At 34.7% G+C, this 230,686-nt stretch carries 203 protein-coding genes and 1 tRNA gene (2 of these 204 cut by a window edge); 89 read left to right on the top strand and 115 right to left on the bottom strand.

All coding sequences use genetic code 11. From position 1 onward, the window contains the following. Positions 1 to 616 carry the 3' portion of a monofunctional biosynthetic peptidoglycan transglycosylase gene (gene mtgA, locus RT250_RS05280; RefSeq protein WP_313112790.1) on the top strand. It extends 86 nt beyond the left edge of the window, so 616 of the gene's 702 nt are visible here — the last part of the coding sequence; its start codon lies off the left edge, out of view; the stop codon is at positions 614 to 616. Next, positions 613 to 1,071: a 3-oxoacyl-ACP synthase gene (locus tag RT250_RS05275; RefSeq protein ID WP_313112788.1), complete on the top strand. Its 459-nt coding sequence runs from the start codon at positions 613 to 615 to the stop codon at positions 1,069 to 1,071. Before mtgA ends, RT250_RS05275 begins: the two co-directional genes overlap by 4 nt. 5 nt (positions 1,072 to 1,076) lie before the next feature. On the opposite strand, the gene RT250_RS05270 is transcribed toward RT250_RS05275, so the two are convergent. Continuing rightward, positions 1,077 to 3,299 carry an FUSC family protein gene (locus RT250_RS05270; RefSeq protein ID WP_313112786.1) on the bottom strand — a complete coding sequence of 741 codons (2,223 nt, stop codon included), beginning with the start codon at positions 3,297 to 3,299 and terminating at the stop codon, positions 1,077 to 1,079. Between the two features lie 160 nt (positions 3,300 to 3,459). On the opposite strand from RT250_RS05270, the gene RT250_RS05265 reads away from it, so the two are divergent. Beyond that, entirely contained in the window at positions 3,460 to 4,458 is a 999-nt protein-coding gene (locus tag RT250_RS05265) for an NADP-dependent oxidoreductase (protein ID WP_313112785.1), read from the top strand. Positions 4,459 to 4,466: 8 nt separating this feature from the next. Here RT250_RS05265 and cls read toward each other — a convergent pair whose 3' ends face one another. From cls to RT250_RS05235, 6 genes are all read right to left on the bottom strand, one after another. Then, positions 4,467 to 5,924: a cardiolipin synthase gene (cls, locus tag RT250_RS05260; protein WP_313112784.1), complete on the bottom strand. Its 1,458-nt coding sequence runs from the start codon at positions 5,922 to 5,924 to the stop codon at positions 4,467 to 4,469. A gap of 90 nt (positions 5,925 to 6,014) precedes the next feature. Beyond that, positions 6,015 to 6,962, bottom strand: a complete 948-nt coding sequence (locus RT250_RS05255; protein ID WP_313112782.1) for an ABC transporter ATP-binding protein — start codon at positions 6,960 to 6,962, stop codon at positions 6,015 to 6,017. 7 nt (positions 6,963 to 6,969) lie between these two features. Then, on the bottom strand, positions 6,970 to 7,365 hold the full coding sequence (locus RT250_RS05250; RefSeq protein WP_313112780.1) for a hypothetical protein: 396 nt from the start codon (positions 7,363 to 7,365) through the stop codon (positions 6,970 to 6,972). Positions 7,366 to 7,367: 2 nt separating this feature from the next. Further along, positions 7,368 to 7,532 carry a hypothetical protein gene (locus RT250_RS05245; protein ID WP_313112778.1) on the bottom strand — a complete coding sequence of 55 codons (165 nt, stop codon included), beginning with the start codon at positions 7,530 to 7,532 and terminating at the stop codon, positions 7,368 to 7,370. Between the two features lie 141 nt (positions 7,533 to 7,673). After that, a complete protein-coding gene (gene pheS, locus RT250_RS05240; protein ID WP_313112776.1) occupies positions 7,674 to 8,693 on the bottom strand; it encodes a phenylalanine--tRNA ligase subunit alpha in 1,020 nt (339 codons plus the stop codon). Positions 8,694 to 8,769: 76 nt separating this feature from the next. After that, positions 8,770 to 9,126 carry a hypothetical protein gene (locus RT250_RS05235; protein ID WP_313112774.1) on the bottom strand — a complete coding sequence of 119 codons (357 nt, stop codon included), beginning with the start codon at positions 9,124 to 9,126 and terminating at the stop codon, positions 8,770 to 8,772. A 103-nt stretch (positions 9,127 to 9,229) separates the two neighbouring features. Here RT250_RS05235 and RT250_RS05230 point away from each other — a divergent pair, with 103 nt between their 5' ends. Continuing rightward, positions 9,230 to 9,778: a CvpA family protein gene (locus tag RT250_RS05230; protein WP_313112773.1), complete on the top strand. Its 549-nt coding sequence runs from the start codon at positions 9,230 to 9,232 to the stop codon at positions 9,776 to 9,778. Positions 9,779 to 9,794: 16 nt separating this feature from the next. Here the strand turns inward: RT250_RS05230 and RT250_RS05225 are convergent, their stop codons facing one another. The 9 genes from RT250_RS05225 to RT250_RS05185 form a co-directional block, all read right to left on the bottom strand. Continuing rightward, positions 9,795 to 10,583: an SH3 domain-containing protein gene (locus RT250_RS05225; RefSeq protein ID WP_313112771.1), complete on the bottom strand. Its 789-nt coding sequence runs from the start codon at positions 10,581 to 10,583 to the stop codon at positions 9,795 to 9,797. A 23-nt stretch (positions 10,584 to 10,606) separates the two neighbouring features. Continuing rightward, positions 10,607 to 12,379, bottom strand: coding sequence for a BatD family protein (locus tag RT250_RS05220; protein ID WP_313112769.1), 1,773 nt, complete (start codon positions 12,377 to 12,379; stop codon positions 10,607 to 10,609). A 3-nt stretch (positions 12,380 to 12,382) separates the two neighbouring features. Beyond that, positions 12,383 to 13,291 (bottom strand): tetratricopeptide repeat protein, encoded by a 909-nt coding sequence (locus tag RT250_RS05215; RefSeq protein ID WP_313112768.1) that lies wholly within the window; start codon positions 13,289 to 13,291, stop codon positions 12,383 to 12,385. Continuing rightward, positions 13,272 to 14,321 (bottom strand): vWA domain-containing protein, encoded by a 1,050-nt coding sequence (locus RT250_RS05210; protein WP_313112766.1) that lies wholly within the window; start codon positions 14,319 to 14,321, stop codon positions 13,272 to 13,274. Before RT250_RS05210 ends, RT250_RS05215 begins: the two co-directional genes overlap by 20 nt. A 1-nt stretch (position 14,322) precedes the next feature. Further along, a complete protein-coding gene (locus tag RT250_RS05205) occupies positions 14,323 to 15,327 on the bottom strand; it encodes a vWA domain-containing protein (protein ID WP_313112764.1) in 1,005 nt (334 codons plus the stop codon). Then, the gene (locus tag RT250_RS05200; RefSeq protein WP_313112763.1) at positions 15,317 to 16,984 is read right to left on the bottom strand and encodes a DUF4381 domain-containing protein; all 1,668 of its coding nucleotides are present in this window, start codon (positions 16,982 to 16,984) and stop codon (positions 15,317 to 15,319) included. Before RT250_RS05200 ends, RT250_RS05205 begins: the two co-directional genes overlap by 11 nt. A 14-nt stretch (positions 16,985 to 16,998) precedes the next feature. Then, entirely contained in the window at positions 16,999 to 17,862 is an 864-nt protein-coding gene (locus RT250_RS05195) for a DUF58 domain-containing protein (protein WP_313112761.1), read from the bottom strand. Positions 17,863 to 17,952: 90 nt separating this feature from the next. Then, positions 17,953 to 18,957, bottom strand: a complete 1,005-nt coding sequence (locus RT250_RS05190; RefSeq protein WP_139853964.1) for an AAA family ATPase — start codon at positions 18,955 to 18,957, stop codon at positions 17,953 to 17,955. Positions 18,958 to 19,314: 357 nt separating this feature from the next. Beyond that, positions 19,315 to 19,575: a hypothetical protein gene (locus tag RT250_RS05185; protein ID WP_313112760.1), complete on the bottom strand. Its 261-nt coding sequence runs from the start codon at positions 19,573 to 19,575 to the stop codon at positions 19,315 to 19,317. Between the two features lie 207 nt (positions 19,576 to 19,782). On the opposite strand from RT250_RS05185, the gene RT250_RS05180 reads away from it, so the two are divergent. Both RT250_RS05180 and RT250_RS05175 read left to right on the top strand, forming a co-directional pair. Next, complete coding sequence (locus tag RT250_RS05180) at positions 19,783 to 20,538, top strand: SDR family NAD(P)-dependent oxidoreductase (RefSeq protein ID WP_313112759.1); 756 nt, start codon at positions 19,783 to 19,785, stop codon at positions 20,536 to 20,538. 117 nt (positions 20,539 to 20,655) lie between these two features. Then, positions 20,656 to 22,191 (top strand): hypothetical protein, encoded by a 1,536-nt coding sequence (locus tag RT250_RS05175; RefSeq protein WP_313112757.1) that lies wholly within the window; start codon positions 20,656 to 20,658, stop codon positions 22,189 to 22,191. A gap of 2 nt (positions 22,192 to 22,193) precedes the next feature. On the opposite strand, the gene RT250_RS05170 is transcribed toward RT250_RS05175, so the two are convergent. Both RT250_RS05170 and purN read right to left on the bottom strand, forming a co-directional pair. Next, positions 22,194 to 22,826, bottom strand: coding sequence for a ribonuclease H family protein (locus RT250_RS05170; RefSeq protein ID WP_313112755.1), 633 nt, complete (start codon positions 22,824 to 22,826; stop codon positions 22,194 to 22,196). After that, a complete protein-coding gene (purN, locus tag RT250_RS05165) occupies positions 22,819 to 23,391 on the bottom strand; it encodes a phosphoribosylglycinamide formyltransferase (protein WP_313112753.1) in 573 nt (190 codons plus the stop codon). Before purN ends, RT250_RS05170 begins: the two co-directional genes overlap by 8 nt. 222 nt (positions 23,392 to 23,613) lie before the next feature. Between purN and RT250_RS05160 the strand changes: the two genes are divergently transcribed. The 5 genes from RT250_RS05160 to pyk all read left to right on the top strand — a co-directional run bounded on the left by RT250_RS05160 (position 23,614) and on the right by pyk (position 28,016). Then, positions 23,614 to 23,847, top strand: coding sequence for an acyl carrier protein (locus tag RT250_RS05160; RefSeq protein WP_014781833.1), 234 nt, complete (start codon positions 23,614 to 23,616; stop codon positions 23,845 to 23,847). Positions 23,848 to 23,856: 9 nt separating this feature from the next. Beyond that, positions 23,857 to 25,110 carry a beta-ketoacyl-ACP synthase II gene (gene fabF / locus RT250_RS05155; protein ID WP_139853970.1) on the top strand — a complete coding sequence of 418 codons (1,254 nt, stop codon included), beginning with the start codon at positions 23,857 to 23,859 and terminating at the stop codon, positions 25,108 to 25,110. Then, positions 25,111 to 25,854 (top strand): ribonuclease III, encoded by a 744-nt coding sequence (gene rnc / locus RT250_RS05150; RefSeq protein WP_313112745.1) that lies wholly within the window; start codon positions 25,111 to 25,113, stop codon positions 25,852 to 25,854. It begins immediately after the preceding gene. Positions 25,855 to 26,096: 242 nt separating this feature from the next. Then, complete coding sequence (locus RT250_RS05145) at positions 26,097 to 26,588, top strand: IPExxxVDY family protein (RefSeq protein WP_313112743.1); 492 nt, start codon at positions 26,097 to 26,099, stop codon at positions 26,586 to 26,588. Next, positions 26,589 to 28,016: a pyruvate kinase gene (gene pyk, locus RT250_RS05140; protein ID WP_313112741.1), complete on the top strand. Its 1,428-nt coding sequence runs from the start codon at positions 26,589 to 26,591 to the stop codon at positions 28,014 to 28,016. It abuts the gene before it with no gap. A 64-nt stretch (positions 28,017 to 28,080) separates the two neighbouring features. Here pyk and RT250_RS05135 read toward each other — a convergent pair whose 3' ends face one another. Further along, positions 28,081 to 28,842 (bottom strand): SH3 domain-containing protein, encoded by a 762-nt coding sequence (locus RT250_RS05135; protein WP_313112739.1) that lies wholly within the window; start codon positions 28,840 to 28,842, stop codon positions 28,081 to 28,083. Between the two features lie 48 nt (positions 28,843 to 28,890). Beyond that, positions 28,891 to 29,994: a DNA polymerase IV gene (gene dinB, locus RT250_RS05130; RefSeq protein WP_313112737.1), complete on the bottom strand. Its 1,104-nt coding sequence runs from the start codon at positions 29,992 to 29,994 to the stop codon at positions 28,891 to 28,893. Between the two features lie 57 nt (positions 29,995 to 30,051). Between dinB and RT250_RS05125 the strand changes: the two genes are divergently transcribed. Both RT250_RS05125 and RT250_RS05120 read left to right on the top strand, forming a co-directional pair. Continuing rightward, positions 30,052 to 30,699 (top strand): NAD(P)H-binding protein, encoded by a 648-nt coding sequence (locus RT250_RS05125; RefSeq protein ID WP_313112735.1) that lies wholly within the window; start codon positions 30,052 to 30,054, stop codon positions 30,697 to 30,699. Positions 30,700 to 30,779: 80 nt separating this feature from the next. Next, a complete protein-coding gene (locus tag RT250_RS05120; RefSeq protein ID WP_313112734.1) occupies positions 30,780 to 31,250 on the top strand; it encodes a CYTH domain-containing protein in 471 nt (156 codons plus the stop codon). 67 nt (positions 31,251 to 31,317) lie between these two features. On the opposite strand, the gene RT250_RS05115 is transcribed toward RT250_RS05120, so the two are convergent. The 4 genes from RT250_RS05115 to RT250_RS05100 are packed head-to-tail and all read right to left on the bottom strand — an operon-like array spanning position 31,318 to position 37,505. Then, positions 31,318 to 32,709 (bottom strand): efflux transporter outer membrane subunit, encoded by a 1,392-nt coding sequence (locus RT250_RS05115; RefSeq protein WP_313112733.1) that lies wholly within the window; start codon positions 32,707 to 32,709, stop codon positions 31,318 to 31,320. A gap of 13 nt (positions 32,710 to 32,722) precedes the next feature. Continuing rightward, entirely contained in the window at positions 32,723 to 35,866 is a 3,144-nt protein-coding gene (locus RT250_RS05110) for an efflux RND transporter permease subunit (protein WP_313112732.1), read from the bottom strand. A 9-nt stretch (positions 35,867 to 35,875) separates the two neighbouring features. Then, positions 35,876 to 37,006, bottom strand: coding sequence for an efflux RND transporter periplasmic adaptor subunit (locus tag RT250_RS05105; protein WP_313112730.1), 1,131 nt, complete (start codon positions 37,004 to 37,006; stop codon positions 35,876 to 35,878). Between the two features lie 10 nt (positions 37,007 to 37,016). Then, a complete protein-coding gene (locus RT250_RS05100) occupies positions 37,017 to 37,505 on the bottom strand; it encodes a GbsR/MarR family transcriptional regulator (RefSeq protein WP_313112728.1) in 489 nt (162 codons plus the stop codon). 344 nt (positions 37,506 to 37,849) lie between these two features. Here RT250_RS05100 and RT250_RS05095 point away from each other — a divergent pair, with 344 nt between their 5' ends. Continuing rightward, complete coding sequence (locus RT250_RS05095; RefSeq protein WP_313112727.1) at positions 37,850 to 39,154, top strand: T9SS type A sorting domain-containing protein; 1,305 nt, start codon at positions 37,850 to 37,852, stop codon at positions 39,152 to 39,154. A gap of 126 nt (positions 39,155 to 39,280) precedes the next feature. Here the strand turns inward: RT250_RS05095 and pbpC are convergent, their stop codons facing one another. The 4 genes from pbpC to RT250_RS05075 form a co-directional block, all read right to left on the bottom strand. Continuing rightward, positions 39,281 to 41,572, bottom strand: coding sequence for a penicillin-binding protein 1C (gene pbpC, locus RT250_RS05090; RefSeq protein ID WP_313113059.1), 2,292 nt, complete (start codon positions 41,570 to 41,572; stop codon positions 39,281 to 39,283). Between the two features lie 195 nt (positions 41,573 to 41,767). Further along, positions 41,768 to 42,103 carry a GIY-YIG nuclease family protein gene (locus RT250_RS05085; protein WP_313112725.1) on the bottom strand — a complete coding sequence of 112 codons (336 nt, stop codon included), beginning with the start codon at positions 42,101 to 42,103 and terminating at the stop codon, positions 41,768 to 41,770. A gap of 75 nt (positions 42,104 to 42,178) precedes the next feature. After that, positions 42,179 to 47,827, bottom strand: coding sequence for an alpha-2-macroglobulin family protein (locus RT250_RS05080; protein ID WP_313112724.1), 5,649 nt, complete (start codon positions 47,825 to 47,827; stop codon positions 42,179 to 42,181). 82 nt (positions 47,828 to 47,909) lie between these two features. Continuing rightward, entirely contained in the window at positions 47,910 to 48,986 is a 1,077-nt protein-coding gene (locus RT250_RS05075; RefSeq protein ID WP_313112723.1) for an isoaspartyl peptidase/L-asparaginase family protein, read from the bottom strand. A 171-nt stretch (positions 48,987 to 49,157) separates the two neighbouring features. Between RT250_RS05075 and RT250_RS05070 the strand changes: the two genes are divergently transcribed. From RT250_RS05070 to amaB, 3 genes are all read left to right on the top strand, one after another. Beyond that, positions 49,158 to 49,664 (top strand): CAP domain-containing protein, encoded by a 507-nt coding sequence (locus RT250_RS05070; RefSeq protein ID WP_313112721.1) that lies wholly within the window; start codon positions 49,158 to 49,160, stop codon positions 49,662 to 49,664. A 66-nt stretch (positions 49,665 to 49,730) separates the two neighbouring features. Next, positions 49,731 to 50,267, top strand: coding sequence for a 3-hydroxyanthranilate 3,4-dioxygenase (locus RT250_RS05065; protein WP_313112719.1), 537 nt, complete (start codon positions 49,731 to 49,733; stop codon positions 50,265 to 50,267). Positions 50,268 to 50,365: 98 nt separating this feature from the next. Then, positions 50,366 to 51,919: an L-piperidine-6-carboxylate dehydrogenase gene (amaB, locus tag RT250_RS05060; protein WP_313112717.1), complete on the top strand. Its 1,554-nt coding sequence runs from the start codon at positions 50,366 to 50,368 to the stop codon at positions 51,917 to 51,919. Positions 51,920 to 52,024: 105 nt separating this feature from the next. Here amaB and RT250_RS05055 read toward each other — a convergent pair whose 3' ends face one another. The 5 genes from RT250_RS05055 to RT250_RS05035 all read right to left on the bottom strand — a co-directional run bounded on the left by RT250_RS05055 (position 52,025) and on the right by RT250_RS05035 (position 57,291). Next, on the bottom strand, positions 52,025 to 53,014 hold the full coding sequence (locus RT250_RS05055; protein WP_313112715.1) for an acyl-ACP desaturase: 990 nt from the start codon (positions 53,012 to 53,014) through the stop codon (positions 52,025 to 52,027). A gap of 70 nt (positions 53,015 to 53,084) precedes the next feature. After that, positions 53,085 to 53,810: a metallophosphoesterase family protein gene (locus RT250_RS05050; protein ID WP_313112714.1), complete on the bottom strand. Its 726-nt coding sequence runs from the start codon at positions 53,808 to 53,810 to the stop codon at positions 53,085 to 53,087. After that, positions 53,810 to 54,898, bottom strand: coding sequence for a TFIIB-type zinc ribbon-containing protein (locus RT250_RS05045; RefSeq protein ID WP_313112712.1), 1,089 nt, complete (start codon positions 54,896 to 54,898; stop codon positions 53,810 to 53,812). Before RT250_RS05045 ends, RT250_RS05050 begins: the two co-directional genes overlap by 1 nt. 69 nt (positions 54,899 to 54,967) lie before the next feature. Beyond that, the gene (locus RT250_RS05040) at positions 54,968 to 56,101 is read right to left on the bottom strand and encodes an SPFH domain-containing protein (RefSeq protein ID WP_313112710.1); all 1,134 of its coding nucleotides are present in this window, start codon (positions 56,099 to 56,101) and stop codon (positions 54,968 to 54,970) included. 56 nt (positions 56,102 to 56,157) lie between these two features. Beyond that, positions 56,158 to 57,291 (bottom strand): ATP-binding protein, encoded by a 1,134-nt coding sequence (locus RT250_RS05035; RefSeq protein ID WP_313112708.1) that lies wholly within the window; start codon positions 57,289 to 57,291, stop codon positions 56,158 to 56,160. Between the two features lie 232 nt (positions 57,292 to 57,523). Between RT250_RS05035 and RT250_RS05030 the strand changes: the two genes are divergently transcribed. Together RT250_RS05030 and RT250_RS05025 are read left to right on the top strand one after the other, a co-directional pair. Next, complete coding sequence (locus RT250_RS05030) at positions 57,524 to 58,447, top strand: PfkB family carbohydrate kinase (protein ID WP_313112706.1); 924 nt, start codon at positions 57,524 to 57,526, stop codon at positions 58,445 to 58,447. 89 nt (positions 58,448 to 58,536) lie between these two features. Further along, positions 58,537 to 60,435 carry an amidophosphoribosyltransferase gene (locus RT250_RS05025; RefSeq protein WP_313112704.1) on the top strand — a complete coding sequence of 633 codons (1,899 nt, stop codon included), beginning with the start codon at positions 58,537 to 58,539 and terminating at the stop codon, positions 60,433 to 60,435. A 103-nt stretch (positions 60,436 to 60,538) separates the two neighbouring features. On the opposite strand, the gene RT250_RS05020 is transcribed toward RT250_RS05025, so the two are convergent. After that, positions 60,539 to 61,147, bottom strand: a complete 609-nt coding sequence (locus RT250_RS05020; protein ID WP_313112702.1) for a superoxide dismutase — start codon at positions 61,145 to 61,147, stop codon at positions 60,539 to 60,541. A 159-nt stretch (positions 61,148 to 61,306) separates the two neighbouring features. Between RT250_RS05020 and RT250_RS05015 the strand changes: the two genes are divergently transcribed. From RT250_RS05015 to RT250_RS04995, 5 genes are all read left to right on the top strand, one after another. Next, positions 61,307 to 64,444, top strand: a complete 3,138-nt coding sequence (locus RT250_RS05015) for a UvrD-helicase domain-containing protein (protein ID WP_313112701.1) — start codon at positions 61,307 to 61,309, stop codon at positions 64,442 to 64,444. Positions 64,445 to 64,553: 109 nt separating this feature from the next. Next, positions 64,554 to 65,753, top strand: a complete 1,200-nt coding sequence (gene kbl, locus RT250_RS05010; RefSeq protein ID WP_313112700.1) for a glycine C-acetyltransferase — start codon at positions 64,554 to 64,556, stop codon at positions 65,751 to 65,753. 122 nt (positions 65,754 to 65,875) lie between these two features. Then, complete coding sequence (locus tag RT250_RS05005; protein WP_313112699.1) at positions 65,876 to 67,267, top strand: OmpA family protein; 1,392 nt, start codon at positions 65,876 to 65,878, stop codon at positions 67,265 to 67,267. Between the two features lie 75 nt (positions 67,268 to 67,342). Continuing rightward, positions 67,343 to 70,072, top strand: coding sequence for a PD-(D/E)XK nuclease family protein (locus RT250_RS05000; protein WP_313112697.1), 2,730 nt, complete (start codon positions 67,343 to 67,345; stop codon positions 70,070 to 70,072). Further along, entirely contained in the window at positions 70,072 to 70,911 is an 840-nt protein-coding gene (locus tag RT250_RS04995) for an alpha/beta hydrolase family protein (RefSeq protein ID WP_313112695.1), read from the top strand. Before RT250_RS05000 ends, RT250_RS04995 begins: the two co-directional genes overlap by 1 nt. A gap of 29 nt (positions 70,912 to 70,940) precedes the next feature. Here the strand turns inward: RT250_RS04995 and RT250_RS04990 are convergent. Further along, a tRNA-Ala gene (locus RT250_RS04990) sits at positions 70,941 to 71,014 on the bottom strand. A 138-nt stretch (positions 71,015 to 71,152) separates the two neighbouring features. Here RT250_RS04990 and RT250_RS04985 point away from each other — a divergent pair. Together RT250_RS04985 and RT250_RS04980 are read left to right on the top strand one after the other, a co-directional pair. Further along, a complete protein-coding gene (locus tag RT250_RS04985) occupies positions 71,153 to 71,668 on the top strand; it encodes a GNAT family N-acetyltransferase (protein WP_313112693.1) in 516 nt (171 codons plus the stop codon). Between the two features lie 30 nt (positions 71,669 to 71,698). Beyond that, positions 71,699 to 73,033, top strand: coding sequence for an MATE family efflux transporter (locus tag RT250_RS04980; protein WP_313112691.1), 1,335 nt, complete (start codon positions 71,699 to 71,701; stop codon positions 73,031 to 73,033). 128 nt (positions 73,034 to 73,161) lie between these two features. On the opposite strand, the gene RT250_RS04975 is transcribed toward RT250_RS04980, so the two are convergent. Next, on the bottom strand, positions 73,162 to 73,797 hold the full coding sequence (locus tag RT250_RS04975) for a 2OG-Fe(II) oxygenase (protein ID WP_313112689.1): 636 nt from the start codon (positions 73,795 to 73,797) through the stop codon (positions 73,162 to 73,164). A gap of 106 nt (positions 73,798 to 73,903) precedes the next feature. Between RT250_RS04975 and RT250_RS04970 the strand changes: the two genes are divergently transcribed. Then, entirely contained in the window at positions 73,904 to 74,353 is a 450-nt protein-coding gene (locus RT250_RS04970) for a 6-pyruvoyl trahydropterin synthase family protein (protein WP_313112687.1), read from the top strand. Between the two features lie 53 nt (positions 74,354 to 74,406). Next, on the top strand, positions 74,407 to 75,174 hold the full coding sequence (locus RT250_RS04965) for a UDP-2,3-diacylglucosamine diphosphatase (protein WP_313112685.1): 768 nt from the start codon (positions 74,407 to 74,409) through the stop codon (positions 75,172 to 75,174). 40 nt (positions 75,175 to 75,214) lie between these two features. Here the strand turns inward: RT250_RS04965 and recJ are convergent, their stop codons facing one another. Then, on the bottom strand, positions 75,215 to 76,906 hold the full coding sequence (gene recJ, locus RT250_RS04960; protein WP_313112683.1) for a single-stranded-DNA-specific exonuclease RecJ: 1,692 nt from the start codon (positions 76,904 to 76,906) through the stop codon (positions 75,215 to 75,217). A 187-nt stretch (positions 76,907 to 77,093) separates the two neighbouring features. Between recJ and RT250_RS04955 the strand changes: the two genes are divergently transcribed. The 3 genes from RT250_RS04955 to RT250_RS04945 all read left to right on the top strand — a co-directional run bounded on the left by RT250_RS04955 (position 77,094) and on the right by RT250_RS04945 (position 80,764). Further along, the gene (locus RT250_RS04955; RefSeq protein ID WP_313112682.1) at positions 77,094 to 78,539 is read left to right on the top strand and encodes a T9SS type A sorting domain-containing protein; all 1,446 of its coding nucleotides are present in this window, start codon (positions 77,094 to 77,096) and stop codon (positions 78,537 to 78,539) included. Between the two features lie 69 nt (positions 78,540 to 78,608). Beyond that, entirely contained in the window at positions 78,609 to 80,084 is a 1,476-nt protein-coding gene (locus RT250_RS04950; RefSeq protein WP_313112681.1) for a T9SS type A sorting domain-containing protein, read from the top strand. Between the two features lie 89 nt (positions 80,085 to 80,173). Further along, a complete protein-coding gene (locus RT250_RS04945; RefSeq protein WP_313112679.1) occupies positions 80,174 to 80,764 on the top strand; it encodes a carboxymuconolactone decarboxylase family protein in 591 nt (196 codons plus the stop codon). Between the two features lie 33 nt (positions 80,765 to 80,797). Here RT250_RS04945 and rsmI read toward each other — a convergent pair whose 3' ends face one another. Genes rsmI through RT250_RS04930 form a run of 3 tightly spaced genes read right to left on the bottom strand, consistent with a single transcriptional unit; the run spans position 80,798 to position 82,703 of the window. Next, a complete protein-coding gene (gene rsmI / locus RT250_RS04940; RefSeq protein WP_313112677.1) occupies positions 80,798 to 81,472 on the bottom strand; it encodes a 16S rRNA (cytidine(1402)-2'-O)-methyltransferase in 675 nt (224 codons plus the stop codon). A gap of 3 nt (positions 81,473 to 81,475) precedes the next feature. After that, complete coding sequence (locus RT250_RS04935) at positions 81,476 to 81,832, bottom strand: DoxX family protein (RefSeq protein WP_313112676.1); 357 nt, start codon at positions 81,830 to 81,832, stop codon at positions 81,476 to 81,478. 10 nt (positions 81,833 to 81,842) lie between these two features. After that, on the bottom strand, positions 81,843 to 82,703 hold the full coding sequence (locus RT250_RS04930) for a DUF8457 domain-containing protein (RefSeq protein WP_313112675.1): 861 nt from the start codon (positions 82,701 to 82,703) through the stop codon (positions 81,843 to 81,845). Positions 82,704 to 82,887: 184 nt separating this feature from the next. Here RT250_RS04930 and RT250_RS04925 point away from each other — a divergent pair, with 184 nt between their 5' ends. The 4 genes from RT250_RS04925 (at position 82,888) to RT250_RS04910 (ending at position 86,536) form a co-directional block, all read left to right on the top strand. Continuing rightward, complete coding sequence (locus RT250_RS04925; protein ID WP_313112674.1) at positions 82,888 to 83,547, top strand: thymidine kinase; 660 nt, start codon at positions 82,888 to 82,890, stop codon at positions 83,545 to 83,547. Positions 83,548 to 83,549: 2 nt separating this feature from the next. After that, positions 83,550 to 84,659, top strand: coding sequence for an alanine racemase (alr, locus tag RT250_RS04920; protein ID WP_313112673.1), 1,110 nt, complete (start codon positions 83,550 to 83,552; stop codon positions 84,657 to 84,659). A 79-nt stretch (positions 84,660 to 84,738) separates the two neighbouring features. Continuing rightward, complete coding sequence (gene mscL / locus RT250_RS04915) at positions 84,739 to 85,149, top strand: large conductance mechanosensitive channel protein MscL (RefSeq protein WP_313112671.1); 411 nt, start codon at positions 84,739 to 84,741, stop codon at positions 85,147 to 85,149. A 397-nt stretch (positions 85,150 to 85,546) separates the two neighbouring features. After that, positions 85,547 to 86,536, top strand: a complete 990-nt coding sequence (locus RT250_RS04910) for an aspartate-semialdehyde dehydrogenase (protein ID WP_313112669.1) — start codon at positions 85,547 to 85,549, stop codon at positions 86,534 to 86,536. Here RT250_RS04910 and RT250_RS04905 read toward each other — a convergent pair. The 5 genes from RT250_RS04905 to RT250_RS04885 all read right to left on the bottom strand — a co-directional run bounded on the left by RT250_RS04905 (position 86,528) and on the right by RT250_RS04885 (position 95,235). Then, positions 86,528 to 89,152 (bottom strand): CHAT domain-containing protein, encoded by a 2,625-nt coding sequence (locus RT250_RS04905; RefSeq protein ID WP_313112667.1) that lies wholly within the window; start codon positions 89,150 to 89,152, stop codon positions 86,528 to 86,530. The two genes, RT250_RS04910 and RT250_RS04905, sit on opposite strands and share 9 nt — an antisense overlap. Then, positions 89,140 to 91,152 (bottom strand): DUF7849 domain-containing protein, encoded by a 2,013-nt coding sequence (locus RT250_RS04900; RefSeq protein WP_313112665.1) that lies wholly within the window; start codon positions 91,150 to 91,152, stop codon positions 89,140 to 89,142. Before RT250_RS04900 ends, RT250_RS04905 begins: the two co-directional genes overlap by 13 nt. Before the next feature lie 3 nt (positions 91,153 to 91,155). Then, positions 91,156 to 92,148: a hypothetical protein gene (locus RT250_RS04895; protein ID WP_313112663.1), complete on the bottom strand. Its 993-nt coding sequence runs from the start codon at positions 92,146 to 92,148 to the stop codon at positions 91,156 to 91,158. Positions 92,149 to 92,246: 98 nt separating this feature from the next. Beyond that, entirely contained in the window at positions 92,247 to 94,007 is a 1,761-nt protein-coding gene (locus RT250_RS04890; RefSeq protein WP_313112661.1) for a T9SS type A sorting domain-containing protein, read from the bottom strand. 226 nt (positions 94,008 to 94,233) lie between these two features. Then, on the bottom strand, positions 94,234 to 95,235 hold the full coding sequence (locus tag RT250_RS04885; RefSeq protein ID WP_313112659.1) for a hypothetical protein: 1,002 nt from the start codon (positions 95,233 to 95,235) through the stop codon (positions 94,234 to 94,236). Between the two features lie 102 nt (positions 95,236 to 95,337). Between RT250_RS04885 and RT250_RS04880 the strand changes: the two genes are divergently transcribed. The 4 genes from RT250_RS04880 (at position 95,338) to RT250_RS04865 (ending at position 99,430) form a co-directional block, all read left to right on the top strand. Further along, the gene (locus RT250_RS04880) at positions 95,338 to 95,925 is read left to right on the top strand and encodes an RNA polymerase sigma factor (protein ID WP_313112657.1); all 588 of its coding nucleotides are present in this window, start codon (positions 95,338 to 95,340) and stop codon (positions 95,923 to 95,925) included. Further along, complete coding sequence (locus tag RT250_RS04875) at positions 95,915 to 96,682, top strand: tetratricopeptide repeat protein (protein WP_313112656.1); 768 nt, start codon at positions 95,915 to 95,917, stop codon at positions 96,680 to 96,682. Before RT250_RS04880 ends, RT250_RS04875 begins: the two co-directional genes overlap by 11 nt. Positions 96,683 to 96,792: 110 nt before the next feature. Then, positions 96,793 to 97,173 (top strand): DoxX family membrane protein, encoded by a 381-nt coding sequence (locus RT250_RS04870; protein ID WP_139854027.1) that lies wholly within the window; start codon positions 96,793 to 96,795, stop codon positions 97,171 to 97,173. Positions 97,174 to 97,291: 118 nt separating this feature from the next. Continuing rightward, positions 97,292 to 99,430, top strand: a complete 2,139-nt coding sequence (locus RT250_RS04865; protein ID WP_313112654.1) for a prolyl oligopeptidase family serine peptidase — start codon at positions 97,292 to 97,294, stop codon at positions 99,428 to 99,430. Positions 99,431 to 99,483: 53 nt separating this feature from the next. Here the strand turns inward: RT250_RS04865 and RT250_RS04860 are convergent, their stop codons facing one another. The 5 genes from RT250_RS04860 to RT250_RS04840 form a co-directional block, all read right to left on the bottom strand. After that, on the bottom strand, positions 99,484 to 100,488 hold the full coding sequence (locus RT250_RS04860; RefSeq protein WP_313112653.1) for an NAD(P)H-dependent glycerol-3-phosphate dehydrogenase: 1,005 nt from the start codon (positions 100,486 to 100,488) through the stop codon (positions 99,484 to 99,486). Positions 100,489 to 100,746: 258 nt separating this feature from the next. Continuing rightward, entirely contained in the window at positions 100,747 to 101,337 is a 591-nt protein-coding gene (gene nadD, locus RT250_RS04855; RefSeq protein WP_313112651.1) for a nicotinate (nicotinamide) nucleotide adenylyltransferase, read from the bottom strand. Positions 101,338 to 101,374: 37 nt separating this feature from the next. Then, positions 101,375 to 101,962, bottom strand: a complete 588-nt coding sequence (gmk, locus tag RT250_RS04850; RefSeq protein ID WP_313112649.1) for a guanylate kinase — start codon at positions 101,960 to 101,962, stop codon at positions 101,375 to 101,377. A 66-nt stretch (positions 101,963 to 102,028) separates the two neighbouring features. Next, entirely contained in the window at positions 102,029 to 102,886 is an 858-nt protein-coding gene (locus tag RT250_RS04845) for a YicC/YloC family endoribonuclease (protein ID WP_313112647.1), read from the bottom strand. A 70-nt stretch (positions 102,887 to 102,956) separates the two neighbouring features. After that, on the bottom strand, positions 102,957 to 103,919 hold the full coding sequence (locus tag RT250_RS04840; RefSeq protein ID WP_313112645.1) for a YheT family hydrolase: 963 nt from the start codon (positions 103,917 to 103,919) through the stop codon (positions 102,957 to 102,959). Positions 103,920 to 104,004: 85 nt separating this feature from the next. Between RT250_RS04840 and RT250_RS04835 the strand changes: the two genes are divergently transcribed. Then, the gene (locus tag RT250_RS04835; RefSeq protein ID WP_341769332.1) at positions 104,005 to 104,490 is read left to right on the top strand and encodes an acyl-CoA thioesterase; all 486 of its coding nucleotides are present in this window, start codon (positions 104,005 to 104,007) and stop codon (positions 104,488 to 104,490) included. Between the two features lie 161 nt (positions 104,491 to 104,651). Here the strand turns inward: RT250_RS04835 and RT250_RS04830 are convergent, their stop codons facing one another. Beyond that, positions 104,652 to 105,011 carry an arsenate reductase family protein gene (locus RT250_RS04830; RefSeq protein ID WP_313112641.1) on the bottom strand — a complete coding sequence of 120 codons (360 nt, stop codon included), beginning with the start codon at positions 105,009 to 105,011 and terminating at the stop codon, positions 104,652 to 104,654. Between the two features lie 9 nt (positions 105,012 to 105,020). Then, positions 105,021 to 105,779 carry a DUF3298 and DUF4163 domain-containing protein gene (locus tag RT250_RS04825; protein ID WP_313112639.1) on the bottom strand — a complete coding sequence of 253 codons (759 nt, stop codon included), beginning with the start codon at positions 105,777 to 105,779 and terminating at the stop codon, positions 105,021 to 105,023. A gap of 155 nt (positions 105,780 to 105,934) precedes the next feature. Here RT250_RS04825 and RT250_RS04820 point away from each other — a divergent pair, with 155 nt between their 5' ends. Continuing rightward, complete coding sequence (locus tag RT250_RS04820) at positions 105,935 to 107,077, top strand: cystathionine gamma-synthase (RefSeq protein WP_313112637.1); 1,143 nt, start codon at positions 105,935 to 105,937, stop codon at positions 107,075 to 107,077. A 22-nt stretch (positions 107,078 to 107,099) separates the two neighbouring features. Here RT250_RS04820 and RT250_RS04815 read toward each other — a convergent pair whose 3' ends face one another. Next, on the bottom strand, positions 107,100 to 107,900 hold the full coding sequence (locus tag RT250_RS04815; protein ID WP_313112636.1) for a THC0290_0291 family protein: 801 nt from the start codon (positions 107,898 to 107,900) through the stop codon (positions 107,100 to 107,102). 294 nt (positions 107,901 to 108,194) lie between these two features. On the opposite strand from RT250_RS04815, the gene porZ reads away from it, so the two are divergent. Continuing rightward, the gene (gene porZ / locus RT250_RS04810; RefSeq protein ID WP_313112634.1) at positions 108,195 to 110,492 is read left to right on the top strand and encodes a type IX secretion system anionic LPS delivery protein PorZ; all 2,298 of its coding nucleotides are present in this window, start codon (positions 108,195 to 108,197) and stop codon (positions 110,490 to 110,492) included. Next, a complete protein-coding gene (gene recO, locus RT250_RS04805) occupies positions 110,492 to 111,211 on the top strand; it encodes a DNA repair protein RecO (RefSeq protein WP_313112633.1) in 720 nt (239 codons plus the stop codon). The genes porZ and recO overlap by 1 nt, the downstream gene beginning before the upstream one ends. Positions 111,212 to 111,224: 13 nt before the next feature. On the opposite strand, the gene RT250_RS04800 is transcribed toward recO, so the two are convergent. Next, positions 111,225 to 111,803, bottom strand: a complete 579-nt coding sequence (locus RT250_RS04800) for a GNAT family N-acetyltransferase (RefSeq protein ID WP_313112631.1) — start codon at positions 111,801 to 111,803, stop codon at positions 111,225 to 111,227. 119 nt (positions 111,804 to 111,922) lie between these two features. Here RT250_RS04800 and RT250_RS04795 point away from each other — a divergent pair, with 119 nt between their 5' ends. Next, positions 111,923 to 113,317 carry an NAD-dependent succinate-semialdehyde dehydrogenase gene (locus tag RT250_RS04795; RefSeq protein WP_313112629.1) on the top strand — a complete coding sequence of 465 codons (1,395 nt, stop codon included), beginning with the start codon at positions 111,923 to 111,925 and terminating at the stop codon, positions 113,315 to 113,317. 437 nt (positions 113,318 to 113,754) lie between these two features. Here the strand turns inward: RT250_RS04795 and RT250_RS04790 are convergent, their stop codons facing one another. Both RT250_RS04790 and RT250_RS04785 read right to left on the bottom strand, forming a co-directional pair. Continuing rightward, on the bottom strand, positions 113,755 to 114,207 hold the full coding sequence (locus RT250_RS04790; RefSeq protein ID WP_313112627.1) for a Na(+)-translocating NADH-quinone reductase subunit F: 453 nt from the start codon (positions 114,205 to 114,207) through the stop codon (positions 113,755 to 113,757). Between the two features lie 87 nt (positions 114,208 to 114,294). Next, positions 114,295 to 115,866 (bottom strand): serine hydrolase, encoded by a 1,572-nt coding sequence (locus RT250_RS04785; RefSeq protein ID WP_313112626.1) that lies wholly within the window; start codon positions 115,864 to 115,866, stop codon positions 114,295 to 114,297. Between the two features lie 253 nt (positions 115,867 to 116,119). Between RT250_RS04785 and RT250_RS04780 the strand changes: the two genes are divergently transcribed. From RT250_RS04780 to RT250_RS04755, 6 genes are all read left to right on the top strand, one after another. After that, entirely contained in the window at positions 116,120 to 116,530 is a 411-nt protein-coding gene (locus RT250_RS04780) for a hypothetical protein (RefSeq protein ID WP_313112624.1), read from the top strand. Positions 116,531 to 116,731: 201 nt separating this feature from the next. Beyond that, entirely contained in the window at positions 116,732 to 117,538 is an 807-nt protein-coding gene (locus tag RT250_RS04775) for an META domain-containing protein (protein ID WP_313112622.1), read from the top strand. Between the two features lie 226 nt (positions 117,539 to 117,764). Then, positions 117,765 to 118,181 (top strand): DUF2141 domain-containing protein, encoded by a 417-nt coding sequence (locus RT250_RS04770; RefSeq protein ID WP_313112620.1) that lies wholly within the window; start codon positions 117,765 to 117,767, stop codon positions 118,179 to 118,181. Positions 118,182 to 118,450: 269 nt separating this feature from the next. Next, a complete protein-coding gene (locus tag RT250_RS04765; RefSeq protein WP_139854047.1) occupies positions 118,451 to 119,842 on the top strand; it encodes a trimethylamine monooxygenase in 1,392 nt (463 codons plus the stop codon). Between the two features lie 214 nt (positions 119,843 to 120,056). After that, entirely contained in the window at positions 120,057 to 120,695 is a 639-nt protein-coding gene (locus RT250_RS04760) for an HdeD family acid-resistance protein (protein WP_313112617.1), read from the top strand. 103 nt (positions 120,696 to 120,798) lie between these two features. After that, on the top strand, positions 120,799 to 121,989 hold the full coding sequence (locus RT250_RS04755; RefSeq protein WP_313112615.1) for a CynX/NimT family MFS transporter: 1,191 nt from the start codon (positions 120,799 to 120,801) through the stop codon (positions 121,987 to 121,989). Positions 121,990 to 122,120: 131 nt separating this feature from the next. Here RT250_RS04755 and RT250_RS04750 read toward each other — a convergent pair whose 3' ends face one another. After that, positions 122,121 to 124,214: an amino acid carrier protein gene (locus RT250_RS04750; protein ID WP_313112613.1), complete on the bottom strand. Its 2,094-nt coding sequence runs from the start codon at positions 124,212 to 124,214 to the stop codon at positions 122,121 to 122,123. Between the two features lie 287 nt (positions 124,215 to 124,501). Between RT250_RS04750 and RT250_RS04745 the strand changes: the two genes are divergently transcribed. Together RT250_RS04745 and RT250_RS04740 are read left to right on the top strand one after the other, a co-directional pair. Then, entirely contained in the window at positions 124,502 to 125,248 is a 747-nt protein-coding gene (locus RT250_RS04745; protein WP_313112611.1) for an SDR family NAD(P)-dependent oxidoreductase, read from the top strand. 13 nt (positions 125,249 to 125,261) lie between these two features. After that, complete coding sequence (locus tag RT250_RS04740; RefSeq protein ID WP_313112609.1) at positions 125,262 to 126,041, top strand: glucose 1-dehydrogenase; 780 nt, start codon at positions 125,262 to 125,264, stop codon at positions 126,039 to 126,041. A gap of 123 nt (positions 126,042 to 126,164) precedes the next feature. Here RT250_RS04740 and RT250_RS04735 read toward each other — a convergent pair whose 3' ends face one another. Both RT250_RS04735 and RT250_RS04730 read right to left on the bottom strand, forming a co-directional pair. Beyond that, positions 126,165 to 126,989: an SDR family oxidoreductase gene (locus RT250_RS04735; RefSeq protein WP_313112607.1), complete on the bottom strand. Its 825-nt coding sequence runs from the start codon at positions 126,987 to 126,989 to the stop codon at positions 126,165 to 126,167. Between the two features lie 208 nt (positions 126,990 to 127,197). Then, positions 127,198 to 127,389, bottom strand: a complete 192-nt coding sequence (locus tag RT250_RS04730; RefSeq protein WP_313112605.1) for a hypothetical protein — start codon at positions 127,387 to 127,389, stop codon at positions 127,198 to 127,200. 425 nt (positions 127,390 to 127,814) lie between these two features. Here RT250_RS04730 and RT250_RS04725 point away from each other — a divergent pair, with 425 nt between their 5' ends. Together RT250_RS04725 and RT250_RS04720 are read left to right on the top strand one after the other, a co-directional pair. Beyond that, positions 127,815 to 128,921: a mechanosensitive ion channel family protein gene (locus tag RT250_RS04725; protein WP_313112602.1), complete on the top strand. Its 1,107-nt coding sequence runs from the start codon at positions 127,815 to 127,817 to the stop codon at positions 128,919 to 128,921. A gap of 54 nt (positions 128,922 to 128,975) precedes the next feature. Beyond that, on the top strand, positions 128,976 to 129,917 hold the full coding sequence (locus tag RT250_RS04720) for a YeiH family protein (RefSeq protein ID WP_313112600.1): 942 nt from the start codon (positions 128,976 to 128,978) through the stop codon (positions 129,915 to 129,917). A gap of 96 nt (positions 129,918 to 130,013) precedes the next feature. On the opposite strand, the gene RT250_RS04715 is transcribed toward RT250_RS04720, so the two are convergent. From RT250_RS04715 to RT250_RS04655, 13 genes are all read right to left on the bottom strand, one after another. After that, complete coding sequence (locus tag RT250_RS04715) at positions 130,014 to 131,402, bottom strand: NAD(P)(+) transhydrogenase (Re/Si-specific) subunit beta (protein WP_313112598.1); 1,389 nt, start codon at positions 131,400 to 131,402, stop codon at positions 130,014 to 130,016. Between the two features lie 64 nt (positions 131,403 to 131,466). Then, positions 131,467 to 131,775, bottom strand: a complete 309-nt coding sequence (locus RT250_RS04710) for an NAD(P) transhydrogenase subunit alpha part 2 (RefSeq protein ID WP_139854057.1) — start codon at positions 131,773 to 131,775, stop codon at positions 131,467 to 131,469. 3 nt (positions 131,776 to 131,778) lie between these two features. After that, on the bottom strand, positions 131,779 to 132,912 hold the full coding sequence (locus tag RT250_RS04705) for an NAD(P) transhydrogenase subunit alpha (RefSeq protein WP_313112594.1): 1,134 nt from the start codon (positions 132,910 to 132,912) through the stop codon (positions 131,779 to 131,781). A gap of 29 nt (positions 132,913 to 132,941) precedes the next feature. Then, positions 132,942 to 133,322, bottom strand: a complete 381-nt coding sequence (locus RT250_RS04700) for a hypothetical protein (protein ID WP_313112592.1) — start codon at positions 133,320 to 133,322, stop codon at positions 132,942 to 132,944. A gap of 93 nt (positions 133,323 to 133,415) precedes the next feature. Then, on the bottom strand, positions 133,416 to 133,832 hold the full coding sequence (locus tag RT250_RS04695; RefSeq protein ID WP_139854060.1) for a GreA/GreB family elongation factor: 417 nt from the start codon (positions 133,830 to 133,832) through the stop codon (positions 133,416 to 133,418). A 99-nt stretch (positions 133,833 to 133,931) separates the two neighbouring features. Beyond that, positions 133,932 to 135,227, bottom strand: coding sequence for a Glu/Leu/Phe/Val family dehydrogenase (locus RT250_RS04690; RefSeq protein ID WP_313112589.1), 1,296 nt, complete (start codon positions 135,225 to 135,227; stop codon positions 133,932 to 133,934). 396 nt (positions 135,228 to 135,623) lie between these two features. After that, a complete protein-coding gene (locus RT250_RS04685) occupies positions 135,624 to 136,940 on the bottom strand; it encodes a sigma-54-dependent transcriptional regulator (protein WP_313112588.1) in 1,317 nt (438 codons plus the stop codon). 6 nt (positions 136,941 to 136,946) lie between these two features. Beyond that, the gene (locus RT250_RS04680) at positions 136,947 to 138,035 is read right to left on the bottom strand and encodes a sensor histidine kinase (protein WP_313112586.1); all 1,089 of its coding nucleotides are present in this window, start codon (positions 138,033 to 138,035) and stop codon (positions 136,947 to 136,949) included. Between the two features lie 166 nt (positions 138,036 to 138,201). Next, entirely contained in the window at positions 138,202 to 138,735 is a 534-nt protein-coding gene (locus RT250_RS04675; protein ID WP_313112584.1) for a lipid-binding SYLF domain-containing protein, read from the bottom strand. 126 nt (positions 138,736 to 138,861) lie between these two features. Then, positions 138,862 to 139,215 carry a DNA gyrase inhibitor YacG gene (locus RT250_RS04670; RefSeq protein WP_165145159.1) on the bottom strand — a complete coding sequence of 118 codons (354 nt, stop codon included), beginning with the start codon at positions 139,213 to 139,215 and terminating at the stop codon, positions 138,862 to 138,864. Positions 139,216 to 139,322: 107 nt separating this feature from the next. Further along, the gene (locus RT250_RS04665; RefSeq protein ID WP_313112582.1) at positions 139,323 to 140,213 is read right to left on the bottom strand and encodes a DUF6268 family outer membrane beta-barrel protein; all 891 of its coding nucleotides are present in this window, start codon (positions 140,211 to 140,213) and stop codon (positions 139,323 to 139,325) included. Between the two features lie 58 nt (positions 140,214 to 140,271). Then, complete coding sequence (locus RT250_RS04660; RefSeq protein ID WP_313112580.1) at positions 140,272 to 141,762, bottom strand: aminotransferase class V-fold PLP-dependent enzyme; 1,491 nt, start codon at positions 141,760 to 141,762, stop codon at positions 140,272 to 140,274. A 20-nt stretch (positions 141,763 to 141,782) separates the two neighbouring features. After that, positions 141,783 to 143,876 carry a protein-disulfide reductase DsbD family protein gene (locus RT250_RS04655; RefSeq protein WP_313112578.1) on the bottom strand — a complete coding sequence of 698 codons (2,094 nt, stop codon included), beginning with the start codon at positions 143,874 to 143,876 and terminating at the stop codon, positions 141,783 to 141,785. A gap of 398 nt (positions 143,877 to 144,274) precedes the next feature. Between RT250_RS04655 and RT250_RS04650 the strand changes: the two genes are divergently transcribed. From RT250_RS04650 to RT250_RS04635, 4 genes are all read left to right on the top strand, one after another. Next, positions 144,275 to 144,793, top strand: a complete 519-nt coding sequence (locus RT250_RS04650) for a hypothetical protein (RefSeq protein ID WP_313112576.1) — start codon at positions 144,275 to 144,277, stop codon at positions 144,791 to 144,793. A 218-nt stretch (positions 144,794 to 145,011) separates the two neighbouring features. Continuing rightward, positions 145,012 to 148,443, top strand: a complete 3,432-nt coding sequence (gene ileS / locus RT250_RS04645) for an isoleucine--tRNA ligase (protein ID WP_313112575.1) — start codon at positions 145,012 to 145,014, stop codon at positions 148,441 to 148,443. A gap of 3 nt (positions 148,444 to 148,446) precedes the next feature. Next, positions 148,447 to 148,830 (top strand): TraR/DksA family transcriptional regulator, encoded by a 384-nt coding sequence (locus tag RT250_RS04640; RefSeq protein ID WP_139854072.1) that lies wholly within the window; start codon positions 148,447 to 148,449, stop codon positions 148,828 to 148,830. Positions 148,831 to 149,138: 308 nt separating this feature from the next. Continuing rightward, entirely contained in the window at positions 149,139 to 149,738 is a 600-nt protein-coding gene (locus RT250_RS04635) for a lipoprotein signal peptidase (RefSeq protein ID WP_313112569.1), read from the top strand. Positions 149,739 to 149,758: 20 nt separating this feature from the next. Here RT250_RS04635 and RT250_RS04630 read toward each other — a convergent pair whose 3' ends face one another. The 8 genes from RT250_RS04630 to RT250_RS04595 form a co-directional block, all read right to left on the bottom strand. Beyond that, positions 149,759 to 150,181, bottom strand: coding sequence for a DUF2752 domain-containing protein (locus RT250_RS04630; protein WP_313112567.1), 423 nt, complete (start codon positions 150,179 to 150,181; stop codon positions 149,759 to 149,761). Beyond that, positions 150,162 to 150,446, bottom strand: coding sequence for a CD225/dispanin family protein (locus RT250_RS04625; RefSeq protein ID WP_313112565.1), 285 nt, complete (start codon positions 150,444 to 150,446; stop codon positions 150,162 to 150,164). Before RT250_RS04625 ends, RT250_RS04630 begins: the two co-directional genes overlap by 20 nt. 51 nt (positions 150,447 to 150,497) lie before the next feature. Further along, positions 150,498 to 151,067 carry a 5-formyltetrahydrofolate cyclo-ligase gene (locus RT250_RS04620; RefSeq protein ID WP_313112563.1) on the bottom strand — a complete coding sequence of 190 codons (570 nt, stop codon included), beginning with the start codon at positions 151,065 to 151,067 and terminating at the stop codon, positions 150,498 to 150,500. A gap of 186 nt (positions 151,068 to 151,253) precedes the next feature. Further along, positions 151,254 to 151,709, bottom strand: coding sequence for a DUF4168 domain-containing protein (locus tag RT250_RS04615; protein ID WP_313112560.1), 456 nt, complete (start codon positions 151,707 to 151,709; stop codon positions 151,254 to 151,256). Positions 151,710 to 151,941: 232 nt separating this feature from the next. Further along, positions 151,942 to 152,955, bottom strand: a complete 1,014-nt coding sequence (locus RT250_RS04610; protein WP_313112558.1) for a succinylglutamate desuccinylase/aspartoacylase family protein — start codon at positions 152,953 to 152,955, stop codon at positions 151,942 to 151,944. A 2-nt stretch (positions 152,956 to 152,957) separates the two neighbouring features. Continuing rightward, entirely contained in the window at positions 152,958 to 153,830 is an 873-nt protein-coding gene (rimK, locus tag RT250_RS04605; RefSeq protein ID WP_139854077.1) for a 30S ribosomal protein S6--L-glutamate ligase, read from the bottom strand. Further along, positions 153,827 to 154,252, bottom strand: a complete 426-nt coding sequence (locus RT250_RS04600) for an ATP-dependent zinc protease family protein (protein ID WP_313112554.1) — start codon at positions 154,250 to 154,252, stop codon at positions 153,827 to 153,829. The genes rimK and RT250_RS04600 overlap by 4 nt, the downstream gene beginning before the upstream one ends. Before the next feature lie 146 nt (positions 154,253 to 154,398). Then, positions 154,399 to 155,271 (bottom strand): ATP-grasp domain-containing protein, encoded by an 873-nt coding sequence (locus RT250_RS04595; RefSeq protein ID WP_313112552.1) that lies wholly within the window; start codon positions 155,269 to 155,271, stop codon positions 154,399 to 154,401. 131 nt (positions 155,272 to 155,402) lie between these two features. Between RT250_RS04595 and uvrC the strand changes: the two genes are divergently transcribed. The 8 genes from uvrC (at position 155,403) to RT250_RS04555 (ending at position 167,677) form a co-directional block, all read left to right on the top strand. Then, a complete protein-coding gene (uvrC, locus tag RT250_RS04590) occupies positions 155,403 to 157,202 on the top strand; it encodes an excinuclease ABC subunit UvrC (protein WP_313112550.1) in 1,800 nt (599 codons plus the stop codon). Positions 157,203 to 157,244: 42 nt separating this feature from the next. Next, positions 157,245 to 159,479, top strand: a complete 2,235-nt coding sequence (locus RT250_RS04585) for a patatin-like phospholipase family protein (protein ID WP_313112548.1) — start codon at positions 157,245 to 157,247, stop codon at positions 159,477 to 159,479. A 132-nt stretch (positions 159,480 to 159,611) separates the two neighbouring features. Then, a complete protein-coding gene (locus RT250_RS04580) occupies positions 159,612 to 160,769 on the top strand; it encodes a homogentisate 1,2-dioxygenase (protein ID WP_313112546.1) in 1,158 nt (385 codons plus the stop codon). A gap of 127 nt (positions 160,770 to 160,896) precedes the next feature. After that, on the top strand, positions 160,897 to 162,057 hold the full coding sequence (gene hppD / locus RT250_RS04575) for a 4-hydroxyphenylpyruvate dioxygenase (RefSeq protein ID WP_313112544.1): 1,161 nt from the start codon (positions 160,897 to 160,899) through the stop codon (positions 162,055 to 162,057). A gap of 102 nt (positions 162,058 to 162,159) precedes the next feature. After that, complete coding sequence (locus RT250_RS04570; protein WP_313112542.1) at positions 162,160 to 162,933, top strand: DUF3108 domain-containing protein; 774 nt, start codon at positions 162,160 to 162,162, stop codon at positions 162,931 to 162,933. Positions 162,934 to 163,056: 123 nt separating this feature from the next. Beyond that, positions 163,057 to 164,280: a M23 family metallopeptidase gene (locus RT250_RS04565; RefSeq protein WP_313112540.1), complete on the top strand. Its 1,224-nt coding sequence runs from the start codon at positions 163,057 to 163,059 to the stop codon at positions 164,278 to 164,280. A 181-nt stretch (positions 164,281 to 164,461) separates the two neighbouring features. Next, entirely contained in the window at positions 164,462 to 167,095 is a 2,634-nt protein-coding gene (locus RT250_RS04560; protein ID WP_313112538.1) for a TonB-dependent receptor, read from the top strand. A gap of 141 nt (positions 167,096 to 167,236) precedes the next feature. Further along, complete coding sequence (locus tag RT250_RS04555) at positions 167,237 to 167,677, top strand: hypothetical protein (RefSeq protein ID WP_313112536.1); 441 nt, start codon at positions 167,237 to 167,239, stop codon at positions 167,675 to 167,677. Between the two features lie 77 nt (positions 167,678 to 167,754). Here the strand turns inward: RT250_RS04555 and RT250_RS04550 are convergent, their stop codons facing one another. After that, positions 167,755 to 168,804 carry an endonuclease/exonuclease/phosphatase family protein gene (locus RT250_RS04550; RefSeq protein WP_313112534.1) on the bottom strand — a complete coding sequence of 350 codons (1,050 nt, stop codon included), beginning with the start codon at positions 168,802 to 168,804 and terminating at the stop codon, positions 167,755 to 167,757. 122 nt (positions 168,805 to 168,926) lie between these two features. On the opposite strand from RT250_RS04550, the gene RT250_RS04545 reads away from it, so the two are divergent. From RT250_RS04545 to RT250_RS04535, 3 genes are all read left to right on the top strand, one after another. Continuing rightward, positions 168,927 to 171,686: a carboxypeptidase-like regulatory domain-containing protein gene (locus RT250_RS04545; protein WP_313112532.1), complete on the top strand. Its 2,760-nt coding sequence runs from the start codon at positions 168,927 to 168,929 to the stop codon at positions 171,684 to 171,686. A gap of 25 nt (positions 171,687 to 171,711) precedes the next feature. Next, positions 171,712 to 173,097: a DUF5689 domain-containing protein gene (locus tag RT250_RS04540; RefSeq protein ID WP_313112531.1), complete on the top strand. Its 1,386-nt coding sequence runs from the start codon at positions 171,712 to 171,714 to the stop codon at positions 173,095 to 173,097. A 78-nt stretch (positions 173,098 to 173,175) separates the two neighbouring features. Further along, positions 173,176 to 173,664: a GNAT family N-acetyltransferase gene (locus RT250_RS04535; RefSeq protein WP_313112530.1), complete on the top strand. Its 489-nt coding sequence runs from the start codon at positions 173,176 to 173,178 to the stop codon at positions 173,662 to 173,664. A 69-nt stretch (positions 173,665 to 173,733) separates the two neighbouring features. On the opposite strand, the gene RT250_RS04530 is transcribed toward RT250_RS04535, so the two are convergent. The 3 genes from RT250_RS04530 to RT250_RS04520 are packed head-to-tail and all read right to left on the bottom strand — an operon-like array spanning position 173,734 to position 178,552. Further along, on the bottom strand, positions 173,734 to 175,626 hold the full coding sequence (locus tag RT250_RS04530) for an OmpA family protein (RefSeq protein ID WP_313112529.1): 1,893 nt from the start codon (positions 175,624 to 175,626) through the stop codon (positions 173,734 to 173,736). Positions 175,627 to 175,648: 22 nt separating this feature from the next. Continuing rightward, positions 175,649 to 176,566, bottom strand: a complete 918-nt coding sequence (locus tag RT250_RS04525) for a PorP/SprF family type IX secretion system membrane protein (RefSeq protein WP_313112527.1) — start codon at positions 176,564 to 176,566, stop codon at positions 175,649 to 175,651. A 39-nt stretch (positions 176,567 to 176,605) separates the two neighbouring features. Further along, positions 176,606 to 178,552, bottom strand: coding sequence for a gliding motility-associated C-terminal domain-containing protein (locus RT250_RS04520; protein WP_313112525.1), 1,947 nt, complete (start codon positions 178,550 to 178,552; stop codon positions 176,606 to 176,608). A gap of 387 nt (positions 178,553 to 178,939) precedes the next feature. On the opposite strand from RT250_RS04520, the gene hflX reads away from it, so the two are divergent. Next, the gene (gene hflX, locus RT250_RS04515) at positions 178,940 to 180,154 is read left to right on the top strand and encodes a GTPase HflX (RefSeq protein WP_313112523.1); all 1,215 of its coding nucleotides are present in this window, start codon (positions 178,940 to 178,942) and stop codon (positions 180,152 to 180,154) included. An 86-nt stretch (positions 180,155 to 180,240) separates the two neighbouring features. On the opposite strand, the gene RT250_RS04510 is transcribed toward hflX, so the two are convergent. The 11 genes from RT250_RS04510 to RT250_RS04460 form a co-directional block, all read right to left on the bottom strand. Continuing rightward, complete coding sequence (locus RT250_RS04510) at positions 180,241 to 181,164, bottom strand: DUF3078 domain-containing protein (RefSeq protein ID WP_313112522.1); 924 nt, start codon at positions 181,162 to 181,164, stop codon at positions 180,241 to 180,243. Between the two features lie 113 nt (positions 181,165 to 181,277). Further along, positions 181,278 to 181,781: a DUF2480 family protein gene (locus RT250_RS04505; protein WP_313112520.1), complete on the bottom strand. Its 504-nt coding sequence runs from the start codon at positions 181,779 to 181,781 to the stop codon at positions 181,278 to 181,280. A 37-nt stretch (positions 181,782 to 181,818) separates the two neighbouring features. Beyond that, on the bottom strand, positions 181,819 to 182,142 hold the full coding sequence (locus RT250_RS04500) for an SUF system Fe-S cluster assembly protein (RefSeq protein ID WP_139854098.1): 324 nt from the start codon (positions 182,140 to 182,142) through the stop codon (positions 181,819 to 181,821). Between the two features lie 4 nt (positions 182,143 to 182,146). Beyond that, complete coding sequence (locus RT250_RS04495) at positions 182,147 to 182,572, bottom strand: SufE family protein (protein WP_237606610.1); 426 nt, start codon at positions 182,570 to 182,572, stop codon at positions 182,147 to 182,149. A gap of 2 nt (positions 182,573 to 182,574) precedes the next feature. Continuing rightward, the gene (locus RT250_RS04490) at positions 182,575 to 183,021 is read right to left on the bottom strand and encodes an META domain-containing protein (RefSeq protein ID WP_313112518.1); all 447 of its coding nucleotides are present in this window, start codon (positions 183,019 to 183,021) and stop codon (positions 182,575 to 182,577) included. Positions 183,022 to 183,104: 83 nt separating this feature from the next. Next, positions 183,105 to 184,319, bottom strand: a complete 1,215-nt coding sequence (locus tag RT250_RS04485; protein ID WP_313112516.1) for an aminotransferase class V-fold PLP-dependent enzyme — start codon at positions 184,317 to 184,319, stop codon at positions 183,105 to 183,107. Positions 184,320 to 184,372: 53 nt separating this feature from the next. Further along, positions 184,373 to 185,686: a Fe-S cluster assembly protein SufD gene (gene sufD, locus RT250_RS04480; protein ID WP_313112514.1), complete on the bottom strand. Its 1,314-nt coding sequence runs from the start codon at positions 185,684 to 185,686 to the stop codon at positions 184,373 to 184,375. Between the two features lie 78 nt (positions 185,687 to 185,764). Further along, positions 185,765 to 186,514, bottom strand: a complete 750-nt coding sequence (sufC, locus tag RT250_RS04475; RefSeq protein ID WP_139854103.1) for a Fe-S cluster assembly ATPase SufC — start codon at positions 186,512 to 186,514, stop codon at positions 185,765 to 185,767. 1 nt (position 186,515) lies between these two features. Continuing rightward, positions 186,516 to 186,920: a hypothetical protein gene (locus RT250_RS04470; RefSeq protein WP_313112512.1), complete on the bottom strand. Its 405-nt coding sequence runs from the start codon at positions 186,918 to 186,920 to the stop codon at positions 186,516 to 186,518. An 18-nt stretch (positions 186,921 to 186,938) separates the two neighbouring features. Beyond that, complete coding sequence (gene sufB, locus RT250_RS04465; protein ID WP_313112511.1) at positions 186,939 to 188,384, bottom strand: Fe-S cluster assembly protein SufB; 1,446 nt, start codon at positions 188,382 to 188,384, stop codon at positions 186,939 to 186,941. Between the two features lie 105 nt (positions 188,385 to 188,489). Continuing rightward, the gene (locus RT250_RS04460; RefSeq protein ID WP_313112509.1) at positions 188,490 to 188,819 is read right to left on the bottom strand and encodes a HesB/IscA family protein; all 330 of its coding nucleotides are present in this window, start codon (positions 188,817 to 188,819) and stop codon (positions 188,490 to 188,492) included. 189 nt (positions 188,820 to 189,008) lie between these two features. On the opposite strand from RT250_RS04460, the gene thiL reads away from it, so the two are divergent. Beyond that, a complete protein-coding gene (gene thiL, locus RT250_RS04455) occupies positions 189,009 to 190,064 on the top strand; it encodes a thiamine-phosphate kinase (protein ID WP_313112508.1) in 1,056 nt (351 codons plus the stop codon). A gap of 17 nt (positions 190,065 to 190,081) precedes the next feature. Here the strand turns inward: thiL and RT250_RS04450 are convergent, their stop codons facing one another. From RT250_RS04450 to RT250_RS04435, 4 genes are all read right to left on the bottom strand, one after another. Next, complete coding sequence (locus tag RT250_RS04450; protein ID WP_313112506.1) at positions 190,082 to 190,858, bottom strand: alpha/beta fold hydrolase; 777 nt, start codon at positions 190,856 to 190,858, stop codon at positions 190,082 to 190,084. Between the two features lie 69 nt (positions 190,859 to 190,927). Continuing rightward, positions 190,928 to 191,242: a DUF3784 domain-containing protein gene (locus RT250_RS04445; RefSeq protein WP_313112504.1), complete on the bottom strand. Its 315-nt coding sequence runs from the start codon at positions 191,240 to 191,242 to the stop codon at positions 190,928 to 190,930. Between the two features lie 109 nt (positions 191,243 to 191,351). Beyond that, the gene (locus tag RT250_RS04440; RefSeq protein WP_313112502.1) at positions 191,352 to 192,644 is read right to left on the bottom strand and encodes an aminopeptidase P N-terminal domain-containing protein; all 1,293 of its coding nucleotides are present in this window, start codon (positions 192,642 to 192,644) and stop codon (positions 191,352 to 191,354) included. Between the two features lie 194 nt (positions 192,645 to 192,838). After that, positions 192,839 to 193,336, bottom strand: coding sequence for a GreA/GreB family elongation factor (locus RT250_RS04435; protein WP_313112500.1), 498 nt, complete (start codon positions 193,334 to 193,336; stop codon positions 192,839 to 192,841). A 146-nt stretch (positions 193,337 to 193,482) separates the two neighbouring features. Here RT250_RS04435 and RT250_RS04430 point away from each other — a divergent pair, with 146 nt between their 5' ends. From RT250_RS04430 to RT250_RS04410, 5 genes are all read left to right on the top strand, one after another. Further along, positions 193,483 to 194,658, top strand: a complete 1,176-nt coding sequence (locus tag RT250_RS04430) for a dicarboxylate/amino acid:cation symporter (protein ID WP_313112499.1) — start codon at positions 193,483 to 193,485, stop codon at positions 194,656 to 194,658. A gap of 191 nt (positions 194,659 to 194,849) precedes the next feature. Continuing rightward, the gene (locus tag RT250_RS04425) at positions 194,850 to 195,506 is read left to right on the top strand and encodes a succinate dehydrogenase cytochrome b subunit (protein WP_139854113.1); all 657 of its coding nucleotides are present in this window, start codon (positions 194,850 to 194,852) and stop codon (positions 195,504 to 195,506) included. Between the two features lie 20 nt (positions 195,507 to 195,526). Further along, positions 195,527 to 197,530 (top strand): fumarate reductase/succinate dehydrogenase flavoprotein subunit, encoded by a 2,004-nt coding sequence (locus tag RT250_RS04420; RefSeq protein ID WP_313112498.1) that lies wholly within the window; start codon positions 195,527 to 195,529, stop codon positions 197,528 to 197,530. 3 nt (positions 197,531 to 197,533) lie between these two features. Then, positions 197,534 to 198,280: a succinate dehydrogenase/fumarate reductase iron-sulfur subunit gene (locus RT250_RS04415; protein WP_139854115.1), complete on the top strand. Its 747-nt coding sequence runs from the start codon at positions 197,534 to 197,536 to the stop codon at positions 198,278 to 198,280. A gap of 156 nt (positions 198,281 to 198,436) precedes the next feature. Then, positions 198,437 to 199,090 carry a transglutaminase domain-containing protein gene (locus tag RT250_RS04410; protein WP_313112497.1) on the top strand — a complete coding sequence of 218 codons (654 nt, stop codon included), beginning with the start codon at positions 198,437 to 198,439 and terminating at the stop codon, positions 199,088 to 199,090. Positions 199,091 to 199,145: 55 nt separating this feature from the next. Here the strand turns inward: RT250_RS04410 and rpmA are convergent, their stop codons facing one another. The 3 genes from rpmA to RT250_RS04395 form a co-directional block, all read right to left on the bottom strand. After that, entirely contained in the window at positions 199,146 to 199,409 is a 264-nt protein-coding gene (gene rpmA, locus RT250_RS04405) for a 50S ribosomal protein L27 (RefSeq protein WP_139854117.1), read from the bottom strand. A gap of 35 nt (positions 199,410 to 199,444) precedes the next feature. Then, positions 199,445 to 200,110 (bottom strand): 50S ribosomal protein L21, encoded by a 666-nt coding sequence (rplU, locus tag RT250_RS04400; protein WP_313112494.1) that lies wholly within the window; start codon positions 200,108 to 200,110, stop codon positions 199,445 to 199,447. A 267-nt stretch (positions 200,111 to 200,377) separates the two neighbouring features. After that, complete coding sequence (locus RT250_RS04395) at positions 200,378 to 200,836, bottom strand: DUF4199 family protein (RefSeq protein ID WP_313112492.1); 459 nt, start codon at positions 200,834 to 200,836, stop codon at positions 200,378 to 200,380. 273 nt (positions 200,837 to 201,109) lie between these two features. Here RT250_RS04395 and RT250_RS04390 point away from each other — a divergent pair, with 273 nt between their 5' ends. Together RT250_RS04390 and RT250_RS04385 are read left to right on the top strand one after the other, a co-directional pair. After that, complete coding sequence (locus RT250_RS04390; RefSeq protein WP_313112490.1) at positions 201,110 to 202,426, top strand: M16 family metallopeptidase; 1,317 nt, start codon at positions 201,110 to 201,112, stop codon at positions 202,424 to 202,426. A 21-nt stretch (positions 202,427 to 202,447) separates the two neighbouring features. Continuing rightward, positions 202,448 to 204,502: a M16 family metallopeptidase gene (locus RT250_RS04385; protein WP_313112488.1), complete on the top strand. Its 2,055-nt coding sequence runs from the start codon at positions 202,448 to 202,450 to the stop codon at positions 204,500 to 204,502. A gap of 79 nt (positions 204,503 to 204,581) precedes the next feature. Here the strand turns inward: RT250_RS04385 and gldD are convergent, their stop codons facing one another. The 4 genes from gldD to mutY all read right to left on the bottom strand — a co-directional run bounded on the left by gldD (position 204,582) and on the right by mutY (position 208,108). Next, entirely contained in the window at positions 204,582 to 205,139 is a 558-nt protein-coding gene (gene gldD, locus RT250_RS04380) for a gliding motility lipoprotein GldD (RefSeq protein ID WP_494337396.1), read from the bottom strand. After that, a complete protein-coding gene (locus RT250_RS04375; protein WP_313112484.1) occupies positions 205,132 to 206,454 on the bottom strand; it encodes a gliding motility-associated protein GldE in 1,323 nt (440 codons plus the stop codon). Before RT250_RS04375 ends, gldD begins: the two co-directional genes overlap by 8 nt. A 21-nt stretch (positions 206,455 to 206,475) precedes the next feature. Further along, positions 206,476 to 206,931, bottom strand: coding sequence for a single-stranded DNA-binding protein (locus RT250_RS04370; RefSeq protein WP_313112482.1), 456 nt, complete (start codon positions 206,929 to 206,931; stop codon positions 206,476 to 206,478). Positions 206,932 to 207,043: 112 nt separating this feature from the next. Further along, positions 207,044 to 208,108, bottom strand: coding sequence for an A/G-specific adenine glycosylase (mutY, locus tag RT250_RS04365; RefSeq protein ID WP_313112480.1), 1,065 nt, complete (start codon positions 208,106 to 208,108; stop codon positions 207,044 to 207,046). A 129-nt stretch (positions 208,109 to 208,237) separates the two neighbouring features. Between mutY and RT250_RS04360 the strand changes: the two genes are divergently transcribed. The 7 genes from RT250_RS04360 to RT250_RS04330 all read left to right on the top strand — a co-directional run bounded on the left by RT250_RS04360 (position 208,238) and on the right by RT250_RS04330 (position 216,345). Further along, positions 208,238 to 208,528, top strand: a complete 291-nt coding sequence (locus tag RT250_RS04360; RefSeq protein ID WP_139854125.1) for an HU family DNA-binding protein — start codon at positions 208,238 to 208,240, stop codon at positions 208,526 to 208,528. 25 nt (positions 208,529 to 208,553) lie between these two features. Then, positions 208,554 to 208,688, top strand: a complete 135-nt coding sequence (locus tag RT250_RS04355; RefSeq protein ID WP_260402674.1) for a hypothetical protein — start codon at positions 208,554 to 208,556, stop codon at positions 208,686 to 208,688. Between the two features lie 215 nt (positions 208,689 to 208,903). Further along, complete coding sequence (locus RT250_RS04350) at positions 208,904 to 210,448, top strand: Rne/Rng family ribonuclease (RefSeq protein ID WP_139854126.1); 1,545 nt, start codon at positions 208,904 to 208,906, stop codon at positions 210,446 to 210,448. A gap of 197 nt (positions 210,449 to 210,645) precedes the next feature. Next, positions 210,646 to 211,119: a regulatory protein RecX gene (locus RT250_RS04345; protein WP_313112477.1), complete on the top strand. Its 474-nt coding sequence runs from the start codon at positions 210,646 to 210,648 to the stop codon at positions 211,117 to 211,119. A gap of 453 nt (positions 211,120 to 211,572) precedes the next feature. Beyond that, positions 211,573 to 212,367 carry a GLPGLI family protein gene (locus RT250_RS04340; RefSeq protein WP_313112475.1) on the top strand — a complete coding sequence of 265 codons (795 nt, stop codon included), beginning with the start codon at positions 211,573 to 211,575 and terminating at the stop codon, positions 212,365 to 212,367. Continuing rightward, the gene (locus RT250_RS04335; RefSeq protein ID WP_313112474.1) at positions 212,339 to 214,999 is read left to right on the top strand and encodes a carboxypeptidase regulatory-like domain-containing protein; all 2,661 of its coding nucleotides are present in this window, start codon (positions 212,339 to 212,341) and stop codon (positions 214,997 to 214,999) included. Before RT250_RS04340 ends, RT250_RS04335 begins: the two co-directional genes overlap by 29 nt. Before the next feature lie 227 nt (positions 215,000 to 215,226). Beyond that, positions 215,227 to 216,345, top strand: a complete 1,119-nt coding sequence (locus tag RT250_RS04330; RefSeq protein ID WP_313112473.1) for a M23 family metallopeptidase — start codon at positions 215,227 to 215,229, stop codon at positions 216,343 to 216,345. A gap of 6 nt (positions 216,346 to 216,351) precedes the next feature. On the opposite strand, the gene RT250_RS04325 is transcribed toward RT250_RS04330, so the two are convergent. The 5 genes from RT250_RS04325 to radA form a co-directional block, all read right to left on the bottom strand. Continuing rightward, positions 216,352 to 216,867 (bottom strand): DUF6646 family protein, encoded by a 516-nt coding sequence (locus RT250_RS04325; protein ID WP_313112471.1) that lies wholly within the window; start codon positions 216,865 to 216,867, stop codon positions 216,352 to 216,354. 38 nt (positions 216,868 to 216,905) lie between these two features. Continuing rightward, positions 216,906 to 217,760, bottom strand: coding sequence for a cupin-like domain-containing protein (locus RT250_RS04320; protein WP_313112469.1), 855 nt, complete (start codon positions 217,758 to 217,760; stop codon positions 216,906 to 216,908). A gap of 85 nt (positions 217,761 to 217,845) precedes the next feature. Further along, positions 217,846 to 219,210 carry an acyl-CoA dehydrogenase family protein gene (locus RT250_RS04315; protein WP_313112468.1) on the bottom strand — a complete coding sequence of 455 codons (1,365 nt, stop codon included), beginning with the start codon at positions 219,208 to 219,210 and terminating at the stop codon, positions 217,846 to 217,848. 66 nt (positions 219,211 to 219,276) lie between these two features. After that, positions 219,277 to 220,413 (bottom strand): peptidoglycan DD-metalloendopeptidase family protein, encoded by a 1,137-nt coding sequence (locus tag RT250_RS04310; protein ID WP_313112467.1) that lies wholly within the window; start codon positions 220,411 to 220,413, stop codon positions 219,277 to 219,279. Between the two features lie 103 nt (positions 220,414 to 220,516). Next, positions 220,517 to 221,878 carry a DNA repair protein RadA gene (gene radA / locus RT250_RS04305; protein WP_313112466.1) on the bottom strand — a complete coding sequence of 454 codons (1,362 nt, stop codon included), beginning with the start codon at positions 221,876 to 221,878 and terminating at the stop codon, positions 220,517 to 220,519. A gap of 47 nt (positions 221,879 to 221,925) precedes the next feature. On the opposite strand from radA, the gene RT250_RS04300 reads away from it, so the two are divergent. Together RT250_RS04300 and RT250_RS04295 are read left to right on the top strand one after the other, a co-directional pair. Continuing rightward, the gene (locus RT250_RS04300; protein WP_313112465.1) at positions 221,926 to 224,790 is read left to right on the top strand and encodes a sensor histidine kinase; all 2,865 of its coding nucleotides are present in this window, start codon (positions 221,926 to 221,928) and stop codon (positions 224,788 to 224,790) included. After that, a complete protein-coding gene (locus RT250_RS04295; protein ID WP_313112463.1) occupies positions 224,791 to 225,441 on the top strand; it encodes a response regulator in 651 nt (216 codons plus the stop codon). On the opposite strand, the gene RT250_RS04290 is transcribed toward RT250_RS04295, so the two are convergent. The 4 genes from RT250_RS04290 to panC form a co-directional block, all read right to left on the bottom strand. Continuing rightward, positions 225,438 to 226,580 (bottom strand): alpha/beta hydrolase-fold protein, encoded by a 1,143-nt coding sequence (locus RT250_RS04290; RefSeq protein ID WP_313112462.1) that lies wholly within the window; start codon positions 226,578 to 226,580, stop codon positions 225,438 to 225,440. The two genes, RT250_RS04295 and RT250_RS04290, sit on opposite strands and share 4 nt — an antisense overlap. An 81-nt stretch (positions 226,581 to 226,661) precedes the next feature. Further along, positions 226,662 to 227,600 (bottom strand): lysylphosphatidylglycerol synthase transmembrane domain-containing protein, encoded by a 939-nt coding sequence (locus RT250_RS04285; RefSeq protein ID WP_313112461.1) that lies wholly within the window; start codon positions 227,598 to 227,600, stop codon positions 226,662 to 226,664. A 25-nt stretch (positions 227,601 to 227,625) separates the two neighbouring features. Next, entirely contained in the window at positions 227,626 to 227,976 is a 351-nt protein-coding gene (gene panD / locus RT250_RS04280) for an aspartate 1-decarboxylase (RefSeq protein ID WP_313112460.1), read from the bottom strand. A 12-nt stretch (positions 227,977 to 227,988) separates the two neighbouring features. After that, complete coding sequence (gene panC, locus RT250_RS04275; protein ID WP_313112458.1) at positions 227,989 to 228,834, bottom strand: pantoate--beta-alanine ligase; 846 nt, start codon at positions 228,832 to 228,834, stop codon at positions 227,989 to 227,991. Between the two features lie 129 nt (positions 228,835 to 228,963). On the opposite strand from panC, the gene RT250_RS04270 reads away from it, so the two are divergent. Then, positions 228,964 to 229,773: a glycogen/starch synthase gene (locus RT250_RS04270; protein WP_313112456.1), complete on the top strand. Its 810-nt coding sequence runs from the start codon at positions 228,964 to 228,966 to the stop codon at positions 229,771 to 229,773. Between the two features lie 180 nt (positions 229,774 to 229,953). Further along, positions 229,954 to 230,686, top strand: the start of a protein-coding gene (bamH, locus tag RT250_RS04265; RefSeq protein WP_313112455.1) for a BamH family beta-barrel-assembly machinery protein. It continues 806 nt past the right edge of the window; the window shows 733 of its 1,539 coding nt (coding positions 1-733); the start codon lies at positions 229,954 to 229,956; its stop codon lies beyond the right edge, outside the window.

Below are 230,686 nucleotides of genomic sequence, written 5' to 3'. Positions count from 1 at the left end.
TGTTCCTGTGCCCTATACACCATTAATGGCTATTCGCTCTATTGAAGGAGATGAAAACCACAAAACCCGCCACGATTGGCTTCCCATACAAGAAATATCTCCAAATTTACAGTTGGCGGTAATTTGTGCTGAGGACCAAACATTTTTAAGTCATAATGGCTTTGACCAAGAAGCGATTAAAAAGGCAATGGAAAGCAATGAAAAAGGCAAGAAACTTCGCGGAGGAAGTACAATTTCTCAACAGACGGCTAAAAATGCATTTTTATGGCCAGGTCGAACTTGGTTTAGAAAAGGATTAGAAGCATATTTTACTATCCTTATCGAGGCTATTTGGGATAAAGAACGAATATTAGAAGTTTACTTAAATAGTATTGAAATGGGACCTGGAGTATATGGCGCCGAGGCTGCTTCGCAGTATTGGTTTAAAAAGTCAGCAAAAAACCTCTCGACAGAACAGGCTGCTAGAATTGCAGCAATTTTACCTAGTCCGCAGCGATATAGCGCAAATCCTCCAGGTTCGTACGTAGGCAGAAGAACACAATGGATTATGAAACAAATGCGCTATTTTGGTCCATTTACGCTAGAAAAACAAGTTAAAGAAAAGAAGAAAAAATGACAGTATTAGAAATTAAATCTGAGTTGCTTCAACACTGTCAAAATCAGGTTGGCGTTAGGTTCTCAAAAATAAAGCAAACTATTGCCGATATTGAAGAATCATTGTTTGATGAGTCTAAAAGTAGTGCCGGAGACAAACACGAAACCGCTAGAGCCATGCTTCAGATTGATCGAGAAAATGCTGGAAGACAACTACAAGAAATTGAAAAGCTAAATCAGCTTCTAAAAAAGATTGATATAAAAGCAACTTCAGATTATGCCCGTTTGGGAAGTTTAATCGACACAGATAAGTTCAATTACTTCATTAGTATTTCTATTGGTGCTGTTACCATAGACAATATTGAATACTTATGTGTTGCATTAAATTCACCGGTAGGAAAACTTTTATCGGGAAAACGAAAAGGAGAAAATTTTACTTTAAATGGGAATGATTATAAAATTAAAAAAGTAGAATAATTCTTTTAGAATTGAGTTTCCATTAACACTTTAGGTATCTTTTTACTCATTTCTAACAACCATTTAAGCTGTTCCCGTATTAAATGTTCTTCCTCGAGTATTGAAACCAGCTTTTTGTCTTTTTCTGAACCACCAACCTCAGAAAGATTGATGCTTTTACCGTAAGTAACTTCAAAAATATCTTCAGGTTCCACAAGCTCCCGATTTATTTCAGAATATTTTTCTGAAGCAAGTATAGCCTCCGCAAACTTTAAATTTTCAACAATTCGGTTAGAAACCTTATTAAAATTAGCTGTTGCAGGAGTAGTTGGATTATTTAATATATAAGTGCTCAACGATGCTAAAGACGACAATAACGTATGATTAAGCATTGCAATTTCATACACTTTATCTAAGTTCTTTTGTTTAGATTTTGGTTCTTGTGTCATTCGTTGAAAAGCTGAACTCAAATCGGACATTTCTAAAAACGCCTTTTTTCGAGCTACTTTATACTTATCAGAAACCTCTCCTTTTTTATTGTAATAACTAATTATTTCTTCCAAATAAACTCGATTCGCATGTAAAGATTTCACCAAAGTTTTTTGCATACTCTCTATTTCCCAAGCAGGCCAAAGTAGTAAATTCCCCAATGTAGCCAACCCTGCGCCTATTGCCGTGTCTATAACTCTATACTGAATAACGCTAAATGTATCTGGTTGTAGTAACGCATAAATAAAAACAACACTTAAGGTAATAAAAGTGGCAGACGCTCGGTAATTGCGCTGTATCATCGAAAAAGCAATTATCAATGAAGTAATTGCTAATACACCATAAACAGTTGTGTTTTGAGTAATTAAAACAATGGCAACAGCTATAACTCCTCCTATAAGAGTACCAACTGTACGTTCAATTGAACGAGTTTTAGTAAGCCCAAAAGTTGGACGCATTATTACTATTAATGTAAGTAAAATCCAATATGGGTTTTGAATTTTAAATATAATCCCTACGCCATAACCTATCATCGTAATCGTTGCAATTCGCAAAGAGTGTTTAAATATTGGAGATTTTAGATTAAAATTTTCTATTAAAACTTCAAAATCATAATTCTCTTTCGTTAGAAATCGTTTGGCATATACATGCTTGATAAATGGAATTTGTCGACGGTCGGGATTACTGAGCAACCACTCAATTTTTTCTATTTTTTTAACCTGTTCTTTTTGATACTTATATAAGTTTCTAAGCATCAAAGAATCTTCATCATAAACCTCTTCTGAAAAAAATACATCTTTTTTTACACAATCTAAATAGGATTCAATCGCTGTGCTTTTCGGGAGTCTTTTAGGTCTTGAAAGGTAATCTGAAATAGTCATTAACCTATCACTCATTGCAAACAACAAAGCTTGAAAGTCATCTAATTGCTTTGGATTTTTTTTAAACAACTCGTCTGTTTTCGAGTAATTCACTGGGTTGGTCATCGCCAATTCGAGCATGTCGATTAACTGAGCAAATATTAACATTCGCTTTCCCTCATAATCAGACTTTCCTGAATCTTTTCTAGAAGAAATTAAAATTTCACGCAATGTTTCGTGCGTTGTAGTCAGTTCTGTTTGAAGGTTAAGCAGTTTTTTTAAAAGCTCAGTTCTGTTATTCTTTTCCTTAACCAAGTGGCCACGGGTTCGCAAATAATCTGCTGTAAGCCTAATTGTTTGTGAGAGATAATATTCTGTAGGTGCTTTCGGAAAAATATAGTGTCGCAACAAAGACAATGAAGCGTACCAAAGTCCACCGACACCAATAAGCAACATTCTTTCATAAGGCTGCAAATCGTCAGAAATATTTGAAAAGCTAAGAACTAACGCAAACAAACCCGAAAAGCTGATTAACGATGCTCTAAAACCATAAATAGCTAAATAGGAAATACTAAACATTAAAATCCCTAAAGCAGGAAATGTGAACCATAGCGAAAGATGAAGATAACCACCTATAAAACTAATTATCATCGATAACAAAGTAGCAAGAAGAATCCCTGTTATTTTATGTCTAATACTTCCACTTACATCACTTGGAGAAGCAAGCATCGCCCCTACCGTTATGGTTATCCCAATTTCAAGCAAGTCGAGTTTTAACCCTATTACAATTGGAATTGTTAGAGCAATTCCCAATAATATAGCCTTAGAAAAATCGGTGCTTTTAAAATATTCCGATAGCTCTTTAAAAGTTTCCCTTATTATATTTTGAGATGTTTTCAATTAGTTAAAATTCACAGGTTGCAAAGATATTGACTACACCTCTTAAGTTTGTTCTTTTCTAAAAAGAAACTTTGTTATTCTTTTATTAAATAAACTTAATTACAGTAAAAATGGGGGTTAATATCTTAACTTTAAGCTATTATCAATAAAATTATAAAATATGAAAAATAAAGTTATAACTCTAAAGTCAAGACCAGTTGGTAAACCAACACAAGATGACTTTAAGTTTTCAGAAGAAACAATGCCTGAAGCTCAAGATGGTGAGGTGTTGCTAAAAATTAAATACGTGTCCGTGGATCCCTATTTACGTGGAAGAATGCGCGATGAAAAGTCGTATATCGAACCTTTTAAGGTCAATGAACCATTAGAATCTGGTATTATTGCTGAAGTTGTTGAGTCTAAAAATAAAAATTTTAAAAAAGGTGAGCATGTAAATGGGATGCTTAAATGGAAACAATTTCAAACTTCAAACGGGAATGGTTTAAATAAAGTAGATCGAAATAAAGCGCCCTTAAGAGCGTATTTGGGGGTTTTAGGGCTAACAGGAATAACTGCTTATTTAGGGCTCGATAAAATAGGAAACCTTAAAAAAGGAGAAACTCTTTTAGTATCTGGAGCTGCTGGAGCCGTAGGTAGTGTGGTTGGCCAAATTGGAAAAATTAAATGTTGTAAGGTTGTTGGAATTGCAGGTAGTGAAGAAAAAACAAAGCGAATACAAGAAGAATTTGGCTTCGATAAGGCTATCAATTATAAAACCACAGACAATGTGCACAAAGCTATTGCCGATGCTTGCCCAAATGGAGTAGATGTTTACTTCGATAACGTTGGTGGGGAAATTTTGGATGCTGCTTTAGCTAATATGAATAAATACGGTCGCGTGGTATGCTGTGGTGCAATTTCACTATACAATGAAACAAAAACTCCAAAAGGGCCAAGAGTTGAAACCAAACTTATTAAGAACAGTCTTTTAATGCAGGGGTTTACCGTGAGGGATTTTGTAAAAGATTTTGGGCCAGCTCAAAACCAATTGGCTAAATGGATGGAAGAGGATAAAATAAAATATTTAGAAACCATAGTGGAAGGTTTCGACAATATTCCAAAGGCATTTATTGACCTATTTGATGGTAAAAACAAAGGAAAAATGATTGTGTCAGTTTAATCTCATTCCTACATCAGGGGTGAAAATAATCCCGCTAATTTTTCAAGAATTAGGGTAAAATTAGACCGTTCATTCCATTTTTCAGCATCAATTACGACAGAATCTTTTAAATCATTATAGAAAGCAGTGTGAAGTTCTTCTGCAATTTCTCTATCGTAAACAATTGCATTGACTTCAAAATTAAGGTCAAAACTACGGATGTCCATATTTGCCGTTCCAACTATTGAAAGTTGTTTATCTACAACCATGGTTTTTGCATGAACGAATCCTTTGTGATAACGATAAATGTTTGCACCTGCATTTATTAGACGTCCGTAGTACGATCGGGCTGCATAGTTAACAAATTTAGAATCTGAAATACCTGGCACTAGCAGATTTACTTTAGTACCACTTGCTGCTGCTATTACTAAACTTTCTAAAATAGTATCCCCAGGTATAAAATAAGGAGTGGTAATAAGTATCTCCTCTTTGGCTAAGCTAATGGCTTGCAACAAGCTCTGTTGAATCAGTGGGGAATCTGAATCTGGCCCACTGTAAGCTATTTGAACAACTTTATCTGTTTTTAAAGGAATTTTACTATCATCAGGAAAGAAGACCTTAGTTGGTTTTAAAGCTTCGCCAGAGCAATAATTCCAATCCCCCAGAAAAATATATTGTAAGCTTTTTACAATGGGACCTTTAATTTGTAAATGCGTATCACGCCAATACAACTTGTTTTTGTCTTTGGAATTATTGACGTACTTATCACTAACATTTATTCCTCCTACAAAGCCTACAACTCCATCTACAACAATTATCTTTCGATGGTTTCGGTAATTTATTCTATTCGCAAAACTGATGAGCTTTATTTTGTAAAATGGAAAAACGCGGATTCCAGCTGCTTGCATTCTAGGAACTTGTTTTTTCCGAATTGGCCTACTTCCAAAGTCGTCGTAAATAAATCTTACAGCTACACCCTCTTTTGCCTTTTGAATTAAAAGATCGATAATCCGACAACTTATAACATCGTCTTCAAAAATGTAATACTCAATATGAATATGGTTTTTAGCGTTTTTTAGGGCCTCAATAACACGCGGAAATTTTTCCTCGCCATTTAGCAATATCTTTACATCGTTACCTTGAAAAATTGGGCTTAAACTTTTGTTGAGAATTAGCGTAGCGAGCTTTTCAAAACTTTTTACAGATTCTTGTCTCGTTTTAAAAATGATTTGCGAAGTTTCTAGAATCCTTTCTCGCATTGTCATTTCCAATTCAGGGTTGTTGAAAATTTTCTTGCTATACATTTTTCGTTTTCGATAATTAATACCCACGGTAAAGTAAATGATAATACCAACTATAGGTAATAAAATAACAGCGAGCAGGTAGGCGAGAGTTTTAGTTGTGTTTTGTGTGTCGTAAACCACCCGAACACATACTAGGAGAACTATAATAATATAAACTATTTCAGCAATTAAAATCCAGTTCATTTGTTATAGAATTGAGGGAGCATTGCTTAAAAATAAAGCTTTTATCCTAATTTATTTTCTAAAATTGGTTCTCTTGTCGAAAAAATTCCCTTAAAGGTAATAGGAAAGGCCTACAATTGTATCTACTGCAATAGTTTGATTGTGTTTAAAATAAATCATTTGATTCTTCCAAACACCTTCTATAAGATAATGATCGCCTTTAAAATAGCTTTTTTGAACTTTTATTTTAAAACTTGTATTCTGTGAAGATAATCGCAATTGGTGGGGAAAGACAATGATTCTTTCAGAAGATGCACTTTTGTTGAATAAATTTTTCGGAAGTAAATTTGCTTCTCCAAAAAAACCTGCTTGATACGCTGTTGCAACGTTTTTGTAAATGAACTCTGGAGCGCCTTTCATTTCAACTTGTCCCTTGTTAAGCATTAAAATTTCAGTAGAAAATGCCAATGCTTCTTCGCTATCATGGGTGGCGGTAATACAGCTGATATTATTTTGCTTTAGATAGCCAAAAATCTTTCGCTGCAATTTGTTTTTTCTGAAGGTATCAATATTGCTGAAGGGCTCATCAAGTAGCAGTATCTCTGGCTTGTTTGCTAATGCTTTTGCCAAGGCTACTCGTTGCTTTTGCCCTCCACTCAGGTTTTTTACTAAAGTGTCTTTAAACACTTCCATTTCCACTACTTTAAGAAGCTCGTCGATTCTTTCTGCATCCTTTTCTTCATTGAGACCAGTAAGGTGTGAACCCAAGTTTTCCGCAACAGTTGTAAACGGCATAATATTGAATTCCTGAGCTACCAATTTCATAAATGGCTCACCAGGAATAAGGGTCTTGGTAGGTCCTAGTAGTTTTTTGTCGTTGTAATAAATGCTTCCTTTATCTAAATGAAGTAACCCATAGATAAGATGCAAAAGTGTAGATTTACCACATCCACTTTCCCCAATAACACTTAGATGTTCTCCTGGTTTTAAAGTAAAATAGATATCCTTTAAAATGGTTTTATCGGTATAAGAAAATGAATCAATTTCAACGCTAAGCATCCCGAAATTAATTAGCTAAAATCCCTTTACTTTCCAAAACAGGAAGAGCTTCTAATTTTTCATCAGATATACTATTCGGGGCAAAAAGAAATTTTTGCTCAAAGAGTTTATTCTCAGCAAAAAATGTAACTAGATATTCGTTAGTAAACCCTAAAACCTCATCAGAAATGAATTCTACTTTAACAAATGATTTTGGTGCAACATTCCCTAAATTTCGACGTAAAGTTGTTGTTGTTTTGTCTTCGGTGTTACCACGTGACATAACTAAAACTGTATCGATTTCTTCTTCTTTATTATTTACAAAATAAACCGTCCACAAGTCTGCAGCTAACTCTTCGTCCCATTCTTTTACAGCAACGATATTAATGTTTTTCGCTTGAAGTATTTCAATATCTTTTCGCATAATTAATCTTCAATTTTCCACATTATCCACACTGCCAAAAGTGATATGGCAGATATTCCTAATAAAATGGCTCCAACAACTATTTTAATATAGGCAATTACAAAAGTTAAATACGCAATAGCGATTGCAATAATAACCAATAAGGCAATGACAAAATATTTCTTCATAACACGAGATTTTAAAATTTTAAGGTACTCTTATAAGACTTACAAGATGTCTTTTTTATCGTCAATAAACTAAACGATGCCTTGTAGGAATTATGTATTAAAAATCATATGTCTCAAAGCACAGTGGTCTTAGTTTTTTCTTTAAAGAACACTTTTAAATTGCTCTAAAAAGCGAACGTCGTTTTCGCTAAACATTCTAATATCTGGAATTTGGTGTAATAGCATTGCAATACGATCTACACCTACTCCAAAGGCAAATCCCGAATACTCTTCAGGGTCTACCCCACAATTTTTAAGTACGTTTGGATCTACCATACCGCAACCACCAATTTCTAACCAACCTGTACCTTTTGTAATTCTGTGATCGGCTTCAGTTTCTAGGCCCCAATATACATCAACCTCAGCACTTGGCTCTGTAAATGGAAAATATGATGGGCGAAGACGAATTTTAGATTTCCCAAACATTTCTGTTGTGAAATATTGAAGGGTTTGTTTCAAATCTGCAAAACTTACGCTTTTATCCACATACAATCCTTCAACCTGGTGAAAGAAACAATGTGAACGAGATGAAATTGCTTCATTTCTATAAACACGACCCGGAGAAATAGTACGAATTGGTGGTTTATTGTCTTCCATATACCTAACTTGAACAGAGGAAGTGTGCGTGCGCAACAAAACATCTGGATTAGTTTGGATAAAGAAAGTATCCTGCATATCGCGCGCTGGGTGATATTCTGGTAAATTTAAAGCAGTAAAGTTATGCCAATCGTCTTCAATTTCTGGTCCTTCAGATACGTTGAAACCAATGCGCAAGAAGATATCAATAATCTTATTTTTTACGATAGAAATAGGATGACGTGAACCTAATGGAATTGCCTCCCCTGGTCGAGAAAGATCGCCATAAACACCTTTAGCTTCTGAACTGTCTTCAAGAGCTTGTTTGAGTGCATCTATTTTTTCTTGAGCTGTGTTTTTAAGGGTGTTTATTATTTGACCATATTCCTTTTTTTGTTCGTTCGGAACATTTTTAAACTCAGCGAAGAACTCATTTAAAAATCCTTTTTTTCCTAAATACTTTATTCGAAAGCTCTCTATTTCTTCTTTATTAGTTGAAGAAAATGCTTGTACTTCGGCAATGTGTTTTTTTACTGTTTCTATCATTTTCAGATAATTTATTTACTGCTAGAATTTATCTTTAAATTGGTGCTTTAAGTGATAATCTTTGTTAAAAGACGAATTATACAATTACTTCCTTTTCCAGAAAGTATTGCACGATAGCTTCTTTCATCAAAACGCTTTGCTCACCAGCTTTTAGTGATGGAAGCTGTTCTAAAACACGGTAGTGAGGCCAACCTTGGTCATCAAAATAATCAAATTCGTAATATCCATAAGGCTCTAAAAGTCGACAAATTGCAATATGCATCAAGTCTAACTTTTCATCTTTTTTAAATCTTCTATGAATTTGACCTAACTCTTGTAATCCAACAAGGTATATTATGGCATCAAGATCTAATACTTCGCCATCTGCAAAGCGGTTACTCAACATGCTCACTACAGCCTCCCATCTTTCCTTTAATTGTTCGTCGCGTGCCATTTATTATATATAATTTAAGCTGCAAAGATACATTTTACTATTCTGAAATAGGAATACAGAATTCAGAATTTGGAAAACTGTATATTTATCAAAATTTTTAAATATGAATACTATAGATATTGTTGTTGGAATTATTTTAATTATTGCCTTTTTTATGGGATTCAGAAAGGGAATCTTAAAAACATTGGCATCATTAATTGGTTTGGTAGCAAGTGTTTATGGCGCTATGTATTTTTCAGATTATGCTAGAGTTTATATTGAGCGATGGTTCGATTGGAGTGATGACTTAACTAGTCTAGCTTCATTTTTAATCACTTTTATGGTGATAATGCTAGTATTTAGCATACTTGGAAGAGTGTTGACAAAAGTCGCCAATTTTGCAATGATGGGAATTTTTAACAAGTTTTTTGGCGGGGTTTTCAATGCCTTAAAATTTGCCTTCTTAGTAAGTGTAATCTTTATGTTTGTAAACGCTTCTGAAGATTATACCATACTTTCTCAAGAACAGAGAGATGCCTCGGTCCTATATGAACCTGTTGCATCAATAGCTCCAGCTATTCTTCCGGCCATCTTGAAAGAAGTGGACGAATTAGAAATTGACATGCCAGAAATCAATTCTCCTTTTGAAGAAAAAGAGGATAGCATTCAATAAGAAGTAAGTCTAAATTTTATAATTGTTTCAAGTCTGAAGCTGGAATCCAACCATCTTTTCCATCGGCTAAAGTAATTCGATACCAATTACCATCCTTAGCAGAAATTTGAACCTTTGTGCCTTCGTGTAGAACGAAAGCAACATTGCTGCCCATAGTTGGTTCTGTTTTTACCTCAATCTCACTTGCAAAAATAATTGCAGGTTGCTTTTTTGTGAAATCGTCATAAGTTAAAAAAGCCATAGTTAAAGCTACTAATAAAAATAATCCTGCAAACATTGAACTTGCAAAAAGCAGGCGTTTTTTCTTTTCAGCAAAAGCAAAGTAGTATAATAAAAACAATGCTACGAATGATAATGAAGACACCACAGCAAGAATCGCCCACCCATTAAACGTGAAAATTCCTGCTATACTCGAATACCATTTTGAAAAAAATGTTTCTGGTAGTGGTTCAATAGCGTCAATTCGTGCATTTTCAGCAAAAGCGAGATTGTTTTTTATGTCAGCATCGTTTGGTGCAAGCTGTAAAGCTTTTTCGTAATAATACACACTTGGCCCGATGTGGTTTAATTTATATTGTGCATTTCCTAAATTGAAATACAACTCGGCAGAGTGATGTCCACCCTCTAAAATTTGCATCCAAGCATTTATTGCCTGCTGATACTTTCCATTTTTATAAAGTTCTTTTCCTTGGTCAAAAAGTGCTGTATTTTGAGCAAATGCAGAAAACGAAAGAAAGAACATCATCGTTAAAATGAAGAGTTTCTTCTGAAATAAACTATTTATATTTAAAATATTGGTTTTCATAATTCTGAATTCAGCCTTCCTAATTAAACAATTTGTTTGTCGATATTCGATATCACATCTACCGCCTTTGCATAGTCTTGTTGTACTGAAGCCTCAGACGAAGAGGCGTAACGGGCAAATTCACAACTTTTTAGTAGGCCAATAAAGTTTTCCACTGTAGGAGCTTCCACCTTCCGTTCTAACATCATATTTGATATTAAACTCTTTTCCATTTCGGAAGTCTCGATGTTCAACTGGGCTTTGAGATAATTGTGTAAAGCACGTTCTAAAGCTTCGTAAAATGCAGTTGGATTTGAGGTATTTCGTTTTGCTTCCGAAAGGTATTTTTTAGCAAGTCTATTTGCACGACGCAACTTATTACCTTCCACATCGCTTAAACGTTCTTTACGTTTTTTACCCACTAAAATAAATAGGGGAATCAATAAAAATGGACCTCCTAACAACGACCAAAACAAAGCTGATTTAAAGAAAGGCTTCTCCGATTTTGACTTTAAATTAGCATCTAATTTGATATATTTAAAATTATCTTTTGAAAGAACAACTTGTTTGTTTGTGTCGCCACCGCTAGCAATAGGCGCTGTAGCCGAAACGGGGCCGTTTTCTACTTCAATAGTAAATCCTTTTGAAGTGATAGTTTTATATTTTTCAGTCTTAGGATCAAAAAATGAAAAGCTTATAGGGTTAATAGGATAACTGCCTTTAAACTGAGGAACGATAGTATAAACATTTGAAATAGACCCTTGCATTCCTCCTACTGTAGTCCTAACATTTTCACTGTGTTCAGGCTCATAAACTTCTAAGGTGTTTGGCAGGTTTACTGATGGAATTGTAAATAATTTTAAATTTCCATTTCCAGAAACTTTTAAATCTAACTCAAGTGATTCGTTTGCGTTGAGCGTAGTTTTATTTGTGTTCACCTCAAAAGAAAAATCGCCAACAGCCCCATTAAATCCATCCGGTTTTCCTTCTAAAGGAAGCGGCTTTACATCAATCGTTCTTTTCCCTGCAGAAATTGTTTTGTTAACGCGCTGCATTATTCTACGGCCAAAAATATCGCGTCTGTTTCCTTGAACATCTACTGGCACATCCAATGTAAGAGGTTGTATATCTAGTTTTCCAGTTTTTTGCGGATATAAGACGGTAGTTCGCAATATTACATATCGATAATCTTGCCCGTTATATTTTCCCTCCATAACCTTAAAGTTATTTTGGTTATCGATATTCTGACTCCAGAAATCGGCATATTTTGGGGTGTCGATTTCACGCCATTGGCTGGTAATACTTACATCGTGTGAAACATAAAGTTTGTAAGTAACGGTAATGGCTTCATTTAAATAAGGTGTAGCATTAGAAACTTCGGCTACTAAATGAACATTCTCACTTGCAACATAATCGGCATTGTTTCCATCTTTTGGAGTTTCAACAGCCGCAGTAACCTCAACTTCTATTGGAAGGGTTTTATAAGTTTCCCCGTCAATTTCAATCGTTGCTTGACCAATGGTTACATTTCCACGTGTTTGAGGCGATAAGAAATATGAATATGTTTTAGAAAAACTCCTTTTTCCATTAATCCAAGAGTTACTAATAGATTGGTTTGGACCACCAACTACTCTAAAGTTTTCAAAATTAGGCGGTCTAAAATTATCCCCATCTTGATTCATCTCAAAATCTACTCGTAACCGTTCATTAATTCCGAGTCTTTTTTTACTTACCTTGGCATCAAATTGAACCTGGGCAGATGCAGCAATACTACATAACACAAATCCTATAAGAAATAACAAACTCTTCGTCTTCATAATCTACCAGTCTTTATCTGATTTCACTTTGGCGCCTTTTTGCTTTTCAGCATTAATCTTTTCTTGCGTCTTTTTCTCTTCGTTATTCATGGCTTCCAACAAACTTTTTACCTGCTGAGGAGAAAGTTGACCAGGTACAGGTTGTTGCTGTTGTGGCTTATCTCCTTCCGAATCTTTAGGTTTATCAGATTTTCCTTTGTCTTTATCTTTGTCCCCTTCATCCTTCTTATCTTTCTGATCACCTTTATCTTTATCGTCTTTTTGATCGCCCTCGTCGCTCTTATCGCCGTCTTTATTTTTGTCGTCTTGATCTTGTTTATCTTGGTTGTCCTGATCTTTATTGTCGTCGTTCTTGTCGTCGTTTTTATCGTTTTGATCTTCTGGTGGTGGCGGATTTTTATCTAATAAATCTTTTGCCAACGCCAAATTATAACGAGTTTCATCGTCGTTAGGGTTGTTTCGAAGTGCATTCTTATAACTTTCTACGGCTTCAGTATATTTCTTTTCATTCATATACGTATTCCCTAAATTATGAAAAGCTCTATGCTTATCAGCTTTGGTTGTAGCTGTAACTGCTGCTTGTTTAAAACGAAGCATTGCCTCTGCATTTTTTTCTTTTCCGTAGTAAGCAGTACCTAAATTGTATTTGGCAGTTTCATCTTTTGGGTTTAATGAAATTGCTTGCCTATAATTTGCTTCTGCATCTGGAAATTTTTCTTTCTGAAGCATTTGTTGCGCTTCACTTAAATAATTTTGAGCAACTTTAAGTTCCTTTGTTTGCTCATTTGACTGCTGTGCAAATGAATTCAATGAAATAATAGATATACATAGAATCATTATAATTCTGAATATCTTATTATTCTGAAAAAACGTTCTTTCTACAAACATCATCTTATTGTTTTTCCTTTTCATTAAACAAATTCAATTTTTTAAGCCAAGCCGTTTGTCTTTCTAAAAAGAATACATCTAAAACCAGCAAAAATAATGCCCCAGCTAAAAACCATTGAAACTGATCTTTAAAATCTGTGAATTGTTTGGCTTCAAATTCTTTTTTATCCATTCCACCTAAAATAGATTTTACGCTATCTACTACAGCTTTTGTATTGGCTCCATCAATATACTCACCATTGGTAGTTTGAGCTATCTTTTTAAGAGTTTCTTGACCTAATCGACTTATAACTTGTTCATTATTTCTGTCGCGAAGATAATATTGTAGTATTCCATTCTTTTTAATTGGAATTGGTCCTCCTTCAATAGTACCTACACCAATAGGGAAAATTCTTATTCCTTTTTCTGCAGCTTCTTCAGCAATTTTAGCAATATTACCCTCGTGATCTTCTCCATCTGAAACTAAAAACATTACGCGATTGGTTTGGCTCTCATCGTCGTAGAACCTTTGTGCCATTTCAATTGCTTGCGTAATGGCAGTACCTTGAGAGGAAACCATATCGGTGTTCATTCCGTTAAGAAATAGTTTTGCCGACCCAAAATCGGTTGTAATTGGCACCTGCGGAAATGCGCTACCTGCATAACCAATAATTCCCACCCTATCTCCAGCAAGACCATTTATTATTTGAGTAATAAGTTGCTTAGATTTGTCCAATCGATTGGGCGCAATATCTTCAACAAGCATACTTTTGGAAACATCTAAAGCGAAAACAATATCAACACCTTCGCGTTTCATTGTTTCTAATTTAGTTCCGATTTTAGGATTTACCAATGCAACACTCAATAAAGCAATCGCCAGACACAGTACGAATATTTTTAACGTCGATTTAAAAATAGAACGGTTTGGACTTAATTTCTTTAATAGTTCTTTATCGATAAACTTTTTTTGTATCGATTTTTTCCAAACTAAAAGCAATAGAAAACCCACCACTATCACCGGAATGGCGATGAGGACGTAGAAGTAAATTGGTTTTTCTAATACTAACTGATCCATTTTATAAAAATCCTTTAAATATTGTTGTTCGCAACAAAAACTCAAGTCCCAATAGAATCAAGGCGAATATTACAAATGGACGGAACATTTCGTCGTAGTTGGTAAACCTGAATTCTTCAATATCAGTTTTTTCTAGTTTATTTATCTCCTCATAAATCTGCTCTAACTTGGTGTTATTTGTCGCTCGGAAATATTGTCCGCCTGTTTTATTAGCTATATCCTTCATTAAAGCTTCATCGATTTCAACCTTAACATTTCCATATTGAAATCCACCGTCTGGACGTATTGCAATAGGAGACATCGCCATGCCATTACTTCCCAATCCAATAGTATAAACTTTTATACCAAATTCAACTGCCAATTCACTTGCAATTTTTGGATCGATAAACCCAGAGTTGTTTACACCATCTGTAAGCAAAATAATTACTTTGCTCTTGGCACGACTATCTTTTAGTCTATTCACCGCTGTTGCCAATCCCGACCCTATTGCAGTTCCTCCTTCAATAGTAGTGTTATAGGTTACATTTTTTAAAGAAGATAAAACAATGGTTTTATCACTTGTAATTGGCGTTCTCGTAAAACTCTCACCCGCATATTCCACCAAACCAATTCTATCATTTGGACGACCATTAATAAACCTAGCGGCAACAGTTTTTAACGCTTCCAATCTATTGGGCTTTAAATCTCTTGCCAACATACTCGCAGAAACGTCTATTGCCATTACAATATCAATCCCACGCGTTGTTTTGGTTTTTGTAGTTTCATCTACTGTTCTTGGTCGTGCTAGGGCAATAATTATTGCTGAAAGCGCTACAAGACGCAATATAAATAGCAAAGGTTTTAATTTTGCCAACCAATTCCTCCCTGTTTTAAAGCCTTGTACAGATGATATTTTTAGAGAGGCTGTTTGTTGTTTTCGCTTCCATAAATACCATAGCACAAGCACTGGTAGTATCAAAAACAACCAGAAAAACTGCGGATTTACAAATTCGAAATTACTGCCCATCTTTCTCTGAAATTTCTAGCTCAATTGATGCTATAATTCTTTCTTTAATTTCTTCGGCATATTTGCCATCGTCTTGATATACTAACAACACTTCCTGCAGTCCATTTTGTTGAGCAAATAGCAATAATTCGTAAGTGCTTTTCTCTTTTAAAACTTTCGAGTCTGAAACTTGAACGTTGAATTCACCATAGGCTCTTACTCCTTTTATTCCTTTATCAGTTTCAAAGTCATCTCGTTTTACGATTAAGTTTTTAGCCCCTCGTTGCTCTAAGTCTTGAAGAACAGCTTCCAAAGCATTTTCTAAAGCAATATCTTGTTTCTGACTAAAACGTGTTGTTGAAACCATTATATGTAATGGAGATTTCATTTCACCATAAATGAAATAATCTTTTCCACTTATCATACTATTTTCTGCATTTGCATCTTGTGCTTCTACACGCACAAGCACTTCTGGCGTTTCAATAATTACAGCTGGAAATCCGTATTCACTTTTTATCCATCTATTTTCAGATAGTTCTCTTAGTTCGTTACCAAAAACTTTATCTTTTAGATTGTCAAAACCTGTTATACTTCCATAAACAACACCTGTTAAAACGATGGCTAAAAGTACACCTGAAATTCCAAGAATTAATTTTCTGCGCTTGCGTTTTTTCTCCAGTTTTTCAAGATATTCTTGAGTTTCTAACAACTCTTCCTCTGTTGGCTCCGGAACAGCCTCATGAGTTTCGTTGATAATCTCTTCTATTATATTTCTATCTACAACCGCCTGACCGGTCTCTTGATTCATTTTAGCAAATTTCACTAAATCGGCACGTTTAAAAATTGCATCAAGTTTGCGAATAGTTTCCAAATCGAAATCGAAACTCCCGGCATCTCTATGCATCATCAATCGGGTGATAAGCTCATCACTGGTGCTTTCAAGCGCAGCTTCATCAACTTCACGATCGAGATAACGTTTTACAATCTCAGTAAGGTTACTGTAATAATCTTTACTTTTATTTTCCTTAAGCAACTGGGAGTTATCAAGTTGTTTAAGCGCTACAATGGCTTCCTCATAAGGAGGCAATTGCTTTTGCTCAGCATCTTTTCTCTTTTTTCTTCTGAAAAGATATATTGCTAGACCAATAATAAGAAGTATTGGGATTAACCAATACAAAAGCTGAAGCCAATCAAAAGGTGGATTTTTTACCTCTACTGCAGGTTTAATATCGAACATTTTCTGCTTTGTAGTATCAATAATTACGTCGTTTACTTCTACTTTAACCGAATCAGTAAAATGAGGTTTTTCGTTGATAAATACAATCTGTGGAGGAATGGTGTATTTACCACTATCAAATTGGGTTAAGCCGTATTTTTTAATGAGGTGATATTTAGCTCCTTCAAAAGTAGTATCTGCCTTATAAGATTCTATCATCTCCAAAGGCATATAAGTTTGCTCTTCCTGAAACCTAACAATATCAGAAGAATCGGCTTCTACTTTAATAGTGTAGAGAATTTCTTCTCCAATTTTAATTTTCGTAGAATCTACAGAGGAACTTACTTGAGCATTTGAGAGGAAAGAAAATAATACAAAGAATAGCGAAAAAAGAAAATAGCGGTTGCTTTGAAAGCTCAACTTTCTGAAGTTCTGATTATTATTTTGTCTAAAATCTAACATCTCAAGTTTAAAATCTAACGTCTTTTAAAATAGCCTAATAATTTCTTTACATAACTTTCATCAACCCTAGAACTCAAAGCTCCCGCCCCACTTTTGGTAAAAGATTCGGTAAAGTAATTTACGCGCTCACGATGATAACTGTAATATTGATTACGGACACTTTTTGAGGCTGTGTTTACTAAAATTAATTCTCCCGTTTCTTGATCTTCCATTTGAACCATCCCTAAATTTGGAATGTTTTCTTCGGCTTTATCGTAAATTCTAATGCCTGTAAGGTCGTGTTTTTTTGCTGCAATTTTCAAGGTGTCTCGATAATTGTCTGCAATAAAATCGGAAAGCAAAAATACTATGGCTTTCTTTTTCATTACGCTACTTAAAAATTTTAATGCGTTTGAAATATCAGTTTTGTTACTCTTAGGTTTGAATTCAATTAATTCTCGAATAATTCTTAGTACGTGCGACTTTCCTTTTTTGGGAGGGATAAATAATTCGATGTCATCCGAAAAAAGAATCAGTCCAATTTTATCATTATTCTGCATTGCTGAAAAAGCCAGCGTTGCGGCAATTTCAGTTACTATTTCATTTTTAAATTGTTCTTGCGTTCCAAAAAACTCAGAACCACTAATGTCTACCATTAGCATTAATGTAAGCTCACGCTCTTCTTCAAAAACTTTTATAAAAGGCTCATTGTAACGAGCAGTAACATTCCAATCGATATTGCGAACATCGTCTCCAAATTGGTATTTTCGAACTTCGCTAAACGTCATACCACGACCTTTAAAAGTACTGTGGTACTCGCCACCAAACACGTGATCGCTTAAGCGACGTGTTTTAATTTCGATTTTTCGTACTTTTTTGAGAAGTTCTTTTGTATCCATTGCTTTTACTTACGATATACGATTTTAAATTAACGACCGCCATACAATACAGCATTAAAGTCGGAAACTTGCATTCTAAATTCGCAAATCTTACGGTACCTCAATTACATTAACAATCTTGTTGATGATGTCTTCTGAAGTGATGTTTTCTGCCTCTGCTTCGTAGGTAATACCTATTCTGTGACGAAGTACATCGTGTACAACAGCACGAACGTCCTCTGGAATTACATAACCACGACGACGGATAAAGGCGTAACATTTGGCAGCTATAGCTAAATTGATACTTCCACGTGGAGATGCTCCAAAATTAATAAGTGGTTTTAAATCTGATAAACCATAATTTTCTGGAGTTCGTGTAGCAAATATGATATCTAGAATATATTTTTCAATCTTCTCATCCATATAAACTTCACGAACTGAAGCTTGAGCTCTTAAAATTTGTTCTACAGAAGCAACAGGATTTACTTGCTCAAATCCACCTTTTAAGTTTTGACGAATGATTAATTGTTCTTCAGCGATTTGCGGATATTTTATAACTGTTTTTAGCATAAAACGGTCCACTTGTGCTTCGGGTAACGGATAAGTTCCCTCTTGCTCAACTGGGTTTTGAGTAGCCATTACAAGAAATGGCTTTTCTAGCTTAAAAGTAGTCTCTCCAATTGTAACTTGTTTTTCCTGCATCGCTTCCAAAAGCGCAGATTGCACTTTAGCCGGAGCTCGGTTAATCTCATCTGCAAGAACAAAATTGGCAAAAATTGGTCCTTTTTTAATACTAAAGTCGTTGACTTTCATATTGTAAATCATCGTTCCCACAACATCTGCAGGAAGCAAATCTGGCGTAAACTGAATTCGGCTAAAGCTGCCGTGAACAGCTTTTGCGAGTGTATTAATTGCAAGTGTTTTTGCAAGACCAGGAACGCCCTCAAGCAGGATATGTCCTTGCCCTAGCAAACCAATCATAAGGCGTTCCACCATATGCTTTTGGCCCACGATAACCTTGTTCATTTCCATGGTGAGAATGTCTACAAAGGCACTTTCTCTCTCAATTTTTTCATTTAACGCTCCTATGTCAAAGGTCGAATTTGTGTTTTCCATATTGTATTTAGATTCAATGTAGAATGCTTTTTAAAAAGTTGCTGCAAATTGTGCAATAATTGCTAAAAACGCTGTTAACAATTGGTTAAATTAAAAAAGAGGAAAACTTAAAGTTTCCATCTTATTGTTAATGCTAAACATCTGTAATTTAGAATTATAAATTAATTATCCCCATATTGGTTACTTCTCCTTGCTCAACAATAACATTTTCAACAACAACAGCTGGAAGACCTAAAGCTTAATCTGCTTGAATATTTACAGTATAAACTCCATTAGGAACAGCACTTAATAGAAAATCACCTTGTGCATTCGCATAAGTTGAAACTACTATATGTCCGTTTACAACAGTAATCATTGTTAAATTACCTGCAGGAAAGATCTTTCCACAATTGCTCCACTTTCAGCCACTAATATTGCTCTAATTACAGGTTTTAGATAGTATGCACTATCTCCTTGGAATAGAATAGACTTCTCAAAAATCGGGTATGAATTTAAAAATTCTGGTTCGAAGGTTTTATTTACCTGAATTTTTAATCTAGATTGTTGTGCACTTGGAGTTGCCAATAGACGAACTTCTCCACTTACCAATATAGAATTCTTATCGCCTAAAATTATCATCGTTGTTACAACATGCTAACTCAACAAATAACATTGCTATTAAACTGAGCTCAAAAAAGGGATTTCATATTTATTTTTTTAGAATTAGCTTTACAAAAATTTAATCAAGCAAATAAAAATTTTACCTCTTTAGGATTTTTTAATCTTAATATTAACCAATTTTCACCTTCCTCTAAACACATATTATAACATTAAAAATTCTTAAAAATGCAAAGTAAAACAGCTTTTATAACAGGAGCAACTTCTGGAATTGGGATGGCAACCGCTAAACTTTTTGCTAAAAACGGCCTTAAATTAATTATCTGCGGAAGGAGAAAAAACAGATTAGAATTTTTAGCTAAAGAACTTTCCTTATTGACCGAAGTTCACACATTGAGCTTTGATGTTCGCAATAAAGAAGAGGTTTTTTCAAAAATAAATTCGCTACCAAAGAAATTTTCGAAAATTGATATTTTAATTAATAATGCCGGAAATGCCCACGGGTTAGAAACTATTGACGAAGGAAGTATTGATGATTGGGATGCGATGTTAGATATTAATGTTAAGGGATTGTTGTATGTTTCAAAATCTATTCTTCCAAATATGATTGAGCGTAAGAGCGGTCATATTATCAACATTGGCAGTACAGCAGGGAAAGAAGTTTATCCTAAAGGAAACGTTTATTGCGCAAGTAAACACGCTGTAGACGCCATAAACCAAGGAATGCGAATCGATTTAAATGGAAAAGGAGTTAAGGTTAGTGCCGTTAATCCTGGGCTAGTGGAAACCGAATTTAGTAAAGTCCGATTTAAAGGCGATATCAAAAAAGCTGATCAAGTTTATCAGAAGTACACGCCTTTAAAACCAGAAGATGTTGCCGAGGTTATATGGTTTGCTGTAACTCGCCCCCCGCACGTAAATATTGCCGATTTAACTGTTATGTGTTTAGATCAGGCTACTTCGACGGTAATTAATAAAAACTAAGCAATTATCTTTATTTCATTTTAAAGAAAACTCTCTCTTTAAGATTTTGTATATTATTTAACAATTCTATACTTTAGAGGATTATTTATAGCGATGCAAATCCTCTAATACCCTCGTATGAAAACCTCCCCATTTTTATCCATTATTTGCTTTTTTATACTCATTTCAGTTACAGCACAAGAAGGTGCTCGATTTAAAGAAAGCAAAAAAATATTTCTGCACGGAAACTCTGTTCTTATCGGAAATAATATTTTAGGACACCACCCTACCAAACCATTAATGAATACTAAAGTTTCCAATGATGAGGTAGCTATGAAATATATTGATGTTGACGGCGATCCTTCTACATTTAGTTCTAGTCAAGCAGACATATTGAACTTAAAAAACGGAGCGAGAATTGCTCATGCTGAGCTTTATTGGTATGGGCTATACCCATACAAAACGAGTGCTTTACGGGAATCAAGAAACAAATTAGTGCACGTAGGAAAAGGTCAAAGAGACACTATTGTAAATTCTATAAAGTTTAAAACTCCAGAGGGTAATTATGAAGATGTTGTTGGCGAGGTAGTTTTTGATAGTTATTCATCAAATCTATTCATCGAAAACTCTCCTTATGTATGTTATGCCGATATTACCAAAAAAATTCAAAACCTATCTTCTCGCAATGGCACCTATACTGTAGCAAACATTAAAGCAACGACAGGTAAGATTTTAGGAGGTGGATCTGCTGGATGGCTATTGTATATTGTTTATGAAGACGAAAATGAAAGTCCTAAATATTTTACTACATATAATGGACTTTCTGAAGTAAGCAACAATGCAGTAACAATAGATTTTAAGAATTTTAAAAGTAAGGAAGAAGGCGACTTTAAAACTACGATAGCATTAGCTGCTATGGAAGGCGACAGAAATATAAAGTCTGATCAAGTTTCAATATTTAATAAGAAGAAAAGAATATTTGAAGCACTTAGTACACCGATGAGAGATAAAAAGAATTTCTTTAACAGCTCTATTACTTTGGGCAGCGAGAACTCTTCTAAAAGAAATCCTGCTAGTACAAATACCTTAGGTTTTGACTTATTAAAAATGGAAATTCCCAATCCAAAGAATAATTTATTAAACAATTCAACTACAGAGGTTAAGCTTCAATTTAAAACGAAAAAAGATCGCTATTACATGTTTTTTGCAGCTTTTGAGACTGAAATTAACAAAGAGTATTTAGAAGAAAAAACAAGAGAAGCTCAAGATGATAATTCTACAATAGCCTTTACACCTAAAAGCAGTAGCACTATCTCAGAAGAAACTTCATTAAATAATAAATCTGAAAGAGAAACATCGAGTGAACTCGCAGAACTTTCTGAAGAAGAACTTTTGTTAAGAACTTTAAACATCGAATCTGTTAATATCCCTGGTTTAGTTTCTGGCTATTATCTTATTACAAATGTATTTGCAGAACTAGACAATGCTAAAAGCTGGTCGAAATATTTAGCCGAAAAAGGATACACACCTAAAACCTATATTAACCCAGCAAATAATTGGCACTATATATATATCGCTAACAATAAATCTATTCTACCAATTTATGACAAATGGCAAAAAACCAAGGATTTAGAATACTTTAATAAAATTTGGATACTGAAAATTAATATATAAACTTATTTTCGACCAAAATCTGCTGGAATTTCACCCCATGCTTTGGTTTCCCATTTTACTACTGTTGTGGTGTAGGTATTGGTTTTTAACCAACTTTCTGCTCGGGCAACAAGTTCGAAAAGCTCTTTATTCTTAGCCGTTTGCTTAAGCTTCGTATTGCATTTTTTCTTTTTCACCCAACCCATAGCAATTCGCGAGTCACTATATAAAATACGATCGCTATTGTTTTTCTTTAAAAAAGCTAGACCATGTACGAGTGCTAAAAATTCTCCTATATTATTTGTCCCTTGTTTAAAAGGCCCTTGATGAAATAATTGTTTTTTGGTTTGTGTATCTACACCCCGATATTCCATCACCCCAGGATTACCACTAGATGCAGCATCTACTGCTATAGAATATAGATTAGGTTCACCTATTTTTTTTAGCTGTTCTTTTGAAAGCGTCTTCTTGGTTTTTTTTCCTTTATAATCTGCATACTCTCTATTATAAGCTTTCTTAGCCTCTTGAAAAGACTCAAAACTTTTATATTGAGCTCCTGCAACCCCATCAATAGCGCGTTTGCATTTTGCCCAACTGTCAAAAATACCAGTGGGATTTCCAAACCAAACTACATAATATTTCTTTTTTTTAGCCATTAAGTAAGATGTCTTCTATTACTTTAGGGAACCACTTATATTCCAAATTATGAATTTTTTGTGCAATTGTATCTACTGTTTCCTTCTCAGAGAGGGTGACACTATGCTGTGAAATAATCGCTCCTTCGTCATAATTTTGATTAACGTAATGAATAGTTATACCAGTTTCCTTTTCATTATTATCCATTACAGCTTTGTGCACAAAACTGCCATACATCCCTTTTCCTCCATATTTTGGAAGTAAGGCAGGATGAATATTTATAACTTTTCCAGGAAATTCTTCAAGTATATTTTCAGGAAACTTTAATAGAAAACCCGCCAAGACTATTAAGTTAGGATTGGTTTCTTTCAATATTTTCAATACGCCTTCTTCAGAAAACAACTCACTTTTACTAAAGCTCATCGCTTGTACATTCAAGCTTTTGGCTTTATCTAAAACTTTGGCATCCTTCTTGTTTGAAAGCACGAGAACGACCTCGGCAGATTGGGATCGTTGGAAGTATTTAATTATGTTCTCGGCATTGGTACCATTACCCGACGCAAAAATTACAATTCGTTTCTTCATTTCAGTTTTCCTAAGTTTTTCAGAAGTATTATTTACAAATTAATAACAAAAGTACGGCAATAGGGTTTCACTTCGCCCAAAAATGTTTAAATTGGTTTCCAAATTTTGAACTCCTGTGAAATGAATAAAAATTACTAAATTCACATTTTCAACATTAAATGGTGTTTTCAATTAAAATATTTTATTTTTGCCACTTATAATTAAAATTTAAAATCAAGAATTATGTCAGACATTGCATCAAGAGTAAAAGCTATTATCGTAGACAAATTAGGTGTAGACGAAAATGAAGTTGTTAACGAAGCTAGCTTCACAAACGACTTAGGAGCAGACTCACTAGATACGGTTGAGCTTATAATGGAATTTGAAAAAGAATTTGATATCCAGATTCCAGACGACCAAGCAGAAAACATCGCTACAGTAGGTCAAGCAATTTCCTATATAGAAGCAGCAAAATAAGATTCTTCCATGGAGTTAAAGCGAGTTGTAGTAACAGGATTGGGTGCACTTACCCCTATTGGCAACAATATTGAAGAGTATTGGGACGCCCTTGCGGGTGGTAAAAGCGGCTGCGCCCCTATTACGTATTTTGATCCCGAAAAGTTCAAAACAAAATTCGCTTGCGAACTGAAGAATTTCAACGCATTAGATCATTTTGATAGGAAAGAAGCCCGAAAACTCGATCGTTTTGCCCAATATGCACTTGTATCTTCTGATGAAGCTATACTTGACGCTGGATTAAATCTCGATGAGGTTGATAAATTCCGTGTTGGTGTTATTTGGGGAGCAGGAATTGGCGGGTTAGAAACTTTTCAAAATGAAGTGATAAACTTTGCAGAAGGGGATGGAACGCCGCGTTTCAACCCCTTCTTTATCCCAAAAATGATTGCGGATATTGCGCCAGGAAACATTTCTATAAAACACGGTTTTATGGGACCAAACTATACAACTGTTTCGGCCTGTGCATCATCTGCAAACGCATTAATTGATGCCCTAAACTATATTCGATTAGGACATTGTGATGTTATTGTAACCGGTGGAAGTGAAGCAGCAGTAACAATGGCAGGAATGGGTGGATTTAACGCAATGCATGCATTATCAACCCGTAATGAAAGTCCAGAAACGGCTTCACGCCCTTTCGATGCTACACGTGACGGATTTGTTTTAGGTGAAGGTGCGGGTGCACTTATCTTAGAAGAGTATGAACACGCTAAAAAGCGTGGCGCAAAAATTTATGCTGAAGTTGTAGGAGGTGGTATGAGTAGCGACGCTTATCATATGACCGCTCCACATCCAGATGGTATCGGGGTAGAACGAGTGATGTTAAACACATTACGCGACGCTAATTTGAGTCCGAATGATGTAGATACAATAAACACTCACGGTACATCTACTCCACTAGGAGACGTAGCAGAGTTGAAAGCAATTGTAAATGTTTTTGGTGAACACGCAAAAGACATTAATATTAATTCAACCAAGTCTATGACCGGACACCTTTTAGGTGCTGCCGGAGCTATTGAGGCCATTGCCTCTATTTTGGCTATGAAAAACGGGATTGTTCCACCTACTATAAATCACACTACAGTAGATGAAAACATAGACCCTTCATTAAACTTAACTTTAAATAAAGCTCAAAAGCGCGAGATTAACGTAGCTATGAGTAATACTTTTGGTTTTGGCGGGCACAACGCTTGTGTGCTCTTTAAAAAAATCGATGCCTAAATGGCTTCTTTTAAAAATATATTTTCTTCCCGCTCTGAAAAGAATGGGGAATTTTCTAATTCTCTAAAAAAAATACTTGGCTTTAAGCCAAAAGATATTTCTATTTATGAAACTGCCTTTACGCATCGATCTACAAATGAAAAAAACGATGACGGGCAACCACAAAATTATGAACGTCTTGAATTTTTAGGGGACGCTATGCTAGGTTCAGTAATAGCAGCACACCTTTTTAAAAAAGTTCCAGATGGCAATGAGGGGTATCTTACAAAAATGAGAAGTAAAGTGGTGAGTCGCGAACATTTAAACGAACTAGGCCGCGATTTACAACTTATAAAATTCTTAAAAACTACAATTCCATCTCAACAGTTTAGCGGAAATATCTACGGTAATGTATTTGAAGCATTAGTTGGTGCAATTTACCTGGATAGAGGTTTTAAGTATTGTGAGAAATTTATTCAAAAAAGAGTTATTAAACCTTACGTAGATATTAAAAAACTAGAAGGAAAGGTAATTAGCTACAAAAGCCTTTTTATTGAATGGTGTCAGAAAAATAAAAAGCAATTTAATTTTGAGACTTACGAAGACAATGGCAAAGATCAATTAAAGCATTTTGCAGTTCGATTAAAACTTGAAAATGAAGTGATTACAAAAGCTAGAGCCACTTCAAAGAAAAAAGCAGAAGAACGCGCAGCCAAAAGAGCTTTCTATAAGCTTAAGATAAAAGTTGACAGCGAAAAGCATTAAACTTTTCGACAATTTTTTTGTTTAAAATACATTCTACTATTTATTTTACTCTTACTATTTATACCCTTATGTATTTACCAACAATTGGTTTTGATACATTAAAAATTAAGACATAATCAATACGTCGATGTATAAATAATAACATTGTATTTAAGTAAAACAAGGTGTAACTTGCTTATTTTTGTACTTTAAGAATCTATTTCTTTAGCAATTTTCACTGCTAAACCAAAAATTCAAAAAAAATGGCTACCCACAAACTTTTATATGATGATGAAATGGAAGATCCTTTCTCATTAGTGGCCATACATTGTAGTGAAGAGGATTATAAACTAGCCTACTTGCTAAACCAATTTTTAAACACGAAGTTTAAAAGAAGTGAAAAAGACTTAGATTTTTCATCTAATGGAAAAATAATCTTGTTTCCACTTTATGCTTATGAAGACTTAAAAGACTATAATAGCTTTTATTTGGTAGCGAATAAGTGTAAAATGATGGAGGCGAGTTTACAAAGTTCTGGAGGTTTGTTTTCTGAATCAGTTTCAGAGAAAGCAACAACTCATTATTTATTACCAGAAATGAAAAATGTAGATTACTTTTTAAAGATTCAAACGGATTATGGAAGTTTTCCTATTGAGTCTTTAATTTCAGAAGTCAATAAAATAAAACAAATTATTTCGGCCTATTCTGTAGAGACCGAAAAAATAAAATCTAAAAACAATTTAATTTTTGATTAAATGTCAAACCAAAAAAGAACTAAAATAGTTGCAACACTTGGTCCAGCAACAAATAGTGAAGAGACCATAAAAAATATGATATTAGAGGGTGTGGATGTTTTTAGGATAAACTTTTCACACGCCGATTACGATACTGTTAAGTCGAATATTGCAACAATTCGCAAACTTTCGGACGAATTAAGTCTTCATGTTGCCATATTAGGTGACCTTCAGGGCCCTAAACTTCGCGTAGGTGTAATGAAAGAAGAGGTTGTCCTGCAACCAGGAGATGAACTTAATTTTTGTACTGGTGAAGAATTTGAAGGCACAAAGGAGAAAGTCTATATGAATTACGACAATTTTCCTAAAGATGTTCAAGTTGGAGAACGAGTACTACTTGACGACGGTAAACTTATTTTTGAAGTTTTAAAAACTAATAAAAAGAATGAAGTAAAAGTAAAGGTTATTCAAGGTGGACCTTTACGCTCAAAAAAGGGTGTAAATCTACCAAATACTAAGCTTTCCCTTCCAGCACTTACACCAAAAGACAAAGCTGATGCTGTATTTGCAATAGAGCAACAAGTAGATTGGATTGCACTTTCTTTCGTACGAAATTCAGATGATTTAAAGGAGCTACAAGCTCTTATTGAAGCACATTGTGATTATAAAATTCCAATCATCGCAAAAATTGAAAAGCCTGAAGCTGTAAAAAATATTGACCGAATTGTAGCTTATTGCGATGGCTTGATGGTTGCTCGCGGGGATTTAGGAGTAGAAGTTCCAGCTGAAGAAGTGCCGCTAATTCAAAAAGAATTGGTTTTAACTGCCAAGCGCGCACGAATTCCTGTTATTATCGCAACTCAAATGATGGAAACAATGATAACATCATTAACGCCAACACGTGCAGAGGTAAACGATGTTGCCAACTCTGTAATGGACGGTGCAGATGCGGTGATGCTTTCTGGGGAGACTTCGGTAGGTAATTATCCCGTTGCAGTTATTAAAACAATGGCTAAGATTCTAAAAAGCGTAGAAAATTCCGATTTAATACGCGTACCACAAAATCCGCCACAAGTAAAAACTAACCGTTATATTACCAAGTCTATTTGTTATCACGCAGCATTGATGGCAAACGAAATTGAAGCTAAAGCAATTTGTACACTAACAAATAGTGGATATACTGCTTTTCAAATTTCAGCTTGGCGTCCCTCAGCGTTTATATTAGCTTTTACTAGCAATAAACGTATTCTTGCTCGACTAAATCTTTTATGGGGCGTAAAAGCGTTCTATTACGATAAATATGTGAGTACAGATGAAACTGTAGAAGATGTAAACAGAATTGCTTCGGATAAAGGATTTGTAAGCAAAGGAGATTATTTAATTAACCTTGCAGCCATGCCCATTGTAGATAAAGGAATGGTAAATACCTTGCGAGTTTCGCAGGTATAAGGTTTTTTTATAACAGACAAAAGAATGGTCCTCACAGACCATTCTTTGTTAATTTATTTATTTATCAATCCACTATCTCAACTTTTTCGATTTTCATTCCGTTTGCCTCTTTAGTGATAGTTACTGTATAACCAAAACCAGTAGTTTTGTAATTATAAACTATTTTTTTAAGCTTATTTTCATCACGCGAAATCACTAATTCACTTATAAAATCGGTTTTCTTTTTATTGTTGTTATGTTGCGTTTCAACATTAACACCCTTAGGATTTGGAAAGGCAAACACCCTTGGGATATTAAAAAGTTGCTGTGCGTTAAAAAATCCCTCGTGCCATTTATCTGTAGGTAAAATTATAGTCTCTGTATTTGTGGGCCTACTTGCCGTTCCGCCAGTAGCTTCAGAATAAACTACTTTAGGGAAATCTTTTTTGAGTTCTTCAGCATAATTTTTTGCAACTGCATTTTCTGCAGGAGGATAAAACCTAGACATAAAGCCATTAAAAGCGTACCCTATTTGGTTGTTAAATTCAACCTTATCCATGGCTCCATCTATCCCACCAACACTCATGGTTGTTTTTCCTTCGGCTTTTAAAATTTTCACTTTCGTACCCAAAGGCATTACAGCCAATTTTGAACTTTGTAAATTTGGAAATTCACGTAAAGTCAATCCACTTACAGCGGTGACATACATATAATCCGGAATTGTTTCTACTGGAATAGAATCGGTGGCGACAGTTTGAGTTTCTTCGTTGTTTTTTACATCACTTTTACAAGAAAATAATAATGCGAAACCTAAAAAGGCAAAAATAGAGATAGCTACAGTCTTCATAATTTGGAGTTTTTAATTAGTATAAAGGTAAGTAGCTTTTTTACATACTTAAAATTCTAGTTTTAATTGTACATCAATCGATTCGTTTGGGATAGATTTTTTAATTGACACCTCATTGTTTAGGTTCGAAATTGAAATTCCCAACAATCGTACCGACTCCTTCATTTTTTCTTGAAATAACAATTCTTTAACTACTTCTATAATCAATTCTTTAGACGATAAAAATAATGGAACCGTTTTACTACGAGTTTGTAAAGTGAAGTCGCTATATTTAATTTTAAGGGTAATGGTTTTCCCAGCAAGTTTGCGTTTTAGCATTCGCCCTTCCACCTCAGCTGCAATTTCCTCTAGGCGTTCCATCATAAAAATTTCTGATGAAATATTTTCTGAAAAAGTATGCTCGGCTGCTAATGATTTTTGTTTTCGAGTAGGCTTCACCATGCTGTTGTGTATCCCTCGAACCACATTGTAATAATGTAGTCCACTTTTTCCGAAGTGTTCATTTAAATATTCCAAAGATTGATTTTTTAAATCCATTCCTGTGAAAATCCCTAAACGATACATTTTTTCTTTGGTAACCTTTCCAACGCCATAAAACTTTTTTACATCTAGCGTTTCTAAAAATGGAATAACCTCTTCTGGATGTATTGTTTTTTGTCCGTTAGGTTTATTGATATCACTTGCTATTTTAGCTACAAACTTATTAACTGAAATCCCTGCAGAGGCATTTAAACCAGTCTTATCCTTAATTTTTTGACGAATTTCAGTCGCTATCATTGTAGCGCTCGGGTTTCCTTTTTTATTTTCAGTAACATCAAGGTACGCTTCGTCTAAGGAAAGCGGTTCGACCAAGTCAGTATATTCAAAAAAAATCTTTCTAATTTGTTTTGAAACTTCTTTATAGCGGTCGAAATTAGTGTTTACAAAAATGAGTTCCGGACAGAGTTTTTTTGCCGCTACGCTACTCATGGCACTCCGTACTCCAAACTTCCGAGCTTCATAACTTGCTGCACTTACTACTCCTCGTTCCGAACTACCTCCCACAGCAATTGCCTTACCTCGCAGTTCTGGATTATCCAACTGCTCTACAGATGCGTAAAATGCATCCATATCGATGTGAATTATTTTACGAACAATTAAAGACTCTTGCATAATGTAAATTTAATACCATCCAACAAAGTATTCAAAACTTGTAAGTATATTTATAGAATGAAAAAAACGGCTATTATTTTAGGAGCAACTGGACTCACTGGCGGCATTTTACTAGAAAAACTTCTAGAAGATGATACTTATGATAAAATTAAACTATTCTCTCGTAGTTCAGTGGGAATAAATTCACCTAAAATCGAAGAGTTTATTATAGATATGTTTCAGTTGGAAACTCATTCTGAAACTTTTAAAGCCGATGTTGTTTTCTGTTGCATAGGGACCACCAAGTCTAAAACGCCCAATAAAGATACTTATAAAAAGATAGACTATGGGATTCCTGTTGCTGCTGCAAAACTTGCAAAACAAAACGATATTAAAACATTTATCGTTATTTCGGCATTAGGTGCCTCAGAAAATAGTAATGTTTTTTACAATAAAACTAAAGGAGAAATGCAACGTGATGTTTTACTTCAGAAAATTAAAAACACTTACATTTTACAACCTTCGTTGATTGTTGGAGATCGAAATGAATCTCGGTTTGGAGAAAATCTAGCAGAGGTTTTTATGAAGGTTTTCGGGTTTTTAATTCCTGCGAAATACAAGATGATAGAAGCCGAAACAATTGCTGAAGCCATGCGTGTTTTATCGAAAGATGGTTATTCTGAAAAAATTATTACTTCTGAAAAAATTAAAGAAATTGTAGGCTAAAAATGTCTGTTCGAGCAGAGTTGAGGATTATTAAGAGGTGTCATCTGTGCTCAACCTGACAACGTAATATAGAAATAAACATGCAAGAAATAGAACGTAAATTCCTAATTACTTCCGAAGCTTTTAAAAAAGAAGCTCATAAGCGCACACGAATTGCACAAGGGTTTTTAAACACACATCCTGAACGTACTGTACGCATCCGATTAAAGGGAGATAACGGGTATATTACTATAAAAGGTAAGTCAAATAAATCAGGATTATCTCGCTTTGAATGGGAAAAGCAAATTTCTTTAAAGGAAGCTAAAGAATTACTTCTACTCTGTGAGAAAGGTATAATTGAAAAAACTCGTTACGAAGTTTCAGTAGGGGATCACATTTTTGAAATCGATGAGTTTACGGGAGAAAATGAAGGGTTAATTATGGCTGAAGTAGAACTTAATTCAGAAGATGAAGTTTTTACTAAACCTGAATGGTTAGGAAAAGAAGTTACAGGCGATATTCGATATTACAACTCACAACTGAGTTTAAATCCTTTTAAAAACTGGAAATAAAAAAACTGCCCTAGCAATAAATACTAGGACAGTTAATCAACTAACCAACCAAATCAAAAAAAAACTTTTATCTCCATCCACCCCCAAGGGCTTCGTATAAATCAACAATTGCTTGTAAACGATTATTTTTTGCTGCTACTAAATCTAAATTCGAACCTAGTGCACGTTCTTGTGCTGTTAACACCTCTAAATACGTACCCATACCATTGTCTAATAATTCCTCTGAGTACTCAGTAGCTAAATTATAGGCTTCGTTTTCACGTTCTTTAATTGAAATCTTTTCTGTTGCAGCCTCGATAGAATACATTGCATCAGAAACTTCCTTTCCAGCTATAAGAAGTGCATACTTAAAGTTCAACAACGCTTGTTCTTGTCTTGCTTGTGAAACTTCGTATTGCGTCTTAATCTTACGCCCGTTAAAAATTGGCTGCGTCAACCCACCTACAACACTAGCAAATAATGAATTCACATTAAAAAGTTTATCGAGATCCAAACTTTGGAAACCACCGTTAGCACTTAAAGTAAGTGAAGGATAAAAACTACTTCTTGCGACATTTGTAAGTTCAAAAGCATTTACCAAACCATATTCAGCTGCTATCACATCTGGTCTATTACTTAACAATTGTGAAGGAACTCCCGTTTCCAATGGAATTTCAATACTTTGATTATCTAAGGTACCTCTAGTGATTTGTTGAGGAGAACTTCCTAATAAAATAGATAAGGTATTTTCTACTAACCTACTTTGATTTTTCAGGTCTACCAGTATAGCTTGAGCCGTATACAACTGAGCTTCGGTTTGTTTCACTCCAGCTTCATTACCAATACCTGCATCCTTAAGAGCAATAGTGGTTTCAACTCCTTCAGTTCGAGCACTAATTGTTTCTTCGGTTACTCTAATCTGTTCGTCAATAGCTAAAAGCTGATAATATGTAGCTGCAATATTTGCCACCAATCTACTTTTTACTGCTTGGTGAGCCGCTACGGTTTGCAAATAAGTAGCATCAGAAGCACGCTTAGTACTTCTAATTTTCCCCCAAATATCTGCTTCCCATGAAAGTCCGCCAGATACCTCAAACTGATCTACCGAAGAGCTTTGACCAGGAAATCTACTTGATTCTGAAAGTTCCTGATGCACAACTCTAGCAGTACCATTCAATGTTGGGAAATATCCTGCTTTACCTTGTTTTACATAAGCCTCTGCTATTGCAATTTGCTGTAATGCAATACGGATATCCATATTATTATTAAGCCCTTCTTCTATATAACCTTGAAGTATCGGATCTGTAAAAATCTCTTTCCAAGACACTGTTGCCATAGATAAACTATCCTGAGGCAAGTTTTCAGTACGGAAATTATCAGATTCCACCACTGTTTCAGGTCTGCTGTATTCTTTCGCTACAAAACAAGATTGAAGCGTTAAGAAAGCCATTGCAATTGCAATTCCTTTTAAAAATTTCATAGTACGATTTCTTTTATTTTTCATCTTGAACTTCAACTTCAAATGTATCTGGGGTTTTATTCATTTTATCTTGTATCCATTGGAAAAAGATATATAGAATAGGAATAACAAATACTCCGAAAATAGTTCCAATTAATAATCCTCCTACTGCTCCTGTTCCAATTGCATTGTTACCACGTGCTCCAATACCTGTAGCAAAAACTAACGGTAAAAGACCAACGATAAAGGCAAACGATGTCATCAAAATAGGTCTAAGTCTAGACTTTGCACCTTCAAATGCAGCAGTCATACGCGAAAGTCCTGTTCTACGTCTTTGAAGCGCGAACTCAACAATCAGAATCGCGTTTTTCGCTAATAATCCAATAAGCATTATAAGTGCAATTTGGAAGTAAACGTTATTCTCCAAACCTGAAAACTTTGTAACTATATAGGCTCCAAAAACACCCACTGGCACAGAGAATATTACTGAAAATGGAATTAAGAAGCTTTCGTATTGTGCTGCTAGAATGAAATACACAAATAGTAATACAAGAATAAAAATAAATGTAGTTTGACTACCTGCTGAAATCTCCTCACGTGTAAGTCCAGAGAAAGCCACAGTATATTCCTGAGGTAAGTTTTGACTTACTTCTTGAACTGCTTTAATTGCATCTCCTGAAGAGTATCCAGGCGCCGCTGCACCGTTCACACTTGCAGAGTTAAACAAGTTAAATCTAGTTACCGATTGAGGTCCATATACTCTTTCTAGCGTGATGAACTCTGTAATTGGAGCCATTTCACCTTGTGAGTTACGTACGAATATCTGATTCAAACTTTCAACAGACGTTCTATCTTCTGGTAACGCTTGTACAAACACACGATACTGCTTTCCGTATCTAGAGAAATCGGCTGCGTAGATACTTCCTATATATCCCTGAAGGGTCGTAAGAATTGAACTCACGCTAATCCCAGCTTCTTTAGTTTTAGCAATATCAACATCTATTTCGTATTGCGGATAATCTGTATTAAATGAAGACTGCGCATACATAATTTCTGGTCTCTGCATTAGTTCTTGCAAATAGTTTTGGGTAGCAACACTTAGGTCGTTAAAACTACCACCAGTTCTATCCAAAACTTTCATTTCAAAACCTGAAGAGATACCGAAACCTGGTACACTTGGAGGTTGGAAAAATAGAATGTTCGCATCTGGAATAGTTGCAGCAATTCCAAAAAGTTTACCAGTAATTGCTTCTACCGATTTATCTTCATCTTCTCTTTCAGACCAATTATCTAATTTAATGAAACCAATCCCGTAGTTACTACCTGAACCACTAATAATACTAAATCCATTTACTAGCGAGATATCTCTAATTCCGGGAATATCTTTGATTTTTTCTTGTAATTCTTTAGTAACTCCAACTGTTCTATCTAATGAAGCCCCAGCTGGAAGTTCCACGTTGGCGAAAATAAGCCCTCTATCTTCATCGGGAACGAAACCTGTAGGAGTAGTATTAGAAGACCAAACGATTCCTACTACACAAATAATTAAGAAGACAACACTAATCCATTTGTGTCTATATAGAAACCTTAAAGATCTCATATACCTATCAGTTGTAACAGCAAATGCAGTGTTAAACTTGCTAAAGAAACGCCCTAACAGGTTTTTCTTTTTAACTTCTTCATCGTGAGTTTTAAGGAATATAGCACACAATGCTGGACTTAATGTCAATGCGTTTACTGCAGAAATCACAATCGCCACAATAAGCGTAACACCAAACTGTTCATAAAACACCCCAGTAGGTCCTGTAATAAAAGTTACTGGAATAAATACTGCTGCCATTACTAAGGTAATTGAGATAATAGCTCCAGTAATTTCATCCATTGCTGAATGCGTTGCTTTTAATGCTGTTTCTGCTCCTTCTTCAAGTTTAGCATGCACCGCTTCCACAACTACAATAGCATCATCCACCACAATTCCAATTGCGAGTACGAGTGCAAATAATGTTAACAGGTTTATTGAATACCCAAACATATTTAAGAAAAAGAAGGTACCTACAATAGAAACCGGTACAGCAATAGCAGGAATTAAAGTTGAACGGAAATCTTGTAAGAAAATAAATACTACCAAGAACACCAATAAGAATGCTTCTATAAGAGTTGTTATTACTTTACTAATCGAAGCTTCCAAAAACTCGTTAGAGTCAAAGTTAACTATATGTTTAACTCCTTTTGGGAAGTCTTTTTCCATAACCTCAAACTTCTCGTGCACAGTACGGATAATCTCCTGAGCATTAGAACCTGCTGTTTGATAGATTGCCATACTCACCCCTGGATTTCCATTGGTGAAAGAAATAGACCCATAGTTTTGAGCATCTAATTCAACCTCAGCAACATCTTTCAGCGTAAGGAACTTTCCATTTCCTAACGACTTAATTACAATTTCCTCATATTGAGAAGCTTCTTTATATCGACCGCTATAGGTTAAAACATATTCAAAAGACTCTGCATTGTTTTGTCCTAAAGACCCTGCTGCAGCTTCTCTACTTTGCTCTCTAATAGCAGCAGTAATATCGGCTGGCTCTAGATTATAAGCAGCTAATTTTTCTGGTTTTAACCAAATACGCATGGCGTAATCTTTACCACCAAATACGTTTACGCCCCCAACTCCATTAATCCTTTTCAACTCTGGGAGTACATTTATATTTAAATAGTTTTGAATATAAGTGCCATCATAATCTTCATTTTCAGAATAAACTGTAATAAACATTAAGGCACTAGTTTGTTGTTTTTGCGTAATTACCCCAGATTGAGTTACCTCTGATGGTAATAATGAAGTAGCACGTGCAACACGGTTTTGTACGTTTACCGCAGCAATGTCTGGATCTACGTCTTGGTCAAAAAACACGTTAATACTGGCACTACCATTATTACTTGCTGTTGAAGTAATGTAAGTCATCCCTTCTACCCCGTTAATCTGTTCCTCAATCGGAACAATTACACTCTCAAGTACTGTCGCAGCGTTTGCACCAGGATAGTTAGCAGAAACTTGTACGGTAGGTGGAGCAATTTCTGGATACTGGGTGGTAGGTAAGGTTGTAATACCTAAAACCCCCAATATTAATATGATAATGGAAACGACACTAGATAGAACAGGTCGTTCAATAAATTTCTTAATCATAGTTTCTTCTTATTTGAATACTTTTTCTAATCCTTTTGCAATACTGTCAAAATCTGCTGGCTGTGCAATAATTGGCGTTTGGTCTCTAAGCTTTCCAACTCCTTTTGCAACAACCTTATCACCTGGATTTATACCGTCTTTTACAATCACTAAGTTGTCTACACGATCCAAAATATTAATAGCACTTGTAGTGGCCAAGGTGTCTCCTTGTACTTTATAAACGTATGTAATCCCTTGTCTTTCATATGTAGCAGATGCAGGAACAACTGTTGCATTTTCATATGTATTTGGAAGTTGAATTCTTCCACTGTAACCGCTAGAAAGTAATCTATTTGGATTGTCAAAAACAGCTCTAAATGATACCGTACCCGTAGAAGGGTTTACTTGAGAATTAATAGTTTCTACAGTTCCTTCTTGATCATATAATGTACCGTTAGCCAATATCAAACGAACTTTCGGCAGGTTATTTATTTTATCCTCAAGAGTCTTTCCTTCATTCTTTTCGATAAAATCTAAATAAGCTTTTTCATTTAGTGAAAAGAATGCATATATCTTATCTATGTCGGCCACAGTTGTCAATGGCATTTGAGAAGATGGGCTAATTAAAGCTCCTTCTCTATAAGGAATAGAACCTACATAACCATCTACTGGGCTTTTAATGGTAGCATAACCAATATTTGCTGAGATAGAGTTATATGCACTTTGTGCTTGCGCTAATTTAGCTTTGGCTGTTTCAAGTTGAACACCGCTTATAATATTCTTCTCAACTAGTGGCTTTAGCTTGTTTACCTCAACTTGAGCTGCGTTAACATTTGCTCTTGCTGCAGCGGCATCCTGACTTAAAGATTGTGTTTCCAATCTAAAAAGTGTTTGTCCTTTTCTTACTTTTTGTCCTTCATCTACTAAAACATGAGTTATATAACCAGAAGTTTTAGCACGTACTTCACTATTAATTATACCTTCTAAACTTGTAGGATACGTAGCATAAGCTGTAACGGTTTGTGAAGGAACTGTTACCACAGGAAATGGTAGTGCCTGTGGAGCTCTTTGATTTTGACTCTGATCATTACCACAACTGGCAAAAAGCAAGCAAAGCCCTATGAAACCAGGAAGCAAATAAGTAAATTGTATTTTTTTCATCTTTGTATAATTAGTCGTTTTTATGGTTTTCAATTAGTTTTGATCGTAAGTTTATCATCATGCTAGAAGCCAGATTTAAATAGTTTAAATATTCGTAATGAAAGTTTATATCAAACTTCTCTTCTGAATCTTCTGGAAAACTTTTATTCATATCTGATTTGTAATCAATAATCTCTAAATGAATATCACGTTCCTCATTCCAACTACTTATCATCTCATCCATAGACTGCACCCAAGCGTTTGGACTTAGAATAAAGTACTTCTTGCGATCACCTGTTTTAGTGTAATATGTAATTCGATGAGAAGCTTGCAAAGTAGTGAGATGAGTAAAAATCGTGCTTTTACTCGCTCTAAGTTCACATACTAAGTTTTCAAAAGTCTCCCCTTTCTTACCTTTCAAAATTAGGCTAGCAAGTATTCGAGCTGCTAAAGGAGCTAATTGCTCCTTATGCTCCAAATGCACACCCATTCTTTCTATCAATTTATCTTTTTTACTCAAAATATTTTTTAAATAAGGCTGCAAAGATATGATTGGTTCGTAAAATACCGAACTAAACAGAGTTTAAATTTTTGTTAAAGTTATTTTGAATAAATAAACCTCTATTTAAATAGTATAAAATTTGATGTTTAAGGATTAAAATTATAAAAATTTAGAATGAACTTTATTCATACAATTTTATTTAACATAAATCTCTGTGAATACCGCAATTATAAGAGTTATTGCTCTTATTCTCAATACATTAAAACCCTGATTTTCCTTAAAAAATCCACGAATAATTAATAATTTCACGCGATAAATATTAATAACAATACAATGAAAAAATTTACTTACTAATTCTATTTATGGTAGCCACAATAGCTACAAATGCACAATCTGGTGTAGTAGACGAGTCTTTTGGAAACAATGGTTTTGTTAACACAGTAATTAATGGTACATATAATGTTACTCGAGCTACCGTGCTTCAACCAGATGGAAAAATTATTGTGGTTGGCCAAGCTGGGGAATCATCAACTTACATTGCAGTTGCTGCGCGTTTTAATACAGACGGATCAATCGACACTTCTTTTGGAGAGGATGGAAATGTACTTATGCCTATAGGCAGTATGAAATCATTCGCTACAGATGTAGCCCTTCAAGCAGATGGAAAAATCGTTATGAGCGAATACACTTGGGATAATGTTACAGGTAATATTTTTGCACTTCGCCTAAACACCGATGGAACTTTCGACAACACTTTTGGATCAAATGGAGTTGCACTTGTTGATAATGGATCTGATGTATCAGAGGCTGTAACTATACAAGATGATGGTAAAATATTGGTAGGTGGATATTCAAATGACAATTTCACAGTTGCCCGATTTAATACTGATGGTACCTTAGATTCCACATTCGGCTCTAATGGATGGTCCACTACAACTTTTCCTAATGCCCCAAGTTATGTGAAAAATGTAAAAGTTCAAGACGATGGAAAAATTGTACTTGGTGGTTTTTTGATAAACAATCAAAACACTTTTGAAATGGCACTTGCTAGAATAAACAGTGATGGTAGCATTGATAATAGCTTTGGAACTGTTGGAATGGTTTCGTTCAATATTGGGAATGGAAATGATTTTGGTGAAGCGCTTGCTATACAAGACGATGGAAAAGTAATCATTGCTGGATATTCTGTTCGTGAAACTGAATATATTCTTGCAATGGCACGTTTTGACACTAATGGAAACTTAGACAGTACTTTCGGAGTTGATGGTATGGTAAGTACAGATTTCAATCAGCGTGAAGATTACGGTACAGCAATCACACTTCAGCCAGACAATAAAATTATCCTTGCTGGTTACTCTTATGCTCCAACAGGAGGATCTGAAGTAATCGTTGTACGTTACGAAAACGAGGTTTTAGGTACTGAAGATTTTCAAAATGTTAGATTCAACTTATTCCCTAACCCAGCAAACAGCCAAATTACTGTTCAGCTTAGCGATGTTTCTACAAGCTACGAACTTGAAATCTACGACGTTTCAGGTAAGAAAGTTTACGCTTCAGAAATTCAAAGTACAACTAACATTAATGTTTCAGATTTTGCTTCTGGTGCATATTTAGTGAAACTAACTTCCGACAGCAACTCAAGCGTTGTTGGATTTGTTAAGCAATAATATTTAAAAAGGACCTAGAACTAAAAGATGTAGGACATAAGACAGCGTAGATTTAAAAAGGTTTTAGTTATGTAAATCCATTTTGTCCTACGTCTTAAGTTCTATTGTCTTAAGTCCTTTTTTTATTTATTGAAGTGTTTTAATTTGGATCCCCTCTTTCAACTCATTTCCTTCACTATCCACAACTGTTAGAATATAATTTCCTGGTTTTGGGGAAATAGCCAACTCGTGAAACGTTTCCGTTTTCCCGATATATTCTGAATCTAAATACCAATAAACTATATTTTCTGATGATCGGTGCGCAAGTTTAAAAATTACTTCGTTCACATTTTCATCAAAATTCTTCGGAAGCAACACTGTTTCATTTTTCTTTGGATATATAAAAGCCATCAACTTTTCACCATCCTGTCTACAATTAGGCGCAAAAGGCGGCAAAGGATGATATTCTGGATGAAGAGACGCGTAAAAATATTCCATAACCGGCGGTAGCACAAACCAATTCTTTTGAACCATTTCTGAAAGGGAATAACACGAAGAATTAACCCGATAATTTTCCGAAGCATTTAAAAATACGGTTTGATGGTACGGACAAGCTTCGGTTCTTGCACCGTTTGTTGGAATCCATTCCGTTTTTATTTCGTCACAAAAAAGTCCAGCGAGATGACCGCTTTTTGCACAAATTTCAACCTCAACTAATTCATCATACGGAATATTAAACCATCCGCTTTGTGGCAAAACATTCAAAACATCAAACAAAATGGGAGCTGCAGCTTGAATTCCAGTTAAACCCGGTCGTCCTTCGCCATCGGCATTTCCCACCCAAACGCCTATTGCGTAATTTGGCGTAACCCCAACGGCCCACGCGTCTTTAAAGCCGTAACTGGTTCCTGTTTTCCAAGCGAGTGGTTGACTGCTTGTGAAAAACTCCCAATTTTCTTCACCGCTCGGACGGTTCACTTTTTGCATTGCATCGAAAGTTTCATAAATTGCTCCCGCATTCCAAACCGAAGGATTTTGCTGAATTTTTCCGAAGTCAATTTCCTCGTGATCTTTCACATAAACGGGTTCCACAAATTCATTTTTTCGGTATTCGCTGGAAGAAGTGTTGAAGAAATTTAAAGTTGAAGCCATCCCCGCATACGATCTTGTAATATCCCATAAGCTGCTTTCCGCGCCGCCCAAAATCATAGACAAACCATAATAATCTGCAGGTTTATCGACAGACTTTTGATTCATTTTCTCAAGAATATTATAAAACCGCTGTAAACCAAAATCTCGTAACATTCGCACCGCGGGAATATTAAGCGAACGAGAGAGAGCAACGCTTGCAGGAACTGCGCCGTTAAATTGCTTGTCGAAATTTTCAGGTGTATATCCATTCACCGAAGTTGGAACATCAGCCACCAAAGTATTCGGAAGAATCTCTCCAGTATCAAGCATTGAAGTAAAAAGAAACGGTTTTAAAATACTGCCTGTGCTTCGCGGTTTTTCGATAATATCCACAAAATTGTTGTGCTCGACGGTTGTTGGGGAATTACCAACGTATGCCAATACCTCTCGTGTATTTACATCCATAACCAAAACGGCAAGGTTGTGAATTTGGTTTTGGCTCATAATATAATTGTGTTCCTTAGCAATATCGCTCACTTTTTTTTGAAGTGAAAAATCAATTGTGGTTTTAATACGTCTTCCGGGATGCTCCTTTCTTATTTTTTCAGTTAGGTGAGGTGCGAATTCTGGTAATGACAATGGTTTTCCTGGTAGTTTTTCATCCAAAGCCAATTGATAGGTAGTTTCATCAATGACTTGATTTTGAAAAAGTTTCAATAAAAGAGCATCTCTTTTCTTTTTCAAAATTTCTTCGTTTTTCCCGGGAAAAATAAGCGATGGCGCATTTGGCAGCACGGCTAATGCAGCCGATTGTCCCCAACTCAATTCGCTCGCGGGAATCCCGAAATAGCGCCAGGATGCAGTTTCCAGGCCCACCACATTTCCACCAAAAGGCGCATACGAAGCGTATAAATTCAGAATCGATTTCTTTTTATAACCTGCCTCCAAACGCGTGGCTTGAAAGATTTCAATTATTTTTTCAAAATAAGTGCGTTCTTTATTTTGTCGAGAAAGACGGATAACTTGCTGGGTAATTGTACTTCCGCCACGGCGGGAATTAGTAGTAAGGTTATTCCAAAGTGCTTTTGAAATGGAAACCGGATTAAAGCCGGGATGCCAATAAAAATGCTCGTCTTCAAAATAAAGTATGCATTTTTCAAACCGTTCCGGCACAGAATCCATCTGCGGAAAACGCCACTGCCCATCATCGGCAATTCGTGCCCCGAGCATTTCGCCAGAGCTACTTTCGGCAACTGTAGCAGTGGGAACGTTGAACAAAGGTGACGGAAGGCAGAAAAGCCAAACCATAAATAAAACTAGCAGGATACTTAGTTTTATTTTGTGGGTTTTTATGAGTTGTTTTATGGTTGCTAATTTCAATTTCAAGTCTTAAAATCAATAATGAAGCCGAATGTTAGACAGAGCTTGTCGAAGACTCAATCAATACCCTTCGACAAGCTCAGCGTGACAAATTTGTTTCAATATTATGTGAGAGTTCGAGTGTCAGTCTGAGCCTGTCGAAGACGGGTTTCTTTTATCAAGATGCCCATATTCAGTATAATTCTTTGAAAATTCTATTAAATCTTGGCAATTCTCTTCAATCAATGCAGTTTTCTTTCTTCGTGACCAACCTTTTATCTGTTTTTCAATCCTTATTGCTTCCGTTGGATTTGTACATTGCAAGTGCCATTTTAGCACTACTGGTCTCCTTTTAAAAGTATAGCAATCTTTTTTTATTCCTTCATTATGCTGCACAAGTCTGCGTTCTAATTCATTTGTTATTCCTGTGTAATAGGAATTATCGGAGCATTGAAGGATATATGTAAAATAGAATTTCATATATTTTAATTAATCATAAAACGCTTCGACAGGCTCAGCGTGACATGGTTATATTTCATTGGCATTAGGAACAAATCACAATTCAACAGTCACCCACATCCCTTTGTTCCGTGCGTAATACGAGTTGTCATACATGGCTTCAACCTGCGTTCCGGGTAAATAATACGTGCCCAAATAAGATGCATTTAATTTCACCGTAAAAGTTTTAGTTTCATTTCTATTCAAATCGAAAAAGAAATTCACGCGGTCATCACGAATGTCTGTGTAACGTGCATTGCCTGTTGCACCACCGCCCAATTCAGAAAAACTCGTATTTACAATTTCCCAACCGCTTGGGAAGATTTTCGCCAAAGCCACATTGTTTATCCAATCTCCCGAAGTATTTGTAACACTTACTTTGGCGATTATTTCGGTTCCTTGTCGCAATTTCGTTACGTCGATTGCTTTTCCATCACCTCCCAAATATTCAGATTTTATGGAGAGATTACGTCTTTCGGCAAGTTCTTTTCCTAGTGGAAGCTTTCCTCGTTGCGAAAGCGTAACGTAAACAATATTCCCTTTTTTATTGGTTACTGAAACTGAATTACTTCCCATTACAAACGACAGATCTCGTTGTGCAATGGCGCGGTCGGTTTTAACCTCAACCGATTTCCCTCCATTTGTAATAGTAAGTTCCATGGCTTTTCCGCCGTTCTTTTCAACCATTTTTGCCATCGTCATCAAGGCATACGAAGTTTCCTGTGTGCTATACCACCTTTCGGATGAAAGATCTTTCGCTACCGAAATTGCCAATTCACGTTGTTTTGGATTACCTAATAAAACCATAGTTTCCAAAGCCATTACGCGATTTCTGAACGGAGAACCGTAAGTATAATAGTCAGATTTTTGAGGGACAAAATTAATATTCGCCGTTTGTGCAATTTGCTCGGCAACGTTTTTCTTTCCAGCCAGAGCATAAGCCGCAGCCAGTCGCCATTTTGCATCATTGCTCAATTCTTTGCTTTCGCGAAGTCTATTCATTGCAGCCAATTCAGGTTTTCCAGCCAATGCCAAAGTGTAAAGTCGGTAAGCCTGCGTTAAACTAGAGTTGTACACCGCATAACTATTTCGCCATTGACGCGCAGTGTTTTGTTGATACAGCAACCAATTGCTCATAAAACTTATTGGGAGTGCATATCCTTTTTGTTTCGCTTCAAGCATAAAATGCCCTGCATAAGTTGTGCTCCACTCATCTGCTTCGCGCTCGCCAGGCCAATAGGAAAGTCCGCCGTTAGAAAGTTGAAATCTCCCTAAACGTTCTATTGTTGCTTTTACATTTTTTTCAATTTGTTGTTTTCTGTCGAATGGAACATCGAAAACATCTGCCAAATACAACTGCGGAAATGCAGTTGAAGTAGTCTGTTCCAAACATCCGTAGGGATAATTGATTAAAAACTCCATACGTTTGCCAAAATCCATCGGTGGCAAGGTTGAAAATTCAAGCGTCGCGGTATTGCTTCCGGGCACGCCGAAAGTTTCAAAATCTATGTTTTGCAAACTATTTTCAGCTATGGTGAATTGTGTTGATTTTTGCGAAATCGGGTTTGGGTTTTCTACATCAATTTCAACTTTGTGGCTCGCTTTTTCACCATTGCCCGAAGCGGTTACTTCTATGGTTTGAACCGCATCTGTCACGTTGATCGGAGTCGAAACACCTGTGTTGAGCGGAGTCGAAACACTGAATTCAAAATTTACAATCTGTTCGCCAGGTTCGTTAAAAGTAACAGTTTTTGAGACCCCATTTATCGGTTTCAAAGCATCGCCAGTTTTAACTGTAATCGTGGCAGTTTTCACTTTATTTTCCATGGCGAAAACGGTCACTGGAAGCGTAACGGTTTCTCCAGGTGATAATTTCCGCGGAAGCGAAGTTAGCACCATTAAAGGCGTACGAACCGGTGTGGTTTTTTCAACACTGCCGTAGGCACTTTTAGATTTGTCGCCTGCAATTACCATTGTGCGCACCGATCCTACATAATTTGGCATCAATATAGTGTGCGATGTTATTTTACCAGCGGCAAGTTTATACGGGCCGAGGTATTTTACAACAGGTTTAAATCTGTCTGCTTTTCTATTTTTTGCACCTAATGCAGCATCGCCTCCACCAATTGCATAAATATTATCCACACTACCCGAATATGCGCCAATTACGTAATCGAACATATCAAAAGTTTTCACCCCTAAAGCTTCGCGACGGTAAAAACCTTCGTGAATATTTGGCGTGACAAAGCTTGTTAAGTCTAGTAATCCTTCATCAACAACAGCCAAAGTATAGGTCATAGCTCTGCCATTTTCTTCGGAAACTTTTACGGTGAAATTTTCCTCAGGTTTCAGTACATTCGGCATCGTGATTTTCGGTTGTAAAACGGTTGAAGGGTCTTCCACCAATAGCGGAATTACGCCGTAAAGCCTCATTGGTAAATCATTTTTAGTTTGATTGTGTGGCTGAAGTAGTGAAATATTCACATAAATATTCGGCGCCATTTCCTTAGTGATTTTAATTCCTGCTTTGGTTTCTCCTTTTTTGGTTTCAATCCAATGGGTTTCTAAAACTTCAGTGCCATTTTCAACACTAATTAATGCACGTCCGCCACTACCCGAAGGGAAAGTTATAAAAGCTTCTTCACCAACATTATACTTCTCTTTATCTGCTGAAAAAACCAACATTTTTGCACTTTCAGCATCACCATCGCTTGGACGCTGCGACCAGTTTCTGTAGAAATAAGTGATGCGACCTGTTGCGTGACCAGATTGCTTATCAATAACGCGAATTAAATAACGTCCGCTTTCCTCTTCGGGAATGTTTACAGTGAATTTTCCCTTTCCGCTGCCATCAGTTTTTACGGTGAAATCTTTTACGGGTCTGTGAACAGTGGAATTTTCATAGGTTGAAAGGTTGTCTCTTCCTCGATTCCACCACCAACGCCATTCAATCTGAAATACTTTTACTTGTAGCTCACGATTGGCGGCAGCTTGGCCTTTAGAATCTACAGAAACCACATCAAAAGTTGTATTTTCATCTGTAAAATAAGAGCCGTACCGACCTGCTTCAGGCGATTTCAAACCTATAAAATGTGAGAATGGAGCCAGATCTTTTGAAAAAATATCCATTGAAAAATCACCGCCGCCTTCATATACTTTTGTTAAAAATGTAGCCTTTAACATTCCCGGTGCATTTTTTCCAATTTCCATCTTTTGGCTAAAAGAAATAGCACCTTCTGAAGAGAGGTGCCCATCTAAAACTGGGATTTCAACTTCATCAAAATCGCGAACTGGATCTATAAAATGATATTTTGGAAACTTTGGAAAAGCTGTATTACTCGAACGTAGCGTTGCAGCCATATCTATTTTTAAATTTCTAGCAGGCGAACCGTGAAGCCACATTGCACTTACTGTACCTTTTACAGGTTTTGTAGCATCGAGAACTTCCTCTTTAAAATCGAGTTTAAGTTTTAAACGATTTGGCTTTATGGTTGCTACTTTTAATGTGTGCGAAAATTGTGTGCCACCAACATTTATTGTTGCATTCCAATTTCCTGTGGGAGCAGAAGCGTCTGTGGCGATTGGGAAATAGTAGAAAGATCCAAGCCGCCTAGCCTCCGAAACCCCATCGCCTGAGACATCGATTCCAGAGGTTGATAAACTTGAACTGCTATTCAAAGCCGTTCTCTGAACTAACTTTCCCCTAGCATCGGTAACGGAAAGTGCTACGGGATGGTTTTTTGGAAGTGGATTTGCGTTGTCGTTTAACACAAATGTTAGGTGAATACTATCGCCAGGACGATAAACACCGCGTTCGGTATAGGTGTAACCTTTTAAACCTTTTTGAAGCTCCTTCCCAGAAATATCAAAATTGCTCATTGAAAGGGAATTTCCGTCTTCAAGTTTTACGTATGCAAAATTGTTTCCTTTTTGTGCTACTGCGAAAGCTGCATTTTTAGTGCCGTCGTAAAGTGTCATTCCATCGCCATCTGTAGTAACAGTTTCAATTAGTTGTTGCTGATAATTGAAAAGTTTAATTTTTACGCCACCTTCGGGCTTTGCAGAAATTAAGTTTGTAGTAATCAAATGATACGATTTATTGTTTCCTTTTTTTACAATTAATCCTAAATCTGAACCCAAAATATTTGCCGTCACTAAGCGATCTTCGTTGAAATAAGCAGGGTGGCAAGGATTGTCTCTCTCTTGCCAATTATAGGTGTATTTTCTCCAGCGGTAAATTTCGTTATCCCAATATCGCTCTTCGCGAATATCTTCATCTTCAATGGGATCGAATGTATAATAAGGGTCTTCTTCGTAGCTTTCGTTACTATCTTCTTCATTTGCTGTATTCTCGGCGCAATCATAAATGATATAGTCTTTATCAAAGCTAATTTCAAGTTGATAAATAGCACCAGGATCTGCTTTAAAATATTCCGAGAGGTTAATAGCGTATGCCTTCCAACTTCCATCAATTGCAAAATCATCATTTTTTAGATCGATAGTCTTTTTGGCAATTCGCCTACCAACTCGTCGAATATCGTATGTATTAATGTCGTTCAAATTATAGCTTTGAAGAAATTGCAAGACATTATTTTCGTAAATTTTAATAACGCGCACATCTACTTTTGAAAGATTTACAGCTTCAAAATAAACAGGCGTAGAAGCAGAGTTTGGAAGAATCACACCCTTTGAAATCATTCGCACGGCGGGCTTTAATTGTTCAAAGGAAACCAATTCTGAAAATTCCTTCTTCAACCCTAAACCTTCAGAATTTTTAATTCCTGAAAAAACGGTCACTTTTACTTCTCCAACTACCCGATTTGGTGGATACACATTAAGTACATTTCCGTTGACTTCGTATCGTAAATCCTGCGTGTTTTCAATAGTTACCAAGCCTGCAAAATCCTGGTTTTCCAGCAAAGGATCGGAAAAATTAATACTCAATAGTGGCGAAGGGCCCACAGAGCTACTTATATCAACAATGGTAAAATTATTTTGCCCCGGAATTCTAAATTTGTTTTCACCTTTGTTTTCTGCGCCTATAGGCTTGCCGTCCCATTTTATTAGAATTTCAGAATCGTTCACGTTACGGCTAATACTATCAATTGTAAAGTTGAAATAACGAGCTTCTGCTGTTTCTGCCGGCCATTTTAACTTTAAGTTTTTGCCTTCCTGTGAAACTGAAATCAATTGCTTGGCTTTTTCTAGAAAGATTACATCTGAGGCTTCCACAGATGCTTGAACGTATTGCCATTGTTTGTTGTAACTTTGAAGATTGCCGATGTCAACTTTAAAGTTTGGCGTGATTGTATGAAAACTGAAGGTATATGTCTTGAAGTCCTTAGCAATGTCTTCATATAACTTATTCAATTTTATCGTTACGGTATATTCCGTGTCTGGTTTTAAGTATTCCGCAGGCTGAAAAATTAGGGTTTTGCCGTTTTCAACTACCAATTTTCCTTTTGTTTTTGGAGAAATACTTAAGTAATTATCAGCTGTAAGTTCCTGTGTCATCTCAAACTGCTCCAATGGTTTCGTAAGCTCAACACGAATAGCGGCTGTAACAGATTGGTTTCCATAAGTGTTATACGAAATATAATCCTTGAATTTGAAAAGGTTGTCTGTTTTGGAGTGTTTGTTCTTGTCTTTACAAGCAAAAACGAGAAGAATCACAGATAAAATAAGCAAGCGATTAAAGATTTTCATGGGATTGGTATTGCAGCATCTAAATGTAACTGAAAAACAGTAGGCTTGCAATTAGCTTTCCAAAAATCTTGAAGTCGTATTGCTATTTATTCAAATTATTATCTTGATAAATACCAATTATTAATTTTCCTTCAGCATTCATTGATGCTCGGTACATTCCAGCAGTATTAAACTCCATTGCTACATTTCCGTCTTTATCAATTGCAACAATGCCACCATCTCCGCCAAGTGCTGGTACTTTTTTATGAATTACTTCCTTTGCCGCATCTTGTAAGCTCATTCCCTTATACTCCATCATAGCCGAAATATCGAATGCCACAACCGAACGAATAAAAAATTCACCCCACCCAGTTGAAGAAATCGCACAGGTTGCATTGTTGGCATAGGTTCCTGCTCCAATTATTGGGGCGTCACCAATTCGATTCCAGCGCTTGTTTGTCATTCCTCCCGTAGAAGTTCCCGAAGCGAGATTTCCGTGTTTATCTAATGCTGCACAACCAACAGTACCAAATTTTGAATTTTTGATGTAGGGATCTTCAAAGGAAATTTTTTCAGTGTTTTTAAGATTTTCTTTTTCTAAAACCCTTTGTAATGATTTATATCTACTTTTTGTATAGAAATAAGAAGTATCCATCATTTTATAACCTAAAGATTGAGCAAATTCTTCAGCACCTGTGCCATATAACATAACGTGTTCGCTTTCTTGCATTACATCTTTCGCTAAATCTATTGGATTTTTGATGTGTTTTACTCCCGCTACCGCACCTGCGTTTAGAGTTGCTCCGTCCATAATAGAAGCGTCAAGCTCATTTGTTGCATCGTGAGTAAAAACTGATCCTTTTCCTGCATTGAAAAGTGGGGAATCTTCCAATATGTTAATAGTTTTTGTAACAGCCTCCAAAGAAGTGCCTCCATTTTTAAGAATTTCATGCCCGATAGAAATTGCTTCCTTTAGCTTCTCTTTATAGGCAGTTTCTAAGGAGTCACTCATATTCTCCTTAAGTATAGTTCCCGCGCCACCATGAATTACAATCCCAAAAATATCCTCTTTACTATCGACAGTTTCATGAACCTTTAAAGCTTCAGAATTGTTTTTATTGGGGTTTTTACAGCTTATTAATAAAAGAAAACACAAGAGAGGTAATAAAATTTTGTTCATAATATGGAGTTTATTATTTCAGACTATATATATGATAATAATACTAATTTATCCTTAATTTAACGATGGTATTCTCATCAAATTTATTGTTTTATAAATTATTTTTCAAAAATACTCTTGTAGATTCAAATATATTTTTACTTTTGAACAAAATCTTATATCCCCACAATAATGATTAGAATAAAACAAAGCCTCCTCGTGGCATTTCTATGCCTTGTTTTAATTTCCTGCTCAAAAGACAATTCAATAGATCATCAACAAGTAAAATATGAAATAGACTTAGAGCTGGTTAAAAAGAATAACAGTGAGATGTCTTCTCGAATCTTAGAAATCATTAACATTCATAGAGATTCTTTAGGTTTAAACACACTACACTTAGACAACCAATACTCTTCTGCGCTAGCTGTGGACCATTCGTTATATATGATTGATATAAACGAATTAAATCACGATAATTTCGGATATCGTTCAGAAGCCATAAAATTTTATCAGAAGGCGCAAACAGTTAGTGAAATAGTTGGATATGGTTATGATACTGCAGAAGAAGTTGTAAATGCTTGGTTAAATAGTACAAGTCATAAAGTTATAATTGAAGGAGATTTTACTCATACCGGATTTGGTGTATTAAAAAGTGAGAATGATCGTAATTACTTTACACAAATCTTTTACAAAAAGTAATTCTACATCCCTTTTCTATTCTCTCAAATTGCTGTAATTTTACTATTTAACACAAAAAGTAAGGTTATGGCAATCAAAAAACCGTTTAATTTAAATAAGTGGGTAGAAGAAAATCGAGAGTTGCTAAAACCTCCTGTTGGCAATAAAAATTTATACATCGAGTCTGACGATTATATTGTTATGATTGTTGCTGGGCCTAATGCTCGTAAGGATTACCATTACAACGAAACTGAAGAACTGTTCTATCAACTTGAAGGAAATATTCAGGTTGCTATTCAGGAAAACGGAGAAAAAAAAATAATGGATTTAGGGCCAGGGGACATGTATCTTCATCCTGCAAAAGTGCCTCACTCTCCCAGTAGAAGCACCGGGTCAATTGGTTTAGTTATTGAAAGAAAACGCGTCGATCTTAAAGGAAAAGATGGATTATTATGGTTTTGTGATAACTGCAATAATAAGTTACACGAAGTTTATTTTCCGTTGAATAATATTGAAACTGATTTTCTAAAACATTTTAACCATTTTTACAACGATGAAGATTTACGCACATGCGATAAATGCGGAACTGTAATGGAAGCTGATTCTCGTTTCACACAAGGTTAACATGTTACTTATCAAACATATACAATTTCGTTTTACATTCTACAGTGCATTGTGTACCTTTGCACTTCGTAAAATTTTAGATTAAAAATAAAAAATATATGCAAGCAACAACCACTAGCTTCGGAATTGAAGAAGCATTGGAACAATTAGGAATTAAAGATACAAACCTTGGGACCTCTACAGGTAACAATTGGTTTTCTGAAGGTGAAGAAATCACTTCATACTCACCAGTTGATGGAAAGGTAATTGCAAAAGTATCTACATCATCAAAAGGAGACTATGAAAAGGTAATAGAAACTGCCACTTCAGCTTTTAAAGAATGGAGAGTAAAGCCAGCACCACAAAGGGGAGAAATTGTACGTCAATTTGGTGAAGAGTTAAGAAGATTGAAAGAACCTCTAGGGAAGCTAGTTTCTTATGAAATGGGAAAAAGTTACCAAGAAGGTTTAGGTGAGGTACAAGAAATGATTGATATCTGCGATTTCGCAGTTGGTTTATCTCGCCAACTTCACGGGTTAACAATGCACAGTGAACGTCCAGGGCACAGAATGTACGAACAATACCATCCACTTGGAGTTGTAGGAATTATTTCTGCATTTAATTTCCCAGTGGCAGTTTGGGCTTGGAATACAGCATTAGCTTGGGTTTGTGGAGATGTTTGTGTTTGGAAACCATCAGAAAAAACACCTTTAACGGGTGTAGCTTGTCAAAAAATTGCTGCTAAGGTATTTGCCGATAACAATTTACCAGAAGGTATTTCTTGCTTAATAAACGGTGATTATAAAGTTGGTGAATTAATGACTAACGATAAGCGTATTCCTTTAATTTCTGCTACAGGTTCTATAAGAATGGGTAAAATAGTTGCTCAAGCCGTTGCAGCTCGTTTAGGAAAATCACTTCTTGAACTTGGTGGAAACAATGCAATTATTGTTACTCCAGATGCAGATATTAAAATGACTGTAATTGGTGCTGTATTTGGTGCTGTTGGAACTGCAGGACAACGTTGTACTTCAACAAGAAGGTTAATTATTCACGAAAGTATTTACGACAAAGTAAAAGATGCTGTTGTTGCTGCTTATAATCAACTTCGAATTGGTAACCCACTTGATGAAAAAAATCACGTTGGACCACTTATCGACAAAGATGCTGTTAAGAATTACCAACACGCTCTTGAAAAAGTTGTTGAAGAAGGTGGAAAAATTATCGTTGAAGGTGGCGTTTTAGAAGGTGAAGGATACGAAAGTGGATGCTATGTAAAACCAGCTATTGCTGAAGCAGAAAACGACTTCGAAATTGTTCAACACGAAACATTCGGACCTGTATTATATATGATGAAGTATAGTGGTGATGTTGAAAATGCTATCGAACTTCAAAATGGAGTTGTACAAGGACTTTCATCTGCTATTATGACTAATAACCTACGTGAAGCTGAACGCTTCTTATCTGTTCAAGGATCAGACTGTGGTATTGCAAACGTAAACATTGGTACTTCAGGGGCTGAGATTGGTGGTGCATTTGGTGGTGAAAAGGAAACAGGTGGCGGACGTGAAAGTGGAAGTGACGCTTGGAAAATCTACATGCGCAGACAGACAAATACAATTAACTATACAACTGAGCTTCCATTAGCGCAGGGTATTAAATTTGATTTGTAAGATTTAGAATTTGACAAACTGAAGATTCATTTGTCTTATTAAATTAAAAAACCCCAAAGTTTAATTAAACTTTGGGGTTTTTTAATGTTCTAAAATCGATGATACTTAAATAATTCCGTTAGGCTCAACCCATTTGAAACGATTTGCGTCTTCTGGTATTTTTATTCGATCTGCAATTCGAAGCATTCTTGAAGGTAATTTTACAAGGTAATCACGAGCTTTTTCAGCTTCATCTGTAAGTCCAGAAATTTTAGAAATTTCCCAATGTGAGTTTAATCGTTCAAGAATATCGATATAATCATAAGTTGTATAAACACCTAATCGTTGAGCAGCATTACTAAAATCGTCAAAAGCTGAAGCCATTTTTCCACCACTTTGTCGAAGGTTTTGAGCTGGCATTATAATTTTTTTCTGCATCATATCTGCAAACGCCAACATCATTTCACTAGCATCGTATTCAAAAATAGTTTTTACGAATTGACGATAGGCTAAATGATGACGCATTTCATCTCCAGCAATCAAATTACACATCTTTGCTAGTGATTTGTTTCCTTTTTTCTTAGCGATTTTTCCCACTCGGCTATGCGAAATATTGGTTGCTAATTCCTGAAAGCTTGTATAAATAAAGTTTCTATAAGGGTCTCGACCAGTACCAACCTCAAAACCATCATTAATTAAATGCTGTGTTGTTATCTCCACTTCTCTCATATTTACCCTTCCAGATAAATACAAATACTTATTTAATGTATCTCCGTGTCGATTTTCTTCACCTGTCCAATGACGAATCCATTTACTCCATCCATTACGACCGTGCTGATCAACCCCCTCCATATCCATTAACCAACTTTCATAGGTTGGCAATGCTTCTTCTGTAACCATATCACCTACTAATACAATCCAAAAGTCGTATCCAAGTTCTTTAGCTTCTTCGCGAATCTGAGTTACTTCCTCCATATAATCCTCTTTCTGAAAATCTGGCAAAAGATCGGTTGGTTGCCAAATTTTTTCGACAGGAATAAGAAATTGATCGATATAATTATCAACCTCTTTTTCTATGGTTTGCATTACTTCGAGACGTATATTTTTAAGTGCCATGATATTTATTTTGGGGAAATTACTTATACAAATATAAGAACTGTAAAATGTATATTGTAATAAAGAAGTGCTAATTCCTACCTCTTTCTTCAGGATACAGAGAATGAACAGTTTGGCTTTGCCAAATTTCCTTAGAATCAATATCAAGCATAGACAACTTTCCTTTAAAAGCAGCTCCTGTATCAATATTCCAAACGTTTGCGAAATTAGCTGGGACATCAAAGCCTACTCGGGTCACAGGTGTATGGCCTATAAATATCTCTTTGAAGAGTTTTAATCGCTTAGGATATCTATCGTCATCCATTGGAATTCTAGTATCTAACGAACAGGCCATTTCCCATAACGTTCTATCCCAATACACCAAATGTGGATGATATTCGTGTTCAGGTCCGTGTAAATTCATAAACCCAGCGTGAAGAAAAAGCCGATTTTCTGAATCGACATGATAATTAGTAAGATTTTCGAGAAAGCGAAGGTGAATTCCTTTTTCAGTTTTTGATAGACCTGAATAGCTTTTTAAAGTACTTTCACCACCCTGATTTAGCCACATCGAATTTTTTTCACCTGTTTTTAAATAGTTATAAAGCAGTTCATCGTGGTTACCTCTTAAAAGAATACATCTATTTTCTTGAGAAAAATTTATTAAGTACTCAATAACTTCGGCAGATTCACTCCAACCATCTACATAATCACCCAAAAAAACATACTTAGTTTTCTTTGGAAGGTTTGCTCTTTCAATCAATTGTTTTAAAGCTTTTAACCCACCGTGAATGTCTCCTATTACAACTGTTCTCATTAAGATGAAAATAAAGAAATGATTGCTATTATAAAAATTAAAAGTAATACTAAAAAGAATATCTTCCAGAATGAATAAGGTCGATCTCCAGATATTATTCCACTTTGTCCGTTTACATAAAAGTTATATCGCTTCCCTTTAAATCTATAAGTACTTATATAAACTGGCAATAAAATATGTTTAAAGGTTTCGTCTGTTAGTTTCACATCAATAGATGAAATTCGTTGGGTATCGCCTCCTATATCTTTTCGAGCCCAAGTTAGAGCTACGGTATTAGTAACTTCATTGCTATCTTTATGTCCTTCCAATAAAGGAATTGTATATTTTTCGGTTATAAAACCCGATAAGTAACTACTATCAAAAGGTTTTAAAAGCTGTAAGTTCCATCGTGCTATATTAGGAGGGATTACTCCATTTTTTTGGTTTGAAGCTTTTATCAATGTATCATCTACAAAACCAGAAACACTTCCAGAAGCAGAATACCATCGCGTTCTTCTCTCCTGAATTGTTCGTTTATTTTTACCGCTTCCTACGGTTTTACTTACGTAATAATATTCACCTCTTTGCCCTGAATAAGTTGCATGAAGTTGTGCATCGAATGTCCAAAATGGAGCATATAAACCTTTCGTATTTTGCGGGTCTATTGCTGCCTTTTTTAGATTATTTGGTGCAAACCAAAGAGAGTCTACCCAGTCTTTAAAAATTTGATGGGCCTTTTGTTGAGTTATTTGAAATGGCAATACTGCTCCCGGCAATATCCACTCTTCAGTATAAGCATCTTCTATAATTAATGGTGAACCGCAATACACACAGGCAAGAGATTTGTAATTTTCTTCAATGTGTTGATTTGCCCCACAATTTTTACAATGAAGCATAGTAATTTCTTCACTGTGACTCAAAGAGCCCATCTTTTCTAAATAAGATTTAAGCTCTAACTCTTGGATTTCACTTTGTGAAGGTTCGATTTCTTCTGTATAACCGCAGTAATCACATTTAAGCTCTGTGGTACCAGGTGCATATATGAGTTCGGCCCCACAATTGACACAGGACTTTTTAAGTTCAGATTTTTTAGGTGAAATTTCTTCCATAAATTACGCTGTGGTTCGGAACCATTTTAAAAAAATTTTGAAGCAACATTTTTAAAATATTATCGAAGCCTATTGTGGTGGTAAAGGCGGAGGTGTATTTCCACCTAAGAAGGATTTCAGCTCTTCCACTTCTTGAAGTTTTGTCCATTCAGATAAACCTGCTTTCCAAATTAAAGTGTCTTTATTTATTGTTCTATTAGCAAACAAGCCTTTTAGTTGCTCTATACTAGCAGGGCCAGCCTGTGCACCATTTAAAGCATAGAAATATTGGACTGCTGTAGGCATTGGCGATGGCATTCCTCCACCTTGCTGTTGTTGAACTTGCTGTTGTCCCATTTGTGGGTTCATCATTCGGCCCATTTGTTGGGCAAGTACAAAGCCCATTCCCATTCCCATACCGGCGCCAGCTGTTCCACCTTCGTTTGCAGCAGCTGCTTCAATAGCTTTTGCAGTTTTGAATTTCGTTAATTTATCAAGATCTAATTTATCAATTCGGCTGTACTCAAAAATTTCCTTTTTCAAATCTTCTGGCATAGAAACATTCTCGATGAAGAATTTCTCTAAGGCAATACCTACACTGTTAAATTCGGGCTGCATAACTTCCTTACAGGTTTCAGAAAGCTCAGTGGTATTCGCTGCGTAAAGTTCAATTGGAAGATTAGCCTTTCCAACAGTATCTGTAAACCTAGTAGCGATTAAACTTTTAAGATGTTCGTTAATTTCAAAATTGGTGAAATTATTATCTGTTCCAACAATGTCAATTATAAATTTCCCAGGATCGTTGATTTTGAAGGCATACGTCCCGAAGGCACGAATTTCAACCAAACCGAAGCGTTCATCACTTAATGTAATCGGGTTTTTGGTTCCCCATTTTTCATCGGTAAATAGATGCGTGTTTACGAAGTAAACTTCAGCCTTAAACGGACTATTAAAACCGTATTTCCAACCTTTTAAAGTAGTTAAAATTGGAAGGTTTTCGGTGTTTAAGGTATATGTACCAGGTTTAAAAACATCTGCTAGTTGGCCTTCATTGATGAAAACAGCTGTCTGCCCTTCTCGAACGATGAGTTTAGCGTTGTTTTTAATTTCGTTTTGGTAGCGTTCAAACCTATGACATATGGTATCATCCGTATAGTCCAACCACTCAATGATGTCAATAAATTCATTGCTTAATTTTTCTTTGATAGTATCGAATATGCCCATAGGATTAAAATTTGTTATTGTGGTTTAAAGATATAAAAATTAGGCGAAAAGTGTTTTTAATTATAACTCACCTTTCTTAAAATTCGCAACGATTCTTTAGAAAACTGATAAGCATTTCCGTCATAAACTCTTAAAACCTCCTTGGCTTCTTGTAATTTTAGTTTGGCATCTTCAAAATTGTTTAGATAACAAATGAGATATGTTGAAGGAAGGAGAGGCAAATCTTTTTTCTCTGAATCGTTTAGCGGAATGTTGTGTTTTATTTTTTCCAACACCGCATTATTGGCATTAAAAATATGATATAGAGTTTTTTTATTAAATTGAGGCGGCTCGAAAATTAACTCTGTATCAATATTATACGATCCATTTTCATAAAATTGAATGGTAACTTCTTCCAAAGGATAATATTTGAACTGTTCATTCAAACCTAAATGCACATATTCTACAATTTTAAAATAATCTTCTGTAAAGTCGATGCTTATTTCATCTAAGGCAGAATAAAAAAGTCGAACTTGTTCGTTTATTAATTCAATATCAACTCTAGAATAGTAGGTTTTATCTTTTAGTTTCTTTGGCGTTCCTGCCCAGCAAACTACAAATTGTTCCATAAATACTTTGTAGTGACTTTCTAAGTCTTTGTGTCGATTATAAATAAAGTCGATGACCCCATCTAGCGTTAATTTAATATTGTTTTTAGCTGCGTTTTCTATAGATTTCACGATTTCGGAGTTCACATCTTTAATTTCAATATCGAAATCTTTTGGCATGGAAATACTGCCATCCCGCATAAAAATACTTCCACCCCAATACTTCCATATATTTTTTCGCAGCGAGGTGATTTTTCCGTGAGGTCTAATGGTAACCAACCCGACAACCTTGTCGGACAAATTTGGAAAGGCAACGTTTTCATAAATAATTAAAGGGGGATTAGTGAGATATGCATTTACAAGATTTTGAATTTTACTATCATCGAAAAAGTCGACACCTCTTATTTCGTTAGTTTCATCCTCTACACCTATTACGATAAATGAATTATTTGCAGGATTACTATTGCTTAATGCACAGATGTGTTTCAAGAATTTTGCTTTTCCTTCTTTACTGCTAAGATCAATTTTTCGTTTCTTATCATAGAAGCTACTCTCATCGTTATGTGCGAGTAAGTTTTTAATAAGAAGTCGTTTGTTAATCATTGTTTAATCTCGTTATCAGTCTACTAGGAAATTTAAAAATAGCAAAGCTTTATTATGGGCTATCTCAAAGATATTAAAACCTGAAGTTATCTTGTGAATATGTTTGATTTCAAAAACGTGTATAATACAGCATTTTATTACTAAATTTGCACCTTCTTAATTTATAGCCTTCAAGTTATGGTTTTCAGATTAAGAAATGATTAAATAAACTTAAACTGTTCAGCATAAAACTATGAGTAAACTTGTAATTGTAGGTACTGTAGCCTTTGACGCCATTGAAACTCCTTTCGGAAAAACAGGAAAAATTCTTGGAGGCGCTGCCACTTATATTGGATTAGCAGCCTCTCAATTTAAAACTGATGGTGCAATCGTTTCAGTAGTAGGCGGTGATTTTCCTGAAGAAAACTTAGTGATGCTGGAAGAAAAAGGAATGAACCTTTCTGGACTTGAAATTGTAAAGGAAGGAAAAACGTTTTTTTGGAGTGGAAAATATCACAACGATATGAACACTCGCGATACATTGATTACAGATCTCAATGTTCTAGCTGATTTCGAACCTAAAGTTCCACATGATTATAAAGATGCTGAAGTAGTTATGTTAGGAAATCTTCATCCTCTCGTCCAATTAGGTGTTATTGAACAAATGCAGAATCCTAAATTGATAGTGTTAGACACAATGAACTTTTGGATGGACAGTGCACTAGAAGATTTAATGAAAGTAATTGCTAAGGTTGATGTAATTACAATTAATGATGAAGAGGCAAGACAACTTTCAGGAGAATATTCGCTAGTAAAGGCAGCTCACAAGATCATGGAAATGGGGCCTGATTACGTAGTAATAAAAAAAGGAGAACACGGCGCATTATTATTTGGCGATGATGATGTTTTCTTTGCACCCGCTATGCCATTACGAGAAGTATTTGATCCTACAGGTGCAGGTGACACTTTTGCTGGAGGGTTTACCGGATATTTAGCAAAAACAGGAGATTATAGCTATTCAAATATGAAAAATGCTGTTATTAACGGCTCAGCATTAGCTTCATTTTGTGTAGAAAAGTTTGGACCAGAAAGATTATTGAATTTGTCCAATAAAGAAGTGTACGAACGAATCCAACAATTTAAAAGCCTAACCCAGTTTGATATAAAACTAACATAAATACACGCCCTGAAATTTCAGGGCGTTTTTTATACTTTAAAAATTTAAAATTATACAACTTAGTAACTTTTAACGAGTATTTTTAAAAAATGAGCGACGCCTTAAAACATGAATGTGGAATAGCAATGGTAAGATTGCTAAAACCTTTAGAATATTACAAGGAAAAATACGGCACTGCCTTTTACGGGGTAAACAAAATGTACCTTATGATGGAAAAACAGCATAATCGAGGTCAAGATGGTGCTGGATTTGCAAGTATTAAGTTGGATGTATCGCCAGGAGAACGCTATATTAGTAGAGTACGTTCAAATCAAGCACAACCTATTCAGGATATATTTTCGCAAATTAACGAAAGAATAAACTTAGAATTCAAAAATAACCCTGAATTAAAGGACAGTGTTGAAGAACAAAAAAAGCACATTCCTTATATAGGCGAATTATTTTTAGGTCACGTTCGTTATGGAACTTTCGGTTTAAACAGTATTGAAAATGTTCATCCTTTTCTTCGTCAGAATAATTGGATGCATCGCAACCTTATTATTGCGGGGAATTTTAATATGACCAATACAAACGATCTTTTCGACAATCTTATTAAGTTAGGAATGCATCCAAAAGAAAAAGCTGATACAATTACTGTTATGGAACGTATCGGACATTTTCTTGACAGTGAAGTAAGCAAGCTTTATAAAAAAGCAAAAACACAAGGTCTTAACAAACAACAAGCTTCTCCTTATATCGCAGAAAATTTAAAAGTTGCTAAAATCCTTCGTAAATCTGCATCCAATTGGGATGGTGGTTACGCAATGGCAGGGTTATTAGGTCACGGAGATGCCTTTGTATTAAGAGATCCAGCAGGGATAAGACCAGCGTATTACTATCAGGATGATGAGATTATTGTAGTAGCTTCAGAAAGACCAGCTATTCAAACTACTTTCAACGTACCTTTTGAATCGGTTAAAGAACTTGAACCAGGTCACGCCTTAATTATCAAGAAAAACGGGAAATTAAGCACTCCCGAAATTCTTGCTCCATTAGAAAGAAAATCTTGTTCTTTTGAGCGTATATACTTTTCACGTGGAAGTGATGCAGAAATTTACCAAGAGCGTAAAATGCTAGGAAAACTTGTGATGCCTAAGGTATTAGAAGCCATCAACTACGATACAGAAAATTCAGTATTTTCATTTATTCCAAATACTGCCGAAACTTCATTCTACGGAATGTTAGATGCTGCACAAGACGAATTAAACAAACAAAAGAACGAAGTAATTCTTCGTGAAAAAGACAATCTTACCGCAGAAAGACTTCAGCAGATACAAGCACATAAAGTAAGGACTGAAAAAATCGCAATTAAAGATGTTAAGCTTCGAACATTTATTACAGACGACAGCAGTCGAGATGATTTAGTTGCTCACGTTTACGATGTCACTTATGGAGTTGTAAAACCTGAAGATAGTTTAGTAATTATCGACGACAGTATCGTACGTGGTACAACCTTGAAAAAAAGTATCTTAACAATGCTTGATAGGCTGCATCCAAAACAAATTGTAGTAGTTTCATCTGCTCCACAAATACGCTACCCAGACTGTTACGGAATAGACATGGCGAGACTTGAAGACTTAGTGGCATTCCAAGCAGCTTTAGAATTACATAAAGATCGCGGCACCTATTCAGTAGTCGAAGAAATTTACAATAAGTGTATTGAACAATCAACGTTAAAAGATGCAAAAGTTGTAAATCAAGTAAAGAGACTATACGAACCGTTTACCGATGAGGAGATTTCAGATAAAATTGCTGAAATAATTAGTTCGGAAACTATTAAATCTCCTGTTAAATTAATCTTCCAAACTGTAGACAACTTACACAAAGCTTGCCCTAAAAATTTAGGAGATTGGTATTTTACTGGCGATTACCCTACTGCAGGAGGAAACAGAGTGGTAAATCGCGCTTATATAAACTTCTTTGAAGGGAATTTAGGTCGCGCCTATTAATGCTGAAAACTATTTAAGTTTATTAAACTTAACACAATAAAAAAATCCGCAATCAAATTGATTGCGGATTTCTTATATATAGCTGTTATTTAAAAACTTGCTATTATTTATTTTTTGAGTAATTATCTGAAACTTCGTCCCAGTTTACTACGTTCCAAAATGCTCCTACATAATCAGGACGCTTGTTTTGGTACTTTAAATAATAAGCGTGCTCCCAAACATCTAGTCCTAAAATTGGAGTTCCACCACATCCAGTATTTGGCATTAATGGATTATCTTGGTTTGGAGTAGAGCAAACTTCTACTTTTCCTCCTTTGTGTACACATAGCCAAGCCCATCCAGAACCGAATTGAGTTTTAGCTGCATCTGAAAACTTTTCTTTAAAAGTATCAAAACTTCCAAAAGCATCATCAATAGCTTTAGCCAAGTCACCTGAAGGCTTGCCACCACCATTTGGAGACATTACTTTCCAGAAAAGACTGTGATTGTAAAACCCACCGCCGTTATTACGAACAGCTTTGTTATCCATATCTAAATTCTTAAGGATATCTTCAATAGACTTTCCTTCCATATCTGTACCTTCAATGGCAGCATTTAGATTGTTGGTATAACCTTGATGGTGTTTTCCGTGGTGTATTTCCATTGTTTGAGCGTCAATATTAGGCTCTAATGCATCGTGTGCATACGGTAATTTTGGTAATTCGAAAGACATAATTATATCGTTTTTTTATTGGTTATTACTAAATTGACTCAAATTTAATCATTATCTCTATCAAAAAGTGTTATAGGTTTTATAAGATTTCTATACTGCTATAGAATAATTTGATTCAGAAGAGATAAAAACAGTAATTTAGTACAAAATGTGAAAATCTTGACAAAACATACCTCTTTTTCTATATATGACGCCGCTGCGGGAAGCGGAAAAACTTTTACGCTTGTAAAAGCGTACTTAAAGCAAATTCTTTCTGCAACAAAAGATGACTACTTCAAACATCTGTTAGCTATAACTTTTACAAACAAAGCGGTGGCCGAAATGAAACAACGCATTGTAGAAACTCTTGTTGCTTTCAGTGATGAAAAATGTATTTCAGAGCCTTTACCTATGCAAGTTATTATTGCAGAAGAAACTGGAATGTCTATTGAAGAAATTCAAAAACGCTCAAAACGAATTCTAAAAAATTTACTTCATAATTATGCCGCATTTAGTGTTGAAACAATTGATAGTTTTAACCATAGACTAATTCGAACTTTTGCAAGAGATTTGGAGCTTGCCAATAATTTTGAAGTTTCTCTAGATACTCCTGAACTTTTGGCTGAAGCTGTAGATTTGTTGTTAAGCAAGGCAGGAGAAAACAAGGAAATTACTAAAGTTTTACTGGAATTCGCATTAGAAAAAACCGACGACGATAAATCTTGGGATATATCCCGTGACATAGCGAATGCTGCAAAATTACTTTTTAATGAAAATGATGCCGATCAAGTTTCAGTGTTAAAGGAAAAAACTCTTGAAGATTTTCTTGAATTTAAGAAGCAATTGGTTTTAAAAAGAAAACACCTTTCCGAAGAAATTGAAAAAATTGCCAGCGAGACACTGCAACTAATAGATGAAAGTGGTTTAGAACACTCAGATTTCAGCAGAGCAACATTACCCAATCATTTTTTAAAATTGAAATCTGGAGAATACAATGTGTACGCCAACAAACTTCAGGAAAATTTAGAAACAGGAAAAAGTCTTTATAAAGCAAAAGAAGACCCTTCGATAACCTCTATTATCGATAGCTTAACTCCAACCTTTCTCTCAAATTACTTGAAAATTAAGGAAATGGTGAATAAGTTTAATTTATACGATTCTATTTTAAAAAACATCACTCCTCTTTCTGTAATTAACCTTGTTAACCAAGAAATAGAAAAGATCAAGATAGAAAAAACTATACTTCCTATTTCAGAATTTAACTCGATTATAAATAAAGAAATTAAAAATCAGCCCGCTCCTTTCATATATGAACGTATGGGAGAAAAGTATCGACACTTTTTTATTGATGAGTTTCAAGACACCTCAAAATTGCAGTGGGACAACCTTATTCCTTTGATTGATAATGCGCTTTCGCAAGAGATAGATCCAAATTCGGGAAGCCTTTTATTGGTAGGTGATGCCAAACAATCTATCTATCGATGGCGTGGTGGACTTCCCGAACAATTTATGGGTCTTTATGGCAACAACAATCCTTTTCAACGTGAAAAAGAAGTGCTTTCACTCGACACAAATTATAGAAGTTGTGCCGAAATTATAGACTTTAACAATCAGTTTTTCACTTTTGCCGCTTCATATTTTTCTAACGAAACCCACGCAAAACTTTATGAATTAGGTAACAAACAGAAGCTAAACAACAAGAAAGAAGGTTATATAAAATTTGAATTTATTGAGAAACAGAAAAAAGAAGAGAAACAAGAAAATTACGGTCAACTTGTATACAACACTATACTTGATTTAAAAGAAAAAGGCTTTTCAGAAGGTGATATATGTATACTAACTCGCAGAAAAACAGATGGAATTGCTTTAAGTACTTTTTTAATGGAAAAAGAAGTGTCTGTTATATCATCTGAAACACTTTTACTTCAGTCTTCTGCATTAGTGCAAACTTTAGTTTTTACATTACAACTTTGTTTGTATCCTCAGAATGACGAAGCAAAAGTTAATCTGTTAGACTTATTACACGACCATTTAAACCTTAAAGAGGAGAAGCACAGTTTTTTTACGAAATTCCTAAATATTTCAGAAGCAAAATTTTCGGAAAACCTATCGGAATACGGTATAGATTTTAAATTTACAGAAATGCGATCAGTTTCTCTATACGAGGCATTCGAGTACTGTATCGATAAATTTAAAATGCAACAAGTTGCCGATGCTTATTTATTCGGGTTTATGGATTTAGTTTATGAGTTTGAACAACAACCACAAGCCGATAAAATTTCATTTTTAGACTATTGGGACACCAAAAAAGACAATGCATCTATTCCCTCTAGCGAAGGAGCAAATGCTGTACAATTAATGACCATTCATAAATCCAAAGGTTTAGAGTTTCCAGTGGTAATTTTTCCGTTTGCAGACATTCAACTTTACGATGCCAAATACGATAAACTTTGGTACCCCTTAAATGATGAATTCAGTTTCAATCAAGCACAAATTAACTTTAAGGCGGAAATTGAAAATTATGGAGAAATCGGGAAAGAAATGTACAATGAACATAGAAATCAATTAGAATTAGACAACCTTAACTTACTTTATGTAACTTTAACTCGTGCAGTAGAGAAACTATATATTTTTGCTGAAACACCAACTGAGACTAAAGATGGAACACCTAATAGTTATAACCAACTTTTTATGGAGTTCTTAAAGAATAAAGGAATGTGGAATTCCGATCAAATGATTTATGATTTTGGAAAAAACTCACCTAAGCTTTCAAAAGATAAAGAAATAGTTTCGCAGCAGCTACCTATATATCTATCTAGTAGTCCCAAAAAACACGGATTAAATATAGTTTCAACAGAAAATTTAATTGAGGATGAAGAAATTCAGGCTGCAATTACAGCTGGAAATCTTTTACACGAAACCATGGCAAAGATTTATACGAAACAAGATGCCGAAGTAGTGCTAGCCAATTTAAAAGAACGTGCAATTATCCCTAAAGAAGAATTTTCAGTATTGAGTAATATTGTAAATCAAATTATAAATCATGCGGCCTTAAAAAATTTATTCGAAGGTAATGACAAAGTTTACAATGAGCGCAGTGTAATTACAAAAACGGGATTAGTATTGCGCCCGGATAGAATTAATATCAGCTCAGAAAATACGGCTGTAATAATAGATTACAAAACAGGTTCACCAAACATTTGGCATACCGATCAGTTAACAGAATATGCCAATGCATTACAGCAAATGGATATTGAGGTTTTACAAAAAATACTTATCTATAGTAACGAAGGTGAAATAGTAATAAATAAAGTTTAATTTTGAAAGATCTAAAAGCTGGTTAAGCATTTTGACCGTGCTTTAACAAACTCATTAAACTTTTTAGGTTTAAATATCAAAATGCACAAACGTCTTAAAAAATTATAATATGTACGGAAAAATAAAAGAACACTTACAGAAAGAGTTAGAAGAAATTAAAGAAAACGGTTTATACAAAAGAGAGAGAATTATCACTTCTCCTCAAGATGCCGAAATCACTGTCTCTACTGGAGAAACAGTTTTAAATTTTTGTGCAAACAATTATTTAGGCCTTTCTGCTAATAAAGAGGTAATTCAAGCTGCTAAAGACACAATGGACACACACGGCTTTGGAATGTCATCCGTTCGTTTTATATGTGGTACTCAAGACATACACAAACAACTAGAGCAAACAATTGCCGATTTCTACGAAACTGAAGACACTATATTATATGCTGCATGTTTTGATGCAAATGGAGGAGTTTTTGAACCATTATTAGGTGAAGAGGATGCTATTATTTCAGACTCATTAAACCACGCTTCTATTATAGATGGTGTTCGACTTTGTAAAGCTGCTCGATATAGATATCAAAATAATGATATGGAGGATCTTGAAAAGCAGTTGATTGCCGCAAATGAAAATGGAGCGAGATTTAAATTAATTGTTACCGATGGAGTATTTTCAATGGATGGTTTATTAGCGCCACTTGATAAAATTTGTGATTTAGCCGATAAGTACGATGCTTTAGTGATGATCGATGAGTGCCACGCAACTGGTTTCATTGGAGAACAAGGAATAGGTACGTTAGAAGAGAAAGGCGTAATGGGCCGTATAGATATTATTACCGGAACATTAGGAAAAGCTTTAGGTGGTGCTATGGGTGGATACACTACTGGTAAAAAAGAAATTATAGATATGTTGAGACAACGTTCTCGTCCATATTTATTCTCAAATTCTTTGGCTCCTGCTATTGTAGGGGCGTCGCTTAAAGTATTTGAAATGCTTTCTAGAGATACATCTTTACGTGATAAACTTGTTGAAAATACTCTGTACTTCAAAAAAGGCATGAAAGAAGCAGGTTTTGATATTATCGATGGAGACTCTGCAATTGTACCAGTTATGTTGTATGACGCGAAATTATCGCAAAAAATGGCAGATAGACTCTTAGAAGAGGGTATTTATGTAATAGGGTTCTTTTTCCCTGTTGTACCTAAAGGTAAGGCTCGTATACGCGTACAGCTATCAGCAGCACACACAAAGGAGCACTTAGATAAGGCAATAAATGCCTTTATTAAGATTGGAAAAGAATTAGAGGTAATCCCGTCTTAAAAGCCCGCTTTCTTCTTTAATAGCAAGCATTTTAGGAAAATTTTATTAGATTTGCTTTTGTTTATAATATTTAACAACTTACTTTTGCTCTTAATTAACACTTAAAAATTAAACAATCGAATATGAAACATCTTAACAGATTTTTAGTTGCTGCTATTCTTTTCTTAGGAATTGGAGTAGCAAATGCACAAGACGAGAACAATCCTTGGGCTGTTGAAGTTGGTGTAAACGCTGTTGACGTTTACCCTGCTGGACAAAATGAGGATCAATTACGTTTACAAGCTCCTGGAATGAGAGGGGAGATCTTTGACGAGTATTTTAATGCAAACGACCACTGGAACATTTTACCATCTGTTTCAAGACTTGCTATCAGTAGATATGTAGGTAGTGGATTTGTATTTACTGCTGCTGGTTCTATTAATAGAATTGACAAACTAGGTGACGTTGCTGCAAATGACCTTAGCTACTACGGTGCTGATGGTGCTATTAAGTACAGCTTTAGAAACGCTATCGCTCCAGGTGGTTGGTTTGACCCATCTCTTGGTCTTGGTGGTGGTTATACTTGGGTTGACGATATCGGTTTTGGAACTGCTAACGCAACTGCTGGTATTAAAGTATGGTTTACAGAGAACTTAGGTCTTAACCTACAGTCTACTTACAAGCATGCTTTCGAAGAAGCTTACGGTATCTCTCACTTCCAACACTCTGCTGGTATTGTTTTCCAATTTGGTGGGAAAGATACAGACGGTGACGGAATCTACGATAAAGATGATGAGTGTCCAGAAACACCAGGTTTAGCTGAGTTTAACGGATGTCCTGATACTGACGGTGACGGTATTGAAGATAGACTTGATGAGTGCCCAGAAACTCCAGGTTTAGCTGAATTTAACGGTTGTCCTGATACAGACGGTGACGGTGTGCCAGATCACAAAGATGAGTGCCCAACTGTAGCTGGTCTTAAAGAACTTAACGGTTGTCCAGACGCTGACGGTGATGGTATCGCTGATAAAGACGACGCTTGTCCAAACGAAGCTGGTCCTAAAGAAAACAACGGATGCCCTTGGCCAGATAGAGATGGTGACGGTGTTCTTGACAAAGATGATCAGTGTCCAGATGTTGCTGGTACTGTAGCTAACAAAGGTTGTCCAGAAGTTTCTGTAGAAATCATCAAGCAATTGAACGATTACTCTAAAACTATCTTATTCGATCTTGGAAAAGCATCTATCCGTAAAGAATCTTACGCTGTTCTTCAAAACATCGCTGATATCATGAAAGAATATCCAAACGCGAAGTTCGAGATTGAAGGTCACACTGATAGTACTGGTAGTTTAAAATTGAACGAAAGACTTTCTAAAGAAAGAGCTGCTTCAGTTAAAGATTACTTAACTACAATTGGTATGGACGCTGACAGATTAACTTCTGAAGGATACGGTCCATCTAGACCAATCGCTACTAATAAAACTAAAGCTGGAAGACAGCAAAACCGTCGTGTTGAAATTTCTTTAAAGAAATAATTATCAGCCGATAAGTTTTAAATAAATATTTTTGAAACGCCTCCGAATTTCGGGGGCGTTTCTTATTTTTAGGCTATGGTAACATTCATTCAAGAAACCCTAGCAGATATAAAAAACACCTACTCGGATATATCCGAAGTAACAATTATCTTACCAAGTAAGAGAGCTGGTGGCTTTATAATGAACGAATTGAAGAAACAAGCTTCCCACACACAATTCGCTCCCAAAATTTTAAGTATAGAAGAGTTTATAGAACAACTATCAAACCTTTCTATAATAGATAATACAGAATTGCTTTTTAAAAGTTATCAGGCATACCAAAGTACAGCTGCGATAAAACAAAAAGATGATTTTGAGACTTATGCTACTTGGGCGACTACGCTGCTAAACGACTTTAATGAGATTGATCGATATTTAGTTGAAACTATTCCTTTTTTTGGGTATTTAGCAAGTATTAAAACTTTAGAACGCTGGGGAGTTTCAGACGTAAAAACTGAATTAATCGAAAACTATCTAAAGTTCTGGGAAAGCCTGCCCTTGTTGTATAACAATATCCAAGCACTATTATTGAAAGAAAACATCGGCTACCAAGGAATGGTATATAGGGAAGCCGCTGCAAATATTGAGCACTATATAAACAGCAATGGAAATAAAACACATCTATTTGTAGGGTTTAACGCGTTAAATACTGCTGAACAATATATCTTTCAAGAACTACTAGAAACCGGTAACACTAAAGTTTATTGGGATACAGATCTATTGTTTTACGAAGATTTAAAACACAGCGCCTCATATTTTATCAGAAAATACATTAAGGAGTGGAAATATTTCCAAAACAATCCTCCAAAAATACATTCTAATAATTTTAAACAACCCAAACATATTCAACTAGTAGAAGTACAAAAAAATATTGGGCAAGCTAAATACGTGGGAGAGTTACTTTTAAAACTATCAGATGAAGAGATTAATAAGACCGCAATTGTTTTAGGCGATGAAAACTTACTCGTCCCCCTTCTATATTCCCTACCTGAAAATGTAAAAAACATTAATGTAACTATGGGAGTTGCATTGAAAAATTTTCCTGCAGTAGTATTTTTTGAATTGCTGTTTTCAATTCATCTTCGAGATACAGATAATCTGTATTACAAAGACGTACTTTCAATATTAAATCATCCATTAGCTTCTAAGTTGTTACCGAATGCACAAAGTATTTCTGAAAAATTAGTAAAAGAAAATATTACACATATTTCAAGTGAAACAATATTAAGCTTAACAGAAAATGAAGGCAAAAACCTATTAAAACTTTTATTTGAAAGTTGGAGTGAAGATGTTTCAACAGCTGTTAATTCAGCTTTAATAATTATTAAAACAATTCAGGATAAAAACAAGGTCAATAGTGTTGAACATCTTGTTCTTCACGAGTTAAATTCGGTATTTAATAAAATTGCAACTCTAAACGAAAAATACCCTTATTTAAACACAATTAAAAGCGTGCAAACGCTGTTTGTCGAACTGACGAGCACGGTTTCCTTAGATTTTAAAGGTGATGCATATGACGGAATTCAACTAATGGGAGTATTAGAAACCCGTGTGTTAGATTTTGAAAATGTTATAATCACGTCGGTGAATGAAGGCGTTTTTCCTTCAGGAAAGTCGAATGCCTCTTTTATTACGTACGATTTAAAAGAGCAATTTAATCTTCCTCGCTATTCCGAAAAGGATGCTATATACACCTATCACTTTTATAGGTTATTACAACGCGCGAAAAATATAACATTACTTTACAACAATAATTCAGAAGGTCTTAATACAGGTGAAAAAAGTCGTTTTATTCGACAATTAACGATTGATAAATGTAAAAACCACAGTATTGAAAAAACAATATTGTCTCCAAAAATACAGATTAAGCCTCACTCCCTGAAACAAATTGCAAAGACAGAAGCGGTAATGACACGACTTAAAGAAATTGCATCAAAAGGCTTCTCTCCCTCAGCTTTAACGGGGTATATTAGAAACCCGTTAGACTTTTATTTTCAGAAAATTTTAAGGTTAAATGAGTTTGAAGAAGTTGAAGAAACCGTCGCTGCTAATACCTTAGGAACTATTGTTCACGACACCTTAGAAAATTTCTATAAACCTTTAGAAGGAGAAATTCTAACTGTTCAACATATTATTGAAATGAAGTCCAAAATTGATGAAGAAGTTACTTCTCAATTTAAAAAAACCTTTAAGGGGGGGACATTCTCAAAAGGAAAAAACCTCATCATTTTTGAAGTTGCTAAAAGATATATATCAAACTTCTTAGACAAAGAAATAGTCGATGTTGAAGCCGGAAACACTATTGAAATTTTAAAGATTGAAACAGACTTAACCTTGGAAGTGCCAATACCTGAACTTGAGTTTCCGGTAAATATTCAAGGAAAAGTTGATCGTGTTGATAAGTGTAATGGAATTTTAAGAATTATTGATTATAAATCAGGGCAAGTAAGTCAAGGCGATGTTGAAATTACCGAATGGGAAAAAATTAATGAAGATTACAAATTCAGCAAGGCATTTCAGGTCCTTACTTATGCCTTAATGATGAATAAAGAAATACCTGTAATCAATGCAGAAGCTGGAATAATTTCTTTTAAAAATTTAGGTAGTGGATTTCTTAAGTTTGGAAAAAAAGACAAACCTAGAAGCCGAAATAAAACACAATTAATCACCGAAGAAACCTTAGATAATTTTACAATTGAATTAAAGAAGCTAATTTTAGAAATTTGCGATCCAAACATTCCATTTACAGAAAAAGAGATAGAATAATGATAGTTAGAAAAAATCAAATACTTACTTCAGAAGGTAAGAAACCAATCCTTTACGACGTTTATTACAAGCAAACAGAAAAACCTCAACCTATCGTTATATTTTGCCATGGGTATAAAGGTTTTAAAGATTGGGGAGCTTGGCATTTGGTAGCTGAAAAATTTGCCGATGCAGGATTTTGTTTCTTAAAATTCAATTTTTCTCATAATGGTGGGACAGTAAATCAACCTATCGATTTTCCAGATTTGGATGCTTTCGCTGAAAACAATTTCAGTAAAGAAATGGATGATTTAGATAGAGTTTTAAGCGAGATTGAAAATGGGAACGAAAATCTTCCTAAACATATTTCAAAAGTCTCCTTAATCGGACATAGTCGTGGTGGTGGCATTGTTATAATAAAAGCTCAAGAAGACCCAAGAATTGATAATGTTGTAACTTGGGCTAGTGTGAGCGACTTTAAAGCGAGATTTCAAGAAGGAAGCCCAGAATTTTACAAATGGCAAGAAACTGGCGTTATACACGTCGAAAATAGCCGTACTAAACAACAACTACCTCATAACTTTCAGTTTTACGAGAATTTTAAAGAAAATGAAAGAAGGTTTACAATCCATCGAGCAGTACGAGAATTAAAAAAACCACTTCTTATAATACACGGTAGTGAAGACCCTACAGTTTCATTGAAAGAAGGTGAAGCAATTCATTCTTGGAATCAAAATAGCAAATTGTCTATCATAGAAGGAGCTGATCACGTTTTTAACGCAAAACATCCTTGGGATGAAAATAGCTTGCCTGAAACATTATCACAAACAGTAGCAATTACTATCGATTTTCTTAAATAAAAAAACCACTGAAAAGCAGTGGTTTTTTGTGGAGAATACCGGAGTCGAACCGGTGACCTCTTGCCTGCCAGGCAAGCGCTCTAGCCAGCTGAGCTAATCCCCCATAGGATTATTTAGATTGCGAAAGTACTACTTTTTTTAATATACATCTATTTTTTTATATAGACTGTGAGCCAAACACTGAAAACTTTCAATAATTTTATATTCTAAATAAGTTTTGTAAAGCGCTGATAATAATTTAATGATTCGAAAAGCAAATATTTCTGAAATAAACCAAATTCTTGCCATTACCAAAGCGTGTGGTGAAATGATGATAGCCACTGGTATATTTCAATGGAATGATACCTATCCGAATGCTGAAGCTTTTCAAAAAGATATTGAAAGAGGTGAATTGTATGTTTATATATCTGAAGATATTGTTTTAGGATGTATCGTTATTTCAACAATAATGGATGAAGAGTATAAAAGTGTGAAATGGCTTACACCGAATTCAAATAATTATTACATACATCGGCTAGCAGTTCATCCGAAGCATCAAGGAAAGGGAATTGCAAGAAATTTGATGGGTTTTGCAGAAGAATTAGCCGTTCAGAAAAACATCGTTTCAATAAGACTAGACACTTTTAGCAAAAACATTCGAAATCAAAAGTTCTATAGGGCGCGTGGATATAAGCAGTTAGAAAATATTTATTTCCCAAACCAAAGTGAGTTTCCATTTTACTGTTACGAACTTCCTTTAAAAGATAACAGAGCTTAACAAATCCTATTTTGTAGCTTTGCACGTTATATGCGTACTACAGATATTTCTTTTAAACGTATTCAACAATTAGCCATTCCAGCTATAATTTCTGGAATCGCGGAACCTGTACTTTCTGCAACAGATGCAGCAGTGGTTGGAAACATTAAAGATTTTGGCATAGAATCACTCGCAGCTGTCGGAATTGTTGGTTCTTTCCTATCTGCTCTTATTTGGATTTTAGGACAAACGCGAAGTGCTATTTCAACTATAGTAGCACAAAATCTAGGAGCTGGTAAAATAAGCGAACTCGGAAAGTTTCCAGCCCAAGCCATATATTTTAATATTGGCTTAAGTATAATCGTTCTTTTTTCTACTTATTTCTTCGTTGAAGAAATATTCTCGATGATGAATGCAGAAGGCATTGTTCTCGATTTCAGTATCGACTATTACAATATTCGGGTTTGGGGCTTTCCACTAACGCTATTCACATTTGCAATTTTTGGAATCTTTCGTGGCCTACAAAACACTTTTTGGCCAATGATAATTGCTTCACTTGGAGCTGGATTAAACATAGGTTTAGACTTTGCCCTAGTTTACGGGATTGAAGGCTTAATACAGCCGATGGGAATTAAAGGAGCAGCCTGGGCTAGTTTAATCTCACAAATAATAATGGCAATCTTAGCTTTTGCCTTTCTGATGAAAAAAACCAATGTTTCTCTTAAGCTAAAAATGCCTCTTCACCACGAAATTAACCGATTAGTATCTATGAGCCTGAATTTATTTCTGCGCTCTGTATCCCTAAATGTAGCACTAATTCTAGCAACTCGAGAAGCTGCCGATTTAGGAAAAGAATACGTTGCAGCACATACTATTGCTTTTAATATATGGATATTTACTGCATTCTTCTTGGATGGTTATGGCGCGGCAGGAAACATTTTATCTGGAAAACTTTTAGGAGAACGCAACTACAAATCTTTATGGAAATTGACTAAAAGAGTGAGTTTTTACAACTTGTTAGTTTCGATGGCTTTGGTGATTATCGGAATCTTGCTTTATGAACCCCTAGGGCTTATTTTTAACAAAGACGAAACGGTATTAACGATATTATACGGGATGTTTTTTATGGTCTTAATAAGCCTTCCATTAAATGCGCTTGCATTTACTTTGGATTCTATCTTCAAAGGATTGGGAGAAATGAAATATTTGCGAAATGTCCTATTGGGTGCCACATTTTTAGGGTTTATACCTGTATTGTACTTTTCAAAGTACATGGAATGGGGATTATTAGGAATTTGGATTGCGATGAATGTATGGGTGGCATATAGAGGAGTGGCTTTACTTATCAAATTCCGAAGAAAATACATTCCATTGATTGGAAATTAATACATTTACTATCAACAAAATTCTAAACTATGGATATTTTAAAGTTTTTAGGTGGCCCAGGCCTATTTTTAATATTAGCACTCTTGGTGGTTGCTGTTGTTATCTACAACAAAATTAAAAATAAGTAATTAACGAGTTTTAAGCCAACCCGTAATACTCAAGCGCTCTGATTCTTTTACCACCTTTACCTCGTGCTCTAGAATCTGACTTTCAAAAATCACTACTCTACCTGGAAGTGGTAAAATATCTAGTTCGTTGTTTTCGGTGTAAATTGTAAGTTCACCTCCATTTTCAACTAACCAATTATCTTCATTCAAGTAACAAACTATCGAAAGTTTACGACGGTCGTCGTTTTGAAAGGTGTCTAAATGTCTCTTGTAGAATGTCCCTTTAGGATAAACAGCGTAATGAAATTCTTTATATAAAATTCCTAAGAAACACGTTTTATTTAAGTAACCAACAAGTTCGTTTATCTTATTAAAAAATATGTTTTCTGTTTCATTGGCGTTTTTTTCATCCATCCAAAGAATAAAATCACCACGAACCGTTTTATCAATTTCTTCATTAACACGGTTCCCTATGGCAGATTTTTTAAACTTGTCTGCTTCATATTTTGCAAGTAATGATTCTCGCAGTAACACAACTTCTTCTAAAGAAAAAAAGTTGTTTACAACACTGTACTTCTGATTTATTAAATCAGAAATAATATTTTCAAACAATGGATTTTCAACGAATTCCAGTTGTTCAAATATTTCTTCGGTCATTTATGTGATTTAAAAAAAGTTGGCAAATATAGGTTACAAATGATTATGATTTTCAAAAATATTTTTCCTTTCAAAAACTGTATCTTTGATTCTTTAAATTAAGACAATGCAGACAATTAGAATCACTAAAATATTTTCCTTTGAAACTGGCCATGCTTTATACGGCTACGATGGGAAATGCCGTAATGTTCACGGGCATAGCTACAAACTTTCCGTTACCGTTATTGGCAGTCCAATCGAGGACAACAGTAACGTAAAATTTGGAATGGTAATAGATTTTAGCGATCTCAAGAAAATTGTAAAAGAAGAAATTGTCGATGTTTTTGATCACGCTACGGTATTCAATAAGAACACACCTCACGTCGAATTAGCGAAAGAACTGAGTGATCGTGGGCACAGTGTACTTTTAGTAGACTATCAGCCTACAAGTGAAATGATGGTAATCGACTTTTCAAACAAGATTAAGAATCGTCTGCCTGACAATATCAAGCTTCATTCATTAAGGCTTCAAGAAACGGATAGCAGCTATGCCGAGTGGTTTGCAGCTGATAATTAAATTTTGAATGTAACCCGAGTTTAGTCAAAAATGTCATTTCTATATCTTTGAATATGCAAATTCCACAAGGCAAAAAAATTTACTTTTCTAGCGACAATCACCTTGGCGCGCCCACTCATGCAGAAAGCTTACCGCGTGAAAAGATTTTTGTGAAATGGCTAGACAGCATTAAGCACGATGCGGAAGTTATATTTTTACTTGGAGACCTTTTCGATTTTTGGTTTGAATATAAAACTGTAGTACCTAAAGGATTTGTACGAACCCTCGGAAAATTGGCCGAAATTCGCGATAGCGGTATTCAAATTCACTTTTTTGTGGGGAATCACGATTTGTGGATGCACGATTATTTTGAAAAGGAATTAAACATTCCTGTTTATCATAAACCTAAAGAGTTTGTGTTTAACAATAAACATTTTTTAATTGGTCACGGGGATGGACTTGGTCCAGGAGATAAGGGGTATAAACGCATGAAAAAAGTGTTTACTAATTCATTCTCTAAATGGCTTTTCCGATGGTTACATCCCGATTTGGGAGTGCGCTTAGCACAACATCTTTCTGTTAAAAATAAATTGATATCTGGAGATGAGGATAAAGAATTTCTTGGAGAAGACAAGGAATGGCTAGCCCAATATTCTAAGCGAAAACTAGAAAGTAAACATTACGACTACTTCATTTTCGGGCACCGTCATTTGCCTATGGAAATTAATGTTGGAGAAAATTCAACTTACTTTAACCTAGGCGATTGGATAAATTATTACTCTTATGGTGTTTTTGACGGAGAAAAGTTCGAGTTGCAGAATTTTAATACTACCAAAAAATAAATGTTGCTTTAAGAATATCAAAAGCGCTTTATCAGAAATATTATTCTCTTATATCTTTAAGACGGAGTTGTAAGCTAACGTTCCCTTGCCACTCGTTTTCATCGATACAATACACTGCTTTAAAAGGCTTGCCATTACAAGCAATATCTTCCTTATCGGCCATACCAAAACCTATTGCAGTAAATTGATTAGAATTTTCTTGTTTTACCACAAGTCGTAAGTGAGATTTATCCTTACCAACACATTTACCCACACCTACATCGGTTAAATTTTCAGTCATAAATACAGGGGTCATATTTCCAGGACCAAAAGGGGCAAATTGCTTTAAGATTCTATAAAACTTTGGAGTTATATCGTTTAAGTCTATCATAGCATCTGCACTAATCTCAGGAATTAATTGCTGCGGTGTAATGGTTTCAGAAACAACCTTTTCAAATTCATTTTTAAAGTTTTCGAAATCTTCCTTCATTAAAGTAAGACCCGCAGCGTATTTATGTCCTCCAAATTGTTCAATATGATCTGCACAACTTTCCAAGGCATTGTAGACATCAAAACCTTTTACAGAGCGAGCTGAGGCAGCTAACTTTTCGCCGCTTTTTGTAAATACCAAGGTTGGGCGATAATACGTTTCAGTTAACCGAGAAGCAACAATCCCGATAACACCTTTGTGCCAGCTTTCGTGATAAACTACAGTTGTATTTCGATCTTCTTCATCATTATCTTTTATTTGCTGAAGCGCCTCTTCTGTAATTTTTTTATCGGCTTCCCTTCTATCACTATTAAATGCTTCAATTTCTGCCGCATATATCTCGGCATTTTCTAAATTCTCTTCAGTAAGTAGGGTTACAGCATGATTACCATGCTTCATTCTTCCAGCTGCATTGATACGCGGTGCAATTATAAAAACTACATCGGTAATTGTAAGTGTTTCTTTTTTAATCTCTTTAAGAATAGCTTTAAATCCAGTACGGGGATTGCTGTTAATCACCTTTAAACCATAATAGGCTAGGATTCTATTTTCACCAGTGACAGGTACAATATCGGCTCCAATTGCTGTAGCAACCAAATCTAAATACAGCAGAATATCGTCTAAGCCTAATCCTCTTTTTTCTGATAGCGCCTGAATTAATTTAAACCCAACACCACAACCACATAATTCTTTAAACGGGTATTCACAATCTTCTCTTTTTGGATCGAGAACAGCTACTGCCTGTGGAATTTCATCACCGGGTCTGTGATGGTCACAAATAATAAAATCTATACCTTTCTCAGAAGCATATGCTACTTTATCGATTGCCTTAATGCCGCAATCCAATGCAATTATTAAAGTGAAATTATTGTCGAATGCAAAATCTATCCCTTTATAAGATACTCCATACCCTTCATCATATCTATCTGGAATATAAGTGGAAACATTTGGATAGTATGTTTTTAAATATGAAGATAATAAGGCAACGCTAGTGGTACCATCAACATCATAATCGCCATAAATTAGAATATTTTCTCCATTTTCAATAGCTTTTTGAACTCGATCGACAGCCTTGTCCATATCTTTCATTAAAAACGGATCGTGAAGCTCCTCTAAACTTGGACGGAAAAAACTTTTAGCTTCTTCAAAGGTTTCTATTCCGCGTTGTACCAAAAGATAGGCAACTAACGGATCTACATTCAAATCTTTTGAAAGTGCGTTAACTTTCTGAGAATCAGGTATAGGTTTTAATGTCCAGCGCATGTACTTCGTAAATTCCAATGATTAAAATTCCAAATTCTAAAGAATTTGAATTAGTTGTTGATATAAAATTCTAGGGAGTGCCGTAAATTTACACAATTTCGATTTGTAACACACATTCATAGTAAATGAAAAAAATACTATCTTAGATAACCATTGTACCTCAGCCTAAAACTAAAACTATAAGATTATGAAAACACTCTTACTCGTTTCCCTACTATTAATTGTATCGATCTCCTTTGCCCAAGATGGTAGTCCAGATTTAAGTTACGGAGATAATGGAGTTGTAAAACACACTGTGTACAATGGAACCAGTTATGTTGGAACAATCACGGAAGGCAAGAATAATACGGTTTTTGTAGGTGGTGGAAGAGTAATGACTCATTCCGATAATTTTATAATGGCAATAAATGATGACGGATCTATTGATGAAGAATTTGCTGATAACGGGATGATTATCATTCCCACCCAAAATGAAGATCTTTTAGACATACAATACATGCCAGATGGCACCTTACTAGTTAGTAGTATTATCGATTCTTATTATAATATTACCAAGTATAATTTAGATGGTTCTATTAATACCTCTTTTGGAGATAATGGACGTATTCAACCATTTTCGGTCTTAAGCAATACTAATTTTTTTACCATTGATGAACTAGGAAACATCTATTTATTAGCAAGATTCTCAGGCTATGGACCAATAGATATTGAGATTTTAAAATTTGATAGCAATGGAGTACTTGATATAAATTTTGGCAATCAGGGGATAATTGATTTACCAGTTCATTATCTTGATGAGGTAAAAGCGAATAAAGTTATTGTAAAAAATAATTCAATATATATATTAGTTAATTATAAAGAAGAAAACGTTTTAGAGAATGCTATAATTAAATATTCCGAAAATGGTTTAATAGACAGCAGCTTTGGCGTAAATGGAACAGCATCCATACCAAGTGTTAGTAATTTCAATACTACTTTTAATTTATTTAATAATGGAAGCTTTTTAATTGGAGCAAGACAAATAGATCCTGTAACTGAGTTATATATTAAAAAAACTGTGAAGTTGAACGCAGATGCTTCTTTAAATTTAGATTTTGGAATAGATGGAGTAATTGAAGGGTTTGAAAGTAGCCATATATTACCAGACCAGCGTTTTATTGCAAATGCAAATACTGAAAATTGGGATTACGGTATCTTACTTCATTACGCAAGATTTTTTAATAATGGTTTACAAGATCAAACTTTTCAATTTAGCACCAATTTTGGATCACTTTCAAGTAACTATTCTATAATATTAAATAGTGGAAAGCTTTTAACCGTGGGCACAGATTATTATAATAATCCCCATCCTTTAGAAATTGTTTTACAAAAATTTAATAATACATTATTAAAAACGCCGAAATATAAGAAAGAAACCTTTAAAGTTTACCCCAACCCTTCCAACGGAATTTTTACAGTCGAGTCTTCTGTTTTTTATAAAAAAGAAAATTATCAAATCACTGATATTACAGGAAAAATAATTGCAACCGGCCAGTTAAATGAACTGCAAACACAGCTTGATCTTTCTTCTGCACAGAGCGGTGTCTATTTCCTAAAAATTTCAAACAGCGTATTTAGATTATTGAAAAATTAATTTTTTAAAATTTGAGAATTTAGTATCTTATAGGATAATTCCCAACCTATTCTTTAAATGTTCAAAAATATGAACAAAATTTTACTCTTTTTTGCGTTGTTAATTACGCTTATATCATTTGGGCAGGATGGCAGTTTAGACCTTTCGTTCGGAGATGGCGGGGTTGTAATTATAGATTTGGACAACAGTCAGGATTTGGTGTGGAATGTTGTGGAACAGGCAGACAATAAAATAATTGTTTCCGGAGCTATGGCTCAAAACAATGAAAATTTTTATCCATATTTAGTAAGATTTATGCCTGATGGCACATTGGATACAACTTTTGGTACGGATGGTTTGGTGTTAAGCACTGATAATGGTTTTGATGATTTCATGTATCTGTTTTTTGATGACTCTCAAAATATCATTGCCGCTGGACCTAAAAATCAAAGTTCAACATTCGTAGTTGCTAAATACCTTGATGACGGAAATTTAGATACTACTTTTGCAGATAATGGCATAAAGACTATTCCTAATGGGAATTATGTAGGAATGACACTTTTGCCTGATGGCTCTTTTTTGTTATTGAAATTTTCAAATAACAACACTATCACAATAAACCATTTTTTAAACAACGGTTCTTTGAATTTAAATTTTGGTGTAGATGGAGCGGCAATTTCTAGTTATAGCGGTGAAAGTTTTAAAGGGGTTGAAATTAAAACGGATGCCGATAATAATATCTATTTCTTGGGCAAACGCAACAACATTGCCGGTGCCGATATTATTTTAATGAGATTCAATCCCGATGGCTATTTAGATACAAGTTTTGGAAGCAATGGAATAACTACAAAAAATCTTGCTTTTGAGCCCATGAATTCCAGTACTGCAAGCCTTGATTTCACAAATGATAATAAAATAGTTATTGCTGGAAGTTGCGGTGCTTGCGTAGATCTTTTTGAACCTGTTTTTCAACCATATTTTTTAAGGTATAACCCTGATGGATCCCCAGATGCCAATTTTGGTAGTGATGGCACGGTTCTACTGCCAGTTTCAGGTTTCAGCATTTCGCGGTTAATAATTCAAGACAACCAAAGATTGATTATCGGAGGACAATATTTAGACTGTTTTGAAGGTAGTAGTTATGGTATTTTACGATATTTTGCTGGAGGTACACAAGATAATTCATTTAATGGGGGAGGTGGAGAATTTAATTATACAACCTCTTTTATGCAAGCTGATGGAAAGATTTTAAGTGTTGGAAACACATTTTGGTATGATGGGCCAGAAGACGTTGTTTTACTACGTCATAACAATAACCCTCTGAGCATTGATGAATTTGAAAATCAAAAAATAACAATTTACCCCAACCCTTCCAACGGAATTTTTATAATTGAGCGCCATTTCTTTTCCGAAAAAGAAAACTATCAAATAACAGACATTACAGGAAAAATAATTGCAACCGGCCAGTTAAATGAGAAGCAATCACAGCTTAATCTTGCCTCAGCTCAAAGCGGTGTCTATTTCCTAAAAACTTCAAATAGCATAATTCGATTATTGAAGCATTAGGTTTTTGATATTTATTCGGTTTTTGGAGCTTGTATTTTAGAATTTGCGAATGGCATTTTGTACTTTCGGATTTCAAACTAAATTAAACTATGCCATTAGTTACTCCCCTTTCTCCAAACCACGACAGTGAAACCAAACAATTGGCCGAATTTTTTAATGAAACATTAGGCTTTTGTCCAAATAGTGTGCTCACTATGCAACACCGCCCTGCGATTAGCAAAGCATTTATAAACCTGAACAAAGCCGTAATGGCGAATGAAGGACGGGTTACATCCGCTTTAAAAAGAATGATTGCTTGGGTAAGTAGCAATGTCACGGGCTGTCGCTATTGCCAAGCCCATGCTATTCGTGCTGCAGAACGCTATGGAGCCGAGCAAGAGCAACTCGAAAACATCTGGGAATACAGATCTCACCCTTCTTTTTCAGAGGCTGAGCGGGCCGCATTAGACTTTTCATTAGCTGCTAGTCAGGTGCCAAACGCAGTGAATGATGAAATAAAACAACAACTTTACAAATATTGGGATGAAGGTGAAATAGTAGAAATGCTAGGAGTTATCTTTCTATTTGGTTATTTAAATCGTTGGAATGACTCAATGAGTACTACTATTGAAGAAGGAGCCATTGAAAGCGGTGAGCAATATCTCGGCAAACACGGATGGAATAAAGGCAAACACGTCTAATCCTAAATTGACAATTTGAGAAATAGACTTTTGTTATTTCTTGCCCGAAACAACAACTACAATTTCCCCTTTTGGTGGTTTATTGTCGAAGTGTTTTAAGACTTCTTCAGCCGTACCGCGGACGGTTTCTTCGTGTAGCTTTGTCAATTCACGTGAAACCGAAATTTGTCTTCCAGCGCCAAAATACTCTACAAATTGTGCTAGAGTTTTCAGCAATTTATGAGGTGATTCATAAAATATAATTGTTCGAGTTTCTTCAGCTAGAAGTTGAAGGCGAGTTTGTCTTCCCTTTTTAACAGGAAGGAAGCCTTCAAATACAAATTTATCATTTGGAAACCCACTGTTTACCAAGGCAGGAACGAATGCTGTAGCACCAGGCAAACAATCCACTTCTATACCGGCTTCAACACAAGCGCGCGTTAGTAAAAATCCTGGATCGCTTATAGCTGGGGTTCCTGCATCACTAATTAGAGCTATATTTTCACCGCTTTCAAGACGCTTTACAATGCCATCTACCGTTTTATGTTCATTGTGCATATGGTGAGAATACATTTGGGTATTTATTTCAAAATGTTTCAAAAGTTTTCCACTTGTTCGCGTGTCTTCTGCATATATTAAATCTACATCTTTAAGCACCTCAACAGCGCGATAAGTCATGTCTTTTAAATTACCTATTGGTGTAGGCACTAGGTAGAGTTTTCCCTTCATAGTTTATGGGCGTACAGTTTTTCCGAAGAAATAAGAAATTAGTAATAATACAATTCCAATAAGTGGAAGTGTTATCCCCGGATCATTTATAAAATAATGAGCAAAAGAAGCCAATGCCATGTCAAAAAACAGACCTGCATAAGCCCACTCCATCACCCATTTTGGTTTTCGGTATAAAATAAAGAATATGGCAATTATTTTAGCAATTGCCATAGGTATAACTAAATATGTTGGATATTGATAATCTTGGTAATCCCCTTCAATAACAGCTGTATTCGTTAAATACATAAACGCGGAATATAAAAATAAAGCGCTTAGTAGCCCAGTTGCAATCCAATAAATTGATTTTTGGGCTGTCATAAATTATCGATTAGTTAAATCGCTTTTCAATTATATTCATAAACCTCTCGGCGTAAACTTCTTTATTTTCCCAATGATTATAGTCTGGTTTTACTTGAGCGTTTAAAAAAGATTGTGCCTCCTCATAACTTTCCAAAGTATTTATTTGTGATAACACACGAGTGTAATCTTCAATTTGCCCATCAAATAAATGCTTTATAAATGCCAATCTATCATTCAAACCTACATTCAATCCTTTATTTACAACATCGTTTAAAGATTTCACTTTTGTTTCAGACGCAGGTTTTCTCTTTTCTTCAACATCTTTCACTTCTACTGGTTCTGAAACTTCAACTGGGTTTGAAAACAAATTTGTTTGCTTTCTTTCAAATTCAGGCATTCTTTGATAGGTAGAAGCAAATTCTTCCAATTCATTTTTTATATGATTTGAAGGCGCTGTATCTGGAGCAGGTTCCTCAGGTGTTTTCGATTCCTCAGGAATTTTTGGTTCCTCAACTTTAGGAAGCAATTCGTCTAGCATTTCATCTATCTTATCGCTTTCTTCAGGCATTTGAGCTACTATATCCTTAATTTTCTCCATTAAAGGTTCAATAAGATCTTCCTTGTGTTCTGGTTGCGGCACAGGCTCAGGCTCAGTAAACCAATTTTCTTCACGAAAACTTTTAGAGTCTAACGATTCTTCTTGTTCCACCTCTTTTTCTGGCTTTGTTTCGTAATCGCCCTCAAGTTGTTTCTCAAGATACTCAAGCACTATCAATTTATCGTAAAGTTCTCTGACTAACCCCTTAACAGATGTGGTTTCAAAGGCACTTTCATTAGCTATTATTTTCTTTGCGACTGTCGATAATTGCTCTCGCAGTTTCTTCTTCATATCTTATTAAATTAAACCGTATTTCTATTTTGTTTTTATAAATTTACGCATCCTTTGTGTAATCATCAACTATTTTTATATACTTATGTAAATACGTTGATATACAAAGACTTCAACCAAACCGCGAGTTGAATATCCTTTTGATAAAAATATTAAATTTGAATGTTGCGTGTAAATTTAAACTATGTTTCTTGAAAATACCGTAAATCAGAAAGAACAATTTGGCTGGATTGAAGTAATCTGTGGTTCCATGTTTTCAGGAAAAACCGAAGAACTTATCCGAAGGCTTAAACGAGCTCAATTTGCACGTCAGAAAGTTGAGATTTTTACACCTTCCATAGATACTCGTTATGCTGAAGATGCAGTAACGAGTCACGATAGCAACCAAATTAGATCTACACCAGTGCCTGCCGCTGCAAATATTCCAATTTTGGCAGATAATTGCGATGTAGTTGGGATAGATGAAGCTCAATTTTTTGACGATGAAATTGTAAAAGTGTGTAACGACCTTGCCAATCGTGGTGTAAGAGTTATTGTTGCAGGACTAGATATGGACTACAAAGGAAATCCCTTTGGGCCGATGCCTGCATTAATGGCAACTGCTGAATATGTAACTAAAGTACACGCTGTTTGTACCCGAACAGGAAATCTTGCGCACTATAGCTATCGTAAAGCTAAAAGTGAATCACTAGTTTTACTAGGAGAAACAGAAGAATATGAACCCTTAAGTCGAGCTGCATTTTATAAAGCACAGTTAAGTGACAAAGTCGTAAAACTAGAAGTGAAAGATGTTGAAGAATTAAACGATAAAATTCCTCCTGAAAATACAGGAAAAAAAGCATAACTATGCCCAAAGCTACAGAAACAGTATTAGAAATAGACTTAAACGCCCTAGGCAAAAACTATAAATACCTTACTTCAAAATTAAAAAACAACACCAAGTTTATGGCTGTTGTAAAAGCCTATGCTTACGGAAGCGACTCAGTTGCTATCGCCAAAGAACTTGTTGATTTAGGTGCAGATTATTTTGCTGTAGCCTATCCAATTGAAGGAGTTACTCTTCGAGATGCAGCAATACAAACCCCAATTTTGGTATTACATCCACTTCCTGTTAATTTTGACGTTATAGTAAATCGATGTTTAGAGCCTAGTATTTATTCTTTGAAAATATTGGATGAATTCATCGTTTATGCCGAAAAAACGAACCAAAATAACTATCCAATTCACTTAAAATTTAATACTGGATTAAACCGCTTAGGATTTACAGAAGACGAAATTTCATTAATTTCTAAAAAACTAGCAGCTACAAAAAGTGTAAAAGTAAAATCGGCTTTCTCACATTTAGGAGCTTCTGAAGATTTATCAGAAAAAGAGTTCTCATTAAAGCAGATTAATACTTTTAAAAGCATTTCTGAAAAATTAACTGCCGAACTTGGGTACAAGCCATTGCTTCACTGTGCAAACACATCTGGGATTATTAATTACCCTGAAGCACATTTTAATATGGTCCGTTCAGGCATAGGATTATATGGCTTTGGCAACGATAAAGAAGAAAATAAAAACTTTAAACCAATAGCAACTTTAAAAACTGTTATTTCACAAATTCACACAGTTAAAAAAGGTGAAAGCATTGGGTATAACAGAGGTATCATTGCTGAAAAGACTACACAATCCGCCACCTTACCGCTGGGTCATGCCGATGGAATTCCACGCTCTTATGGCAAAGGTAAAGGTTGGGTAGTTATTAATGGTAAAAAAGCTCCTATCCATGGAAATGTGTGTATGGACATGATAATGGTAGATGTAACAGATATTGAGTGTGAGGAAGGCGATGAAGCTATTGTTTTTGGTTCTACAAATACTGCGGAAGATTTATCTGCAGCTATAAACTCTATTCCTTATGAATTACTAACTGCAATTTCACAACGTATTAAAAGAGTGATTTGCCGTAAATAAACAGATGCTGAATTTTTTGTGATATATTGTATATATAATTTGTTAAATTTGGAAATACTAACACATTAAACTAATCAACATGTTAAAAGAATTTAGAGACTTTATTATGACTGGCAATGTCGTAGACCTTGCTGTTGCTGTAATTCTAGCAGGTGCCGTTGGCCTTGTAGTTACAGGATTTACTAACGACATGATTATGCCAATCGTCGGGCATTTTGCAGGCGGAATGGATTTTGCCGATCTTAAGTATGTATTAGATCCAGCTGTAATTGGTCCAGATGGCGAAATTGTAGAACCAGAAAACGCAGTTATGTGGGGTAAATGGGTAAATTCCATTATTAACCTGATAATTGTAGGATTTGTTTTATTTATGATAGTAAAAGCTTACGCAAACGTACGTAAGAAAAAAGAAGAAGCTCCTGCTCCAGACCCAGGACCATCTGAAAAGGATATTTTATTAGAAATTCGTGACGAGCTTAGAAAAAAATAATTTTCTTACTTAAGTGACTTTATCAATAAAGTTTACTAAGTGGTTCTGATAAATTATCTAAGGATTTTATTGAAATTTTATTGAAGTACCGCTACACTACATATTCTAACCTTAACCCTCTATCAATAAAAAGATAGAGGGTTTTTCTTTGTTTTAATTTGACAAAACTGTTAATAGACGAAATAAAATTTCAAATCATTTACAATAGCACAAAGTAGCGTCTATATGGTTAATTCTCCTTTGTGTTAAGGCTTTCCTCTTAAGGGAAATTTAACTTCAAACTCATTGCTTGCTTTGTAAAAATCTTTCCGACCTTTGTAGATAAGTAATTAATAATTCGAGCACGCTAGATTAGTGTATTTACAGAATTAAAATAACGAATAATAATTTTCAGAATATGAAATTAGCTGTAGTTGGTGCAACTGGAATGGTTGGTGAAGTAATGCTTAAAGTATTAGCAGAACGCAACTTCCCTATAGATGAACTGCTTTTAGTAGCTTCAGAAAGATCTATTGGAAAAGAAATGACTTTTAAAAACAAAACTTATAGCATTATAGGTTTAGAAGAAGCTGTTGCAGCCAAACCTGATATTGCTTTATTTTCTGCAGGCGGAAGTACATCATTAGAATGGGCTCCAAAATTTGCTGAAGTTGGAACAACGGTTATCGACAATTCTTCTGCTTGGCGAATGGATCGCGACAAGAAGTTAATTGTTCCTGAAATTAATGCTCAAATTTTAACTAAAGAGGATAAAATTATAGCTAACCCCAATTGCTCAACCATTCAATTGGTGATGGTGTTGGCACCACTTCATAAAAAGTATAAAATGAAACGCGTTGTTGTTTCTACCTATCAATCGGTTTCTGGAACTGGATTGAAGGCGGTGCAACAAATGGAAAATGAAATGGCCGGAATAAAAGGTGAAATGGCTTACCCTTACCCTATTCATAAAAATGCACTCCCACACTGTGATGTTTTTGAAGAAAATGGTTATACTAAAGAAGAAATGAAGCTTGCTCGAGAACCTCAAAAAATATTAGACGATCGCACTTTTTCAATTACAGCCACAGCAGTACGCATTCCAACCTCTGGTGGACATAGTGAATCGGTTAACGTTGAATTTGAGAACGAATTTGAATTAGGTGATATTCGTAAAATGCTTCACGAAACTCCTGGCGTTACTTTGCAAGATAATATAGACACAAACATTTATCCGATGCCAATTTATGCACACGATAAAGATGAAGTTTTTGTTGGGAGAATTCGCAGAGATGAAACACAGGAAAACACAGTAAACATGTGGATTGTAAGTGACAACCTACGAAAAGGCGCAGCTACAAATACAATTCAAATTGCGGAATACTTGGTTGCTAATTCCTTAATCTAATTCTCTTGAATTTAGTGAGATTTTCTTTCTCTTTTTAAAATACCAAATTCCTATTCCTATCAAAGGAATTAAAAGAAGTAAAAAGTAAAACGAACGTATATTCCTGTTTTCTTGAGGGGTATCGGTAGCACCATAATAAACAAAGGCACCCCAATAATAAGGTGATTTTCGGGTGTTGTCTATAGTTTTGTTTTGAAGATAATCTAAGCTAGCTTGATGAAGTGAAAAATTTCGAGAACGGGTTTTGTTTAAGTTTTGATAATAATACTTCATTAATTCGGCTGTACTTTTATCATTAACCTGCCACAAAGAAAACAACACATTTGAAGCACCAGCATACTGAAATCCACGCGCTAAACTTAAAGCACCTTCACCTTTTACTACTTTTCCAACTCCGGTGTCACAAGCACTTAAAATCACTAATTGATTAGAAAATGGAAGTCCATAAAGTTCTTCTACCGAAAAGGTTCGGTCAAAAAAACTTATTGATGGCACAATGCTAAAACTACCTCCGGTTGCGTGAGTAGACAAGTGTAGAATTGTATGAGAATCGGCACTTGCAACAAAGTTTTTTACTGTGGCCTTAGTCTCCATTAACAAATCAGACTTAAATACTTCGGCTATCGCTTTTGCTTCATTAACCGAATATTCTAATTCTTGAGCTGAATTTTTAAACACAGGAAACACCCCTAAAACGGATTGCCTTTCATCTAAAGGGGCAGTATTTCTTAAGTATTCAGTAAATGAAACTGTGTAGGAAACTGTACTTTCAAAAATTAAAAAAGGCATTTCATTATACTTAAAGCCTTGTTTTTCTGAAGTTAATAATGTTTGAAAAGGAATAAATGATAAAATTCCATCGGGAATAATAATCAAGTTTTCTGCTTTTGGTAACTGCAGTTTTCTGAAAAGCTTTAAAGAAGAATCAGTAAAGAGCGGTATATCATTGTTAATAGTTGCTGGGTTATCAAAAAAACGATTATGAGAACGAATTGCTTCTGTAAATTGCTGATGCTCTGTTCTGGAACCAACAATTTTCTTAAATATTAGTTTTTCTTTTGAAATAATAAACTGATAAACATCCTTGGAACCAACAAAATAACTCACCAAAGTCTGATTTGAAATTGTAACCTTATTTATAACTTCATCTAAATCAACAAAGGAGTTTAACATTAGAGAGTTCGCTATTTCAGATTGAATATTGGCATATTGTATTTTTTGTTTGGTAAGTAGTGTACTGTATTCTTTTTGAAGAAGTACCAACTTATCATAATCAAGGTTATTACTTAAAACCTGTTTTTGAATTTGATCACTTATTACAGCGAATTCCTTTTGAAGCTTTTGAAATTCTGAAAACTTTTTATTTTCGTACGAGTTCAGTTCGGCTTTTAAAAACACCGCCTCACTTACAATTCTCCCTTTCACCTTGTTGTCTAGTTGTACGGCTTTAGCTATCCATTCCTTGTTTTTTGTTGATTGAAATTGCTTATAAAACACTTCCATCATCATCTCACTTCTACGCTTTACGTCTTGTTGCGCTAACAATTTGCTACCTTGAACATACAGTTCTGCAAAAAGATAATCGCTAACTTCAGAAGCGAGATTAAAAGCATCTAATGCTTTATCTAAATTACTTTGATTGGCGAGTACATTTCCCTGTAAGTCCAAGGCATCCATTAAAATCGTTTCCGCATATACTTGATCATTTCTAGGTAGAGATTGTTCTAAATCATACGAAGGAATTAACAACTTATAAATTTGCTGAATTTGAGAAAGAGAATTTTCTATTTGACCTGAAACAAAATAAGTTTCTGCCAATGATAATTGCATTTTCGCGACTTCTCGAATATTTATGCTAGAGCCGTTATGAAGGATTTTAATAGCCTTTTTTAAATTGAGGATTGCTTTATTATTTTCTTGTTCTGAAAGATTAACTTGCGCTAAAAGTTGATAAGCTTTTGGGTCATTAGAATTTAATTTTAAAACTTCATTTAAAAGTCTCTTAGTTTCTTTTATCTCAACTAAAGCAAAATATGCACTTGCTAAATTAATTTTTAATTCATGATTGGTTGGTGACTCTTTTAGAACTTGCAGCAAGATGTTTTTCGCTTTATGAAATTCACCTCGATTGTGATATAATACAGAAAGATTTAAAACACCTCCCACTTGCTGTTTAGCTTGCCCAGTTTCCCTAGCGTAAATTATGTAATGTTTTATAGTATTTTCGGCTTCTGATAAGGCTTGGGTTTTTATATAAAGATTACCTAGAGGCTTTAGACAATATTCTATAATATCGTAGTTACTAAGATTTTCAGAAAAGTATAGTTGCTTCGCTTTTTCGTAAACCTCGATAGCTTTTTGAAGTGCTTTGTTTTGAGTTTCTATATAACCAATATTGCAATAAGCAATGGTTTTCGCCAACAGCACTTCTTTATCATTTGAAAGTGTAGTATCCACTACATTCAAAAGTTCGTATTGGTTCTCGGGATTTGGCTGTTCTAAATAGGTATCTAAACGTGAATAAATAACATCAACATCCTGTGTTTGCGCAACGGAACTTGCGATACAAATCAGGAAAAATATAGTTCCAATTATGTGTTTTTTTAAAATTTCCAAATTGCATAGGCTTGAAGTTGAGAGGTGGGTTGGTTAAAATTAAACACATATCGAACTCCCACACTCGGACCGATTCTAACACCACCCGCATTTACACCTATAAAAACTCCACTATTAAAATTGGTAAAACTTTCGGTGCATTCGGTTTTTTGAAAAGTATCATTGGTTTCATCTCTAATTATTCCTTCATCTGGAATATTCAAATAAGCCTCTCCGGTTGTTTCGGAAGAAATTTTACTTTGAAAATCGAGTTTTAGTTGAACTCCAGCACCAACAGCCAAGAAGTTATTTAAGTTATAGCGATAGGAAACAGGCACGAGATAGGCTGTAATATTATTTTCTTTATTTTTTTCTGTAAAACGTTGAAGACTTTCAATCCCAACATCATTAAGGTCGGAGGACTCAAACCTCTTAAACTCCTCGAAGGATGCTGTAGAAACAAAAAATTCACTTTGCCAATACCCACGATACGATTTAAAAGGGGAAACTGATACTCCGGCAAATACCTCCCGACTTTTCTCTACCGATGGCGTATATATATACCCAGCTTTTGCGCCAATAGAAATTCCAGGCATAAATCGGGTTGTACTATAATTTGTGATTATGGGTTCATTTTTGTCAAAATATATTGCGGTTCGACTCCTAGTCTTCTTTTTGTGAAAGTCATCACCAAATTTCATAGCATATTTCACAAAACCCTTAGTAGAATCGCGTTCCATAACATTTTTTTGTGCCGTACCAGGAAGATAAATGTTTTTGAAGGTGAAAATAAGTTTATCTTTTTCTGCTATAGTATCTAAACATGAATAATTAACCTCTTTTTCTTTAGGACAAATGGGACATTCGGGATACATATCGATTACTTCTAATGTACTTTTATCAAACATCTCTGGAGTGTCAACTTCTAAACGGATTGTGTTTGCTGGGCCTTCACCGTCATTTTGAAATTTTACTTTAAACTTCACTTTTTTATAGCGAACCAAACGATAGTTTAATAAGAAACCGTTAGTCGACATTTTATTAGGATCGTGCGACGTTACAATCTCCAATTCGGTATCTTTTACAGTGTGGTTTCCGTAGTTATTATCAGGTACATAAATAGTTCTAAGCGTTACTAAAGCGCTAGTATCTTTTAGCATTTCAGGGGTGGTTTTTAAGGTCCTAAAAATGTGGCGTTCCTCCCCTGGCTGCATGTTTTCGAATTCTATTAGTTGGTGATTCCTGTATAGTTTTTTTGATTCTTCCAGCGTTACTGGCAGCACCAATCTCTTAGTAGAATCTTGAACTATTTTTGTACGAATACGAGGAATAACTTCTGTTCCAGCCATATAATAATCGGATTCATCAGCATCAAATTGAGCAGCAAAAATAGGATCTATTGGAGCTATTTTTTCACCGTGATGTAAACGAGTATCTTCAAGAATAAAATTGTCGTCTTTAAATTTTTTGTCGTTATAAAAAAGATATAAACTTCCACTTGTTACATAATCTTTTGTGTTTTTGTAACTAGTAATTAACACCATTTCTTCGTCGGGAAGTGGATCGCGATTTGAGCGTATAATTAAGTGCTCATCTTCAGGAAAAATTGAGGAAATAGCTTCAGAAGAATCTAGAGAAGCACTTGCACCATCTATATCTGTTGAGGTAATTATAATTTTTTCAGGTCGGCTTTTGGGCGGTTTCCCATTATCGTAATTATTAGTACTCCAAAGTCGAGCAGTATATTCACCTTTATTTTTGTAAGTGTGTTTCGGATTTTTTTTATTGCTATAGTTCCCATCACCAAACTCCCAGTGGTAAGTATAAAAAGCTTTGGGCGCACCTGCTATTTGATTTAACGGAGGCATTTTTGGAGAAAAGTCAACTTTGTTTCCCATTACATCATAAAAAATAGGAGCAGTTCGCGTAAGTGTATCTTGAATTGGACTTTGCCCTACCATACTTATTGAAAATAAAAGTACAGCCAGTGCAGACAAGAAAGTGCGTAAAAGGTTCACCATAGTTTATAAATTGTTAATGTAGTCAACTAGATTTCTCTCCGAACCATTTTTGGTGTTTCGAGTGACGGTTATTTTACCATCATTAGTAATAACTGGAGAAGAATCGAATAAAAACTCTGATTCAGGTTTACTTACAAATATCACATTCGCAGTTATGTTTCTTGGGATCTGGCTAAACTTTTCACTAAAAACCTCGTTTTCTGTATCATATTCTGAAAACATACCAACTCCGATGCTATTGGAGTCGTACTTAAGAAAAACATTGCTATTTGAAAGTGAATATGGCGAGTGTGCTTTGTTATATAAGACACCCCTTTCTTCAGTACTAGGATTGTATCGTGCAAAACTATACCAGCCTAACTCACCTATTATAGCGCGATATCCTAAAATTATACTTCCTGATGCATCTTGATAAGGTTCTTCAAAAACACTGTATTGAGGCACGACCTCCCACAGTACTGAGCATTCAATTTCATTACAAGAAGGGGATACAAATAAAGATAAATCTAAGTTTTCATTATCAGAAGGGATAAAAACTTGTATTTCCCCATTCATCAATACCGGATTTCCATTGTGTTGAGCATTTATATAGAATATGCTTTCGCTAAGCAAAGGCTCTACTGTTTGGTTGTTATTAATGCCATTTGTAGAAAGTTGACAAGCAATAATTTCGCCTGCGTTATACATTTCAAGTATGGAAAATGTTATTTCACCATCTATCATGGTTCCATCCAAATTTTGAAAGGTACCTTCAGAAATATATAGAATTGTATTTTGGTTTGCCTTAATTTCAGTGCTTGTAAAATTGTTGAACTGAAAAACCTGTAGCTTTGGAACTCGGCAGTCTAAGGCACTTTGTTTATAGATTGCCCCATCAATTGGTCCTTGTTGATTTGGGTTCTCAACTACTCCAACTTCACAGTCTTCAGCATCGGAACTGCAGCCAGAAATCATTAAGAAAACACCTATGCAAATAAAATTAAATAATTTCTTCATATTTAAGCCATTATAGTACACAAGATACAACTTTTATAAAAAAGCTTCCCACTTCAGAATTAACTGAAATGGGAGCTTAACTAAATTGAAAGTATTTATTAATTTTTAATAAATTTAAGCACTTGGTTTTCAGACAAGTTGTCTTCTATATTTATAAAATAAACTCCTTTCTGTAAGTCTGAAACATTTAAGGTTGTAGTGTTTCCTGTTCCGTTAAGATTAATCTCTTTCACTTTTTGTCCTAAAACTGAATAAATCGCCAGAGATTTTATGGTGTTATTATTTAGGAAAATTGTAAGCTCACCGTTTGTTGGATTGGGAAACAAACCACCTGTTTTAATAGCATTATCCTCTACTCCCATCGTACCATCACAGTTAGTAAGTGTATAAGAATATGCAGTATCATTAAAATTCATCGAACCTTCAGTAGTAGTTACAAGACCAGAACTAACTGGAATTTCATATACACTAATGGATGTACGTGATAAAGTAAGATTCATATTATCACATATATTTCTTTTATCTGAAGTTCTAGTGATTTCGGCAAAAGTATATGGCATTCCTTCTGGAGTTTGATATCCTACAGTGACATAGTCGTCTTGAGATCCAGAATTTAAATTCAGCACTGTGGCCATATCTGGATAGTAAATTAAAGGCATTTGTCCGTTCCAAAAATTATATTCATCTCCAGGTGCTTCAACATGAGTATTCAAATATTGGTAAGCAATAGAAACCTGATTACCAGTTGCTTTTTCAAATTCGTAGGTAAACACATTGCTTTGTCCAAATTTTACGTCTCCAGCTCCATTGGTCCAATACTCTTCTCGATTATATCCAAAGACCACTAAGTTATTTGGGCTAAGAACAGATTCTTTTAAGGTAAATCCGTATCGATCTAAATATCCTGAATTAATTACCCAAGAAAGGCTGTTTATTATATTTCCAGAAGTATCAAAAACGGTAATCCCAAAATTATGCATTGATGAGTAATTAGATAACATATAAATGTTTCCAGTACTAGCTTCGTAATATGCATCAACACTTACATCTCTATAGTTTCCGTATATATAACTTTTATCCCAAAGTAAATTACCTTGATGATCTATAAGCATTGCCAATACACCTTGTCTCTCAAAACCTTGCTGAGTAATACCTGTAGCACTTCCAGTTAGGAAAAATCCATTGTTAGTTTCGGTGATATTATTGATAAAATCGTAGTCGTTGTTTGCAGCAGATGTTCCTAAACTATCTACCTCTGTAGTCCAAATTACATTTAAGAATTCATCAACCCTAAGTACATACCCCATATTAAATGAACACTGGTTGTCTAAGTTATAGCAATTACTAACAAATCCACCAACCACAAAACCTGGGTCTGTAGTTCCGTTGTTATCAGCATCTGTATCTGTGTAGGCGATATTAAGTCCGGTTGAATTGAAGCTTGACCCAACAATATCGTAGTAATTTACATTTACTACGTTTCCTGTAGCCGCATCAATTTTTGCAATAAAAGTTCGCTTTGTACTACCTACATCTATAGACCCTGTAATGGCTACAAAACCTAACATATTTGCAACATCAAAAACTCTTGCGTTTTGTAAAGAGCTGTCTGAATATTCTTTTGCCCAAATAATCATTCCATTTTCATCCATTCTTTTTAGACTAACCACAGAACTACTCATTGTAGAATCAAATATATTACTGGCAACTATAAAGTCTGTACTGCCGTCATCGATAACCTCGATGTTAAGATCGTGAAAGATATCGGAATTATGTTGTACCTCTCTTTGAAAAGGCTGCGCTTGTATTGTCAAGCAAAATAATCCGATTAATGCGAGTGAAAATAATTTTGTCTTCATAATAAATGTCTTTAATTAATATTTATAATTCAGCAACCTTTTGCTGCTTCATACTTATATCAATAGCTTTTAAAAATGTTACCCCTGTTTTAAAAAAATAATAAGGAAGAGCTTCTAAACATCTGTGAGGTTTGTTTGACAGTGATATTTTATAAAAAAAGAAGGTCACTTTTGTAGAGACCTTCTCTGGCTATCAAATTAAACAACTAATCAACACACCAACTTACTATGGTAAATTATTAATAGCCGCCACCATATTCTCGTGCGTATTCACTTGTGTATCTTCAAGATTGAATACATAAACATCATTTTCAGCAATTGTAACTCCTTGAATGGCGTATCTCCAATTGTCTCCTTCTGCAGTTGCAAAAATTATATGCACTTTTAACCCTATAGGAATTTGTCCGTAATGTTCAGAAAACAATCCTGCCTGCTCATCAAAGGTATCTAGTTGAGCCAAGGCATTAGGCTCGCCATCGTAAGATAGATATACTGCACTATTATCATAATTAAAACCTTCAGGAGCTTTTACTTTTAATGTAGTTTTAGGTCTAGGATCACTGTAAAACTTATCAATATTCGTCCATCCAAATTCATCTAAAAACACAATATAAGTTTCACCTTCAGTAAATAGCTCATTGTGTGTACCTGGCTCAACTTCATCCCAAGTAAGATCTCCTTTCTCATCAATAATTCCTTTCCACAAAATCATTTCTGGATCTGCCCCTCCAGTATTTTCTCCGGGTACCAAAAGCTGTAATACGCATCCAGAATCTAGAGGAACGCCATCTTTTGTTACTTCTATAAAAAACTCTCCACCGGTAATTAGCATTGCTTTATCTCCATTTGAATTTAGCCCCATAGTTGGCTTATTGGTAGGTAACATATCTCCACTTTCAAAAATATCGACAAAACTTAGCTCTACTTCACCAGTTACTAAATTGCCATTTAGCGTTAAACAGTTTGCTGGAATATTTAAAACAGTTCCATCATTTGAGGTAAAAGAAAGGCCATTTTCAGCATTAAAGTTTACAGTTTCTGTGTGATCGTTTAGCGCAATTTCTCTTAATCCTTGAAACTGAGCTGAAGAAGGGGGCACGAATGCTACGTCTGGTATGCTCTCTACTTTTTCCTCTTTACTACACCCTATAGCTAATAAAGCTAGTAAGCTAACTAGTAAAAGTTTTGAAAAGGGTGTTTTCATTTGATTATTCATTACATTTTTCATGAGTTCTATTTTTTTATGATTATATCCTTATATCAATAGTTTTAAATATTGTTACCCCTCAGTTGTTAGTTTTCATTATTTTTAAGTTTTTAAACCCAGACTTTGGAAACAAAAAAGATACATTCAGACCAACGATATGTTAAAGCACTTCTGGCTAACGACAGTACTCTTATAAATGAGATCTATGAAAAATTTACGCCCAAAGTGATTTCTTATGTTTGTAAAAACAGTGGAGATGAAACAGCGGCAAGAGATATAATTCAAGAGACTTTAATTACAATTTATGATCAGGCAAAAACTAAAGGATTAAAGCTTACTTGCCCTTTTGATGCCTATTTTTTTCTGATCTGTAAACGGAAATGGCTTAATACACTTAAAAAAAGTGGTAGTAAAGAGGTAACAATTGAGGAGGAACGTTTATCTATTAAAGACGATGCTGATGAAATCGCAGAAAAAACCCAGCAATTTGAAGAGCAACAGAATTTATATATGTCTGTGCTTTCAAAAATGGGAGAAACGTGTAAACGAATAATTACCTTAGGTTTTTCGGCAATGTCTATGCAAGAAGTGGCAGAGCAATTAGGAGTAACATATGCTTACGCCCGCAAAAAAAAGTCACTTTGCATTAGCAAATTAACCCAATTAATTAAAGAAAGCTCTCTGTATAGAAAGCTTCAAAATGACTATTAGTGATATGGAAAGTGAAGCCCATGAATTATTTGTTGCATATCTAGAAAAAGAACTATCAAGCTCCGAACGCGAAACCTTTGAAAGAAAATTGAATGAAGATTCGAAGTTTGAAGCGAAATTTTTAGAGTTTAAGAATATTTATATCGTTTTAGAAAATAGACTATCGCCGGAGCGAGCTACGGTTTTAGAAACCATCAATCAGGCTAATTCAAATTTTAATTATAAGCCATCAAAAGTTACAACAGAGAAAACAGAGACAACAGAGAAAAAAGTAATTAAATTTAAGCCTTGGAAATACGGAATTGCCGCATCTATATTACTGGCAATCGGAATTTTCATTTTTAATAATTTCAGTAAACCTACATATTCTGACTTCGCAACCCAAGAAACCATTTCATTAACTGTTAGAAGCGATGTAGATGAAACTACCAAAAATGCTGAAGTGGCATTTAATTCAGCAGACTACGCAAAAGCACTATTATATTTTAACGAACTTTTAGAGGTAGAACCCAATAACTTACAACTTCAGTATTATAAGTCGGTTGCCTTAGTTGAATTGAGTGAGTTTGATGAAGCAGATAGTTTATTGAAAAAAATACAGGAAAGTAATTCTGTTTACGCATCAAAAGCCAAATGGATAAATGTATTAAGTTATGTTAAGCAAAAACGCTATAAGGAGGCTAAGGAAGTCGCTAATTCTATTACCTCAAATGACCCCGAATATCAAAAAGCTCAAAAGCTACTTTCAAAACTATAAGTTTTACATGTCAAATTTTTAATATATCTATTAAATTTTAAACATATCAACATCAATTAACGAGATTATTTTTATTATCTTTAAGGAACCAACCTTAAAACCAATAAGTTATGAATTCCTCGTTTACAAAAATAATCCGCACCATTTTGGGTTTAGGTTTGCTCTTTTTTGGACTGAGCAAATTATTCCACTTTAGTTTTTTACCTACACATATATATACTGATGACGCCGCACGTTTCATAGACTCACTTAGCGACTCTGGTTATATTATGTATGTAGTAGGAGTGTTTGAAGTTGCTATCGGGCTTATGCTTGTAATAGGGAAATGGGTTCCATTTGCACTATTATTATTAGCTCCAATTTCCGTTAATATCCTCTTATTTCATTTATTCTTAGACACTCCCGGGCTTTTAATTGCAATTATTGTCATTCTTCTGAATGTGGTTTTAATTTACAAATATTGGAGTGTATATAGGCCGCTATTTACTTAATCACCTTTAAAAATTTTAAAATGAAAAGCTTTCTCTTGTGGAAGCTTTTCACTTTTTATATAGTTTCCTGCAATCTTAAAAAATTGTACATTTACACTTCTTATAAAAATCAACAAATATGAAGTTATCAATCGTTCCGGCAGTTTTATTACTCGCTCTGGTGGGCTGTAAAGAGGAGCCTAAAAAAGAAGTAACAACAGTGACATATCCACAGATTAAAACAGTAGACACAGTAGACAATTATTTTGGTGTTGAGGTAAAAGATCCATATCGCTGGTTAGAAGATGACCGCAGCGCTGAAACCGCAGAATGGGTTAAAGCTGAAAACGAAGTTACTTTCGATTATTTAAATAAAATTCCATTTAGAGAGGAATTAAAAAAACGCCTTTCTGATATTTGGAATTATGAAAAAGTGGGAGCGCCTTTTAAAGAAGGAGACTACACTTATTTCTATAAAAACGATGGATTACAAAATCAATATGTAATCTACAGATATAAAACTGGAGAAGACCCAAGCACAGCTGAAGTTTTCTTAGACCCAAACACTTTTAAGGATGATGGTACTATTTCATTAGGGCAAGCGAGCTTTTCAAAAGATGGTAGTAAGTTAGCTTACGCTATCTCTGAAGGTGGTAGCGATTGGAGAAAAGTAATCGTAATGAATACCGAAACTAAAGAGATAGTAGGCGATACTCTTAAGGATGTAAAGTTTAGTGGACTATCTTGGAAAGGTGAAGATGGATTCTACTACTCTAGCTACGATAAGCCAAAAGGAAGTGAATTATCTGCAAAAACAGACCAGCATAAAGTTTACTATCACAAATTGGGAACTCCACAAAGTGATGACAAAGTAATTTTTGGTGCAACTCCAGAAGAAAAGCATCGATACATTGGAGCATCAGTTACTGAAGACAATAACTACCTATTAATAAGCGCTAGCACATCAACTTCAGGAAATAAACTATTTATTAAAGACCTTAAAAATCCAAACTCAAAATTTGTTACAATTTTAAATGATACAGATTCAGATTCTTATGTACTAGAAAATGTAGGCTCTAAGCTTTACATAGTGACAAATAAAAACGCACCAAATAAGAAAATTGTAACTGTTGATGCAGCAAATCCAGCTCCAGAAAATTGGAAAGATTTAATTCCTGAAACGGAAAATGTTCTTACTCCAAGCACAGGTGGGGGAAGCATTTTTGCTAACTATATGGTTGATGCTGTTTCAAAGGTGAAACAATATGATTACGACGGAAAATTAATCCGTGAAATTGAACTTCCAGGTGTAGGTTCTGCAGGTGGTTTTGGAACAAAGAAAGAAGAAAAAGAACTTTACTATTCTTTCACTAATTACGTTACTCCAGGAAGCATTTATAAATTTAATATTGAAACTGGAGATTCAGAATCATTTATTAAACCAGAAATTGATTTTAATCCTGATAATTTTGAAAGCAACCAGGTTTTCTATACTTCTAAAGACGGAACAAAAATCCCGATGATTATCACGCATAAAAAAGGGTTGAAATTAGATGGAAAAAACCCAACTATTCTTTATGGTTACGGTGGATTCAACATTAGTCTTACTCCTAGCTTTAGCATTGCAAATGCAGTGTGGATGGAGCAAGGCGGTGTTTATGCTGTACCAAACCTAAGAGGTGGTGGTGAATATGGTAAAAAATGGCATGATGCAGGAACTCAGATGAAGAAACAAAACGTATTCGACGATTTTATCGCTGCTGCTGAGTACTTAATTGCAAACAACTACACTTCTAGTGACTATTTAGCTATTCGCGGAGGTTCTAACGGAGGATTACTTGTTGGAGCTACGATGACGCAAAGACCAGACTTAATGAAAGTAGCACTTCCTGCTGTTGGAGTTTTAGACATGTTACGTTACCACACCTTTACTGCTGGTGCAGGTTGGGCATACGACTATGGTACTGCTGAGGACAGCAAAGAAATGTTTGAATATTTAAAAGGTTATTCACCACTACACAATGTTAAAGAAGGAGTAGAATATCCTGCTACATTAATCACAACTGGTGATCACGACGATAGAGTTGTTCCAGCACATAGTTTTAAATTTGCTGCGGAACTTCAAGCTAAGCAAACTGGCAATAATCCAGTTTTAATTAGAATTGAAACAGACGCTGGTCACGGTGCAGGAACTCCCGTAAGCAAAACCATCGAGCAATACGCCGATATATTTGGATTTACATTATTCAACATGGGGTATAAAAGCCTATCGAAATAATAGAAACAAAATCATACTATTAAAAAAGCCTCGCAAATTGCGAGGCTTTTCTTTTAATCTAATTTATCTGTAAGTTTCTTAAACGTTTTCTTTGGATCTTTATTTTCATAAAGTATTTCATATACCGCGTTAATTATAGGTGTTTTAGCCTTTTTCTTACCTCTTTGTTGATTGAGCAGATATGCGCTTTTTGAGGCATAATATCCTTCAGCAATCATGCTCATTTCTAATTGAGCACTTTTTACAGTGTATCCTTTCCCTATCATTGTGCCAAACAAACGATTTCGGCTAAAAATAGAGTAACCAGTAACAAGAAGATCTCCTAGATATGCCGAATCGTTTATATCGCGTTTCATTTTGTGAACCTTCTTTACATACTTTTTCATTTCGCGAATAGCATTACTCATCAAGACACTTTGAAAGTTATCTCCATAACCTAATCCATGAGCTATTCCCGCTGCCACAGCGTAAATATTCTTTAACACAGCTGCATATTCTGTTCCTAAAACATCATCACTAGTTGTGCACTTTATGTAATCACTGCTCAACATATTGGCAACTATCTGTGCTTTTTCGTCGTCTGCACTAGCTATAGTTAGATAACTCAATCTTTCTAAAGCAACTTCTTCAGCGTGACATGGACCGGAAATAACACCAATATTATTAAAAGGAACTTTATAATGTGTATTAAAATGATCGCCAACAATTAAGCTAGTTTCAGGAACAATACCTTTAATTGCTGAAAACACAACTTTATCTTCTAATGAGACGGTTAATTTCTGTAATTCCTGATGAAGAAAAGCAGAGGGTATTACAAAAATTAAGTAGTCTGCATCTTCAACAGCTTTGTTTATGTCATTAGTGAGTTTAAGTTGCTCTAAACGGAACTCAACCGAACTCAAGTAGTTTGGGTTATGACCGTGTTCTTTTATGTGTTCGATAGCCTGTTCGCTTCGCATATACCACCCTATTTCATCAAGGTTTTCGCTTAGCATTTTTACAATTGCTGTGGCCCAACTTCCGCCACCAAAGACTGCAAATTTTGGTTTATCTGACATTTTCTTGTTTTAGAAATTGATTTGGTTTTACAATTTTAAAAGATATTTTCTTCTATAGATACTCTTAAATCAAAAGTACATAATTACAATCGAATCTTTTAACACTACCTTAATAAAGCGATTGCAATCTTTAATGAAGATCCTGCGTTATAGTTGTGATTTTTGAAATGAGAACTCCATACAATGGAGATAGTTTGAAAATTATTGGTTGGTTATTTAGTTGAGAACCGTCCCATCTTAATTATGTGGGGCGGTTTTTTATCTATAAAAATTCATTTCGTCTAGATATTTCCAAACTTCTGGTGAAAGCATTGGACGAATATTTTTTTTGTCTTTCACACCTTTTCTAATGAATGTTGAAGATAATTCGATGATAGGTGCATCAACTTTAATAATTTTTTCGTGATTGTTAAATTGTGTTTCCACTTCTCCTTCAGAAATACGTGGGTAAACATAGATAGAATAACGTTCTAATATTACTTCGTAGTTTTTCCATTTATGAAGACTCTTAAGATTGTCTTCTCCCATTATCAAACAAAAATCTCTTGAAGGATACTTTTCTTCTAAATGAGCTAAAGTATTAACCGTATAATTGGGTTGCGGTAAGCCAAACTCAATATTACTAGCTTGCAATTTATCATAATTATCAATCGCTAACTCCACCATTGCCATACGGTGATAATCTTCCAAAAGATTCTTCTTCTTTTTATGCGGATTATGAGGGGTAATTACAAACCAAACTTCATCTAAATCACTAAACTCTACCATGTGGTTGGCAATAATCAAATGCCCCATATGTATGGGGTTGAAAGTTCCGAAGTAGAGTCCTATTTTTTTTTGTTTTTTCATATCGCTGAGACCTTGCAAGGCAATGTTCTTACGTATGTTATTTGTCGGAAACGATGAAGCTTTTTACTAAGTCGTGAGCTTCATTTAAAGCTGTTTCCAAATCGTGGTTTTTTATAATTTTATCAAACTGAGGGGCTGTGGCAAGCTCTACAGATGCTTTTGCAATTCGCATGTTGATACGGTCATCGCTCTCAGTTTTTCGCTTCTTTAAACGGATTTTTAATTCGTCTATACTCGGTGGTTTCACAAAAACAGCAAGGGTACGGTCTGGAAATTTCTTTTTAATACGAAGCCCTCCTGCTACATCAATATCGAAAATCACATTCTTTCCTTCTTCCCAAATTCGTTCTACTTCAGACTTTAAAGTTCCGTAAAAGTTATCTCGATAAACTTCTTCCCATTCCAGGAAATCATCGTTTTTAATGTGTTGTTTAAATTCTTTCAACGAAATGAAATAGTAGTTTTCACCGTGTTTTTCATCACCTCTTGGATCTCGTGAAGTACAAGATACCGAAAATTTTAAGTTGAGATCTTCTTGCTTTAACAAGTGTTGAACTATAGTGGTTTTTCCACTTCCTGAAGGTGCCGAAAACACTATTAATTTACCCCCTTTTTCTGAATTCATAAAATTGTAATGACTTAAAACTAATTTGCGTAGAACGCTCTGTAGTTATTTTTTAAACTCTAAATATTAAAGTACGTTTAATGCTTGTTCTTTAATTTTCTCCAACTCATCTTTCATCTGTACAACAATTTGCTGCATAGGTGCGAAGTTTGCTTTACTTCCAATAGTATTAATCTCTCTTCCTAGCTCTTGAGTAATAAAGCCAAGTTTTTTACCATTAGAATCGCTCGATTTTAGAGTTTCATTGAAATAATCTAAGTGGTTTTTAAGTCGAACCTTTTCTTCAGTGATATCGTATTTTTCTAAATAGTAGATAAGTTCTTGTTCAAAACGATTTTCATCAACTTTCTCTTTGATATCTGCTACTGCTTTTCGCAATCTTTCTTTAACTCCATCTATGCGTTCTGGATCTATTGCCACAACGTCATCAAGTAACTTCGATATGTTTTTTGAACGCTCAATAAAATCGTTTTCAAGTACCAACCCTTCATCCGATCTATATTTATTGATTGCTTCTAAAGCTTTATTGATACCTTTTAAAATTTCCTCATATTCCTTCTCGTCAATCTCTTCACGTTCAGTTTTTAAAGCATCTGGCATGCGAACTGCCATTTTTAAAAGCTCAACTGGATCGCCATTTACAACATTTGCTAATTGCTTGATGTATTGTTTTACAGCATCCTCATTTATTTGAGTAGCAACTTCTTGTCCAGTAACTTCAATGTAAAGAGAAAAATCCACTTTTCCTCTTTGTAAAGATTTTGCAAGAATATCGCGTATTTCTAATTCTTTTTCGCGGTATGCTGAAGGCACGCGAGTGTTAAGATCTAAACCTTTGCTGTTAAGCGACTTAATTTCTATGGTAATTGTTTTTGAAGGCAATTGGACAACTTCCTTGCCATAGCCCGTCATTGATTGAATCATATACTTAATTTATTGATGGCAAAGGTAATAAAATAGTCTTTAGCGGGTAGGCGTTAAAGTGCAGCTGTTTTTAAAAATCTTCATTTAAAAACTTTAAAGCTCTCTCTTCACTGTAATAGCGAAAATTAGTTTTATGAAAACCTACATGACCCCCATATTTTGGAATTTCTAAATAAAGATTTTTCATTTCTGATGCTAATTGAATCGGGTAGCATTCTGAAGAGAGAAAACTATCATTTTGGGCGTTTAAAAGAAAAACTGGAATAGCTATATTCGGCAGAAATTGAAGGCTACTGTTTTTTTCATAATAGTCATAAGCATCCTTAAACCCATGTGCTGGAGCAGTATAAATATTGTCAAAATCTAATAAAGTGGTGATTTTCTTGTATTCTGAATGACTCATTTTTTCAGGGAAATCATCCATTTTCTCCTTGTACTTTTCTCGAAGTTTTATAAGGAAAGATTTTCTATACATCCAGTTTGAAAGCTTGTTTAATGACTCTAAGGACCCTCTTAAGCTAACAGGAGTTGAAACTGAAACTGCTTTTTTAATTTCTTTTGGAAAAGCATTGCGCTCCCCTAAATATTTCAAAAGTAAATTACCTCCAAGACTAAATCCCACTAAGGCTATTTCATTGTATTTATTCTTATCTAAAACCAACTCTACAACAGCTTCCAAGTCGTCTGTTTTTCCTGCATTATACGATTGAAATGAAAGGTTAGGCTCCCCACTACAACCTCGAAAATTTACAGCAGCCACATCCCACCCATCATCTACTAAGTGTTTTGCCTGTGCTACAATGTAAGTGCGTTGTGCGTTACCCTCTAATCCGTGTAGAAGAATTGCTACTTTGCTCGAATTACCTTTTGAATAAGACCAATCAATATCTAAAAAATCGGCGTCAGGTAACACTAACCTTTCACGATGCTGCAACAACTGAGGTACAGGACGAAACTTCGAGGAATATATTGTCGAAAAGTGTCCGTTTTTAAAAGGAAATTTAGGGTTATATGAACTTTTTAGAATAGGCATTTGCTAAAGAAGATTTAACACAATCTAAACAAATTTATTATGCTTGCATAGTAAAAGTACTTTAAATTTGCAGAAAAAATTACAGATGTATATAAAACAATTTGAAATACGTTGGAGTGATGTGGACGCTAATCGTCACTTGCGTAACAGTGCTTATATAGATTACATGAGCCACACGCGAATGGCTTTTATGATCGAAAACGGCTTAGACCAAAAACATTTAGTGAAGCACAATTTAGGTCCAGTGGCATTTTATGAACATATGTATTATTTCAGAGAAGTTTTTCCTGGGAAACCTGTTTCGGTTTCTCTTCAACTAAAAGGACTTTCAGAAGATGGGATGTATTTTAAATTCCTTCACAACTTTTATGATGAAAATGGTAAAAACTTTGCAAGCTGTGAAATGATGGGCGGTTGGATAGATTTAAATGCTCGTAAACTAACAGGACTTCCAAAAGAAATATTGGAGAAATTCAACGCTTTTGAAAAAACAGACGACTTCGAAACAATTTCTAAAGAAGATACACGTAAAAACAACATACGTCCAAGAGATTTAGAATTACAAGCTTAAATTAAATCGCTTTAATTTTACTTGTTGAATTACTTTAAAAAAAGTATTCATTAAGTTGTATAAACATAGGTGCATTTATCTGATTAAATATGTTAGAGTATAATATCTACGCTATTTAAAAAAGTAAATGCACCTATTTTTTAGGCTATAATGTTAAGTGTTTATTTATTTGGGTGAATAGACTCTTTAGCTGCTGCAACCGTTTTTTTACTACTGCCAATAAATATCTTGTCGTTATTAATAATTACAGGGCGCTTTAAAAACGTATAATGCTCTAGAATTAAGTTTTTAAAATCCTCCTCTAGAAGTTCTTCGTTTTTTAAGTTCCGCTCTTGATAGAGTTTTGCTCTTCTACTAAAAAGATCTTCGTAGCTGTTGGTAAGGTTGAAAAGCTCTGTTAATTCCTCTTCTGAGACCCCCTGAACTTTTATGTCTTGCTTTATAAACGACGAAGGAATTTCAATTTCATTCATAACACGCTTACACGTGTCGCAAGTGGATAAATAGTATACTTTTTGCATAATTCAAATTTAATCAATCTTTAAAAATGGTTTTGCTTCCTTTAAAGCAATTTTTAGCTCGATTGGGCCATCGGCGTAACTTGCAATTTCGTACTGGTTGTACACAAAAATTAAACTGTCTTGTATAAAACCAAAACTTTCCGGAAGATTAAACTTATCATTTTTAAAGGTAAATCCTGTAGCGTTTATCGATTCATTTTTATCAATTTCTTGTTGAGTACGGAACTTTTCTTCGGCGAAATCGACAAATTCATTTTTGTTTTTAAAAAGTTCATTTTCAGAAAGTTCTTCTCCAGTTCTCGGGTCGATATTTAAAAATGTTGTAGTTCCATATCCGTGAGCACCACCAGTATAAAGATATTGGCGCAGTTCAAAACAAACATGGTTATCAGCCTTGTATATTTCGTTTACCGAAATCTCGGCAAAATATTCACCGGCCATATCAGGAAATTGCTCTTTGTCGGCATAGTACACCTCTATAAATCCAGTTGCTGCATCCTCAATGGTTTTGGCTTTTGGAGTTGTTTCTTCACCTAACAAAAGCGACTGATAAATAAAGGATTTAATTTTGTTATTAATCTTTCCTGCAATACGCTCATTTCCAAAAACTTCAACATAGTTTATTGTAACTTCAGGGCAGTCTTTGTCTTTACAATACGATAGTTCTTTTTCGGTTAAGCTTTGAGGTGAAAATGCTATACTCTTATCTTCGGTACAACTTGTTAGAGCAATTAAAACTAAAATTACTACCGCGTATTTTTTATACATACTATTTTAAAGATTGGTTAATTTGTTTCTCCATTGGAGTAGATTTATTCTTTCAAAAGTAATAACTTTAAAATCAGCTATTGTGAAATTTTTATTAAATGATATATAATTATTTTAGAATAGTAAATTATGTTTTTAAGTTTTAAAAATTTACTATGAAATTTAACACTAAAACCATTCACGGCGGACAAGAAAATAGCGACCCAGCTTATGGGTCTGTAATGCCCCCTATTTATCAAACCTCCACTTATTCGCAAACTACACCTGGTGGACATAAGGGTTTCGAATATTCGCGTAGTGCCAATCCCACACGCGCTGCTTTGGAAGCTGCATTTGCGAGTATTGAAAACGGAAAATTTGGTTTAGCTTTTGGGAGTGGGCTTGCTGCTATTGACGCAGTAATGAAGCTTTTTAAACCTGGTGATGAGGTAATCACAACAAACGACCTTTACGGTGGCACGTATCGATTATTTACAAAGATTTTTGAAGGTTTTGGAATTACCTTTCATTTTGTTGGAATGGACAATGCCAACGCTATTGAAAAATACATAAATAGTAACACTAAACTTATCTGGGTAGAAACCCCTACAAACCCGCTTTTAAATATTGTTGATATTAAAAAAGTTGGATTAATCGCTAAAAAACATAAATTGCTTTTAGCCGTTGATAATACTTTTGCATCACCTTATCTTCAGCAACCATTAGATTTAGGAGCAGATATCGTTATGCACAGCGCTACTAAATACTTAGGAGGTCATAGCGATGTGGTAATGGGTGGTTTAATTGTAAGAGACAAGGAATTAGCAGACAAACTGTATTTTATACAAAACGCTAGCGGTGCTGTTTGTGGGCCACAGGATAGCTTTTTGGTTTTACGAGGTTTAAAAACACTACATATACGTATGCAACGCCATTGTGAAAATGGAAAAGCTATCGCTGAATATTTAGCGCAACACTCGAAAATTGAAAAAGTTTATTGGCCAGGATTTAAAACTCACCCAAATCATTCAATAGCAAAAGAGCAAATGAAAGATTTTGGAGGAATGATTTCATTTGTTACCAAAGGCAACAATTATAATGAAGCAGTTAGAATAGTTGAAAACCTAAAAATTTTCACATTAGCTGAAAGTCTGGGTGGCGTAGAAAGCCTCGCAGGACACCCTGCAAGCATGACTCATGCTAGCATTCCAAAAGAGGAGCGAGAAAAATTAGGTATTGTAGATTCGTTAATACGTCTATCTGTGGGGATAGAAGATGTAGAAGATTTAATTGCAGATTTAAAACAAGCTATTGGTTAAGGTTTTTGAAATGTGACATTAATTAATTTATATAATAAATGTATCCCACATTTAACCAATAAATCCAATCATTCGATTTGTTTTCTGGAACTGGTCTTTCTCCATTATTTTCTAGAGTAGGATTTAAGCCATCCGCCCAGTCTGTAAAATATTGTTGCCAACGGCTGTCTAGCATAATGTCGCTAAACTGACCAATTTTGTATCTAACACCTACACTTCCAACTACCGAAAAAGTTGATCCAGCTTGTTGTTGAAATGCATTAAAGTATTTAACCGGAGTTGTTATCGGGCTATTTAAATCTCCCAATGAAGATCGAACTTCTGGTTTGTAATGTACCCAATGAATTCCTAATCCTATATACGGCATTAATTTATAGCCATTTGCTTGAAAAGCCCTAATGCTTAATGGATAATACTCTAATCGAGTACCAATATCTAAAACCGTTACTTCACCAGACATAGCACGGAGCTGATCAGCAAATAATGATGTTTTATCTGGAGCTACCCACTCGCCATAATGTTGAAGCTTTGTTACGTGATAATCAAGCTCAGACCTTACTTTGAAGTGATCGTTAAAATAAGTGTATCTCGTGTAGATATTGAAATCACCCCTATATGCAAAATTTAGATAGTGAACGATACCTACTCCAAAACCAATATTACCTGAATTTGTTTCAAAATCATGCCGTTGACCGAAATCTGAATAAAATGCTACTGGACCAGCAATAATTCCTACCTCATTAGAAAAGCCAAATTGACCATATACCGCTTGTTGGAATAGCCCCAAAAAGGAAATTACCAAAAGCCAAGTTCTTATGTTCATTATGTATATGGGATTAAATTGTATGATAACAAATATATAAAAACTTGTTAAACGTCTGAATTTTATTCTACTAATTAGTTAATTTATAATTATTCAAGTGATATTCTGATGTTTAAATGAATATAAAACAAGTTCTTTAACTGCAGTTTTGAACGTTACAAACTGTGAAGAAAACTAATTTGCCAATATTTTCTGAATGCCCAATATTTAAAGTTTGAGAAAACTTTATACTTGTATTTATTTTGATATTGCAATAAATGGTATTTTAGCAAGTTATTATACAAAACTTATTTTATGAAGTGGTGGGCTATTGCTTTCCTATTGTTAATCCCCATTCTGGCAACTGCTCAGAACTATGAAGACCAATGGACTGGTCATTTTTCTTATGTTTCAGTAAAAGATATTTCCCAAGGCGATAATACTATTTTTGTAGGTGCTGAAAATGCTGTATTCACCTACAATCTCAATACCCAAGAAATAAAAACTATTTCTTCGATAAATGGCCTTTCAGGAAATTCTATAACCACAATTCACTACAGTGATGATTTTGACTTATTGATTATTGGATATGAAAATGGACTTATTGAAATCGTAAAAAAAGACGATCAGAATGTATTAAAAGTGGTAGATATCATTGAAAAACAATCCATTCCTCCTAATAAAAAACGAATTAATAACATTCGAGAACACAACGGTCAGCTGTATTTATCCACACAATATGGGATTTCAGTGTATGACCTTTCGCGTTTAGAATTTGGAGATACTTATTTTATTGGAGATTTGGGCACTCAAATTGATATTGTACAAACCACAATTCAAGAGCCTTATATTTATGCTGCTTCATCTACTGATGGTATAAAAAGAGCATTAGTTGATAACGACGATTTAATAGATTACAGACAGTGGACTACTATTGTTGGAGGTGGATTTAAAGCCATAGAAACATTAGGTTCAGGTATTTATGCTGCTAATTCTTCAAATGCTGTATTAAAAGTAACTCCTCAAGGCGGGACTACAACTATACGTAATTTTAATACTAATATTCAAAGTTTTCGAAAAGCAGATAACTTGCTTACCATAACGACAAGTAATTCCGTTCAAGCTTTCTCCGATGGTTTTATTGAAGAAGCAATGGTAAACAACGTTATTGATTTCGACTTAAAGCTTCAATCCGGCCTCGTTTTTGGGAACAATGTTTACTTAGGAACAACAGAGGATGGCTTGCTTATAGTGCCAATAGGAAGTAATCAAGCAACCCAAATTTTACCAAATGGCCCAATAAGGAACAGGCCTTTTGCATTAGATGCAAGTGAAAATCAACTTTGGGTGACCTTTGGGGAAGTTACAGTACATTTTAACCCATACCCATTGTCTAGATATGGTGTTAGTCAGCTTAAAGATTCAATTTGGACTAATATTTCTTATGAAGATATAAGCACTGCAGTAAATGGAGAACCTACAGATTTAATTAACGTAACTATAAATCCACAAGACCCCAACGAGGTTTTTATGAGTAGTTTTCAATTCGGATTGCTTAAAATGGTTGAAGGCACACCATCAATACTGTACAACGAAAATAACAGCCCTCTTGATAAAGCCATAATAAATGGAAGTGACGCGGGGATAAGAATATATGGTTCAGATTATGATCGTCAAGGTAACCTTTGGTTTTTGCAAAGTAGAACAGATGATGCGCTTGTAAAATTATCTCCTGGAGGACAATTTCAAAAAATAGATATTTCAAGTATTATTGATCCTGTATCCGATTTTGCCATGACAAAATTAGTTGTCGATCGAGCTAACAATATTTTTTTCGGAACTTATGGCAGTGGGATGGTAGGCTATAATTCTACAACAAATAAGTTCAACAAAATTGGTGAAGGCACAGGGTCTGGAAACTTACCCAACTTAAGTGTTAGAGCATTAGCTCTGGACAATCAAAACAGACTATGGATTGGAACCTTAAAAGGACTTAGAGTGCTATACAGTCCAGGAAGCTTTTTTGATGAAGGATCAATTCCACAGTCTCAAGCTATAATTATTTTAGAAAACGGAGTTCCTCAAGAATTGCTTTACGAACAATCCATTACAGATATTGAAGTTGACGGTTCAAACAATAAATGGGTTTCAACTGCCACTTCTGGAGTATTTTATCTCTCCCCAAATGGACAGGAAACCCTATTGCGATTTAATAAGGACAATTCTCCGTTACCAACAAATAATGTACAGGATATAGCTATCGATCCAAACAGCGGAGTTGTATACTTTGCAACTGCCCAAGGATTAATAGCCTACAAAGGTAGTGCCACTGCACCAAGTGAAAACTTAGAGAAGTTACGTGCCTTTCCTAACCCTGTACGCCCCGGGTTCAATGGGAATGTTACTATAGATGGACTTACAGCTGGAGCTAATATTAAAATTACCGATATTAACGGAAGCCTTGTATTTGAACAAACTTCTGAAGGGGGAAGCATCCTTTGGGACACTACTGCCTTCGGAAAATATAAAGTGAGGTCTGGAGTTTACTTTGTAATGGTAACCACTGATGATTATGCCGAAACTAAAGTTTCTAAAATAATGATAATTCGATAATGGTTGTTGCTACAAAAGCCATTGTATTTTCAGCTATAAAATATTCTGAAGCCGATTTGATTGCTGTTTGTTATACTGAAGCAGCAGGCATTAAAACTTATCTATTACGCAACATCCTTAAGTCGAAAAAAGGAAAATTAAGAACTTCATTCTTTCAGCCTCTTACTCAATTAGAAATAATTGCGAATCACAAAAATAAAGGCACCTTAGAATATATTAAGGATGCCAAAATATTTTATCCATATGAATCTTTACACACAGATATAGTAAAATCTAGTCTCGTGATGTTTTTATCTGAAATGCTTAAAAACTGTATTCGTGAAGAAGAAGTAAACGAGGAACTTTATTCTTTTCTAGAAAATTCGTTTATATGGCTCGATCAAAATGATGAAGTTGCCAACTTCCATATTTACTTCCTCTTAAAATTAAGTATGTATTTAGGTTTCTATCCTGACACCTCCAGCATAGAAGGAAAATATTTCAACATTGAAGCAGGTATTTTCCAAAAAACAGATTTTGAAAATATATGTTTTGAGGGGCCACAAGTTGAAAATTTTAAAAAGTTCTTCAATGTAAATGCCAAAAATCTAAATAACATTAAACTTACCAAAGACGATAGAAAACTAGTGTTAGAATTACTTTTAACGTACTATAGCTTCCACGTACAAGGTTATCACAAACCAAAATCTCTGGCTATATTAAACGAGTTATTTAATTAAAGCTAATTATTGATTATAATTTAAGCTGAAGATGTTCGTAATCGCCATCGCCAAGTTGCTTTCTTCCAACACTTTGAAAGCCTAATTTTAAATACAGCTTTTTTGCATTTGGATTATTGAAATCTACTAGAAGTCCTATTTTTTCATGACCTTCTATTCTTGCTTTATCTATTGCAGCAGCAATTAGTTTTTTACCGATTCCTTTTCCTTGATAATTGGGAGAAACACTTACCGTATCGATATATACTTCCCCAGGAGCAGTTTCATCCTCAATCACCAAGTCGTTCACACCATACTTTTTTGCTATATATTCCATAAATGGTTTTCTATATATAGGCAGTAATTTCCCGTCATAGGTTGTAATAGAACCCATTATCACCCCATCTTCTTCATAAACTAGCGTGTGATTAAAACTATATTGATTTTCTTTTTGCTGAAAGAAATGTGCAAACAGCTCGTAAGTATCTTCAACCTTATTAGTATTAGCAAAAGCACAAGCTAATTCTTCCATTGCTTGAACCATTAAGGGTACAACGTTTTTAAAGTCCTCAGGTTTAGCTGCGCGAATATTTGAAGTCTCTACATTTTTCATATCTATTCAGAATTTTCAACCGCCAAAGTAAGCCAAACTCCTAACAATTTTCAAAAGAATAACAATTTCTTAAGATAGAGTTCCTACTTAAAATAATATATTCAACAAAAACATAAGACATGAAAAAAGAAAATGAAAAGGTGTTAATTACCATAAATCCTACAAATGGTAAAGAAATTAAGAAATACCCTCTAATGAGTGATAAAGAAGTTGAAAATGCAATTACTAAATGTCAAGAAGCATTTCTAGATTGGCGTCTTGTTTCGCATACAGAGAGAGGGAAAATAATAAGTGCTATCGGTGAGGGCTTAAAAGCAAATTCAGAAGAGTTATCTAAATTGATGACCCAAGAAATGGGGAAATTGCTAAAACAGAGTAAACAAGAAATAGAGCTTTGTGCGAGCATATGCGATTGGACAGCTAGTAATGGTCCCGACAAATTTAAAGATGAAGAACGAGAATTACCAAATGGCGGAACGGGAATAATTACCCATTCACCCATAGGTATAATCTACGGAATTCAACCATGGAATTTTCCAGTTTATCAAGTAATACGTTATTCTATTGCCAATCTAATGGCAGGAAATGCCGTATTGCTAAAACACGCCGAAAATGTTACAGGAACAGGAATAATGCTTCAGAAAATTTATGAAGATGCAGGGTTGCCAAAAAATCTATTTACTGTACTAAAAATATCTCACGATCAAAGTGATAATGTTATAGAGCACGAGCTTATTAGAGGAGTAACCCTTACTGGAAGCCCAGCTGCAGGAAAAGTAATTGCAAAAAAAGCTGGAGCAGCATTAAAGAAAACTGTTATGGAATTAGGAAGTAACGATGCTTACATTGTTTTGGAAGACGCAGATTTGGATATGGCTGTAAAAACTTGTGTTCAAGGTCGTATTTACAATAATGGAGAAACTTGCGTAGCCGCCAAACGCTTTATTGTAGTAGATAAGCTTTATGATCAATTTCGTGATGCATTTGTTGAGCAAATGAAAAAAATAAAACACGGCGATCCAACAGACAAAGATTCTAAAATTGGACCAATGGCAAGGGAAGACCTTCGCAAGACGCTACACGAACAAGTTGAAGAAAGTGTAAGTAGTGGCGCCAAATTATTATGCGGCGGAGAAATGCCTGAAGGTGAAGGGTTTTTCTATCCAGCTACAGTGCTTGATAATGTAAAACCTGGACAACCTGCTTATGATGATGAGTTATTTGGCCCGGTTGCCTCTCTAATACGAGCCAAAGATCAAGATGATGCCATGCGAATAGCCAATGATAGTGAATTCGGGCTTGGTGGTGGAATTTTTTCTAAAAACGAAAAAAACGCTATTGAACTTGCGAGAAAATATTTCGATACCGGAATGGTTTTTATTAACGGATTTGGATTAGCACAGCCCAATATGCCATTTGGCGGTGTAAAAAATTCTGGTTATGGTCGTGAACACGGAGGCTTCGGAATGATGGAATTCGTAAATCATAAGGCTATAATGAAATTGAAAAAATAATTTAAGCCAATACCTCTGATATTATACAGAATTTATCAATTTCTTTTTTAAATCAATAAATCTTTAATAGGATAATCTTAAATTCAATATGTATTTTCTAAGATAATATTAAAGATTTGAATGAGTTCCTTTGTTAATTAATTTTAAATCGTGCAATTGACGAAGAATATTAAAGGATAAGTATTTAGTGGTTACAGGATATATGAAACAATAATAAATGGTTAAAACAACCTGTTCTGGAAAAAGGTAAAATCTATTAAATACTCTTTTGATAAAGACATAATACGCTCAATTATCTTTACGAGGTATGGAAAACTTATTTCGTTTTTACCCGCAAATGGCTAACACGAAACTATTTGTGGCACTTAGAAAAATCTAATGATACGACTTTTAAATAATACCCTCTTTATTTCGATATTCTGAAAAATAGAGAGGGTTCATTTTACAACTTCAAATTTTTGACATTCCATTACTTTCTCATAAACTGGATAAAATTCCATAACATTGTCTACATTATCGAGACTGCATAAAAAATTAACAGCAGCACACAGTCCTTTAAAAAGTGTTTCTTTAGAAGTAGTAAATTCAGGTTTAGCATTTTTGTGATTCAATGGCAATGCATAGCCACAGCCTTTAAGAAATTCTTTCTCTATTTTTAGTAGCTCTAATGGCGTATATCCAAAGAATCTTCTACCTAGCCTTTGATGCACTAAGCCCACATAGTTTAACTGCAACGAACCGTGATAATCGCTTAAATACTTCCAGCTATCAGTATTATTACATATAGTGCCAACAGCACAACTCTTGCAACACTCAGCGTTTAAAGTGCCATTATGAAAAGCAGTATACAGTTTATCTAAAGCATCATCCAATCTTTTGGTTAATTCCATAATTACTTAATTTACAGCACTATGAAATTAAGGAATTTTAAAAACCCCACAAAAATATTGGTTCTTTTTTTAGAGGTTACAGCAATTCTATTTCTCTACTCTGTGAAAATCCAAATCTTGATAGTTATAACTAAAATCGGTAAGTGGTGAAATTGGACTCATTTTAAACCCTTTGGCTTTTCCTTCGGTATCAAGATTAAAATTCACAAAGGCATCTGCTTTAAGTGAGGTGTCATCCCAACGTACAATATAAGTAGTTCCCTTATAAAAAGTCATAGAACCAACTAGATCTATAGCCTTTTCAGCTTTAAAACGAATTTTTCCGTTTTGATTACTGATTTCCACTTTCCCAAACCAAGGATCTTTATAAGTTCCTAAAATATTAGAAGGTTTTAGTTTTGGTGCTTTATTTTTTAATTGAATTTTTAAATCTGATGCTATTTGAGCATTAATGCTATCCTCAGCGCGCTCTCCTTTTAATCGACGTTCGTTGTAGTCCTTAATTCTGTCTTCGCCGTTTATTCCAAAATATCCGTCTTTAATAGAATTGGTAATTGCTGAAAAAGCAGCGCCACTTTGTTGATTGGTAAGTACAATAATCCCTAATTCTAATTCTGGAATTATGGTAACCTGACTAACTATTCCTAATAAACCACCTGTATGAGTCGCTTGAAAGTGACCATTTACATCACTTAGAAACCATCCTAAGCCATAAGCTGAGAAATGAGTGTTGTAATGTCCTTTCCCTCTTCTAACTAAAGTTTGTGGCGTCCACATTTCACGATGCATCTTTTTGCTAAATAGGCTGTCTTGAAGTTTTTCCCCGTATTTTCCTTCGTCTATTTGCGCTTGAACCCATTTGCTCATATCGTTTATAGAAGCGTAAATCCCAGCTGCAGGCGTAGCTATTTGAGTAAACGTATAACCTGTTATTTCTAATTTTCCATCTACAGGAGCGTGCCCGTCTATACGGTTATTATCAGCATCAATTTCTGGAATTGAAAGCAAGGAGCGATTCATCCCCAAAGGTTTAAAGAAGTTATCTTCTATATAAGTGTCGAAATCTTTATTAGAAACTCGTGCTACTATCTCCCCCGCTACAATGTAGAGAAGGTTGTCATAATCATATTTTGAACGGAAAGAAGATACTGGTTTTAAATACCTCAGGTTATGAATCATTTCATCCATTGTTGTAGTATTTTTTGCTGGAAAAACCATTAAATCACCTGCACCTAATCCTAGACCACTTCTGTGCGTCACCAAATCGCGTACTGTAAATTCGGCCGTGACGTAGGAATCGTGTAATTTAAACTCTGGGATAATATCAGTTACTTTTGTATCCCACTCCAATTTCCCTTGATCAATTAATTGAGCAAGCGCAGCAGTTGTAAATGCTTTAGTATTTGAAGCAACTCCAAAAAGTGTATTTTCGTTAACCTTTTGGTTCGTTTTTAGTGAACGAACACCATAAGTGTTTTTATGATAGATTTTTCCATCTTTTAAAACGGCTACAGCCATACCTGGAACGTCAAAAGTTTCCATGGTTTTATTTACCAAACTATCAATTTGAGAACTACTCAATTCTTGTGAGGTAACAGAAAGATTAAAAGACAATAAAAAAATAAAAAGTAGAGAAGTTTTAATAGCAATTGGATTCATATAAAATGATATTTTGAAATTAAAGCCTAAAAATAGGTATTCTTTCCCTAACCCGTTTGTTATTTTCTAAGTCGAACCCTAGTAAATTCCAACCTAAGGGTATTAAAATTGCATAAATGTTTCTAAAAAGTACAAACAAAATCAACAATATTTTAGGAATAATATTGATATTTAATAATTTACAGCGCATCTATTGCTATTAAAACATTATTTTTAAGATGAATATATTAAAACCTTAACCTAAACTCACAATATGAAATCACTTCTAATTATTAGCATTTCATTATTTATCAATTTCACAAGTTTGGCTCAAAATGCTGATGTTGTGAGTGAAAACGATAAAACTGAAGAAATTTTTTCATCAAGAGATAAAGATTATTTGCAGTATTGGCATTATGAACAAATTTTGCAGATGGATCTTACTGAAGAGGAACGTGACGGCTATCTTTCATTATTAAATTACTATACGTACAAAATATCTAGCCTTGGCTCGTCCAAATACAATTATACCGATTCTGAAAGAAAAACTAAGTTTGATGAACTTGTAGTGAAATTAAACAAGGAAATGAAAGAACTATTAAACCCTCACGATTACCAAATTCACGAAGACAGTTTTAGGAAAATTATTCAATTAGTTTATAATAAAAGAGAGTGGAAAAAATAAATACCTCTTTTCATAGCTATATTTATGTAACTCTGAAAGGTGAAACTTATCATAAAATATTTAGTTTTTACGGCATTTCCAATTTATGGCCCGCTTTATGAAATGTATGTCCACAGATTACAATAACCTTCACATTATTTTAGGGTTTTGATAAGTATTCGTGTGAAATTTAAAACTTAGTTTTCCAAAAAAATATAAATTATGAAATTTCAATTATTTACCATTGCATTTGCCGCACTAACATTGTTCAGTTGTGGTGTAAATCAAAACAAAAGTATGTCAACTAATAGCGACCAAGTAGAAATCACAAATACCAAATGGGTTCTTGAAACATTGGAAGGACAAAAAGTTGATGCTTTTCAAAATGGAAAAGAAATAAGTTTTACACTGAGTACTGAAGAAAACCGCATAAATGGTTTCTCTGGTTGTAACAGTTTTTTTGGGATTTATAATCTAGAAGAAGGAAATAGAATTAGATTTTCGGCTTTAGGTGCAACAAGAATGGCTTGCCCTGAAGGCGCTATAAATGAAAATGACTTTTTAGAGATTTTTAATTTAGCCGATAACTATACAGTTAATGGAGATAGATTAGAATTAAATGTGGGTAGAAGAGCACCTTTGGCTGTATTTAAAAAAGCTAAAACTTCTGCAGAACCTATTGTAGAGAAATATTGGAAATTGAAAAAGCTTGAAGGAAAGGATATCAAGATGGTTAAAAATCAAGAAAAAGAAATATTTTTCATGTTAAAATCTGATGATAATCGAGTAACTGGTTTTGCAGGTTGTAACACGATTTTAGGGTCTTACAAGCTAGAAAAAGGAAATAGAATTCGTTTTATAAATATGGGATCTACAATGATGGCTTGTCCTGATGTTGATATTAATGAGACTGATTTTCTAAAAATATTCCAAATAGCAGATAATTACACTATCGATGGAAATACTCTTACATTAAATGTTGGAAAAAGAGCTCCTCTAGCCGTTTTTGAAGCTGTTTACTTCAATTAAAATTTAATTGTCTTTATTGTGCTGAATTACAAAAGTGATTTTACTTGCCGCTTTTTCAGTTTAATCAATACGGAAAATAAAGCAAAATGATGGAAAACTAACGATTTTTAAGATTGCGGTTTTCCATCAATATTATTAATTTCTTCTATTTCATACTATTTATTATATTTAGTATTTAAATTTAACAATCAAGAACTTAGTGTGTGATTTTAATTAAAACACCCAGATGAATTACTTTCTTATATTTTTTTACTTTTTCATTTCTCAACCACAAACCGATACTTTTACGCTTACCATAACCGTTGATAATATTAAGGAAGTAAATGGTACTATTGAAATTGGTCTTTTTAACAATGGCGATCGATTTCTAGAAAAAGGTCAAGCTTATAAAAGTATTTCAATTGCTGTAAATAATAGTACGGAAACTATTACTGTAAAAAATATTCCAAAAGGGACATATGCAATTTCACTGTTTCAAGATCTTAACGATGATAAAATTTGCAATCAAAACTTTTTTGGTATTCCCAAAGAACCATATGCCTTCTCTAACAACATAAAACCGAAGTTTTCTGCCCCTACTTTTGAAGATTGTCAATTTCAATTGAATTCAGATAAATCGGTTAGAATATCTCTGTTAAATTAGAGAGCAGCATTTTACAACCACAACTCGTTTAAAACCAAATCTTTAAAACCTAAATATTGTTAATTACGCAATAAATTGGTATATTCGCGCCATTGTGTTTTAAAATTATCGTATTAAGAGGTTTTTTTTGGCATATTCTTAAGCTAACCACCACTTATTTTAAGTCTAGTAATTAGACTTTCTAGTTGCCCATCGCAACGTTTTCACAATCGATTATTAACATTAAGCAGTTACTTAAAGTAATGTGCTTGATATAACTATATTATTTTATGAATAAGAAACGCACGAACAAGAAAAGAGTTGGTATTATTGGTGCTGGACCTAGTGGTTTAGCGCAACTTAGAGCTTTTGAAGCATTGCAAAACAAAGGCGAAGAAGTTCCAGAGATAGTATGTTTTGAAAAGCAGAGCAACTGGGGAGGAATGTGGAATTATACTTGGAGAACTGGTGTGGGTAAATACGGCGAACCAATCCACGGAAGTATGTATAAATATTTATGGTCTAATGGACCTAAAGAATGTTTAGAGTTTTCTGATTATTCGTTTGATGAGCATTTCAAAAAGCCTATTTCATCATATCCACCAAGGCCAGTTTTATTCGATTATATTCAAGGAAGAATCAAAAAAAGTAAAGCTCGCGAATATATTCGTTTCGATACTACAGCTCGTTGGGTAAGTTATGACGAAAAAACAAAAAAGTTTACTCTTGTTCTCGACGACTTAAAAATTGATAAAACATATTCAGAAGAATTTGATTATCTAATTGTTGCTTCTGGACATTTCTCTACTCCTAATATGCCTTACTTTAAAGGAATAGAAAACTTCCCTGGAACAGTAATACACGCTCACGATTTTAGAGGTGCAGATCAGTTTAAAGATCAAAATTTACTCTTGATAGGAAGTAGTTATTCCGCCGAAGATATTGGAGTACAATGCCATAAACACGGAGCAAAATCGGTTACTCTTAGCTACAGAAGTAATCCTATTGGAGTTGCATGGCCAGAAGGGATAAAAGAACTTCCACTCGTAACGCACTTCGAAGATGATACTGCTTATTTTAAAGATGGGACTACCGAAAAGTTTGACGCTGTAATTATGTGTACTGGATACCAACACAAGTTTCCATTTTTACCAGATGAGCTTAGATTAAAAACAAAAAACAATCTTTATCCAGATCACCTCTACAAGGGGATTTTCTTTAATAAGCTTCCTCAATTAATTTACTTGGGTATGCAAGATCAGTATTACACCTTCAATATGTTTGATGCTCAAGCTTGGGTTGCACGCGACTTTATGATGGGAACTTATAAACTTCCTGAGGAAAATGAAAGAAGATTAGATATGGATAAATGGTTGGAAAGAAATGACAAATTAGAAACATCTTTCGATCATGTAGATTTCCAATCAGATTATATTAAAGATTTACTAGCACTTTCAGACTATCCAGATTTTAATGTAGATACTGTAGGGGAAATGTTTAAATCATGGTTGAAAGACAAAGAAGAAAACATCTTAACCTATCGTGATAAAACATATAAAAGTGTAGTTACTGGAACAATGGCTGCAGAACATCATACAGATTGGATGGATGAACTTGACGACAGTAAGGAACGCTATTTATTCGAACCTGAAGAGGAAGAGGCTATACCGGAAAACATTTAAAGTTTTTTTTTCATAAATAGAACTACTCATTAAAACATTTTAATGGGTAGTTTTTTTATACAATAAATTGTCAATGAATATTTAACAATAGATTAATTTATTTTAGTTCGTAAAACACCGAACTAATCGTAATTTTGTTTTGCAGTTAGATGGATGCGACTCATCACTCAAAAGAATTGCTTCAAAATATCAATAATTAACCAAATTTATAATCATGCAAACTTCATTTTTACAATCTATTAAAGATACTATTAAGCATTGGTACATCCCATTATTTGTTGGGTTGTTATTTGTAATACTAAGTATAGTAGTGTTTTCATCTCCTGTAGGATCAATGTTAACACTGTCGATATTTTTTGCGCTATCATTTCTGTTTAGTGGACTGTCCGAAATTATTTTCTCTATTGCCAATAGAGACCAATTAGACAATTGGGGATGGTCCTTAGCTTTTGGAATTATCACTTTTATTGTGGGCATTTCATTATTAAGTCATCCAGCACTATCAATTACAGTACTGGCATTTTATATTGGTTTTTTACTTCTTTTCCGCTCTATTTCATCAATAAGTTTTGCTTTAGACCTCAAAAAATATGGTAGTAAAAATTGGGGAGGATTACTTGTTTTTGGAATTTTAGGAGCAATTGTTTCCTTCTTATTAATTTGGAATCCATTGGTTGCAGGATTAAGCGTAGTTGTATTAGTTGCTTTAAGTTTTCTATTTGCTGGAATATTCAGCATTCTATTGGCATTCCAATTAAGGAAGATACATAAGGCAACTAAAGAAATTTCTGAGGATTTAAAAAATCGTTATACAATCCTTATGGAAGATATTCGCAAAGAATGGGATAGTTAATATCAAAAATTTCTCGAAGGTTTTAGACGTATTTTTGAAAATATTTTAGGCCATTTTTCAACGTTTATATTTATAAGAATAGCCTAATTTCGCACATTTTTCTATGTCTAATAATACAAATACAATATTGTCTAAAGCTGCCCGAATCGGGTTACTATTTGGAATACTTTTTCTTGCAATCAACCTTCGTCCTGCTCTTTCAAGTATTGGACCTTTAATTGATGATATTGGCCGCGACCTAAACCTAACAGAAAGTTTATTAGGCTTACTAACTACATTGCCACTATTGGCTTTTGGATTTATATCTACAATTACCCCTTACTTCACTAAAAAATTCGGACTTGGCAAAACCTTACTAGCATCCATGGTTCTTCTTACACTAGGGATATTGATTCGTTCAAATGGTGGTGTTTTTGCCTTGTATTTTGGAACGATGCTTTTAGGAATTGCTATTGCATTTGGCAATGTACTAATACCAGCTATAACAAAAAGCAACTTTCCAAATAAGGCAGGATTGGTTACAAGTTTACACTCAGCTTCAATGTCATTGGGCGCTGGATTAGCTGCAGGATTGAGTGTTCCATTAGCAAAAGACTTAAATCTTGGATGGCGGGGCTCACTGTCGGTATGGGCGGCACTTGCTGTCATGGCATTTTTTATATGGATTCCTCAAATTAAAAAAATAAAAAATACCACCCCTACTAGGGGACTTAAAGAAGCAATGAAAAAACTAAGTAGCTCTAGACTAGTATGGCAGATTGCAATTTATATGGGACTACAGTCTTTTGCATTCTACGTGATTTTAGCCTGGCTACCTAGTATTTTAATTGATTATGGCTACAATGCAGAATTTGGAGGTTGGATGCTTTCTTTATCTCAAGCAACTGGAATACTAGGCGCACTTATCATTCCCGTATGGGCGGCCTCACGCAAGGATCAACGAGCAGTAGTTGCAGGTTTAATTTTATTTGAAGTTATAAGCTTGATAGGTTTAATGCTTCCTACATTTATTCCTATTTACATTTGGGTTTCGATCCTTGGTTTTGTTCTTGGGGGTGCTTTCAGTCTAGCACTTCTTTTAATTGTTCTACGCGCTCCAGACTCCGAAACGGCAGCAGAACTTTCTGGGTTGGTGCAATCTATAGGGTATTTTCTAGCTGCCATAGGACCTTTTCTTATTGGAGTAATTCAAGATTTTACAAAGGAATGGATGTATTCAGTAGGATTATTAGTATTAGTCGCTATTTATAAGCTAATTGCGGGACTACAAGCAGGGAAAGCTCAAAAGGTATAAAATCACCTTTACACAGTATAACATTGCCTGAAAAAGACTAGTCCTCTTTCCTTTTTAAATATCAACAATTTTGATGTTTTCAATTTTATTTGAAAACTTGCTCACTCCCAACCAGAATCCTCCTCTTAAGCCTAAGAAGAGCTTTTAACAAACTTCGGATTGAGGTACAATTTCCCTTTTTTCAACTTGTCTAGGTAATTGTTCATATCCGTATAAATCTCTGGAGCTAGAATGTACAAACCTGCTATGTTTGGAAATGACATTGCTAAAATCATCATATCGGCAAAACTTAATACCGCACCAAGACTTACTGAAGCACCAAGCACAACAAAACCCAGATACATAAACTTGTACAGCAACTCTCCTTTTTTACTTCTTCCGAATAAGTAAGTCCAAGAACGCATTCCGTAATAAGACCATGAAACCATGGTAGAGAAAGCAAAGAGAAAAACTGCAATTGCTAATACAACTGGGAACCAAGACACCACACTTCCAAAAGCATCGGCTGTAAGTTCAACACCTCCCATTCCACTATTTCCTTCGTGTTTCCCTGTAAAGATTAATACAAGGGCGGTCATTGTACAAACTACCATTGTATCGATAAATGGTTCAACAATAGAAGTAAAACCATCAGCGATAGGGTGATTCGTTTTTGCAGGACTATGAGCAATGGCGGCAGAACCAACTCCTGCTTCACTAGAAAAAGCTGCACGTTGCAATCCAACTATAAGCACACCTATAAATCCTCCTTTAAGTGCATCGGCTGAAAAAGCACCGTCGAAAATCGCTAAAAATGCTCCACCTAGACCCTCAATATTAGATCCAATTACTACTAAACAACCTACTATATAAAGCAGAGCCATAAATGGCACTACTTTTTCTGTAACCTTGGCTATACTTTTTATTCCTCCAATAATTACAATTCCAACAAGAATTGCGAATCCAACGCCAAACCAAAAACCTTGACCTTGTAAGATTGGAATCTGTTCCGAAACAATTTTAAATGCCTGGTTTGATTGAAGCATATTTCCACCACCAAAAGAAGCTCCGACTCCTAAAATTGCAAAAAACGCAGCTAGAAATTTTCCCAAACCTTTAAGGTTGCGCTTTTCAAGACCGTATCGCAAATAATTCATAGGCCCACCAAAAACTCGTCCATCTGCGTCGATTACTCGATATTTTACACCCATGGCACATTCGGCAAACTTCATAGACATTCCGAAGAATCCTGCCATAAACATCCAAAAGGTAGCACCTGCTCCTCCCAATGAAATAGCAACAGCAACACCTGCAATATTTCCTAAACCAACAGTGGCGGAGACAGCAGTAGCCATAGCCTGAAAATGTGTAATACTTCCTGGAGCACTTGGATCGTCATATTTTCCTCGTGCTAAATCAATAGAATGTTTAAACCCTCGGATGTTTATAAACTTTAAACGAAGTGTAAAAAAGATACTTCCAAAAATTAACCATATCACAATAAATGGGATGGTATTTGTCACTACCTCACCGTTAGGATGCAATAAATGTTGTTCATTTTTAAAGTCTATCCTACCTACAGTAAGTTCTTCTGCAGAAGAGGCTAATGAAGAGGGGGTTATTAGTGTACCCTCTTTAATTATTTGATGTAGGGTTCCGTTATAATTTGCTTGTAAAATAGTTTCTTCACCATCAATTTCAAGAATAGCTAGCGGTTGCTCCTTCGTAACTTGACCTCCATCTTCAACCAACCATTTTTTTACTAAATAGTTATTTTGCGCAATATCTGTATCTGGTGGTGATATATTTTCGTGAGAAATATAAACTGTGGGATCATATACTCCTAAGGTCGCAAATGGATCCCAGAAGAGTATAGCCCCTAAAAAATCTACTGCGGGTTGAACTTTGCTATTAAAAATTTCGGTAATTGATTCTGCTGGAATTTTAAAGGATTTTGTAGTTGTATTTCCCTCAGAGTCGGTTACTGTTACCGAATGATCCATACCTTCAATCAAACCCTTTGAGCGTTTTGAGATTAAAGAGGTGTTTTTATTACTCCATTTATACTGATAAGGAGGTGTACCACCTTTAACTATTATTTGAGCGGTTCCGTTATTTATTTCGGAAGAAGGGTTGTTTAGCTCGAGACTGATTTCCAATTCTCCATTGCCATCAGTTTGGTTTTGAGCAAAGGAGCTCGATACTATTATAAATGAAAGAAATAGAATACATACTGCTCTAATCATCAATTTTTGGACTTTTTTGGATTTAAAATGTTGAATTTTGCAATTTAATGATAAAGAGAAGTCTACCCAAGAAATTCCAACCCTTTCTCAAAATTCATTAATTATAAATGAGATGTTTTCTTCTATAAAAACTCTTATTTCTGAAATGCTTTTTAACACATTTAAATAAGGGAGATAGTCTGTTAAATAATATTTAAGTTTCTCTAGTTAGAGAGATTTTCGACCTTCTATTCGTTATATTTGAGTATATTATAAAAACTCAAATTCTCAAAACTACATTTAATACTATGAAATATTTAGAAGGTAAAGTGATAATCATAACAGGTGGCGCAGCAGGAATTGGAGGGGCAATGACTACAGAACTTACTGAAAGGGGTGCCAGTGTAGTTGCCGTAGATTTAAATGAAGAGGCAGGAAGAGAAAAAGTAGCATCTAACCCAAATAAAATAGCCTTTTTAAAAGGAGATATCTCTAAAGAGTCTATTGCGAAGGAAGCTGTTGAATTAGCTATTTCTAAATTTGGTAAACTTACGAGCCTAGTTAACAACGCTCATGCGTCTCGCCAAAAACCACTTTTAGAACTTACTGAAGAGGATTGGGCTTTATCTATGAATACAGGTTTAAAAGGCACCTTAAACTTTATGAAAATCGCTTACCCAGAACTTAAAAAAACCAAAGGGTCTATTGTAAATTTTGGTTCTGGTGCGGGATTGTTGGGACAAAAAAATCAAGGAAGTTACGCTGCTGCGAAGGAAGCTATTAGAGGCTTATCTCGAGTTGCAGCCAATGAATGGGCAGAAGACGGTATAAGAGTAAATGTAGTTTGTCCACTTGCATTTACCCATGGCGTGAAACAATGGAAAGAAAATTTCCCGGAGCAATATGAAGAAATCATCAGTAAAAACCCGATGCATCGATTCGGAGATCCACAAAAGGACGTAGCACCAATTATTGCCTTTTTATTAAGTGAAGATAGCCAATACATGACCGGCCAAACTTTAATGGCAGATGGTGGAGATATAAAATTGAGATAAAAGATAGAATTATATGAAGCCAACAGAATTATTCAACTTAGAGGGAAAAACCGCAATAGTTACAGGTGGCGCTAACGGAATTGGGAAGGCGAGCTGCGAAATGCTTGCAGCCTTTGGTGCAAAGGTTGTAGTTTCCGATTACAATTTAGAGCAAGCCAAAAAAACTTATAAAGAAATTAATGACAAGGGCGGAAACTCTATTGCCATTGATTGCGATGTAACCAAAGATAATGAATTAGTGAACTTAGTAGATAAAGCTACAACTGAGTTTGGAAGTATTGAAATTTTGGTAAATAATGTTGGTGGCGGTGGTGCAGGCCGAGAAAGCCCCTACGATATTGAGGTAACACAGTTTCAGAAAGTGTTTGAAATGAACGTTTTTAGCACCTGGCGCCTTTGTCAATTGGTTGCACCACATATGAAAAATGCAGGTTACGGCAGTATTATTAATATGTCTTCCATGGCTTCTATTAATAAAAGTCCTGCCATAAGTGCCTATGCGTCTTCAAAAGCAGCCATTAATCATATGACACGTAATTTGGCATTCGACTATGGCCCAGATAATATTAGGGTAAATGCCATAGGTCCGGGTGCTGTAAGAACAAATGCTTTAAAAACAGTCTTAACTCCTGAATTGGAAAAAGCAATGTTGAAACATACGCCAATAAACAGGCTCGGAGAAGCCGAAGATATAGCAGGTGCTGTTTTATATTTTGCAGCCCCAATATCTAGTTGGACCAGTGGACAAATAATTTTTATCAACGGTGGAGGCGAGCAAACGCTGGATATGTAGAAATTAGTCGAGAGCTAATGGCAACAAGACTTTGAGTATTAAGTAGAAAAAAACTAGTCAACTAATAAACCACCTGCATAGCAAGTGGTTTTTTTAGCTTTAAATTATTTTATACACAAAAGGTTATTCCTTCCCTTCATTCAATAAAGAAGTTAGAATTCCACCATCTATTAAAATATCGCTACCAGTTATAAAGTTTGCTTTGTCACTGATAAGGAATTTTACAACCTCAGCAATATCTTCTGGAACTCCTGTTCTTCCAAGTGGTGTTAGCTCTATCATTTTGTTAATTCTTTCTGCATGTTCTTTTGCTGCCTTAAGTCCCATAGGAGTCATAATAACTCCTGGCGAAACTGAGACAATTCGTGCACCTTTTTGTCCTATTCTAAAGGCATTCTTTTTAAGAAGTAGCAGCACCCCTCGTTTGGCGAAATTATACATCATATCGGCATCGTCGTTTACAAATTTTGCTATTGTAGAAAATGAATCTTCCAATTGCGGATTTAGTAAAGCGGCATCATAGTCCTTATTTGGCGGAATAGTATGTCCCATAATAGATGAAAACAATACCAACACAGAATTTTTAGTCGCGATTTTATAGAATTCGTCTATAACAATATCTGTTCCCACTAAGTCTATATTGAATACATTTATAGGCTTTTGTCCACTACCACTAACTCCCGCTGTATGTATTATTCCACCAAAATCTCCCTGATTAAGAGAGAACTTCATCAACTTTACAACATCATCTTTTTTAGTTATATCACAAGCTATTCCCACAGCATCATAACCTTCATTTGTGAGGCCCATTACTGATTCATCAACAGCATCATTGGAATAATCAGTAATTACTAATTTATAATCCTTTAATACTTTTGCACAAGCAGTTCCAATCCCACCGGCACCACCAGTAATTATTATTGTTTTTTTCTTATTTATGGCTTCCATATATCTTGAGTTAAGTATTTAACAATCTCAAAGTTAACATTTATCGCTTTCCTTTGAAATGATATAAATCATTAAGTAATATCCGAAAAATTAGTTTCTAACGTGGATAAATTACTACTTTACTTAAATCTGGAAAACGTCTTTCTAACTTAACAGCTAATCTATCTAATTGACCAAAGTGTGAAACGTATCCCCTTCTAGCAGAGTCTTAATCATCTCCATTGCGAATATTCATTTTTGTAGCGCTTTCAGTTGCGATGGAAGCAATTAGACATGTTAATAATATTAGGAGAAAGGTACCGCCGTTAAAAATATTTGAATCAAGAATTCTGGCATTAAACCCAACTAAAATTATAACTAGAGTAGCCTCAGCATGAGCACTACTTGATACGAAAATCAATATTCGTTGTCCTTTTGAAAATTTAAGAATAAGCAGTGTAAAAAAAGCTGCATCCACTATACATTTCTAGCGAATACAGTTAAGATGGCACAAAAGAAAATATCAAAACTGGGTTGTGGATAGGCAGCTAAAAACACATAATAAGCCTGTTAAGAATGGCATTCATAGCATGTTGGTTGTGTTTTCCTAAAAGTAATCTCCAATTTTCAAATCAGCATTACTCGCTCGCAAATATGGTAATATTAAATATACCTTGCGAATGGAAATTGTTATATTATTATTCAATATTGTATTGCAGTAATATTGAAAATAAAGTAATTACTTATTGTATCGTTGAATTCAAACGCTAACAATAAAAGGCATAAATTTGTAATCTACATCTTACACATTACATATTTGTAATAAATTGAAAATATTGAATTGTTATGACTGAATTCTTTGAAGCGAATAAATTCCAACTTATCTACGCGGTTATAGTTATTATCGGGGTTTTTATATTGCGTTTTTTAACAGGAATTCTTCATAAACGAGTAATCATTGCCGAACAGAAAAGATTTCCTGGAATGAAATCTAATGCTGTAAATCTAATAAAGAGGATATTAAACTCACTTTGGTTGGTATTGGGTTTAATGGCTTTAATTTTTTTGTTTTTTGGAGAATCTTATAAAAAACTTCAAGACGATTTTAGAATAGTAATTTACTTAGGTATTGTAGCTGTCATTACCATTGTTGCTGCTTCATCTGTAAACATATGGTTTAGACGAGCAATAGAGCGAAAAACTATTGAAAATGAAGACCCCACTGCTTTCAAATTTCTTCGCTATGTGGTAGTATTTACTGTTTATATACTTGGATTGTTAATTGCTTTATTAGCATTTCCTTCGTTAAAAGGTGTTGCACAAACGGCTCTGGGTGGTGCTGGTGTTATTGCTTTGATAGCAGGTGTAGCCTCGCAAGAAGCTTTAGCAAACCTAGTAGGTGGAGTTTTTATTATTTCCTTTAAACCGTTTAGAATTGGCGATATAATAAAAATTACCGATTCTATGGTTGGTACGGTTACCGATATTACATTAAGGCACACTGTACTTCGTAACTTCGAAAACAAAATGATTGTTATTCCGAATGCAATCATAAATAAAGAAAAAATCATCAATTATGATATTGGCGATCTTAGAATCTGCGAACGTATAGAGTTTGAAATATCCTATGAAAGCGACCTAGATTTAGCTAAGAAGATAATGCAAGAGGTATGTGAATCACATCCATTAATTCTTGACAATAGATCGGAAATAGATGTTTTAGATGGAAAACCTATTGTACGTACTGCGTTAGTTTCAATTAACGCTTCCACCTTATCTGTTAGAGCTTGGTGCTGGGCTAGAAATTACGATGACTCCTTTAATTTAAGGTGCGACATTCTAGAACAAGTAAAAAAACGGTTCGATGTTGAAGGTATAGACCTCGCCTATCCACATACCACCGTTGTTTTTAAAGATGAAGAATTGTTTAAAAACAAAAAACAGGAGAGCTAATACTTCAATTTTCATACTTCAGAAACATAAATGTAAATTTTATTTTACCAGTTAATGGAAAAAGATAACAACGAATCAAAGACTATTGTAAAAGTTGTTTTTATAATTATCATGGTGCTATGTATTTCAGGGTATGTAAGCAGTCCATTAGCCTTGGTTGGAGGATTTCTATTCGCTTACTTTTTAGGCCATCCATTTTTAACGTTAAACAGCAAGGCAGTTAATTGGCTTTTAAAAATTGCTGTAGTCGGTTTAGGGTTTGGAATGAATCTTAAAGAAACTTTAGCCGCCGGTAAGGACGGTTTTTTATTGACTGTTTTCTCTATCATTGCCACTTTAGTTGTTGGCTATTTAGTGGGGAAGCTTTTAAAAATGAATCGAAAAACTAGCCACCTAATTAGTTCAGGTACGGCAATATGTGGTGGAAGTGCAATTGCCGCAGTTTCACCTGTAATAAATGCTTCGGAAAAAGACATCTCTATTTCATTGGGAGTAATATTTCTTTTAAACTCTATTGCATTAATTGTGTTCCCCCCTCTAGGGTATTTGCTTGGTCTTAGCCAGCACCAATTCGGACTGTGGTGCGCTATTGCTATTCACGACACAAGCTCTGTTGTAGGGGCTGCCTATGCTTTCGGCGATGAAGCTTTAAAAGTGGCTACAACCGTAAAACTTGCTAGAGCTCTTTGGATTATTCCGCTTGCATTACTATCGGTGTATTTATTCAAAGGAAAAGGGAAGAACGTGAAAATTCCATATTTTATCTTCCTATTTGTCTTGGCAATTATCTTGAATAGTTATTTACCAATTCCTGAAACAATAACTACTAGTATCACAAGTATTTCAAAATCACTACTAGTACTTACCTTGTTTTTAATTGGAGCTGGACTTTCTATAGATAAAATCAAGTCTGCTGGATGGAAGCCAATGATACTCGGCTTTTCTTTATGGTTTTTTATATCGGTTAGTGCATTATTAGCAATCCTAGGTTTATAACCTCAACGTATAAAAGCTATTTATAAAATACGCTGCATCTTTACAATTATTTAAATCGCGAAGACGCAGAGAGATATTTTTAGGTAATATATAGTATTAAATTAATTTAAGCTGATTTATTATCTCTTGTAAAGAAGCCTTCGCATCGCCAAACAGAATACTACAATTGTCAAGTCCAAATAAATCGTTTTGTACCCCTGCATATCCTTTCCCCATACTTCGTTTCATAACCACAACTTGTTTACTTTCATGAGCTCGTATAATAGGCATTCCGTAAACAGGGCTATCTGAATTATTTTCGGCAGCTGGGTTTACAACATCGTTAGCTCCAATAACTAATACCATATCGTATTGCGACATATTTTCGTTACCCTCATCCATTTCTTTTAAATGAGAATACTCAACGTTTGCTTCTGCAAGTAAAACATTCATGTGCCCTGGCATTCTACCTGCAACTGGATGAATAATATAATCTACCTCACAATTTCTTTTCTCTAACATCTGTTGTAGTTGCCCGCAGGTGTGTTGAGCTTGAGCTACGGCCAATCCGTAACCTGGAACAATTGCTACTCTTTGAGCAAAAGAAAGCGCCAGCGCCGTTTCTGCAACACTTATATCTTTAATTTCCTGCTCTTCTTCTGCCGTTCCTCCTTTACTCTTTTTAAAAGTCCCTGCAAGCACTTTCATTAAAGAGCGGTTCATCGCCTTACACATTAATAATGTAAGTAAGATCCCTGCAGCTCCTACAAAAATACCACCGGCAATCATCACTTTATTGCCGTAAACAAACCCGGCGAAAGCTGTTGCAATACCTGTAATACTATTTAAAAGAGATATAACCACAGGCATATCTGCACCACCAATTGGCAAAACGAAAAGCACACCATAAACCATTGCAACAATGGCTAAGATGCACATAAACACAGTAAATTCAACAGGGATAATTCCGATAAAATAAAATACAGGAAGCAAAAACATTAATAGCAAAAGAAATCTTGCTGAAAATATTACCAATCTAGTGCGTCTATCTTTTACTTTACCTGCCAGTTTTCGCTCGGCAATAATACTACCGGTTAGCGCTACAGCCCCCGTAATTAAGCCTGAAATAAGAAGGATTTTATTTCCCAATATGGCTGTTGCAGCATCCATTTGGTTGGCTTCCACTAAGCCTAATAACATAGCACATCCACCCCCAGTTGCATTAAACAGCGATACTAATTGTGGCATACCTGTCATTTCAACTTTATCGGAAAGTCTCTTACCTACTACAGTACCGACAGCGATAGCTAAAAACAATATTATTAAGTTAGTATAGGGAACCGTTTCAGTAACAGCCGAAATAAATGTAATTACAACGGCTAGGGTCATCCCCGAGGCAGCGATTAGGTTACCCGTTTTTGCATTTTTAGGAGAACTCATAAATTTTAATCCGCCTAAAAAGGAAAGAGTTGCTAATAAATAACCTATTTCAATGATTGCTTGCATTGGTTTTTTAAGATTTAGAAATTGGTTGGAAAGAAATTGGATTTTAGGATTAAATGTAATCCTACTATTTATTATTTTCTTTTTTAGGACTAAACATTTTAAGCATACGTCCCGTTACAAAGAAGCCCCCAGAAATATTTAGTGTTCCAAGAAAGACTGCAATACCTCCTAAAGTGAGATTGAGGTAATCGTCTTCTGGCACGTTTAGCATTACTATAATAGCTCCTACTAAAATAACCCCACTAATAGCATTTGCACCAGACATAAGTGGGGTGTGTAAAATAGCAGGAACGTTTGAAATTACTTCAATGCCAATAAAGACACAAAAAATAACAAAATAAATTTCTTGAATGTGTTGGTTGATGAAATCCATAATTTAGGCTGGTTGGAATTTATTGATGAAATGTGGGTGTGTCCATTCTCCATTGTCCAATATCTTAGAACCTGATAACAATGGATCATCTACTGAATTTTCAGCTTTTTGTTTATATTTTAAAAAAGAGAAAAAGTTGTTGGATAGTAACCTAGACGCTGCTGCAGGTATATCGGCAGATAGGTTTGAATTCCCTATAATTGTAACACCGTTATGCTGAATTGTTTCCTTGTTTCTAGAAAGTTCGCAGTTACCTCCTTGCTCTGCTGCAAGATCTACTATTACACTTCCAGGCATCATTGCATCTACCGAACGAGTTTCAATTAGTAAAGGTGCTTTTCTCCCAGGAATATTTGCAGTACTAATTACAATATTTGCAGTACGAATATGATTGTGGATAAGCTCTTTTTGCTTTTTCTGATATTCTTCACTCTGTTCTACAGCATAACCACCAGCACTAGAGGATTCATTATAACCTTCAACTTCTATAAAAGTTGCACCAAGACTTCGCACTTCTTCTCCTGCAGATTTGCGGACATCAAAAGCTTCTACTACCGCACCTAAACGACGCGCTGTTGCAATAGCCTGTAGTCCTGCAACTCCAGCACCCAAAATTAATACTTTAGCAGGAGTAAGTGTACCCGCTGCTGTAGTAAACATTGGAAAAACTCCATTGTAAATTTCAGATGATTTTATAACCGCTCTGTAGCCGGCCAATGAAGCCATAGACGAAAGCACGTCCATAGATTGCGCCAAAGTAGTACGAGGCAACAAATCTAAACTATAGACGGTTGCTTGGTTATTTTTATAATTTTCAAATTTAGTATCGTAAAATAATGGATTAAAAATACCGATAAAACAAGTATTTTCCTTTATTTCAACTTCACTAAAAGTATGGTTGATAGATACAATGGTATCCGACTTTTCGAAAATACTTTCTCGCTTCGCACTAGTTGCTCCAGCTTGTTCGTATTCTTCATCTTTAATCTGAAGCGAGTCGCCAAGTCCTGACTCAAAAAGAATATTATATTTTAACTCTGCCGTTAGGCGTTTTACTTCTTTAGGCAATAAACAAACCCGGGTATCATTAGGGGTTTTTAAAATGCCTAAAGTTTTGGCTTGAGTGTTTTCGCTCATATTTAAATTGAGTTTTCGATTTTAAAAAATTACTTTAATAAAACGCTAAAATACTCTTCTTTTACCTTTCTATAATTTTCTAAATGTTGCATATAGTTTTTTCTAAATTTTTCGTGTTCGGACACAAAAAACATGTCACATTCAACATCTTCACACTCAGCAGCTCTAGGTAAACCATCTTGGTACTTTTGAAACTCTATTATTTTTAAATTATTTACTTCTTTTTCTTTCAGAAATTTCTCTAGCACAGCTTGTGACTCTTCTTTGGTTTTAAGATGGGTTTTACCTAGATCTACTAGATTAGTAATTTCTTTCCCAATGTAATTTAAATGATCTAACCAGTTTTCAAGTTCAACATAATTGTTTTTATAAGCTATTGATTCAGGGGAATCGTGATTGTAAATCTGCATGATACTCTTATTTTTAAGTTTATTGGAGCAGATAATTACAAAATCTTATTTGCAACTAACCACTCTTTAATTATTTAAAGGTCTTGCCTTTTATTATAACAATACGTCTATATCTATTGGTTTTTCTGCTTGTTTAACGCTTGTAATTAGCAATTCTTTTGAACCATTAGGAAATTTCCAAATTACAGAATCGCCTTGCGCATAACCCATTACAGCTGCACCCATTGGAGCCAAAATCGAAATTTTATTTGCTGCTATATCCCGTTCTGTAGGGATTACCAATTGAAATTGATTTTCCCAAGTGCCAGATTTAACCGTAACTACACTGTTAAAACGAATTACATCATCTGGCATTTCATCGTTATCGCAAATACGAGCAACAGTCATTTCTGTACTCAATTTTTTCAACGATTCTTTTGTGTTTTCGTCTTTATAATAGCCAGAAACATTTAATAGACGCTTTAAAAAGACGTATTCCTTTTTTTCTAATATTAAATTTCCATATTTCATGGTTCCCTTGTCTGTTTTAAAAAAAGATAATTCACCACAGTGCTTTATAAAAAAACAGTATGTGAGGAGGGTGAACTATCTTTATAAGTTGGTAAAAGATTATGGAAATATACCTCTAAGTATATAGGCTTTTTCAATACGCTCAATGGCAATACTGAAAGCTGCTGTTCTCATATCTGTTTTATTTTCTTCGGTGTATTTAAGAACTTTTTCAAATGACGTACGAAGTTTTTTCTCAAGCTTTTCTAAAATCTCATCCATTTGCCATAACTCTCCGTTACGGTTTTGTAGCCATTCAAAATAACTTCCTATAACACCTCCTGAATTACATAAAATGTCTGGAATAATAGTTATTCCACGTTCTATTAATATTTTTTCTCCTTCAACATCTGTAGGACCATTTGCTCCTTCAGCAATTAAAGTTGCTTTTACGGTATGTGCATTATGCTTAGTAATTTGATTTCCTAATGCCGCTGGAATACAGATATCGCAATCTATACTGAAAAAATCTTTACTATCAAATGGTTTGGCTTCTGGGAACCCTAAGATGCTTCCATTGTTTGAAATGCTATAGTTAAAAAGATCTTCCGTAGAAATACCTTCTTGATTTTGAACACTTCCAAAAGCATCTTGTACACCTACCAATTTAGCGCCTTCAATTTCTAGGAAATGTGAAGCCCAATAACCCACATTGCCAAAGCCTTGAACGATGTACTTTTTTCCTGCTAAACTAATATTATTCTTTTCTGCCCAGAATTTAATAGTTAAGAAAACGCCGTAACCAGTAGCTCGGTCACGACCTTCTAAACCACCACTTCCTGTTGGTTTTCCTGTAACAACGTGCTGGTTTTTTGAACGTTCACTAGTACTTTTAGTACTCATATAAGTGTCGGCAATCCACGCCATTGTTTGAGCGTTTGTATTGACATCTGGAGCAGGAATATCGTGCTCGGGACCTATGTTTTCACCTAAAGCATAAGTAAACCTGCGTGTAATACGCTCTAATTCATTTTTAGAATACTTTGAAGGATCAATTTGAATCCCTCCTTTTGCACCTCCATAAGGCAAACCTGCCAACGATGTTTTCCATGTCATCCACATCGCTAATGCACGGGCAGCATCAATATCTACAGTAGGGTGATAACGAAGACCTCCTTTATATGGTCCAAGTGCATTGTTATGCTGAACTCGATACCCTGTAAATATTTCCACGTCGCCATTGTCCATACGAACTGGAAAATTTATTATAATTTCGGTGTTGGTAATACTAAGGATTTTGCGAACATTCGGATTCAGATTTATAGTATCTGCTGCGTGGTTGAATTGCTCCAACACATTGTCCAACATCCCTCTTTTTAATGGCTTTGGTTTTTCCACTGTTTGTTCGTTTATCATTTTAAATAATTTTAATTAGCTGCCATTACTGGCTTCCTTTATAATAAAGACTTAGGTGCGTTTTGCTGAAATTTCTCAAAATCGCCACAGATAAACACCAAGCTTGGATTATGCGTAAACACAAAACAAGTAACGTACGAACGTTTGATTGCATAAATTTTTATGCTTTCTCTTGCTTATATATTACTTAAATATTTTATCGGCAAGGCGCGTGCCATCTATTATTTTATAGTAATAAATTTACACAAACGATTGAGACTACAGGCCTTTAGAGGATTTATTACATTAAAAAACTTAGATTATATTTTGGGGAAAAATTTCTCAGGTGGGGAGAAATTCCCCAATTTAAAATGAAGGAAAAATAAGAAAGGTAAGTAGTTTGAAAGAGTCTTGCTGCTATTCTTTAATTTTACCCCGAAGTGTCTTTCGGTCGATATTGAGAATTTCGGCAGCTTTGGTTTGATTATTATTTGTAGCCTCTAGCACTTTTTGAATATAAATCTTCTCCATTTCTTTTAAAGAAAGTAAATCGCTGTCTGGAAAGTCTATCTGATATTTAAGTGTTTCAGGTAAGTCTTTTACACCAATTGTTCGATCGCACATAATTACCGCACGCTGGATTACATTTTCCAATTCACGAATATTTCCTGGCCAGTCATACCGCTGTAATAAGGCTTGCGCATCAGAATCTAGTGTTACGTAACGATCTTTGTATTCATTTCCATATTTAAACAAAAATTTATCTGCTAATAACGGAATATCCTCTTTTCGCTCGCGAAGTGGTGGTACATTTATTTCTACAACTGTTAATCGATAAAAAAGATCTTCTCTAAAAGTCTCCTTCGCAATCATTTCCTTTAAATCGCTATTTGTTGCTGCAATTACACGAACATCAATTTTTTCTGATTTTCTTTCACCAACTTTCATCACCTCCTTCTCCTGTAAAACTCTTAAAAGTCGGGTTTGAACAGATAATGGTGCATTTCCAATTTCATCTAAAAAAATAGTGCCACCTTCTGCAGCCTGAAAAAAACCATCGCGGTCTTCATTAGCTCCTGTAAACGCTCCTTTTACATATCCAAAAAGTTCTGATTCTAATAGATTTTCAGGGATTCCTCCACAATTTACTGCAATAAACGGCGCACGAGAAAACTTTCCATTATAGTGAATTGAACGAGCTACCAACTCTTTTCCCGTTCCACTTTCACCACTTATAAATATTGTGGCTTTATTGTCTTTTACCCTATCAATTATCTGAAGTACATTCTTGATTAACTGACTCTCCCCTATAATTTCATTATACTTTTTTGTATCAACCGATTCTGTAGATTTCTTTTTTTTAGATTTAGTTGAAAGTGATTTTAAAACTCCTTGTTTTAACTCCTCTTTAGTAAAAGGTTTTACCAAATAATCCACCGCACCAGACTTAATAGCTGAAAGCGCATCTTGAATGGAAGGGTAGCCTGTAACCACCAATTTAGGCATATTAGGATAATGTTCTGAAGCAAATTGAATTAACTGAAAACCATCAACTTCAGGCATTTTTAAATCGGTAATAAGCAAGTCTATATCTGTATCCCGCAAAATAGCTACTGCTTCTTTTACCGAAACAGCTTTATAGGTATGATATCCTAATGAGTGAAGATGCCGCTGTATAAGCTCAAGGATATTTATATCATCATCAACTATCAATATGTTTTCCTTTTGCAGCATCTGTTTTTATTGTTTTTGAAATGTAATTACAAAAATAGCACCTCTAGGTTTATTATCCTGATAGTCTATTGTGGCACGATGACTTCTTATAATTCCATGAACAACACTCAGTCCAAGTCCTGAACCATCTCCCACTGATTTAGTAGTGAAAAATGGTTGGAAAATTTTATCGACATTCTCATTCGGAACACCAGGTCCTTCATCAGAAATTTTTAGAATTATACTTTTATTTTTCTGTTCCAAGGAAATGGTAATTAATCCATTTTGAGGAGAAAAATATATGGCATTTAACGTTAGATTAAAAATTACTTGAGTAAGCTGAATAGTATCCGCTTTAAGCAATATTGGCTCATCAGGAAGGATCACTCTACACTTAACGTCGTTCTTTTTAAACGTAGGATTAAGTAAATTTACGGCGTCTCTAATTACAGGAACAATATCTGTCTGATCGAGATTTTGTGGCATTTCACAAGCAAAAAACATCAGTTTTTTAACTACTTCTCTTGAGAAAATTGCGCTATTAATTATTTTATCGAGGTCTTTGCTGGTTTGGGTGTCCTCAGTTTCTTTACTTTTCAGTAATTCTGCAAAACCAAGAATATTAGCAAGCGGTGTGTTGAGTTCGTGAGCAATTCCCGCAGTAATTTCACCCAAAATACTCAATCGGTCTGCGTGTTCCATTTTGCGCTTTAGCACTGTTTCGTTTTCTCGAATTGAAACGCGCTCTAACAAATCACCAACATTAATTGCTACAGTATCTAACAACTGTTTTTCTTCTTTTAAAAAATCTTCTTTAGAATACTTATTCGAAGGATAGTACACTTTTATATACCCTTTCGGCTCGTTAAAAACTTTAATGTCGCTTGTAATGGCAACACTGGTTTTAGGGAGCGCATTGGAAATAAGATGAAATGGTTGGGAGCTTATTTCAACAGTAGTGTGTTTATTAAACTGAAAAGATTTCCTAAGACTCAATAGAATCGAATATAGAGTTTTATCTAATTCGTTATAATCGTTATTTACAATTATAGACGAAACCTCATACAAACAGGTGAGTTCTTTGAGCCGCTCGGTAAGGTTTTCTTCTGGTGTCATAAAAGATATTAGGTATTTTTCAAAGGTATTAAAATAAAAGCTTTGTAGGGTTTTAGTAGTTGTATCACTTAAAAATATCGAATAAAAAAACTGTTTAAGATTTCAAATAGGTCTTAAACAGTTTTTTAAAAAGTTTCTTAAGTTTTATATCTCTAAAATAGATAGATTAATCGAAAGATTTAAATTCAAATTTTTGTCCTCCAACTGAAACCTCAGCCATTAATCCTTCTTTAGGTAATGTAAATACGGCTACACCATCGGTATAAGTTACATCAAATGAAGGTGGACTTTGGTTTACAGCAATGGCTGATAAATTCGATCCAAAACGAAATTTATTATTCTTAAAGTCTTCAACTGCTTTATCTGTTTTTAAAAAAATAATTTCGCTAAAGGCTTTTCCTCCTATTTGTGCTCCCACATCAAGTTGTTTCATACTGGCCATACCTACAAGTTGCCCTTGTTCATAAACTGCTCCATTACCAGATGCAGCGCCTATGATTACAGCTCCTTTACCTACATTTGGAAAAATCACATAGGCTTTTGCATCATCAAAATAACCCTGAAGTTTTGGGTTAACTTCAAGGAAAGCAGCTTTGGCATTTTCAGCATCTGCAACTACCCTTTTATCATCGACGGCTTGCGCAAATAATGACACACTAAAAAACAGCATCATTACCATTAAAATGTTTTTAGTTTTCATAATCTTAATTTTTATTGTTTAACTTTAAAATTACTCATTTCACAAAATTAGATAGGTTAAAAGAGTGTTAGATTAAATATAATTATATGCCAATAGGCTTTGAGAGTGGTAGAGAAGCAGCAATATTTATTTCAAATCTTTTTTTACTAAAAGATAAAAGTCATTATCTAAAGGAAGATAGCCTTGGTCGTATAAATAATAATAGGTGGAACCTGATTTTGTAGTATAAGTACTTGTGAAGTATTCAAAACTAAACCCTTTTCTTTGAAGTGTACTTTTTGTGGTTTTAGTTTTATCTTCTTTATTCAACTCCTCGAGAATACGATAGTTTTTACGAAGTCGGTTATTTATATTTCTAACTAAATTTTTACTGTCCTTATTAAGGGAATTATTATAGGAATTACGACAAGCGTCGCTGCAGAATTTCTTGTCTGCGCGACCTATAATTTTACCCCCGCATTCTGGACATTTTCGCTCCATAGTCTAAATATAAAAAATTCAACCAACAATTTCCACTTTAAGCATCTGAAAGTCAGTAATTTTAGGAATTCACCTCTTGTTTTATAGGCTTTAATTGCAATTAATTTTTACTTAATATGAAACCTATAAATAGCTTCCAATTTCAAAAATACTCCGCCACTTAAAGTAGGGTTTAATTGTGTTCTATTGTCGCCAAAACTAAAGGCAGAAAGACCTAAATCAATCTTTTCGCCTTCGGCATACATTTCATATTTATTGGTAGAATATCCAACCTTGGCGCGTAGCAACACACATTTTTGTAAAGCATTAAATTGTAAATAACTTGCAAATTCTAATGAACTTAAATCGGCGTAAAGTGTTTTTTTGTTTTCATAATGAACATTATAACTGCGTCCAATTCCGAAGTAGTCAATTCCTACGGTTGTAGCACCTAGCTTGTAACTAACATCGGCTGCAATTGGCAGACTCATATCCATTTCAAATCGTTTGTTTGGGCTTAGATAATACCATCCTAAAATAGGAGTAGTAAACAACCCAAAAGCTTCTTGAGATCCATAAAACCCGAAGCGATAAGTAAGGTTTTCGTTCTTTTTTAGTTTCAACAAAGCAAAGGCTCCAAGAAAAAAGTCATCACTAGAAATATCATGGTAATCTGAAGCAATTTTAGGCAAGAGAACAATTGTTGTACTCCATTTTTCCGACCATGTAGAGGCAATTCCTAATTTTAAATTCGTGCTGTAAAGGTTTGAAAATGTTGATTCGGGAAATAATTGAACCTTATTAAAGCTGAAATCCGCTCCAGTAATTAATGCGTGATTATCGTTTAAAACTATCGGAAATGTGAAGCCAACATCAAAAAAATCAACATTTGTATCACTGTCGGAATCTTTAAAATTATTATTTAAAGTTTGTCCATATCCTATTCGGAATAGATCCACATATTGTTGTGCAGAAATTGAAAGCGGAAATAGAAAAACGAGAAGTAATAGTCTTTTCAATATATATAGAATAAAATGGTAAGCATGTTTACCATTTTAAAGATAAAATAAATATTTACTAGAACGTGAACCAGTCCTCCATTTTATTATCTACAACTTCATTGACATGAATATATTCGTTACTTTTTGAATTATACTTATAGTCTTTACTCCAAGTTGGAAAGTTTTGTGCTAATTGTTTTAAAGCCTCACAAACGTATAAAACTTCAGCATTAGTTGTTGTAGGACTAAAAGACATCCTTATCCACCCTGGTTTATGCGATAAATCACCAGCGTCTATTTCACATGTAATACTATTTGAAGTTTTTTGATCTACGTGAAGCAAATAATGGCCATAAGTGCCTGCGCAAGAACAACCTCCACGGGTTTGAATTCCGAAATAATCATTTAAAATTTTTACGCCAAGATTAAAGTGTAAATCATCTATATAAAAACTGATTATCGCTAATCTATCTTGAATATTTGGCGCCAGTATTTTTAGATTTGGGATTTTAATGAGTTTTTCAAAAACAATATCTAAAATTTCGTGTTCGCGTTTTAGAATATTTTCCACTCCCATTTTTTCTTTTAATCGAATTGAAAGCGCCGTGCGAATGGTTTGTAAAAATCCTGGGGTCCCGCCATCTTCACGAGTTTCGATATCGTCAATATATTTATGATTTCCCCAAGGGTTTGTCCACGATACAGTTCCTCCTCCTGGGTTATCAGGAATAGTATTTTTATAAAGATTATTATTGAAAATTAGCACTCCACTACTTCCAGGACCGCCCAAAAATTTATGTGGTGAAAAGAATATCGCATCTAAGTGAGCTCCTTCTTCTTCCGGATGCATATCCATTAATATATACGGTGCAGAACAAGCAAAATCAACAAAACAAAGGCCTCCATGTGTGTGCATCAATTTTGCAATTTCGTGGTATGGGGTCTGAATTCCTGTTACGTTAGAACAAGCGGTAACTGCAGCAATCTTTATAGGTCGGTCTATGTGTTTTTGTAAAATTTCTTCAAAAGTTTCTAAACAAACTAAAACATCGTCGTTGGGTGGAATTACAACAACATCTGCTATAGTTTCTAACCATGAAGTCTGATTGCTGTGGTGTTCCATATGGGTGACAAAAACCACAGGTCTTATTTCATCAGGAATCTTAGTGTACTTTTTAATATTCTCAGGAATTTTCAGTCCAAGAATACGTTGAAACTTGTTTACAGCTCCCGTCATTCCGCTACCAGATGTAATTAACACATCATTTTTGTTGGCGTTAACGTGCCTTTTAATAATATTTCTAGCCTCGTGGTAAGCTCTAGTCATAGCCGTTCCCGTTACGGATGTTTCGGTATGCGTATTAGCTACAAAAGGTCCGAAGTCTTTTAAAAGTTTTTCTTCAATGGGCCCGTACAAACGACCACTTGCCGTCCAGTCCGTATAAATTAACTTTTTGCTTCCGAATGGCGAAGTAAAGCTTTGATTGATACCAACAATATTATTTCTGAAAGTCTCAAAATACTTTTCTAGCGCACTAGCCTCTATATTTTTTTCAGAACTTATCACTGTCTAAAATTTAAATGTTATTATTTATCGAAAGCTCCTACACCATTTTGAAGCCAATCGTAATACTCCTCAATATCTGGAGTATAACCTACTGGATCTATTAAGTTTTCTTCGTTGTGATCCATTAACACATAGAATGGCTGAGCATTCGCTTTATATCTTAAAATCTGGAATTCACTCCATTTTTGACCGATATACTTCAACTCCTTTCCAGATATTTCTGAAACGTATTTTTCACCATCCGCCAAAGGTCTTTTATCGTCAACATATAGCGAAATTAGCACTACGTCGTTATTCAATAACTTTAATATTTTAGGCTCACTCCAAACCCGTTCTTCCATTTTACGACAGTTTACACAAGCGTGGCCCGTAAAATCTACTAATACAGGTTTTCCAACTTTTTTAGCATATGCCAATCCAGTTTCATAATCGTGGAATGCTAAAATATCGTGTGGTCCAAGGTGAGCTCCTTCAGGGAATTCAGCTGTGGCCGCGCTTCCACCACTACCTAATTTTGTGTAACCTACACCATAAGGAGATTCGCTGTATTGCATTGGTGGTGGGAAACCACTAATTAGTTTAAGAGGAGCACCCCATAATCCTGGTATCAGGTAAATGGTAAATGCCGCAACAATTAATCCTATGCTTAAACGTCCTACCGATAATTTGTCGATAGGCGAGTCGTGTGGTAATTGAAATTTTCCGAATAAGTAAAGCGTTAAAGCTCCAAAAACAGCAATCCAAATCGCTAGAAACACTTCTCTTTCTAACCAATGTAGCTGAAGAACTAAGTCTGCGTTTGATAGGAATTTAAATGCTAATGCCAATTCTAAGAAACCTAAAAACACTTTTACTGTGTTTAACCATCCACCAGATTTTGGAAGGGAGTTCATCCACCCTGGGAAGGCTGCGAATAATGCAAATGGCATTGCCAATGCTAGTGAAAATCCGAACATCCCAACAAAGGGAGCAATTCCACCTTTAGAGGCAGCTTCTACTAGCAATGTTCCAATAATTGGACCTGTACATGAAAAAGAAACGATGGCTAAAGCTAGTGCCATAAAGAAAATCCCGATTATCCCACCTCTATCGGCTTGTCTGTCTACTTTATTTGCCCAAGAGTTAGGAAGCATTATTTCAAAAGCACCTAAAAATGAAAGTGCAAATATTACTAGTAATATAAAGAAGAAGAAGTTAAACCATACGTTTGTTGACAATGCGTTAAGCGCATCAGCTCCAAAAAACCAAGTTACAATTGCTCCTAAGAATACATAAATTACAATAATTGCAACTCCGTAAATAATAGCATTTTTAATTCCAGCTGCTCTAGATTTACTTTGTTTTGTGAAAAAGCTAACAGTCATTGGAATCATTGGAAATACACAAGGTGTTAACAATGCAGTAAATCCAAAAAGGAAAGCAACAACAAATATTGTCCAAAGCCCTTTACTTTCTTGTTTTTTAGTTTGCTCAACCGCAGCCTTAGACGAGTCTGATGTGTTTACCGCTCCTTGAATTGTATCTGTAGTAGTTACACTTTCTAGAAAATCTGGAGTGGAAGGTGCAATTTCTTCAACGGTATTTTCTTCCTCTTTTACGTCATCAGATTTAGAATCGTCTTTATCCACAGCCGCTACTGCTGAATCTGAATCTTTTTTAGGATCTGGAATTTTAAAAATAAGCTCTACATAATTTGGTGGCAAACAGCGAGTATCATCACACACCATAAATTCAACTTCACCTTTAACAGTAGTTCCTTTATCACCTGTTAATTGTACTCGTTGAGTAAATGTTGCTGTATTTGAGAAGAAGGTAATTACCATATCAAACACAGGATCAAGTTCTGTAACTCCCTTTCCTTCTTTTACTTTACCTATTGTTTTGTAGGCATTATCTTCTTCAAAAGTAAAAACAGTTGGTAGGGGTCCACCCTCTGGAACTACTTGTGAATAAAGATGCCAACCACCTTCTATCGAAGCTTTTGAAATTAGATCGTATTCAGTTTCTGATATTTTTTTTACGCTAGTAGACCACTTCACAGGGTCTAAAATTTGAGATTGAACTGAAGAAACCGAAACAATAGTTAAGAGGAGGTAGAGAAAAAATTTATTCATTTTCAATTGTTGAATTTTTCCCAAAAAACCGAAAGCCAATAGCCTAGGTATTTTTATTAGGGAGTTTATTACAAGTCACTAAAATTTTAAATCCTAAAAAGGTAATCCACAAATATATTGATAACTTCCGTTTTCAATTACTAAAATTTAAATATTCTACAGTCTTAACATTAGCTCAATAGCTAAACATTTTTAAATCCCAATTTTGAAATGAAGATTTTGATTTTTTTTAGGGTCAAATTTCATAAATTCTAGATTTGTAAAAAATCTGTTAATCACTTTATTATTCTGATTATACGCATTACTTTCGCCGCCTTTACAATAAAATAAATAAATCTAAGTTTTGATGAAAGCATCTCAACTTTGCTTACAAAACAATTTAATTTAAAACCACGATTATGAATTTTAAAAAATTAGTTTTTCTTTTTACACTTGCTCTTGCAACAATTAGCTGTAGCAGTGATGATGATGGACCAGGGCCTTATGTATTTAGCAATGCGAACCTCTCAGGTAACTATAAAACAACATTATTAACACGCGATATTGAGCAGACTTACACTGTAAATGGAACAGAAGTAAAATCTGTTACTAAAGTTATTGGTGATACTTTTCAAATGACAACGGTATTCGGTGCTGATGGTTCTTATAGTGCTTCAGGACAATACCGTATTGAAACTAAAGTGACAACTGCTGGTAACACCATCACCACCTCAGAAATTATTCTTGTGGAAGATGAAGGTACATATTCTATTAGTCCTGATAAAAAGAGATTGACTATTCCAATTGACGGGAAAGCTGAAACATTTGATGTTTCTCTTTTCAATGAAACAAAATTGAACTTAAAAAGAGAAATTAACGAAACAATTGACGATATTCCTACTGTAGGTACTTTTAAAGTAAACTATGAGCGCATCTAAGCATTAATTGACCTTATTAAAAAGTCGTCTAAATTTAAGGTTTAGACGACTTTTTTTATTGATTAATTTTAAAAAACACCTCTTTCCAAACACTGATTGAATTAGTAACACTTGTATTCTAATTTTGCCTTTAAACTCTACTACTCAATTCTGTAAAATTGCTTATTTTTGCACCCTGTCTGTAAAAAGGGCATTAAAACTATTACAACACCCAACTTATGAGCACAAAATTTAAAGAATACAAAGGGCTAGACCTCCCTAAACTGGCGGAAGAAGTACTCGATTTCTGGAAAGATGAAAACATTTTTGAACAGAGTATTTCCATTCGTGAAGGAGCAAAACCATTTGTATTTTTTGAAGGACCACCATCTGCAAATGGTCTTCCAGGAATACACCACGTTATGGCGCGAGCTATAAAGGACATATTCTGTCGTTATAAAACCCAAAAAGGATATAAAGTAGATAGAAAAGCTGGGTGGGATACTCACGGTTTACCTATTGAGTTGGGAGTAGAAAAAGAATTGGGAATTACCAAAGAAGATATCGGCAAAAAGATTTCTGTTGAAGAGTACAACGCCGCCTGTAAAAAAGCCGTGATGCGATATACAGATGTTTGGAATAACCTTACCGAACGCGCAGGTTACTGGGTAGATATGGAAAACCCATATGTTACTTATGAATCAAAATACATGGAGACTGTTTGGTGGCTTTTAAAAGAAATCTACAACAAAAACTTAATTTATAAAGGCTATACAATTCAGCCGTATTCACCGAAAGCGGGAACAGGATTAAGTTCACACGAGCTTAATCAACCTGGAACTTACCAGGACGTTACAGATACAACCGTTGTTGCTCAGTTTAAAGCAATCTCTGAGACTCTTCCAAGCTTTCTAACGGAAGAGTCAAAAGATATTTGGTTTATAGCTTGGACTACAACCCCTTGGACGCTGCCAAGTAACACAGCACTAACTGTAGGGCCAAAAATTGATTATGTATTAGTAAAAACATTTAACCAATACACGTTTGAACCTATAAATGTAATCTTGGCTAAAAATCTAGTTGCTAACCAATTCTCTAATAAATACGAGAAAGTTACAAATGCAGAAGCATTAGACGCATACAATAAAGAAGATAAAAACATTCCATATTTAATTTTAAAGGAATTTAAAGGATCAGAATTAGTGGGTATTAAATATGAGCAGTTATTAGATTATGCTCAACCTCACGACAATCCCAAAAATGCTTTTAGAATAATTTCAGGAGATTTCGTTACCACAGAAGACGGAACGGGTATAGTACATACAGCTCCAACTTTTGGTGCAGATGATGCGAAAGTTGCAAAAGAAGCAGTTCCCGAAGTTCCTCCAATGCTGGTGCAAGACGAAAACGGGAACCTTGTACCTCTAGTAGATCTGCAAGGAAAATTCCGTCCCGAAATGAAGGAATTTGCTGGTAAGTATGTAAAAAATGAATATTATGACGATGCTGATGTGCCAGAAAAGTCTGTTGACGTTGAAATTGCCATTAAACTTAAAATTGAAAACAAGGCTTTTAAAGTAGAGAAATACCTTCACAGCTATCCTAACTGCTGGAGAACAGACAAACCTATTTTATACTATCCATTGGATTCTTGGTTCATTAAAGTCACCGAGTTCCGCGATAGAATGCACGAATTAAACAAAGAAATAAACTGGAAGCCAAAAGCCACAGGTGAAGGCCGTTTTGGTAATTGGCTTGCAAATGCTAACGATTGGAACCTTTCACGTTCACGCTATTGGGGAATTCCTTTACCAATTTGGAGAACCGAAGACGGAAAAGAAGAAATCATAATTGGTTCAATTGAAGAATTGAAGGCCGAAATGCAAAAAGCGGTTGCTGCAGGATTGATGGAGAAGGACATTTTTGATAATTTCAAAGTTGGAGATTTCTCAAAAGAAAACTATGATAAGGTAGACCTTCATAAAAATATAGTTGATGGAATTACATTGGTTTCTCCAAGTGGAAAGCCAATGAAGCGCGAATCAGATTTAATTGATGTTTGGTTTGATAGTGGAAGTATGCCGTACTCACAGTGGCACTACCCTTTCGAAAACAAAGAAAAAGTTGAAAAAACGTGGCGTCAGGCAGATTTTATTGCTGAAGGCGTTGACCAAACGCGTGGATGGTTTTACACCCTTCATGCAATTGCCACTATGATTTTTGATGATGTAGCATATAAAAACGTAGTTTCCAACGGACTTGTTTTAGATAAAAACGGTCAGAAAATGAGCAAGCGTTTAGGAAATGCTGTAGACCCATTCGAGACTTTAGATACTTACGGTCCAGATGCTACACGCTGGTATATGATAAGCAATGCCAATCCTTGGGATAATTTAAAGTTTGACCAAGACGGCATTTCAGAAATACGAAATAAATTCTTCGGAACACTATATAATACGTACAGTTTTTTCAGTTTATATGCTAATCTCGATAATTTTAAGTATCTTGAAGAAGACATTGCATTAGAGGAAAGACCTGAAATAGATCGTTGGATACTTTCTGAATTACATACTCTTATTCAAAAAGTGGATGAATATTATTCAGATTATGAGCCTACAAAAGCTACACGTGCAATTTCAGAATTTGTACAAGAAAATTTAAGCAACTGGTTTGTTCGATTAAGTAGAAGAAGATATTGGAAAACAGCCCGACCAAATCAAAATGGCGGAAGCTCTAGTAATCTCGATAAACTTTCGGCTTACCAAACGCTTTACACTTGTCTTGAAACCGTTGCTAAATTAGGTGCACCTGTAGCTCCATTTTTTATGGATAGGCTTTACAAAGACTTAACAGATGGAACATCTAGAGATAAAAAAGCCTCTGTACATTTGACCGATTTTCCAAAGGCCGATGCTACGTTCGTTGACAAGAAATTAGAACACAAAATGCAAAAAGCGCAAACAATATCGTCATTGGTATTATCGTTGCGCCAAAGAGAAAAGATTAAGGTGCGTCAACCACTTCAGAAGATAATGATTCCAGTGTTGGATGAATCTGATAAAGAAGAAATACTAGCTGTTTCCGATTTAATAAAAAGTGAAGTAAACGTAAAGGAGATAGCGCTTATTGATGAAGGATCTGGTATATTAGTAAAACAAATAAAGCCAGACTTTAAAGTGCTAGGACCACGCTTTGGAAAGGATATGAAAGCGGTAGCAGCAGCAATTTCAAAATTTGACCAACAACAAATTGCAGAAATTGAAAAAGAGGGGGAAATAACTGTATTTATTAACGAAATAAATACTAAATTGGCACTTGAAGATGTAATTATTAACTCTCAAGATATAGAAGGCTGGTTAGTAGCAAATGCTAATGGTATCACAGTAGCATTAGACGTTACAATAACACCAGATTTAAAAAATGAAGGTATAGCTCGTGAGCTTGTAAACAGAATTCAAAACCTAAGAAAGGATAGCGGATTTGAAGTTACAGACAAAATAAAAGTTACACTTCAAAATAACGAAATATTAAAAACTGCGGTTACACAATACATGCAGTACATTAAAGAAGAAACACTAACAGAGGTTTTGCAGTTTCAACCCGATTTACAGAACGGTACTGAAATTGCATTTGATGAAATTGAAACACTTATTAGTATAATAAAATATTAGATTATGACTGACACAGAAAAAACCAGATATTCAGATGCGGAGCTAGAGGAGTTTAGAGCGCTATTAAATGAAAAGATTGCCAATGCTACTGAACAACTAGAGCTTATCCAAAGTGCTTATAAAAATGATAGCAATAACGGTACAGACGACACTTCACCTACATTTAAAGCTTTTGATGAAGGAAGTGAGGTTATGAGCAAGGAAACTTCTTCACAATTAGCTATACGCCAAGAAAAGTTTATCCGTGACCTTAAAAATGCATTAGTGCGTATTGAAAATAAAACTTATGGAATTTGCCGTGTTACAGGTAAGTTAATAAACAAAGAACGATTAAAACTTGTTCCACATGCTACATTGAGTATTGAGGCTAAAAACCTACAAAAGTAATTTAGACCGCTAACTTATTTTAAAATCATCAATGGCCCCGAGAAATTCGGGGCTTTTTTTATGGATTATAGCATGTCTAATTATTCCTCGAAGAATATGTAATTGTTATTTCTTCTTTTTAAATCACTTTATCTTGAAACTGAAAGAAATAACCAAAGTATTTCAGCACTAAGTATAGATAAATATTACTATTTTTGCCGTCATTCTCAAAAGAAATGCTATTATAAAACCCCCGTTTTTTAAAGTAAATATTTTGAAACAATGGTTCCCTAAAACTATATAGCTGAATAGCAATTGCCGAAAAAGTCATGAGTATTAAAAAAGCCTCTCTCATTATTATTTTGATCTTATTGATAGATCAAATTTCAAAGTATTACATCAAGACCAACTTTATGTTAGGTGAAGAAATTCATGTATTTGATTGGTTCCGAATTCTGTTTGTAGAAAATGAAGGTATGGCTTGGGGCGCTAAAATACCTGGAGAATACGGCAAACTTTTTTTAACGTTATTTAGAATCGTAGCCATTGGCGGAATTGGGTATTGGCTGTGGGACTCTGTTAGAAAAAACGCTCCTAAAATTCTAATTTTATGTATTTCCTTGGTATTTGCCGGAGCATTAGGCAATATAATAGACTCGGTATTTTATGGTATTATCTTTAACGACAGCTATGGACAAGTAGCAACCTTATTCCCGGAAGAGGGTGGATATGGAACACTTTTTCATGGAAAAGTAGTGGATATGCTATATTTCCCATTATACGGAGGAACACTACCAGAGTGGATTCCTTTTTTCGGAGGAACCTATTTTACATTCTTCGACCCTGTATTCAATATTGCTGATTCTGCTATTAGCGTTGGGGTTATTTTATTACTTCTTTTTAATAAAACCGCGTTTCCGAAAAAATAAGAGCTTATAAAGCTATAACTTCATGCCGTTGGAGCAAGCAGTTTGAATGGATAATAGGGGACATTTCGAAGCACCCAATACAATATTGCCATTCCGAAAAAACTAAATATAAATAGTTTGCTGTAAAAAAGCATAAATCTATGCTTGGTACCGAATATCCAATTTACAATTGTAACCCCAAGACCATAAACCATTATAGGAATTGATATTACCATTAATGGATTAAATCTAAAGGCGCCTATAATATTTCCATGTAACAGTAAATGAATTGCTCGCTGTGAACCACATCCCGGACAATAAAAACCAGAAACGTAATAAAAAGGACATGGAATAAATAAGGTTGTTGATGGATTGTATATATAGTATACAAAAATAAAGCCCCCAAATAGTGATAAAATGAGGGCTATTTTAAAAATTTTAAGTTTATCCCGCCAAAAAGCCACCTAATCCCAGGATTACAATAAATATTACATAAAGTACTAAAAAAGCTATAGAGATAACAGCACCCCAGATTGCCCATTTTTTAGCATCACTAGCTGCTTTATGTGCGCCAGCAACATCTCCAAGAGCCCAAAGTTCGTTAACTTTTGCCGCTTTAATTATTGAAACAATACCTAATGGTAAGCAACATAAAACTGTACAAAGAATTGCCCAAACTAAGTTATTATCTGGTGGACTTCCTTGAGGTTGATTAATTTGATTTTCCATTAAAATTAAAAAGAGTTAGTTAGAAATAATTTATTTTCTAAAGATAAACTCTTAATTTAAAAAATCAATGATATTCGTGGGAGTTATACAATAATCTAGTGGAATATCAGTGTTTTCGCAAGGAATTTTTGATTCAGCATCAAAAAAGGAAAGCCCTATAAATACAGCCGTAGCTTTACACTTATTTAAAAACCTATCGTAAAAACCTTTTCCGTAACCAATCCTATTTCCTTTTTTATCGTAAGCAAGTAAAGGAACAAATACCACATCTATCATTTCTGCTGGCACTTCTATTCCTGAAACAGGTTCTGGAATCCCGTATTCTGAATTTTTTAAAGCAGTGTTTTCCTGTAACAGTATATTTTTCATTACGCCTGAAGAAAACTCAGCTTTAGGTACAATAATACTTTTATCTTTTCCTTGCAATATATGTAAAAGATACTCCGTGTTAACCTCTTGTTTTCCTGTGATAGTAAGAAAAATATGATAATTGGTCTTATCCCAAATTGGCAGTTTTAAAGCTTGATTTGCTATCTGCAAGCTCATTTCGTCAATAGCCTCATCAGAAAGGCTTTGGCGTAATTCTTTGTATTTTTTTCGCAATGTGGGTTTATCGAGCATAATTCAGGCTATATAATACAAGTAACTTCATTTAGAATTTAGATAACTAAGATTTACTGTAATTATTCATTATAACACAAATATAGGGATTGGAGTCTCTCTATTCTATGCAAATTTTGAGAGAAAGTAGAGAATAAAAAAAGAGAGGCTATAACCTCTCCCTTTATACAAATATAGAATATTATATTATTCCTGACTTTTCATCAAAATAGCTTCAACACGTTGCTGCAAGGTTTTATCATTTTGAATTAATCCCGCAAGTGCTTCAAATCGTTCCATCGTCAACCCAGTGGCGATGATTTTTTGACTAGCTTCTTTTTCTAATTCTGGTTGCAATTTTTGCATTTTTTCAATTGCATTTTGGTGCATTTTTAATTCTTCCTCGGTAGCTTCAACCTTTACCTCTGGATTCATACTAGCTTGCTGTATAGCACTAAAGCGTTGAACATCCATTCCTTCGGCTTCAATAATTTGAACCATTTTTTGTTGTGCCGTTTGATTTTGAACTTGTAATTCGATATAAGCATTAGCGAATTTTGTTAATTCTGCCTCACTAACTTGATTATCTTGGGCAAAAAGACCAAAAGTCCCCAACATCATTACAAATAAAAATACACTTTTAAGTTTTACTGATTTTAACATAATTGTTATTTAAAAATAAAATGATTAGAAGAATTGACTCAATAATAAGATAGGTTTAAATGAGAAATCAATGTTAAGTGTCAATTCCGAAAGCTTCAAAACTAACTTCATCATTATAGTCTACCAATAAAAATCACTTTATTAACTTAAATTTAGTAGTATTTTATGATTCATAAGCCTGAATAATAGCCTATTACATAATATCGGCTTTGACAAAATAATCTATTTAGTATTAATTTATCTCGAGATTTTCTTCTTCAGATTCTGAAATTTGTGGAGTAATTGCCGTAGAGATATGAAATATTGCATCTCCTTGATTTACAATGGGTGATTGATTTACATTTATAATATACCCTTCATTAGGAGATAACACCTTAAATCGCATCTTACCATATGGGTCTGTAATGGTAGCTAAAAACTCTCCTTTTTTTACGTGTTTATTGCATTCAATTTTTACATGAAGAAGGCCACTTCTAACGGCACGAATCCACTTACTTTTTTCGACAATTACCGTCTCAGATTCAGCACTCGCAACACTGTGCCTAGGCCCTAACATATCTAAATGCTTTAAAAATCGCATAATACCTTCAACGCCTTCTCTTGCTATATCTTTATTGCTGTCCAGACTTTTACCGCCTTCAAAGAGCAATGAAGGTATTCCCATCTTGTGACAAGTTTTTCTATATGATTTTTCTAATGTATTGGAATAAACTGTGAACGGCGCATTAAAAACTTTGGCTAGTTCTAATAACTTTTTGTCATCTGGTTTTATACGTATTTGTGGAGCATTAAACCTACTAGCCCCTCCTGTATGAAAATCTAAACAGTAATCTGCATGTGGCAAAACCTTCTTGGTAAAATGATAGGCTACCCTACTTGCTAACGAACCTGTTTTAGTCCCTGGAAACACACGATTCAAGTCACGTCCATCAGGAAAATTTCGATCGCCATTAAGAAATCCAAAAACATTGAGAATTGGAATACAAATTATTGTACCTCGTTTTGGCTTATTTATCTTTTTAGCAATAACCTGCCTTACTATTTCTACACCGTTAATCTCATCGCCGTGAAGAGCTGCTGTTATTAATACGGTTGGCCCTGGGACTTTAGATCGTTCAACGATTATTGGGATTTCTACTTTGGTTGATGTGTAAAGTTTGGCAATACTAAAATCTACTGTACGGCTTTCACCTAGGGCTATACGTTCATTTAAAATAACTATATCGCGTTCTTCTTTTTTGGCCATAATTATACGTTACGCTCTATATACTTGATGATTGAGTTAGCAATATCTTTTCCAGTAGCCGTTTCAATTCCTTCTAAACCAGGAGAGGAATTAACTTCTAGAATTAGTGGTCCTCGTGCAGATTGAAGCATATCAACACCAGCAATACCAAGCCCCATAGCTTTCGCTGCTTTTAATGCTGCTGTTTCTTCTTCATCTGTAAGTTTTATAACCGATGCCGAACCACCTCGATGTAAATTACTTCTAAATTCTCCTTCTTTTCCTTGTCTTTTCATGGCACCGACGATCTGACCATCAACAATAAACGCACGAATATCGGCTCCTCCAGCTTCTTTAATGAACTCTTGCACAATTACACGCGCTTGTAAATTATTGAAAGCTTCAATTACAGATTCAGCAGCTTTTCTAGTTTCAACTAAAATAACACCGATTCCTTGTGTTCCCTCTAATAACTTAATAATTACAGGAGCACCACCTGCCTGATCAACAATCTCCTTTACGTTTTTTGAATAGTTTGTAAAAACAGTTTTGGGAAGTCCTAATCCTGCACGGGATAGAATTTGTAAACTTCTTAATTTATCACGAGAACGCACTAATGCTTGCGACTCGGTAGTGGTAAAAACGCGTTGCATTTCAAATTGACGAACCACCGCAGTTCCGTAAAATGTAACTGAAGCTCCAATACGAGGAATAATAGCATCGGTATGATCAAGCTTTTGACCCTTGTACATTATTACAGGGTTTTTCTTTTCAATAACTATATCGCACTTTGCATGATTGATAACCTCAACCTCGTGATTTCTAGCTTTAGCGGCTTCCACAAGTCGCCTAGTAGAATATAGGTTTGCATTTGCGGATAGTATTCTGATCTTCATTTTTTAGTTTTTAATTTATACGAAAGATTAGTTTTGTTGATGTCAACAACATATTTATTGCTTAAAAAACTTCTGCCTAACAGCACTGGAAAACGCATTTCCTCACGATCGCTTAGGGTTAAATAAATTTCTTGAGTTTTTCCGAAAAGAAGGATTTCAGTTTTTATTCTATATCTAGCTTCAGACTGTCCGTTACTACTTTTTACAACTTTTACGTCGTACTCGTCAAAGATAATTTCCTTTTCGTGATAGCTTGGATGTTCTTCGTCTAAAAACAAACATTTTAGGTAATTATCTTCAACCCTTACATTTTTGCAATGAATGGATGAAGTATATGCACCTGTGTCAATTTTCACTTCAACATCAAACAGATTGAGTAATGGAAAATCAGCTTTGTCTATTCTACCAATGTTTCTTTTCAATGTAATTTAGGTTTTTACTAATGCAAGGTATGAAAACGAATTTGAAATTAAAATCGAAAACAAACCTCAACAACAGTTGATATATTATAATTGTTTTATGGATTTTGATTATATGAGACGAGTTTTTATTCGTCTGAGAGTATTAACTATTTAATATTTCGTTCAATATAACCAATTACACTTTTAGAAACATTTTTTCCAGAAGTATTTTCAATACCTTCTAAGCCTGGGGTGCTATTTATTTCTAAAACTAACGGTCCGATTTTGGATTGTAAAATATCAACCCCACAAAAACCAAGGCCCATTGCTTTTGCTGCCTTAATGGCTAGTTTTTCTTCGGCTGTAGAAAGCTCAATAATTTCAGAAGAGCCTCCGCGATGAAGGTTACTTCTAAAATCGCCCGCTTTACTTTTTCGTTTCATTGCAGCAACCACAACGCCATCAACAACTATTGCACGTACATCTGAACCTTTTACCTCTTCGATGTATTCTTGTAATAAAAATTTAACTCCAGCAGCATTTAACGTTTCTATAGTTGCCAATGCATTTTGCGGACTTTCTGTAAGAATAACCCCTTCCCCGTGAGTGCCTTCCAAAAGTTTTATAATGATTGGTTGGCCCTTAAATGTATTTAACTGTTCTTCAAAATCATAGTAAGACGCGAATATAGTTCTAGGCATGGGAATTTGATTTTTTGCTAATACTTGAAAACACGTCCATTTATCACGGCTGTTTGTAATACCCAAAGAAGAAACCACAGTAAAAACCCCCATAGCTTCAAAATGACGGACAACACTGGTTCCATAAAAAGTATTTGAAGCACCAATTCTTGGAATAATTGCATCAAGATCATCAATACGATCACTTTCGTAATAGAGCACTGCCTTACCGTTTTCTATTTCAAGATTGCAATAAGTTGGGTCTAAAACTTCTACGTTATGATTTCTAGCTGAAGCAGCATTTAGTAGACTTTTAGTAGAATAAAGTGTCTCTCCACGCGATAAAATGGCGATATTCATAGATAACAGTTAGCGGTGCAATTTAACCAAAAAGGTAACGAGATTTTATGATCAAAAAAAATAATTTAAAATTAACATTTAGATGTAGAAAACAGATCATTTAAAATTTACAAACTATTATCTTTGGAGTTATGGCTAAGGCTTCATTAACACTACAAATTTCAACACTTCCCGATTCTCCTGGAGTATATCAATACTACGATAAGGACGGGAAATTACTTTATGTTGGGAAGGCAAAAAATTTAAAGAAAAGGGTTTCTTCTTATTTTAACAAACAACAAGATAACGGCAAAACTCGAATTCTAGTAAAAAAGATTGCCAACATTAAACATATTGTTGTTCAAACGGAGACAGATGCTCTTTTGTTAGAAAACAATTTAATTAAGAAATACCAACCGCGATACAATGTGTTACTGAAAGATGACAAAAGCTATCCGTGGATTTGTATAAAGAATGAACGTTTCCCAAGAGTTTTCCCAACGCGACGTATGATTAAAGATGGATCGGAGTATTTCGGACCTTATACAAGTATGAAAACCGTACACACTCTTCTAGATTTAATTAAAGGGTTATATCCACTTAGAACCTGTAATTATGATTTATCTGAAGAAAAGATTAATAATGGAAAATACAAAGTTTGTCTAGAATACCATCTCGGAAATTGCTTAGGGCCTTGTGAAGGCTTATACTCTGAAAAAGAATATCACGAAAATATTGAAGCAATTAGAAATATTGTAAAAGGAAACTTCAAGGAATCTTTACACAAGTTTAAAAAGCTAATGAAGCAATATGCCGACGAGTTAAAGTATGAAGAAGCTCAACGTATAAAGGAGAAGATAGATATTTTAGAAAACTATCAATCTAAATCTACGGTTGTGAATCCTAAAATAAACAATGTTGATGTTTTCAGTATTATTTCTGATGAAGGTTATGCTTATATTAATTTTTTACAACTTTCACACGGAGCAATTATAAGGTCGCATACTTTAGAAATAAAGAAGAAGTTGGATGAAACCGATGAAGAGTTACTTCAGCTTGCTATTATAGAACTCCGACAACGATTCAATTCACTTTCAAGAGAAATTTATGTACCTTTTGCATTGGAATTAGGAGAAGAGGTAAAGGTTCACGTACCCAAATTAGGTGACAAAAAAGCGATATTAGATCTATCTGAAAGGAATGCAAAGTACTTCCGAATGGAGAAGTTTAAACAAGCGAAAATTGTAGATCCAGACCGACATGAAAAGCGAATTATGGCGCAGATGAAAAAAGATCTTCGCCTTTCGGTAGAACCACGCCATATTGAATGCTTCGACAATAGTAATATACAAGGAACCAATCCTGTAGCCGCTTGCGTAGTTTTTAAAAATGGAAAACCGAGCAAAAAAGATTATCGTAAATTTAATATTAAAACAGTAGTAGGGCCAGATGATTTTGCCTCAATGGAAGAAGTTGTTTACCGCAGGTACAAAAGATTACTCGAGGAAGAGCAACCGCTACCTCAACTTATTATTATAGACGGAGGAAAAGGACAGCTATCATCATCGTTAAAGAGCTTAGACAGATTAGGTTTACGTGGAAAAATAGCAATAATAGGAATCGCCAAGCGTTTAGAAGAACTGTTTTATCCAGATGATCCAATTCCATTATATTTAGATAAAAAAAGTGAGACATTAAAAATTATACAACAATTACGAAATGAAGCCCACCGATTTGGGATTACCTTTCACCGAAGCAAACGCAGTAAGCAAGCATTAAACACAGAGTTAGAAACAATTCCAGGAATTGGAGAAAAAACAATTGTTGAATTACTGAAACATTTCAAAAGTACAAAACGTGTTGCTTCAGCTAATTTCGAAGAGCTTTCAAAAGTAATTGGTGCTAGTAGAGCTAAGAAAATAGTTGCCCATTTTCAAAAGACTAAAAACTAAGACGGATTAAAATATTTAATTAACAACAATGAAATTGAATAAATGAAAAAAGCCCTTTTTATATTTTTTATATTGGTTACTACGCTTTCATTTTCACAAACAAAGGACAATGAAGATTTGAAAGTAGGGGTTGTTTTAAGTGGCGGTGGAGCCAAAGGACTTGCGCATATTGGGGCCCTTAAAGTTATTGAAGAGTCTGGGGTTCGTATAGATTATATTGGTGGTACTAGTATGGGTGCAATTATAGGTGCGCTCTACGCCGCAGGATATTCGGCAAACCAGCTTGACAGTATTTTTCAAAAAACAGATTTTAATACTTTAATTCGCGATAATATTCCGAGAAGTGCCAAGACATTTTACGAGAAAGAAGAATCGGAAAAATACTCCTTGGTTCTTCCTTTCGACAATTTTAAAATTGGGTTTCCTTCAGGAATTTCTAAAGGTCAGAATGTATATAACTTAATTTCAAAATTAACGAGTCACGTTAGCACTACTTCAGATTTTAGCAAACTTCCGATTCCATTTTTCTGTATTGCTACCGATGTTGAAACGGGAAAAGAAGTTATACTAGAGCGCGGCTACCTACCTAGAGCTATTACTGCAAGTGGAGCCTTACCTTCGCTTTTTAGCCCTGTAATAATTAACGATCGCGTTCTTATCGACGGGGGTGTGGTCAATAACTATCCTATTAATGAAGTTAAAGCTAAGGGGATGGACTTAATAATTGGGATCGACGTTCAAGACAGTCTAAAAGACAGAACGAGACTTAAATCGGCTATTGATGTTTTAGTACAAATAAATAACTATCGCACCATTAACGATATGATTGAAAAACGCGGAAAAACTGATATTTACATACATCCAAATATTCAGGATTTCTCGGTCGTTTCATTCGATGAAGGCAAGAAAATTGTAAAATCTGGTATTGATGAAGCAAATAAATTTCGGGAAGAACTACTTGAGGTAGCCTCAAAACAAAAACCTTCAGAAAAAGAAAAGGTAAATATTGTAAATCGTGATTCAATCTATATAAAAGAAGTAAAAATCGAAGGTCTTGACAATTATACTCGAAGCTATGTATTAGGAAAATTAAAACTCCGAACTCCAGATAAAGTAACCTTCAAAGCCTTTAATGAAGGAATTAACAACCTATCAGCAACCGGTAATTTTCAAGACATTAACTATAGATTCATAGAAGACGACAATCAAAAAAACACTTTGTTATTACAATTGCGCGAGAGTAAATCATCCATGTTACTTCGTTTTTCAGCACATTATGACGATTTATTTCGCACTGCAGCCTTGGTAAATATCACTAAAAAAAGACTTTTAACTAATAACGATATCGCTTCATTAGATTTAATCGCAGGGGATAACCTTCGGTATAATTTTCAATATTATATCGACAAGGGATTTTATTGGAGTGTAGGTATTAATTCAAAATATCACTTTTTTGACACAGAAGTACCCATATCATTTATAGATCCAGATATAAATAATGAACTTTCTCTTCCAATTAATAAGCTTTCCATTAATTATAGTGATTTTACAAATCAAATTTACTTTGAAACACTTTTCAGAAGGTCTTTTGTATTTAGTGTAGGAGGAGAGCATAAATACCTTAGATACCTATCGGAAACCATTGGTGCAGATAATAATAATATTCCTCGAACCGTTTTTGAAAGCACCAATTACTACAGTGCTTTTGGGCTTTTAAAGTACGATACTTACGACAATAGCTTCTTCCCGAAAAGTGGAGCCTATTTCTCGGGAGATTTTCACTGGTATTTATTTGCTCACGGTCGAAACAAAGACTTTAAACCTTTCTCACTTGCAAAAGCAAAAATGGGGTACGCTCACAAAATTTCTGATAAATTCTCGGCACACATAACTGCTGAAGGTGGTTTTAAATTAGGAGGTACTGAAACCACGACATTAGACTTCGCACTTGGTGGATACGGATTTAAAGAGATGAACAACATTATTCCGTTTTTAGGCTACACAGCTATTTCACTTCGAGGAAACACATATCTTAAAAGTGTTCTTTCTATTGACTATGAAATTTTCAAAAAAAACCACATAAATGTCTCAGCAAACATTGCCAACGTAGGTAATGATCTTTTAGAAAACGGAGAATGGGCAGATGGCATCGATTACTCAGGGTTTTCTTTAGGTTACGGCCTAGAAACAGTTTTAGGACCTATGGAAATTAAGTATTCTTTCACACCGGAACACGACGACGGGATATGGTATGTGGCATTAGGCTATAGGTTTTAATATTTTCTTAGTTCAGTAACTAGTATATTTTTACGATATTTGTGAAGGAAAGCTTTTCAATTTGAAACATTAAAATGTTGACGTTGAATTCTTTAACCTCAAAATTTATTGATTTAATATTTAACATCATATATGCCTTTCTACCATAAACTTGGCAAAATACCGCCTAAACGACATACCCAATTTAGAAAGCCAGACGGAAGTCTTTACTACGAAGAACTTTTTGGCACCATTGGTTTCGATGGAATGTATAGTAATATTTATCACGAACACAGACCTACTCAAGTAAAAGAAATAAAGAAACAGTACGATGTTTCACCTAAAATTGCAAGAGCTAATAATATAGAATCACTTCGATTAAAAGGGTTTAATGTTGAACCAGAAAATGATTATTTAGAGAGCAGAAAGACTGTACTTACCAATAGCGACTGTAGTATTGTACTTGCCGCTACAAAAAATTCTCTAACAGATTATTTCTATAAAAATACAGATTCTGACGAATTAATTTTCATTCATAAGGGTTCAGGTAAGTTGCGTACTTTTTTAGGAAATATTGATTTTAAGTATGGAGATTATCTATTAGTACCTCGTGGAATAATTTATCAAATTGAGTTTGATACTGAAGATAATCGTTTGTTTATTGTAGAGTCTAAACACCCTATCTACACCCCAAAACGATATAGAAATTGGTTTGGCCAATTATTAGAGCACTCACCGTATTGTGAACGTGATATTAGAAAGCCCGAAGAACTTGAAACATACGATAAAAAAGGTGAGTTTTTGGTTAAAGTAAAGAAGCAAGACGAAATTTTTGAATTGATTTATGCCACTCACCCATTTGATGTTGTTGGCTATGATGGATATAATTTCCCTTATGCTTTTTCTATTCACGACTTTGAACCTATTACTGGACGAATTCACCAACCGCCACCAGTACATCAAACATTTGAAACTAGTGCATTTGTGGTGTGTAGTTTTGTTCCAAGGCTTTATGATTATCACCCATTAAGTGTTCCTGCTCCTTATAATCACAGCAATATTGATAGCGATGAAGTGTTATACTATGTAGATGGAGATTTTATGAGCCGAAACGATATTGAGGCAGGTCAAATTACTTTACACCCTGCGGGTATTCCTCACGGTCCACATCCAGGTGCAGCCGAAAGAAGTATTGGAAAAACTAAAACGGAAGAACTTGCCGTTATGGTGGATACTTTTAAACCTCTTAAGGTTACTGAAGATGGTTTAAAACTTTCTGATGGTACTTATTACAAAAGTTGGTTAGAGTAAATCCTTCAATTGTAATTATACTTTATTATATAGTACATTTGAAGACAATTAAAGAAATTATCAAGAAGAAACTCTCATCGAGAATCTTCTCGATTAATAAATTATAGGATTTTTAGAAAATTAAATTATGAGCAAAGAAGTAAAGTCGGTCGAGTATGGACTAGAAAAGATTTTTGAAGGAGCAGAAGACTTTCTGCCGTTATTAGGTACAGACTATGTAGAGTTCTATGTGGGTAATGCAAAGCAGAGTGCCCATTTTTATAAAACAGCATTTGGATTTCAATCCTATGCATATAAAGGTCTAGAAACAGGATCTCGTGATTCGGTAAGCTATGTGCTTAAGCAGGATAAAATCACACTTGTTTTAACTACACCTCTTAATAGTAAATCTCCTATCAACGATCATATTGTAAAACACGGTGATGGTGTAAAGGTGATTGCACTTTGGGTAGAAGATGCTAGAAGCGCATTCGAAGAAACTACAAAACGCGGTGCTAAACCCTATATGGAACCAACTGTTGAAAAAGACGAGAACGGAGAAGTTGTACGCAGTGGTATTTACACTTATGGTGAAACAGTACATATGTTTGTTGAGCGTAAAAATTACAATGGAACCTTTTTACCTGGTTTCCGTGAGTGGAAAAGCGACTACAATCCAACACCAACTGGTTTAAAATACATCGACCATATGGTAGGGAACGTAGGTTGGAATCAAATGAACGTTTGGGTAAAATGGTACGAGGATGTAATGGGCTTTGTTAACTTCCTATCATTCGACGACAAACAAATCCATACTGAATATTCTGCCTTAATGAGTAAGGTAATGAGTAATGGTAACGGACGTATTAAATTCCCTATTAACGAACCTGCAGAAGGAGCTAAAAGATCACAAATTGAAGAATATTTAGACTTTTATGAAGATGCAGGAGTTCAACACTTAGCCTTAACAACAGACGATATTATTAAAACTGTTAGTCAGTTAAAAGAAAGGGGCGTTGAATTCTTACCTCCTCCACCAAAAGCATATTACGATGCTATTCCTGAGCGTTTGGGCGACCACATGAAAATGATGAAAGAAGACATTGACGAGCTCAGAAAACTTTCTATTATGATAGATGCCGACGAAGATGGATACTTACTCCAAATTTTCACCAAGCCATTAGAAGACCGCCCTACTTTATTCTTTGAAATCATTCAAAGAATGGGCGCAAAAGGTTTTGGCGCTGGAAACTTCAAAGCTCTTTTTGAATCTATAGAGCGCGAGCAAGCTCAAAGAGGAACACTATAAAAATGTAACTATATCTAAACCCCATCGTCTTTATATGGTGGGGTTTATTTTTTGGAACAGATGTTGTAATTCATGTAACAAAAACATCTAAAGTCACATTTTATGAAGAAGCTAATCGCCCTTTTATTAATTTTTGGAAACACATTTTTACTTTCTGCACAAGAGAGAGCATATGGCGATGGCGAATACTTTAAATTCCGAGTTCATTACGGATTTGTAACAGCAGGGTATGCCACTCTAAATGTTAATAACGCTACTATAAACGGCAAAGAAGTTTACCACGTTCGTGGATATGGTAAAACCGTAGGACTTTCTAAGTGGTTTTTTAAAGTTGAAGACGACTATCAATCGTTTATAGATAAGAAAAAGGATATCCCTTACCGTTTTATCAGAAAAATCGATGAAGGTGGGTACACCAAAGATGTTCAAATAGACTTTAATCACAATACAAATAAAGCCACTGTAAACGACAAAAAGCACAATGAGACTTCTGTGTATTCTTTCCCTAAAGAAACACAAGATATGATTTCAGCATTTTATTATCTCAGAAACAAATTAGACACTGAAAATATTAAAGAAGGTGATATTGTTGAAATGAATATGTTTTTTGACAAAGAAAATTTTAAATTCAGGCTGAAATTCCTTGGTAAAGAAGTTTTAGATACTAATTTTGGGGCCGTTCGCACTTTAATATTTAGACCTTATGTACAATCTGGTCGTGTATTTAAAGAAAAGGAAAGCTTAACTGTTTGGATTAGTGACGATAACAACAAAATTCCGTTGTTAATCAAAGCCGATTTAGCAGTTGGTTCTTTAAAAGCGACATTAACTGAATTTAAAGGATTACAACACTCCTTTAAAATATTAGCGAAGTAACATTTAATGTTTCGCTAACAGAAAAATATTGAATAGTGTAATTTTTTTGATTTCCTATTCAATATTTTAAAAGAAAATGAGTTAGCCTAATTAAAGAATAATACCGAAAAATTTTCCCCAGAATTGAAACACCTAATTGTAGCACTATTATCCCTTGTCTTACTCACTACCGCTTGCGAGAATCCTAAAGACGATATTAATGAAGTAGTTGAAAAACAGGAAGACCCTATTGTTGAACAATATGGATATATTTTAAATGATTTTAATGTTGTTAAAGACACCATACGGAAAGGTGATACTTTTGGCGACATACTAAGCAGCAATGGAATTTCCCAGGATAAAATTATGCAGGTTGCTACTAAATTTCGAGATAGTTTTGACGTGCGTAAATTAAGAGTGGGCAAACCATACGTGCTTTTAAACTCAAAAGATTCACTTAATAAAACACAGGTTTTTATTTACGAAAGCAATAAAATTAATTTTGCTGTTGTCGATTTTAGAGACACTTTAACTATTTACAATAGTCAAAAGCCTGTTCGATACGAAGAAAAAGAAGCTTCCGGTGTTATTACGAGCTCGCTTTCAGCAACTATGGAAGAGCAGAATTTAAGTCCATATATGACCGATCAACTTGCAAACATTTATGCGTGGACGATCAACTTTTTCAAACTACAAGCAGGAGATCGTTTTAAAGTAATTTACACCGAACGTTATATTGACGATACCATTCCAGCAGGATTAAAAGAAATTAAAGCAGCCTATTTTGAACACAATGGAAAACCACTGTATGCTTTTAAATATGGCTCGGATTCTCTTGGAAAAATTTCAGGTTATTACGACGAAAATGCGAACAACCTTAAAAGAGCTTTCTTGAAATCTCCAGTAAAATTTAGCAGAATTTCTTCTCGATACAATTTAAACCGACGTATTAAATATTACGGTTTTAAGCTTAGACCTCATAAGGGAACCGATTTTGCAGCTCCTATAGGTACACCTATTTTAGCTACTGCCGATGGTGTAGTTACTAAATCTGAATACAGAGGTGGAAATGGAAATTACGTAAAAATACGTCATAATAGCACCTACGAAACCCAATATCTACATATGAAAGCGAGAAAGGTAAAAGTAGGACAACACGTAAGCCAAGGAGATGTAATTGGTTGGATTGGAATGACGGGAAATACTAGTGGTCCTCATGTGTGCTATAGATTTTGGAAAAACGGAAAACAGGTAGATCCGTTTAAAGACGACACTCCATTTTCAGAACCGCTTCCTAGAGCTTTACACGAAGAATATTTTGCAAATCTGACGCCGATTAAAGACCAATTAGACTGCATCGTTTTTTAAACTCAATAAATGTTAATAACCTTGTTATTAACTAACACGCAAATCCTCAAGGTATTATAGTTTAAATTTTATCTTTATTCAGCAGAAATATTCTCTTAACTATTTCTTAATGAAAATAGTTGGTAGTAACCCCTTTAAGATTGTATTTTTGCCGAAATTTTTAAACCTAAAATTTAAATTCATGAAAAAACTATTACTTATTGTTTTTTTCCTTGGCAGCATTGCTGCTTTTTCACAAACAACGGTTACCGGTACGGTAGTCGATTCTGAAACTAACAGTCCGTTAGCTGGTGCTAACGTGGTTGAGACCGGCACAACAAATGGTGCCATTACCGATTTCGACGGAAACTTCACATTGAAGACATCATCTAAAACGGGTACACTTACTATTTCATATATTGGCTACAATGTTCAAAAAGTAAAATTTAGTGCAGTAGGCAATTCAGCAAATTTAGGAACAGTTAAAATTACCGTAGACTCTGACGCCTTAGAAGAAGTGGTTATTGTAGGAAGAGGAATTATCGATTTAGCAAAAGATCGCCAGACTCCAATAGCTGTATCTACTATTACATCTGCAGAAATTCAGGCTAAGGCCGTTGGTAATGTTGAATTTCCTGAGGCTATTAAAAGTACACCTAGTGTTTACGTATCAAACCAAGCTGGAGGATTTGGAGATTCACAGATGTTCTTACGTGGATTTGACCAAACGAACACTGCATTCCTTTTAAACGGACAGCCAATTAACGGTATGGAAGATGGAAGAATGTATTGGTCTAACTGGTCTGGTATAAGCGATGTTGCTAATGCGATCCAAGTTCAAAGAGGTTTAGGTTCTTCTAAACTGGCTATTTCTTCGGTTGGTGGTACTGTTAACATTATTTCACGTGCCGCTGGAAGAAAAGAAGGTGGATTTGCACGTTTTATGACAGGTAATGACAGTTACTTTAAAGGGACTTTAAGTTACGATTCTGGCTTAAAAGGAAAATGGGCGTATAGTATTATGTTAGATCATTGGCAAGCACACAGAAAATATTCTGATGGAACTGCAGGTCAAGGGCAAAACTATTTTATAGGAGTTGGATTTGTGCCGAATGAAACACACTCATTTAATTTCTTATTAACGGGTGCTCCACAATGGCACGATCAAAACTTTTCTGACGACTTAGAAAATTACGACCTATATGGAAAGCGCTACAACAGTAACTCAGGCTTTTATGATGGTGAGAGATATACTTTCAGAAGAAATTATTACCACAAACCAATTATGAACCTAAACTGGGATTGGAATATAAGCGAGAAAACTAATCTTTCGTCTGTATTATATGCATCATTTGGCCGTGGTGGTGGTACAGGACCTCTAGGAAGTTCTAGAAATATTGTACGCAACGAAAACGGTGAGATTGACTTTGATGCGATTGAAGAAAACAATATTGCTGGTGCTGATAACGGTATTGGAAGCTACGGAATGGGTTCTGTGGTTCGTAGAATGTCTGTAAACAACCACAACTGGTATGGTTTTTTAACTAACCTAGAAAGTCTAGTGAGTGACAATTTCACTTTTAATGTAGGTTTAGACACCCGTTTTTATACTGGACATCACTATCGTCAATTAAACGATCTTATGGGTCTTCAAGGCTTTACTGACAACTTTGGATACGATGGAATTCGCGGTGATGGTTATGTATTAAATGAAACTTTTGAAGCTAATCCTTGGTCTGCATTATTTAACAGTGCTGACGAAGATCAGCGTTATTCTTATGATTATTCAGAACACATCAATTACATTGGTGGATTTGGACAAGCTGAATACAAAAATGATAATTTCTCTGCCTTTTTACAAGGAGCAGTATCAACTCAAAGTTACCAAAGAGAAGGCCGTGCTCCTGGTAAGGAAGTTAATGGAGTTGATGGTTTAGGTAAATCTGAAAAAGTTAACAAACTTGGATACAACCTTAAAGGAGGTATGGGGTACACTTTTATTGAAAACAACACGCTTTTTGTAAATGCTGGATACTACTCAAGACAACCGTTCCTAGATAATATTTTCGAAGATGTAAGAAATTCAAATTACATTTTAGAAGGTGAGAATGAAATTGAGAATGAAGAAATTCTTGGTGTTGAGGCAGGTTACAGAGTTCGTGCTGGCAAATTTAGTTTAGATCTAAATGCTTATTATACTAGTTGGGGTAATAGATTCTTAGGCGGTAGTTTTATCGAAGGTGACCCTGATTCAACCAACCCAATAGAACAAGTTGATCGCTACCAAAGATTTACAGACATCACACAAGTTCATAAAGGATTTGAATTTGAAGGTAAATACCGTTACTCTAGCGACTTCATGATTAGAGCGTTCGGTAGTATTGGAAATTGGAAATACGATGGTGAGACCCCTTTTGAAACTAGACAAGATGAAAATAACAATCTACTAGAAGAAGGTACTGTAAATCTTACAGGTACTAAAATTGGTAATGCACCACAAACATCATTTGGTTTTGGTTTCAAGTATACTATTGTTGATGGGCTTAGCGTAGATGCAGATTACAACATCTACACAGACCTTTATGGCTTCGTAAATGCTAAAGATGTTGTTGAAGCATCACAAAACAACGAAGTTTACCAAGCGGAACGCCTTAACCCATATAGTGTGTTGGATGCAGGTCTTTCTTACAAGTTTGACTTTGGAGGAAATGATTTAACTTTCCGTGCAAACGTTTACAACGTTACTAACGAAATGTACTTAAGTCAAAAAGATACTTACGGATTTTACTACGGTAACGGAAGAACTTGGAACGCAAGTTTACGTTACGACTTTTAATACTCAGTATTATATATAATGAAAATGCCCCGAAATTCGGGGCATTTTTTATTTACTAAAATTTCATCTGAAAATAATTGAGAACGCAAAATAAGGTTTAAAAGGGTATAAATCTTATATTTGAAAAAAATAAAAAACACTATGGCTAATACTCTACATTTTATTCATTCTTACTGGGCTTACTTAGTGCTACTAATTGTAGTTCTAGCAACTATTAACGCATTGGCTGGATTCTTTTCAAAAAGAGAATACGGAGCTAAAGATTTTAGAATTTCTCTTTTTGCATTAATAGTTACCCACATCCAATTACTTATTGGAATTGTACTTTATGTTACTTCCCCATTAGGTTTACAGAATATTACAACCAACGGTATGGGTGTTGTTATGAAAGATTCTACTTTTAGATTATATGCAGTAGAACATCCAATGATGATGATTTTAACTGTGGTTTTTATAACAATTGGCTATTCAAAACACAAAAAGAATTTGCTATCAAACAAAAAATTTAAAACACTTGCTATATTTTACACCATTGGATTGGTACTTATGCTAAGTAGAATCCCTTGGTCACAATGGTTTTAGAAAATAGTTTCTGAAAAAAACACAAGGCACTCTTAACTAAGAGTGCCTTTTTTATTTTACAAATAGCGATAATCGATTTAACTTTTTTCTTTAATCAAATAAATATATACCGGAAAATGGTCGCTATACCCACCTGTAAACCCACCAGAAAAACTTCGAAAAGGATAGCCCTTATAACGGCCCCGTTGATTAATTAAATAATTTTTATTGAAGATCCCGGCTTTATAAAACCGATACGATGAATAATCTTTTATGGTTAGTTCGGTAGAGATAATAATTTGATCAAACAAATTCCAATTATCCCGGTAAGCAAGTGTTCCCTGACCTTTTTTATAAAGTGCCTCCATTGGGTTGTAAAATTCTTTCAGTTTTAAATCTTTATTTTTACCCTTCGCTTTGAGAGTCTTTTTAATACTTGGGTTTATAGGATCATCATTAAAATCGCCCATATTTATAATTTTTGAATAGGGGTCTTCACTAAATAACGAATCTATAATTTTCTTATTAAGTTGGGCCGCGCGAATTCTTTTGGGACGGCTTCTCTCTTCACCACCTCTACGCGAAGGCCAATGGTTAACAATAACATTAAGTTTTTCACCATCTAACATTCCACTTACTAATAATTGATCACGGGTATACACACGTTTACTAGTATCCACATCGTCATGAATTAATAATTCCTTAGCTACATAGTTAATTGGAGTAAACAATTTTTTCTTATAAAGAAGGGCAACATCAATCCCTCTACGATCTGGACTATCAAAATGAACAATTCCATAATCTTCTTTCAACAGGTACTTATGGTTCACAAGATCTTCTAAAACTCGTCTATTCTCTATTTCGCATAACCCTATTAACGCCGGCGATGTTCCCGATTGTTCTGCGCCTATTTCCGAAATAACCTTAGCAATATTGGCGATTTTAGCTTCATATATTTCCTTGGTCCAATTGTTCTTACCATCAGGAGTAAAATCATCATCAAATGTCAAGGGATCATCTTCATAATCAAAAAGATTTTCAACGTTGTAGAATGCTATAGTTAAAACTTTAAATTCTTTACTATCCTGACCAAACGAAGCAGAATTAAAAAGAATAAAAAATATCAAAGTATAAAGTAGAGACTTCATAATAAACATTTAACACACATTAAACCTAGTCTAAGTTACTGAATTTGTGATAGTTATAAAATTAATTTATATTTGATTATGTAAACAAAAGGAAATAACCATGACAAATAACTTTAAGCAGGATGAAATATATTTTTTTAACATTTTGTGCAACTTTATTTGCAGGGTTTTCAGCCTATACGCAAGACAATTCCATATATGGAAAAGTTGTTGATACTTATTCTAGCGAACCTATATCTGAAGCTATAGTAAACATTCAAAACAATGATTTTAGTACAGTAACAAATTCAGCGGGAGAATTCAATTTTCTACAAAAAAATCTCCCAGAAGGGGAACAAGTTATAAAAATTTCCAAACCAGGCTATAAAAGCATACAAATTCCAATAATAATTCAAATTAATAGGCCTATACACTTAAAAGCTATTCTTTTAGAAGTAGATCTTGATGCACTTGAATCTGAAATTGGAGTTATTAGCCTATCTGACGACCAATTAGACGAAGACGAAGGTACATCAGACAATATTTCAGGATTACTTCAAGCATCAAAAGATGTTTTCCTAAATGCGGCATCTTATGATTTTAGTACTACATTTTTCCGTCCAAGAGGCTATAGTTCTGAACATGGAAAGCTATTGATTAATGGGTTAGAAATGAATAAAATCTACAATGGAAGACCGCAGTGGAGCAATTGGGGCGGATTAAATGATGTACAGCGCAATCAGATGTTTTCAATGGGAATGTCCGCAAACGAATATAACTTTGGACACCTTGCTGGCACAACAAACATTATAATGCGAGCGTCTCAATACAGAAAGGGAGGACGTATTTCCTACGCATCTAGTAACCGAAGTTACCGCGGCCGTGTTATTGGTTCATATAACAGTGGTTTATTAAAAAATGGCTGGGCATATTCTGTGCTAATAGCACGACGCTATGGCGATGAAGGTTATATAAATGGAACTTTGTACGACGCAAATTCATTTTTTGCCTCGGTAGAAAGGAAGTTGAATAAAAATCACAGCTTGAATTTAACTGTTTTTTACACACCCAACAGACGTGGCAAATCTTCTCCAAACACCCAAGAGGTATACGATTTAAAAGGAACTCAGTATAATGCATATTGGGGAAAACAAGATGGTGAAATCCGCAATTCTAGAATCAGAGAAGTGGAAGAGCCCATTTTAATGCTGAATCATTTTTGGAATATTTCATCAAAAACCGAATTAAACACCAACTTAGGCTATCAATTTGGAAAAACAGGAAATAGCCGTTTAGGATATGACAATGTTCCTAATCCTGACCCAAGTTACTATAAAAATCTTCCAAGCTACTTTTTATCGGATCCTGACAATCCTGATTATGAGGGAGCTTTTAGAGCCTATTCAAGCTTTGTAGATAATGGACAGGTTAATTGGCTTAATATATATGAAACAAATATTCTTTACGGAGGAACATCCCGTTATTATTTATACGAAGACAGAAACGATGATACACAGCTCTCAGCAAATACGATACTAAACTCTCGCCTATCCGATTATATACAATTAAACGCCTCTTTCAATTATAAAAACCTAAAATCGAACAACTTCGCTAGTATGATAGACCTGTTGGGAGGTAATGAATATTTAGATGTGGATACATTTAATTCAGGTGATGCAGCGCAAAACGATTTAAATAATCCTAATCGACTAATTGGTGTAGGTGATAAATTCAAATACAATTATGAAATTGATGCTACTGATTACAATGGCTTTGTTCAAGCACAATTTTCCTATTCATCAGTAAATTTTTATTTGGCTGCTAAAGCTGGCACAACCACTTACCAACGAAACGGTTTATATCGAAACGGATCCTATCCCGATGCAAATGAATCTTTTGGGAAAAGCAAAAAATTAAATTTTACAACTTATGGCGCTAAGGCTGGACTTACCTATAAAATAACTGCAAGGCACGCTCTTGAACTCAACACGGCTTACTTCACAAGTGCTCCTACAATACGTAATTCATTTTCAAATTCTCGCCAAAACAACAGTACTGTAATTGGGTTAACAGAAGAGAAAAATATAAACGTAGATGGCAATTACATATTGCGATTTCCATTTATTAAAGCGCGTTTGTCGGGGTACTACACTTTGATGCAAGATGGCTCAGAGATTTCTTTTTATTATGCCGACGGAATTTCAGTTCCTGGGAGAACCGCCACTACAGCTTTTGTGCAGGAAGTACTTACAAGTGTAGATAAAAAAAACATAGGAGCTGAATTAGGTATTGAAGCTCAAGTTACACCTACTATTAAATTAAAAGCGGCCGCGGCGTATGGTGAAAACATCTACAATAGCAATCCGGATCTTTACATTACTTCAGATGACTTTGATGAACCGCGCTTTTTTGGAAAATCTTTTCTTAAAAATTATAAGATCGCAGGAGGACCTCAACAAGCTTATCAATTAGGTTTTGAATATCGCGATCCAAGATTTTGGTGGTTTGGAGCTACTGCTAATTACTTCAATCAGGCATATATTAATATATCACCTCTTACTCGCACTGAGAATTTCTATTTAGATAATGACGGAATGCCCTTTAATGATTATGACCCAGAAAAAGCACGACAATTATTGAAACAAGAAAAGTTTGACCCATATATGTTGGTAAACATAGTAGGGGGGAAATCTTGGAGAATTAAAGGAAAGTACATCGGGTTTTTTGCAGTAGTTTCTAATATTCTAAATAAGCAGTATAAAACAGGCGGCTTTGAACAGGGTAGAAATTCAAATTTTAGAACACTTTCTGCAGACATTGCCAATGACGTACCCGTATTTGGATCAAAATACTGGTATGGATACGGAACTACTTATTATATAAATGCCTACATCCGATTTTAATTAAGAACTGTAAATTTCTGTAATTATGAAAAATTTAGAAAATATAAAACTAATAGGACTTTTATTCCTTTTAAGTATAATGGGAGCCTCCTGTGTTCATGATGATGATTATAATGTTCCCGAAATAAATGTAGAAGAGCCGAATGTTGATGTAAATATCACTATCGAAACTATTAAAAGAATTTATCGAGGATACGAACCAAAAATTATCGAAGCTGGTGAAGGTTCTTCACGAGAATTATACTTAGCAGCATATGTTATCTCAAGTGATAAAACGGGGAACTTCTATAAATCATTAGTAATTCAAGATTCACCTGAAAATCCAAGTGCAGGAGTGGCAATTTCTACTGAAGCTACAAATTTATATACTAAATATGAGCCTGGACGAAAGATATATTTACGAGTTGATGGTTTGTATATAGGTGAATACGCTGGATTACCTACTATCGGAATTCTTGATGGAGATGAAGTCGGACGAATAAATATCGAAGATTTTGAAGATAGAATTTTGCGTTCTACTGAGAAGGTTGAAATTCAACCGCAGACAATTACCATTTCACAAGCAAATGACAATGATACAAACGAAGTATTTCTCAACACCTTAGTGAAATTTGAAAATGTCCAATTTCCTGAAGGCCTTGCCGGAATTGCACATTACGGAAATCCAGGAAACACCTATAGTGTAAACAGACAGTTAGAAAATTGTGATGAAGAAACTATAGTGTTAAGAACTAGCGGATATTCCGATTTTAAAGGATTATTACTCCCTGAAGGAAATGGAGAAATAACTGCTGTTTTAAGTCGATTTAATAATGACGTACAACTTTTTATCCGCGATATTGATGATGTAAATATGAATAACGAAAGATGTAATTTAAGCGGAAATGGTGAAGTATTTGATTTGCCTTTTTTTCAAGGTTTTGAAAGCCATAATTCAGGTAATGGTATTCCTTTAGACATTGAAGGTTGGACAAATGTAAATATAAGCGGCGGAACAAGAGTATTTGAAGTTATGGAGTTTAATTCCAATAATTATGTGCAAACCTCTGCATATAATTCTGGTGAAAGCCCATACGAGGTTTGGTTGGTTACTCCGGGAATACGATTACCAAGTAATTCGTCCCCTATTCTTACTTTCGATACTAATGACGGATTTTACAATGGAGAAGCATTAACAATTAAAATTGCCGCAGCATTCGATGGAGACGTTTTAACAGCAGAATGGACAGACTTGAATGCAGATATATCCTCAGGACATTCCAATGGCTACGGCGCGACGTTTACGCCTTCTGGAGATGTTGATCTGTCGACGTACGCTGGAGAAATAGTTTATATTGGTTTTCAATATTTAGGGGCGTCTAATGGAATAACAACCACCTATCAAATAGATAATATTTCTGTAATTGAATAAACCTAAAGAAGTAATCTATATAGAAATGCTAAATTTTAAATTTATAATTTCACACTGTTCATTTAAACGCAACTTACTATGCTTTCCGAAAGATTGATTTATAATCATTATACCTTCAGTGATTTTAAAGATTACTATAAATTGGTGAGTAATATCGAGGTTATGAAAATGGTTACTGGTCGTCCAGATAAAGAAAAGGAAGCTCGAGAAAGGTTTGAGAATATGTTAAATGATAACGTGAAAAACCCAGCTGTTGGAAGATTTAAAGTAACCCTTAGAAGTAATGCAAGTTATTTAGGGCATGCTAAGCTCGAGATGACGGAGAAAAATGAGGCGGAAATAGGATATTTGCTAATGCCCGAATTTTGGGGTAAAGGTTATGGTTCTGAAATTGCACAAGCCATGGTAAACTTGGGAAAGCAAATGGAAGAAATTCAAAATTTAATTGCAATTATAGACCCTGAAAATGAGGCATCCAAAAAAATACTAGAGAAACAAGGATTTAAATGGGATTATGACAGAGATTATATTGGTTTGCCTGCTGCTTACTATAAATTGAAAGTATAAAAAAACCCTTACAATTTTAAATTGTAAGGGTTTTTTAATTGGTTGGTTATTTGTGTAAACTATCTAAAATTATCTCTTTTGGATAATAAATTCAGAACGTCTGTTTTGTTGATGTTCATCATTTGTACAATTACCGTCACAATCTACAGCTGGTCTACTTTCACCAAAGCCTTCACCACTAATTCTGTCTTTAGAAATTCCTTTCGAAATTACATATTGTACAGTACTCTTAGCTCTTCTATCAGAAAGTTTTAAGTTGTATGCAGCGCTTCCACGGTTATCAGTATGTCCTTCAACTTTAATAACCATATTTTCGTTTTTCTTCATCAACTCAACAAGTTTATCAAGTTCGAAAGCAGCTTGAGGTTTTATATTGTGTCTATCGAAATCGAAGTAAATAGTGTTAAGTTTCACAATGTTCCCTTCAACTATTTCATCGATAGGACGAAGTGAAATTGTAATATTCTCTTCACCTTCATTAAATCCAGTTACAGTTTCAGCATTGCTTTCATATCCTTCTTTAAATACTTGAACCACATGATCTTGATCACAAACAACTAATACTTCACTATTTCCATCAGCATCTGTGTTTTGACTCTTCAATTTATTTTCACGGTTGTCGTAAAGATCAATTGTAGCACCAGAAATAGGTTCATTTGTAGAAGCATCTAACACTATAACGTTTATAGGTAAATCGCAAGATTCAATTTTCTTTATTTTATAAATGTCGTCGCTTCCTTTTCCACCTTCACGATTAGAAGATACAAATCCTTCTTCCGTTTCAGGGTTAAAAGAAAAAGCAAAATCATCACTACTACTATTAATACCTAATCCTAAATTTTTAACTTCTCCAAATCCATTTCCTTTAGCGGGAGCAGAAAACACATCTAATCCTCCAATACCTAAATGAGCATCACTTGAAAAATAAAGAGTACCATTCGCATCAACGAAAGGGAAAACCTCTCTACCTTCAGTATTAATTCCTTCACCTAAGTTTTCAGGTTCACCAAAAGTTCCATCTTCATTAATAGTTACTTTATACAAATCGGCATTCCCCATTCCCCCTGGTCGGTCGCTTGAAAAGTAAAGTGTTTTACCATCTGGGCTAATTGCTGGATGACTAGAAGAAAATTCTTTGCTGTTAAATGGCGCAGATTGAATATTACCCCATTCGCCATTTACTTTTTCAGCATAAAAGATGTTTAATTCATTAATCCCTTGTTCGCTTTTTTTGTATTTCCCATTGAAATAATCATTTCTATCGAAATACATACGTGTACCATCAGGAGTAATAGCAACAGAACTTTCATGAAATCTGGTATTTATTTCATCGTTTAAAAGTTTTGCATTTTTTACAACATCACCTTCAACAGTTGCTTTATATAAATCTAAGAATGGTTCATCGTTTAAGTCATAATTCTTACGAAGTATATTTCTACTTGATGAAAAATAAAGTTCATTATCTACAACAGTACCCCCAAATTCTGAATACCTTGTATTTATCTCTTCTAAATTTGCAGCTTCAAATTTTTGATTTTTTTCATCTGCAATTCGAGGTAGGTAATTTGGATCTTGCATAAAGGTAATTGCACGAGAATCTTGAGGCCTCAGCTTTGCATATTCCTTCATATACTTATTGTATTCTGAAAACTTCCCGTTGGCCTTAAGTACTTGTGCATAATTATAAACAGACTCTGGATCTGCATCAAGTCTTTTTATAACCCTTTTATAGAAAATTTCAGCATTTTCAGTGTCATTAATATTGTAATAACTATTTGCTAAACGTTCTAAAACATGAGTGCTTTCATCACCTCTTTTTACAAGTCTGTGATATTCATCTATAGCGTCGTTATATTGAAGCCTTTCGTAATAATCGTCGGCTATTTTTGTTCTAAAATTTTGGGCGGTAAGCATGGAAGTACTTACAGCCATTAATAATAATATTATGTATATATTTTTCATGTTAAATGAAATTAGTTAGTTATTAGAAGAATCTCGGTGAACGTAAAACTTTCGGTTTTAAATTAAGATCGAATGATAGTATAAGCTCGTGAGAAGCTGGACCTACAATTTTAAGATCAGACGTTACGTGATCGTATGCATATCCAAATCGAAGATCTGGGGTGATATTTACTCCAAACAAGGCACTAAACGAATCGTCTACTCTATAGGATCCGCCAATTTCAATCATGTCAAAGAACAAGAAATTCAAGTTGGCATCCCACGAAACAGGAGCATCAAATGCAGATTTTACCATCACAGAAGGCTTTAATTTAAAAGACTCTGACACCTGGAATACGTACCCGGCAGTTGCAAAAAAGTGATTGGTTTCTGATCCGTATTTAATACCATTTTCATCTAAATGAACAGATTTCATTAAGTTAGGTACTGAAAGTCCAACATAAAAATTCTCTCCGTATAAGAATGCTCCTGCACCAAAGTTCGGGTAAGTATTATTTATACTTTCAGAAAATATTGGGTCATCTGGATGCTGCAACTCTAAATCTGCAAGTCCTATATCGTGAAAAGTTGCTCCGGCTTTAAGTCCAAGCGCTAAGTTTAACGTGTTTCCTAAGTGCAGTGTATAAGAAAAGTCTGCATAAACATTAGTTTCTTTTACTGGTCCAATTTCATCTCTAATTGCAGAAAGACCTAAACCAATATTTCTCGCAACAGGACTGTGTCCAGAAAAAGTAAATGAAACTGGGTTTCCTTCCAATCCATGCCATTGATTTCTATACAGGGCGGTAAGCGATAAGCTTTCTTTAGAACCTGCATATGCGGGGTTAACCACATTCATATTGTACATGTACTGAGTGTATTGCGGATCTTGCTGTGCTTGTGATTCTTGCAACAGCAATACCGTCATAAGTACTGTTAAGATATATATATGTTTTTTCATTTTTATCTATTTGGTAGTTAAAATGTATTTTGTAGAATTTTAGTTCGCTTTTTTATTTAGATAAATCCAGCCTGTAGCTTGTTCTCCATAAACAGCGTCATTTCCAGCAAGGTCAATTACATAGAAGTATGTTCCAGTTGGAAGTTCATCTCCATCAGTAGTCTGACCTTCCCATTGGTTAGTATAATTATCTTCTTCATAAACTAAAGTACCAAATCTGTTAAAAATTTGAATCTTTCTAATTCCAGTCCTGTCATTTAGAAAATTCAAATCCAAGATATCGTTATAACCATCTCCATTTGGAGAAATTCCCTCGGAAATAATGCAATTGGTTATTGGGTATAATGTTAAATCTATAGAGTCTTCTGCGGTACATTGTTCATTAGATACTAATACAGTATAAGTTTGAGTTCCTAATGTTCCTTCCTCAATAACAACTTCTAGCGTATTACCAGTTTCACCTTCAATAAGTGTTGAGTTCAAATACCATTCAAAAGTTACTCCTTCCACATCAGTATTTGCTGTAAGAATTGTGGTTTGGTTAGCGCAAATTTGGTAATCTGAACCTAAATCTACAGTAGGAGATGCTAGTACAATCATTTCAATTGTAAAAGACGTATCTCCACAAGGATAACCGATATTTACAGTATATGACCCAGCTGCAGAAGGTGAAAAAATAGCTTCTGTAGAAAGAACGTTGTTGTCTTGATCAACCCACTCATAAGTAACTAACGACAGATCTATGTCAGTATTAGTAGGCGTAGCGTCGAAAACTGGAAATTCCTCAACATCACATATTTCTGCTGAAGTTGGTAAACCTGTAGTTATTTCAACAGATGTTGAAACTTTAAGCTCCACTTCAGAAGTTGCATAACAAACCTCAGAAACGTTACTCTCAACTCTAGCATATATAGTTTGAGGATTAGTAACATTCGTATAAGGCGATGTTAAAGGTGCTTCTCCCGCGTCAGCATTAGCTTGAGTTAGGTAATAAGTTACAGTAAACTCATCAGGGTCTTGGTTACCTAGAACTCTTGAAGAATTTCCGTCAAGATCAAAGGCTTCAAAACCATCGTTAGAGGAATCGTCACATGCAATTATATCAATTGCTTCCGCTGTAGCTATAGGGCCAAATGAAACATTTACAATATCTTCAACAGGAGCGTTACACTCAGTTCCATTTGCAATTACCTTGTATTCACCTGTTTCAGTTGCAAGGTATTCACTTGAAGTTTCCCCTACGATTAGAACATCGTTTAAATACCATTCATAAGTTTCTACAGGACCAGAAACTGTAGTGGTTAAAAGAACTTCATCTTCACCACATAAATTTTGATCTCCTTCATTAATTGTAACTGAACAATCAAAAACGATGTCGCAGTTTGTACTTCCATCTCCTCCTATTTGGCCTAATTTAATGTAACCTGGGTTACGATTGTAATTAGTTATAACTAGAACGTAAATTTCTCCAGTTTGTGCATTTGGGATAGTAAAGTTTTCAATTGGCTGAGCCGAATAACTACAAGCAATTTCATTAAAGGATTGCAGCTGAGTATAATCACAAAGATCATCTCCTGGCTGGAAAGGTCCCCAGGCAATAAAATCCACATCTAATCCCTGTCCAATAGGATCTCCATTTGAATTAAATGCTGTATTTTGAATAATTTCAAAATCTAAATTTCCAGGCTGGTCAATTTGCAAATAAAACCATGCTGGGTAAGGTTGTGTAAACAAACATCCGTAATCTGGTCCTGCTTCTGCCGTAGCATTACAGTTGGGATCTTGGTCATTACAATTTGCGAATATTAGTGCGTCATTTCCTGCACAGAAAGGTTGGATGTCGGCACAAGTACCTCCCCCTTGGGCAAAAACTGATGTAGATGATAGCATCAATAAAAAGAAAGATACTATTGGTACGATAGTTTTAAGATTGACTTTAAAATAATGTTGACAATCCCAAAAACTGTTAGGTAATTTTATCTCCATAAAATTTAGTGTTGGTGATGATTAATTAATAATTTGATTTTACTTAATTTTTCAGTTTGGAAATATACGAAATTAAGAGTTTATGTTCTTGTTAAAAAAGAGTTATATTCCTAGCGCCTCTAAGCAAAATTCATTGATAACTAATCAAATATGTTAGTTTATTTATAATCTTTTATCCATTCAATGTAAAATGATTAATAATTATACCAATTATTGTTTTATTGTTACATATCTAATAATCAACAATTAATTGTCTATTTTGGAAAATATTACTAAAAATATAAATGGTTTGTGTTAATTGCATCTAAAGTATAAAAATCTCTTGCCAAGTGTTTTGTACATTTGTTATAATATATACCAATAAATGACAGCATCTACTAAAAAAATATGATTGAACAAACTGATATCTCATACGAGAAAACAATTTTAATAGGATTAATAACAAAGTTTCAGGACGAAGTAAAGTCTGAAGAATATTTAGATGAGTTAGAGTTTTTGGCTTATACCGCAGGCGGTGAAGTTCTAAAGCGCTTTACTCAAAAAATGGATGTACCTAATCCAAAAACATTTATAGGTACCGGAAAGCTAGACGAAGTTAAAAATTTCGTAAATGAAAATGATGTGGGTGTAGCTATTTTTGATGACGAACTAACTCCAGCACAACAAAAAAACATTGAAAAAATACTTCAATGTAAAATTATAGATAGAACCAACCTAATCCTTGATATTTTCGCGCAAAGAGCACAAACAAGCTATGCACGAACACAAGTGGAACTTGCACAATACGAATATCTCTTACCTCGACTAGCGGGTATGTGGACTCACCTTGAACGTCAACGTGGAGGAATTGGAATGCGTGGTCCTGGAGAAACAGAAATTGAAACGGATAGACGTATAGTGCGAGATCGAATATCTTTACTTAAAGATAAATTAAAGAAAATCGATCGACAGATGGAAGTGCAACGCGGGAATCGAGGTTCACTTGTGCGGGTAGCTTTGGTTGGATATACAAACGTAGGAAAATCCACCTTGATGAATGTAATTAGTAAAAGTGATGTTTTTGCAGAAAACAAACTCTTTGCAACACTAGATACAACAGTAAGAAAGGTTGTTATAGGCAACCTACCATTTCTTTTAACCGACACTGTTGGTTTTATTAGAAAACTACCTACACAATTAGTAGAATCTTTTAAAAGCACCCTTGATGAAGTACGTGAGGCTGATTTATTACTGCATGTAGTAGATATAAGCCACCCTTCTTTTGAACATCATATTGATTCGGTTGAAAAAATTCTAGAGGAGATTGGCAGCGCAGATAAACCTACTGTTATGGTTTTTAATAAAATTGATGCTTATGAGCCCGAAGAAATTGATGAAGACGATTTAATAACTGAAAAAACCAAAGCACATTATACCTTGGAAGAATGGAGGCATACTTGGATGGCAAAACTTAATGGAGATGCCATTTTTATTTCAGCATTAAACAAAGAGAACTTTGATGAATTCCGAAAATTAGTGTACGATAAAGTTAAAGAGATTCACACCACTCGTTTCCCTTACAATACTTTTTTATACGATGAATATACAGCAGAGGAGGAATAAAAAAAGACCTGTCAGAAAAATTAGTTTTCTGACAGGTCTTTTCAATTTAAAGCTCTTATTGTAAAAGCCTCATAATTGAAGTTTATTTAGAATCCGTAAGTAACTCCTACTCCAATTGCTTCACGAATTTGAAATCCTTGAGCGGCGTTGTCATCATAAATAGCTTGGAAAGTAGCGTTAGCTGATATATACTTATTTACTTTAAACAATAAATTCATAGTATAATCTATATCCACATTTTGTGGATCTTCTAGGTAGTTTGAGTAAAGAGCCAATAAGTTTTCCATCGACACATTCTCCATCAAATCCAGTTTTGCATAAGCAGAAACCGAAGCGCCAAGTTCAAAACGGGTTGTTTCGTTAGCTTCAACACCAAAATATGGATTTTCATTAAATGCTGCGATAGCTACTGGGTTGTTACCAACATTTGTAAAATCTTTATTTACAAAAATTAACCGCGCAGTTGCAGGTGCTATATTAACATAAAGATTATTATTCTTTTTCCACATCATACCAGGACCAAATTGCAAGTAACCTGGAGACATAAATTTAGAAACTTCAGTTCGGTATCCTTCATCGCCTGGATTTAAGTCGGTGTTGTATTCGTAACCAGGACCAAATTGAGTTTTAAAGTTCAAGAAGAAAGAATAATACCAATTACTTTCTCTTATTTGTCTCCCTAAGATTGAGTTTAACTCAAGACGATCATTAGTTTTACGTGCATACTTGTCGTCCTTATTTTTAGTCATACCATATTCTGCGATAATACGGTTGTTCCAACTAAGCTTATCGTGCTTATAGTTAAAATCGTAATTCAACCCAAGATTTCCTGCAATATTCGAACTTCCCCCACCAGTCCACTCGTGGTTGAAGGCAGCTTGGTTAAACAATAATGAAATGTTTCCTGATCTTGACCAACCATTAGGAATAGTATCCTCTTTGGTTTCATTTTGAGCAACGAGTGCAAGGGGCGCACATAAGATTGTCGCAAGTAGTAAAATTTTTTTCATGAATCTTAAAGTTTTAATTTAAAGCAAAAATAATCACCACTTTGCATATCATGTAAAAAATTAACAAAAAAGAGCGTTAAATTTATAGAATTGCCAATTATTTGTTAAAAATATTACTTTTTCTTGAATAGCGGCACCGAAGAACAGGCTTCGCCATACATAATACTTTTTGCTAAAGGCTGAAGTTTCCGCGCTACTTGCACATAGGCATTTGGAGGTATTGGTTTACTTACACATCCTTTTATAATTACAGGTTTATCTTGATACTCAGACACATCCAAATCCTTTAGAATTTCGGTGAATAGAACACTTTCTAATTCCTCCAAACTTCCTACAGTTACATTCTTTGCAAAAGGCGATAAATGAAGTGAAATCAATAAATAGGCCCATCCCGGAATAATAGCATCCGTACTGCAATACAAGGCTACATATTTATTTTGATATTGAGTCCAGTCGTGCTCGTTGGCCTTTGCTCTAAATTCCTTTTCACGAAGTACAATGCCTTCTGCAAGCCAAATGGAAATATCGAAAGCCAGTCTTTCACCTTTTGGATAAAAATCTTCAAGGTCAAAGACCATAAGCTTACTATTCGCTACGCGATTTACAATTTCTTCCACAGAGAAAGGTATTAAAATGAATTATAAAACTGTTTAATTAAAGCATCCCGAGTTCTAGCTTAGCCTCTTCACTCATAAGCTCTTGACTCCAAGGCGGGTCGAAAGTCATCTCAACCTCAGCATCTTTTACGTACTTTAATGACTTAACTTTATCTTCTACTTCCATTGGCAAACTTTCTGCTACTGGACAGTTAGGAGTTGTAAGCGTCATTAAAATTTTTACTTCGTAATCTTCATTAATAAATACGTCGTAAATAAGTCCTAATTCATATATATCAACCGGAATCTCTGGGTCATAAATGGTTTTAATAACAGCGATTACTTTTTCGCCGAGTTCAGCCATATCTATTTTTTCTTCCATCTGTTTAACTATTTGCTTGTGTTTGATATGCTAATGCATACATTTTCATTTGTTTAATCATCGATACTAATCCATTAGCACGTGTTGGAGAAAGGTGTTCTTTCAATCCAATTTCGTCTATAAAATCGGTATCCGCATCAAGAATTGCTTGTGGCTCTTGATTTGAAAACACGCGAACTAATACTGCAATTATTCCTTTGGTAATGATAGCGTCACTATCGGCAGTAAAAATTATTTTGTCGTTTTTCATTTCAGAGTTTAACCACACCTTACTTTGGCACCCCTTAATTAGCTTGTCGTCTGTTTTTAATTTTTCATCAATAAGCGGAAGAGATTTTCCTAAATCTATCATATACTCATAGCGTTGCATCCAGTCGTCAAACATTGAGAATTCATCTATCAACTCTTCTTGTATTGCTTCAATTGTCATATTTATTCTTGATTTCTTATTTCTTTTTTAGCTGAAAGCACTACACTTCTATCAGTTTTTGAATAAAAGGTTAGCACCCCGTCTTGTAAGGAATATGATCCCGTTTTATTTAAGGCGTCTAAAAAGTCGCGCTCAACCTTCATGATATCTTTCCCAGCACATTCTCTTTCACTTACTGCCAAGTCTTTAAAACTAATTGCATATAGATCTAGGTTGTAGGTTCCAAATACCGAATTACAGCCAGTAGCACCTCTGAAGGTATTATCTAATGCTGACATAGAAAATGAGGGAACTTCCTCAACAGAAAGTTGTTCTCCATTAATAGACGAAACAGTATAGTTGCCCGTCAGCTGAACACTTCCAGCAACATCTATAACTTTTTTAGTCTCGTCGCAACTTGTAAAACTAAGTGCAAAAATCAATAATGATAATGTGGTAAGTAATTTCATAGTATATATTTTAATTGGTTTACTTTTATAAAGTTACAAACTCAAAATTTACTAGAATTACACATTAACTTTTTATAAAGTATTTATGAAAGCATCATTTTTGCTTTCTTAACAGCTTCAACTAATATATCAACTTCTTCTAGGGTATTGTAAAACGCAAAGGAAGCTCGAACAGTTCCAGGGATTTTATAAAAATCCATGATTGGTTGAGCACAATGATGCCCTGTTCTTACAGCTACACCTAATTTGTCCACAATTGTTCCTATATCATATGGATGCAAACCTTCAATGTTAAAAGAAATTACAGAGGTCTTTACTCCTGTTCCATAAATCTTTAAACCTTCGATTTCTAGAAGTTTTTTAGTCGCGTAAGTTAGAAGTTCACTTTCATGAGTCTCTATTGCCTCAAAACCAATTGCATTAAGGTAATCTATTGCTGCTCCAAAAGCTATTCCACCACAGATATTTGGAGTACCAGCTTCAAATTTATGCGGAAGTCCTGCGTAGGTAGTTTTTTCGAATGATACTTCAGCAATCATTTCACCACCCCCTTGATATGGCGGCAGTTTATCTCCCCACTCTTCTTTCATATATAATACTCCAACCCCAGTTGGGCCGCACATTTTATGAGCAGAGGTAACGTAGAAATCTACATTTAACTCTTGAAGATTTGGCTTTATATGCGAACAAGACTGAGCACCGTCAATCAAAACAGCAGCTCCTACACTATGTGCTTTGTCGATAATTTCTTCTATTGGGTTTATTGTTCCTAAAGCATTTGAAATATGATTTACAAAAACTAGTTTTGTTTTCTCTGATAGCAGCTTGGAATATTCATCCATTAGCAGCGTTCCTTCTTCATTCATCGGAATTACCCGCAGAATGGCGCCTGTTTTTTCACATAGCATTTGCCAAGGAACAATATTACTATGATGTTCTAAAGCAGAAACTATTATTTCGTCGCCTTCATTTAAAATTGCCGCAAAGCCGTTTGCAACCAAGTTAATTCCGTGAGTTGTTCCCGCAGTAAAAATAATTTCAAAAGCTTCTTTTGTATTAAAGTGATTCTGAATTTTATGTCGAGCTGCTTCATAAGCATCAGTTGCTTCTTGCGAAAGCGAATGCACACCTCGATGAATATTTGCATTATAGTTACTGTAATAATCTACAATAGCATCAATAACTTGTTGTGGCTTTTGAGACGTAGCAGCATTGTCCAAATACACCAATGGATACCCATTAACTTTTCTAGAGAGAATGGGGAAATCTTTACGTATATTGTGAATATCGAAGGACATTTATATTCTATTAATTAGTTCTTGAATCTTTGCTAGCTTACGAACCTTATTTCTTAAAGTTCAAACCCTAGACTTACTCCAATTTTATTTGCAATTAGCTTGTTGATTCGCACTTTCAATTCTGGAATTTTTACACTTTCTAAAACAGTGTTTGCGAAGGCATACATCATTAAACCACGAGCTTCTTTTATTCCAATTCCGCGACTGCGCAAGTAGAATAATGCCTCTTCATCAAACTGACCAATAGTACATCCGTGAGAGCATTTTACATCGTCGGCAAAAATCTCTAATTGAGGTTTAGCGTTAATCGTAGCATTATCGTCAATTAAGATGTTGTCGTTTTGCTGGTATGCATCAATTTTTTGAGCATCTTTTTCAACGATAATTTTCCCATTGAATACACCTACTGAGGAATCAGCAAAAAGACCTTTGTAGTCTTGGTGACTTTCACAATTTGGCGAAATGTGATGAACTAAAGTATTGTGATCTACGTGTTGTTTTCCTTCAAGGATGGTTATTCCTTTTAATGTAGAATCACAATTCTCTCCATTCTGGAAGTAGTTTAAATTATTGCGAACTAATTTCCCACCAAACGAAAAAGTATGCACACGACAAACCGTATCACGTTGTTGTGAAATATACGTGTTGTCTATTAACGATGCCGATTCAACATCATTTTGAATTTTATAATAATCTACATAGGCTCTTTTTTCAGCAAAAATTTCAGTAACTGAATTGGTAAGCACTTCATTAGAAGAAAGACTTTGGTGTCGCTCTATAATTTGTACGTGAGCATTTTCTCCTACAACAATTAAATTTCTTGGCTGAAGAAACATTGCTGCTTCATTTCCAGTTGAAAAATTAAGAATCTCGATCGGCTTTTCTACTTCTTTATGTGCAGGAATATGAATATATGCGCCTTCCTTAGTAAAAGCCGTATTAAGAGCGGTTAAACTATCACTCTTCGCAGCTTTATTAAAGTATGCCTCAATAACGGGCTTGTATTTTTTCTTGTTAAGAGCAGCCGACATTAAACAAACATCTAAAGTGTCGTGCGTTGTTTCCGAAAGGAATGAACTATAAACCCCATCTATGAAAACAAGTTTATAGGTGTCTATTTCATTAAGGAAATACTTGCGTACATCTTGAAGTTCTACATTGCGTTCTTTATTTGAATAGACACTATAGTCCGTTTTCAATAATGAATTTAGCGAAGTATACTTCCACTCCTCATCCTTTTTTGTTGGAAACCCTTTCTCTTCAAAGATTTTTATGGCATTGTTTCGCACATCGTGCAATGGCGAGTCAAACTCCAAGTGATCTTCGAGAGCAATATATGATGATAATAATTTGTCTTTAAAACTCATTTCTTTCAATTCAGAATTCAGAATCTAGAATCCAACATTCAAGTTAATCTTGAACCTTGAATTTTGATTCTTGAATTGTTATACTAATTCTTCCTTAATCCAATCGTATCCTCTTTCTTCAAGCTCATAAGCAAGCTCCTTAGTGCCAGATTTTACGATTTTTCCATTCATTAATACGTGAACGAAATCTGGAACTATATGGTCTAATAAACGCTGATAGTGTGTAATAACAACAATTGCATTGTCTTCACTTTTCAGCTTATTTACACCATTAGCAACAACTTTAAGAGCGTCAATATCCAATCCTGAATCTGTTTCATCTAAGATTGCAAGTTTTGGCTCAAGCATTGCCATTTGAAAAATTTCGTTACGCTTTTTCTCACCTCCAGAAAACCCTTCGTTTAGAGATCTAGAAAGGAATTTTCTATCAATCTCTAGCATGGCAGCTTTTTCTTTAATCATTTTAAGCATTTCAGAAGCAGGCATATCGTCCATCTTCTTTGCTTTACGCGTTTCGTTGATAGCCGTTTTAATAAAGTTTGTTACTGAAACTCCTGGAATTTCTATTGGATATTGAAAAGAAAGAAAGATACCTTTATGCGCTCTTTCCTCTGGATCCAACTCGGAAATATCTTCATTTTCATAAATAATTTCTCCTTTAGTTACTTCAAATTCTTCTTTTCCTGCAACAACAGATGCCAAAGTACTTTTTCCTGAACCGTTTGGCCCCATGATGGCGTGAACTTCACCTGCCTTTACCTCTAAGTTAATACCCTTAAGTATATCTTTACCTTCTAATCCGGCGTATAAATCTTTAATTTTTAGCATATCAATTTGTCTTTGCTGATTCTTGTAATTTAATATCTACTGCTGAAGGGGAATCATTCACCTTCACAATTTCTTTTAATGTTATTATTTCTTCCCAATTTGTTTCGGTATCGGTATTTTCGGAAACGACTCCTTTTACTGTAACCCCTACCATATCAAAATCGTTAATTTTAACTGCCGAAACTCGTTTTGATAATTCTTCTGAAACTTCATTGCGCTTAACGCCATATATAAAGCTCGATCCCATTAAAACTAAGGCTCCATCAGTGTTGATAAAATCTCCTTGAAACGTTGGAAGGGTCTCTTCGTTTTGATTTGTTAGCTCGTCAGAAGTTTTATCCTCTTCAGAATTTTTACAGGAAAAAAACACTAACGAAAGCGTTAATATCAATAAGTATTTTTTCATAATTCACACTTCTAATGTTTATCCTACAGATCCTTCTAAACTGATTTCTAAGAGTTTTTGCGCTTCTACTGCAAACTCCATAGGCAATTTGTTTAAAACCTCTTTCCCAAATCCATTTACTATTAAAGCAATTGCTTTTTCAGTATCAATTCCACGTTGATTACAATAGAAAATTTGGTCTTCACCAATTTTACTTGTAGTAGCCTCGTGCTCAATTTGAGCCGATTTGTTTTTTGATTCAATATATGGGAAGGTATGAGCTCCACAGCTATTCCCCATTAATAATGAATCACACTGAGAGAAGTTACGCGCATTATCTGCATTTGGATGGATTTTCACCAATCCTCGATAACTGTTTTGAGATCTACCTGCCGAAATACCCTTAGAGATAATCGTACTCTTAGTGTTTTTACCAATATGAATCATTTTGGTTCCAGTATCTGCTTGCTGATAATCATTTGTAACCGCAATAGAATAGAATTCACCAATTGAGTTATCTCCTTTTAAAATACAACTTGGATACTTCCAAGTAACAGCACTACCAGTTTCCACTTGTGTCCAAGAAATTTTCGCATTTTTTTCACAAATACCTCTCTTAGTTACAAAATTGTAAACCCCTCCTTTTCCTTCTTTGTCTCCTGGGAACCAGTTTTGTACTGTAGAATACTTTATTTCAGCGCCATCTAAGGCAATTAACTCTACTACCGCAGCGTGTAATTGGTTTTCATCACGACTTGGTGCTGTACAACCTTCAAGATAACTTACGTAGCTGTCTTCATCTGCAATTACAAGCGTTCTTTCAAACTGCCCTGTACCTGCTTGATTAATTCTAAAGTAAGTAGAAAGTTCCATTGGGCAACGTACTCCTTTTGGAATATAACAGAAAGAACCATCACTAAATACTGCACTATTTAAAGCTGCGTAAAAGTTGTCTCTCTGTGGCACTACAGTACCTATATATTTCTTTACTAATTCCGGGTGATTTTTAATCGCCTCAGAAATAGAACAAAAAATAATTCCTTTTTCGGCTAATGTCTTTTTAAACGTAGTTGCCACAGAAACCGAATCCATTACAATATCTACTGCGACTCCAGCGAGTTTCTTTTGCTCGTCTATAGAAATACCCAATCGTTTAAAAGTGTCCAACAATTCCGGATCTACCTCATCAAGACTATCGTACTTAGGTTTGCTATTTGGTGCAGAGTAATAAGAAATAGCTTGAAAGTCAGGTTTTTCGTAATGTACATTTGCCCATTCTGGTTCTACCATTTTCAACCAATAACGATATGATTCTAAACGCCACTCTGTCATCCATTCTGGCTCCTCTTTCTTTTTAGAAATTGCGCGTACTACATCTTCATTTAATCCAACGGGAAAAGTGTCAGATTCTATATCCGTATAGAATCCATATTCATATTCCTTGGTTTCTAATTCTTTCTTTAAATCGTCTTCGGTGTATTTCATTTTTATTAATTCAAAATTTGTAGTTCTAAATTCAATACAGAATAAAGAACTTACTTAAATTCATTTGCATTTAATTTACTTTTCTATAAGTAAACTTCAACTTATTTATAGCGAAAAAGATTCTCCACATCCACAAGTGCGATTCGCATTTGGATTTTGGAAAACAAAACCTTTTCCATTAAGCCCACCACTATATTCGAGCGTGGTTCCTACTAGGTATAAAAAACTTTTTTTATCCACTGCAATTTTCACATCAGCTTCTTCAAAAAGTTTATCATTTTCACCTAGATTATGATCAAATTTCAACTCATAGCTAAGCCCGGAGCATCCGCCACTTTTAACTCCAACACGAACAAAATCTTTTGCAATATCAAAGCCGTCCTCAGACATTAATTGCGCAATTTTGTTTTTTGCATTATCACTTACCTTAATCATATATAGAATAATTCTAAATTAGAGGCAAATATACATCAAATAGAACTTTTAACCATAGCGAAGTGGGAATTTAAAACTATTGCATTATAGCTTCAGCCTATAGTGCAATAGCCGTGATTATTACTTGCATTTTTCGATAATGTATAGGAAAAGCGTACTTTTGCAAAAATCTGTAATAAACTTAGAAGAATGTTTGAGAATAAAGATAATTCCACCACAAGTATTGCAAGTTTAGGCGAATTTGGTCTAATAGATCATCTAACAAAAAACTTCAAAATAAAACAAAAATCGACTGTTAAAGGAATTGGCGATGATGCCGCTGTAATTGCTTGTAATTCTAAAAACGAAATAGTTGTTACTACAGATTTACTTCTAGAAGGTGTTCATTTCGATTTAAGTTATGTTCCCTTAAAACACTTAGGATACAAGTCGGTAATTGTTAATTTATCCGACGTGTATGCCATGAATGCAGAGCCTACCCAAATTACCGTAAGTATCGCAGTTTCAAATCGATTTCCTGTTGAAGCACTAGAAGAGCTTTATGCAGGTATTGCTGCTGCGGCTAAAACATATAATGTAGATGTAGTGGGTGGCGACACTACTTCTTCAACAACAGGTTTATTAATTAGCGTTACAGCCTTAGGTACTGTAAAAAAGGGAGAAGCTGTTTATAGAAGTGGAGCCAAAGAAAACGATCTGCTAGTTGTTACGGGTGATTTAGGTGCTGCTTATCTAGGATTACAAGTTTTGGAGCGTGAGAAAGAGGTTTTCAAAGTTAACCCAAATAGTCAACCAGACTTAGAACCATATACATATTTGGTGGAACGCCAATTAAAGCCTGAAGCTAGAAAGGATATTCCTGCTTTGTTAAAAGAATTAGGTGTAAAACCAACTGCTATGATTGACATTAGCGATGGTTTATCATCAGAAATAATTCACATTTGCAAGCATTCAAAAGTAGGATGTAATTTATTTGAAGATAAAATCCCATTAGACCCTCAAGTAATTACAACTTGTGAAGAATTCAACTTAGATAGTACTACTATTGCTTTAAGTGGTGGCGAAGATTACGAATTGCTTTTTACAATTAGCACCGAGGATTATCCAAAAATTAAAGCTAATCCTCATCTTACGGTAATAGGACATATGACTCATGAAAATGAAGGCACTCATCTTATAAGCCGAGCTGGAACTAAAATACCGCTAATTGCACGTGGCTGGAACCCAATAAAGGATTCGGAATAATTGAAATTGAATTAAATTTAAATATTCAATATATTTTTTAGAGCATCTAAAACCTCATCCAAGTTTTCAACAGTACTCATATGCCCTCCTTCAATTATGATGGATAGGGCATCACAACTTTTAGCTAAAGCTACATTTTCATCTACAGGAAGCAGCGAGTCTTCTTTTGAGAGAATCATATACTTTTCTTTGCTGAAGTTTTTTAATACATCGCTTCGGTCGTTACGGTCACGCATACCCTTTATTGCAGCTTTTATTCCGTCAAGCGGAAACAGTTGAGCTTCTTTTTTTAATTTTTCTATATCTGAAGCAATATTATCGCGTGTAGTTTCAGAAAATAAATTGCTAATTGCCATACTCATAAAAGCATAAGCATTTTGCTCAATTACCTTTAAAGCGCGATTTCGGTTAATTTTTCTTTCTTCGGAATCTGAAGCAGGTGATGAATTTAAAAGTACTAATTTTTCAACCTTTGAAGGGAATTTTTCAACATAGGCTAATGCGATATATCCTCCCATTGAATGACCGATGAATGTCGCTGAAGTTATTTTTAAAGTTTTTAGAATTTCATCAACTACTTCAGCCATTAACTCCATAGAATGGATGTCTGAAATAACTTCACTTTTCCCGTGGCCAGGAAAATCTAATGTTATTATAGTGTTTTGTTTCGACAATTGCGGAATAAGGTTTTCCCACATTGTAGAGCTTTCCAGAAACCCGTGCAATAGAACGATTGCGGGACCACTTCCGAAGGTGTTATAATGTATATCTGTGTTCTTATATTTTATAATCATAGTGTAAAAATAGACCTACAAAGAGCCAGTTAAAAAAAGAGGAATACTTTAAAGGTTCTATAGTAAATATTATTTTTTATATGCTGAAGAATTGGATTTAACTATGAAGAAGACTACTGTTCCAATTATCACCGTAAAAAAGACATAGTTTGCTATTTCAGGATTTTCTAGTTTAGAAACCACCATCCCTAATACAATAAAAGCCAACCCTATAACGCCGAAGACAAATCTTAATAATGAAGCTACTTTTTCAATATTAACCTCTTCCTTTTCCGCCTTGGTCATGGTATTATATCCAGCGATAAGAAAGTAAAGTTTGAAATGTTTTACCACTATCCCCACTATAATAAGAAATACGCCAATAATTATCAATGGTAAATCCATACATCCAAAGATAAAAAATTAAAAAAACTACAAGACACCATATATAAAAAACCTGACAAGCTTGAGAAAGCAGTCAGGTCTTGGGGTTTAAAAATCCTATTTCTTTGTCCTATTTATTCATTAAATCTTCAATCTCTTCTGCTTCAATTGGGATATTACGCATAAGGTTAAAAGGTTCACCTGATTTTTGAATAACCACGTCGTCTTCAAGTCTGATCCCGAAGCCCTCTTCTGGAATATAAATTCCAGGTTCTACAGTAAACACCATGTTTTCTGTCATTTTTTCCCAAAGCACACCGTAATCGTGTGTGTCTAAACCAATGTGGTGACTTGTGCCGTGCATAAAGTATTTTTTATAAGCAGGCCAATTTGGATCTTGGTTTTTAACATCAGCCTTATCCAGAAGTTTCAAGTCAAGTAGTTCTTTAGTCATTAACTCCCCTACTTCTTTGTGATACTCCTTCCAATAATTTCCAGGCACCAACATTTTTGTTGCATTATCCTTCACGCGATTTACTGCATCGTACACTTCACGTTGACGTTTTGTAAATATTCCGCTTACAGGAATAGTACGACTCATGTCGCTGGAATAATTAGCGTATTCGGCACCAACGTCCATCAGTATCAAATCTCCAGCTTTACATTGTTGATTATTTTCGATATAGTGAAGGACATTTGCATTGTTTCCACTTGCAATAATAGGCGTGTAAGCAAAACCACGAGAACGATTTCTTAAGAACTCATGCATATATTCTGCTTCAATTTCATATTCCCAAACACCTGGTTTTACAAAATCTAAAACTCTTCTAAATCCTTTTTCAGTGATATCACAAGCCTTCTGAAGTATATCTAATTCTATTTGATCCTTAACTGAACGCAGACTCTGTAAAATCGGGTTGCTACGCTCCCAACTATGTGCAGGATATTTAGCTTTTGTAGCTTTTATAAATCTATCCTCACGAGTTTCAGTTTCTACACTTTGTCTGTAGTGTTCGTTAGTATTGAAGTAAATTCGCTCTGCTTGAGTCATAACTTCAAAAAAGATTTTATCGAAGTCTTTTAGCCAGTGAACATTTTTAATTCCCGAAACCTCGTATGCTTTTTCTTTGGTTAACTTTTCGCCTTCCCACACAGCAATATGTTCGTTTGTTTCACGAACAAAAAGCATTTCGCGATGCTCTTCATAGGGAGCATCTGGAAAAAGAACTAATATTGTCTCTTCTTGATCAGCACCAGATAAATAAAACAAATCACGCGCCTGTTGAAATGGCATTGTACTATCTGCACTAATAGGATATATATCGTTACTGTTAAAAACCGCTACACTTTTCGGCTTCATTTTAGCCATAAAGTTTTTACGGTTTTTTACAAAAAGTTCATTTGGAATTTGATCGTATTTCATTGAATTTATATTTTAAAATAATTGCTGAGAATTTTTTCTACACCAACTTAAAAAACTTTAACCTTAGTTAAATTAGCCAGTGGAATAAAAGTGTAATTACTAAGCAAAAAGTAATTTATATTGAAAGCCAAAATTAAATATTATAAGCTTAATTACTTAAGAAGTTAGGTTAAAACTATACTAATCTTAACCCATTAGGCAATATCTACAATCTCAAAAATACGCTCTTCATTCCCTATTTTTAAAACTGCTTTTTCGCCAACTTTCTTACTTATAAGCGCTTTTGCAAGCGGTGAAATAAATGAAATTTTTCCTTTGGCAATATTCGCTTCATCCACTCCAACTATTTGGTAATGCTGCAGCTTTGGGTTGTTGCCAATTGTTAAGGTTAACCGCGCACCAAATCTCACTTCATCCTTCGGTTGCTGATCGATATCTATAATTTTTGCAGTATTTATCCTATTCAGCAGAAGTTGAAGTTTTGCATTAATGTGATTAACTGCAATTCGTCTGTCACTTTCGTTTGTAACTTCAAGGTTCTCCTTTTCATCAATTAACGATTGCTTTTCTTCCAAGAGTTCATCCATTCCAATTTGAGTAACGTAATTTGTTACGCCCTCAGGTAAATCTGCTCTTGGTGGCACAATAGGGATTTCCTCTTGATCATCTTCTTTTACAAAACCTCTACTCATAATTATTTATTTAATTTTTTAAAAATTCATGCAACTATTAAAATACATAATATTTATCATAACATAAGCAATCCCTACAATGGCTGTATATTTACACCTTTTTTTATCTGTAAAGAATCAGAAAAGTACTTAAACAGCATTTACTAATGAAGCACATCTACACAAACTTACTATTTAAAGTTTTTATAGCCATAGTATTAGGTATTGTATTCGGGCAAATCTTACCTGAATCTGTTAACCGAATTTTCACCACTTTCAATACCTTTTTTGGACAGTTTTTAAGCTTTTCCATTCCTCTAATTATTATGGGACTAATAATGCCAGCCATTTCCGATTTGGGAAGAGGCGCGGGAAAATTATTGTTAATTACTGCATTGATTGCCTACGGATCTACCCTGTTTTCGGGGTTTATGACGTATTTTTCTGCCTCTAGTATTTTTCCTTTTTTATTAGAATCACATGTTAATGATGCAGGTCAAATTGTAGATTCTGGCAAAGAATTAACCCCGTACTTTAGTATTAACATTCCTCCTATATTAGATGTTATGTCGTCATTAATTTTGGCCTTTGTCGTTGGTTTGGGATTATCTTTTCAAGAGAAGTCTAGTTTAAAGCTTGTGGTTAAAGATTTTCAAAAAATCATAATGCAATTGATTGAAAATGTAATTGTGCCTTTACTTCCACTTTTTATCTTAGGAATATTTGTTAGCATGTCTTTTAATGGAAAGGTGTTTTCAATTCTTTCGATCTTCATAAGCATAATAGGCGTGATTTTCGCCTTACACATTCTGTTATTATTGTTTCAATACACTATCGCTGGTGTACTAGTTAAAAAAAATCCAATTAAATTATTAGCTACTATGATGCCGGCATATTTCACGGCATTAGGTACACAATCTTCTGCAGCAACTATTCCTGTAACATTAGAACAAGCAAAAAAAAATGGTGTATCAGAAAAAATTGCAGGCTTTGTGATACCGCTATGTGCTACCATACATTTATCTGGTAGTATTATGAAAATCACTGCTTGTGCTATGGCATTAATGATTTTACAAGGAATACCTTTTAGCTTTACGCTTTTTGCTGGATTTATATTTGTATTAGGAATCGCGATGATTGCAGCACCTGGTGTTCCAGGAGGTGCAATTATGGCTGCGGTAGGAATTTTACAATCTATGCTAGGCTTTAATGAAGAAATGATTGGTCTTATGATAGCTTTATATATCGCAATGGATAGTTTTGGAACTGCTTGCAATGTTACTGGCGATGGCGCTATTTCGCTAGTAGTAGATCAAATTACGAAAGATAAAACTGATGCTTAATACTATAAAAAATCAGTATAACAATGGGATTTTTAGATGTTTTCCTTTGAAATAAATAATCATACTTTAGATTTTAAATAACAATTTAGATATTTAAACCAATTCTAAATAGGTTTCAAACAACAAAGAATGTTTGGCAACATGCAGTTTGAAGTGTATTTTTGTGGCACTATTCTAGAAATTAAACAATAATGGCAATACTAACCTCTTCAATTGCACGAAAAGTAGCGATGGCTCTTTCGGGCTTGTTCCTCGTCATTTTTTTGGCGCAACACTTTATTATTAATTTTACATCGGTCTTAGACCCTGAAACCTTTAACAGCTTGTCTCATTTTATGGGGCATAATTTTGTAGTTCAGTTTATCGCACAACCTATTTTAATTATTGGAGTTATTTTCCATTTTGTAATGGGTATTATCCTTGAAATTAGAAACCGCAGTGCAAGACAAATTAGCTACAAATCTTATAAAGGAAACAAAAACTCTTCTTGGGCTTCGCGAAATATGATTATTAGCGGTGCTGTAATCTTAGCGTTTTTAGGTCTTCACTTCTACGATTTCTGGTTTCCAGAAATAGTACATAAGTATGTTGAAAGCCACCCAGTAGATGAAACTCGTTATTATACCGAGTTGCTTCAAAAATTTGAAAGCCCTGTTCGCACAGGATTATACAGTCTTTCATTTGTATTGTTAGCACTTCACCTTTGGCATGGATTTTCTTCGTCTTTCCAAAGTATGGGTTGGAATAACAAGTATTCTAAAGCCTTACAAGGTTTCACGAAGTTTTACGCAATATTTATCCCTTTAGGATTTATTTTCATTGCGATTTATTTACACCTTAATCAATAATCACCACGAAATTAAACGCTATGTCAATATTAGATTCAAAAATCCCAAAAGGACCCTTAGCAGATAAGTGGACAAAACATAAAAACGACGTAAATCTCGTTAACCCTGCCAACAAACGTAATATAGATGTAATTGTAGTTGGTACAGGTCTTGCTGGTGGTAGTGCCGCAGCAACTCTTGCCGAATTAGGCTATAACGTTAAAACATTTTGCTACCAAGATTCTCCTAGACGTGCACACTCTATTGCAGCACAAGGAGGTATTAACGCAGCAAAAAACTATCAAGGTGATGGTGACTCTAACTACCGTTTATTTTACGATACTGTAAAAGGTGGCGATTACCGCTCTCGTGAAGCAAACGTTTATCGCCTTGCTGAAGTATCAGCAAACATCATCGACCAATGTGTAGCACAAGGTGTGCCTTTTGCTCGTGAATACGGAGGAATGTTAGACAACCGTTCTTTCGGAGGTGTTTTAGTTTCACGTACCTTTTACGCTAAAGGTCAAACAGGGCAACAATTATTACTCGGTGCATATTCAGCAATGAATCGCCAAATAAATAGAGGAAAAATTACTCCTTACAATCGTCACGAAATGCTAGATTTAGTTATCGTAGACGGAAAAGCAAGAGGTATCATCGCTCGCGATTTAATTACTGGTGAAATTGAAAGACATTCAGCTCACGCAGTAGTAATCGCATCAGGTGGATACGGAAACGCATTCTTCTTATCGACAAACGCAATGGGAAGTAACGCCACAGCAGCTTGGAAAATTCATAAAAGAGGTGCTTACTTCGCAAACCCTTGCTATACACAAATTCACCCAACTTGTATTCCAGTTTCAGGAGAACACCAAAGTAAACTAACTTTGATGTCTGAATCTTTAAGAAATGATGGTAGAATTTGGGTTCCAAAGAAAAAAGAAGACGCTATCGCTATCCGTGAAGGAAAGAAAAAAGCTAAAGATCTTTCGGAAGACGAACGTGATTACTACTTAGAAAGAAGGTACCCTTCTTTTGGTAACTTAGTGCCTCGTGACGTAGCTTCTAGAGCAGCTAAAGAACGTTGCGACGCTGGATTTGGTGTAAATAAAACAGGTCAAGCTGTATTCCTAGACTTTGCTAGTGCTATTGAACGTTACGGAAAAGAGCAAGCAGCAATGCACGGAAACCACAATCCATCTAAAGAAGAAATTACAAAACTTGGGAAAGAGGTTATCGAGAACAAATACGGAAACCTTTTCCAGATGTACGAGAAAATCGTTGATGAAAACCCATACGAAAGCCCAATGATGATTTACCCAGCAGTACACTATACTATGGGTGGAATTTGGGTTGATTACAACCTACAGTCTACAATTCCTGGTTGCTACGTAACTGGAGAGGCTAACTTTAGTGATCACGGTGCAAACCGCTTAGGTGCATCGGCATTAATGCAAGGATTAGCAGATGGTTATTTCGTATTGCCATATACAATTGGTGATTATCTATCAAAGGACATTAAAACTGGACCAATTCCAACAGATTCTAAAGAGTTCGACGAGGCCGAAAACAAGGTTCGCGAGCAATTAGAAAAGCTCATAAACAATAAAGGATCTCATTCTGTAGATTATTTCCACAAGAAACTTGGACACATTATGTGGAACAAATGTGGAATGGCCCGTAATGCGAAAGATTTAGCGTCTGCAATGACTGAAATTAGAGCTTTACGTGAAGAATTCTGGAAAGAAGTGAAAGTTCCTGGAGAATTGAATGAAATGAATGCAGAGCTTGAAAAAGCGATGCGTGTTGCAGATTTCCTTGAATTAGGAGAGTTGTTTGCGAAAGACGCTTTACACAGAAATGAATCTTGTGGAGGACACTTCCGTGAAGAATATCAAACTGAAGAAGGAGAGGCACTACGTGACGACGAAAACTTTATGTACGTTGCCGCTTGGGAATACACTGGAGATCCAGCAACAGAAGTACTTCACAAAGAAGAATTGAAGTACGAAAATATTGAAGTTAAATCGAGATCATACAAATAGACTATGAAACTTACTTTAAAAATCTGGAGACAGAAAAATAGCAAAGCAAAAGGAGAATTAAAAACATATCCTATTGACGGAATAGAAGGTGACATGTCTTTCTTAGAGATGCTCGACGTTCTAAATGAAGAGTTAATTAATAAAGGTGAAGAGCCTGTAGTTTTCGATCACGACTGTCGTGAAGGAATTTGCGGTGCTTGTTCGTTACAAATTAACGGAGAACCTCATGGACCAGATAGATTGGTTACAACTTGCCAGTTACACATGCGTATGTTTAATGATGGTGATACAATTGTTATCGAACCATTCCGCGCAAAAGCATTCCCTGTAATTAAGGATTTAGTTGTAGATAGAACATCATTTGAAAGAATTCAGCAAGCAGGTGGTTACGTTTCTGTAAACACTTCAGGTAACACTATCGATGCTAACGCTATTCCTGTAAATAAGCAGGATGCAGACGATTCGTTTAACGCAGCAACTTGTATTGGTTGTGGTGCATGTGTTGCAGCTTGTAAAAACGCTAGTGCAATGTTATTCACTGCAGCTAAAGTAAGCCAATTTGCACTGCTTCCTCAAGGGAAAGTTGAAGCAACTGAGCGTGTATTAAACATGGTTGCTCAAATGGATAAAGAAGGATTTGGTAACTGTACAAATACAGGTGCTTGTGAAATTGAATGCCCAAAAGGTATTTCATTAGAAAACATTGCAAGAATGAACCGCGAATACCTGAGCGCAAGCTTAAAAGGATAAAATAAATTATACCTTACATAACTAAAACCTCTGCAATTGTTGCAGAGGTTTTTTTATGTTTTAAATCTACAGGGAAAAGCTATAAAATTTTTAACATATTCATTTTAAATAATTTACACTTATATTCGTTTTCAAAGTATAAGAACTAAGCTCTTTATGATTAGAATATATTTTTTATTGATTTTTTTGATTTGTTGTAGCCAAACTACTTTTAGCCAAATTGGTCCTCGTGTTTGGAAAAAAGAAGTAAAAACTACTGTAAATAAGAAAGATTCTAAGTTTTCTACAAAGCAATTGGCATATTCAATTACCAAAAATACAATATCAGATTCTGAAAAGGTATTAGAGATTTATAATTGGATTACAAAAAACATTTCATACGATAATGAATTAATGCGAAGTAAGAGCCTTCAGAACAGAATTTATACTTCAGAAGAAAACGTGGTTAAGAATGTTTTAAAACGCAAAATGGCATTGTGTGGAGGGTTTGCACTATTATTTAAATCTATGTGCTCAGACCTTGGCATAGAAGCTAAGGAAGTTCACGGATACACCAAGGATTACACTGGCCGTTTTAAACAAACCAAAACTCCTCACCACACTTGGAACGTAGTAAAACTAAATGGCAAATGGCATCTAATTGATTTAACGTGGGCGGTAAGTCATGGCAATGGCGGGTCTCCAGATAACTTTTGGTACTTAACAAGACCTGAAGATTTTATATACTCTCATTACCCTGAAAATCCTCAGTATACACTTTTAACGGAACCAATTTCCTTTTCAGAATTTAAAAACAATAATGCTCATTAATAAAAAAACCTTCACATTTCTGTGAAGGTTTTTTAATCTTAAACAAGATATATTACTATGCCTCAGCGTTTGGAACGATTGAAACGTAGCTCTTGTTATCTTTCTTCTTGGTAAATTTAACAGTACCATCCACTTTTGCGTGAAGGGTATGGTCTTTACCACCGTATACGTTTTCACCTGGGTGATGCGTATTACCTCTTTGTCTTACAATGATATTTCCAGCAACAGCAGCCTGTCCTCCAAAAATCTTAACGCCTAAACGTTTCGATTCTGATTCTCTACCGTTCTTAGAACTACCAACTCCTTTTTTGTGAGCCATTTTGTTTCGGTTTTAAATATTATACTTCAGTAAGGTTATTTTTCAACCCCACCATCTAATCTGTCTTGCAATTCTTTTAGCTCATCCCACTTCCCATCAGCAGCTAATTTAGCTTGTTTTGGCCAAGTGTCTGTAACTAGATGTGCTAAATTAGAACTTGCTTCAGAAAGAATAGTTGCGATAGCTTCTGGTTTTGCTTTTGCAACTTTAGCAAAAGTATCCAACCCAGCAGCAACCATAGCCTCTGCAGCTTTTGGTCCAACACCTTCAATCTTTTTAAGATCGTCTCCTTTAGCGGCTTTTTTAGAAGCAGCTTTTTTAGCAGGTGCTTTAGTTTCTGATTTTGGAGCAGCTTTTTTAGCTTCTTCCTTTTTAGCAGGTGTAGCTCCTGAAGCCACAATGCTTTCAATTACAATTTCAGAAAGTGCCTGACGGTGTCCGTTTTTAACACGGTAACCTTTACGGCGTTTCTTTTTGAAAACTATAACTTTGTCACCTTTAAGGTGCTTTACGACTTTTGCTCCTATTTGAGCGCCGTTTATAGCCGGGGCGCCTATGGTAATATTGTCGCCGTCACCAATAAGAAGTACATTGTCAAAAGACACTGATTTTCCTTCTTCTACTGGTAAACGATTAACAAAAACCTTTTGGTCTTTCGCAACTTTTACTTGCTGCCCTGCTATCTCTACAATTGCGTACATAGCGAATCGTTTATAAATTAGTTAAACTTAGTTTTCCCTATCGTTTGCGGAAGCTTTAGCCACCGAAGCAAAATAAATTCTGCGTAGGGGGCTGCAAATATAATTTTAAAAAAGGAATTGACAAAGCGTTTTTTATTTAATCTTTCACGCTTAATACTCTGATTGACAATTGAATTCAATAAGAAGAAGTGATTTTACAGGTTTGTAAGGATCAAATCACTAATGATTCTATTTAAAAACCCAATTAAAGCACTAACAATCAGCTGTTTATTTCATCACATTTCTATTGCCATCTTGAGTGTTCCAGGATGTTTTAAGAAGCTGCATAAATGAAAGGGTTAAAACTATAGTAGTAGCAAAGCCCATAATTAAAATAGACAAAACAAGCATAAGTGTTCCCAAATCGTATTCAAGATCCCATTTATTCATAATTGCTTTGGAAAACTCTGTATCAATCTGATACATATATATAGCCATAAAAATTGAAAATAATACCGATGCAATACCTCCAGAAAACAACCCTACTTCAAAACCTTTTTCATATTTGAAACTTGTTTCTGATGAAGAGTAATTTTTTAAGGCCATGTAAATTCCAAAACCGAAAATTAATCCATTTACTGAACTCAATACAGGGTATTGGTGTAACCCAATAAGTTTTAAAATAAGAAAGTAGGCAATTAATATTGCAGCAATTCCAAAACCGTAACGTGAATATACTTTAAACATAGTGATTGGATTTAAACCTAAAAGTTACAAAATTTTGTTTTACAAAATTCAAATCACCAACAGAACTTTTTATAAATTAAACACTTATAATAATGTTTCACACTCCAAAACATCTAAGAATAATATAAAAATTATTTTCCTTTACAGAAAGGTAACATTTTGCTTAAATCTACGTCAAACAAGCTAAAGAGCTTAAAATTAAACCAAAAAGCTCTTAAAATTAATTAACTTTGTAAGTTAAACTTTCGAATATTTAAACTTTAATTTAAAACGATGAAAAAAACATTTCTTACCGTCTTGTTCGCCTTTATGTTTCTAGTTGGCGCTAAGGCTCAACAAGTTGAATTTGAAGAATACAAATTGGATAACGGTCTTCATGTTATTTTGTACGAAGACAATACTGCTCCCGTTGCAGTAACTTCTGTGATGTACCACGTGGGTGCAAAAAACGAAACTCCTGGACGTTCAGGATTCGCTCACTTTTTTGAACACTTATTATTTGAAGGGACCGAAAATATTGGTCGTGGAAAGTGGTTCGAAATTGTAACATCTAATGGTGGAAGCAACAACGCAAACACTACGGACGATCGTACATATTACTATGAAATTTTTCCTTCAAACAGTGTTGAAACTGGACTTTGGATGGAAAGTGAGCGTATGCTTCACCCAATTATCAATCAAATAGGTGTAGACACTCAAAATGAAGTTGTAAAAGAGGAAAAGCGCTTAAGAGTAGATAATCAACCTTACGGTAACATCCTTAAAGCCGTAAAGGAAAACATGTTTAAAAAGCACCCTTACCGTTGGACTACAATTGGTGAGATGGAAGATTTAGATGCTGCAACTCTTGAGGAGTTTCAAGCTTTCAACAAAAAATTCTATGTACCTAACAACGCTGTTCTAGTAGTTGCGGGTGATATTGACAAGCCTAAGATTAAGAAAATGATTAAAGATTACTTCGGACCAATTCCGAAAGGTGCAGAAGTAGTTCAGCCAAACATTAAGGAAGATCCTATTACCGAACAAATTAAAGCTAAATTTTACGATCCTAATATTCAGCTTCCAATGATTATTCAAGCATACAGAACTCCTTCTATGAAAGAACGTGATGCGTATGTCTTGGATATGGTTTCAACTATTTTAAGCGATGGGAAAAGCTCACGTCTTTACAAAAAACTAGTTGACGAAAAGAAATTGGCTCTTGAAGTTGCCGCAATTAACTTTAGCCAAGAGGATTACGGTACATATATTACCTTAGCAATTCCACTTAACAATACACCTCTAGAAACTTTAGATGCTGAAATTTCAGAAGAGATTCTTAGACTGCAGAACGAACTTATTTCTGAACGTGAATTTGAAAAACTTCAGAACATTTACAAAAACAGATTTGTAACGGCTAATGCCACTGTTGCTGGTATTGCAAACTCACTTGCAAACTATTATACTTTTTACGGAGACACCAATCTTATTAATAAAGAATTGGACATCTACAAAAACATCACTCGTGAGGATATTCGTGAAGCAGCTAGAAAATACCTAAACAAAAACCAGAGCTTATATTTAGAGTATTTGCCAAAATCAGAACAATAAAAAACTTAGAATTATTTTAAGATGAAAAAACATATATACCTATTAATAGCAAGTATTTTTGTATCTACGCTAGCAGTGGCGCAGATAGACCGCAGTAAACAACCTAAACCAGGCCCTGCTCCTACAATAAACGTAACACAACCAGGTACTTTTAATCTAAATAATGGTTTGAAAGTACTTGTTGTGGAAGACCACACGCTTCCTGCTGTTCGTGTACAATTGGTAATCGACAACCCTTTACATGCATCTGGAAAGAAAGCAGGAGTTGAAGCCTTAGTTTCTGCAATGCTGGGTAATGGTACAACAAACATTTCTAAAGACGACTTCAACGAGGAAGTTGATTATTTAGGCGCTAACATTTCTTTTGGTTCAGAGAGCGCTTACGCGAGTTCACTTTCTGAATATTTCCCAAGAATTATGGAACTTATGTCTGATGGTATAAAAAACCCATTATTCACGGAAGAGGAATTCCAAAAGGAAAAGAACAAAATGATCGACGGTTTAAAAAGCCAAGAAAAAAGTGTTTCAGCAGTTGCTTCTAACCTACGTTCAGCATTAATTTACGGAAAAGAACATCCAAAAGGAGAATTTACAACTATTGAAAAAGTTGAAAAATTAACTTTAAATGATGTGAAGGAGTTTTATGAAAACTACTTTAATCCTAAAAATGCTTATTTAGCAGTTGTAGGAGACGTTAAGCAAAACCAAGTAGAAGCTTTAGTTGGTGAGCACCTAAGCGATTGGAAACAAAACCCAGTGCCTTCTGTAGTGTATAGCACACCTAAAGATGTTCAGTTTACACAAGTTAACTTTATCGATATGCCAAATGCTGTGCAAAGTGAAATTGCTGTACAAAACTTGGTAACCCTAAAAATGAACGACCCAGACTACCCTGCAGTTCTTATTGCAAATAGAATATTAGGAGGTGGTTTCAACAGTTTGTTAAACATGAATCTTCGTGAAGCTAATGGATGGACTTACGGTGCCCGTTCAAGTACAGGCGCAGATAAAAACATTACTCGTTTTGTAGCTACAACTAGCGTACGTAATGAAGTTACAGATAGTGCAGTTGTAGAAACTTTAAAGGAAATTCGTTTTATCCGTGATAATAAGGTAACAGCTCAACAATTGGCTAACGCTAAAGCGAAGTATGTTGGAGATTTTGTGTTGGCACTTGAGCGCCCAGCTACTATTGCAAATCTAGCGTTAGAAGTTTACACTCAAGACCTTTCTAAAGACTTTTACTCTGGATATCTTAAAAAGATAAATGCTGTTACAGCAGAAGATGTTCAACGTGTAGCAAAAAAATATTACAAGCCAAGTAATCTTCGTATAGTGGTAGTAGGTAAAGGTTCTGAAGTATTAGAAGGACTTAAAAACTTAAAAAACCACGAAGGAAGACAAATTCCTGTATACTATTTTGATAAAGAAGGAAACCCAACTACAGAGCCAAACTACAATATGCCTGTAGAATCTGGGGTAACTGCTGAATCGGTAATAAACAAATACATCGATGCCATTGGAGGGCGTAAAGCTTTAGCAGATGTTAAGACTGTAAAAATGGAAGCTGGAGCAGAAATGCAAGGTATGCAGTTAGGTCTTGAAATCAAGAGAACCACTAAAAACCAATCTTCATTGATAGTTTCTATGGGTGGAGCTCCACTTCAAAAAGTGATTTTCAACGGAGAAAAAGGCTATATGTCTGGGCAAGGACAAAAAATGGATTATACAGACGAGCAAAATCAAGCTGCCAAAAAGCAAGCGGTTCCATTTGCTGAACTTTCTGTTAAAGACGCTAAACTAGAACGCGTTGAAGAAGGTGCTTATGTTATAGTTTTAGAAGAAGGACAGGAAGCTTTTTACGATAAAGAAAGTGGATTGAAAGTTAAAGAGGTTTCAACTCAAGAAATGAATGGACAAAAAATTTCAACTACAGTTGTGTACGACGATTACACTGAGGTAAATGGAATTAAATTCCCTTTCACAATCAAACAGTCTGCAGGACCTCAAGAGTTAACTTTTAAAGTAAGTAAAGTTTCGATTAACGAAGGTGTAGCTGATTCAGATTTCGAATAACCAAACGAGATTCAGCTTTATAAAAAAACCGCATTAGATTTAGTTCTAATGCGGTTTTTCTATGGAATAGTTTTATTATTTATTCCCAAACTATCGTTTCCATAATTCTTCTAATATCTTCACGAAGATATTCAGCTGCAGGATAAACAGAGTCGTAATTTGGCTTTGCTTTAAAATAAACCGCACCATTTACAAAATGTTGAATACTGTCAGTTACATAAAATTCGGCTTGGGTTGCAGCATTTCCGTTTATCATATAAAACATTCCATAAACCTTAGAATCAGGGTTTACAAATGGATATGCAGGTATGCTATTTGCCTTAATGGTATGGTCGTAAGCTAGACGTTGAGCATCTTGTAGCAATGAATCTAGATTGTTAGCTCTTACCTGCTGGTAGGTCATATAAATTGTGGCCTTCATTCTAGGGTATTGAATGTTTAGAGCACAATTATCCTTCTTTTCTATAACTGCATTCTCATTCATTTCAAATGAAAAAGCACAATTAGGGTCCACCGTTTTGTACTCAGGATTAGGGTAATCTAACCTCAGTTGGGCAGCGGGTTTTACTGTAACCTCATCTTCACATGAAACACATATAAAAAGTAGAATTATTAATGAGAGTATACGTTTATAGATTTTCAATTGTAACTTTTATTTGTTTTATACGTTTGCCTTCAAAAGCTTCGATTACAAACGCATAATCGTGAAATAATATTTTTTCATTTTTCTTAGGGAATCCTTTTGATACTTCAAGTAGGAAACCTGCTAACGTTTCTGCTTCACCTTTATTATCTTCAAACTCTTCCGGGTCCTCTAGCTTTATCACCTTGTAAAAATCTTTCAGAGGTGTTTTTCCTTCAAAGATAAATGTATTGTCGTCTAACTTAGAGAAAATAAGATCTTCATCATCAAACTCGTCGCTAATTTCGCCTACAATTTCTTCTATAATATCTTCTAGAGAAATTAATCCGCTAGTTCCCCCATATTCATCCACCACAATTGCAAGGTGCATTTTCATTTCCTTAAACTCATTCAGCAAATCGTCTAATTTTTTGTTTTCAGGCACAAAATACGCTTCGCGTTTTAAAGTCTTCCAATCTAAAATTTTTCTATCTGTATATGGAATTAAGTCTTTTACATATAATACGCCAGTTATATTATCCATGCTGTCCTTATAAACTGGAATCCGTGAATAGCCGTGTTGAATAATTTCAGGAAGAATCTCTTTAAAGGATTGGTCTTCGCTAATTGCAAAAATATCCATTCGGTTTTTCATCACCTGCTTAGTATCTGTATTTCCGAAAGTTACAATTCCCTGTAGAATTTTTTGCTCTTCAAAGGTAGTATCCTGATTAGAAAGCTCTAGCGCCTGTGAAAGGTGATCTACACTAATATTTGATTTTTGCTTACCATATCGATCGTGTAAAAACAATGTTACCGATCGCATAGGGGTACTAATTGGAGATAGTAAAGTATCCAAAACATTTAAAGGTTGTGCCATAAAAACAGCAAAAGAAATCCCATTTCTGTTTGCATAAATTTTAGGCAGAATCTCACCAAAAAGCAAGATTAAAAAAGTCACAACTCCAACTTCTATAATAAAACGAATATCTACCCCGTAGTAATTCGTTAGAATATTAGAGAATAAAAGATCGCTCATCGAATCGAAAAGCAGCACTATGGCAATGTTTATGAAGTTATTAGCCACAAGGATCGTTGCCAAAAGCTTTTTAGGTTTCGACAATAACTTTTCTACTATAGCAAGTTTCTTAGCAATTGCTTTGTGATTATTCGTCTCAAAATCTGAAGAAGATAAGGAGAAAAAGGCTACTTCGGCACCTGAAATCAACGCAGAGCAGCCTAATAAAACAACAAGCAAAACAATACTTGTTATATGCGTAAAGTCCAATGTATTAATTAATAATAGTAAACCTGGGGGTTCTGTATCCAATTTGATGAATTTAGTTATACATTAAAAAGGAAGATCGTCCTCTTCTTCAGCACTAGACTTTGCAGCCTGAGACGGTTGAGTAGCCTGTGTTTTTTGAACATTTTGTCTTGGATTACTTTGCGGAGTTTCGTTTCCGCTTCCTTTAGCTGTCAAAAACGTAAAGTCTGTACAATGCACCTCTGTGCTATATCTATCCAATCCTTTATCATCTTGCCATTTGCGAGTTTTTAAACGGCCTTCGATGTAAACCATATCGCCTTTTTTTAAATACTTCTCACAAATTTCAGCAGCTTTATTTCGAACTACAATATTGTGCCATTCTGTATTTGTAACACGTTCGTTTGTAGTTTTGTTTACATAAGTTTCATTTGTAGCAAGAGGAAATCGTCCAATACTATTTCCGCCCTCAAAGTAATGCATCTTTACATCATCACCTGTATGTCCAATCAACATAACTTTGTTCAATGTTCCACTCATATTTTCTTTATTTTAAAATTTATGCAAAGGTAAATCTTGTGTTCTAAATATACGGATTTTTTAAGTTTTAATATAGAACGATTTAAATGATAGCCCTAAACCTAAAATAGATTTAGTAGTTTTCAAAAAATTCTGAAACAAAATTTTCTATTAAAACCGGGACAGCGTAATTATTTATTTCAGAAATAGGAATTTCAGCTTGCCTATTCTTAGCTGTTTCAAGTATCCAAAAACGAGTGTTTAAGTGTTGATGTGAAAGCTTATGAACTACTGCCTCTTCATTAAAAAGCGATATACTTCTAATATTTAAGTTTTTAGAAAAATTCTGAAACTGCGGGAGGTTTTTTAAAGTCTCGATGTCGACTTCTTCTGAAGTCTCAATCAATGGAAACTCATAAAGTTTATGCCAAATTCCCTTCCCGATTCGCTGGTTAAGAATAGTATTTTCGTTTTCTGATAGTACAACTAGATAATTAAAGTATCTTTTTTTTACAGGTTTAGCTTTAATTTTTACTGGTAATTCTTCTACTTTATTCTTCTGAAAAGCAACACAAATATTATTAAAAATACAACTATTGCATTCCGGATTCCTTGGCACACAGTGTCTCGCTCCAAATTCCATAATAGCTTGGTTAAAAGTGCCAGGTTGTTTCGTATCAATCAATTGTTGGGCTAAGTTTTTAAATTCCTTCTGCCCTGCTCCTTTATTAATAGGTGTAGATATTCCAAAAACCCGAGAAAGCACTCGATATACATTTCCATCAACTACCGCTTCTGGTTCATTAAAACATATACTTGCAATAGCACTTGCGGTGTATTCTCCTACTCCCTTTAATTTTAATAACTCCTTATAGTTATTAGGAAAAACTCCATTCATTTCTTCGGTTATCATTTTTGCAGTAGCATGGAGGTTTCGAGCTCGAGAATAATACCCTAAACCTTGCCATTGTTTTAAAACTTCATCCTCAGGTGAATTTGCTAAATCTTGAACCGTAGGGTAGGCACTTATAAACTTTAAATAATAAGGTAATCCTTGCGCAACTCGCGTTTGTTGCAGCATAATTTCTGACAGCCAAATGTGATATGGACTTACAGTTTTTCGCCATGGTAGATCTCGCTTATTATCTAAATACCACGAAATTAGCCTTTTGGAAAAGTGAGGGTTTAAAATTGACATTGGGTAAAAATAATCTATATTCCATTAAATTTTAAAGGATTATGCTTTGATTTATTGATTTTAAAATATGTATATTTGCAGACCCAAAAAAACTCTAGTAAAAGAATAATTAATTAAAATACACATATAATGACGAAAGCAGATATCGTAGCGAAGATTTCAGAAAGATTAGGAATGGAAAAGAATGAAGTTCAAGCTACTGTTGAAACCTTTATGGAAGAAGTGAAGAATTCTCTTGAAGGTGGTGACAACGTTTATTTAAGAGGTTTCGGTAGTTTTATTATTAAAACTAGAGCCGAAAAAACTGGAAGAAATATTTCAAAAAACACAACAATAAAAATCCCTGCTCACAACATCCCGGCTTTTAAACCTGCAAAAGTATTTGTTGAAGGTGTAAAAACCAATGTGGAAATAAAATAGTAATAACCAGTTTGGTTCCGACTCGATGAATTTCGAGGAAGGGATGGAACATAAAAAAGACTTTAGTATGCCAAGTGGTAAAAAAAGAAAAAGACATAAGGTAGCGACTCACAAACGTAAAAAGCGTCGTCGCGCTAACCGTCATAAGAAGAAAAAGTAGTTCTAAACTACTTTTTCTGTTTTAAAAGTAATTTGGCAACTTCGCTTAAGTGTCGTTGCCAAATAAAACAAACGAAATATCGTTCTTTGAAAATGAGATTGCAACAACCTTGTTTTGGTTTTGGTGCGGTTTCGCCGGGTTTTATTTAAAAACCTGTTAAAAAATATTGTTTAATACGTTCCGATTATAAATCGGGACAACAAAATTAATGTAACGTGAACTACGAATTATTTATTAGGTCCGGTTCACAAGAAGTTGATTTTGCCCTATTAAAGGATGGAAAACTTATAGAGCTTCACAAAGAGGATGAAGATAATAATTTTACGGTTGGGGACATCTTTCTTGCCAAAATACGTAAAACAGTCCCAGGCTTAAACGCCGCCTTTGTAAATGTGGGTTACGAAAAAGATGGTTTTTTACACTATCACGATCTCGGCCCTAAAGTATCTTCACTTTTAAAATTTGTAAAAGGTGTAAGTACTGGAAAACTAAAAGATTATACGCTTAAAGACTTCCCATTCGAAAAAGAGATTGACAAGCATGGCAACATTAATAACGCCTTGAAAAACAATCAATCTATCTTGGTTCAAATAGTAAAAGAACCCATATCTACCAAAGGACCCCGTATAAGCTCTGAGCTATCTATAGCCGGAAGATATATTGTATTGGTTCCATTTTCTGATCGTGTTTCTGTTTCTCAAAAAATAGAAAGCAACGAAGAGAAGGACAGGTTAAAACGCTTGATTAAAAGCATTAAACCAAAGGGATTTGGCGTTATTATACGTACCGTAGCCGAGGGCAAAAAAGTAGCAGAACTGGACAAAGATTTACAAAATCTTATGGAACGCTGGATAGCGATGTGTAAGAAGCTACAAGGGGCGCACCACCCTTCAAAAGTGCTAAGCGAGTTAAATAGAGGAGCTTCTCTAATTCGCGATATGTTTAACGATTCATTCTCAGCAATACATATCGACGATGAAACTCTATACTTGCAAATAAAAGATTATGTGCAGGAGATTGCACCAAACAAAGACAATATCGTAAAGCATTATGATTCTAACGTTCCAATGTTTGAAAAATTTGGAATTGAACGACAAATAAAAACTTCTTTTGGAAAATCTGTTACAGGAAGTAAAGGAGCTTATTTGGTTATAGAACATACAGAAGCCATGCACGTTATTGACGTGAATAGCGGTAACCGAAGTAATAAGCAAAAAACACAGGAAGACACAGCGTTAGAAGTGAATTTAATTGCTGCTACCGAAGTAGCAAGACAGCTTAGGTTACGCGATATGGGAGGAATAATTGTGGTAGATTTTATCGATCTGGCTAGTGCCGCACACCGCAAACAGCTCTACAACCACCTTCGTGATGAAATGAAGGACGATAGAGCAAAACATAAAATACTCCCACCGAGTAAATTTGGGTTAATACAAATAACCCGTCAACGAGTTAGGCCAGAGATGAACATCAAAACTCGCGAAGAAGATCCTAGTAATGGAGGCGATGGCGAGATTGAAGCACCTATAATCGTTATAAATAGAATTAACGAAGAGGTAAAACGCCTTTTCAAAAAAGACTATAAAAAGATAACACTTAATACACATCCTTTTATAGCAGCCTTTTTAACCAAAGGTTTCCCAAGCGTCCGAACCAAATGGTTTTTGGAACATAAAAAATGGGTGAAAATTCAACCTCGAGATGCATATACATATCTCGAATATCATTTCCACGATAAAGACGGAAAATTGATAAAATAATTTTAAACCCCTTTTGAAGAAATTCTTCGAAAGGGGTTTTTTTGTGTCTTTAAGTTTCTAATATTATAACCGACCTATGTAAGATTTCTTTGCGAACTTTGTAATGCAATTTTAGCAGAATAACTATCGTAAAGATACTAGGGAAATCTAACTATTCTTAAGCTCTATTAGCATTTAAAGGACTAGCTTTCATATTTATGAATGAAAATAAAACATACACCGTAGATGAGGCTAAAAGGCGGTTGGAACGCTATTGCGCCTACCAGGAGCGTTGCCATAAAGAAGTGCGGCAAAAGCTTTACGAGATGCGTATGATTCCCTTAGCGATAGATGAAATTATTGACCACTTGTTACGTCACAATTTTCTAAATGAAACAAGGTTTGCTCAAGCCTTTGCCCGTGGAAAGTTTAGAACGAAAAAGTGGGGTCGCAACCGAATTGTAAACGAATTAAAGATGCGGCAAATTTCAAAATTCAATATAAAAATAGCGCTAAAAGAAATTCCAGATTCTGAATACTATAAAACTTTTGAAGCCTTAGCCGAAAAGCGCATGCAACAATTAAGTTCGGAAAAAAATCTTCAAAAAAAACGAAAAAAATTGGCAGATTATCTCTTTTATCGCGGCTGGGAAAGTGAGTTGGTTTATATGAAAACTTTAGAGATAAAGTAATTATGTTATGCAATATTTTGTATTTAAGATATATATATTTAAGCATTCTATACTTGAATTGTCAAAGCGCGCTGACCTTTCACGCTCTCCCCTTTAGAATGGACGTAAGCTGAAAGATCCGCAATAAAGTGGGCTAATTTTAAATTTTTATATTATGAAAAAAATCATAACTTTAGTAATTGAGCTATTATTTTAATTTGGAGTTTATGTCGAAAATAATAATTCATCAGTAGAGATAGATATCTCTAAAAAGAACTTTAATACCGAACTAACTCCTGCGATTATTTGCACAACACCTATTTGTGTTGATTGTAATGGAGATGGAGTTTATGAGTATATGGCTTTTGTTGATTGTGAAAATGCAGATACAGGTATTGAACAATTTTTAGCTTCCTGTTAATACTATCCAACTAATTATTAGTCTTTTTTAAAGAACTTCTCTAACATATAATTATGCCTTTAAAAGTCTTACTATTATTTTTAACTATTTTAAAATTTACCATTTGTATTTCACAAACAGAGCGGGGTTTGATTCGCTATGGCGAAATACAAAGTTTAAGTTTGGGCGCACCCATAGGTGTAGATTACAATGCGATATTAATGTTTGATAATAATTCATCGTTATACATCACACGGAAAGATTCTTTGGAAAAGACTAAAATTGATGGTCAAAAATCGGTTTCTACCGCTCAAGGAGGAAGTATTTTTACAGCAGTAACCAATGAAAAAGGATTTCAATATAATAATTTAATTAAAAAAGACAGTTTCTATGCCCGTGATCTCGGTTTTAAATATGTAAAAGAAAAAACACCTAAAATTAGCTGGAAGATTGAAAAGGAAACTAAAAACATAGGACAACTTACTTGTCAAAAAGCTACTGCCACTTTTAGAGGTCGTGATTATACAGCCTGGTTCGCTCCAGACATTCCACTACCTTATGGTCCTTGGAAGCTACAAGGTTTACCTGGAGTAATATTAGAAGCCTATGATACCAACAAAGAGATATTTTGGTATTTTAAATCGTTTGAATATCCGGTTACTACAATGTTCCCATCTTTCAAGCAAGTTACTCCACCAAAGGGGAAAGACTGGATAAATATAGAAACATTTAAAGAAATCCTAATCAAAAACTTTAAGGAATCGCAAATTGCAGGAAAAATGGTTGCTGAAAAAATGAATATAGAAACCTACGCCAACGATACAATGAAAAATTCTTATATTGAAGTTTTTGATGTTGAGGATAAATAAAATAAATAATGAAACTTTAAAAATATACCTCTTATTTTTATTCTGCTTTTACTTTTCACTGGTTGGCGCTCAAACTGTAACGGGCACAATAACCAATGGAACTACATCAGAACCCATAGAAGATGCTTTGGTTATTGCTAAAAATGGTGATGAGGTGGTTAGCTATACCTATACGGATATCAATGGGTATTACAATTTAAAGGTAAATAATTTTGCAGAAATTACACTTACAACCTCAAGCTTAGGATTTGCTTCAAAAAATTTAAGAATACGTTTTGTTGAATCTCAAGTAAATTATGTTAGCGATTTCCAACTAAACGAGAAAACTGAAACACTCACAACAGTAGTTTTAAAAGCAGATGAAAAAATAAAAATAAACCGAGATACCATTAGTTTCCGTATTTCAGCTTTTAAGGATGCCAGCGAACGTACCGTTGAAGATATGCTAAAAAAACTTCCTGGTATTGAGGTTGACGATGATGGGAATATACGGGCATTAGGCAAACCCATTCAAAAGATATTAATTGAAGGTGATGATCTTGCAGATAGTAACTACAAAGTAATTTCAAAAAACCTTGACATCACTGTTCTCGATAAAATTGAAATAATAAATAATTACGATGAAAATCCCGTTTTAAAACAATTTCTTTCTTCTGAAAATATTGTTTTAAACCTCAAACTTAAAAAAGATAAAAAATCAGTTCTCTTTGGAAAAGCCGAAATAGGTGGTGGTATTGAAAATAGATTTTTGAGCGATGTAAATTTAGGAGTGATAAATCCACTTGTAAAATTACTCAATCTCGCTAATACAAATAATACTGGTAATCAAGCTGGTAAACAGTTTGGCGTCTATACCTATTCCCCAATTGGTTTTAACGATTTTACTAAGGATTTTTCTATTAATCAAAATTCAATTGTCTTTTTAAGCGGTAGCACAAATGAGCTAAATACCGAGAATTATATCGAAAACACTTCATTTTCGAATAACCTTTTAATAAACAAACGTTTCTCGGATAGTATTAAACTACGAAACTCTCTTTATTATTACAATGATTCCTTTGAGCAATATTATAAAAGCGAGTATCAATACTTTGTAGAACCGAAAAATATTTTCTTCAAAGAACAAAACTCTTTCAATCAAGAAAAATTTAATCTTAGCAATGACCTAAAAATTACTTTTGCACCTTCAAAAGACAGAAACATTACAGTTGCCAATACACTTACCTTGTTAAATGGAACAAGTAAAAACAGCTTACTCTTCAATGAGGAAAACGTACAACAAACTCTTCGAAATAAAACGAGGGAACAAGAGACCCAAATCCAACTTACCCAGAAGATTAAATCTGGAGCTGTTGTTATTGATTTTTATGTTGGAAGCAAAAGGTTAGATCAAATTTTCCAAATCTTTCCAAATACTTTTATTGCTGACAGTATTAACCAAAATACTTCCAGTTATTCAGATTATAATACTACTTTGGATTATCAGGGCTTGGATGCAAGTCTTGTTTTTAAAAATAATAAAACATCTTACTCATTTACCGGGGGTTTTCAGCATATTAACGAAACCATAAAAACTAAATCTTATTTAGGATTTCAAAACCAAAATGAAAAGATTGATAGTCTTTCCGGTAGAAATACAGCTCGCAGTCTAATCCCACATTTACAGTTTAAACTAGAAGAAGAATTGTATCAAGATGTTTTACTTTACGCAAATCTAGATGCGATCTGGAACAGTTACGATAAAAACAATTTTTCAAATAACTTTTTTCTACCAAATCCAAGTGTGGGGTTACGAATAAGAAAAACCAAAACAGGCACCTATCATTTTAAGTATTCCTATATCTCCGAAATACCAAGATTAAACTATCTTACGGATAATTTTATGATAAAAAGTTATCGCAACTTGAGTCTTGGCATTTCAAAACCAGAAGCTCTTAAAAGTCACAGTTACTCTTTTAATTATACTTTTACAAGAGTGGAAAAGAGGATACTATTTAACGTTTCAGCCACTCATCGCAAATTTTTGAATCAGGTAAGTTTTAAAAATTCTATTGACCAAAATACAGATATAACTCAAAGTATATTTAGTCCAGGACAAAAATTATGGTTGTTTCAAGCTGGTTTTACTTCATACATTGATCCTGTAAATACCTCTATTAAAATTGGGTATCAGAAACGGTTATCTGAACAAGCTGTAATAATTAATAAGAAAAATACAAATTTAAAGAACAACACTTCGCAGTATTATTTATCGGGAACTACCTATTTAAAAGGATTGGTAAATTTTAAGTTTTTGGCAAACTATACTATAAATGCAGGTGAAAATGGAAGAAATACAATACGTAATGAACGTTATACATTTGAATTAAGAACTATCCTTAATATAAACAAGGTATTCATTGCAACCCTTGAAAGTAAAGGGTATCTAGTTTCTTCACAATTTTATGAGACCAACAATGCGGAAATCGAATTTCGTCCGAAAGGTAAAAACTGGACTTTAGGGCTAAAGATTATTAATATATTTAACGACAAAGAATATATTTTTGAAAATAGTTCCGATTATATACAGACCGCTACAGTTTTTGAAGCGGTTCCACGCTATGGAATTTTATATGGAAGATTTAGGTTTTAAACACATAAACTATTCAAACTCAATGTTCAGATAAGGTTAATAGAAATCATTAACTCGGGATATTACAAAACCATTAAAGCTTTGGCAGAAAAGCGGTTGAAACAATTAAGTTCGGAAAAAATCTTCAAAAAAAAACGAAAAAATTTGGCAGATTATTTATTTTACAGGGGTTGAAACCGAATTGGTTTACAGCAAACGTGATGACAATGATTAAAAACTAACTGACTATGGTTCAAAAATGTATTTTATTATTAAGCTTGGTACTTTTCACCCTATCCTGTAACAAAAATGAATCTATAAACGCTTCACCTAATATACTTGTGGCTTTACCAACACCTCCTGTGAAGGTGAAAAATACTAATGGGGAATGGCTAGTTTACGAAATGCACATAAAAGCACCTTCATTAAACAAGGTTTCCATTTTTAATGCAAATACATTACAATTAAACTACAGTGATTTTAATACAAGAGAAAATTTGCACATTGCGAGTATTTGGCTTCCATTTCCAGATCAAGGGTGGCAGGAAAATTCGATGAAGCATGTGTTTGAATACATAGATAACCAAGGAAATACAAAACATCATACTTTTAATTTAAAAATTGAAAATGAATATCCAGAACCTATAAGCATTAACTTTCCTGTGCCCCAAGGCGTATGGCTTGCAGAAGGTGCTCCTGGTGCAACATCGTACCATACACGTGCCATTTTTCCATATCCAGACCCGCTTTTCGATTCTACACAACAAGGATATTTAATAGGAAATAACCCTCAGCGTTACGCTATAGACTATGCCCTATTAGTAGATGGTCTTCCCTATGATAGCGACGGTTCAGCATTAGAAGATTGGTATTGTTATAATCTTCCAATATTAGCTGCAAAAGGTGGAAAAGTTATTTTCACTGAAGACGGTATCCCAGATAACCAAACACCATTTCAATTAGATTACCCAACGGACATTAATAACGCTACCGGTAATGTTGTTTATATTGAACACAACGACGGAACCATTGGCACTTACTGCCACATGATTCCAAATTCCTTATTAGTGGAGGTTGGAGATATTGTTAGTGCAGGTCAAGAAATTGGACGATTAGGAAATTCTGGAAATTCCTTTGCTCCTCATTTGCATATGCATGTGCTAATTAACTCTGAACATAAACAACTAACAAAATATGCTGATGGGCTTTTTATGGAAAGCATGCCCTATACATTCTCAGATTTTATAAAACTTGGAAATCTACCTCCTGGGTATTTAGATGAAAATCCTATAACTCCATTTGTCCCCACCACATCCGAAGTGTTTACCAATGTTATACCTTCTGAAAGTGATGTAATAGCGTTTTAAAAGTTATTAAATATTAAAAGAAGCTCCAACATTAAAAGTTACCTGATTGTGAAGTTTTTCAGCAGGTGTTAAAGTATCAGTGTTATACTTTGCAAAAGGAACATTCATTTCTGTAAAAACACCAAACCCACTAGTAAAGAAATAACGCGCGCCTAAATGTCCTCCAAAATTCTTTAAACTTAAATTAAGCCCTGGATACACATCAAAATTTTCATCTACATTTATTACATTACCCAAATTAGCATTAAACCTTGCTTTTAAGTCAAAACGGTCTGCAAATTTTGCTATTGGCTCCTCATTACCTGCAGGTGTAATGTATTTTTTCACATCTAGTAAATAAGAGGAAGTAAGACCTACAGAAATGTTTTCACCCATTCCGAAGTCTAAACTAGTCATAACTCCTGTACCGTTATTTTGTAAATTGGCACCAACTTGAAATTTTACATCTCCCTTCCCTGTATAGGCTTGAGCAAAGGTTAATTGTAAACAAAAAAGGGCTATTATAGTTGCAAATGTTTTCATCTTAATTTTTTTGACGAATATAGTTAATTATACAATTATTAAAGTGTTTTATTAGTGCGAACAATGGCTTGTTCATTTTTCCAATCAATCCATTTCTGACCCTTAATTTTTCGCATAAGTTGATCGTAGTAACGCATAAAAACAATATTGTAAACAGCTTTAGCTAAATTTTTTGGGTTTCTAGCTATGGCGCGCAAACTCATAGAAAAACCTGGCGTTATATATCGCATATAATGCCAATACCCTTCAGGCATATACAGCACATTTCCATGTTCTAAATTAGCAATATATCCCTCGGCTTTTTTTAAGGCGGGCCACTTGGTATAGTCTGGATTGTGAAAATCTATATCTTCTCTCGTAATTAGAGAATGAGGAATTTTATACAAGTAATCATTTTGGTTTTGGTCAAAGAGAATCACTTCCTTTTTACCTTGAAAATGAAAATGAAAGATATTTGCCAAATCAATATCATAATGCATAAAAGTATAAGAGTCCTTCCCTCCGAAAAAAAGCATCGGTAAACCCTTCATTAGCTTTAGCCCAAAATCTGGATAGCTAAAATCCTTCTGAAGTTGTGGCACTTCTTTTAAAATATTCCAAAGAAAAATTCGGTATTTAGTAGGTTCCTTTTTAAGAAGGGCTACGTATTCTTTCATTTTCATTTCAGCATGCGGTTCATTAAACCCATCTTTATGACTTACAGGTCGATTATCATACAAAGGCACCGTCTTGTCCCCTGCTACTTCGGCCATATAATCTAAATTCCATTTGGTATACGCTGGCCAATCCTCTATAAACCTTTCAATTACAACTGGTTTTTGGGGTTTAAAGTATTTCTTTAGAAAATCTTCTTTGGTAATGGTCTTTACCCTATCTATTTCCTTTAATTTCATAGCTTTAATCTTAGTGCAAATTTACTAATCTAGAGCCATCCTATGGAGATTGTTAATATAACTTTAAGCATTCACCAGTAAATCATTAAACAAAAGCGCTGTACCCCGTTATTGCGCGACCTACAATTAGAGTATTAATTTCTTTTGTGCCTTCATAACTGTAAATTGCTTCGGCGTCTGCTACGAATCTTGCTACGTCGTATTCTAGAAGTATTCCATTTCCACCCATTACCTCTCGAGCGCGACTCACTACATCGCGAGTGCGCATGCTGCAAAACACTTTTGCAAGAGAAGCGTGTTCATCTGTTAACAATCCTTCATCCTGCAATTCTGAAAGTCTGAAACACATAGTTTGCATTGCCGTTAAATTGGCAACCATTTCTACTAAGTGATTTTGAATTAATTGATAAGAAGCAATTGGTTTGCCGAATTGTTCTCGCTTTTTGGTGTATTTTAATGCAGCTTCGTAAGCCCCGCGTGCGCATCCAACGGCTTGCCAAGCCACTCCTGCTCTCGTCATTTGTAAAACCTTTGCCGTGTCTTTAAACGAATCGCATTTCTGTAATCTATCACTTTCCGGTACTCGACAATTGGTAAGAGTTATAATAGCGTTTTGCACGGTACGCAGCGCCATTTTGTTCTCCATTTTTTCTGCTTTGAAACCAGGGTTTTCCTTACGAACTAAAAAACCTTTTACTTGGTCCGAAGCTTCATCACGCGCCCAAATAATAATAACATCGGCAAAGGTAGCATTGCCTATCCACTTTTTTTGTCCGTTTAAAACCCATTCATCCCCATCTTTTCTACAAGTTGTTCCTAAACCTCCTGCTACTGCAGAGCCTACTTCTGGCTCTGTAAGCCCAAAGGCTCCTATGAGTTCCATACGTTGCATTTTAGGCAACCATTCTTGTTTTTGCTCCTCACTTCCGCAAACATAAATTGAACCCATTGCCAAGCCGCTATGGACGCCAAAAAAAGTAGAGATGGAAACATCAACTCGAGCCAGTTCCATGGCTATAATTCCCTCCATTAAAAACGGGTGATCCTGCGACCCTACCCCATCATATGCTATTCCGCAGATGTCTAGTTCAGCCATTTTTGGAATAATCTGAAATGGAAATTCAGCCTTATTCCAATACTCGTTTGCAATAGGCTTTATCTCATCTTCCATAAAATTGCGCACTTTAATTTGTAGCTCGCGTTGTTCTGGCGTTAATTTTAAGGCCAAGTCATAAAAATCCCCATCTATAGGAGGTAATTTATGTTGCCCCTTTTTGCCTCCTTTGTGTTTTAGCATTTTCATCAAGCCAGCCAACTGTCTATCATCGAGTTCCCCAACAGTTTTTATTATTTCTGGTAAATCAACTTTTTGTGAAAGTTTCCCCAAGGCATCAAGATCAATATCCTGCATTAAACTTATAGTTTGCTTTATTTTTTTGAAAATAGACATAGTCGTTTTTTTAGAGTTGACTTCTAAAGATACCACTATGTGATTTTGTGAATGGCTAAATAAAAGTTAATTTGATGAAAGTGGGGTAACTTCTCTCTCGTTTACATATCCTTTTAGGCCTTTTGAAGATTGAATATGAAACCATTCTTGACTTTTTCCCAATACGCTTATAGTGTCATTTTTTTGAAGCACACTTACTTGAGGAAAGATTGAAGCAGGACCTTTTCGAACCTCAGCAATGTATTTAGTAATTATAGCCCGATTAACTGTTGAAGGTTTATCAATGGTTTGGATTTCGGTTTTCTTTATAAATGAAATTGGGTTTACAGCACCTCGTTCTTTGTAAACTCCAAAATGTAGATGTGGAGGAAGCTCTATAGCATTACCAGTGTTTCCAACAAAACCAATAGTATCACCAATTTTCACTTTGTCACCTTCCGAAACTATAAAGCTGTCTAAATGTGCGTAGTAAATTCTTTTTTTCTTTAATTTATCGGTTATCCAAACTTGTAATCCACCAAACCCGCCATTTCCTGTAGAAGAGATTATTCCATCTGTAATGGCAATAACTGGTGTTCCTCGCTCGGCAAAAATATCGACTCCCTCGTGGGAACGACTTCCCGTGTCCCGTGGGTCTGCCCAAAACCCTTGAATATCTTTATTAACCCCGCCAACAACCGGAAAAGGATATAGCGGTTCAGAATATATTTTTAATTGAAAAGGGCCTTTCATTTTTAGTTGCGGCTGAAGAATTAGCTTGTATAAACCCGATTCTTCGATTTCTTTTGAAAACATAGATTCAAATTCTTCAGTGCTATTTAGAAATCTTAAAGAATCATTATTCACTTCAAAAAAATCAATAAAAACGAAACTAGAGTCAGTTTCTTTTCGAAGATCTACAACTATTCGTTCCCCTTCTTTAAGTTGAATGTTATAACTGTAAACATTTAATTCATCTTCGGAATAAACTCCACTTTCAGAATACGGAAGTGTTATTTGAAGTTTGTCGTGTTTAGCCTTTTGAAAAGCTTCCTTCCAAAGAATAAAAGTTGAGTCGTTTTTATAAAATTGTTGCTCATAAGCTAAACGCGCAGGAAGTTTTAAAGGTTTTTCAGAAATTTCTACTGTCTCTTGAACATCCTCCTTACAACCCGCAAGTAGTAAACCCAAAAAAAATATGATAATAAATGTTCTTTGATTCATTGCGAGACTAAGTTAATAGAAAAATTGCCAAAAGCCATCCCGTCTTTGAGCCCACTTTTTAAAACAAGTAGCGAACTTATTCGATTCACTTTCAAATATAGCATCAACCAAATAGATGGTGTACAACATCGTGAACCTTTGCCACCTTAATAATATTTATATGGAAATTGTTTTTCGGAATTTTACAATATTTTGAAATAACTATAGCGGTAAAGCCAAGTTTTTCGGCTTCTAAAATTCGTTGTTCTACTCTAGTTACAGGACGCACCTCCCCTGCCAAGCCAACCTCAGCAGCGAAGCAAAGTCGCTTGTCTATTGCAATATCTATATTTGATGAAAGTACAGCTGCAACAACTGCCAAATCTATTGCTGGATCATCCACTGTTATGCCCCCTGTTACATTTAAAAAAACATCTTTAGCACCCAGTTTAAAACCAGCTCGTTTCTCTAAAACAGCAAGAATCATATTTAGTCGCTTGGCATTGTATCCCGTTGCACTACGTTGAGGTGTACCATACACAGCACTACTAACCAAAGCTTGAATTTCAATCATAAGTGGACGCATTCCCTCAAGGGTTGCAGAAATAGCAGTTCCACTTAAATCTTCGTCGTTTTTAGAAATTAAAATTTCTGAAGGGTTTGAAACTTCGCGAAGACCACTCCCCTGCATTTCATAAATTCCTAATTCGTTGGTGCTTCCAAAACGGTTTTTGTTTGCGCGAAGAATTCTATAAATATGATTTCTATCACCTTCAAACTGTAGAACCGTATCCACCATATGCTCCAATATTTTTGGTCCTGCGATATTGCCATCTTTAGTAATATGACCAATTAATATTACTGGGGTAGCGGTTTCTTTTGCGAATTTTATAAGTTCAGCAGTCGTTTCTCGAATTTGAGAAATACTACCTGCAGCACTTTCTATATGGTCTGTGTGCAAGGTCTGAATAGAATCGATTACAACGATATCTGGAGCAACTTCTTCTATATTTCTAAAGATGTTTTGTGTTTTAGTTTCGGTTAAAATGAAACAATTCTCAGAGCTCGGCTGAATACGCTCGGCTCTCATTTTAATTTGTTGTGCACTTTCTTCACCTGAAACATAAAGTGTTTTATAAGGAAGTTGTAAAGCAATTTGGAGCATCAAGGTACTTTTCCCTATCCCCGGCTCTCCTCCTAAAAGCGTTAATGAACCTGGCACTAGGCCACCACCTAACACTCTGTTTAACTCGTTATTTTGAGTATTTAATCTTGCTTCTGCCTGTGTTGAAATTTCCGAAATACGTTGCGGTTTTGCCACTCGTTTAGCGGTGGTTTCAGAAGATTTCCAACTTAACTTTTCAGCTTTTTGGATTACTTCTTCTGCAATGGTATTCCATTCTTTACAGGAAGTACATTGCCCCTGCCACTTTGCAAATTGTGCTCCGCAATTCTGACAAAAAAATGTTGTTTTTGTTTTAGCCATAATAATTCCGCTAAATTAAATATATTTACTGTAGAAACCATCTATAAATGAAACGCTTATTCCTCTCTTTCTTTTTATTAAGTGTTTTTTCGTTGGGTAGTATTGCTCAGCAGCTTCAATTTAAAAATTACAAAGTAGAAGATGGTTTAATTAGCAACGAGACTCACGCAATACTTCAAGATAGTAAAGATAGAATTTGGATTTCCTCTATTGGAGGGGTGAGTTGTTTTAATGGAACAACTTTTAAAAACTATACAACTGAAAATGGGCTAACTTCAAATATAAGCTTTAGCCTTTTTGAAGATTCTAAGGAAAGAATTTGGGTAGGAACTTTAAACAAAGGTGTTTGCGTAATTCAAGATGAAAAAGTAATTCTCAGTGAAACCTTTGAGACCAACTTTTTAGGAAGTGCAAATAGTTTTTTAGAAGCTAAGGATGGCACCATTTACATTGTTTTTGCCAGAGGCGTAGCGTCTTACAAAAATGGTAAGTGGGAAAAACTTGATATTGATTACAATGTCACTAACAATGCAACTTTATTAAAATCTGCTTGGTACGACGATAATACTATTTTTATTACTTCTTCCAATAACGGTGTTTTTAAATTAACGCTGGACACACTCAAACTTGATAATATTTATAGTGACAAAGATGGAATAAATAAAATTTGTTATTCAATCTTAATTGATGATAACAAGGTTATTTGGGTGGGTACTTATGGAAGTTTAAATAAAATAGAAAACGGAAAAATCACTAATTATAATTTTAATCCCAATGAATTTAATCTAAATCGAGTTTATGATATTTTGGAGGAAGATGATAAGGAACTCTATTTGACTTTTGAAGGTAACGGCTTTGGAATCTTTAACAAGGAGACGGGAGAGATTACTATATACAATGAAAAACAGGGAATGCCTAGTAAGTACATATATAGTATAATAAAAGATACAGAAGGTAATTTTTGGATGACTTCGTACGGAGAAGGTATAATTCGTTTTCGGGATACTTCCTTCAAAATTTACAATAAACAACAAGGAATGCCGTCAAATTTTGTCAATGATTTTTTAGAATGGGATGATGAATTAATTATAGCTACAGATGCTGGTGTAATAGCAGTAACAAGTCCAGAGAATTTTCGTTACTTTCCTGACAATAAACCTGTGATTAATTTATTTGTTACACCTGAAAACACATTATTGGCCGCAACCAACCAAGATGTAAAAGAATATTCCAAAAATAGACCGCCAAAAATAATTGATAAAGGGGTTTATAATTTAATTTATAAAGATGAAAATCGTACGCTACTCTTTGAAACAAGTAGGATTAAAACCATAACTAAAGATTCTACCTATTACATAAATTCGGCGCGTAGTGTTGGGGTTGTACCAATAGGAGAACGTCTTATTCTTTGTAAGATTAGCGGTTTATATGAACTTAACAACAATAAAGTTAGCGCTATACCTGGAATCGATTTTTATGAGCACAATAATTTTAGAAGTATAGATATAATTAACGAAAATGAGGTAATAGCTGGAAATGAAAAAAATCTCTACCACATTAAGCTTGAAAATGAAGAGTATAAAATAAAAGTACTTGATATCTCCCGATTACCTAATTTAAGTTATTTCAGGGCATTAAAAGTTGATGATAAAGATTTATGGATAGCAGGAAGAGACGTGTTTTATAAAGTTGATTTAAACCTATTGCTAGAAAAGGATAGTATTTCTAGTAAACATTTTAATACAGTTTCACATTTTTTAGAAAATGATATAGATTTTAACTCCCTTCATGTTACCAAGAAAAAGACAGTGTTAGCCTCGTCAATAAATGGGATTATAACTTTTAGAGAAGATGAATATATTCAAAATTTTCAACCTCCAAGGTTAAATCTTTCTGATGTACTATTGTTTTCTGAAACCTTGGAAGACAGTTTATATCGAAGCTCAAATAGAATTATCTTACCTTATCAAAAGAATTATCTAACTTTTATAATGGAGGCAATAACCTTTACAAATCCAGAAAAGGTTAAATATCAATATCGAATGAAAGGGCTGCGTGACGGAGATGAGTGGTCACCAGCAACCTCTGATCCGAAAGCTGTGTTTTCATTTTTACCTCCCGGAGATTATACTTTCGAATTTATCGCGGACAATGGGATTGGAGATTGGCAGTCTAAACCCTATCAATACAATTTTACTATAAAACTGCCATTTTGGAGAACAGGATGGTTTTGGTTTTCTCTTTTGACATTTATTTCTTTGGGTGTTTTTATTTTTATTTTTTATAAAAATAAACGAGAGCAAAAAAGAAATGAAATCTACACTCATAATCTAATAAAAGCTCAAGAACGAGAACGGATACGAGTAGCTAGGGAACTTCACGATAGTGTGGGACAGAAACTAATGCTGCTTACCAAGAAAACAAAATCTTATGGCAGCATTGAAATGGAAACTTTAGCGGGAAATACTTTAGATGAACTTCGCACTATCTCTAGAGGTTTGCACCCAGCTACCCTCGAAAAACTTGGACCAACAGCAGCAATAGTAAAGTTAATAAACGAAGTTGACGACAATACAAATATTTTTTTTACACATGAAATTGAAGATATAGATTCTTTGTTAAGCAAGGATGCATCCTTACATTTATATAGAATTATTCAAGAAGTGTTAAACAATATGATAAAACATTCTGATGCAAAAGCAGCTTATATTAAAATTGTAAAGAAGAACAACTTTTTAGAGACTACAATAGTCGACAACGGGAAAGGATTTGACAGTATTGAAAAATTAAAATTTAATAATAGTTTAGGAATGCAAACTTTAGTAGAACGCGCTAAAATTCTGAATTCCAAAATTGACATTAAAAGTCAAATAAATAAGGGTACCCAAATAACATTATCTACACCACTTTAAATGATTGTAAAAAACAATGTAACATTCGTAATCGCAGACGATCATCCAATGATATTAAAAGGATTGAACGATGAACTAATTTCTAATAACTACAATGTTGTGGGAAAAGCGATAAACGGCTTACAAGCTTTAGAACATATTTTAACTTATAAACCAACAATTGCTCTTTTAGACATAGATATGCCATTATTAACCGGATTTGAAGTTATAAAAATGGCAAAAGAAAAAGAGGTTGATACAAAGTTTATCGTGCTTTCATTCCACAAAGAAAGTGATTATATATCCCAAGCCAAATCCCTTCAAATAAATGGATATCTCCTTAAAGAGGATTCATTTTCTGAGATTGAAAAATGTATTAGTGATGTAATTCAAGGAAAAACATATTTTAGTAAATCTTTTGAGCCGTCATCACTTCAAACAGTATCGGACGATTTAAAAAAAATAAAGCTTTTAACAGCTTCAGAAAAAACAATTTTAAAGTTAATTGCACAACAGTTAAGTACTGCTGAAATTGCGGATAACCTATGCGTTTCTCCTAGAACAGTAGAAAAACATCGCAGCAATATACTTTCTAAATTAGAATTAAATGGCACTCATCACTCATTGAGTAATTGGGCTATAATTCACAAAAAGGCAATTCGAGAAATTTAATCTCTCGTACTTAAATCGTCTGCTAAGTCTAAAAGTAATTCTTGGGTAATAAAATCTGCATCTTGTTTACCAAAACCGCTGCGGTAAACTCTAATTGCTTTTCGATAATCTCCTTGTGATTCATAAAAACGCCCCAAATAATAATCACCTAAGACATTATCGGGGTATTGTTTTTTAGCAAGTTTCGCTAGGTTTTCTACAGCTTCCCATTTATTTTGCTTTTCTGCGGCTGTACCTACGGCAATAAAGTCGTTAATTCTAATAGGGATATCTAATCCAAACAAATCTTTAATAACTTGATATTTATCAACTAGGTATTGATATACTTGGATATCCTTATTCATTAAAACCTCAGAAAATTCTGCTTTACTTATTGGTCTATAAACAGAAAATATCTTCTCTAAAGCATTCGGGATTCCACGACCCACTAATGTGTAATGCGTCGCATTTTCAAAATTGTCGTAGTAGTAATTAAAAGTTTCGCTCTCTATACTTTTTAGTTGATTATTTAAACTTTCAGTAGATTCTTTTAATCCCTTAATATCATCTGTACCAGTAGCCAAGTAATAAAATAGTTTCTCAGGAATCTGTGGAATACGTTGTGCAAGTCGCTCTTCCATCATTGGCGCTAAGTCTGGACTTAAGTTTATAAAACCGTTTAGCAATGGTGGATCCTTAAATAAATAGTAATTCATAAAGTTTGCAGTAAAGTCATGTCCAACCCCAATAATGAATTTAGCTGTTCTATAATTTTCATCTATATATGGAATCAATTCTAATCCAATAAATTCAAAAAAACTAGCCCCTTTATCAGTTGGCATATAACTACGGTCGTCGTATTCTCCATCTTTATACCTACTTCCTGATTGCATAACACCTACAACAATTGCTTCAGGCATATCCTCCCAATAACTAAAGTAATCTACATTACCCGCAACAGGTTCAAACAAGTAATCAGCATCAAATACTAATACTATAGGGTATTTTTTATCGGTATTTGTTTCGTAATTTCGGGGTAACTGTATTTTAAGTTTTCGTGTTTCGTCCAATTTTTTAGAATCGAACTCTTCATATATAACTTGTGAATTAACTGTACAGAATGTTATTGCAAAAAATGCAAAAAATATAATTTTTTTCATATAAAGAAATTTTTTCAGCTTCTGACTGTAAAATAACCAATTTTAAAATTGTTGTTTTTTAAATTAGCTTAATTATAACATTTACTTGTCTCGATTATAAATAGGCAATAAAACCAAGGAAAGAACACCAAATATCACGATGGAACTTATATTGGAAATCCATACAATCCAACCTAATGCCACGCCAACAGTTTTGGCAATTCCAAAAACCGATAATATGCCCGCAATTGCAGCAGGATAAGTTCCAAAACCACTATTTGTGAACGCAAAGGTAAAACTACCTACTACAAAAGTAATAATAATGGTGCCTATTGAAATATTAGATGTTTCTGGTAACGCGTGCATTGCAGTGTAAAACGACAATATATACAAACCCCAAATAAAAAATGTATGGAGTATAAAAGGACCCTTTTTTTTCATTTTCACTATACTGAAAACACCCTCCTTTAATCCTATTACAAAATTTTTTAATCGCTTATTTATATTAGACTTCGAAAACCGAATATAAACAGGAATACTAATAATTATTAACAGAATTCCAGCAGCAAGCACATATAATATAGAAGCTGGAATAGCTTCAAATATATAATCGTAAAGTATTTCAAATTTAATAATGCAAGCTAGAGCTGTAAAAAATAGTAAAAACAATAAGTCGACAATTCTTTCTGATATAATGGTACCAAATCCTTTTTGAAATGGTACATTTTCATATTTATCTAAAATTACTGCCCGAGATACTTCGCCGCTTTTTGGAATAAATATATTCATTAGGTAAGCTACAGAAACAGCCATAAAGTTGTTGGCTATTTTTGTTTTATATCCAATGGGCTCTAGCATAAAACTCCACCGATATGCACGTAAAAAGTGACTAAGAACACTTAGTATAACTGAAAGTAATACAAATCCGTAATTTGCATCGGCAAAATACTTCTTCGTTTCAGCAATTTGTGTCGGTGTAAAAGATTGATATATATACCAAATTAGAAAAACCCCCAATCCTAAAGGAATGGCAATTTTCAAAGATTTTAAAATGAAGCGATTCAAATTAACGCAAGAGATTGGTAGCCTCGTCTGGGAAAACCAATGCCGGTTTAAAAGCTTTTGCTTTTTCTATATCCATAATTGCGTAAGTAATCAAAATAAGGATATCGCCAGGAGCTACTCTTCTTGCAGCCGCCCCGTTTAAAGTAATTTCACCACTTTTTCTCGGACCTGGAATTGCATAGGTTTCAAGACGTTCACCGTTATTGTTATTTACAATTTGAACTTTTTCGCCTTCAATTATATTGGCGGCGTCCATTAAATCCTCGTCTATAGTGATGCTACCAATATAATTAAGATCGGCACCGGTAACTTTTACTCTATGGATTTTAGATTTTACTACGTGTATTTGCATTTTGCAAAGGTATTAATTTAATGACATATTATCGATTAACCTCACTTCTCCTGCGTATGCCGCTATAAAAGCCCTGTACTTGGCGCCATTGTTTAGTTGCGTAGCAGTTTTAAGGGTTCCTTCATCGGCAATTTCAAAATATTCGAGATCTAAATGAGGATTTTGCAAAAATCGTTCCGCAACCATTTCATTTAAATTTGATAAAGAAGTAGATGAGAAATTGTCTTTTACTTCGTTTAAAATTTTATAAATTATTGAAGCTTCTGCAAATTGTTTTTCTGTTAGTCGTTTGTTACGCGAACTCATTGCAAGCCCATTGCTTTCTCTTAGAATTGGACACCCTACAATATTTACAGGCAGGTTTTCAATCTCAACTAATTTTCTAACTATTTGCAATTGTTGAAAATCTTTTTCCCCAAAATAAGCAGAATCTGGTTGGACAATTCTAAAGAATTTATCGAGAATTGTCCCTACTCCGTCAAAATGTCCTTTTCGATGTCTTCCTTCCATTTCATTTTCCAAACCATCAAAATAGTAGTTTTTCGATGAAACTGATCCGCTATAAAGGTCTGAAACCTCTGGGAGGTATATAATTAGTTCTTTCTCTAAGTTATGCAATAGAGCTATATCATCTTTTGGAGTTCGCGGGTATTTATCGAGATCTGAACTGTTATTAAATTGAGTAGGATTAACAAAAATGCTAACAACTACAACATCGTTTTCCTCCAATGCTCTCTTTACCAGTGAAATATGTCCTTTGTGCAATGCTCCCATTGTTGGCACAAACCCTATTTTATTTTTTTCCCTAATAGATAAAAGAGCTTCTACCAATGATTGCTTGTGGGTATGTATTGCCATAAAAAGGTTTTAAGAACGGCAAAATTAATATATTAAAGACAATCTACATAAATTTTCGTAATTTTGCGTGTTTTTAAAAATCTCCTGTTTTAGGAAATAATTACATTTAACACTTAAAATACCCTATAGATGAAAGATAAAAGAGTCTTGTATGTGTCTTCCGAAGTAATACCATATCTTCCTGAGACCGAGATTTCTTCAATGTCGTTTGAAGCTCCAAGAATGATTAACAACAGTGGCGGACAGATTAGAATTTTTATGCCTCGCTACGGCAATATTAATGAAAGAAGACATCAATTACACGAAGTTATTAGACTTTCTGGAATGAACCTAGTAATTAACGACTTAGATATGCCGTTAATTATTAAAGTAGCGTCTATACCAAAAGAGCGTATACAGGTTTACTTTATTGATAACGAAGATTACTTTAAAAGAAAAGCAACTTTTGCAGATGAAGAAGGAAATTTCTTTAAAGATAACGACGAACGTGCTATCTTTTTTGCAAAAGGAGTAATTGAAACAGTAAAAAAACTAAATTGGGCTCCAGATATTATTCACGTTCACGGTTGGATGGCTGCATTTTTACCGTTATACCTGCGTAATTATTACGGAACTGAACCACTTTTTGAAAACAGCAAAATTGTAACTTCTGTTTATAATCAAGGATTTGATGGGGAGTTAGATAAAAACACAATTGACAAAGTAAAATTTGATGCTATTGATGATGAAGCACTAGTGGGACTTGAGAATCCAAACTATGTTAATTTGATGAAAGTTGCTCTTGGAAATTCTGACGCCATCATTAAAGGCTCTGAGGAAATACCTGCAGAACTTGAGGAATATATTAACACTTTGGATAAACCTGTGTTAAAATATCACAATATGGAGAATTTTTCCCAAGCATATTTAGATTTTTACAGCGAGAAAGTATTAAAATAATTTTCTTCGACATTCGCAATAATATTTGCGTCTTAATAGTTTCAACCAAAAAACAAATAAAAAGAAACTGATGAAATGCCTATTTGCGATTAGCGGTATAAATAGTAAAAACACTATTGAATTACCAAACACAAACAATTTGCTAACAGGGCGTTTCTATTTATCAAATACTAATTGCAAATGAAAATTAAAAATTTGTTGCCCTTAGCCGGCACTATTTTATTTATAATTATTGGCTTATCATCTTGTGAAAGCGATATAAGTACAATTGGTTCTGAAATACTTGGAGATGAAAGTCCGAATGGCATTTTGGATGAATCGAGCACTGTAATTTCTTACAGCAAAAAACTTGGTCCCTTACAAAGTAATAGACTTCCTTCCTACCAATTGGGAGTTTACAACGACCCTGTTTACGGCAAATCTACTGTAAACTTGCTATCGCAACTTACAATGGAAAAAAACAATCCAACGTTTGGTGATAGTGCTCGGGTAGATAGTGTTTTTGTATATTTACCATATTTTAGTGAAGGAACAACTGTGGATAGTGTAACTACTTATGAGTTAGATTCAATCTATGGTATCAGTCCTATAAATGTAAATATCTATAAATCTAACTACTTTTTAAGAGAATACGATCCTGAAACAGGTTTTCAAGAATTTCAAAATTACTATACCAATCAAGGTGCGGAGTTTGAAAACTACCTAGATACCGAATTAGGGAAAGTAGAACAATTTATTCCTACAAGAAATGGATATATTTACAATGAAGGTACCGATGAAGAAGAAAAATTAGGTCCTGGATTACGCGTTAAATTAGACTCAACTTTTTTCCAAACTGCTATAATTGATATGGAAGGTAAAGAGGAGTTGCGAAACAACAACAACTTTAAAAATTATTTAAGAGGAATTTACT

The sequence above is a fragment of the Aequorivita sediminis genome, from assembly GCF_032080575.2.
GTDB classification, from domain to species: domain Bacteria; phylum Bacteroidota; class Bacteroidia; order Flavobacteriales; family Flavobacteriaceae; genus Aequorivita; species Aequorivita sediminis.
The sequence above is the reverse complement of the archived record's forward strand: the minus strand, read 5'-3'. Positions and strand labels throughout refer to the sequence as shown.

What these genes read in the sequence shown, in the direction of transcription:
- RT250_RS05275 (WP_313112788.1), top strand. Translation starts at nt 613, where the DNA reads ATGACAGTATTAGAAATTAAATCTGAGTTGCTTCAACACTGTCAAAAT.
- RT250_RS05265 (WP_313112785.1), top strand. Translation starts at nt 3,460, where the DNA reads ATGAAAAATAAAGTTATAACTCTAAAGTCAAGACCAGTTGGTAAACCA.
- cls (WP_313112784.1), bottom strand. Translation starts at nt 5,924, where the DNA reads ATGAACTGGATTTTAATTGCTGAAATAGTTTATATTATTATAGTTCTC.
- RT250_RS05255 (WP_313112782.1), bottom strand. Translation starts at nt 6,962, where the DNA reads ATGCTTAGCGTTGAAATTGATTCATTTTCTTATACCGATAAAACCATT.
- RT250_RS05250 (WP_313112780.1), bottom strand. Translation starts at nt 7,365, where the DNA reads ATGCGAAAAGATATTGAAATACTTCAAGCGAAAAACATTAATATCGTT.
- RT250_RS05245 (WP_313112778.1), bottom strand. Translation starts at nt 7,532, where the DNA reads ATGAAGAAATATTTTGTCATTGCCTTATTGGTTATTATTGCAATCGCT.
- pheS (WP_313112776.1), bottom strand. Translation starts at nt 8,693, where the DNA reads ATGATAGAAACAGTAAAAAAACACATTGCCGAAGTACAAGCATTTTCT.
- RT250_RS05235 (WP_313112774.1), bottom strand. Translation starts at nt 9,126, where the DNA reads ATGGCACGCGACGAACAATTAAAGGAAAGATGGGAGGCTGTAGTGAGC.
- RT250_RS05230 (WP_313112773.1), top strand. Translation starts at nt 9,230, where the DNA reads ATGAATACTATAGATATTGTTGTTGGAATTATTTTAATTATTGCCTTT.
- RT250_RS05225 (WP_313112771.1), bottom strand. Translation starts at nt 10,583, where the DNA reads ATGAAAACCAATATTTTAAATATAAATAGTTTATTTCAGAAGAAACTC.
- RT250_RS05220 (WP_313112769.1), bottom strand. Translation starts at nt 12,379, where the DNA reads ATGAAGACGAAGAGTTTGTTATTTCTTATAGGATTTGTGTTATGTAGT.
- RT250_RS05215 (WP_313112768.1), bottom strand. Translation starts at nt 13,291, where the DNA reads ATGAAAAGGAAAAACAATAAGATGATGTTTGTAGAAAGAACGTTTTTT.
- RT250_RS05210 (WP_313112766.1), bottom strand. Translation starts at nt 14,321, where the DNA reads ATGGATCAGTTAGTATTAGAAAAACCAATTTACTTCTACGTCCTCATC.
- RT250_RS05205 (WP_313112764.1), bottom strand. Translation starts at nt 15,327, where the DNA reads ATGGGCAGTAATTTCGAATTTGTAAATCCGCAGTTTTTCTGGTTGTTT.
- RT250_RS05200 (WP_313112763.1), bottom strand. Translation starts at nt 16,984, where the DNA reads ATGTTAGATTTTAGACAAAATAATAATCAGAACTTCAGAAAGTTGAGC.
- RT250_RS05195 (WP_313112761.1), bottom strand. Translation starts at nt 17,862, where the DNA reads ATGGATACAAAAGAACTTCTCAAAAAAGTACGAAAAATCGAAATTAAA.
- RT250_RS05190 (WP_139853964.1), bottom strand. Translation starts at nt 18,957, where the DNA reads ATGGAAAACACAAATTCGACCTTTGACATAGGAGCGTTAAATGAAAAA.
- RT250_RS05185 (WP_313112760.1), bottom strand. Translation starts at nt 19,575, where the DNA reads ATGATAATTTTAGGCGATAAGAATTCTATATTGGTAAGTGGAGAAGTT.
- RT250_RS05180 (WP_313112759.1), top strand. Translation starts at nt 19,783, where the DNA reads ATGCAAAGTAAAACAGCTTTTATAACAGGAGCAACTTCTGGAATTGGG.
- RT250_RS05175 (WP_313112757.1), top strand. Translation starts at nt 20,656, where the DNA reads ATGAAAACCTCCCCATTTTTATCCATTATTTGCTTTTTTATACTCATT.
- RT250_RS05170 (WP_313112755.1), bottom strand. Translation starts at nt 22,826, where the DNA reads ATGGCTAAAAAAAAGAAATATTATGTAGTTTGGTTTGGAAATCCCACT.
- purN (WP_313112753.1), bottom strand. Translation starts at nt 23,391, where the DNA reads ATGAAGAAACGAATTGTAATTTTTGCGTCGGGTAATGGTACCAATGCC.
- RT250_RS05160 (WP_014781833.1), top strand. Translation starts at nt 23,614, where the DNA reads ATGTCAGACATTGCATCAAGAGTAAAAGCTATTATCGTAGACAAATTA.
- fabF (WP_139853970.1), top strand. Translation starts at nt 23,857, where the DNA reads ATGGAGTTAAAGCGAGTTGTAGTAACAGGATTGGGTGCACTTACCCCT.
- rnc (WP_313112745.1), top strand. Translation starts at nt 25,111, where the DNA reads ATGGCTTCTTTTAAAAATATATTTTCTTCCCGCTCTGAAAAGAATGGG.
- RT250_RS05145 (WP_313112743.1), top strand. Translation starts at nt 26,097, where the DNA reads ATGGCTACCCACAAACTTTTATATGATGATGAAATGGAAGATCCTTTC.
- pyk (WP_313112741.1), top strand. Translation starts at nt 26,589, where the DNA reads ATGTCAAACCAAAAAAGAACTAAAATAGTTGCAACACTTGGTCCAGCA.
- RT250_RS05135 (WP_313112739.1), bottom strand. Translation starts at nt 28,842, where the DNA reads ATGAAGACTGTAGCTATCTCTATTTTTGCCTTTTTAGGTTTCGCATTA.
- dinB (WP_313112737.1), bottom strand. Translation starts at nt 29,994, where the DNA reads ATGCAAGAGTCTTTAATTGTTCGTAAAATAATTCACATCGATATGGAT.
- RT250_RS05125 (WP_313112735.1), top strand. Translation starts at nt 30,052, where the DNA reads ATGAAAAAAACGGCTATTATTTTAGGAGCAACTGGACTCACTGGCGGC.
- RT250_RS05120 (WP_313112734.1), top strand. Translation starts at nt 30,780, where the DNA reads ATGCAAGAAATAGAACGTAAATTCCTAATTACTTCCGAAGCTTTTAAA.
- RT250_RS05115 (WP_313112733.1), bottom strand. Translation starts at nt 32,709, where the DNA reads ATGAAATTTTTAAAAGGAATTGCAATTGCAATGGCTTTCTTAACGCTT.
- RT250_RS05110 (WP_313112732.1), bottom strand. Translation starts at nt 35,866, where the DNA reads ATGATTAAGAAATTTATTGAACGACCTGTTCTATCTAGTGTCGTTTCC.
- RT250_RS05105 (WP_313112730.1), bottom strand. Translation starts at nt 37,006, where the DNA reads ATGAAAAAAATACAATTTACTTATTTGCTTCCTGGTTTCATAGGGCTT.
- RT250_RS05095 (WP_313112727.1), top strand. Translation starts at nt 37,850, where the DNA reads ATGGTAGCCACAATAGCTACAAATGCACAATCTGGTGTAGTAGACGAG.
- pbpC (WP_313113059.1), bottom strand. Translation starts at nt 41,572, where the DNA reads ATGGTTTGGCTTTTCTGCCTTCCGTCACCTTTGTTCAACGTTCCCACT.
- RT250_RS05085 (WP_313112725.1), bottom strand. Translation starts at nt 42,103, where the DNA reads ATGAAATTCTATTTTACATATATCCTTCAATGCTCCGATAATTCCTAT.
- RT250_RS05080 (WP_313112724.1), bottom strand. Translation starts at nt 47,827, where the DNA reads ATGAAAATCTTTAATCGCTTGCTTATTTTATCTGTGATTCTTCTCGTT.
- RT250_RS05075 (WP_313112723.1), bottom strand. Translation starts at nt 48,986, where the DNA reads ATGAACAAAATTTTATTACCTCTCTTGTGTTTTCTTTTATTAATAAGC.
- RT250_RS05070 (WP_313112721.1), top strand. Translation starts at nt 49,158, where the DNA reads ATGATTAGAATAAAACAAAGCCTCCTCGTGGCATTTCTATGCCTTGTT.
- RT250_RS05065 (WP_313112719.1), top strand. Translation starts at nt 49,731, where the DNA reads ATGGCAATCAAAAAACCGTTTAATTTAAATAAGTGGGTAGAAGAAAAT.
- amaB (WP_313112717.1), top strand. Translation starts at nt 50,366, where the DNA reads ATGCAAGCAACAACCACTAGCTTCGGAATTGAAGAAGCATTGGAACAA.
- RT250_RS05055 (WP_313112715.1), bottom strand. Translation starts at nt 53,014, where the DNA reads ATGGCACTTAAAAATATACGTCTCGAAGTAATGCAAACCATAGAAAAA.
- RT250_RS05050 (WP_313112714.1), bottom strand. Translation starts at nt 53,810, where the DNA reads ATGAGAACAGTTGTAATAGGAGACATTCACGGTGGGTTAAAAGCTTTA.
- RT250_RS05045 (WP_313112712.1), bottom strand. Translation starts at nt 54,898, where the DNA reads ATGGAAGAAATTTCACCTAAAAAATCTGAACTTAAAAAGTCCTGTGTC.
- RT250_RS05040 (WP_313112710.1), bottom strand. Translation starts at nt 56,101, where the DNA reads ATGGGCATATTCGATACTATCAAAGAAAAATTAAGCAATGAATTTATT.
- RT250_RS05035 (WP_313112708.1), bottom strand. Translation starts at nt 57,291, where the DNA reads ATGATTAACAAACGACTTCTTATTAAAAACTTACTCGCACATAACGAT.
- RT250_RS05030 (WP_313112706.1), top strand. Translation starts at nt 57,524, where the DNA reads ATGAGTAAACTTGTAATTGTAGGTACTGTAGCCTTTGACGCCATTGAA.
- RT250_RS05025 (WP_313112704.1), top strand. Translation starts at nt 58,537, where the DNA reads ATGAGCGACGCCTTAAAACATGAATGTGGAATAGCAATGGTAAGATTG.
- RT250_RS05020 (WP_313112702.1), bottom strand. Translation starts at nt 61,147, where the DNA reads ATGTCTTTCGAATTACCAAAATTACCGTATGCACACGATGCATTAGAG.
- kbl (WP_313112700.1), top strand. Translation starts at nt 64,554, where the DNA reads ATGTACGGAAAAATAAAAGAACACTTACAGAAAGAGTTAGAAGAAATT.
- RT250_RS05005 (WP_313112699.1), top strand. Translation starts at nt 65,876, where the DNA reads ATGAAACATCTTAACAGATTTTTAGTTGCTGCTATTCTTTTCTTAGGA.
- RT250_RS05000 (WP_313112697.1), top strand. Translation starts at nt 67,343, where the DNA reads ATGGTAACATTCATTCAAGAAACCCTAGCAGATATAAAAAACACCTAC.
- RT250_RS04995 (WP_313112695.1), top strand. Translation starts at nt 70,072, where the DNA reads ATGATAGTTAGAAAAAATCAAATACTTACTTCAGAAGGTAAGAAACCA.
- RT250_RS04985 (WP_313112693.1), top strand. Translation starts at nt 71,153, where the DNA reads ATGATTCGAAAAGCAAATATTTCTGAAATAAACCAAATTCTTGCCATT.
- RT250_RS04980 (WP_313112691.1), top strand. Translation starts at nt 71,699, where the DNA reads ATGCGTACTACAGATATTTCTTTTAAACGTATTCAACAATTAGCCATT.
- RT250_RS04975 (WP_313112689.1), bottom strand. Translation starts at nt 73,797, where the DNA reads ATGACCGAAGAAATATTTGAACAACTGGAATTCGTTGAAAATCCATTG.
- RT250_RS04970 (WP_313112687.1), top strand. Translation starts at nt 73,904, where the DNA reads ATGCAGACAATTAGAATCACTAAAATATTTTCCTTTGAAACTGGCCAT.
- RT250_RS04965 (WP_313112685.1), top strand. Translation starts at nt 74,407, where the DNA reads ATGCAAATTCCACAAGGCAAAAAAATTTACTTTTCTAGCGACAATCAC.
- recJ (WP_313112683.1), bottom strand. Translation starts at nt 76,906, where the DNA reads ATGCGCTGGACATTAAAACCTATACCTGATTCTCAGAAAGTTAACGCA.
- RT250_RS04955 (WP_313112682.1), top strand. Translation starts at nt 77,094, where the DNA reads ATGAAAACACTCTTACTCGTTTCCCTACTATTAATTGTATCGATCTCC.
- RT250_RS04950 (WP_313112681.1), top strand. Translation starts at nt 78,609, where the DNA reads ATGAACAAAATTTTACTCTTTTTTGCGTTGTTAATTACGCTTATATCA.
- RT250_RS04945 (WP_313112679.1), top strand. Translation starts at nt 80,174, where the DNA reads ATGCCATTAGTTACTCCCCTTTCTCCAAACCACGACAGTGAAACCAAA.
- rsmI (WP_313112677.1), bottom strand. Translation starts at nt 81,472, where the DNA reads ATGAAGGGAAAACTCTACCTAGTGCCTACACCAATAGGTAATTTAAAA.
- RT250_RS04935 (WP_313112676.1), bottom strand. Translation starts at nt 81,832, where the DNA reads ATGACAGCCCAAAAATCAATTTATTGGATTGCAACTGGGCTACTAAGC.
- RT250_RS04930 (WP_313112675.1), bottom strand. Translation starts at nt 82,703, where the DNA reads ATGAAGAAGAAACTGCGAGAGCAATTATCGACAGTCGCAAAGAAAATA.
- RT250_RS04925 (WP_313112674.1), top strand. Translation starts at nt 82,888, where the DNA reads ATGTTTCTTGAAAATACCGTAAATCAGAAAGAACAATTTGGCTGGATT.
- alr (WP_313112673.1), top strand. Translation starts at nt 83,550, where the DNA reads ATGCCCAAAGCTACAGAAACAGTATTAGAAATAGACTTAAACGCCCTA.
- mscL (WP_313112671.1), top strand. Translation starts at nt 84,739, where the DNA reads ATGTTAAAAGAATTTAGAGACTTTATTATGACTGGCAATGTCGTAGAC.
- RT250_RS04910 (WP_313112669.1), top strand. Translation starts at nt 85,547, where the DNA reads ATGAAATTAGCTGTAGTTGGTGCAACTGGAATGGTTGGTGAAGTAATG.
- RT250_RS04900 (WP_313112665.1), bottom strand. Translation starts at nt 91,152, where the DNA reads ATGGTGAACCTTTTACGCACTTTCTTGTCTGCACTGGCTGTACTTTTA.
- RT250_RS04895 (WP_313112663.1), bottom strand. Translation starts at nt 92,148, where the DNA reads ATGAAGAAATTATTTAATTTTATTTGCATAGGTGTTTTCTTAATGATT.
- RT250_RS04890 (WP_313112661.1), bottom strand. Translation starts at nt 94,007, where the DNA reads ATGAAGACAAAATTATTTTCACTCGCATTAATCGGATTATTTTGCTTG.
- RT250_RS04885 (WP_313112659.1), bottom strand. Translation starts at nt 95,235, where the DNA reads ATGAAAAATGTAATGAATAATCAAATGAAAACACCCTTTTCAAAACTT.
- RT250_RS04875 (WP_313112656.1), top strand. Translation starts at nt 95,915, where the DNA reads ATGACTATTAGTGATATGGAAAGTGAAGCCCATGAATTATTTGTTGCA.
- RT250_RS04870 (WP_139854027.1), top strand. Translation starts at nt 96,793, where the DNA reads ATGAATTCCTCGTTTACAAAAATAATCCGCACCATTTTGGGTTTAGGT.
- RT250_RS04865 (WP_313112654.1), top strand. Translation starts at nt 97,292, where the DNA reads ATGAAGTTATCAATCGTTCCGGCAGTTTTATTACTCGCTCTGGTGGGC.
- RT250_RS04860 (WP_313112653.1), bottom strand. Translation starts at nt 100,488, where the DNA reads ATGTCAGATAAACCAAAATTTGCAGTCTTTGGTGGCGGAAGTTGGGCC.
- nadD (WP_313112651.1), bottom strand. Translation starts at nt 101,337, where the DNA reads ATGAAAAAACAAAAAAAAATAGGACTCTACTTCGGAACTTTCAACCCC.
- gmk (WP_313112649.1), bottom strand. Translation starts at nt 101,962, where the DNA reads ATGAATTCAGAAAAAGGGGGTAAATTAATAGTGTTTTCGGCACCTTCA.
- RT250_RS04845 (WP_313112647.1), bottom strand. Translation starts at nt 102,886, where the DNA reads ATGATTCAATCAATGACGGGCTATGGCAAGGAAGTTGTCCAATTGCCT.
- RT250_RS04840 (WP_313112645.1), bottom strand. Translation starts at nt 103,919, where the DNA reads ATGCCTATTCTAAAAAGTTCATATAACCCTAAATTTCCTTTTAAAAAC.
- RT250_RS04835 (WP_341769332.1), top strand. Translation starts at nt 104,005, where the DNA reads ATGTATATAAAACAATTTGAAATACGTTGGAGTGATGTGGACGCTAAT.
- RT250_RS04830 (WP_313112641.1), bottom strand. Translation starts at nt 105,011, where the DNA reads ATGCAAAAAGTATACTATTTATCCACTTGCGACACGTGTAAGCGTGTT.
- RT250_RS04825 (WP_313112639.1), bottom strand. Translation starts at nt 105,779, where the DNA reads ATGTATAAAAAATACGCGGTAGTAATTTTAGTTTTAATTGCTCTAACA.
- RT250_RS04820 (WP_313112637.1), top strand. Translation starts at nt 105,935, where the DNA reads ATGAAATTTAACACTAAAACCATTCACGGCGGACAAGAAAATAGCGAC.
- RT250_RS04815 (WP_313112636.1), bottom strand. Translation starts at nt 107,900, where the DNA reads ATGAACATAAGAACTTGGCTTTTGGTAATTTCCTTTTTGGGGCTATTC.
- porZ (WP_313112634.1), top strand. Translation starts at nt 108,195, where the DNA reads ATGAAGTGGTGGGCTATTGCTTTCCTATTGTTAATCCCCATTCTGGCA.
- recO (WP_313112633.1), top strand. Translation starts at nt 110,492, where the DNA reads ATGGTTGTTGCTACAAAAGCCATTGTATTTTCAGCTATAAAATATTCT.
- RT250_RS04800 (WP_313112631.1), bottom strand. Translation starts at nt 111,803, where the DNA reads ATGAAAAATGTAGAGACTTCAAATATTCGCGCAGCTAAACCTGAGGAC.
- RT250_RS04795 (WP_313112629.1), top strand. Translation starts at nt 111,923, where the DNA reads ATGAAAAAAGAAAATGAAAAGGTGTTAATTACCATAAATCCTACAAAT.
- RT250_RS04790 (WP_313112627.1), bottom strand. Translation starts at nt 114,207, where the DNA reads ATGGAATTAACCAAAAGATTGGATGATGCTTTAGATAAACTGTATACT.
- RT250_RS04785 (WP_313112626.1), bottom strand. Translation starts at nt 115,866, where the DNA reads ATGAATCCAATTGCTATTAAAACTTCTCTACTTTTTATTTTTTTATTG.
- RT250_RS04780 (WP_313112624.1), top strand. Translation starts at nt 116,120, where the DNA reads ATGAAATCACTTCTAATTATTAGCATTTCATTATTTATCAATTTCACA.
- RT250_RS04775 (WP_313112622.1), top strand. Translation starts at nt 116,732, where the DNA reads ATGAAATTTCAATTATTTACCATTGCATTTGCCGCACTAACATTGTTC.
- RT250_RS04770 (WP_313112620.1), top strand. Translation starts at nt 117,765, where the DNA reads ATGAATTACTTTCTTATATTTTTTTACTTTTTCATTTCTCAACCACAA.
- RT250_RS04765 (WP_139854047.1), top strand. Translation starts at nt 118,451, where the DNA reads ATGAATAAGAAACGCACGAACAAGAAAAGAGTTGGTATTATTGGTGCT.
- RT250_RS04760 (WP_313112617.1), top strand. Translation starts at nt 120,057, where the DNA reads ATGCAAACTTCATTTTTACAATCTATTAAAGATACTATTAAGCATTGG.
- RT250_RS04755 (WP_313112615.1), top strand. Translation starts at nt 120,799, where the DNA reads ATGTCTAATAATACAAATACAATATTGTCTAAAGCTGCCCGAATCGGG.
- RT250_RS04750 (WP_313112613.1), bottom strand. Translation starts at nt 124,214, where the DNA reads ATGATTAGAGCAGTATGTATTCTATTTCTTTCATTTATAATAGTATCG.
- RT250_RS04745 (WP_313112611.1), top strand. Translation starts at nt 124,502, where the DNA reads ATGAAATATTTAGAAGGTAAAGTGATAATCATAACAGGTGGCGCAGCA.
- RT250_RS04740 (WP_313112609.1), top strand. Translation starts at nt 125,262, where the DNA reads ATGAAGCCAACAGAATTATTCAACTTAGAGGGAAAAACCGCAATAGTT.
- RT250_RS04735 (WP_313112607.1), bottom strand. Translation starts at nt 126,989, where the DNA reads ATGGAAGCCATAAATAAGAAAAAAACAATAATAATTACTGGTGGTGCC.
- RT250_RS04725 (WP_313112602.1), top strand. Translation starts at nt 127,815, where the DNA reads ATGACTGAATTCTTTGAAGCGAATAAATTCCAACTTATCTACGCGGTT.
- RT250_RS04720 (WP_313112600.1), top strand. Translation starts at nt 128,976, where the DNA reads ATGGAAAAAGATAACAACGAATCAAAGACTATTGTAAAAGTTGTTTTT.
- RT250_RS04715 (WP_313112598.1), bottom strand. Translation starts at nt 131,402, where the DNA reads ATGCAAGCAATCATTGAAATAGGTTATTTATTAGCAACTCTTTCCTTT.
- RT250_RS04710 (WP_139854057.1), bottom strand. Translation starts at nt 131,775, where the DNA reads ATGGATTTCATCAACCAACACATTCAAGAAATTTATTTTGTTATTTTT.
- RT250_RS04705 (WP_313112594.1), bottom strand. Translation starts at nt 132,912, where the DNA reads ATGAGCGAAAACACTCAAGCCAAAACTTTAGGCATTTTAAAAACCCCT.
- RT250_RS04700 (WP_313112592.1), bottom strand. Translation starts at nt 133,322, where the DNA reads ATGCAGATTTACAATCACGATTCCCCTGAATCAATAGCTTATAAAAAC.
- RT250_RS04695 (WP_139854060.1), bottom strand. Translation starts at nt 133,832, where the DNA reads ATGAAATATGGAAATTTAATATTAGAAAAAAAGGAATACGTCTTTTTA.
- RT250_RS04690 (WP_313112589.1), bottom strand. Translation starts at nt 135,227, where the DNA reads ATGATAAACGAACAAACAGTGGAAAAACCAAAGCCATTAAAAAGAGGG.
- RT250_RS04685 (WP_313112588.1), bottom strand. Translation starts at nt 136,940, where the DNA reads ATGCTGCAAAAGGAAAACATATTGATAGTTGATGATGATATAAATATC.
- RT250_RS04680 (WP_313112586.1), bottom strand. Translation starts at nt 138,035, where the DNA reads ATGACACCAGAAGAAAACCTTACCGAGCGGCTCAAAGAACTCACCTGT.
- RT250_RS04675 (WP_313112584.1), bottom strand. Translation starts at nt 138,735, where the DNA reads ATGAAAACTAAAAACATTTTAATGGTAATGATGCTGTTTTTTAGTGTG.
- RT250_RS04670 (WP_165145159.1), bottom strand. Translation starts at nt 139,215, where the DNA reads ATGGAGCGAAAATGTCCAGAATGCGGGGGTAAAATTATAGGTCGCGCA.
- RT250_RS04655 (WP_313112578.1), bottom strand. Translation starts at nt 143,876, where the DNA reads ATGAATAAATTTTTTCTCTACCTCCTCTTAACTATTGTTTCGGTTTCT.
- RT250_RS04650 (WP_313112576.1), top strand. Translation starts at nt 144,275, where the DNA reads ATGAATTTTAAAAAATTAGTTTTTCTTTTTACACTTGCTCTTGCAACA.
- ileS (WP_313112575.1), top strand. Translation starts at nt 145,012, where the DNA reads ATGAGCACAAAATTTAAAGAATACAAAGGGCTAGACCTCCCTAAACTG.
- RT250_RS04640 (WP_139854072.1), top strand. Translation starts at nt 148,447, where the DNA reads ATGACTGACACAGAAAAAACCAGATATTCAGATGCGGAGCTAGAGGAG.
- RT250_RS04635 (WP_313112569.1), top strand. Translation starts at nt 149,139, where the DNA reads ATGAGTATTAAAAAAGCCTCTCTCATTATTATTTTGATCTTATTGATA.
- RT250_RS04625 (WP_313112565.1), bottom strand. Translation starts at nt 150,446, where the DNA reads ATGGAAAATCAAATTAATCAACCTCAAGGAAGTCCACCAGATAATAAC.
- RT250_RS04620 (WP_313112563.1), bottom strand. Translation starts at nt 151,067, where the DNA reads ATGCTCGATAAACCCACATTGCGAAAAAAATACAAAGAATTACGCCAA.
- RT250_RS04615 (WP_313112560.1), bottom strand. Translation starts at nt 151,709, where the DNA reads ATGTTAAAATCAGTAAAACTTAAAAGTGTATTTTTATTTGTAATGATG.
- RT250_RS04610 (WP_313112558.1), bottom strand. Translation starts at nt 152,955, where the DNA reads ATGGCCAAAAAAGAAGAACGCGATATAGTTATTTTAAATGAACGTATA.
- rimK (WP_139854077.1), bottom strand. Translation starts at nt 153,830, where the DNA reads ATGAAGATCAGAATACTATCCGCAAATGCAAACCTATATTCTACTAGG.
- RT250_RS04595 (WP_313112552.1), bottom strand. Translation starts at nt 155,271, where the DNA reads ATGAATATCGCCATTTTATCGCGTGGAGAGACACTTTATTCTACTAAA.
- uvrC (WP_313112550.1), top strand. Translation starts at nt 155,403, where the DNA reads ATGGCTAAGGCTTCATTAACACTACAAATTTCAACACTTCCCGATTCT.
- RT250_RS04585 (WP_313112548.1), top strand. Translation starts at nt 157,245, where the DNA reads ATGAAAAAAGCCCTTTTTATATTTTTTATATTGGTTACTACGCTTTCA.
- RT250_RS04580 (WP_313112546.1), top strand. Translation starts at nt 159,612, where the DNA reads ATGCCTTTCTACCATAAACTTGGCAAAATACCGCCTAAACGACATACC.
- hppD (WP_313112544.1), top strand. Translation starts at nt 160,897, where the DNA reads ATGAGCAAAGAAGTAAAGTCGGTCGAGTATGGACTAGAAAAGATTTTT.
- RT250_RS04570 (WP_313112542.1), top strand. Translation starts at nt 162,160, where the DNA reads ATGAAGAAGCTAATCGCCCTTTTATTAATTTTTGGAAACACATTTTTA.
- RT250_RS04560 (WP_313112538.1), top strand. Translation starts at nt 164,462, where the DNA reads ATGAAAAAACTATTACTTATTGTTTTTTTCCTTGGCAGCATTGCTGCT.
- RT250_RS04555 (WP_313112536.1), top strand. Translation starts at nt 167,237, where the DNA reads ATGGCTAATACTCTACATTTTATTCATTCTTACTGGGCTTACTTAGTG.
- RT250_RS04550 (WP_313112534.1), bottom strand. Translation starts at nt 168,804, where the DNA reads ATGAAGTCTCTACTTTATACTTTGATATTTTTTATTCTTTTTAATTCT.
- RT250_RS04545 (WP_313112532.1), top strand. Translation starts at nt 168,927, where the DNA reads ATGAAATATATTTTTTTAACATTTTGTGCAACTTTATTTGCAGGGTTT.
- RT250_RS04540 (WP_313112531.1), top strand. Translation starts at nt 171,712, where the DNA reads ATGAAAAATTTAGAAAATATAAAACTAATAGGACTTTTATTCCTTTTA.
- RT250_RS04535 (WP_313112530.1), top strand. Translation starts at nt 173,176, where the DNA reads ATGCTTTCCGAAAGATTGATTTATAATCATTATACCTTCAGTGATTTT.
- RT250_RS04530 (WP_313112529.1), bottom strand. Translation starts at nt 175,626, where the DNA reads ATGAAAAATATATACATAATATTATTATTAATGGCTGTAAGTACTTCC.
- RT250_RS04525 (WP_313112527.1), bottom strand. Translation starts at nt 176,566, where the DNA reads ATGAAAAAACATATATATATCTTAACAGTACTTATGACGGTATTGCTG.
- RT250_RS04520 (WP_313112525.1), bottom strand. Translation starts at nt 178,552, where the DNA reads ATGGAGATAAAATTACCTAACAGTTTTTGGGATTGTCAACATTATTTT.
- hflX (WP_313112523.1), top strand. Translation starts at nt 178,940, where the DNA reads ATGATTGAACAAACTGATATCTCATACGAGAAAACAATTTTAATAGGA.
- RT250_RS04510 (WP_313112522.1), bottom strand. Translation starts at nt 181,164, where the DNA reads ATGAAAAAAATTTTACTACTTGCGACAATCTTATGTGCGCCCCTTGCA.
- RT250_RS04500 (WP_139854098.1), bottom strand. Translation starts at nt 182,142, where the DNA reads ATGGAAGAAAAAATAGATATGGCTGAACTCGGCGAAAAAGTAATCGCT.
- RT250_RS04495 (WP_237606610.1), bottom strand. Translation starts at nt 182,572, where the DNA reads ATGACAATTGAAGCAATACAAGAAGAGTTGATAGATGAATTCTCAATG.
- RT250_RS04490 (WP_313112518.1), bottom strand. Translation starts at nt 183,021, where the DNA reads ATGAAATTACTTACCACATTATCATTATTGATTTTTGCACTTAGTTTT.
- RT250_RS04485 (WP_313112516.1), bottom strand. Translation starts at nt 184,319, where the DNA reads ATGTCCTTCGATATTCACAATATACGTAAAGATTTCCCCATTCTCTCT.
- sufD (WP_313112514.1), bottom strand. Translation starts at nt 185,686, where the DNA reads ATGAGTTTTAAAGACAAATTATTATCATCATATATTGCTCTCGAAGAT.
- sufC (WP_139854103.1), bottom strand. Translation starts at nt 186,514, where the DNA reads ATGCTAAAAATTAAAGATTTATACGCCGGATTAGAAGGTAAAGATATA.
- RT250_RS04470 (WP_313112512.1), bottom strand. Translation starts at nt 186,920, where the DNA reads ATGAAAAAATACTTATTGATATTAACGCTTTCGTTAGTGTTTTTTTCC.
- sufB (WP_313112511.1), bottom strand. Translation starts at nt 188,384, where the DNA reads ATGAAATACACCGAAGACGATTTAAAGAAAGAATTAGAAACCAAGGAA.
- RT250_RS04460 (WP_313112509.1), bottom strand. Translation starts at nt 188,819, where the DNA reads ATGATTAAGGTAAGTGATAATGCAAAAAACAAAATTGCGCAATTAATG.
- thiL (WP_313112508.1), top strand. Translation starts at nt 189,009, where the DNA reads ATGTTTGAGAATAAAGATAATTCCACCACAAGTATTGCAAGTTTAGGC.
- RT250_RS04450 (WP_313112506.1), bottom strand. Translation starts at nt 190,858, where the DNA reads ATGATTATAAAATATAAGAACACAGATATACATTATAACACCTTCGGA.
- RT250_RS04445 (WP_313112504.1), bottom strand. Translation starts at nt 191,242, where the DNA reads ATGGATTTACCATTGATAATTATTGGCGTATTTCTTATTATAGTGGGG.
- RT250_RS04440 (WP_313112502.1), bottom strand. Translation starts at nt 192,644, where the DNA reads ATGAAATACGATCAAATTCCAAATGAACTTTTTGTAAAAAACCGTAAA.
- RT250_RS04435 (WP_313112500.1), bottom strand. Translation starts at nt 193,336, where the DNA reads ATGAGTAGAGGTTTTGTAAAAGAAGATGATCAAGAGGAAATCCCTATT.
- RT250_RS04430 (WP_313112499.1), top strand. Translation starts at nt 193,483, where the DNA reads ATGAAGCACATCTACACAAACTTACTATTTAAAGTTTTTATAGCCATA.
- RT250_RS04425 (WP_139854113.1), top strand. Translation starts at nt 194,850, where the DNA reads ATGGCAATACTAACCTCTTCAATTGCACGAAAAGTAGCGATGGCTCTT.
- RT250_RS04420 (WP_313112498.1), top strand. Translation starts at nt 195,527, where the DNA reads ATGTCAATATTAGATTCAAAAATCCCAAAAGGACCCTTAGCAGATAAG.
- RT250_RS04415 (WP_139854115.1), top strand. Translation starts at nt 197,534, where the DNA reads ATGAAACTTACTTTAAAAATCTGGAGACAGAAAAATAGCAAAGCAAAA.
- RT250_RS04410 (WP_313112497.1), top strand. Translation starts at nt 198,437, where the DNA reads ATGATTAGAATATATTTTTTATTGATTTTTTTGATTTGTTGTAGCCAA.
- rpmA (WP_139854117.1), bottom strand. Translation starts at nt 199,409, where the DNA reads ATGGCTCACAAAAAAGGAGTTGGTAGTTCTAAGAACGGTAGAGAATCA.
- rplU (WP_313112494.1), bottom strand. Translation starts at nt 200,110, where the DNA reads ATGTACGCAATTGTAGAGATAGCAGGGCAGCAAGTAAAAGTTGCGAAA.
- RT250_RS04395 (WP_313112492.1), bottom strand. Translation starts at nt 200,836, where the DNA reads ATGTTTAAAGTATATTCACGTTACGGTTTTGGAATTGCTGCAATATTA.
- RT250_RS04390 (WP_313112490.1), top strand. Translation starts at nt 201,110, where the DNA reads ATGAAAAAAACATTTCTTACCGTCTTGTTCGCCTTTATGTTTCTAGTT.
- RT250_RS04385 (WP_313112488.1), top strand. Translation starts at nt 202,448, where the DNA reads ATGAAAAAACATATATACCTATTAATAGCAAGTATTTTTGTATCTACG.
- RT250_RS04370 (WP_313112482.1), bottom strand. Translation starts at nt 206,931, where the DNA reads ATGAGTGGAACATTGAACAAAGTTATGTTGATTGGACATACAGGTGAT.
- mutY (WP_313112480.1), bottom strand. Translation starts at nt 208,108, where the DNA reads ATGTCAATTTTAAACCCTCACTTTTCCAAAAGGCTAATTTCGTGGTAT.
- RT250_RS04360 (WP_139854125.1), top strand. Translation starts at nt 208,238, where the DNA reads ATGACGAAAGCAGATATCGTAGCGAAGATTTCAGAAAGATTAGGAATG.
- RT250_RS04355 (WP_260402674.1), top strand. Translation starts at nt 208,554, where the DNA reads ATGAATTTCGAGGAAGGGATGGAACATAAAAAAGACTTTAGTATGCCA.
- RT250_RS04345 (WP_313112477.1), top strand. Translation starts at nt 210,646, where the DNA reads ATGAATGAAAATAAAACATACACCGTAGATGAGGCTAAAAGGCGGTTG.
- RT250_RS04340 (WP_313112475.1), top strand. Translation starts at nt 211,573, where the DNA reads ATGCCTTTAAAAGTCTTACTATTATTTTTAACTATTTTAAAATTTACC.
- RT250_RS04330 (WP_313112473.1), top strand. Translation starts at nt 215,227, where the DNA reads ATGGTTCAAAAATGTATTTTATTATTAAGCTTGGTACTTTTCACCCTA.
- RT250_RS04325 (WP_313112471.1), bottom strand. Translation starts at nt 216,867, where the DNA reads ATGAAAACATTTGCAACTATAATAGCCCTTTTTTGTTTACAATTAACC.
- RT250_RS04320 (WP_313112469.1), bottom strand. Translation starts at nt 217,760, where the DNA reads ATGAAATTAAAGGAAATAGATAGGGTAAAGACCATTACCAAAGAAGAT.
- RT250_RS04315 (WP_313112468.1), bottom strand. Translation starts at nt 219,210, where the DNA reads ATGTCTATTTTCAAAAAAATAAAGCAAACTATAAGTTTAATGCAGGAT.
- RT250_RS04310 (WP_313112467.1), bottom strand. Translation starts at nt 220,413, where the DNA reads ATGAATCAAAGAACATTTATTATCATATTTTTTTTGGGTTTACTACTT.
- radA (WP_313112466.1), bottom strand. Translation starts at nt 221,878, where the DNA reads ATGGCTAAAACAAAAACAACATTTTTTTGTCAGAATTGCGGAGCACAA.
- RT250_RS04300 (WP_313112465.1), top strand. Translation starts at nt 221,926, where the DNA reads ATGAAACGCTTATTCCTCTCTTTCTTTTTATTAAGTGTTTTTTCGTTG.
- RT250_RS04295 (WP_313112463.1), top strand. Translation starts at nt 224,791, where the DNA reads ATGATTGTAAAAAACAATGTAACATTCGTAATCGCAGACGATCATCCA.
- RT250_RS04290 (WP_313112462.1), bottom strand. Translation starts at nt 226,580, where the DNA reads ATGAAAAAAATTATATTTTTTGCATTTTTTGCAATAACATTCTGTACA.
- panD (WP_313112460.1), bottom strand. Translation starts at nt 227,976, where the DNA reads ATGCAAATACACGTAGTAAAATCTAAAATCCATAGAGTAAAAGTTACC.
- panC (WP_313112458.1), bottom strand. Translation starts at nt 228,834, where the DNA reads ATGGCAATACATACCCACAAGCAATCATTGGTAGAAGCTCTTTTATCT.
- RT250_RS04270 (WP_313112456.1), top strand. Translation starts at nt 228,964, where the DNA reads ATGAAAGATAAAAGAGTCTTGTATGTGTCTTCCGAAGTAATACCATAT.